Genomic DNA, 226,263 nt, shown 5'->3' with positions numbered 1-226,263 from the left:
CGAGCAGCACGTGCGGGTCGGTCGTGAGGTAGCGCTGTCCCTGCGCGACCATGGAGCCCCACGACGGCGTCGGCGGGACGACGCCGAGACCGAGGTAGCTGAGCCCGGACTCCATGAGGATCGCGGCGGCCATCGTGAGCGAGAACTGCACGATGATCGGCGCGGACACGTTGGCCAGCACCGTGCGGAAGAGGATGACGACGGTCGGCGCGCCGAACGTGCGCGCCGCGTCGACGTACTCCTCGCGCTTGGTCGACAGCACCTGCCCGTAGGTGATGCGGGCGAAGATCGGTGCGAACAGCACGCCCATCGCGATGATGAGCGTCACCGGGCCCGGCCCGTACAGCGTCACCGCGAGCAGCGCGAGCACGATGGGAGGGAAGGCCAGGATGACGTCGACGACGAGCCGCATCGTGACGACCTCGGTGAGACCGTTGAAGTAGCCGCCGAGCAGGCCGAGGAGCGTGCCGAGCACGGTCGCGAGCACGGTCGCGCCGAGGGCGATGAACAGCTCGACCTGCGCCCCGAACATGATGCGCGAGAGGATGTCGCGGCCCAGCTCGTCTGTGCCGAGCAGGTGCCCTGGGCTGAACATCGGCTGCAGCCGGATCGCGACGTTCTGCGCGATGGGGTCGTAGGGGGCGAGCAGGGGAGCGAACGCCATGAGCACGATGATCACGACGAGGTACACGACCATGACGGTCCGCAGCGGCGTGATCGCCTGACGGATGCGGGGGCTGAGTTTCATGCTCGCCTCACTCGGGGGTCGAGGATTCCGTAGGTGATGTCGACGACGATGTTGATCGCGATGAAGAGCATGGCGATCACGATCACGACGCCCTGCACGACCGGATAGTCGCGCGTGGTGACGCCGTCGACGAGCAGGCTCGACAGCCCCGGGTAGTTGAAGACTCGCTCGACGAGCACCGTCGAGCCGAGCAGCGTGCCGAAGCCGATGCCGACGACCGTGACGACGGGGGTGAGCGAGTTGCGCAGCACGTGCTTGCGGAACACCGCCATCGGTGCGAGCCCGATGGACTTCGCCGTGCGCACCCAGTCCTGCGTCTGCACCTCGAGCACCGCCGACCTCGTCATCCGCGCGATCTGGGCAGCGAAGCCGACCGCGAGCGAGACGGCAGGGAGCGTCAGGCTCTTGATCGCCCCGAGCGCGTCCTTCGACGGATCGACGTACCCGCCGGCCGGAAAGAGTCCGAGGACGATGGAGAAGGCGAGTATGAGCACCGCGCCGAAGACGAACACGGGCAGGGCGACGCCGATCGAACTGAGCGCTGTGACCAGCGTGTCGACCCACCCGCCGCGGCGAGCGGCGATCGCACCCATCGCGACGCCGATGATGACCGACAGGACCGTCGCGTAGGCCACGAGCAGCAAGGTGCGGGGGAGCCGGGCGCCGATGGCCTCCAGCACGGGCTGCGAGGTGCGGAAGGACTCGCCCAGGTCGCCCGTGAAGACGCCGGAGAGGAACGAGAGGTACTGCGTGAGCAGCGGCTGGTTGAGGCCCAGCTGCTCGCGGAGCGCCGCGACGGCCTCGGGGCTGGGCGCCCCGCCGTCGCCGGTGCTGAGCAGCAGCACGGCGGGGTCGCCCGGTACGAGTTGCAGTGCGGAGAAGATGAGGGTGAGGACCAGCAGCACCAGTCCCGCCCCCATCGCCAGCCGCTTGACGATGAAGAGGATCACGGCAGGATCACTCCACCGAGGCGTTGGCCAGGTTCAGCGAGCTGTAGAACACGAGGAACCCGGGAAGGGTCTGGAAGCCCTTCACCCTGTCGTTGTACGCGTAGGCCTGCTCGCGGGTGTTGATCGAGGCGAAGGGCACGTCCTCGGCCCAGATCTCGGCGATCTGCTTGTAGATGTCCTTCTTCGCCGCGTCGTCGTCGGCCGCGCGCAGGCCGTCTTCGATGAGGCCGCGGAGCGTGTCGTTGGAGTAGCCCCAGCCGACGTTGAAGTTGCGGCTGTCGACGACCCAGTTGAGCAGGTACGAGGGGTCGGTGATGACGCCGGCGTCACCGGAGACCGCGAGGTCGTACTCGCCCGCGTTGCCCTTGCTGACCCGGGTGGACCAGTCGGGAGCGTCGAGCGTGACGTCGATGCCGACGGCGCGCAGGTCCTCCTGCACCGACAGCGCGTTGTCCTGCAGGAACGTGTACTGCGAGGTCGACAGCAGGGTCGCCGAGAAGCCGTCGGGGTAGCCCGCCTCGGCCAGGAGGTCCTTCGCCTTCTCGGGGTCGTAGCTCCACAGCTCGGCGGCCGAGGGGTCGTAGGCGGGGTCGTCCTCGGGGATGATGATCCCGTCGAGCGGTGCGCCGTTGCTCTGGAACGCGGCCGTCACCGCGTTCTCGCGGTTCAGAGCGTAGGCCACGGCCTGCCGCACCTTCGGGTCGGCGAACGGTCCGTCGGTGACGTTGAACTGCACGTACTGGAACGGTCCCTGCTGCGCGTCGACCGTGAGCCCGGCATCCGCGACCCGCTGGAAGTTCTCCCACGGCACGTACTCGATCATGTCGACGTCGCCGCTGAGCAGGGCGTTGGTGCGCGCCTCGCCGTCGGCGTAGAACTTGACCTCGATGCTGTCGAGCGCGACGTCGTCGGCGTCGTAGTAGTCGTCGTTCTTCTCGACCGTGAGGCCGATGCCCTCCTGCAGATCGGTCATCTCGAAGGGGCCGGCGCCGATCCAGTTCGGGGTGTCGGGGTTGAGGGAGGCGTCGGGCACGATCGCGGCGAAGGGCAGGGCGAGGTATTGCAGGAACGCCGTGTTCGGCTGGGCGAGCGTGATGGTGACGGTGTCGCCGTCTGCGGTGATGTCGGTGATGTCCTTGAGGCCGGCCGCGAGCTGCGAGCCGTTCGCCGGGTCGCGGTAGTAGTCGAGCGAGTTCTTCACGTTCTCGGCGGTGAGCGGGGTGTCGTCGTGGAACGTCAGGTCGGGGCGCAGGGTGAAGACGTACGTCGTCGGATCGGGAGTGTCGACGGATTCGGCGAGCCCTGGCACCACGGCGCCCTTCTCGTCGTAGGTCATCAGGCCCCGGTGCACCATCGTCAGCAGCTGGTTGACGGCGCCGCCCTGCTGCATGCCGGTGATCGGGGTGGCCGGCTCAGCGGACAGGCCGAAGACGAGCGTCTGGTCGCCATCGGAGCCGCCGGCGGCATCGGATGCGCCGCAGCCGGCGAGGACGAGGACGGAGGCGGCGCCGAAGGCCACTGCGCCGAGTCGGCGACGTGCGGGGAAGCTCCCCTGACGGTTGAGGTGCTGTGAAAAGGGCATGACGAAGTCCTTCCATGGCGCACCGAAGCGCCATCGCTCGAGGTGTCACGAAACTCGGAGCGTCAGCAGCGACGGCTCCGTTGCTCGTCGGGGTGAGGGTGGGGATGTGGGTGAACCCTTCGTGACCGATTATCTCGGCCCCGTGCATAAGGAGGAAGTTCGACTTTGGCCCTGGATCACACAGATTGCTTAACGTATGTCTGCGACCAGGCGTTTTGTCGATGCTACGGGGGCACGCGACGGGTGCGGAACGCCGGGAGGGCCGCGTCGGAGCGGAGGTCAGGGTCTGCGAGCTGCGCGAGGTGCTCATGCCGACAGAGCACCGTCCGCGCGGGCCGGCCACTCGATGGCCGACCCCTAAACTCCTTCACATGGCGAGGAACGGCAAGACGGTGGGCGTGCGCGATGTCGCTGCCCTGGCCGGGGTGTCGCGCCAGACGGTCTCGCGCGTGCTCAACGACCATCCCGATGTGTCGGAGCGGGCCCGCGCCGAGGTCGAGCGGGCGATAGCCGAGCTCGGCTACCGCATGAACAACGCCGCCCGTGCGCTCGGGACGCGCCGCACGCGCACGCTGGGCGTGCTCGCCTCGGATGCCGCGCAGTACGGGCCGTCGCGGAGCATAGCCGCGCTCGAGGCGTCGGCGCGTCGCTCGGGGTATTGGCTGAGCGCAGCGTTCGCCGATGCCGGCGACACCGACGCCGTGGTCGCCGCCGTGGACCACCTCGTCGCACAGGGGGTGGAGGGCATCGTCGTGGTCGCCCCGCACGCGCGCACACTCGAAGCGCTCGACGCTCTCCGCATCGAGACGCCGGTCGTGACGCTGCACGCGGCCGACCGCGGCATCGCAGGGCTGTCTGTGGATCAGGCGGGCGCTCGCCTCGCCGTCGCCGCGCTCGCAGATGCGGGGCACACTCGCATCGCCCACCTCGCCGGCCCCACCGACTGGCTCGAGGCCGAAGCCCGGGCGGCCGGATTTCGCGCGGAGCTCGCCGGGCGCGGCCTCCCTCCCGGCCCGGTGATCGTCGGAGACTGGTCGGCGGCATCGGGGTTCGCGGCCGCCGAAGCCCTGCGTGACTCGGGGGCGACGGCGGTGTTCGCGGCCAACGATCAGATGGCGCTCGGTCTGCTGGGCGGGCTGCACGCCGCAGGCGTCTCGGTGCCCGAGGGCATGAGCGTCGTCGGGTTCGATGACGTGCCCGATTCGGCCTACTACGTGCCGGCGCTCACCACGGTCCACCAGGACTTCGACGAGCTCGCCCGCCGTGCCGTCGCCCTCGTGCTCGGCGGCGCCTACTCCGACGATGCCGCGCATCTCGCCCCCGTGCAGCCGGTGCTCGTTGCGCGGTCGTCGGTGGCTCCTCCACGGTGAATGGCGCCGGGGAGTTGACCGGTGCCGCGATGGGGTGTCACACTACTGTGACCGGTCACAGTGGCCGGTGACGAACACGTTGAGGTAGCAGTGATCAGCGAAGCCCCCGCCTTCACCCCTGAGGTCGAAGCCGCCATCCGCCAGGTGCGCGTCGACGTCGCCCGCCTGCACGGCGAACTCGTGCGATACGGCCTGGTCGTGTGGACCGGCGGCAACGTCTCCGGGCGCGTCCCCGGCGCGGACCTGTTCGTGATCAAGCCGAGCGGCGTCAGCTACGACGACCTCGCGCCGGAGAACATGATTCTGTGCGATCTCGACGGCAACGTCATCCCCGGCAGCCAGGGCAGCGATCGCAGTCCGTCGAGCGACACCGCCGCGCACGCCTACGTGTACCGGAACATGCCCGAGGTCGGCGGCGTCGTGCACACGCACTCCACCTACGCGGTGGCCTGGGCGGCGCGCGGCGAGGAGATCCCGTGCGTCATCACCGCCATGGCCGACGAGTTCGGCGGTCCGATTCCCGTCGGCCCGTTCGCGATCATCGGCGACGACTCGATCGGCCGCGGCATCGTCGAGACGCTGCGCGGACACCGCAGCCGCGCGGTGCTCATGCAGAACCACGGACCGTTCACGATCGGCGTGGACGCGAAGGATGCCGTCAAGGCCGCGGTCATGGTCGAAGACGTCGCCCGCACCGTGCACCTCGCACGTGAGGCCGGGCCGCTCATCCCGATCCCGCAGGAGGCCGTCGACAGCCTCTACGACCGGTACCAGAACGTCTACGGCCAGACGACGGACGCACGCCGATGACGCGGCAGAACGCCGGAGCCGCAGGTCGCGACGACATCACCGCGGGCCGCACCAGCCTCGGCATCGAGTTCGGATCAACGCGCATCAAGGCGTGCCTCATCGGTTCCGACCCCGCCGACGTGCTGGCGACGGGCTCGTTCTCGTGGGAGAACCGGCTGGAGGACGGGCTCTGGACGTATCCGCTCGACGAAGTGTGGACCGGACTGCAGTCGGCCGTCGCCGACCTGGTGGCCGACGCGCACGACCGGTACGGCGTGCGCCCGGCGACCTACGGGGCCATCGGGGTGTCGGCCATGATGCACGGCTACCTCGCGTTCGACGACGACGGCGAGCTGCTCGTTCCCTTCCGCACGTGGCGCAACACGAACACCGGTGCCGCGGCATCCGAGCTCAGCGATCTCCTCGGCGTGAACATCCCCCTGCGCTGGTCGATCGCCCACCTGCACCAGGCTGTGCTCGACGCGGAGGAGCACCTGCCGCGCCTCGCGTCGGTGACGACCCTCGCCGGGTACGTGCACCGCATGCTCACGGGGCAGCACGTGCTCGGCGTGGGCGACGCCTCAGGGATGTTCCCCATCGACTCCGCCACGGGCGACTACGACGAGCAGATGCTGCAGGCCTATGAGCGGCTCGCAGGAGACCGTCTGCCGCGTCCGCTCCGCTCCCTGCTGCCCGCGGTTCTTCCCGCCGGTGCTCCCGCGGGCGTGCTCACGGCCGAGGGTGCGCTGCTGCTCGACCCCACAGGGGCGACGGCGCCCGGCATCCCGCTCTGTCCTCCCGAGGGCGACGCGGGCACGGGCATGGTCGCCACGAACTCCGTCGCCCCGCGCACCGGCAACGTCTCGGCGGGCACGAGCATCTTCGCCATGGTCGTGCTCGAGCGTCCGCTGGCCGGCACGCATCACGAGCTCGACCTCGTCACGACCCCCGCCGGCGACGCCGTCGCCATGGTGCACTGCAACAACGGCGCCAGCGAGCTCGCCGCCTGGGCGGGGCTGTTCACCCGCTTCTCCGTCGCGGCCGGACGTCCGGTGAGCGACGACGCGGCCTTCGAGGCCCTGTTCGGTGAAGCCCTGGCGGGCGAGTCGGATGCCGGGGGCCTCCTCGCCTACAACCACCTCGCCGGAGAGCCCATCGCCGGTCTTGCCGAGGGCCGCCCGCTCGTGGTGCGCACGCCGGGCAGCGCCTTCACGCTCGCGAACTTCATGCGCGCGCAGCTCTACGGGGTCTTCGGCACGCTCGCGCTGGGAATGCGCGTGCTCGCCGACGAGGGCGTCGAGCTCGACCGCATGTTCGCTCACGGGGGCATGTTCCGCACCGCCGGCGTCGCCCAGCGCTTCCTCGCCGGTGCGCTCGCAGCGACCGTCGCGGTGGGCGAGCTGGCATCCGAGGGCGGCGCCTGGGGCATCGCCGTGCTCGCGTCGTACCTCGGTCGCAGCGAGTCGCTCGCCGAGTACCTCGAAGAGACCGTGTTCGCCACGGCATCCGTCTCACTCGCCGACCCGGACCCCGACGACGTCGCCGGGTTCGCCGCCTACCTCGACCGCTACCGCGCGGGTCTCGCCATCGAGTCCGCCGCCATCGCCTCTCTCTAAGGAACGACACATGCCGAAGCTCACCACCTCCCTCGACCAGTACGAGGTCTGGTTCCTCACCGGCAGCCAGCACCTGTACGGACCGGAGACGCTCGCGCAGGTCGCCGAGCAGTCGCAGCAGATCGCCCGGCTGCTCGACGACGCCGACGAGGTGCCGGTGCGGATCGTGTGGAAGCCGGTGCTCACCGACTCCTCGGCGATCAAGCGCATCGTGCTCGAGGCCAACGCCGACGACCGCGTGATCGGTCTCGTCGCCTGGATGCACACCTTCAGCCCCGCGAAGATGTGGATCGCCGGCCTCGACGCGCTGCAGAAGCCCCTCGCGCACCTGCACACGCAGGCCAACGTCGAGCTGCCCTGGGCCGACATCGACTTCGACTTCATGAACCTCAACCAGGCCGCGCACGGCGACCGCGAGTTCGGGTACATCCAGACGCGTCTCGGCGTGCCGCGCAAGACCATCGTCGGTCACGCTTCCGACCCGCGCGTGCGCCGCGAGCTCGGCACCTGGCAGCGCGCGGCCGCGGGCCTCGCCGCCTCGCGCTCGCTGAAGCTCGCGCGCTTCGGAGACAACATGCGCTTCGTCGCCGTGACCGAGGGAGACAAGACCGAGGCAGAGCTGCGGCTCGGAGTGCAGGTCAACACGTGGGGGGTCAACGAGCTGGCGGATGCCGTCGCCGCGGCATCCGAGTCCGACGTCGATGCTCTCGTGGCCGAATACGAGGAGCTGTACGACGTCGTACCGGAGCTGCGCCGAGGCGGAGAGCGTCACCAGTCGCTGCGTGACGGCGCCGCGATCGAGCTCGGCCTGCGCTCGTTCCTGGAGGAGGGCGGCTTCGGCGCGTTCACGACCTCGTTCGAAGACCTCGGGGCGCTGAAACAGCTGCCGGGCCTCGCGGTGCAGCGCCTCATGGCAGAGGGCTACGGCTTCGGTGCCGAAGGCGACTGGAAGACCGCCGTGCTCGTGCGCATCGCGAACGTCATGGGCGCAGGCCTCCCCGGCGGGGCGAGCCTCATGGAGGACTACACCTACGACATGACCCCGGGCGATGAGCTGATCCTCGGCGCGCACATGCTCGAGGTGTCGCCGTCGCTCACGACCGCGAAGCCGACGCTGGAGATCCACCCGCTCGGCATCGGCGGCAAGGACGACCCGGTGCGGCTCGTCTTCACCGCCGACCCCGGACCCGCCGTGGTCGTGGCGCTCAGCGATATGCGCGACCGGTTCCGCCTCACCGCGAACGTCGTCGAGAACGTCGAGCCGCGGGCCCCGCTGCCGAAGCTGCCGGTCGGACGTGCGGTGTGGAAGCCTGCGCCCGACTTCACCACTTCCGCGGCCGCGTGGCTCACCGCCGGCGCCGCCCACCACACCGTCATGTCGACCGCCGTCGGCATCGAGGCGTTCCGCGACTTCGCCGAGATGGCCGAGGTCGAGCTGCTCGTCATCGACGAGGACACCACGCTGCCCGAGTTCCAGAAGCAGGTGCGCTGGAACCAGGCGTACTACCGGCTGGCGCAGGGACTGTGATGCTGCCGAGGTCGGGACGGCAGCTGCGCCTCGCACACGGCGACTACGAGGCCGTCGTGGCGAGCATCGGGGCGTCGCTGCGCACGCTGACGCACCGGGGGCGCGACCTCGTCGTGCCGTTCGAGGCCGACGAGGTGCGCCCCGGCTACCGCGGCACGACGCTCGCGCCGTGGCCGAACCGCATCGTCGACGGGCGGTACGCCTTCGGCGGCGCCGAGCACCAGCTGCCCCTCACCGAGCCGGAGCGCGGGCAGGCGCTGCACGGTCTGCTGTCCTGGGCGGAGTTCTCCGACCGTCTCGTGCTCGACGACCGCGTCGTGCTCGCGGCGGTGATCGAACCGCAGACGGGGTACCCGTTCCGCGTCGAGGTCGAGGTCGAGTACCGCCTCGACGACGCGGGTCTGCGGCAGACGGTGACCGCGCGCAATCTCGGGGCGGATGCCGCCCCATGGGGCACCGGCCCGCATCCGTACCTCGTGGCGGACGCCGTCGGGGCCGCGGCTGTCGACTCGTGGACGCTCACCCTTCCGGCATCCGAGGTCCTCACCGTCACGCCGGATCGCCTGAGCCCGATCGCGGTCGAGCTGGTGTCGCAGCATCCGGAGTGGGACTTCCGCGAGCCGCGCGTGATCGGCGATGTGTTCATCGATCACGCGTTCACGGGGCTCTCGCGTCGCGATGGCATCGCCGAGGTGCGGTTGACGACCGGCGACGGCTCGGGAGTCGCGATGACGTGGGACGAGCGGTGCCCGTGGGTGCAGGTGCACACGGCCGACGCGAGCGATCGCACGGGTCTCGCCGTCGAGCCGATGACGTGCGCTCCCGACGCGTTCAACTCGGGAGCCGGGTTGGTCGTGCTCGAGCCGGGCGCGGAGCATTCGGCCTCCTGGACGATCCGGGCGCTGTAGGACCCCTCCTCCCCGGTGTTTCGAGTCGCATGAATTGCCCTCAAAACGCCGGAAACAGGTCAAATCATGCGACTCGAATGTGGAGGGCGGCTCAGCGGGCCAGCCAGTTCCGCAGCGAACGGGTGACCCACGGCAGCACCCAATAGGTCATGATCGGCGTCAGCACCAGCGTCGTGGAGAGCACCCGCAACCAGATCGGCAGAGCATCCCACCCCGGGACGGGACTCATGGCGTAGGTGAACGCGAGGTTCACGGGGAAGAACCCCAGCCAGATCGACACCGCCTGCTTCCACCGCGGAGGCGTGTGCACGACGGAGACCGTGGTCGTCGCACCGCTCGCCGTCGGCACCGTGATCGTGCCGGTGGTCGGCTCGTCGAACCAGCCCTCGATGCCCGACCGGCGGCGGGAGCGCTCGCTGCGCACGAAGCCCTCGCCCGTCGACTTCCACCATTCGCGCTCCGCCGACTGCTCCCACGCGTCGAGGGTCTCCTCGTTCGCGAACCGGTACAGCATGTGCCAGACGTTCGAGTCCTCGCCGGCGCGCACCCATCCCGATCCGAGGAATCCGGGGTAGCGGTTGGCGAGATTGACGCCCGTCTGCACCCACGCGGTCGCCTCGGCGATGTGCTCGGGGTCGACCTCTCGGCGGATGGACACGGTGATGGGTTCGCTGGACATGGTGGGTCCTTCGGAGGCAGGGGCCCGGGTCGCGGGCGCGCTGTGACGGCGGGGCGCCAGGGTCGCGGCACCCGGACGATTCTAGTTCCGGATGCCGGGGGACCGCCGCACCGGATGCCGGGGACCGCCGCATCCGCCCTCGGCCCTGCCGGCCCGCGCGGGGTGAGAATGGACGCATGAGCACGCGCAGCGAAGCCGTCCTGATCGATGTCGTCCGCACGCCCGTCGGGCGCGGCAAGCCGGGTGGAGCGCTGTCGGAGGTGCATCCGGTCGATCTGGCCGCCGGCGTGCTCACCACGCTGCTCGAGCGCACCGGTCTCGACTCGGCGCAGATCGACGACGTGCTGCTCGGATGCGTGAGCCAGGTGGGCGATCAGTCGACGAACATCGCGCGGCAGGCGGTTCTCGCCGCGGGCTTCGACGAGAGCGTCCCGGCAGCGACGATCGACAGGCAGTGCGGGTCGAGCCAGCAGGCCGTGCACTTCGCCGCGCAGGGGGTGATCGCCGGGGTGTACGACGCCGTCATCGTCGGCGGCGTGGAGTCGATGAGCCGTGTGCCGCTGGGATCGTCCGCGGCCGGCGGAACGCCGATGTCCCCGCGGCTGCGGCGTCGTTATCCGGCCGGCCTCGTGAACCAGGGCGTGAGCGCGGAGCTCATCGCGCAGCGGTGGGGTCTCGACCGCGCCACCCTCGACGCCTACGCCGCCGAGTCGCACCGCCGCGCCGCGCAGGCCTGGAGTGACGGCTTCTTCGACCGCACGGTCGTCGCGGTCCCGGAGGCGCCGGATGCCGTCGCCGACGAGACCGTGCGCGAAGGGACGAGCGTCGAGAAGCTGGCCGGGCTCCCGGCGTCCTTCCGCACCGACGCGCTCGCCGCGCGCTTCCCTGAGCTCGACTGGCGCATCACCGCGGGCAACTCTTCGCCGCTGACCGACGGAGCCTCGGCGGCCCTGATCGTGAGCGCAGAGCGGGCGGAGCAGCTGGGCCTCACTCCGCGTGCCCGGTTCCGGTCGTTCGCGGTCACCGGCGACGATCCGCTCCTCATGCTCACCGGCCCGATACCGGCCACGCGGCGCATCCTCGACCGCGCGGGACTGACGATCGACGATCTCGACGCCTACGAGGTGAACGAGGCGTTCGCGTCGGTGCCGCTGGCGTGGGCCGCCGAGCTCGACGCGGATCCGGCGAAGCTCAACCCCCGAGGCGGCGCGATCGCGCTCGGTCATGCGCTCGGGTCGTCGGGAACCCGACTGCTCGGCACGCTGCTCGATCACCTCGAGGCCACCGGCGGCCGCCTCGGACTGCAGACGATGTGCGAGGGCGGCGGCATGGCCAACGCCCTCCTCCTGGAGCGGTTGTAACCCCTCCTCCCGCTTTCGAGTCGCATGAATCGCCCCGAAAACGGCCAGAACAGGGCAATTCATGCGACTCGAAAGGGAGGGGCCGGTCTAGCCCCTCAGCGCGGCTGCCACGCGGCGCAGGAGCCGATCGGGGGTCTGCAGCAGGGGTGACGTGACCTCGATGACCGTCCATCCCGCGGCCCGCAGCGCCGCCAGCCGCTCGACGTCGCGCGCCCACTGCTCGCCGTGCAGCATCCCGAGATACTCGATCGCGACCTTGCGCTCGGGGTACGCCATGTCGACGCAGGCGAGGAAGCGCCCCGCGTCATCGAACACGTCGACGTTGAGCTGCGGCTCGGGCAGGCCGGCGGACACGAGGATGCAGCGCACGTGCGACTCCCGCGGCGACCAGGCGTCTTCGCGGATGAGCTCGATCGCCTCACGCAGCCGCGCGGCGCCGTGCCGGCGGCCGGCATCCAGCATCTCCCGCAGCTGGTCGACCGTGGCGAGCGGCGTCCGTCCGGGGGTCGGCCGCCCGTGCCCGATGCGCCATCTGCGGCAGAAATAGTCTCCGAGCGCCACCAGGTCCCGTACCGACAGGGCGCCCAGCGCCGCCCACGTCGCCGCAGGCGACGACACGCGCAGCCCGTCGTGCTCGGTCACCTCGGTCATGCTCGGGAGCGTGCGATGCCCGCACACCGCGGCGCCGCGCGGGATGCCGAGACCCACGCGGCTGCTCACGTGCAGGTCGAGCTGCTGGTCCTCCGCGGGGTGCCCGGATGCCGTGAACTCGAGCGGAAGCGGCGCGCCCCAGATCGATGCCGCCGTCTGGTGGCTGAAGAAGTGCCCTGTGTGCATGACGGTCGCGTACTCCCGCGCACGGCGGACCCTCGCGCGGCGCTGTCGCTCGAAGGGGTCGGCGGTGGCCGCAGTGGCGGGGTCGCCGGCATCCGCGTAATCAGCGGTGAATCGCGCACCGTGCACGGGAGCCGTGAGGTCGCTGCCGGTGAGACGCCGGCGGCTGACGCCGAGAAGGCGGGCGGTGCGCACCGCGAAAGCCGTGCCGAGTTCGTCGGGAAGTGGCTGGTGTCGTCGCATCCGGTCACGTTCGCACGACGCGGCTCACCCGTGTCGGAGTTATCCACAGCCGCCGGGGGCGTTTCGAGTCGCATGATTTGCCCCGAAAACGGCCAGAACAGGGCAATTCATGCGACTCGAAAGGGAGGGGCCGGTCTAGCCCCTCGAAAGGCGAGAAGCGCGAAGAAGACCCCCGCCGACCCGATTCGGCGGGGGTCACGCGGTGTGGGAACCGCGACGGGAGCAGACGCTCACCGTGGCGCGGATGCCGTGACTACCCGATCCGGTCAGAGTCTCTGTCCGCGCACCTGCAGTTGTACCCGGCCGAGGTGACCGGACGGTGAACGCCGGGGGAAATCCCCGCTCGCGCCCACAGCAGAGCACCGCACCCGAATGGAAGCGCTTACGCAACAGCGCCTCGAAGCCGCCGTAAGCCGCGAGGAAATCAACGCAGAACTCCTGAAAACGCTTGCACTTCCACCTCCTCGACTGATACCTTCGCACGCACAGCACCGGGGCACGTCGCCGTGCCTCCCCACCTCCCAGGGAGCTTCCGTGTCGAAGAAGACATCCTCACTCCTCGCCGTCTCGGCCCTCCTCGCGACCGCACTCACCGCGGCGGGCGCGGGAGCGACCACGGCATCCGCGGCCGACCGCACGGTCGCGCTGGTCGGCGACCTGCAGTCCGAGCTGGGCTGCGCGGCCGACTGGGCGCCCGACTGCGCCGCGACCGAGCTCGCACCCACCGGCGCGGCGGGCGTCTACAGCGCCGCGTTCGAGGTCCCGGCCGGCAGCTACGAGTACAAAGTGGCTCTGAACGACAGCTGGGACGAGGCCTACGGTCTCGACGGCGGCGGTGACAACATCCCGCTGACGGTCGCCGGTCCCGCGACGCTGCGCTTCACCTACGACGACACGCTGCACCGGGTCGGCGTCGAGGTCGAGAGTCTGCGCGGCGCCTACTCCGCGGCCGACGACGCGCTCATCGCCGAGCCCGTGCGGCAGGCCGGCGCCGGTCAGCAGTTCTACTTCTTGATGACCGACCGCTTCGCGAACGGCGACCCCTCCAACGACACCGGAGGGCTGCAGGGAGACCGGCTCACCACGGGCTTCGACCCCACCGACAAGGGCTTCTACCAGGGTGGCGACATCGCCGGCATCCGCAAGAACCTCGACTACATCGAGGGGCTCGGCACGACGGCGATCTGGCTCACCCCCAGCTTCGCCAACAAGCCCGTGCAGGGGGAGGGCGCGAACGCGAGCGCCGGCTACCACGGCTACTGGGTCACCGACTTCACGCGCATCGACCCGCACCTCGGCACGAACGCCGAGCTGGAGGCCCTCATCGCCGACGCCCACGCGCGCGGCATCAAGGTCTACTTCGACATCATCACCAATCACACCGCCGACGTCATCGACTACGCCGAGAAGCAGTACTCCTACGTCGACCAGGCGACATCGCCCTACCGGGACGCGGACGGCACGGCCTTCGACCCGGCCGACTACGCCGGCACCGACGACTTCCCGGCTCTCGACGCCGCCACGAGCTTCCCCTACACCCCGGTGATCGCGGATGCCGAGAAGACGGCGAAGACCCCGGCCTGGCTCAACGATCCGACCCTGTACCACAACCGCGGTGACTCGACGTGGTCGGGCGAGTCGGTGACGTACGGCGACTTCAGCGGGCTCGACGACCTCATGACCGAGCATCCGACCGTCGTCAACGGGTTCGTGGACGTGTACGACCGGTGGATCGACCTCGGCATCGACGGCTTCCGCATCGACACCGTCAAGCACGTGAACGTCGAGTTCTGGCAGCAGTTCACCACGCGGGTGCTCGACTACGCGCACGCCAAGGGCAAGAAGGACTTCTTCATGTTCGGCGAGGTCTACGACGCCGACCCGGTGAAGCTGGCGCCGTACATCCGCGACACCGACATGAACTCCGTGCTCGACTTCACCTTCCAGTCGTCGGCAGTGAGCTACGCCTCGGGCAACTCGGCCAAGGGGCTGCAGTCGCTGTTCGCCGGGGACGACCGGTACACCACCGCCGATTCGAGCGCCACTGCGCTGCCGACCTTCCTCGGCAACCACGACATGGGTCGCGTCGGCTCCTTCCTGCGCAGCACCGACGCCCCGCTGCAGCGCGACGAGCTCGCGCACGACCTGATGTTCCTCACGCGCGGCCAGCCGGTCGTCTACTACGGCGACGAGCAGGGCTTCGCCGGCCCCGGCGGCGATAAGGACGCCCGGCAGACGATGTTCGCGACGCAGGTCGCCGACTACGCGAACCAGCCGCTCGTCACGGGGGAGCAGGCGGGCTCCGTCGACAGGTACGGCACGGATGCCGCGCTCTACACGCACATCAAGGAGCTGGCAGCCCTGCGCGAAGCCCACCCCGCGCTCGTCGACGGCGCGCAGATCGAGCGGTACGCGGCATCCGGTCCCGGCGTCTACGCGTTCTCCCGCGTCGATCCGACCGACAAGGTCGAGTACCTCGTCGCGGTGAACAATGCCACCACCGCGCAGACGGTCGACCTGACGACGCTGACCGCCGACGCCGGCTACGGCGTGGTCTACGGAGACGGCGCTGCGCTGACGACGGATGCCGGCGCCGCGACGACCATCACGGTCCCGGCGCTGTCGTCCGTCGTGTGGAAGGCCGACCGCACCGTCACCGCCCCCGACGAGGCCGCACCCGTGTCGGTGAGCGTCCCGGCCGCCGGCGCCGGGGTGAGCGGGCAGTCCGCCGTGCAGGCGGGCATCGCCGACCAGTGGGCGCAGACGAGCTTCTCGTGGCGCGTGGTCGGTGGCGACGAGTGGCACGCCCTCGGCACGGCGGAGGACACCGATCCGCGCGTGTTCCACGACATCCGCGGACTGAAGAAGGGCACGCTCGTCGAGTACCGGGCGGTGACGACGGATGCCGCCGGCCACCACGCTGCCGCCTCCACCTACGCCTCCGTCGGCAACGCCGTCACGCTGGAGGCGCCCGAGGAGCCGGAGTCCCCGATCGACATGGTGACGGTGCCCGGCAGTCTGAACTCGGAGATGGGCTGCGCAGGTGACTGGGACCCGGCCTGCGAGAAGGCGAAGCTCACGCTGCGCGCCGACGGCGTGTGGGCGGGCACGTTCGACCTCCCCGCCGGCGACTACGAGTACAAGGCGGCGGTCAACGGCAGCTGGGCGATCAACTACGGCGCGAACGGCGTGCCAGACGGATCGAACATCGCCATCCACCACACCGGCGGCGCCATCACCTTCTACTTCGACCCGCGCACGAACATCGTGCAGTCCACGGCGGAGGGGCCCATCGTCACGCTGCCCGGATCGCAGCAGAGCGAGCTGGGCTGCGCCGCGGACTGGTCGCCCGACTGCCTCGCGACGCTGATGGCCGACGGCGACCACGACGGCGTCTACGAGTTCGCGACCGACGAGCTCCCCACGGGCGCCTACGAGCTCAAGGTCGCGCACGGCCTGAGCTGGAGCGAGAACTACGGCGCCGACGGCGCGCCTGGTGGCGCGAACATCTCGTTCAGCGCGACCGAGGGCAAGGTCACGACGTTCCGCTACACGCTCGCCACGCACGTGCTGGAGATCGTGAGCACCGACCCGCCGCTGCCCGGCACCGGCGAGCTGCGCGCGCACTGGATCGACACCGCGACGATCGCGTGGCCCGCGACGCTCGGCACCACGGATCGCGCCGCGTACCAGCTGTACTCGGCACCGGACGGCGCCCTGGCGGTGACCGACGGCGAGGTCGGCGGCGGCACAGAGCCGATCGCCCTCACGGTGATCGACGGCGGCCTCACCACGGAGCAGCTGGAGCGGTTCCCCGCGCTGAAGGGCTCCGTCGCGCTGCGGGTGCCGGACGACGCGGACGCCGCGGCCCTCGTGCGCACGCGCCTCGCCGTGGCTCAGCGCGACACGGCCGGCGCGCTCACCGCCTTCACGGGCGTGCAGCTGCCCGGCGTGCTCGACGACCTCTATGCGACGGCTCTCGACGATGTCACCCTGGGCGTGACGTTCCGCGGCGTCAACCCGACCTTCCGGCTGTGGGCGCCGACCGCGCAGAGCGCGACCCTTCTCACGTGGCCAGCGGGGTCGACCGGTGAGCCGACCAGGCGCGAGGCCGCGTGGGATGCGGCATCCGGTGTCTGGACCGTGAAGGGGAAGAAGGCCCTCAAAGGAGTCGAGTACCTCTGGGAGGTCGTCGTCTACGCGCCGTCCACCGGCAAGGTCGAGACCAACCGGGTCACCGACCCCTACTCAGTCGCGTTGACGCTGAACTCCGAGCGCTCGGTCGCGATCGACCTCGACGACAAGGCGTGGACGCCCAAGACCTGGGACAAGACCAAGGCCCCGGTGATCGAGGAATCGGTCGACCGCGCGATCTACGAGCTGCACATCCGCGACTTCTCGATCAGCGACGAGACGGTGCCGGCGGACCTGCGCGGCACGTACCTGGCGTTCGCCGAGAAGAGCGCGGGGACCGACCAGCTGCGGCAGCTGGCGGATGCCGGCATCAACACCGTGCACCTGCTGCCGTCGTTCGACATCGCCTCGATCGAGGAGGACCGCGCGGCCCAGGCCGTGCCCGCGTGCGACCTCGCGTCGTACGGTCCGGCATCCGACCAGCAGCAGGCGTGCGTGCAGGCTGTGGCCGCCCGCGACGGATTCAACTGGGGGTACGACCCGTACCACTACTCCACTCCGGAGGGGTCGTACGCGGTGAACCCCGACGGCGGGGCGCGCGTGGCCGAGTTCCGGACCATGGTGGGCGCGCTGCACGGCATGGGCCTGCAGGTCGTGCTCGACCAGGTGTTCAACCACACGGCAGCGTCGGGGCAGGACGAGAAGTCCGTGCTCGACCGGATCGTGCCCGGCTACTACCACCGGCTGAACGCCGCCGGGGCGGTGGAGACCTCGACGTGCTGCCAGAACGTCGCCACCGAGCACCTCGCCGCGCAGAAGCTCATGGTCGACTCGATCGTCACGTGGGCGCGCGAGTACCGCGTCGACGGGTTCCGGTTCGACCTCATGGGGCACCACTCGACGGCGAACATGGCGGCGATCCGCTCCGCCCTCGACGCGCTCACCCTCAAGAAGGACGGCGTCGACGGCACGAGCATCTACCTGTACGGCGAGGGCTGGAACTTCGGCGAGGTGGCGGACGACGCCCTGTTCGAGCAGGCCACGCAGGGCCAGCTCGACGGCACCGGTATCGGCACGTTCAACGACAGGCTGCGGGATGCCGTGCACGGCGGCAGTCCAGTAGACGGCTCGTCCACGTTCCGTCAGGGCTTCGGCACGGGGCTCGGCACCGACCCGAACGGGAATCCGATCAACGGCACGACCGAGCAGGCGCTCGCCGACCTCGGCCACGAGACCGACCTCGTCAAGCTCGGTCTCGCCGGCAACCTGCGCGACTTCGCGTTCGTGACAAGCGACGGCAAGGTCACCGCGGGCGAGGACATCGACTACCGGGGATCCGCGGCCGGTTATGCCAGCCAGCCGGGCGAGACCATCAACTACGTCGACGCGCACGACAACGAGACCCTGTACGACCTCTCGGTGTTCAAGCTGCCCGTCGGCACGTCGATGGCCGATCGGGTGCGCATGAACACGCTCGAGCTCGCCACCGTGACGCTGTCGCAGTCGCCCTCGTTCTGGCACGCGGGTACCGAGCTGCTGAGGTCGAAGTCGCTCGACCGCAACAGCTACGACTCCGGAGACTGGTTCAACCGCATCGACTGGACGGGGCAGGAGTCGACCTTCGGGTCGGGGTTGCCGTCGGCCGCCGACAACCAGGAGAAGTGGCCGCTGATGGCGCCGCTGCTGGCGGATCCCGCACTGAAGCCCCAGCCGGCGGACATGGCTGCGGCGGAGGCGTCGGCTCTCGACCTGCTGCGCGTCCGCAGCGACGTCGACCTCCTGCGTCTCGGATCGGCCGACCTGATCCGGCAGAAGGTGACGTTCCCGAACGGAGGGGCGGATGCCGCGCCCGGCGTGATCCTCATGCAGATCGACGACCTCGTGGGTCCCGATGCCGACCCCGAGCTCGACGGCGCCCTGGTGGTGTTCAACGCCTCGCCGTCGCCGGTGACGCAGACGGTGCCGGGGCTCGCCGGCCGAGGGTTCGAGCTCGCCGACGCGCAGGCCGACGGCTCCGACGCGGTCGTGAAGACGACGGCGTGGGATGCCGCGACGGGCACGGTCACGATCCCGGCGCGGACAGTCGCGGTGCTCGTCGACGCCGAGGGGCGGTGAGGGTTCCGCACTCCTCCTGCACAGCCGGGGGCCGTGCGCGACTTATGCACGGTCCTCGGTGATCGGGCGAGGGCGGTGCGGTTCGATGCGCGAGCATCGTGGGCATGACACACCACACTGCCTCCCCGAAGAACCGGCCGCTCCGCGATGACGACGACCTTCGCGCCCTTCTCGAGTTCATCGTGCAGAGCGCCCGCCGACGTCAGGTGTGGCTGCTGTTCATCGACGACCGCGACCGCCTCACCGAGCCGCTGGTCCCCATCGACGGCTATCCGGCCGACCCGCATGCCATGACTGTCGTGCCCGACCTCGGCGAGGTCACCGAGGCGTCGCTGCTCCTCCAGCGCGCCGAGATGATGCGCGACGCGCTCGACGCCGCGTCGGTGGTCATCATGTGGGAGCGCCCAGGGGCGCGGAGCATCGGTCTCGACGACCGGGAATGGGCGACCGCCATGCGCGACGCCGCCTTCGCGCATGGCATCCCGTTGCGGGCGCAGTATCTGCTGCACAGCAGGGGCGTGCGGCAGATCCAGGTCGACGACCTCGGCTGATCGGATTTACAAGGACGTCCTCGTATTTTCCCGGACGTCGGAGTATCATCGGCATTGTGCCAAAGAGGGCACGAAGGGACGTCGCACAATGACTCGTACCATCCCGCATTTCGTAGGCGGATCGCTCCTGACTCCCGACACAGGCCGTTTCAGCGACGTGTTCGATCCGAGCACGGGCGCGGTACAGGCGCGGGTGCCGCTGGCCTCGGCTGACGAGGTGAGCCGCGTCATCGGCAACGCCGAGGCCGCGCAGCCGGCGTGGGCGGCGACGAACCCGCAGAAGCGCGCACGCGTTCTGCTGCGGTTCCTCGACCTCGTGCAGCGGGAGATGCAGCCTCTCGCAGAGCTGCTGGCCAGCGAGCACGGCAAGACCGTCGACGACGCGAAAGGCGACATCCAGCGCGGCCTCGAGGTGATCGAGTTCGCCGCCGGAGCGCCGCACCTCCTGAAGGGCGAGTACTCAGCCGGCGCCGGAGCCGGCATCGACGTCTACTCGATGCGCCAGCCGCTGGGCGTCGTCGCGGCGATCACCCCGTTCAACTTCCCCGCCATGATCCCGCTGTGGAAGGCCGGGCCGGCGCTCGCGGCAGGCAACGCCGTCGTGCTCAAGCCCAGCGAGCGCGACCCCTCCGTGCCCGTGCGCCTCGCGGAGCTGTTCCTCGAGGCCGGGCTTCCGGCCGGCGTGCTCAACGTCGTGCACGGTGACAAGGAGGCCGTCGACGCGCTGCTGACCGATGACCGCATCCGTGCCGTCGGCTTCGTGGGATCGACGCCCATCGCCGAGTACATCTACTCCACGGCGGCCGCGCATGGCAAGCGCGCCCAGTGCTTCGGCGGGGCGAAGAACCACATGATCGTCATGCCAGACGCCGACCTCGACCAGGCCGTCGACGCGCTGATCGGCGCGGGATACGGCTCCGCCGGCGAGCGGTGCATGGCGATCTCCGTCGCGGTGCCCGTCGGAGACGAGACGGCGGACGCCCTCGCCGCCAAGCTCGTCGAGCGGGTCGCGCAGCTGCGGGTCGGGCCGTCGCTCGCCGCCGACGTCGACTACGGGCCCCTCGTCACCCGCGCCGCGGTCGAGCGCGTGGAGGGTTACATCCAGCAGGGGATCGACGCCGGAGCCACCCTGCTCGCCGACGGGCGAGGCCTCACGGTCCCCGGCCACGAGGACGGGTTCTATCTCGGCCCCACCCTGTTCGACCACGTGACGCCCGACATGGCGATCTACCGGGAAGAGATCTTCGGCCCCGTGCTCGTGATCGTGCGGGCGGCGGACTACGAGGAAGCGCTGCGCCTGGCCGACGAGCACGAGTACGGCAACGGGGTGGCGATCTTCACGCGCGACGGCGATGCCGCGCGTGACTTCGTGGCCCGCGTCAACGTGGGGATGGTCGGAGTCAACGTACCCATCCCGGTGCCGATCGCGTACTTCACCTTCGGCGGCTGGAAGCGCAGCGGGTTCGGCGACCTCAACCAGCACGGTGCCGACGCCTTCCGCTTCTACACGAAGACCAAGACCGTCACGAGTCGCTGGCCCTCCGGCATCCGCGAGGGCGCCGCCGGCCGGCCGGCCGAGGGCGCGAGCTTCGTGATCCCCACCATGCACTAGACCGCCGGAGGACAGCACATGACCATGACCACCGTCACCACCACAGCCGAGGAGCGTGAGGCGATCCTCGGCGCCGTCCGCGAGTTCGCCGACACCGAGCTCGCGCCGCAGGCACTGGAGCGCGACGAGAACCACATCTTCCCGCGCGACGCCCTCCGCAAGGCCGGCGAGCTCGGCCTCGGCGGCATCTACGTGCGCGAGGAGTTCGGCGGGGCGGGCCTCAGCCGCACCGATACCGTCGCGATCTTCGAAGAGCTCGCCAAGGCCGATCCCGCCGTCGCCGCCTACATCTCGATCCACAACATGGTCGTCTGGATGATCGACACGTACGGAGACGATGCCCAGCGTGCCGAGTGGCTCCCGTCTCTCACGGCCATGGAGCAGTTCGGCGGGTACTGCCTCACCGAGCCCGGCGTCGGGTCGGATGCCGCGAACGTGGCGACCAGTGCGACGCGCGACGGCGACGACTACGTGCTCACCGGGGTGAAGCAGTTCATCTCCGGGGGAGGCGAGGCGGGCGTCTACGTCGTGATGGCCCGGACGGGCGACCCTTCGACGGGCTCAGGGGGCGGGGCCCGGGGAATCAGCGCCTTCCTCGTGCCGGGCGACGCCGCGGGGCTCAGCTTCGGCGCGCTCGAGAAGAAGATGGGGTGGCACGCCCAGCCGACGCGGCAGGTGATCCTCGACGGCGTGCGCGTCCCGGCATCCGCCATGCTCGGCGACGAGGGCAAGGGCTTCGCGATCGCCATGTCTGCGCTCAACGGCGGCCGTCTCAACATCGCGGCATGCTCGCTCGGCGGGGCGCAGTGGGCGCTCGACCGGGCGGTGCAGTACGTGCACGAGCGGGTCGCCTTCGGGGAGCCCCTCGCCGAGAAGCAGTCGATCCTCTTCGCGATCGCCGACATGCGCACCGACCTGCAGGCCGCGCGGCTGATGGTGCGCGACGGCGCGCAGGCCGTCGACGAGCACGCTCCCGACGCGACGATGCGCTGCGCGATGGCCAAGCGCTTCGCGACGGATGCCGGATTCGACGTCGCCAACCGGGCGCTTCAGCTGCACGGCGGCTACGGATACCTCCAGGACTACGGGATCGAGAAGATCGTGCGTGATCTGCGCGTGCACCAGATCCTCGAAGGGACCAACGAGATCATGAGACTCATCGTCGGCCGTGAGATGCTCCGGCCCGCCGGGTCGGCCTCGATGCGGAGCGCATCATGAGCCGCGTCGCATTCCTCGGACTCGGGCACATGGGCATGCCCATGGCGGCGAACCTCGTCGCGGCGGGCCACGAGGTGCGCGGCTTCGACCTCGTGCCGGCCGCCCTCGACGCGGCACGAGGCGCAGGCATCCCGGTCGCGGAAAGCGGAGCGGATGCCGTCGCCGACGCCGACGTCGTGATCACGATGTTCCCCGCCGGGCGCCACGTCATCGCCGCCTACCGGGACGAACTGCTCGCGGCGGCCCGCCCCGGCACCCTCTTCATCGAGTCGTCCACCATCGCCGTCGACGAGGCCCGCACGGCCCACGAGCTCGCGCTCGCCGCCGGGCACCGCAACATCGACGCCCCGGTGTCGGGCGGCGTGGTCGGCGCCGAGAACGGCACGCTCGCATTCATGGTCGGCGGCTCGGACGACGACTTCGCCGCGGCCCTGCCGCTGCTGCAGGCGATGGGCAAGCGGATCGTGCACTGCGGCGGCTCCGGTCTCGGGCAGGCGGCCAAGGTGTGCAACAACATGATCCTGGCCGTGTCGCAGATCGCCGTCGCCGAGGCGTTCGTGCTGGGGGAGCGGCTCGGGCTCGAGCACCAGGCGCTGTTCGACGTCGTGTCCCAGGCATCGGGGCAGTGCTGGGCGATCACGACGAACTGCCCCGTCCCCGGCCCCGTGCCGACCAGCCCCGCGAACAGGGACTACCAGCCCGGGTTCGCCGGCGCGCTCATGGCGAAAGACCTCGGCCTCGCGCTGCAGGCGATCGAGCAGACCTCGACCGATGCCAAGATGGGCCGTCTCGCCCAGCAGCTGTACGCGGCGTTCGCGGCGGGGGAGGGCGCCGCCCGCGACTTCTCCGGCATCATCACCGACATCCGCGACGGCCGGGTGTGACGAAGGCTGGAAGGTGTACTCCTGCGAAGGTAGAGTTACACCATGGCGCTCAACATCAAGAACGAACGCGTGCACGAGCTCGCGCGCGAGGCGGCGCGCGTGTCGGGGCTTACGCAGACCAGCGCGATCGAGGAGGCCCTCGTGCAGTATCTGCGTGACCGCGGCGTCGACGTCGAGAAGCATGAGCGCGAGCGCCGGTTCCGGCGGATGATGGAGATGGGCGAGCGGTTCCGGCGGGAGGAACGCGCCCCTGCGTACGGGCCGGCGCGGGTGGAGGATCTGTACGACGACCGGACGGGGCTTCCGCGATGATCGTCGACAGCTCGGCCGTTCTCGCGATCATCCAGGGAGAGCCCGAGGCAGCGGAATGCGCAGCCCGACTGCTGGCCCAGCCGTGCAAGATGTCGGCAGCGAACTGGGTGGAGGCGGGCGTGGTGATCGACAACCGATCGATCGACGCCCAGCGCGACTTCGAAGAGCTCATCGACCTCGCCGGCATCGAGATCGTGCCGGTGGACGAGGCTCAGGCGCGCATCGCGCGCGATGCATATCGGCGGTACGGAAGGGGAACGGGGCATCGGGCGCGCCTGAACTTCGGCGACTGCTTCGCATACGCCCTTGCCGTGAGCCGGGGAGAGCCGCTGCTTTTCGTCGGCGACGACTTCACAGAGACGGATGTTCGTCCGGCGATCGCCGGGTGACCGAGCGGGGAGAGACATGACCGAGTACGAGACGATCCTGGTCGAGCAGCGCGGACGCGTGGGCTGGATCACGCTGAACCGGCCGGAGGCGCTCAACGCGCTCAACAGCCGCGTCGCCGCGGAGGTCACTGCCGCGGCCGTGGCTTTCGATTCCGACGAGGGGGTGGGCGCGATCGTCGTCACCGGATCGGAGAGGGCGTTCGCCGCCGGCGCCGACATCAAGGAGATGGAGTCCATGACGGCGGCGGAGATGATCTCCACCGACCACTTCGGAGTGTGGCGCGACTTCGCCGCCGTGCGTACCCCGGTCATCGCCGCGGTCTCGGGCTTCGCGCTCGGCGGAGGGTGCGAGCTGGCGATGATGTGCGACATCATCCTCGCCGCAGACACCGCGAAGTTCGGTCAGCCCGAGATCAACCTCGGCGTCATCCCCGGCATGGGCGGCACGCAGCGGCTGATCCGCGCCGTCGGCTACTACAAGGCGGCCGAGCTCGTGCTGTCCGGACGTTTCATGGGTGCCGAGGAGGCGGAGCGCTCGGGCCTCGTGTCGCGCGTGGTGCCGGCATCCGACCTGCTCGCCGAGGCATCGACGCTCGCCGACACGATCGCGTCGAAGTCGCTGCCGTCGGTGTACGCCGCCAAGGCCGCCCTGGATGCGGCCATGGAGACCGCCCTGTCGGAGGGGTTGGAACACGAGAGGCAGGCCTTCGCGGCGCTGTTCGACACGTTGGACCAGAAGGAGGGCATGGCCGCCTTCCGTGAGAAGCGCACGCCCGCATTCCAGAACCGATGACAGCGTTCACGATTTCTCGCGAGCGGGCCGAACCGCCGCCCGCGGCGCTCATGCGGAGTACCGCGGACGTGGGCTCGTGGAGTCGTGGACGGTCAGCCGCGCAGCGCGTCGATCACCTTTGCGAGCCGGCGCTCTCGCGTCGCCTCCTGCTTGGCCTCTGCGATCGACCGCGCATGCTCCTTGCGGGCGGTGTACGACAGGCCGTCGAAGGCCGCGCGCAGCGCCGGGTCGGCGTCGAGCGCCTCGGCCAGAGCGGGCGGGAGGTCGACGGTGCGCTCAGCCGCGTCGACCGCGATCACCGCGTCGACCTCTTGACCGATCTCGACGCCGAGATCGGCGCGCACGGCCTTGCTGAATCCGATCATGTTCTCGCCGCCCATGCGCGCCAGTCGCAGTCGCGCCGAGCGCTCGCCGATCGTCACGACCACCGGGAACGCCTTTCCTGCCCCGAGCGACGCCACCTGTTCGTCGGTGAGCAGAATGGCCGCGGCCGGACCCGTGGGCTCGAGAATCGTGTGCAGACGCAGTTCGCTCATGGGCTCAGCGTACGCCCGGGCTGCTCGACCTCGGCGGCGATGACGGCGTTGCGCTCCTCGATCAGCCGCCGCATGTACGTGCCGAGGACCAGCCGGTCGACGAGGCGGCCGATCACTCCGAACGGCGACCGGAACGTGATCGTGTCGCGCATCAGGGTGCCCCGCGGATGCTCCTCGAACTCGTGCTCGTGCTGGAACTCGCGGAACGGGCCGGTGAGCTGCCGGTCGCGGAACCGGCGGGTCTCCTCGATGTCGTACACGACCGATCGCAGCCGGAACGGGATGCCGAAGTGGCGGGCGCGCCAGGTCACGGTCGAGCCCTCCCGGAACCTGCCGCCCTCCGGCGTCTCGACCATCGTCTCGCCGTGCCGGGCCATGGACCGCACGTGGAGGTGCGGATCGAGGGACGCCGCGAACACGGCAGCGGGGGGTGCCGCGATCACCCGTTCGAGCGTGAACCGGGGCATGTCAGAGCGGTTCGGGCTGGGGGCGCGGGTCGGCGAAGTCGCCGGCAGCCTTGCGCATGCGGGCCACGATCGCGACGAGCTCCGCGGCATCCGCGCGGCTGAGCCCGGGGTCGGCGAACACGTCGGCGTTGAGAGCGGCGGTCGCACGGTCGACGAGGTCACGGCCGGCGTCGGTGAGTGCGAGCATCGCCGCGCGTCCGTCGTGCGGATGCGGTTCGCGGACGATCAGGCCGTCGCGCACGAGGCGTTCCGCCGTGCTGGTGACGGTCGTCGGATGCACCTGCAGCCGGGCCACCACGCTCGACAGGGGGAGGCGCCCCGCGCGGCTGAAGCCCAGCAGCCGGAGCACCTCGTAGCGCGCGAACGACAGGCCGAACGGCTTGAGCGCCGCGTCGACTCGCGCCAGGAGCAGCTGCTGCGCGCGCATGACCGAGGTGACGACGGTCATGCCGTCGGCGGCCTCCGTCCAGCCGTGCGCCAGCCACTGCCGCTTCGCCTCGGCGAGCGGATCAACGGGCAGCGGGCGCGAAGAGACCACGCCTCTACGGTAGGGCATCTCCGACCGTTGAGTCTCAGTTGCGTGAACGCTGACACTCAGTGTCATGGGGCTAGAATCGAGCCAGTCGTGAGGAGCATTCGATGAAGATCTTCGTCCTTGTCAAAGAGGTGCCAGACACCTACGGCGACCGCAGGCTCGATCTGGAGACGGGACTGGCCGACCGCGCGGCTGGAGACGTCGTGCTCGACGAGATCACCGAACGAGCCCTCGAGGTGGCGCTGAGCTACGCCGACAAGAACGAGGGCACCGAAGTCGTGGCCGTGTCGATGGCTCCGGAAGGGTCGACGGCCTCGATCCGGCGCGCGCTCGCCATCGGCGCAGCATCCGCCGTGCACATCGCAGACGAAGAACTCGTCGGCGCCGACCTCACGCTCACCGCCGAGGTCCTGGCCGCCGCGATCCGCCGGGGCGCGCCCGATCTCGTGATCACGGGCAACCTCTCCACAGACGGCGCAGGAGGAGTGATCCCCGCGATGCTGGCCGAGCACCTCGGCTGGCCGCAGGCCACGGCCCTCACGGCGGTGGAGATCTCGGCCGACCGCGTGAGCGGCACGAGGGCGACGGATGCCGGTTCGCAGGAGGTGTCGGCGCCGCTCCCCGCGGTCATCTCGATCACCGAGGCGCTGCCCGACGCCAGGTTCCCGAACTTCAAGGGCATCATGGCGGCGAAGAAGAAGCCGCTCGAGGTGCTGTCGCTCGCCGACCTCGGCGTCTCCGCCGATCCGTCGCTCGCTCCTCGGACGATCATGACCGCCGTCTCGGAGAAGCCGCCGCGGGCGGCCGGCGTCAAGATCGTCGACGAGGGCGATGCGGCCGAGAAGCTGGTGGACTACCTCGTGCAGAACAGGCTGGTGTGACATGGGCTACCCCGAGAACCCGATCCTCGTCCTCGCCGACATCGCGGCCGACGGCGCCGTGCTTCCGAGCACGGCGGGCCTCGTCGGCGCCGCGGCCTCCGTCGGCGCCCCGGTCGTGCTGGCGATCGGCGCATCCGCGTCGGCCGTCGAGCAGCTCGGCGGCCTCGGCGCCCAGGTGGTGCTGACGGCCGAGGCGGATGCCGCCGCACTCACGGTGCCGGTCGTCGACGCCCTGCAGGAGGCGTTCCGGCTGGTGCGTCCCCAGGCCGTGCTCGTGTCGAACTCGATCGCCGGCCGCGACGCCGCCGGCCGGCTCGCCGTGCGTGAACGGCTCGCACTGTCGGTCGACGCCATCGGCGTCTCGCGCGACGACGAGGGCATCGTCGCGCATCACTCCGTCTACGGAGGCGGCTACCTCACCGACTCCGCCCCGACGTTCGGCGCACCGGTCATCACCGTGCGGCTGGGCGCGGTCGACGCGAGAGCGGAGGCCGTGGCGGCGCCGGCCGTCGAGGCCCTCGAGGTGACGGCATCCGGAGCGGCCGCGGCGACGGTCGGGCCCGTCGCCGCCGTCGAGGCGACGTCGTCGCGCCCCGACCTCCGCGGCGCGGCGAAGGTCGTGTCGGGCGGGCGAGGGCTCGCCTCGAAGGAGAAGTTCGTGCTGGTGGAGCAGCTCGCCGATGCGCTCGGGGCTGCGGTCGGAGCGTCGCGGGCCGCGGTCGACGCCGGGTACATCCCGCAGTCGCACCAGGTGGGGCAGACCGGCGTGTCGGTCTCGCCGCAGCTCTACGTCGCCCTGGGCATCTCCGGAGCCATCCAGCACCGAGCCGGCATGCAGACGTCGAAGACCATCGTCGCGATCAACAAGGACGCCGATGCACCCATTTTCGACGTCGCCGACTTCGGCATCGTGGGAGACCTCTTCACCGTCGTTCCGCAGGTGATCGCGCTGCTCGAGGAGCGGAAGAAGTAGCCATGGCCACGCGGATGCTGCGCAGGGGCCTGCCGCGCGTGCGCGGGGGAGAGCCGTGGCCCCCGGCCGGTTCGGTCGACGCAGACACGGGCGAGAGGGACGCAGCCGAGACGGACACGGTCGCCGCGGCGGAGGCGGTGCACGCGACGGCGCCTGCGGCCTCCGCGGCGGCGCCTGCGGCTTCCGCGACGACGCCTGCAGCCTCTGCGGCTGCGGCGGGCGTGCCCGCGGTGGCGACCGAGGGGGCCGTATCCACGACGGTTCCGGTTCCGGCTCCGGCCGGCAGCATCGTCATGCGGCGCGGGCTGCCGCGCGTGCGCGGGGGAGAGCCCGCCCCCCCCGCCGGCATCGCGCCCGCCTCGACGGGAGAGCCCGGTGCCGAGGGCGTGCCCACCGCCTCCGCTTCGACGCCCTCGCACGCTGCTTCCGGCACCGCGCCCGCCACCGCGGCCCCCGCCTCCGCGGCATCGGCGTCCGCATCGGCCTCCGCCCGAGCGGCATCCGAAGCGCCCCGCACGGCGGGCGGCCTCTCGTCGACCGCGACCCCGCCCAGTGCGCCCACGGCCGACGCCGGCCTCGAAGCCCCGGCGATGCGGCGCGGACTCCCACGCACCCGCGGTGGGGAGCCCTGGCCGCCCGCCGGCGTGGTGCCCGTCCTCGCGGCACCGGAACCCGCAGTCTCGCCAGAACCCCTCGCCGCGCCGGAAACCGCTGCCTCACCCGCGCCCGCTCCGGCCACGGCATCCGCACCGGAGACCGGTGCCGTCGCGCGCCGCGCCGACGTGAGCGCACCCCTCCGCTGGACGCCCACGGTCTGGAACGGCACCGCGCCGCGTCACCTCGCCGCGGTTCCGGCATCCGATCGGCGCCGTCCGACGTGGACGCAGGCCATCGCGGCGCTGTTCGCCGCCGCGGGTCTCGGCGTGCTCGCCGGGTCTGTCGTGGCACTCGTCCGCGCCGGGCTCAGCCTGCCCGTCATGCAGGACTTCCTCGCCGCCTACCCCGGCGAGTACGAACCGGCCATCGCCGTGCAGCCCGGGTTCGCCCCGTGGGTCGGGTGGCAGCACTTCTTCAATATGTTCCTCATGGTGCTGATCATCCGCTCGGGCCTCACCATCCGCCGGGAGAAGCGGCCCACCGCGTTCTGGACGCCACGCAACAACCCCAAGGGCAAGGTCAGCCTGACGATCTGGTTCCACCAGGCTCTCGACATCCTGTGGCTCGTGAACGGCGTGATCTTCGTGGTGCTGCTCTTCGCCACCGGGCACTGGGTGCGCATCGTGCCGACGAGCTGGGAGGTCATCCCCAACGCGGTCTCCGCGGCGCTGCAGTACGTCTCCCTCGACTGGCCGCACGAGAACGGCTGGAACAACTACAACAGCCTGCAGCAGCTGGCCTACTTCGCGACCGTGTTCCTCGCCGCACCCCTGGCGGCCGCCACCGGTTTCCGGATGTCAGGGCTGTGGCCGAAGAAGGCGGAGCGCCTGTCGAAGGCCTACCCCATCGAATGGGCGCGCGCCGTGCACTTCCCGGTCATGCTGTACTTCGTGGCGTTCATCGTCGTGCACGTGGCGCTCGTGTTCCTCACGGGCATGCTCGCGAACCTGAACCACATGTTCGCGTCGACGGATGCCGTCACCTGGACGGGCTTCTGGGTGTTCGCGGCATCCGTGGTCGTCATCGCGATCGGCTGGGCCGCTGCCCGACCGCTCGTGATCGCGCCGATCGCCAAGGTCTTCGGTACGGTGTCCGGGCGCTGAGCCGCCTCCGACCCCTGGCGACCGGGCACCAGGGGGCACCGAGCGTGCGGGTCAGCGCACGAAGCGGACCTCGGTGAGCGTCTCGCCGAGGAAGGGCTCGGTGTGCGTCGCGCCGTCGAGGGCGAAACCGTTGCGCGTGTAGAAGCGGTGCGCGCGGGGGTTGTCCTCGGCGACCCACAGGTACAGCGGCTCGTCCTTCTCGACGGCGGCGTCGAACAGCTTCTGTCCGATGCCGGTGCCGTGGTACGCGTCGAGCAGGTAGATGAAGTACAGCTCGCGCAGCGCAGGAGCGTCCTTGTCGCGCGCGGGACCGGAACCCACGAAGCCGACGATCTCGCCGTCGACGAGCGCGGCGCTCATCTTGAACTCGGGGCCCTGAGCGGCCCAGTGCGTCCACAGCTCGGCCATGCGGCGGGGCGAGATCTTCTCCAGCGCCGCCTTGCTGATCAGGTGATCGTAGGTCTCGTGCCAGCACTGCGCGTGCACGCGACCGAGGGCTTCCGCATCCACATCACGGACCGGACGGACGATGACTTCGGGGTGGGCTTCGGCGCTCATGACGCGACTCTACGCGCGGCTCCCGCGAACCGGAAATCGAGCGGATGCCGTGCCGGGCGCACCCTCTCGGGATGGAGGTTTCACACAACGATGTTCGCGGTTCGTGCGCTGCTGGCTACGATCGATGCTCGTGAATGTGATCTGGCGCACCCTCCTCGTCATCCTCGGCGCGCGCCGCCGCGTGCGGCAGGGCAAGTCGCTCGACCCCACCGCCGTCGGCAGCATCACACTCACCACGCTCCCGACCGACATCGACATCCTGCGGCACATGAACAACGGCCGCTACCTCTCGCTGTTCGACCTCGGGCGCTGGGACCTGCTGATCCGCACAGGGCTGTTCGACGCCATGAAACAGCGCGGGTGGTATGCGGTGGTGTCGAGCGAGACGGTCACGTTCCGCAAATCGCTGCAGCTGTGGCAGCGCTTCGAGGTTCAGTCGCGCTTCATCGGCCACGACGACAAGGCCCTGTTCCTCGAGCACCGCGCCGTGGTCGACGGCGAGATCTACGCGCGGGTCATCGTCAGGGCGCGGATGCTGCGCCGCACGGGCGGCACGGTGAGCAACGAAGAGCTGTTCGCCGCGGTCGGCCGCCCCGACGGGCTCCCCGTGATCGAGGAGTGGGTGCACGAGTGGGCATCGGCATCCGCCCTGCCTCCCGTGCGCCAGAGCGCGCCGAGCATCTGGAACTGACCGCGCGACCCATCCCACGGTGAAGTGACAGCCCGCATCCGGGCACCTTGCCGCGGGTTGAGGGTCGAGTCCGCGCTGTCGAGGCCGATCGAAGCCTGCCGATGTCCCGGGCGGTGTTCAGCAACCGAAACGCTGGCAGAGCAATTGATCGGCGCGCTGCGCGTCGCTTCTGTACGCACTGAAATCGGGAAGTGACATCTCCACCCTTATCGCTTCGATTCGGAGGCTCTGCCCCACCGTTCCCGCAGTCTCTCCCGATGTCTTCGTGCTCATCCAACCGCGGTTCTGCACATGTACCTGGTATTTGATTGAGGCGCCGGCACAGGAAGACCATATTCTGATCGCTTCGAGGCGCAGGCCCTTGCCCGTAGTCCCAGCTACGAAACTACGGCTCTGCCAGCCGATGTCCTGAACATGGCCCTGAAGTGAGATCGAACACTGAACGCGGCGACGTCCTGTGTCGATTTCGATCGGGCTGAAACCAACTTGCTCAAGCCTCAGCGACCTGCCTTCAGTGCCGAAGGTAAATATGACGCGATTCTGCTGCGTCAAATCAATGGCCTCATTCCTGAACTGATTACCGAGATTCTGGATGTGCGCTTGCCCCGAGACCGAAGCCCTCACCGCCACAGTGGTCCACGCGTTCGCTGGGGCCGGGGCGCCGATCGCAATCACGGCTGCTAGGGCGAGGGCGCTCATGGATGCGATGATGGATCTCGACGTTCGGTTCATTGGTCCCCCCCTGATTCTTCGGACTGCACCCGAGTAGATACGGTGCAAAAATGCTGACTCTAGCGCTCGGATGTTGGGCATGCTGAACCGAACGAGACCAAATGTTGCGGTGAGAGCGGGCAGGCATAGGGCCGACGACCGCAGTCGCACCGGCACACAGCGGCGTCGCACCCGGGAACAGCGCGGATGCCGTCCTAGGCTGAAGCCATGCCCGAGCCGTCGCCGTCCGCCGCTCCGCTCGCCGAGCGCGCGGTCGAGCTCGCCCGGAGGTGGGCGACGGAGGCGGCCGCGGCCGAGGTCGACCCCGCAGCCGAGCGCCTTGCCGGGGTCCTCCGCGACGCCAACGGCCTGCCGTTCACGCTGGGGTTCGTCGACGGCGTCATGCGTCCGGAGAGCCTGTCTGCCGCGGCATCCCAGCTGCACCGCATCGCGCCGATCGTGCCCGACTTCCTGCCCTGGTACCTGCGTTCGGCCGTGCGTCTCGGCGGCGGCGTCGCCCCGCTGCTCCCCGCGCCCGTGGTCCCGCTCGCCCGCCGCGCGCTGCGCGAGATGGTGTCCCACCTCGTGGTCGACGCTCGCCCTGCCAAGCTCGGCCCCGCGATCGAGCGCATCCGGGCATCGGGCGCGCGCCTGAACCTCAACCTCCTCGGCGAGGCGGTGCTCGGAGACGCCGAGGCCCAGCGTCGTCTCGACGGCATCCACGATCTGATCCGCCGCCCCGACGTGGACTACGTGTCCGTGAAGGTCTCGGCGATCCTCGGGCGCATCTCGATGTGGGGGTTCGACCGGGTCGTCGATCGCGTCGTGGAGCGGCTGCGGCCCCTGTACCTCACGGCCGCGTCCGACGGCACGTTCATCAACCTCGACATGGAGGAGTACCGCGACCTCGACCTCACGATCGCCGTGTTCACGCGGCTGCTCGAGGACCCGCGGCTGCAGGGGTTCTCCGCCGGCATCGTGCTGCAGGCCTACCTGCCCGACGCGCTCCCCGCGCTGCAGGAGCTCACGGCGTGGTCCCGGGAGCGGGTCGCGCACGGAGGCGCGCCCATCAAGATCCGCCTCGTCAAGGGCGCCAACCTCGCCATGGAGCGCGTCGACGCGACGATGCACGGCTGGACGGCCGCGACGTACGACACGAAGCTCGACACCGACGCCAACTACCTGCGCTGCCTCGAGTGGGCGCTGCGGCCGGAGAACGCCGAGGCGGTGCGGATCGGCGTGGCGGGGCACAACCTCTTCGGCATCGCGTACGCGTGGCTGCTGGCCGGGGAGCGCGGGGTGCGCGACAGCGTCGAGTTCGAGATGCTGCTCGGCATGGCCCAGGGCCAGGTGCAGGCGGTGTCGCGCGAGGTCGGTCAGGTGCTGCTGTACGTGCCGGTCGTGGCGCCGGCGGAGTTCGACGTCGCCATCAGCTACCTGGTGCGGCGGCTGGAGGAGAACGCGGCGCCCGAGAACTTCCTCTCCGCCGCGTTCCACCTGGCCGACGACGACGCGCTGTTCGATCGTGAGAAGCACCGGTTCCTCGCGGCGCTCGACCGTTCGACCGACGCCACCCTGCGTACCGGTCCGCGGAGGACGCAGGACCGTCGCGCGCCGGTGCACGAGTCCGCACGGCCGCTTCCGCCCGCACCGCAACCGGAAGAGGCGCTGACGAGGGCGGTCCTCGGCATCGCGCGCGGCTCGGACGACGCCGACCCGTTCTTCGAGACCGCCGTGTACTCGGTGCGCGAGTTCGTCGCGGATGCCGGCGGCGCACCGGGCTTCGCCAACGCACCGGACAGCGATCCGGCGCTTCCCGCGAACCGCGAATGGGCGAGGGAGGTCATCGCCCGCATCCCGGATTCGACCTCCGGCGCGGCGACGCTCGCCGCCGCCCGCATCGACGACGCCGCAGCGCTCGACGAGGTCATCGGGCGCGTGCGCGCCGCCGGCGCCGAGTGGGGAAGGCGCCCGGCGGCGGAGCGGTCGGCCGCCCTGCTGCGCGCCGCCGTGGCTCTGGAGGCCCGGCGCGGGCGGCTCATCGAGGTCGCGGCATCCGAGACGGGCAAGGTGTTCGCCGAAGCCGACACGGAGGTCAGCGAGGCCGTCGACTTCGCGCGCTACTACGCCGCCACGGCCCGTGAGCTCGACGCGATCGCCGGTGCCGCCTTCGTGCCGTCACGCGTGACCGTGGTCTCGCCGCCGTGGAACTTCCCCCTCGCCATCCCGGCGGGCGGGGTTCTCGCCGCGCTCGCCGCGGGCTCCGGCGTGATGTTCTCACCTGCTCCGCAGGCCCGTCGCTGCGCCGCGGTGATCGCTGAGGCGCTGTGGGACGCCGGCATCCCCCGCGACGCCCTCGCGCTCGTCGATCTCGACGAGGACGCGCTGGGTCGCGAGCTCATCACGCACGCGTCCGTCGACCGCGTCATCCTCACCGGGTCGTGGGACACCGCAGCGCTCTTCCGCTCCTGGCGCCCCGACCTGCCGCTCCTCGCCGAGACGAGCGGCAAGAACGCCCTCGTCATCACGCCGTCGGCCGATCTGGACCTCGCCGTGTCGGACCTCGTCCGCAGCGCATTCGGGCACGCGGGGCAGAAGTGCTCCGCGGCGTCCCTCGCCATCCTCGTCGGCCCGGTCGGACGCTCGCAGCGCTTCGCCCGTCAGCTCGCCGACGCCACCCGTTCGCTGCACGTCGCATGGCCGTCCGATCCGCTCGCCGACGTCGGCCCCGTCATCGAGCAGCCGCGGGGCAAGCTCGCGTGGGCGCTCACGGAGCTGGAGGGCGACGAGCAGTGGCTGGTCGAGCCACGGCCCGTCGAGGGCGATGAGTCCGGGCGTCTGTGGAGCCCCGGCATCCGGGTGGGCGTGCGCCCCGGCTCCCGCTTCCACCTCGAGGAGTTCTTCGGCCCCGTGCTCGGCATCATGCACGCTCCCACGCTGGAGAAGGCCATCGAGCTGCAGAACGCCGTGGCCTACGGTCTCACCGCCGGACTCCACACGCAGGACCCCGACGACCTCGCGCTGTGGCTCGATCGCGTGCAGGCGGGCAACCTCTACGTCAATCGCGGGACCACCGGCGCGATCGTGCAGCGCCAGCCCTTCGGCGGATGGAAGCGCTCGTCGGTCGGACCCGGTGCGAAGGCCGGCGGCCCGAACTACCTCGTGGGGCTCGGGTCGTGGCGGTCGCAGCACTCCGGCGCCGTGTCGAGCACGTTGCATCTGCGCGGTCTCGATCCGCGGATCACGACGCTCATCGAGGCGGCCCAGCCCTCCCTCGACTTCGAGTCGTTCGAATGGCTGCGACGATCGGCCCTGTCGGATGCGCTGGCGTGGGACCGCGAGTTCGGCAAGGTGCGCGACGTCTCCCGGCTCGAGGTGGAGCGCAACCTCTTCCGCTATCGCCCCGTCCCGGTGGAGATCAGGGCGACCGGCGACGCCGCCTGGCAGGAGCTGCTGCGCGTCGTGATCGCCGCCGTGCGCGCCGGCGCCGGCTTCACGCTGTCGACGCCCGTCGGGCTGCCGCCTGCCGTGCGGCACGCGCTCGGCGAGGTGGGCGCGGTCGTCTTCATGGAGAGCGACGAGGAGTGGATCGCCCGGATGCGCGCGAGCCGCGCTCACGCCTCGCCCGAGTCCGAATCCGAATCGGATGCCGTGCTCGACGCGGTCGCGCCGCGCGCCGACCGGGTGCGCCTGGTCGGCTCGCGTGCCAGCATCGCGGCCCTGCACGCCGCCCTCGCCGCCGCCGTGGGCGGGGACCCCGACCTCGCCGTGTACGACGGGGAGGTCACCTCCGCGGGGCGGCTGGAGCTGCTGCCCTTCCTGCACGAACAGTCGATCTCGATCACGGCCCACCGATTCGGCAACCTCGACGCGTGGAGCGCGGCGGTCATCTGAATGTAAAGAATTCTTGACATCTGCGCGGGTCGCACCTACGCTCATGTCAAGAATCTTTTACATGGGAGGCGTCATGGTCTATCACGAGCGCGTGGCCTGGTCCGGGCTGGTCAGCGCGGTGCTGACGATCTCGGGCGTCATCGCCTACCGCCGCGGACTCGTCTGATGGTCAAGCCGACCCTCGTCTCCAACAGCATCCGTGCGCATCGCGAGGCGGCCGGCCTCACGCAGGCCGAGCTCGCCCGCACCGTCGGCGTGACCCGGCAGACGCTCATCGCGATCGAGCAGCAGCGGTACTCGCCGACGCTGGAGCTCGCGTTCCAGATCGCCCGCGCGTTCGGGCTCGGCATCGACGACCTGTTCCAGTACCCGGAGGCCGCGCATGACTGAATCGATGAAGGCGTGGCGGCGCGAGACCTATGGTCCGGCATCCGGGATCACCCTCGACCGCGCACCGGTGCCGCAGCCTCGCTCGGGTGAGGTGCTGCTCCGTATGCGCGCGACCTCGCTCAACGCGGGCGACGTGCGGCTGCTGCGGGGCGACCCGCTGCTCGTGCGGGCGGCGTTCGGACTCACGCGGCCGCGTCAGCCCATCCGCGGCATGGACGCCGTCGGCACTGTCGTCGCCACCGGCCCGCAGGTCATCGGCGTGGAGATCGGTGACGAGGTCGTCGGCGAGCTCGTCGGCGGCGGAGGGCTCGCGCCCTACGCCGTCGTGCCTGCGTCGCGGCTCGTCCCCTTGCCGCCCGGCGTCGACGTGGCCGCCGCGGCGACCCTGCCCATCGCCGCCGGAACCGCATGGCAGGCGCTCGATGCGGCCGGCGTCGGCATCGGCGGACACGGCCTTCGGGTGCTCGTCGTCGGAGCATCCGGGGGAGTCGGGACGTTCGCCGTGCAGCTCGCGGCTCTCCGCGGCGCCGAGGTATGGGCCAGCTGCGCGGAACGCAACCGCGCGCTGGTATCGCGCCTCGGCGCGGTGCGCACGTTCGATCACCGCCGGGAGCCGCTCGCCGTGATCCCGGCCGGTCGCTTCGATGCGGTCGTGGACATCGCCAGGGGCATCGACCTGCGCGACCTCCGCCGCCTCGTGTCCGACGACGGGACCATCGTCCTCGTGGCGGGCGGGGGAGGCCCGGTGCTCGGACCCGTGCCGCGAATGCTCCGCGCGGTCGCCCTCTCGCTCGGGCGAGGCCCCCGCATCCGCCCGCTCGCCGCCTCGCCGCGGCCCGAGGTGCTCACGGCGCTGCTCTCGCTGCTCGCCGAGGGGCGCATCGCCCCCGTGATCGCCGGGGTGTATCCGTTCGAGCGAGGCGCCGAGGCCCTCGCCCGGATGGAGGCGGGGCACGTGGCGGGCAAGCTCGTGGTGCGCGTGGGCTGAGTCGGCCGGGGGGCCTGCGGCGTTCCGTGTGTGTGCGGCGCGTGCGGCGCGAGGTTGCGCGTGGGCCGGTGTGCGCGCCGAGCCTGTGTGTTCGCGTCGAGCCTGTGCGGTGTCGGGCACGGGAACATACAGGGTGGGCGGGAACACACAGGGCGGGCGGGAACGCACAGTGTCGACGGCACGGGACTCGGCGGGGCAGGAGACGGCGGCGGGGCGGGAGGCGGAGGCGGATGGAGCGGCTGCGCGTCTCCTGATACCCGCCGGTCGCTCTGGCGACGCACAGGCCGCGGATGACAGAATGGATGCCGGCGTGCCCGAGTCGCATCTTCCCCGCGCCGCTCCGAGCGTCGCGGGTCGAAGGACCGCCGGGCCCCTGGACAGCGTCCGCCGCACCTGTTCGTCAAGGAGCACCATGTCGACGCCTGAAGCCGCCGTCACCGCAGCACCCTCCCGCACTGCGCACCACCGCCACTACCTCATGTGCCGGCCCGAGTACTTCACGGTGAACTACTCCATCAACCCCTGGATGGAGCCGGCCAACCCCACGGATACGGCCAAGGCCGTTGCGCAGTGGCAGAAGCTGTACGACCTCTACGTGGAACTCGGCCACGACGTCGAGCTCATCGACCCGCTCCCCGGCTACCCCGACATGGTCTACACGGCCAACGGCGGCTTCGTGATCGACGGACGCGCCTATGTGCCGAAGTTCCGCTTCGTCGAGCGTCAGGGTGAGGCCCCCGCGTTCGCCGACTGGTTCCGTGCCGCCGGCTACGACACGATCGAGCCGCAGGAGGTCAACGAGGGTGAGGGAGACTTCCTCCTCGCGGGCGACGTGATCCTCGCCGGCACCGGGTTCCGCTCGACCGGCGACAGCCACCGCGAAGTCGGGGAGGTGTTCGGCCGCGAGGTCGTCACGTTGAACCTCGTCGACCCGCGCTTCTACCACCTCGACACGGCGATCGCGGTGCTCGACCCCGTCGTGCCCGAGGGTGAGCACCCCACCATCGCGTATCTGCCCGGCGCGTTCGACGACGCGAGCCGCGAGATCCTCGAGGAGCGCTTCCCCGACGCCATCCTCGTGTCCGACGAGGACGGCGCGGTCTTCGGCCTCAACTCGTCGAGTGACGGCTACAACGTGATCATCTCCCCCCGCGCGAAGGGCTTCGAGAAGCAGCTGCGCGACCGCGGCTACAACCCCATCACCGTCGATCTGTCGGAGCTGCTGCTCGGCGGCGGCGGCATCAAGTGCTGCACCCTCGAGCTTCGGGACGCGGAGTGACCGCCGTCGAGACTGCGGCGGAGCCGCACGTCGCCCGCAACTACAACCCGCTGCCCGTGATGATCGCGCGCGGCGAGGGAGCCTGGGTCACCGACGTCGAGGGCAAGCGCTACCTCGACCTGCTCGCCGCGTATTCCGCAGTGAACTTCGGGCACCGGCATCCGGCGATCGTCGCCGCGCTCACCGAGCAGCTGGGGCGCGTCACGCTCCCCAGCCGCGCCTTCATGAGCGACCGTCTCGAGCCGTTCGCCGCCGCGCTCGCCGCGCTCGCCGGCAAAGACATGGTGCTGCCGATGAACACCGGGGCCGAGGCCGTCGAGACCGGCATCAAGGTGGCGCGTGCCTGGGGCTACCGGGTCAAGGGCGTGGCCGACGGGAAGGCACGGATCATCGTCGCGGCCGGCAACTTCCACGGACGCACCACGACCATCGTCAGCTTCAGCGACGACGAGCAGGCGCGCGACGATTTCGGCCCGTACACCCCGGGATTCGACGTCGTGCCGTACGGCGACGCGGATGCCGTGGCCGCCGCGATCACCGACGACACGGTCGCGGTGCTGATCGAGCCCATCCAGGGTGAGGGCGGCGTGATCATCCCGCCAGACGGCTACCTCCGCCGCATCCGCGAGATCTGCGACGAGCGCCGCGTGCTCTTCATCGCCGACGAGATCCAGTCGGGACTCGGCCGTGTGGGCGAGACCTTCGCGTGCGATCGCGAGGGCGTCGTGCCCGACCTCTACCTGCTGGGCAAGGCCCTCGGCGGCGGCATCCTCCCGGTCTCCGCTGTCGTCGGCGACGCCGACGTGCTGGGTGTGATCCGACCGGGGGAGCACGGCTCGACGTTCGGCGGCAACCCGCTCGCGGCCGCTGTGGGCCTGCGGGTGGTGGAGATGCTCGAATCCGGCGAGTTCCAGGAGCGAGCCAGGGCGCTCGGCGAGCACCTGGCGCAGGCGCTGCAGCCGCTCGTCGGCCACGGTGTCACGGCCGTGCGCATCGCGGGGCTGTGGGCGGGCGTCGACCTCGACCCTGCGCGTGGCACGGGTCGCGAGATCGCCGAGAGGCTTCTCGATCGCGGTGTGCTCGTCAAGGACACGCACGGGCAGACGATCCGCATCGCGCCGCCCATCGTGGTCCGCGCCACCGAGCTCGACTGGGCCGTGGAACAGCTGCGGGTGGTGCTCGAGGCGTCCTGAGCCCCAGCCGCCGCCGGTCAGGCCGGCCACCGGCGGTCAGGCCGGCCGCCGCCAGTCAAGCCGGCGGGTTGTCCGGGTCGAGGGTCTTCAGGCTGTCGTCCTCGACCGGATTGTCGGCGTCGAGCTGCTCGGCCGTCGTGTCGTCTCCGCCGAGCGGTGCCTCCCGCGAGGGGCCTGCGTCGCCCTGGATGGCACCGCCGGTCGACTCGCCGCGGTCACTGTCGCCCTGGATGGCGCCGCCCGTCGATCCCGGGCCCGCGTCGGCTTCGTCTGCTTGGTCGCCCGTGCGCCCGTCCGGCGCTGAATTGTGCCCGGGCGTATGCTCCGGGTAGTCGCCTTGCGGCGCCGTCGCGTCGCGGGAATCGTCGCTCTGCATCGGGGGAGTCCCCACTCCGGGCGCGCCCTCTGCGGGCTCCTCGGGGTGAGGCGTGCGTCCTGTGTTCTGATCCATGCCGGCGACGCTACGCTCGCCCTTCGCGTGGGTGCAGGGGGTTGACAGAGCCGCTCAGCGCTTCTTCGCGGTGCGGATCGGCGTGGTCGCGGCGGCCTCGTCGCTGAACTCCACGGGGTCGACCTCGTCGATGATGCTCACCGGCCGCGTCTCGTCGAGCGTCATGAGGAACCGGCGCTTCTCGTCGCGGTGCAGGCGGCCCGAGGTCAGCACCCACGCGATGCCGATGCCGCACGCCAGCAGTCCGGCCGCGCCGCCGAGCATGATGGCGACGCGAGGGCCGGCAGCGTCGGCCACCCACCCGGCGATCGGCGCACCCACGGGCGTCGACCCCATGATGACGGCCATGTAGAGGGCCAGCACCCGGCCGCGCAGCGCGGCATCCGTCGTCGTCTGCACGTAGCCGTTCGCCGTGGTCAGCAGCGTCACGATCGTGAAGCCGGTGAACATGAGGCTCACAGCGTAGAGGGCGTAGGTCGGCATGGCCGCGGCCACGAACGCCACGATGCCGAAGCCGCCGGCGGCGAGGATCACGATGCGCACTCTGGCGCGGTCGCGCCGCGCAGCCAGGAGCGCCCCGGCCAGCGAGCCGATCGCGAGGATCGAGCTCAGCACGCCGTAACCGTCGGCGCCGGCCCCGAACTCGATCGCCATCGTCGAGGCGAAGATGGGGAAGTTCATGCCGAACGCGCCGATGAGGAACACCGTCACGAACACGACGCGCAGGTCGCTGCGGGCCCATACGTAGCGGAAGCCGGCCGCGAGACCTCCGCGGCTGCGGTTCTTCAGCCGGGGGGCGAGCTGGTTCTGCCGCATGAGCGTGAGCGCGACGAGCATCGCCAGGAAGGTCGCGGCGTTCGCGATGAACACCCACCCCGAGCCGATCGCGACGATCAGCAGTCCGCCCACGGCGGGGCCGATCATGCGGGCGAGGTTGAACGAGGCCGAGTTCAATGCCACCGCGTTCGACGTGTCGCCCGTGGAGACCATGTCCGACACGAACGCCTGGCGGGCGGGGGCGTCGAAGGCGTTGACGGTGCCGAACGCCGCGGCGAACCCGAGCATCATCGGCAGCGTCATGACGCCGCTGAGCAGCAGCACGCCCACCGCGACGGCGAGCAGGAGGAGGGCGGTCTGCGTCGTCATGAGGATGCGCCGGCGGTCGAAGCGATCGGCGACCCACCCGGTGAGGCTCACGAGCACCAGCGGCGGCCCGAACTGCAGGGCCATCGTGACGCCCATGGCGGTGGCGTCGTTGTCGGTGAGCTCGGTCAGCACGACCCAGTCCTGCGCCGTCGCCTGCATCCAGCCGCCCACGTTCGAGACCAGGGCGCCGGCGAACCAGATGCGGTAGTTCACGTTCGCGAAGGATCGGAACATGCCGCTCATCGCTCCACCACCTTTCGCATCAGGGCGCTCGCCGCGCGCAGCGTCGCCAGGTCCTCGTCCGAGAAGTCGAGCTCGGCCAGCATCTCCGCGAGCAGGTCGTCGCGGCGCTGGATCGTCTGCGCGACGATCTCGGTGCCGGCATCCGTGATCTCCACGAGCACCCGGCGCCGGTCGGCCTCGTCGGTCGTGCGGCGCACGTACCCCTGCTCTTCGAGACCGTTGATCATGCTCGTCATGGATGGCGCCGTGACCCGCTCGCCTTCGGCGAGGGCCGTGATCGTGCGGACGCCGTGCATGCGCAAGGTCGCGAGCACCGCCAGCTGCGCGTCGCTCATGGCGTCGACGGCGCGAGCGCAGCGGAGCCGCCGGGCGAGCCGGAACGTGGCCAAGCGCAGGTCTGTCGCGGTGAGGCGGAGGGCTTCATCGGACGCAGACATTACTTAGACAGTCTAAGTAATTTCCGGCGCGGACGGAAGGGCGGATGCCGCGCGCACGCGAGAAGCTCCGCCGCGCGCGCGAGAATGAGAGGATGCCGCACACGCCCGCCGTCGAGATCGCCGTCCAGGACCCGGCAGGGGTCCGCATCGCAGGGGAGGTCGGCGCCGCGAGGGTCGAGCTCGCACAGGCACTCACCCTGGGTGGCCTCACCCCCTCGCCCGCCACCCTCGAGCTGTGCCTCGCGGTCGCCGCGGAAGCCGGTGTCGAGGTGCACGTGCTCGTGCGGCCGCGGGCCGGCGACTTCCACTACGACGCGGACGAGATCGCGCTGACCGAGCTCGACGTGCGCCGAGCGATCGCGGCCGGAGCGCACGGCGTCGTCGTCGGCGCGCTCGACGACGACGCACGGCTCGACCTCGACGCCATGGCGAGGCTGCGCGATGCGGCGGACGGAGCATCCGTCACTCTGCACAGGGCGATCGACGTCACGCCCGACCCCGTCGCCACCCTCGCCGCGGCCCGCTCGCTCGGCCTCAGGCGCGTGCTCACCTCGGGAGGCGCCTCGGCCGCCATCGACGGCATCGACACGCTTCGCCGGCTCGTCGCCGAGGCGGCGGGGGACATCGAGGTCATGGCAGGCAGCGGGGTCGACGCGGCATCCGCCCCTGCCCTCGCCGCGACCGGCGCCGACGCCCTGCACTTCTCCGCCAAACGGACCGTGCTCGCACAGGGCGGTGTGCGCATGGGCTCAGCGGCCGACGGCGTGGGCGGGTACGAGGTCACCGACCTCGCCACGGCCCGCGCCATCGTCGCGGCCATAGCGGGCTGACGGGCCGGCACGCGTCGGTAGGGTGGGGACGTGACCGAGACCAGGGAGTTCACGGATGCCTACGGCATCGCGATCGTCTACGACGTGCACCCGGCGGCGGGGGAGGCCCGCGGCGTCGTGCAGCTGCTGCACGGGGTGGGCGAGCACGCGGGGCGCTACGGCGCCCTGATCGCGGCGCTCACCGAGGCCGGGTTTCACGTCTACGCCGACGACCATCGCGGACACGGGCGCACCGGCATCCGGCAGCACGGCGGACCGGCCAAGCTCGGCCGGCTCGGCAAAGGCGGGCTGCGCGCAGCCGAGGAGGCCGTGTGGCAGCTCACCGGCATCATCCGCGCCGAGCATCCCGATCTGCCGCTCGTGCTGCTGGGGCACTCGTGGGGCTCGTTCCTCGCGCAGATGCTCCTGAACCACCATCCCGAGGCCTATGACGCCGTGATCCTGTCGGGCTCTGCGCTGCGGATGCCCGGGTCTCTCAACGCCGCGCCGCTCAACGCCCGCTGGGCGGGGCCGGACGCCACGGGCTTCGAGTGGCTCTCGCGCGACCCCGCCGTGTGGGCGTCGTTCGACGAAGACCCGCTCACCACCGACGTCCCGCTGCTGAAGCTGTTCGGACCGATCGAGGCCGCCCGGCTCTACGGCCGCCCGCGCAAGGACCTCGGCCGCGACATCCCGATGCTGCTCATGGTGGGTCGCGACGATCCGGTCGGCGGTCCGCGCAGCGTGCACAAGCTCGCCGACGAGTACCGGCGCCGCTCGGGTCTCACCGATGTCACGACCCTCGTCTACCCCGACGCCAGGCACGAGATCTTCAACGAGCTGCAGCAGGACGAGGTGCGCGCCGACGTGCTCTCCTGGCTCGAACGGCACATCCCCGCGCGCTGAAACATTTCGCCCGGTGTCGCGGCGTTACGCCGAGTGCAACGGTGTGACGTCATCTTCTTCGCGGCCTCCGCTCCCGTCGTAGATTCGCGGCGAGAGAGAGGGATGCGCATGAGCTTCGTGGACGACTGGCGCGCGTGGCACGCCTCGCGGGAGCGGTACGCGGGGGCCGAGTACGGACCGTCAGCCCTGGAATCCACGAACTGGCTCATCACCGAGCCCGCCGCGGTCGACGGGGTGCCAGGGCTGTGGGCGCTCACCGGCGACGGCGGCATCCGCGGAACGGAGCTCGGCGTCTCCGGCCGGACCGTGACGCTGCGGGGCACCGAGACGATGCGCTTCGGCCGCCGTGAGCTGCGCGTGTTCGACCGGAACGGCACCGTCGCGCTGCGTGTCTTCAACCCTGCGCGGCCGCAGCGGGTGCATTTCAGCGCGATCGACGCCTATCCGCCGCGCGAGTCGTGGCGCCTCCCCGCCGTGTTCGAACCGACGCCCGACGAGCGCATCGTGATCACGGCGGTCGACGGCGTCGAGCACGAGTCGGTGGTCGCAGGGCGGCTGCACTTCGAGCTCGACGGCAACCCGCAGACGCTGACCGTGACGCGCGGATCGCAGGGAGGCCTCGGCGCGGTGTTCGGCGACGCGACCAACGGTGTCGAGACGTACCGGTTCCGTTTCCTGCCCATCGAAGAGCCATCGGCCGAGGGGACCGCATGGGTGGACTTCAACCGTGCCTACCTCCCGCCCTGCGCGTTCTCCGACCAGTTCGTCTGCCCGCTGCCGCCGCTCGGCAACAGGTACACGGCCTCGATCAGGGCGGGCGAGAGAGCGGTGATCCTCGGGGCCTGAGCCGCCGTCGTGCGCGCGCCTTAAGCTGGAGTCGTGCACGGAGAATACAAGGTCCCCGGAGGGAAGCTCGTCGTCGTCGACCTCGACGTCGAGAACGGCAGGCTCGCGAACTTCCGGCTCGCCGGCGACTTCTTCCTCGAACCCGACACGGCACTCGACGCGATCAACGCCGCTGTGAACGGGCTGCCGGAGGGGACGGATGCCGTCGCCATCGCCGCCGCCGTCCGTGCGGCGTTGCCCGACGGGGCGCAGCTGCTGGGCTTCACGCCCGAGGCGGTCGGCACCGCGGTGCGCCGCGCTCTCGTCACCGCCCCTGGCTGGCGTGACTTCGACTGGGAGATCGTGCACGAGAAGGCGGTCTCGCCGCGCATGAACCTCGCGCTCGACGAGGTGCTGACCTCGCGCGTCGGCGAAGGACGGCGTCGCCCCACCCTGCGCATCTGGGAGTGGGACGAGTCGGCCGTCGTCATCGGCTCGTTCCAGTCGTACCGCAACGAGGTCGACCCCGATGGGGCGGCCAGGCACGGGTTCGACGTCGTCCGGCGCATCTCCGGCGGCGGGGCGATGCTCATGGCCGCGGGACAGATCATCACGTACTCGCTGTACGTGCCGGCATCCCTCGTCGCGGGCATGACGTTCGCCGACTCCTACGCCTTCCTCGACGACTGGGTGCTGCAGGCCCTGCGCTCGCTCGGGATCGACGCCGTCTACCAGCCGCTCAACGACATCGCCTCGTCCACCGGCAAGATCGGCGGGGCCGCGCAGAAGCGGCTCGCGAACGGCGGAGTGCTGCACCACGCGACCCTGTCGTACGACATCGACGGCAAGGTCATGACCGAGGTGCTGCGCATCGGGCGCGAGAAGCTCAGCGACAAGGGCACGACCTCGGCCGCCAAGCGCGTCGATCCGCTGCGCAGCCAGACCGGGCTGCCGCGTGCCGAGATCATCGAGCGCTTCAAGGACACGTTCCGCTCGCTGACCTCGGCGGAGGACGGTGCGATCACGCCGGACGAGTACGCGGATGCCGAGGCGCTCGTCGCGTCGAAGTTCGCGACCGACGCGTGGCTGCACCGGGTTCCGTGACGGGGCCCTCGACCGACCCGGCGCCCTCGGCATCCGAAGACCGGGTGCCCGCGGCATCCGAGATTCGGGCGGACGCGGGCTTCTCGGACGATTCGGGCGGAATCGTCCGAGAGACGGCGGATGCTCCGAAGAACGCGGAGCGGCGGCGCGGAGCCGTCACGATCATCGAGGGCGACAACCTGGACGTCGCGGCGACCCTCCCCTCCGGATCGTTCACCCTGGTGTACCTGGATCCGCCGTTCAACACCGGCCGCACCAGGGAAAGGCAGGTGGTGACGGCACGCCGTATGGCGGCGGATGCCGGTGCTGACGACGCCCCCGATCGCGCTGAGCCGGAGCCGCAGGCCGACGCCGAGGACGATCGGGCAGGGCGGCCGGATGAGCGGGAGCCCGAGGTGCGGCACGGTTTCCACGGGCACCGGTACGAGCGGGTGCGGGGCATGCTGCGCACCTATGACGACCGCTTCGACGACTACGGCACGTTCCTCATGCCGCGGCTCGAGGAGGCCTGGCGGCTGCTCGCCGACGACGGCACCCTCTACCTGCACCTCGACTACCGCGAGGCCCACTACGCCAAGGTCATGCTCGACGCCGTGTTCGGGCGCGACTGCTTCCTCAACGAGCTCATCTGGGCGTATGACTACGGCGCGAAGTCGCGGCGCCGCTGGCCGACCAAGCACGACACGATCCTCGTATACGTGAAGAACCCGCGGACCTACGTGTTCAACTCCGACGACGTCGATCGTGAGCCGTACATGGCGCCGGGACTCGTCACGGCCGAGAAGGCCGCGCGCGGCAAGCTGCCAACGGACGTGTGGTGGCACACGATCGTTCCGACGACGGGGCGGGAGAAGACCGGGTATCCGACGCAGAAGCCCGAGGGCGTGCTCCGGCGCATCGTGACCGCGTCGAGCCGGCCGGGAGACCGCGTGCTCGACCTGTTCGCCGGGTCGGGGACGACGGGTGCCGTCGCCTCGGCCCTCGGCCGCGACGCCGTGCTCGTCGACGACAACCCCGAAGCCGTCCGCATCATGGCGGAGCGGATGCCGCACGCCGACGTACGAGCCCATCGCGCCGGTTGACCCGCCGCGCGCCGGTGCGGGGCATCCGGTTCTGGTCCGGCGTCCGGTTCGGACTCTGTGCCGGGCGTCCGGTTCCCGGTCGGCATCCGGTTCTGGAACCGGCTCTGGGCCGGGTTTCCGGTTTTGGAACCGGCTCTGGGCCGGCATCCGGTTGTTTTGTCGGAGTATTCCGGCGACCCGGTATCGACACGCCGGGTTTTCTCCCGACAATCAGGAAAACTCCCGACAAAGCGCACGGTGGACGGAATGGCCGCGGGCGCGGGCGGGTGCGGATGCCGGACGCGCGGGCTAGGAGTCGAACCCCATGCCCAGGGCGTCGAGGGTGCGGAGGAAGAGGTTGCGCCTGCCCTCGTTGTGGTCGGCGCGATCCATCGCTGCGCGCACGAGGTTGATGCCGATCGAGGCCGCCGGCTCCGGGGGGAACGGGAGCGGCTTCTCACGCACCATGCGCAGCTCGGTGCGCTCGGTCGGCCGGCCGGACAGCAGGTCGAGCATGACATCGGCGGCGAAGCGCGCGGCACCGACGCCGAGGCCGGTGAACCCGGTGGCGTACGCGACTCTCCCCTTCCGGGCCGTGCCGAAGAACGCGCAGAACCTGCTCGACGAGTCGATGGCGCCGGCCCACCGGTGCGTGAACCGGATGCCTTCGAGCTGCGGGAACGTGGTGAAGAAGTGCGATGCGAGCCGGCGGTGACTCTCCGGCCGGTCCTCGTACTCGGGGCGGACCTTGCCGCCGAAGTGGTAGACGGCGTCGTAGCCTCCGAAGAGGATCCGGTCGTCGGCCGTGAGCCGGTAGTAGTGGAACTGGTTGGCGCTGTCGGCGAGCCCCTGGCGGTTCGACCAGCCGATCGACGAGAGCTGCTCCGTCGTCAGCGGCTCCGTCATGAGCACGTAGTCGTACACCGGAACCGTCATCAGCCGATTGCGCCGCAGGAGCGACGGGAACACGTTGGTCGCCAGCGCGACGGCATCCGCTCGTACCGTGCCGCCCGAGGTGAGGAGCGCGACCGGGCCGTCACGGTCGGCGTCGATGCCTCGCACGATCGTGTGCTCGTGGATCTCGACCCCGAGGTCGAGGGCGACGCGCGCGAGCTCCATGCCGAGCTTGGCCGGATGCACGAGCGCACAGCCGTCGCGGTCCCAGGCGCCCGCGAGATAGGTCGGCGAGTGCACTTCGGACTGCACGGCGGCCTCGTCGAGGAAGCCGGGCTCGTCGCGGAGCCACTCCACCTGGTGCGGCTCCACCGCGAGCGCGAGCTGCCCGGTGCGCTCGAAGTCGACCCGCATGTCGTACGTCCGCACCGCCCTCTCGATGCCGTCGAGGTTCTCCCTGCCGAGTTCGTCGAGCCGGTCGATCTCCTCGGGCCACCGGTTCACGCCGTTGTCGTGCCCGTGCGTGAGACTCGCCTCGCAGAAACCGCCGTTGCGGCCGGACGCGGCCCACGCGACGCGCGACGCGTCGAGCAGCACGACGCGCCGCTCGGGGTCGCGCTCCTTCGCTCGCACCGCGGTCCACAGTCCGGTGTACCCGCCGCCGACGACGACCAGGTCGGCGCGAGTGTCGGCCGTGAGCGGCGGATGCTCCGGGCGGTCGACGTCCTCCAGCCAGAACACCGCGTGCCTGGTGTCGCGGAGCGCGGCGTCGATGACGGACTCGGCGGGTCTCCGGCGCTCGAAGACGGTGGTTGCCATGGGTGCTTCCCGAGGGCGCGTCAGCGCGTGCCCCAGTTGTAGAGGTCTTTGTAGAGACCGGCGTAGAGGAGGGTCTCGGTGTGCACGATCCCGGGGATGGTGCGGATGCGGGTCGCGATGAGCTCGATGAGGTCTTCGTCGCTCTCGCACACGGCCTCGACGAGGATGTCGAACGTGCCCAGGGTGACGACCACGTACGCCAATTCGGTGATCCGGGCGAGCTCCTGCGCGATGGAGCGCGGGTCGCCGTCGACGCGGATGCCGATCATCGACATGCGGTGGAACCCGAGCTGCATGGGATCGGTGACCGCGACGATCTGGACCCCCCCTGCCTCGGTGAGCCGCTGCACCCGCTGGCGCGCTGCTGCTTCGCTGAGACCCACCTCGCGGCCGATCTCGGCGTAGGGGCGGCGGCCGTCCTCCTGGAGGAGCTCCACGATGCGCTTGGAGATGTCATCGAGGACCGGCTGCTTCGGCGTCGCGCTCATATGCCGATATTGTCAGGCAAGCACCGATCTCGCAACAGAATCAGTCGTATGGAGCGGCTTCTGCATGCGAATCCGCACCATCCAGCGTGCACCTCAGCTGTTTCACCCTGCGGTGCTCGGCGAACGTCACCCGAGGGCGCGCGTCGAGCTTCGTCGCGCCATCCGCGAGCCAGCCGTGGCGCTCGTAGAAGGCGTCGGCGCGCTCGTTGCCGTCGAGCACCCACAGGTAGGCGCGCGCGTGTCCGGCATCCGCCAGGCGCCGCTCGGCGTCTTCGAGCAGCGCGTGGCCAGCTCCCGTCGACCACGCGCTCGGGTCGGCGTACAGCCCGTACACCTCTCCGTCGAGGAGGCGGTCGTCATCTCGACCAGCGCCGATCGACACCCACGCGACGATCTCGCCGCCGCGTTCGGCGACGAACGTGCCGAGCCCCGTGGGCAACGGCTGCGCGAGCACATCCCGCCATCCCTCGGCCCGCTCGCTGATCAGGAGCCCGTCGAGGACGTCTTGGGCGACCAGCCCGCGGTATGCCGCGCGCCATGCGCGCACGTGCACCGCAGCGATCCCGTCGGCGTCTGACGGGCGGGCCTCTCGGATCGTCAGCGGCGCCGTCATCCGTCCACCCTAAACCGGAGTGCGCAGGACCCGTCAGGTGTCGACAAGTACGACGCGATGTGTCATGCTGGGCGCGACGCGAGGGGGGGACCAGCATGGAGAGGCCGATCGCAGGACCGCAGTCGCTGCTGAGAGCACTGAACGGACGGGCCATCCTCGAAGCGCTCGGGCGCCGCGGACCGCTGACCCGCGCCGAGCTCATGAGCGAGACAGGGCTGTCGCGCACGGCCGTGACGCAGGTGCTGCGGATGCTCGAAGGGCACGGCGCCGTGGCTCCCGCCGGCGTCGACCGCGACACGCGCGGTCCTGCAGCCGGCCGCGTCGCGCTGCATCCGCGTCTGGGGTTCGCCGCTGCCGTGCATGTCGATCATCACGCCGCACACGTCGCGCTCGTCGATCCCACGGGCACGGTGCGCGCCGAGCAGCATGGCGCGTTTCCGCCCAGGGCCGATCGCGCCGAGCACATCGCCTCGCTCGTCGACGCGTGCCGTGGCGCCGTGAGCGGTCCGCTGCTCGTGGCGGTGGTCGCCGTGCCGGGCATCGTCACCGCAGACGGCGGCATCCGCGACGACCAGGGACCCGACGGAGGAGCCTTCCGCACGGCGCTCGCCGCACGGCTCGGGTGCCCCGTCCGCGTCGAGAACGACGTCAACCTCGCGGCTCTGGCCGAGCTCACGGCCGGAGTCGGCGCCGACCTCTCCAGCTTCGCCCTGCTCCTGCTCGACGGCGGACTTGGCGCGGGCATCGTGATCGACGGGGTACTGCACCGGGGGTTCTCCGGCGTCGCGGGGGAGGTCATGTACCTTCCGCAGACGCCGCTGCCCATCGGCGCGCCCGTTCTCGGAGACACCGTCGTGGGGGACCTCGCCCTCACCCATGGCCGCGACGTCGAGGCGCCGCTCGGGGATCACCTCGAAGCGGCGGCGGCCGGCGATGCCGCTGCGCTCGCGATGGCTGCGGAGATCGGCCGACGGCTCACGGTCGTGGCCGGAACCGTGGCGCTCGTGCTCGATCCCGAGGCCTTCGTGCTCAGCGGCACCGCCGCGCACCCCGTGCTCGTCGACGCGGTGGAACGCGTCGCCGAGGAGTTCGCGGCTCAGCTGCCGATGCGGTTCCTCGTGTCGTCGTTCGGGCCGGAGGCGCCCCTCATCGGCGCCATCGGAGAGGCGGCCTCGGCGCTGCGTGTGCGGCTGTTCAACGACATCCTGCCCGCGACAGACCGGAGACGCCGATGACCGGCCCGCTCATCGAAAGGCTCGGCCACCCGTCGGGGACGAGAGCCATCATCATCAACGCGGACGACTTCGGCATGTGCCATGCGGCGAACACTGCGATCGCCGAATTGCTGCCCGCCGGGCGCATCGACTCCACGACCGTCATGGTGCCGTGCGCGTGGTCCCCGGAGGCTCTGGCCTTCGCGGCCTCCCGCACGGACCTCGATGTCGGCGTGCACCTCGTGCTCACGAGCGAGTGGAGCCGGTACCGGTGGCGCCCGCTGACCGGCACGGCGACCACGCTCCTCGACGCCGACGGGTTCTTCCCCCACGACGTCGCGACGGTCGAGAGCACGGCGGATGCCGGAGACGTGGCGGCCGAGCTCGCCGCGCAACTGCAGGCAGCGCTCGACGCCGGGGTCGACGTCACGCACCTCGACAACCACATGGGCTCGGTGTACGGCCTGTTCACCGGGCGCGACTTCCTCGAGCCGGTATTCGCGCTGGCCGCCGCGCACGGGCTTCCGTTCCGGCTGCCGCGCAGCATGGACGGCACCGGCGACGATGCGGCGATGCAGCACAAGCTCGATGCGGCCGCAGCCGCGGCGGACGCGCTCGGCATCGAGATCATCGACCGTTTGTGGACGCATCCGTTCGAGCTCGCGGGCGAGGGCACCGACGACGAGGAGACGTACGAACAGGTGCGCGACGGGTTCATCGCGCTGCTGCGCGCCGTGCCCGCCGGTGTGACCGAGCTCTACCTGCACCCCATGGTCGATGACGACGAACTGCGAGCCGCCGTCGACTACTCCGCGGCCAAGCGCGGCTACGAACGGCGGATGCTCGCCGACCCGCTCGTGCATGCCGCGATCGCCGACGAAGGACTCGTGCGCATCGGATGGCGTGCCCTGCGCGACCTGCAGCGCGGGAGCATCCGGTGAGCCGGCGGGCGGGCGCGGCATCCGGAGGCGTGAACGGAACCCTGACGGCGAACCGAGCACGCGGACTCGCGGCGCTCCGCGACCGACGCCTCGATGCAGCTCCCTCACGTCTCCAGGCGGTCGCGTTCGGAGCATCCGGGTTTCCCACCCAGCTCATGGCGCAGACGTTCTCGGCGTTCGTCGTCTACTTCTACGTCACGCACCTCGGCGTGCCTCCGGCCTGGGTCGCCGGCGCGATGATCGCGCACGGCATCCTCAACGCCGTCCTCAACCCCGTCGTGGGTGCGCTCTCGGATCGCATCCGCACGCCGTGGGGTCGTCGCGTGCCGTGGATCGGTCTGGGGATCGTGCCCTTGGTCGTCGCGTTCGCATTGGTCTGGATGCCTCCTTCGCTCCCTGTGGGCGGACTGATCGTGTGGTTCCTCATCATCGTTGCGGTGTACGACATCGCCTTCGTGGTGGTGGTACTCAACGTCTCAGCGCTGTTCCCCGAGATCTTCCGCACGACCGAGGAGCGAGCGCGGGGCAACGTCCCCCGGCAGATCTTCGCGATCCTCGGCATGGTGCTGGGCACGGCCGGAGCGCCGGCCCTGTACGGAACCCTGGGCTGGCCGGGCATGGCCCTCGTGCTCGGCGCCGTGTGCCTCGTGTTGCTCGTGTGGTCGTTCGCCGGCGGAATGATCGAGCGGCGCGTGCCCGAGGCGGCATCCGAGGCGATGACGTGGCGGCGACAGCTCGCGCTCACGTTCGGCAACCGCGCGTTCGTGCCGTATGTGCTCGGGTCGCTCGCGGTGCAGACGTCGATCGCGATCATCCTCGCCGCGATCCCGTTTTACGTCCGGTATTCCCTGCGCGCAGACGAAGGTGCGGGCAGCATCCTGCTCGGCGCGATCTTCGTCACGGCAATACCGTCGATCGTGCTCTGGAGCGCCGTGGTGCGGCGGACGTCACCGCGCACGGCGGTTCTGTGGAGTGTCGGGGTGTTCGGCATCGCCGTGCTGGCGTACTGGCTCCCGACGTCCGTGCTGGGCGCGGCGCTCGTCGGCGTCGCTGTCGGCGTGGGGGTCGGCGGGTTGCTGCAGTTGCTCGAGGTGATGCTCGGGCAGATCATCGACGAGGACGCGGTCCGCACGGGGCATCGCCGCGAGGGCGCGTACTTCGGCGTCAACGGGTTCGTCGTGCGGGGGTCGGTCGTGCTTCAGGCGGTCGTCGCGGCGGCCGTGCTGACGGCATCCGGGTTCGACGCGTCGCTCGGCGATGCGCAGCCCGGCACGGTGGACGGCGGGATGCGGCTGATGCTCGCGGTGCTCCCGCTGGGCTTCACGGCCCTCGCGTGGCTGTGCTTCTGGCTCTACCCCATCCGTTCCCGCGACCTCTGACCCACTCGCCCCGCCCCAGGTCGCGGCGCTCAGGTCGCCCCGCTCAGGTCGCCGCGCTCAGGTCCCCGCGCTCAGGTATGACTTGTGGTCGGAAAATCGTCCGAAAACCGACCACAACTCATACCTGAGCGGAGGGGGGCCTGTCGGAGGGGGCGGGGTCAGCCTCGGCGGGCCTCCCAGCCGGTGCGGACCATGTCGTCGACGGAGTAGCGCATCTTCCAGCCCAGGTCGCGCGCGGCGAGCTCGCCCGTCGCGACGATCCGGTCGGGGTCGCCCGGACGGCGAGGGCCGATCTCGGGCGTGAAGTCGATGCCGGTCACGCGAGCCATGGCGTCCATGATCTGCTTCACGCTGAGCCCGTCGCCCGAGCCGAGGTTGTATGCCGGTTCGATCGGCGCGCCCGACGACAGCCGCTTCGCCGCCTCCACGTGCGCTGCGGCGATGTCGCCGACGTGCACGTAGTCACGCACGTTCGTGCCGTCGGGGGTGTCGTAGTCGTCGCCGTTGATGCGCGGCGTCTCGCCCGCGAGCAGCTTCTCGAACACGATCGGGAACAGGTTGTGCGGACTCACGTCGTACACCGCGGGGTCGGCGGATCCCACGACGTTGAAGTACCGCAGCGACGTGTGGCGCAGCGGATGCTCCGAGCCCGCGGTGGCGACGGCCTGGTCGCGCAGCATCCATTCGCCGATGAGCTTGGACTCGCCGTACGGACTCGCCGGCTTCTTCGGGGTGTCCTCGACCACGAGCGGGACGTCGGGTGTGCCGTACACCGCAGCCGACGACGAGAACACGATGTTCGCGACTCCTGCCGCCTCCATGGCCTCGAGCAGGATGCGGGTGCCCTCGACGTTCTGCGCGTAGGTGTGGAGCGGACGCTCGACCGACACGCCGGCGTACTTGAACCCCGCGACGTGGATGACCCCCTCGGCGTCGTGCTCGCGCAGCGCGTTCTCGACGAGCTCACGGTCGAGGATGCTGCCCTTCACGAACGGCACGCCCTCGGGTACGAACGACGCGACGCCGCTCGACAGGTCGTCGATCACGACCGGGGCGAGTCCGGCATCCGCGAGTGCGCGGACGACGTGCGATCCGATGTAGCCGGCCCCGCCGGTGACGATCCAGGACATGCGTTCCTCTCCTGCCGCCCTCGCGGCTCGGTTTCCCATTCTGTCAGCGTGTTCGGTCGCTTCCCCCGCCGGAGCTTCCCGGTGGTGTCGGTGCCGCCTCCGGGTCTCCGGGGTCCCCGGCGCCCTCCCTTGCCGTTCGAGTCGCATGAATTGCCCTCAAATCGGCCGAATCGGGGCAAATCATGCGACTCGAAAACTCGGCAGGGCCACCGGCCACCGGGCCAGGGCCACCGGCCACGGGTCTTAGGAGTCGCGACCGGCCCCGGCCGACGGCACCGCCGTGAACAGATGCGGTGCGGCGAAGCCGGCCTCGGCGAAGGCGGCGGTGACCGCATCCGACACGACGCGCTCGGCATCCGCCTCGATGAGCGCGATCGCCGCTCCTCCGAAGCCGCCGCCGGTCATCCGAGCTCCCAGAGCCCCCGCCGCGAGTGCGGCCTCCACAGCGGTGTCGAGCTCGGGCACCGAGATCGCGAAGTCGTCGCGCATCGACGCGTGCGAGGCCACGAGCAGATCGCCGATCGCGCGCGCCCCGTGCTCACGCAGCACGCGCACGGTGTCGAGCACGCGCTGGTTCTCGGTCACGACGTGACGCACGCGGCGGAAGGTCGCGTCGTCCATGAGCGCCTCCGCCCGCGGGAGATCGGTCACCGAGACGTCGCGCAGCGAGGGCACGCCCATGATCGCCGCTCCCCGCTCGCAGGAGGCTCGGCGCTCGCGGTATCCGCCCGTCGAGTGGGCGTGCTTGACGCGGGTGTCCATCACGAGGATGGCCAGTCCCGCCTCCGCGACGCCGAGAGGCACGAGGTGTGCCTCCAGCGACCGGCAGTCGAGGAAGATGGCGGCATCCGTCTCGCCGAGCATCGACGCCATCTGGTCCATGATCCCGGTGGGCGCACCGACCGCCTCGTTCTCGGCGCGGCGGCCGACGCGGGCGAGGGCGGTGCGATCGAGTCCGGCGTTCCACAGGTCGTTCAACGCGGATGCCGTCGCGCCCTCGATCGCGGCGGAGGACGACAGCCCGGCCCCCACGGGCACGTCGGAGGCGATCGCGATATCGACCCCGCGTACGGCGACACCCCCGCGCCCGGCTACACCCCCGGCCCCGGCGACCCCGGCCCCGCCCCCCGCCCCGGCGACCGACGCCGCCTCGGCGAGGGCCCACGCCACACCCAGCGGGTACGCAGCCCATTCCGGCACGGCGGGTTCGGAGCCCGTGGTCGTCGGGAACAGCCCGGCGAGCTCGTCGAGAGCCACGTCGACGGGTTCGGCGGCGAAGGTCGATGCGACGCGCACGCGGTCGTCACGGCGCACCCCGACGGCCGCGACAGTCCGGTGCGGGATGGCGAAGGGCAGCACGAACCCGTCGTTGTAGTCGGTGTGCTCGCCGATGAGGTTGACGCGACCGGGCGCCGACCACAGCCCATCGGGCTCCCGGCCGGTCAGATCGCGGAACAGCGCGGTGGCCGCGGCGTGCGTCGAGGTCATGCGGTGGTCTCCTCAGATCGTGCGATGGCGTCGCGGATGCGGGCGGCGCCCTGCTCCGGGGTGACCTCGGCAGCCCAGGCCCACATCGCGGCCTCGGAGCCGGCGAGGAACTTCAGCTTGTCGGCCGCACGGCGCGGGCTCGTCAGCTGCAGGTGCAGCCGCACCGTGTCGCGGCCGACGTGCACGGGCGCCTGGTGCCACGCGGCGATGTACGGCGTGGGCGTCTCGTAGAGCGCGTCGACGCCGCGGAGCAGCCGAAGATACAGCGGGGCGAGCTCGTCGCGCTCGGCATCCGTCGTCTCCGCCAGGTCGGGCACGTGCCGATGCGGCATGAGGTGCACCTCGAGCGGCCAGCGCGCCGCGAACGGCACGAACGCCGTCCAGTGCTCGCCCTGGAAGACGACCCGCTCCGAGCGCTGTTCCGACTCGAGGATGCGGTGGAACAGATCGGGAGCCGTGCGGTCGATGCTCTCGAGCACGCGGCTCGTGCGCGGCGTGACGTAGGGGTACGCGTAGATCTGGCCGTGCGGATGCGGCAGCGTCACGCCGATCGCCTCGCCGCGGTTCTCGAACGGGAACACCTGCTCCACTCCGGGGAGCTGCGCCAGCGCGGCCGTGCGGTCCGCCCACGCCTCGATGACCGTGCGCGCGCGTGTGACGGTCTGCGTGCCGAACGACCCCGTGTGCTCGGGGCTGAAGCACACCACTTCGCAGCGTCCGACAGCCGTGCGCGTGCGCCCGAGCCCGAGGGCGGCGAGATCGTCGAGCCCGCGCGGAGCGTTCGCCGCCGTAGGAGCGGCGCCGGCGACCGCCGGAGCGGCGCCGGAGGCCTCGGCGAGAGCGGGGCCGAACGCCGGCGACTTGTTCTCGAACACGGCGACGTCGTACAGAGACGGCACCTCAGACGGGTTCGTCGGAGACTGCGGTGCGAGGGGATCTGCGTCGGCGCCCGGCATCATGACCCGGTTCTGGCGGTTCGACGCGACCGTGATCCAGTCTCCGGTGAGCACGTCGAGGCGCATCGTCGCCGTCTCGGGCCGAGGGTCGAGCGTCCGCGCGTCGATGGAGCGTTCGGCCGGGAGCTCCGTGCCGGGGTCGTCGTAGTAGATGAGCTCGCGGCCGTCGGCCAGCACGGTGGCGCGCTTGACGACACCGGCGCCGAGGGTCTCGGTGCGCATCTCCGGGAGATTCTGCGTGTTCACGTAAACATGGTGGCACGGCCTCCGTGATAACGTCAACATGGATGCTGAACCGGCCGAGAAGGCCGGAGCGCGAAGAACGGGGAGGACATGGGCCGGGTCTCGATGGCGATGGTCGCAGCGCGCGCCGGCGTGTCAGGGCAGACCGTGTCGCGCGTCGTCAACGACAGCCCCCGTGTCGATCCGGCGACGCGGGCCCGCGTCGAGAAGGCGATGGCGGAGCTGGGCTACCGTCCGCACCGCGCCGCACGAGCCCTGCGCACCGGGCGCTCGCAGACCATCGGCCTCGTCGTCACGACGCTGGCGACGGTCGGCAACTCCCGGATGCTGCAGGCCACGGCCGAAGCGGCGGCCGAGCGGGGGTACGCGCTCACCCTCGTCACCGCGTCGTCCGGCGTGGCCGACGCCTTCGAGCGCCTCGCCGAGCAGGAGGTCGACGGCGCCATCGTGCTCAACGAGGCGTCCGCGCAGGTCTCCGGCGCCGATCGGCCCCCGGGGCTGCGCCTGGTGGTCGTCGACGCGGCCTCGGGTTCGGACTACGCGGTCGTGCACAGCGACCACGCCGGGGGAGCTGCGGCGGCCACGGCGCATCTGCTGTCGCGCGGCCACGGCCTCGTGCACCACCTGGCAGGTCCCGCCGACTCGTTCGCGGCCGCCGAGCGCGAGCGGGGCTGGCGCGAGACCCTCGCGGCGCACGGCGTCGATGCACCAGACCCGGTGCGAGGCGACTGGAGCGCCGAAGCCGGATACCGCGCCGGTCGCGAGTTCGCAGCGGCATCCGCCGTGTTCTGCGCGAACGACCAGATGGCTCTCGGGCTGATGCGCGCCCTCGCGGAGTCTGGCCGTCGCATTCCCGATGAGGTGGCCGTCGTGGGCTTCGACGACGTGCCGGATGCCGCGAACTACCGCCCGCCCCTGACGACGATCCGGCAGGACTTCGCGGCCCTCGCGCAACGCGCCGTGGGAACGCTGGTCGCGGAGATCGAGGGAGCGGATGCCGCCTCCGATGCGGCGGTGGTGCCGACGAACCTCGTCGTGCGCGCGAGCGCCTGACCGGGTCGTCGGCGCAGCGGCGCGGGCGTGCGGTCGCCCCGGAGCGGTGTCACTCGCGCGCGGCGCTCTCCGTGCGTCCCGCCGCCGCGCGCGGCACGAGGGCGCCGGGCTCGACGATCGTGACGGCCCCGTCGGGCCAGTCGATCCGCCACGAGTCTGTCGTCTCGGCGCGGACGGCCGGCGGGTCCGACGCCGCGCCGAGCAGCACGGCGACGACCGCCCAACGGTCTGCCGGCACCGGTGCGGTGATGCGGGGCACGGCTGTGCGCGGGGCGAGGGGTGTCACATCGTCGAGCAGATCCACGCATCCGGATGCCGCGGACAGACCGTGCAGGGCGATGAGCCTGCTGCTGCGCTCTCCGTCGGTGACGCCCGCGCCGCCCGAGACGGCGAGCGTGTCGGACGAGAGCGCCCACCCGCCGATGCGCAGCAGGTCGCCATCGCGGAGCCCCGCGCCGGCGACGCGGACGAAGCGCACCTCCCACGCGCTGCGGACGGCCGACGCGATCTCGACGAGCGGACCGAGCTCGGTGCGCGCCGCCATGGCGCCCACCCCGGTGTCCGGCGCGTCGACGAGCTCCAGGGGCCAGTGGGCGGGCGCGGCGGAGGCGCCGAGCAGCGTGCCGCGATCGTCGCGGAGCTCGCCCACGGCGAAACCGGACCGGTGACTGGGGCGTCCGTCGCGCAGGATCGCGACGGTGCCGTCGACGGGGTGCGCGACGCCGTCGCCCGCGAGCACCGGGGCCGTCGCCGTGGAGTAGCCGAGCTTCGCGTACAGCGGGGCATCGGGCTGCAGGTCTCCCTCGATGCGATGATCCGTGCCGTGGTTGACCACGCGGACGATACCGTCGGATGCCGTGCCCGACACGAGCCAGCCAGGCACGGTCAGCACTCGCGCGACGTCGCCCCGGTCGATCGGCAGCGGAGCCTCGGTCGCGGTCCAGACGGGATGGTCCGCCGGCAGTGCGATGCCCAGCATCCCCTTGGCGGCCCAGTAGGGCGAGCCCGGCCCCGAATAGTCCTGGGCGATCGCTCGCCACGGGCGGTGCCATCCCAGGGGGAGCACGCCCCCGGCATCCGGAGCGCCGCGCTCGACGAAGTGCCGTGCCTGCCCGCTCGCCGCTCGCCGCAGCATCCCGAGGTCGTGCCTGGTGCCGCCCGTGAAGGCGGCTGCCCAGGCGGGGCCCGCCGTGGCGAAGCGGTAGGTGAGGCTGCGCCCCTGGATGAGGGGAGCGCCGTCGGCGCCGATGAGGTGAAGCGCATCGTCGAGGTAGTCGTCGAGCCGTGCGCGGTAGCGGGCGATGCGGGCCGCGTGACGCGGATCGCCTGCCACCATGTCGGCCCAGATCACGGGGTAGAACGGCAGCGCCCAGCCGGAATAGTGGTCGAACGAGCGTCCGGCGCCGTCGGCGATCCAGCCGCCGTCGCGGTCGAACGAGTCGAGCAGGGCGAAGTCCTCTTCTCGGTCGCGGTCCGAGAAGGGGCCGCCGACGTTCTCGAGGAACTGCTCGACGATCAGCCGGAACCACGCCCAGTTGTTCGGCGGGCGGCTGCCGCCGATGAACGAGGCGAGGTAGTCGATGGTCTGCGCCTGCGCGGTCTCGTCGAGCCGCGCCCACACGGCGTCGCGCACGAGGTGGAGCCCGACCGCGAGAGCCGCGGCCTCGACCTTGGCCTGATCGACCTCGTCGGGCCGCGGCCAGCGTTCCGGATGCGCGCGGTCGACGCCGGCCGCGATGGCACGGGCGCATCGCTCGGCGAGGGCCTGCGTGCCGTCGGGGTCTCCTGCGATGCGGAACGCGGCGAGCATGAAGGTGCGGGTGAATCCTTCGAGGCCGTCGACGTGGCTCCCGAATCCGCCCGGTGCGCCGGGGTACCGCACGAGCGCGCCCGACGGGCTCGCGTGCCGTCGCGCACCCTCGAGGACGGTATCGGCCACGGTGAGCCAGTGCGTGCGCGTCCAGCCGGTGTACGGCGACAGGGCGCGGTCGTCTTCGGGGAGGCGGATGCGGGAACTCATGCGATCCACTCCAGTTCCGTCCTGCGTACCGGATGCCGCGGGGGCGCTCCCGCCGCGTACGCCTTGAGCTCGTCGAGGGCGGCGTCCGCGAGGCGCCTCGTCTCGGTGCCCAGCGATCCTGCCAGGTGGGGCGTGATCGCGACGTTGGGCAGCCCACGCAGCTCGGCGTCTCGCGGGAGCGGTTCGGGATCGGTGACGTCGAGGATCGCATCGAGACGGCCCGTGCGGCACTCCGCGAGCAGCGCATCATGGTCGATCAGCGAGCCCCGCGCCGTGTTGATGACGGTCGCACCGTCGGGCAGGGCGGCCAGCTGCGGTGCGGCGATCATGTGCCGGGTGGACGGAAGTGCCGGCGCGTGCAGGGAGAGCACGTCGGACTGCGGCAGCAGGGCCTCCAGTGACACGAGACGCGCTCCGGCGGCCGCGACGGCGTCGGCGTCGGCGAAGGGATCGGCGACGAGCACGTCGAGGCCGTCGAACGGACGCAGCAGCTCGACCACCCGGCGGCCGATGCGCGAGTACCCGACGACGCCGACCGTGCGTCCGAGGTTGCCGACGCGCGGATTCCCCACCGAGCTCTGCCATCCGGCCCCCGTCGTTTCGGGGGCGCGCAGATGCACGAGCGCGCGCTTGCCGGCGAGGAGGATGGCGGCCAGGGTGAACTCGGCGACCGGGACGGCGTTGGCATCGGCGGCGGACGTGAGGAGGATGCCGCGTTCCCACAGGGCGTCCGAGACGTGGGGTCGCACGCTCCCCGCGGCGTGGAAGACGGCGCGCAGCCGCGGCATGCGGGCGAGTCGGGCGGCGTCGAACCGCGGCGCCCCCCACGAGGTGACGAGCACCTCGACCTCGGCGAGCACGTCGTGGAGCGCCGGGTCGTCGACGTCGGAGGCGTGCACGGCCTCGGCGACGTCGGCGAGCGCGGCGAACCGCCGGCGGCGGGGCTCATCGAACAGCAGGGAGTAGGCGTCGTCCGACATCACCGCGAGTGCTCGGGGTCGTGCTGTCATGGCTCACTCCGTCGACGTGGGGATCGGGCGGCCGGTTGCGCTGGGCCGTGTCTCCAGTGAAGACTGTCCGGTCGAACGTAGGCAACGCATTCGAAGTCGAAAGAACATACTCGAACATGAACGAACAAGCCGAGCCGCGCGCGAGCACGCTCATGCGCCGCGGAGCGCTGCGCTCGATCTGGGCGGCGGCCGGCGCACCGGCATCCGTCTCGACGCCGCTCACGCCTCCCTCGTCGGACCGAGCGGCGTGGGATGCGGTCGATCGCGACCTGCGTGCGCTCATCCTCGCGACGGCCGACGCCGTCGCCGGGGAGCGCTGGCCGCAGCCGCTCCTGTCGCAGTGGGCCTCCTATGCGCGCACGGGAGACCGCTCGACCTACGAGAGCGAGGTGTTCGCCCGCAACCTGCGCATCCGTTTCGCGGTGCTCGCCGCCGCCCTCGACCCGGCGCCGCACCGACTCGCCGAGGCGGCCGATGGCCTGTGGCTGCTGTGCGAGCAGACGACGTGGTGCTGGCCCGCCCACGACGACGCGTTCTCGCGCGGTCGCCTCGTTCCCGACCGTCCCGTGCTCGACCTCGGCGCGGGTGAAGAGGCCGCGCTCGCCGCCTGGTCGGCTCTCGTGCTGGGCGACGCGCTCGACGAGTTCTCGCCCGGGCTCACCGAGCGGCTCGCGCGAGAGGCGCGCACGCGCGTGCTCGAACCGTTCGTGCAGCGTCGCGACTGGCCCTGGGAAGGATGGACGGGCCCAGACGGGGGCGACCGCGTGCACAACTGGGCGCCGTGGATCCACGGGAATCTCGTCATCGCAGCGATCGCGTTCGCCGACGACGAGCTGCGTGCTGCCGTGCTCGGGCTGTGCGTCGACGGGATCGACCGCTATCTGGCCCAGCTTCCCGCCGACGGCGCGATCGATGAGGGTTTCGCGTACTGGTGGCAGGGCGCCGCGCGCGCGTTCGACGCCTTGAGCGTGCTCGACGGCCTCACCGGGGGAGCGGTCGCGGCGGCTGTGCGGGGCGGGCCGCTCGTCGGGCTCCGCGAGCTCGCGCGGTTCCCCGAGCGCATGGTGCTGGGCGACGGATGGGTCGCGAGCTTCTCCGACGCCGAGGCGCGGCCCCGAGACGCACTGACGTGGCACGTGCTGTTCCGCGCCGCCCGCCTGTGCGGTCTCGACGAGACGGCGGCGTTCGCGGCGGGGCACCGCGACATGCTGTGCGGTCGCGAGGCGGGCGTGGCCGCAGGACTCGGGCGGATGCTGGCCGAGCTGTTCGACCCGGAATGGCGGCGTGCGGCCGGGCGAGCGGCACCTGCGCCGGCGCGGGTGGAGCTGCGTTCGATCGGCGTCGGTCTGCGACGGGAGCGCGCAGGAGAGGCCACCGGGCTCACGGTCGTCGTGAAGGGCGGCCACAACGGGGAGAACCACAACCACAACGACCTCGGCTCGTTCGCGGTTGCGGTCGACGGCGTGCCGCAGCTCATCGACCTCGGTCGCGCCGCATACACGGCCCAGACGTTCTCCGATGCGCGGTACGAACTCTGGTACGTGCAGAGCGGGTGGCACAGCACACCCTCGCCGTTCGGCCGGGAGCAGAGGGCGGGCGAGCAGTGGAGGGCTTCCGTGGAGCCGCGGGAGGACGGCTGGGACGTCGATCTCGCGCACGCGTATCCCTGGCCGATGCCCGGGGCCGATGGCGGGGCGGCGGAGCCAGGGGTTCCGGATGCCGCGTCGCCGAACGGCGACCTCGCGGTCCCGTGGATGCGCCGCGTACGCCTCCGCGGCGGTCTCGTGACCGTGCGCGACGAGAGTCCGGCGCTCGCGCATCCGGACACGCTCCTCGTCGTCGTATGCGCCGGCGTTCCGGACTCCGGTGACGACGGCATCCGCATACCCGGCCGACACGGTGCCCGCGATCTGCTGCTCGATCACGACCCGGCAGAGGTGCGTGTCGAGACCCGCGATGTGGACGACCCGTTCTTGGCGCACTCGTGGGGAGCGCGCGTGTCGCGCGTGCTGTTCCGCCCGATCGGCGCGCCCGTCGCCTGGGAAGTGCGGGTGAGCGTCGCATGACGAGCCGGGAGCAGCCGCCGACCTTCGGCATCTCGCGGCGCGAGCGGATCATGGACGAACTCCGCCGCTCGGGGTCCGTGCGGGTGGCCGATCTCGCGCGGGACCTCGGGGTGGCCGAGCTGACCATCCGCCGCGACATCGGCGAGCTCGCCGATCGCGGACTCCTGACGCGCGTGCACGGCGGCGCCACGCTGCGCAGCCCCCTCGACACCACGGTCGCACGTGCCGCGCAGGGAGCGCCGCGGTTCCGCGTGGGGATGGTCGTACCGTCGCTGAGCTACTACTGGGCGCAGGTCGTGATCGGTGCACGCGCGAGTGCGGCCGAGCAGGGCGTGCAGCTCGTGCTGCGGGGCGCCAGTTACCTCGCCTCCGACCAGCGCAGGCAGATCACCGCGCTGCTCGAATCGGGGAGCGTGCATGGACTGCTCGTCGCGCCCGAGAACCTCGGACCCGATGGGCACGCCCTGCTGCAGTGGCTGGAATCGCTGCCGCTCCCCGTCGTGCTGATCGAGCGGCGCGCACCGTCGCTTCTCGCCCTCACGTCGATCGAGTGGGTGACGACGGATCACGTGCTCGGCGGGGTGCTTGCAGCGCACCATCTCGCGTCACTCGGGCATCGACGCGTCGGCATCCTCACCTCGTCGCAGTCGCCGACGTCGTGGCAGCTGCGCCGCGGCTGGGCGCAGGCGATCGGCGAACTGGGCCTGACGCCGACCGTGGACCGCAACGTGTCCCTCGACCTGCTCGACGGCCACGACCGCGGCGAGGCGCTGGACGATCTGCTCGACGAGGTGCGGGCGACGGCGACCTCCGCTCTGCTGGTGCACTCCGACCCCCAGGCGCTTCTCGTGCAGCAGCACGCCATCGACCGCGGTTGGTCGCTGCCAGACGAGCTGTCGATCATCGCGTACGACGACGAGGTCGCCGAGAACGGGTCGCCGCCGATCACGGCGCTGCGGCCGCCGAAGCAGCACGTGGGACGCCGGGCGGTCGAGGTGATGGCCGCGCGGCTGGCCGAGGGCGCGCGTCGGCCGGCGGAGAGGGTGCGGCTCGTCCCCGCCCTGCACGTGCGCGGTTCCACCGCGGCGCGAGCCGACGGGACGTAGAGGTTCAGCGGCCGGGGGCCGTCGGTCCACGGCGGCGGGTGGCGAGCACCACGATCAGCACGACGACGCCGATCACGACGAGGACGCCGAGGGCGGCCAGGGCGATCGGCAAGACGGGCAGGCCGGCCAGGGGGCCCGCCCCGGTCTGGCCATCCGCCGCAGACTCGTCGCCAGGGGTGACCGGCTCGAGCGGGTAGGGCCCGAACTCGTCGGAGAACACCCCCTCCTCATACATCGCCGGGGCCGGGATGCCGTCATCGCGGATGAGCGGGTTCTCGTCCGGGAACTGGGTCGGGTCGGTGGCCATCAGACGCGGCACGTCGATCCGCCCCCAGCCCTCCTCGTCGGTGTGCACCGGGTCGGGCTGAGCGTGCGAGGCCGTGTGCACCAGCGACTGCAGCACCTGGTTCGGCGTGGCCTCCGGATACGCCTCCATCACCAGCGCCAACGCGCCGGCCACGAACGGCATCGCCAGCGAGTTGGAGGCGCCGCCGATCATCGGTTCAGACCAGGACAGGTCCTCCCCGGGCTGGTAGGTGAGGAACGAGCCGCCCGGCGCCACGATCGACACCCACGGGCCGACGACGGGGTCATCGCGCTCGCCCTCCGGGCCGAAGTTCTCCACTGACACCACACCGTTGAACTGGTACGCCTGCGGACTGAGCGGATTCGGCGGTCCCGACATCACCGAGTCATTCGGATTGCCCGCGATGACGATCACTCCGGCCTTGATGGCCTGCAGCAGCGCCGTGGCGCTCTCACCGTTCAGAGCGCCCGTGAGGATGAGGATGTCCGCCCCGCTCGCGACGGCGTCCTGCACGATCGACACCATGTAACCCGTCGAGTCATCGGGGCACGGAGTGGTCAGCCACGACTCCCCGCTGTCCGTCTCATCCGTTCCCAGGGAGTACACGAGCACCTCCGCGCCAGGGGCGACGCCCTGGATTCCCGGATTCCCACCGACCGGCTGACCGTTCCCGACGATCACCGTGGAGACGTCCGTGCCATGCCTGCTGCCCGGATCGTCGGAGATCACCTGCACCGGGGTGCCGTCGGGGCAGGCGTCGACTCCGCCCTGGCGGATGTTCGCCCCCACCAGTGCGGGTGCTTCCACGTTCACCGAGCTGTCGACGACGGCGATCGTGACGCCGTCGCCGGTCACCGTGGCCTGTGCCTCGCGCACGCCCGTGTTGTCGTACCACCAGTTGCCCGCCGCAAGGTCCGTCGCGGCGCTGGCCGGGACCGCCGACCCCACCAGCAGCGCACCCGCGATGACCGCCGTCATCCGCTGAATCCCCCGTCTCACGCGATCGAGGTTACCGGACCTCCGGCTTCTCGCCGACGGTCCGAACTCGATCGAGGCATGACGCGACCGAGCCGTGCACCACCCCGCATGTTCGAACCGTACCGATTGCTTGCGGGCTGCGCACGGCCGTGGCATAGTGTGGGAAAGCGTTTACCGATCGCATCCGGCGGATGCGGAGAGACCTCACGAACGGACCACGAATGTCGACGACGACAACCCGCGAGATCGGGATCATCATGAACGGCGTCTCCGGACGCATGGGCTACCGGCAGCACCTGGTGCGCAGCATCCTGGCCATCCGCGACCAGGGCGGCATCGAGCTTCCAGACGGAACCAGGGTCACGGTCAAGCCGATCCTGGTCGGGCGCAACGAGGCGAAGCTCGCCGAGCTGGCCGCCAAGCACGACATCGCGGACTACACCACCGACCTCGACGCGGCGCTCGCCGATCCGCAGTGGGAGATCTACGCCGACTTCCTCGTCACCAAGGCGCGAGCATCCGCCATCCGCAAGGCGATCGCGGCAGGCAAGGCGATCTACACCGAGAAGCCCACCGCCGAGACTCTCGACGAGGCCGTGGAGCTCGCCCGCCTCGCCCAGGAGGCCGGTGTGAAGACCGGCGTGGTGCACGACAAGCTGTACCTGCCCGGCCTGCAGAAGCTCAAGCGGCTCGTCGACTCCGGCTTCTTCGGCCGAGTGCTCTCGGTGCGCGGTGAGTTCGGCTACTGGGTGTTCGAGGGCGACTGGCAGCCCGCGCAGCGGCCGAGCTGGAACTACCGCAGCGAGGACGGCGGCGGCATCATCAGCGACATGTTCCCGCACTGGAACTACGTGCTGGAGAACCTGTTCGGAGCCGTGAAGAGCGTCTACGCGCAGGCCGCCACGCACATCCCGGAGCGCTGGGACGAGAAGGGTGAGCGCTACACCGCGACTGCCGAGGATGCCGCGTACGGCATCTTCGAACTCGAAGGCGGTGTCATCGCCGAGATCAACTCCAGCTGGACTGTCAGAGTCAACCGCGACGAGCTCGTCGAGTTCCAGGTCGACGGCACGCACGGGTCCGCGGTCGTCGGGCTGTTCGGTGCGAAGATCCAGCACCGCAACGCGACGCCGAAGCCGGTGTGGAACCCCGACCTCGAAGACACCCACGACTACGCAGCCGACTGGCAGGACGTTCCGGTCAACGACGTGTTCCTCAACGGCTTCCGTCAGCAGTGGGAGGAGTACCTCACGTCGTACGTGCTCGGGACCGACTACCCCTTCGACCTGCTCGCGGGTGCTCGGGGTGTGCAGTTCGCCGAGGCCGGCCTGCGGTCCAGCGCCGAGGGTCGCAAGATCGCCATCGAGCCGCTTTCCCTCGCATGAGCACGCTCCGACTTCTCGACGCCGCGGGTGCGGTCACGGATGCCGTGCTGAACGACGGCGGCGGCTACTCGCGCCCGGCATCCGCTCTGCAGAGCCGAGTCGCGTACGCCGCCGCGCACGTCGTGCCCAAGGCGTTCGCCGACAACACCCCCGGCCAGCCGGCCGACATCGACTGGGACTCGACCCTGGCGTTCCGCCGCAACGTGTACTCCTGGGGCCTCGGCGTCGCCGACGCCATGGACACGGCGCAGCGGAACATGGGACTCGACGCCGCGGCGACGCGCGAGCTCATCGCCCGCAGCGCCGAGGTCGCTCGCGAGGAGGGCGGTTCGGTCGTGGTCGGCGTCAACACCGATCACGTCGCCGACCCGCATATCTCGCTGGATGCCGTCATCGATGCCTACAAGGAGCAGCTGCACTTCACCGAGGAGCAGGGGGCCGGGCCGGTGCTCATGGCGTCGCGTCACCTCGCCCGTGCCGCGACGAGCGCCGACGACTATCGCCGCGTCTATCGGGCGGTGCTCGAGTCGGCCACCGTGCCGGTCGTGCTGCACTGGCTCGGCACGGCCTTCGACCCCGAGCTGCGGGGCTACTTCACTTCGGCTCCGCTCGGTACGAGCGGCGAGCCGGACGACTGGCAGACGGCATCCGCTGTCCTCCTCGACATCATCGGCGAGAACCCGGGCAAAGTCGCGGGCGTGAAGATGAGCCTGCTGAACGCGGAGGCGGAGATCTCCGTGCGGTCGCGGCTGCCGGAAGGCGTGCGCATGTTCACGGGCGACGACTTCAACTACGTCTCGCTCATCGGCGGCGGTGAGAATCCGGTCGCCGAGAGCGGCGGTGCAGCCGCGGGGTCGACGTACTCGGATGCGCTGCTCGGCGCCTTCGCCGCCATCACCCCCGTCGCGTCGGCGGCGATCCAGGCCCTGGATGCCGGCGATCGAGACGCGTACCGGCGCATCCTCGGGCCGACCGAGGAGCTCAGTCGCCAGGTGTTCGCGGCACCCACCTTCTACTACAAGACGGGCGTCGCCTTCCTCTCCTGGCTCAACGGTCATCAGCCCGCGTTCCAGATGGTCGGGGGGCTGCACTCGGCCAGGAGCCTGCCGCACCTGAGCCGCATCGTCGAACTGGCGAACGCGTCGCTCGCGCTGGAGCAGCCGGAGCTCGCGCGCGACCGGTGGCACGCGATGCTGAGACTGAACGGAGTGGACGCATGAGCGCCGACCCCCGCCTGTCGCTCAACCAGGCCACCGTCAAGCACGCCGACCTCGCCACGGCGCTGCGGGTCACGGCGGATGCCGGCATCCAGGCCATCGGACTGTGGCGCGAGCCGGTGAACGAGGTCGGCCTCGACGTCGCCGCGCGGATGCTGGCGGACTCGGGGCTGCGGTTCTCGACGCACTGCCGCGGCGGCTTCTTCACGCTGCCCGAGGGACAGGCCAGGGTCGCTGCGCTCGACGACAATCGCCGTGCCATCGACGAGACCGCGGTGCTGTCGGCCGCCGGAGCGCCGGGATCGACGGCGGTGCTCGTACTGGTCGCCGGCGGACTCCCCGAGGGGTCGCGCGACCTCGTCGGCGCCAGGGAGCGCGTGCGTGATGCGATCGGGGAGCTGGCGCCGCATGCGCGCGACGCCGGAGTGACACTCGCGATCGAGCCGCTGCATCCGATGTACGCCTCCGACCGCGCCGTCGTGTCGACGCTCGGTCAGGCGCTCGACATCGCGGCGGACTTCGACGCAGCGGTGGTGGGGGTCGCGGTCGACACGTTCCATGTCTGGTGGGATCCGCAGGTGCTCGGGCAGATCGCCCGTGCCGGGAGCGAGGGCCGCATCGCGACGTATCAGGTGTGCGACTGGAAGACGCCGCTGCCGGAGGACGTGCTGCTCGCCCGCCACTACCCGGGGGAGGGCGTGATCGACTTCGGCTCGCTGACCGAGGCCGTCGTCGCGACGGGGTACGACCGCGACATCGAGGTGGAGATCTTCCACGCCGACGTGTGGGCGGATGCTCCGGCCCGGGTCGCCCGCCGGACCGCCGAGGCCTTCGCCGCCGCCGTCTCCCCGTTCCTCCCCTGATCCGCCCGCGACGTGGGGAGGGGGAGACGGGGGTGAGAGGATGGAGAGATCATGAGGATGCGGCCAGGGCTCTGCTCCGTGACCTTCCGCGCACTGGCACCCGAGCGCATCGTCGCGCTCGCCGCGGATGCCGGACTGGCGGTGATCGAGTGGGGCGGCGACGTGCACGTCCCTCCGGGCGACACGGCGACGGCCGCCCGCGTCGCCCGGCTGACCGCGGATGCCGGCCTGTCGTGCTGCTCGTACGGCTCGTACTTCCGCGCCGGCGCGGAGGAGGAGCTCACCCCGGTGCTCGACAGCGCTGAGGCCCTCGGCGTCGACCGCGTGCGCGTGTGGGCAGGGTCGGTCGACGCGGCGGAGGCGACGGATGCCGACTGGACGCAGACCGTCGACCGGCTGCGCGCCGCGGCGACCGAGGCGGGGGAGCGCGGCATCGGCCTCGCGCTGGAGTTCCATTCGAATACTCTCGCCGCGACCGCGCCGTCGACGCTGCGCCTGCTCGCCGAGGTGGGCAGCCCCGCGCTCACGACCTATTGGCAGCCGACCGTCGCCGCGAGCGTCGACCACGTCATCGGGGAGTACCGCGCCCTCGCGCCGCGGGTCAGCGCCGCGCACGTGTTCTCGTGGTGGCCCGCGACGGAGCGGCTGCCGTTGCGCGCCCGAGACGCTCTCTGGGCGCGTTTCTTCGCCGAGGCTCGCGCCGCGGAGCATCCGCCCCGCGACGCGCTGCTCGAGTTCGTCCCGGGCGACGACCCCGGCGCGCTCGCGGCGGAGGCCGCCACGCTGCGCGGCTACCTCGGGGACGCCCCGTGATCCGCCGCCTTCGCCGCACGGATCCCGCCTTCGCCGCACGGATCCCGCCGGCGACCCCGGATCCGCCGCCCTCCGCGCCCGGGATCCCGCCCTCGCCGCGCGGATGGGTAGGCTCTGCGCATGACGGCTGAAGAGCATCGGCGCTCCGGACGCGCCTCGACCCCGACGCTGCACGACGTGGCGCGCGTCGCCGGCGTCTCGCTCGCGACGGCATCCCGGGTGTTGAACGGCTCTGAGCGCAAGGTCGCCGAGTCGTACCGGGAGCGCGTGGAGCAGGCAGCGGCGGCGCTCGGGTACACCGCGAACATCTCGGCTCAGGCGATCGCGCGCGGCACGTCGCCGGTCATCGCCCTGCTCGTGGCGGACATCGCCGACCCGTACTTCGGCCTGATCGCGTCGGGCGTCGCCCGCGGGGCCGATGAGCACGGCCTCGTCGTCACGGTCGCGATCACCGAGCGCGACCCCGGCCGCGAGGCGCGGATCCTGCACGCGCTGCGGGGGCAGCGACCGCAGGGTGTGATCCTCGCCGCGTCGCGGTCGGGTGAGGCCGACAGCGCGGCTCTCGACGAGCTCGCCGCCTTCCCCCGCCTGGGCGCACGCACCGTCACCTTCGGCCCAGGCGGAGGGCGCAGCGTGCAGATCGACAACCGCGGCGGCGCCGAGAGCCTCGGGCGGGAGATGGCGGCCCTCGGGTATCGCCGGGCCATCGCGCTCGGCGCAGCGTCGGGAGTGCGGACCTCGGATGACCGCCTCGGCGGATTCGAGGCGGGTTTCGCGACGGGGGGCGGCGTCGTCGAGCGCACGTACCGCGGCGGGTTCGCCCGGGAGTCGGGCGCGGAGTGCATGGCTGCGGCGCTGACCGACGGCGTCGAGCCGGGGATGCTGGTGTTCGCGCTCAGTGACGTGGTGGCCATCGGGGCGATGACCGCGATCCGCGACGCGGGCCGCGAGGTGGGGGCCGACGTCGCGGTGTGCGGCTTCGACGACGTGCCGGTGAGCCGCGACGTCACACCGCAGCTCACCACCGTGCGCGTGCCGCTGAGCGACCTCGGTTACGCCGCGTTCCGTGCGACGGTCGACGACGACTGGACGCAGCCGCCGACGGCGCTGGAGGTCGTCGTCCGGGACAGCACGCCGCGTCGCGGGGTGCCGGAGTGAGCAGGCCACGCCGGATCGTGCTCGCCCCGGACAGCTTCAAGGGCACGATCACGGCGGCGGATGCGGCATCCGCGCTCGCCGCCGGCTGGGGCGAGGGTGCGCAGTTCGTCATGCGGCCGATGGCGGATGGCGGAGAGGGGACGATAGCGGCGTTCGCAGCGGCCGTTCCCGACGCCACGCGGATGCCGGTCACCGTCGAGGGGCCGGCCGGTCGACCGGTGGAGACGGCATGGCTGCTCCTCCCGCCGACGGATGATGCTCCGCGCGGCTCGGCGGTCGTCGACCTGGCGTCGACCTCGGGGATCGAGCTGCTCGATCGGCTGCGCCCGTTCGACGCGGACACCACGGGGTTCGGGCAGGCCATCGCGGCAGCCCTCGACCACGGGGTCTCCCGGCTCGTGCTCGGCATCGGATCGAGCGCCTCGACCGACGGCGGAACCGGGATGCTCCGCGCGCTGGGCGCCCGGTTCTCGGATGCCGCGGGAGCCGCGGTGGCGGCGGGAGCGCGCGGTCTGCCCCTCATCGCCCGCGCCGACCTCAGCGACCTGCGCCCTGCGCCGGAGACGCGCGTGCTCACCGACGTGACGAACCCGCTCACGGGACCCCGCGGCGCTGCGGAGGTGTTCGGCCCGCAGAAGGGGCTCACGGACGCCGCGGATCGGGGCCGCGTCGACGCGGCGCTCTCCGCGCTCGCCGACCTGCTCGGTCTCGATCCGTCGACTCCCGGGGCGGGCGCGGCAGGTGGCGTCGGCGGTGCCCTCGTCGCGTGGGGAGCGCAGCTGCTCCCCGGAGCACGGGAGGTGGCCCGGCTGGTGGGCCTCGCGGATGCCATCGCCGGCGCCGATCTCGTGATCACGGGGGAGGGGTCGTACGACGGGCAGTCGGGGGACGGCAAGGTGCCCTCGTTCGTCGCCGGCCTGGCAGCGGATGCCGGAGTGCCTGCGGCCGTCGTGGCCGGCCGCATCACGGCGGATGCCGACACGTCGCTTTTCGCGGCGCACGTGTCGCTCACCGAGCTGGCCGGATCGTCTGCTGCCGCGCTCGCCGATCCCGCTCGCTGGCTGAGGGTGGCGGCGGACGAGCTCTCGCGCACCCTCTGACGCGAGCCCGCACGGCCCGCCGAGACAGCGTCGAGCCGCCCGGCCGACGGCGGAGGACTCCGGCCCCTCGGCTGTCGGGGCGGGGTGCATTGACACGATGCGAGCGGGCGACATACACTCGCATCATTCCTTCGGAATACGCTTTCCCATCCGTGGAGCCCAGGACGACGATGTCGAGGTACCCCATGTCACAGACCCAGAACGCGAGGTCGCAGACCGAGAGCGCGACGATGTCGCTGGCGGTCGCACAGCAGCATTCCCCCGAGCCGAACGCGTTCGTCCGCTGGTGGACGCACAACTGGCATCCGATCGTCTTCGTGGTCGTGGTGCTCGTGGTCTGGTGGGCCGTCACCGCCCTCGGCCTGGTGCAGCCCTACATCATCCCCTCGCCCGCCGACACGTGGGCCGCGTTCGCGGACAACTCGGCCTACCTCGCGCAGAACACCTGGGTGACCACGTACGAGACGCTCGTCGGTTTCGCGATCGCCGTGGTCATCGGGCTGTTCGTGGCCGTCGTCATGGTGTACAGCCGCGGCCTCGAGCAGACCCTGTACCCGGTCATCCTGTTCGCGCAGGTGATCCCGAAGATCGCCATCGCCCCGCTGTTCATCGTCTGGCTCGGCTTCGGGATGGGGCCCAAGATCCTCGTCGCCGTGCTCATGGCGTTCTTCCCCGTTGTCATCTCGGGCCTCGCCGGCCTGCGGTCGGTCGACCCCGAGATCCTGCAGCTGACCTCCACCATGGGTGCGGGCCGGATCAAGACCTTCCTCAAGGTGCGCCTCCCCGCAGCGCTCCCCGAGCTGCTGTCTGGCCTCAAGGTCGCGGCGACGCTGGCGGTCACGGGCGCGGTCGTCGGCGAGTTCGTCGGCGCGAACGAGGGTCTCGGCTACGTCATCCTGCAGGCGAACGGGAACCTCGACACCGCGATGCTGTTCGCGGCGCTCATCATCATGTCGCTCATGGGGGTGCTGCTGTTCGCAGTCATCCAGATCGCCGAGCGATTCCTCATCCCCTGGCACGCGTCCAAGCGCGATGTCGGCGCCGCCACCGTGCGGCTCTGACGCCACCCGACCTTCCCAACACATTGGAGCACTGATGAAGAAGTCAGCATCCGTCCTCGGCATCGCAGCCATCGTCACGGCCACGGCACTCGCCCTCTCGGGCTGCGGCGGCTCCGCCCCGGAGAGCGACGGAGGGGCGAAGGGCGACGACGGGCAGCTCACCGACGTCACCCTGATGCTCAACTGGTACCCGTACGGCGAACACGCCCCGTTCTACTACGGCGTCGAGCAGGGCATCTTCGAGGACCACGGCATCAACCTCACGATCAAGGCCGGTCAGGGATCCACGAAGACCGCACAGGCCGTCGGCCAGAAGCAGGTCGACTTCGGCTGGGCTGACACGCCGGCCGTGCTCGCCAACATCGACAAGGGCGTGGCGATCAAGAGCGTGGGCGTCTTCCTGCAGACCACGCCGTCCGCCGTGCAGGTGTTCGCGGACTCGGGCATCGAGGACCCCAAGGACCTCAAGGGCAAGACGATCGCCGTCTCCGCCGGCGACGCGCCGACGACGACCTTCCCGATGTACCTCGAGGCCGTCGGCCTGGAGGAATCCGACGTCAACCAGCAGAACCTCGACCCTGCGGGCAAGATCGCCGCGGTGCTCTCCGGTCAGGTCGACGGACTCATCGGGTTCGCCCACGACCAGGGGCCCACCATCGCGGCCAAGAGCGGCAAGGACATGCGCTACCTGCGCTACTCCGACGCCGGCCTGAACTTCTTCAGTAACGGGCTGATCGCCAACGAGGAGACGATCGAGAACGACCCGGAGCTGGTGAAGGAGATGGTCGCTGCGACGAGCGAGGCGTTCGCCGCAGCGCAGGAGGATCCAGAGGCCGCCGTCGCCGCCATGGACGGCAAGGACCCGCAGATGCCCGCCGAGGACGTGCTGCTGGATCAGTGGCAGGAGACGATCAAGCTGCTCAGCACGGCGAACACCGAGGGCAAGGCGCCGGGCACCAACGACACCGCCGACTGGCAGGCGACCCTCGACGTGCTCTCCCAGGCCGGGCTGATCTCCGGCGAAGGCACGGTCGAGACCTATTACGACGCATCCTTCGCCCCCGGCGAGTGATCCCCCTCGACGCAGAAGGAACAGCCTCATGAGCGACACACTGACCCGCACCGCGCTGGAGATCTCGGACGTCTCGATCACCTTCGCCTCGAAACGGCGGCAGGTGACCGCGCTGGAGGGCGTCGACCTCGACGTCCGCGAGGGCGAGTTCATCACGATCGCCGGACCCTCCGGATGCGGCAAGTCGACGCTGCTGAAGGCGGTCGCCGGACTCACGATCCCCAGTGCCGGACGCATCCGCCTCAACGGCGAGGATGTCACGGGGCCGCGTCAGGACATCGGCTTCGTCTTCCAGCGCGCCGCCCTGCTGGAGTGGCGCACCGTGCGGGGCAACATCCTGCTGCAGGCCGAGATGCGCGGCATGGACATGAAGAGGGCGCAGGAGCGAACAGACGAGCTCATCGAGATGACCGGGCTCACGGGCTTCGAGAAGGCGCTCCCGCACGAGCTCTCCGGCGGGATGCAGCAGCGGGTGTCGCTGTGCCGCGCGCTGTTGCACGAACCGCGCGTGCTGCTCATGGACGAGCCGTTCGGAGCTCTCGACGCGCTGACCCGAGAGCGGATGAACGTCGAGCTGAACCGCATCTGGGCGCGCACCGGCACGACCGTGCTGCTCGTCACCCACTCGGTGGCCGAGGCGGTGTACCTGGCCAGCCGCGTGATCGTGATGAGCCCGCGGCCGGGGCGGATCCTCGAAGAGCATTCGGTCGACCTGCCGGCCGAGCGCGGCTACGCCGAGGTGCTCGAGACCCCGGAATTCCACCGCATCTCCAGCCGCGTGCGCGAGCTGCTGGGGTCCCCCGGCGGAGACTGACGCACCCACGGCGAAGGCCCCCGACGACCGCGAGAACACGCTCTCGGTCGTCGGGGGCCTTCCTGCGTCGCGCTCAGCCGCCGAGGGCTGCGGAGACGACGCCGCGCGCCTCCTCCTGCACCTGCGCCAGGTGCTCGGGGCCGAGAAGGCTCTCGGCGTACAGCTTGTAGACGTCCTCCGTGCCCGAGGGGCGCGCGGCGAACCACGCGTGCTCGGTCTGCACCTTCAGGCCGCCGATGGCCGCCCCGTTGCCCGGCGCGTGCGACAGCTTCGCCGTGATCTCCTCGCCCGCGAGCGTCGTCGCGCCGACGGCATCTGGAGCCAGCTTCGACAGGGCCGACTTCTGCTCCGGCGATGCGGGCGCGTCGACCCGCTGATACGCGGAGGATCCGAAGGCCTCCTCGAGCTCGCGGTAGCGCTCCGACGGCGTCTTGCCCGTGACCGCGATGATCTCGGCGGCCAGCAGGCAGAGCAGGATGCCGTCTTTGTCGGTCGACCACACGCCGCCGTCCATCCGGAGGAACGACGCTCCGGCCGACTCCTCGCCGCCGAACGCGACGGAGCCGTCGAGCAGGCCGGGCACGAACCACTTGAACCCGACGGGAACCTCCAGCAGGCGGCGACCAAGCGACTCGGCCACGCGGTCGATGATCATCGACGACACGAGAGTCTTGCCGATCGCGGCGTCGCGCGGCCACTGGGAGCGGTGCGAGAACAGGTAGTCGATCGCGACGGCCAGGTAGTGGTTCGGGTTCATGAGGCCGGCATCCGGCGTCACGATGCCGTGGCGGTCGGCATCTGCGTCGTTGCCGGTCAGCACGTCGAAGTCGCCCTTCTTCGCGACGAGCGACGCCATGGCGCTGGGCGACGACGGGTCCATGCGGATCTTCTCGTCCCAGTCGAGGGTCATGAACCGCCAGGTGGGGTCGACCTCGGGGTTCACCACGGTGAGGTCGAGCCCGTGCATCTCGGCGATGAGCGCCCAGTAGTCGACGGATGCTCCGCCCAGGGGGTCGGCGCCGATGCGCACGCCCGCGCGCTTGATCGCCTCGAGGTCGATGATCGAGGGGAGGTCGCGCACGTAGGCGTCGCGGAAGTCGTAGGTGCCGAGAGTGTCGGCGTCGATGTCGGCGAACCGCACGCGCTTGACGTCGGCGAGGCCGCCGCGGATCAGCTCGTTCGCGCGGTCGGCGATCCACCCGGTCGCGTCGGTGTCGGCGGGGCCGCCGTGCGGGGGGTTGTACTTGAAGCCCCCGTCGCGCGGCGGGTTGTGGCTGGGCGTGACGACGATGCCGTCGGCCTGACCTGTGGTCGACGTGTCGGTGCGACGGTTGTGCGTGAGGATGGCGTGGCTGAGTGCGGGGGTCGGCACCCACGAGTCACGGGCGTCGACGCGGACGTCGACGCCGTTGGCCACGAGCACCTCGATCGCGCTGCGCTCGGCGGGCAGCGACAGCGCGTGCGTGTCGCGACCGAGGAAGAGCGGCCCGGTGATGCCCTGGCTCGTGCGGTAGTCGACGATCGCCTGCGTGGTGGCGAGGATGTGGTTCTCGTTGAAGCTCTTCGACAGCGCGGACCCGCGGTGACCGCTGGTGCCGAACACCACGCGTTCGGCCGCCACGTCGGGATCGGGCACGAGGTCGTAGTAGGCGGCGATCAGCTCGTCGACGTCGATGAGGTCACTTTCCTCCGCGGGGAGGCCGGCACGGCTCGTCATGCAGACAGTCTGCACCGATGCGGCGGATCTCGCACATCCTGTTCCGCTCGTATGCGGGTTCCGCGACGATGCGCGGCGCCGCGGGAGGATCCGCCCACCGCGCGGACGGACCGCGGGGTCCGGGGAAGACTAGGCTTGCGGCGTGACCGATCGCCGCACCTACAGCTATCTCGGACCCGCAGGCACCTTCACGGAAGCGGCGCTCGAACAGGTGCCGGAGGCTCGCGGCCAGGAGTGGCGCCCCGTGCACAACGTGGGTGAGGCGCTGGCCGACGTGCTGGAGGGGCGCAGCGACGCCGCCATGATCGCGATCGAGAACTCGATCGAGGGCGGGGTCTCCACCACGCAGGATGCGCTGGCGACGCTCCCCGGACTGCGGATCGTCGGCGAGTACCTCGTGCAGGTGAACTTCGTGCTCGTGGCGCCTCCGGGCACCACCCTCGACGAGGTGCAGGTCGTGGCCGCGCACCCCGTCGCCTACGCCCAGTGCCACGGCTGGCTCGGCGCGCACCTGCCGACCCACTCGCACGTGCCTGCGGCGAGCAACGTGGCCTCGGCCATCGGCGTGCTCGACGGCACGCTCCCCGCCCAGGCGGCCATCGCGCCCCCGGGAATCGTGCGCCACTACGACGTCGATGTGCTCGCCGAGGGCATCGGCGACAACGCGCAGGCCGTGACGCGCTTCGTGCTCGTCACCCGCACGACCCGGTCTCCCGAGCCGACGGGCGCCGACAAGACCTCGCTCATCGTCGAGCTGCCGCACGACCACCCCGGCTCGCTGCTGGAGATGCTCGAGCAGTTCTCCACCCGTGGCATCAACCTGTCGCTCATCGAGTCGCGGCCCATCGGCGACGAGCTCGGTCGCTACCGCTTCGTCATCGACGCCGACGGGCACATCGAGCACGAGCGCATGGCCGACGCGCTGCTCGGCATCCGCCGGTTCAGCCCGCGCGTGGTGTTCCTCGGCTCGTATCCGCGCGCCGACAGGCAGATCGTGCAGTACCCCGAGCGCTACTCCGACGAGGTGTTCGTCGAAGCGCGCGACTGGCTGCGCGGCATCCTCTCCGGCGAACCGGAGGCATGATCGCGGCGGGAGCCCCGCCGGGGCGATGCGAGGGGCGGCAGGCCGGCGTGAACGGTCGGCGGGTCCGGCCTCGGCAGCCGGCGCGACGGCTGGGTCTGGCCGCTCAGAGAGAGGCCGCGACGAGCTCGAGCGTCTGAGCGCGGCCCGGGGCCGCGTCGCGGGGCTCCGCATCGTACGACGCGGCAACAGGCGACAGCATGACCTCGTCGATGCCGTAGCGCGCGGCGAACTCGCGCACCTCGGCGGCGACGGAGGCGCCCGTGCCGACGAACCACCGCGACCGGGCGGCCTCGACGACCTGTGTCGTGGCGGCATCCGGCTCGGCGGCGAGGGCCTGCTCCACCGTCTCGAGCGCCTCGAGCGGCTTGTTCAGCCGCAGGCGCGCCATCATGCGCAGCTGCGGGAGGGCGCGCTCCTCCGCCTCCTCCGACGTCGGCGCGGCCACCGCGTTCACCGTGAGGAACGTGACGGGCTCAGGATGCTGCTCGCTCGGCTGGTATCCGCCGCGGTACAGGTCGAGCGCGCGCTCGAGCCCCTGCCCGGAGAAGTGGTTCGCGAACACGTAGGGGAGGCCGAGTGACGCGGCCAGCTGCGCCGAGTAGTCGCTCGAGCCGAGCAGCCACACCTCCGGCGCGCCGGTGGCCGCGGGCGTCGAGCGCACGGTGTACTCGCCGCCCGAGGTGAAGCGCACGGTGGCGCCGTCTCCGCCGAGGAGCGCGGTGATGTCCTGCACGTGGCGTGGGAACTGCTCGACGTCGCTCGTGGTGCCCGAGCCGCGCAGCAGCTGGGTGATCACCGGATCGCTCCCGGGGGCGCGTCCGAGTCCGAGGTCGATGCGGCCGGGCGCGATGGCCTCGAGCGCCGCGAACTGCTCGGCCACGATGAGCGGGGCGTGGTTCGGCAGCATCACGCCGCCCGAACCGAGGCGGATGCGCGAGGTCCTGGTGGCGGCGGCAGCGATGAGCACGGGAGGGGTCGTGGATGCGACCGCCGGCATGTTGTGGTGCTCGGCGAACCAGTACCGGCGGAAGCCGAGCCGGTCGGCGGTGTCGGCGAGTGCGAGCGAGGCGGAGATCGCCTCGGCACTGGTCTGCCCGGTGCGCACCGGGACGAGGTCGAGGACGGAGAGCGAGGTGGAAGTCATCACCCAGGGCAACAGAGAGGGAGGACGGGGAATTCCCCGCCCTCCCCTGGTCGAGGCGACGCTGCCCCGTCAGGCGCGCACCGGCTGCGGCGGTGCGAAGGCGTCGGCCAGCGCACGGCGGGCGAGCCGGTAGCGGATGTGCCATGCTGCGCTGTAGCTCTGGTCGGGGAGCGCCTCGAGCAGCGCCCTGTCGTCGGCGCCCAGCCCCTCGCGAGCGGCTTCGCGCAGGAGGTCGTCGCGGGTGGCCGGGTACTCCATGCCGGCGAGGAAGCGATCGAGTGCGGGGGAGTGCGGCATACGGTTCTTCCTTTCCGAGGAGGGGCCGGGAGCCCGCCGACGTTCCGTCGGACGGCGGCGCGGGCGGGCTCCGCGGTGCAACGGTGCGGATGCGTGTGCGGCGGCGGGCCGGGCTCGCGCCCGGCCCGGGTCGGTCAGGCGTTGATGGCCTGCCGCTGTTCGCCGGTCTCGACCTCGATCTTGCGCGGCTTCGCGCGTTCGCTGACCGGGATGATGACCGACAGCACGCCGCTCTCGTACGAGGCGCTGATGTTGTCGACATCCACGCCGTCGCCGAGGGTGAACTGGCGGAGGAACTGGCCGGCGCCGCGCTCGCGGGCGAGCCAGCGCACGCCCTCACGGCTGTCGGCCGTGCGCTGCGCGCGGATCGTGAGCTGCGAGCCGTCGACGTCGACGTCGATCGACCCCGGGTCCACACCGGGGAGGTCGGCGTGCAGGAGGTACCGGTCCCCGTCGCGGAACAGGTCCACCGGCATCAGCCGTGGTGCGCGAACGGAGTCCAGCACGCTCGCGGCGAACCGATCGAGCTGACTGAACGGATCGAATGACAGCGCCATGTGTGTCTCCTTTCGTGCGGGCCCCCGCAGGGGCGGGTGTGGGTGAGATCTGCATCTCGTGGTATAGATTTGTTATAGATCAACTCGAGATCGATTGCAACTGGTGAAGAAGGAAACCTCATGGCCGAACGAGACTCTCGCACCCCCGTCTACGGGATCGCCGTCGCTGCACAGCTCAGCGGGGTGCCTGAGGCGAGTCTGCGGCTGTTCGAGGCCAAGGGGCTCCTCACGCCGGCGCGCAGCGAAGGGGGCACGCGCCGCTACAGCGATGACGACATCGCTCGACTGCGCCGCGTCACCGATCTGCGCGAGGAGGGCATCAACATCGCCGGCATCCGCCGTGTGCTCGACCTCGAAGACGAGAACGCCGACCTGCGCGAGCGGGCGGCTGAGAACGGGGCGGATGCCGACTCCCCGTCGTGACCGCGGCCGCCCGGCCAGCGCGCGCCTTGACCCGCGATGCCCGCGGGAGTAGGCCGGAGACGGGAGGTCGCCGTGGAGAGGTTCCGAGACCGGGAGCATGCAGGACGGATGCTGGCCGCGCGCCTGGCCGCGGATCCGCCGGCCGACCCCGTGGTGCTGGGGCTTCCGCGAGGCGGCGTTCCCGTCGCGGCCCCGGTCGCTCGGGAGCTCGATGCTCCGCTCGACGTGCTCGTCGTGCGCAAGGTCGGCGTGCCCTGGCATGACGAGGTAGCGATGGGAGCGGTCGGCGAGTCCGGCGCGACCGTGCGGAACGAGGGGGTGATCGCCGCATCGGGAGTCGACGACGATGCCTTCGCCCGCGCGGAGCGGCGTGAGCGCGCCGTGGTCGCGGAGCGCGTGGTGCGCCTGCGGGGTGTCCGCCCGCCCGTCGACCTGAGGGGAAGGAACGTCGTTATCGTCGACGACGGCATCGCCACGGGGGCCACGGTGCGCGCGGCCTGTGCCGTCGCGCGCGCCCGCGGGGCGGCATCCGTCGTCGTCGCCGTCCCCGTCGCCTCGCCGGATGCCGTGGCGGAACTCGAACGGAGCAGCGACGCCGACACCGTCGTCTGCCTCGACGCCCCTGAGGGCTTCATGGCCGTCGGCATGCACTACCTCGACTTCCGGCAGGTCGACGACGCATCCGTCGCGTCTCTCCTCGCCGCGCACGGCTGACGCTCCTCCGGCGCTCGACCGCCCAGTACCGTGGGGGGCATGGATGCCGAGATCTTCTACGTGCTCGTCGGCAGCGTCGCCGTGGCGGCGGTCGCCCGCTGGCGGGGATGGCCCGCACCGCTGCTCGTGACCGTCACCGCGCTGGCCGCGTCGTTCCTTCCGTTCGTGCCCGACGTCGAGATCGACGGGCACCTGCTGCTCAACCTCGTGCTCCCTCCGCTGCTCTATTCGGCGGCGCTCGACGTGTCGTTCGTCGGCTTCAAACGCAGCCTCCCGCAGATCCAGCGGCTCGGGATCTGGCTCGTGCTCCTCACGACCTTCGCCGTCGGACTCGTCGCGTGGTTCATCCTGCCGTCGCTGACGCTCCCCGGCGCACTGCTGCTCGGCGCCATCGTCGCCCCGCCCGACGCCGTGTCGGCCGCAGCGATCGGTCGCAAGCTCGGGCTGCCGCGGCGGATCATGACCGTGCTGTCGGGGGAGAGCCTGATCAACGACGCCACGTCGCTGACGCTGTACCGGGTGTTCGCCGCCATCCTCGCCGGCGCCACGATCGGGGTGTGGGACGGCGTGTGGCAGTTCGTGATCGCCGTCGTCGTCGGCGTCGTCGTGGGGCTGCTCTTCGGCATCGTGCTGCACCAGCTGCGCATGCGCATCGGCGACCCCGTGGTGATCGGAACGTTCGGCCTGCTCGCGCCCTTCGGCGCCTACGCCATCGCCGAGCACCTCGGGGGCTCCGGCGTGCTCGCCGTGGTCGCCATGGGGATCTACGTGGGATTCAACGCCCCGCGCACCGACTACACCACGCGTCAGCAGGAGACCCCGCTCTGGCTGTCGGCCGACCTGCTGCTCGAGAGCTTCGTCTTCGCGTACATCGGCCTGCAGTTCCCGCGGGTGCTGAGCGACCTCGGCAGCGAGTCCGCGGGGCACATCCTGCTGCTGTCGGCCGCCGTGCTGCTCGTGGTGCTCGTCGTCCGCCCGCTGTACGTGTACCCCACCAGCGCGATGGCGAATCGGATGGACAGGAAGAGGCTCGCCCGATGGGACCGCAGCGTCGAAACGGGCGAGTTCGATCGGCGACGGCGGCACTCGAAGCGCTGGCGCGATCAGGATCCCGACGACCTGCGGGCGCAGATCCTCCGGGAGCGGATGTCGGGGCTGCAGCTCACCGCGCGCGACAACGCCGTCATCTCCTGGGCGGGCATGCGCGGCGTCGTCACGCTGGCCACGGCTCTCGCCGCCGCAGACCTCGCGACGCTGGGGCCGCAGGCATCGCACGCGATCGTGGTCGTCGCGTTCATCGTCACCGTCGGCACGCTGCTGCTGCAGGGGCTCACGCTGCCGCTGCTGATCCGCAGGCTCGGCATCCGCAGCGATGACGAGCACGACGAGGACGTGCAGGCGTTGGCCGCAGTGCAGGCGAAGACACGCGAGGCGGGCAAGGAATTCATCGCAGCCAAGCGCGTCGAGTGGGAGGCCAAGCACGGCCCGATGGACCTGCGCGTGTTCGACGCCTTCGCGCAGCGCATGGCACGCGTCGAGAAGGATGCCGACGAGGCGCAGCAGGTCGAGGGGACCGTCGCCCGTCCGTCGTACGACGACCTGGTCGCGCTGTCGCGAGGGTGGCTGCATGTGCGCCGCGAGATCGTGCTCGCCGAGAGGGATGCCGGCAATCTCGACGAGGAGGTCATGCGCGAGCTGCTCACGGCGATGGATGCCGAGGAGCTGGCTCTCGACACGCGCGGGGCGCTGCGGCAGCAGCAGCGGTAACGCGTCGGTCGCAGACCAGAGCGCCCCACCCGCGGTCGGCGGATGGGGCGCTCTGCATCGATGCGGTTCGGCGGGGTCAGCCGGCCGACACGGGCTCCTTGGCAGAACCGGCCTCGGGAGCGCCGGCTTCGCCGTCGGTCGCCTCGCCGTCGTCGGCCGAGTCGTCGTCAGCCGAGTCGTCGTCAGCCGAGTCGTCGGCGAAGGGCAGGCCCTCGCGCGGCGCGTTGTAGAGGTCCTCGTCGAGGATGCCCTCGCGCTTCGCGACGATGGTCGGCACGAGCGCCTGACCCGCGACGTTGACGGCCGTCCGGCCCATGTCGAGGATCGGGTCGATCGCGATGAGCAGTCCGACGCCCTCGAGCGGCAGGCCGAGCGTCGACAGCGTGAGGGTGAGCATCACGATCGCGCCGGTGGTGCCGGCGGTGGCCGCCGAGCCGACGACCGAGACGATGACGATCAGCAGGTACTGCACGAAGTTCAGCTGGATGTCGAAGAACTGCGCCACGAAGATGGCGGCGATGGCCGGGTAGATGGCTGCGCAGCCGTCCATCTTCGTCGTGGCGCCGAACGGCACCGCGAACGACGCGTACGAGCGGGGGACGCCGAGGTTGCGCTCGGTGACGCGCTCGGTGAGCGGCAGCGTGCCGATCGACGAGCGGCTGACGAACGCCAGCTGCACGGCCGGCCACACGCCGGAGAAGTACTGCTTGATCGACAGGCGGTGGCTCTTCACGAGGATCGGGTAGACCACGAACAGCACGAGCGCGAGTCCGATGTAGATGGCGATGGCGAACCAGCCGAGCGAGGCCAGCTTCTCCCAGCCGTACTTCACGACGGCGGCGCCGATGAGGCCGAAGGTGCCCAGCGGGGCGATCCGGATGATCCACCACAGCACGCGCTGGATGACCTTGAGCAGCGACTCGGTGAACGCGAGGAACGGCTCGGCCTTCTTGCCGGCCTTGAGCGCGGCGATGCCGACGGCGGCGGCGACCACGATCACCTGCAGGATGTTGAAGCCCACCGTCGAGGTGAACGAGCCCTCGCTCGCGCCCGGCGACGTGCTGACCGTGATGCCGAGGAAGTTCTGCGGGATGAGGCCGAGGAGGAAGTTCCACCACGTGCCGACCGTGTACGGCTCACCCGTGGTGAGGCCCTCGCCGGCCTTGGCGCCCGGCTGGATCACGAGGCCGAGCACGATGCCGATGGTCACGGCGATGAAGGCGGTGATCGCGAACCACAGCAGGGTCTGGCCCGCCAGGCGTGCGGCGTTCTGCACGCGGCGGAGGTTCGAGATGCTCGCGACGATCGCGGTGAAGATCAGCGGCACGACGGCGGCGCGGAGCAGCGTGACGTACGAGCTGCCGATCGTGTCGAGGGTCGCGGACAGGCCGTTGGGGGTGTCGGCCGTCGCGCCCAGGTTGCGGGCGAGGAGGCCGGCGGCGATGCCGAGGACGAGTGCGGCGATGATCTGGAAGCCGAACGAGGTCAGCAGCTTTCGGACCGGTCCGCGGGTGTCGGGCGCCTTCTGGGCGCGTGCGGTAGTGCTCATCGGGGGGAAACTCCAGGATTCGCGGCGTGCCGAGTGCACGCCGTATGGCTCAACGCTAGGAGCGCCTGTGAATTCCCTGGGCGGATATGACGAACGATGACGGATGCCGTGGCGGCGGTGGCTTCGCGGCGGCAGTGCCGCTCGCATGAGCAGGTGGAAGAGGCGCCGGGGTATTGATCAAGCGTCTGGAATGTCTGCGGCTTGTGCCAGGGTGAACAGGAGTAGTCGGGAGATGAACTATGTCGGGGTTGCCATATCGCACCGTTCTGCGCCTCCCCGCTGAGGCCGATGCCATCAAGATCGCCGAGCAAGAGGCGGAGCGGTGGCTCCTTTCCAAATCCGATGATGCGGCACGCGAGCTCATCCGGTCCGGTGGCGTTTTCGCGCAGGGAGTGCACCAGATCTCGCCACACGCACAGGTGACTGTGGTGCGGGCAGACGGCGCTGCGGACGGAAGTCGCCGGATGCGGATCCACCTGGAAGAACACGGTTGGGAGGCATCGATCACCGCGGTCGACTACCCAGCGGGGAACCGCCGCCGCGACGCGCTCGTGATCAGCGCTGCCAACGTCGTCAATTCCCGCGTGGACTGGGTCGCCGCACCGCCGCGGTTGGTCTCGGACCTGCTCGCCAGGGAGGAGATCATCGACGGCGTGACACGGGTCACTGCTGAGCCGCAGTATGTCGGGACCGGCGAGATCGATGATCTTCTTACCGCGATCACAGACGGAAGCTGATCGGTATTGGTAATTGTTGCGGGCTCACTGGGGGCAGAATCCGATCGCGTCTTCCGCGACAGGCTCAAGCAATTGACTTCGAAAGTCATCGGTGTCGCCTCCGTCTACCTGGTACGAGGCGATGCTCTGGGCGCGCTCAACGAGCGCCTCGGATCAGCCCATGCGGTGACATCCGGCCGTGTGCGGACGTTCCTTCCGCGCGTCGATCTCGATGATGATCTCGACGGCAAGCGTCACCGTGTTCTTGGTCCGGCGACCTTTGCGCGGGCGCTTCGCCGCAACAGCGTCGCGCTTCAGCTTCAGGAGGCGTTTGCGGTCGAAACGCGCGCAGCGCTTTTGGAACGTCCCCTGGCCCCTGACATCAAGCGGAGCCTGGACATTCTCGACGCTGAGCACAAGAAGCTCACCCACGCACACCGGATCGAGGAACGCGCCGCACAGCACCTGACCTCTGGCCGCAAGCGGAGCGTTGACGAACCGCCTGCATCCGACGGTCCCGTCGCAGAAGAGCCCGGTGCGCAAGAACCGCACACGATGCGTGACGAGGTGTCCCACGTGACATCCGAGCCGGAGGCGGCCCGCGTCGTTGAAGCGCTGCGCATCCTCGCGTCGCGGTGGCTGGGTTCGAACGAGCCCGTCACGGCCGCAACCATCGATCTATTGGAAGAGCGTCTAGCACGGGAGAAAGCGTCCGCAGAGGAGTGGTTCGCAACGGCGTCCGAACTGGATGATCGTCTCGACGCTGCAAGACAGGAAGTCGAACGGCTCAGAGAAGAACGGGATGATCTCGACCTCGAGCTTGCCGGAGCCGATGAGGACGCGACGAAGCTCCGCGCGAAGATCCGCCAGATGCAGGAGGCGCTCAAGCGCGCGCAGCTCTACGCGGAAGCATATTCTGAACCCGAGACTGACCTGGGGTGGGAAGCGCCTCCGAACGTGGTCGAGCTGGCTCATATCCTGCATGCGGATTCTGCGGACAAGCACCCGGCATTCGCCCGTGTCGAATTCACGGGCGATTTCAGTGACGTGGAAGAGGTGCAGAAGCGAGACACGGTCAACCGATACGCCGTGGCCTTCTGGGAGTTCGTGCGCACATTGCACGATTACGCGGACTGCAAAGCCAGGGGCGAATTCTCGGGCAGCGTCCACATGTATCTGACGAGCGACGAGGGTGGCTACAAGTGCTCGCCCCAGCGCCACGCCGCGACAGAGAGCGACCTGGTGCTCAATAACGCGGCCTGGCGGGCAGAGCGCATCCGCCGCGTTCCCGAGACGGTTGACCCAGAGGGCTGGGTGCTGATGGACGCCCACTTCAAGCCGACGCATGCAGACACGGTCGCTCCGAGGATTGCACTACTTCGACGACACAGGTCCCGGCGGCACGGGGAAGGTGTACATCGGGTACATCGGTCGTCATCTTACGAATACCAAGACCCGCAATTCGTAAAGCAGGTCCCCGTCGGAGGTCGGCTGGGCACCTGGAGGCGGCTCAGCGCCGAATCTCCGGCGCGATCAGCGCTCCGAAAGAGCCAGCAGTTCGCCCACCTCGCAGTCCAGAGCCTCGCACACTGCACGCAGCGTCGAGAACCTGATGGCGCGAGCGCGGTCGTTCTTCAGAACCGACAGGTTCACGATGCTGATTCCCACCCGAGCGCTCAGCTCCGTCAGGGTCATCCCGCGCTCGGCGAGCAGCTCGTCCAGACGGCAGTGGATGCCGGTGAACTCGTCCTCGCTCTCGGCCGGACTCATACCAGACCTTCCGTGTCGCGCCGGAGGCGATCGCCCACGACGAAGACGGTTCCGATGATCGCGAGGGCGAAGGCCGCCAGCAGGAATGGGAACGGCTGCACCGAGATGACGGCAGTGTCGAAGAGGGTGTCCGTGGCCTGGGCGACGGCCGCATTCGCCAGGATGTTGTCGAAGAAATGAGAGGCGGCCGAACCCACGAGGCCGAGTATCCCTCCGCCCATCACCAGGCCGGTGTTGTAGCGACTGAACACCTGTCCGCGCAGAAGGTTCCGGCTGAGCAGGATCAGACAGACCACGACCCCGGTCGTGGTGAGCGCGAATGCGATCTGGCCAAGGAGGCCGGAGATGACACCAGTCGGCATGAGATCGGTGACCGTGACCACGCCGCGGTCCACCAGGATCGAAAGCGTCTCGGATCCGTTCGTCGCCTCCGCCGGAGTGTCGATGAATTCGGCGAGCACCTCGACCTTTCCGCCGGCGGCGAGCTCCATGCTGCGCACGATCGCCATGCAGATCGACGTGACCGCGATGCCGATCCCGATGAGGGCGAAAAGTGCGAGCGACACCACGTCGGCTCCGCTCAGCACCCGCGACTGGTCGTTCATGATCGCTCCTTAACGAATATCGTTGTTATCGATGTTCGTTAACATAACGAATGTCGATAAGTCTGGTCAAGCGGCGAGCGGCGGCGAACTGCGTTTCGACCCGCTGCGCTCGCTCAACGACCGGAGGTAACACGCGTCCGGCTCGCTTCGACAAGCTCAGCGAGCCAATAGAACCGTCTCAGCTCAGCGAGCCAACGAGATGGCTGCTCGCTTCGACAGGCTCAACGAGCGAGTGGCGGGCCCCTCTATGCCCACGGCGAACACGGGCATACGGCATCCGCCCGGTGGTTACTCTCGATGTATCAGCGCTTCGACCCTCACTATCTCGGGACCGAGAACGCGAGGAACGAACCAAGGAGTCAACAATGTTCGAGAGATTCACGGACCGAGCCCGTCGAGTGGTCGTCCTCGCCCAGGAAGAGGCGAAGATGCTCAACCACAACTACATCGGCACGGAGCACATCCTGCTCGGCCTCATCCACGAGGGCGAGGGCGTCGCCGCCAAGGCGCTCGAGAGTCTCGGCATCTCTCTTGACGCCGTTCGCGAGCAGGTGCAGGACATCATCGGCCAGGGTCAGCAGCAGCCGACCGGCCACATCCCGTTCACGCCGCGCGCCAAGAAGGTGCTCGAGCTCAGCCTCCGCGAGGCCCTTCAGCTCGGTCACAACTACATCGGCACCGAGCACATCCTGCTCGGTCTCATCCGCGAGGGCGAGGGCGTCGCCGCACAGGTGCTCGTCAAGCTCGGCGCCGACCTGAACAAGGTGCGCCAGCAGGTCATCCAGCTGCTCTCGGGTGCTCCCGGCCGTGAGCCGGCAGCCGTCGGCGCGCAGTCCAACGACACGCCGTCGAGCAACCAGGGTTCCCAGGTGCTCGACCAGTTCGGCCGCAACCTCACGCAGGCCGCCCGCGACAACAAGCTCGACCCGGTCATCGGGCGCGAGAAGGAGGCGGAGCGGGTCATGCAGATCCTCTCCCGTCGTTCCAAGAACAACCCCGTCCTCATCGGCGAGCCCGGTGTCGGCAAGACCGCCGTCGTCGAGGGTCTCGCGCAGGCCATCGTCAAGGGCGATGTGCCCGAGACGCTCAAGGACAAGCAGCTCTACTCGCTCGACCTCGGCTCGCTCATCGCCGGGTCCCGCTACCGCGGTGACTTCGAGGAGCGCCTGAAGAAGGTCACGAAGGAGATCCGCACGCGCGGCGACATCATCGTCTTCATCGACGAGATCCACACCCTCGTGGGTGCGGGTGCCGCCGAGGGTGCGATCGACGCCGCGTCGATCCTCAAGCCGCTGCTCGCCCGGGGCGAGCTGCAGACGATCGGCGCGACCACGCTCGACGAGTACCGCAAGCACTTCGAGAAGGATGCCGCGCTCGAGCGCCGCTTCCAGCCGGTGCAGGTGAACGAGCCGACGCTGCCGCACGCGATCAACATCCTCAAGGGGCTGCGCGACCGGTACGAGGCGCACCACAAGGTGCAGATCACCGACGGCGCGATCGTGGCCGCGGCGAACCTCGCCGACCGCTATGTCTCCGACCGCTTCCTGCCGGACAAGGCGATCGACCTGATCGACGAGGCGGGCGCCCGCCTGCGCCTGTCGATCCTGTCGAGCCCGCCCGAGCTGCGCGAGTTCGACGAGAAGATCGCCAAGGTGCGCGAGCAGAAGGAAGCGGCCAGCGAGGAGCAGGACTTCGAGAAGGCCGCGGCACTGCGCGACCAGGAGAAGGAGCTGCTCGCCGAGCGGCTGCGTCTCGAGAAGCAGTGGCGTTCGGGTGACGTCCAGGGCCAGGCGGTCGTGGACGAGGGCCTGATCGCCGAGGTGCTCGCACAGGCCACCGGCATCCCGGTCTTCAAGCTGACCGAGGAGGAGTCCTCGCGTCTCGTCTTCATGGAGAAGGCCCTGCACCAGCGGGTCATCGGTCAGGAGGAGGCCATCGCGGCTCTCTCCAAGACGATCCGCCGTCAGCGCGCCGGCCTCAAGGACCCGAAGCGTCCGTCGGGCTCGTTCATCTTCGCCGGCCCGACGGGCGTCGGAAAGACCGAGCTCGCCAAGGCGCTCGCCGAGTTCCTCTTCGACGACGAGGCCGCACTGATCTCGCTCGACATGAGTGAGTTCGGTGAGAAGCACACGGTCTCGCGTCTGTTCGGTGCCCCTCCTGGGTTCGTCGGATTCGAGGAGGGCGGCCAGCTCACCGAGAAGGTGCGCCGCAAGCCGTTCAGCGTGGTGCTGTTCGATGAGATCGAGAAGGCCCACCCCGACATCTTCAACTCGCTGCTGCAGATCCTCGAGGAGGGTCGACTCACCGACGGTCAGGGTCGGATCGTGGACTTCAAGAACACGGTCATCATCATGACCACGAACCTCGGTGCGCGCGACATCGCCGGCGGCCCCGTCGGCTTCCAGATCGAGGGCAGCAACCAGTCGACCTACGAGCGGATGAAGGGTAAGGTCAACGAAGAGCTCAAGCGGCACTTCAAGCCCGAGTTCCTCAACCGCGTCGACGACATCATCGTCTTCCCGCAGCTGAACAAGGACGAGCTCATCCAGATCGTCGACCTGTTCACCAAGCGGCTCGGCGAGCGTCTGCTCGACCGTGACATGACGATCGAGCTGTCGCAGGCGGCCAAGGAGCGGCTCATCGAGATCGGCTTCGACCCGGCGCTCGGTGCTCGGCCGCTGCGTCGCGCGATGCAGCACGAGATCGAGGACCGGCTGTCGGAGAAGATCCTGCACGGCGAGCTCAACTCCGGCGACCACGTGAAGGTGGATGCCGAGAACGGCGAGTTCTTGTTCGAGCACGGTCCGCGCGGTGAGCGCGTCGCCGTTGGCGTGAACACCGGCGGCGGGATCTCCGGCACCCCCGACCTGGCGGTCGCCAGCGGGGAGTGACCTCGACGCACGAAGGCGCGGATGCTGCGGCATCCGCGCCTTCGGCGTTTCCGGGGCGTTCCGGTCCGGGGCGGGTTTGCCGGCGGGCGCGGCGTCGGGGGCATGTTGCGGTGTCGCGGTGTGCGAAAAGTCGGAGTCGTGCGGTGACACGCCGTGTGCGGGGGCCCGGCGCCGGCGTGTCGCGCGGAGTCTCCGACGTTTCGTACGGCCCCGGGCGAAGGACGCGCGGCGCGGGAGCGGCCGTGGTGCGGCGCGGGAGCGCGATGCGCGCGGCGGTGGTGCGGCGCGGGAGTGGCGGTGCGCGTGGCGGGGCGGGGGCATGGTGGCGGGGGACGCCGGCGCCCGGGCGGTGCGAAAAGTCGGAGTTGTGCGGTGACACGCCGTGTACGGGGGCCCGGCGCCGGCGTGTCGCGTGGAATCTCCGACGTTTCGTACCGCCCGGGCCCGAGGATGCGCGGCGTGGACGGCGCGTGCGGCGGGAGGGAGCACGGCGCGGGCGGCGGGCGGCGGGCGACGGGCGCGGCGCGGGAAGGAGGATGCGTGCGGCGGGACGGGTGCGGGCGCGTCGGGTGGGGCGCCCGGGGCGGCGTTCTAGGCTTGACCCGTGAACGAGTACACGGTCCGGCCCGCGCGCAGCGCCGACGTCATCGGCATCCGCAATCTGCTCCAGCCGATGGTCGAGAAGCGCATCCTGCTCGGCAAGGACCTGGCGGTGCTCTACGGCGCCGTGCAGGAGTTCGTCGTCGCCGAGGCGAAAGGCGAGCTCATCGGATGCGGGGCGCTGCACGTGTTCTGGGAAGACCTCGGCGAGGTGCGCACCCTGATGGTGCGCGAGGATTGGCTGCACCACGGCGTCGGCGGAGCGATCGTCGACCGCCTGGAGGAGAACGCGCGCGTGCTCGGCCTGTCGCGGCTGTTCTGCCTCACGTTCGAGACGGACTTCTTCGGCCGACGGGGATTCACGCCGATCGGCGAGCAGATCGTCGACCCCGACGTGTACTCGCAGCTGTTGCGCAGTGGTGACGCGGGTGTCGAGGAGTTCCTCGACCTCGCGCACGTCAAGCCCAACACCCTGGGGAACACCAGGATGCTCAAGCACCTCGGTTAACCTGGAAGCCCCCCCCGCCACTCCGCCGCTGTCTATCGTCGTCGGCGGCTCGTGGCTCTCGTCGCGCTGCTGCTCGTGCTTGCCCTCGTGGGCGTCGGCGCCTGGTTGCTGATCGCGCAGCCGTGGGCGTCCGGAACCGAGAAGCCGAAGCCGTCCACGGCCTCGACCGCCGGTCCCACTCCCGCGGACAGTCCCGCCGAACAGTCGCAGACCCCGTCCGCCGACCCGTCGACCGAGCCGACCGGTCCTGTCGCGTGCGATGCGCAGAACATCGTCGTCACGGCGGTCACGGATGCCGACAGCTACCAGCCGGGTGAGCTGCCGAAGCTGTCGATCTCGCTGACGAACAACGGTCCGGTCGACTGCACGCTCGACGTCGGATCGGCCACCCAGAGGTTCACGGTCGCGAGCGGTGACGACGTGTGGTGGCGCTCGACGGACTGCCAGGAGAACCCGAGCAGCATGATCGCCACGCTCGCCGCCGGAGCCACCGTCGTGAGCAAGGAGCCGGTGGTGTGGGACCGCACACGGTCGAGCGTCGACACCTGCGCGCAGGAGAACCGTCCGCGAGCGCCCGGCGACGGAGCGTCGTACCACGTGAGCGTGGAGATCGGCGGGTTCGCGGCGACCGAGACCAAGCAGATCCTCCTGCACTGAGACACGCCCGGGCGCACGAGAACCGCCGAGGTGTGGGGCCCCGCGTGGCGACAGCACCATGCTCTTGGGATACCATTGAACTGACTCTCGGGACTATGCGGCACATGCCATCCCCAGTGGCGTCGACTCACAGCGTCCCCAGCGCTTCGACATTCGCCGTTCGAGAGTTCGAGGGCCCTCTCGAGTACCCCAGTCCCCAATGGAGGACTCGAGAGGGCCCCAATCGTATCCGGGTGTCGCCGGCGGGCCGTGAGCCGCGAGCATTCGGGCGGCCCGTGAGCCGCGAGCATTCCGGCGGGCCGTGAGGCGCAAGCATTCCGGCGGTCCCGGGCGCTCGGCCGCTGAATAAGCTGGACTCATGGCAGCGAAGAAGGCGAAGCCCGCCAAGAAGAAGCCGGCTCCCGAGGACTTCCGCTCCGAGGCGCTTGCGCAGGCGCTCGAGAAGCAGGACGTCGCAGCCGTCGCGCTGGCGCTGCGTCACGGCACCACCATCGTGCCGCTCATCAAGCCCGGTGCGCGTGACAACCCGCTCGACAGCGGCGAGGTGTGGACCTACCGCGACCCGAACACGGGCGACCTCGCTCTTCTGCTATTCAGCGACGCGAGGAACAAGCCGGCGAACCTGCCTCCCGGCGTCGGCATCTACACGGCGGATTGGCTGCGGAAGTTCCTCGCAGCGCATCCCATCACCACGGTCTTCCTCGACATCGCAGGACCGCATCCCATGCAGGCATCGCCCGAGGAACTGCTGAAGGCACTCGACGCCTGACGCCTTTCGGCGAGGCGACGCCTGTCGGCGGTACGCGTGTCGGCGGGACCGGTGACGGCGTAACCCGTGTCGGCGTGACGCCTGACGCGTGTCGGCCTGACGCCTGCCGGCGGGGACCGCGGATGCCGGTGAACACACCGCGAGCGGACCGGCGACCAGAAGATGGCGCCTCAGAACGGCGGGATGTCGCCCTCGCGGCGCCGTGACGTGCTGCGGGCGCGGACGTCGCCGAGCGCAGCCCTGAGCGTCTTGGACCGGTCATCGACGACCTGCTCGTACCCCAGCCGTGCGGCCTCGGAGCGCCGCTGCGCGGCCTGGGTCACCGGCCGGATCTCGCCGGCGAGGCTCAGCTCGCCGACGGCGGCAACGGTGCGGGGCACGGAGTTCTGCTGGATGGATCCCGCCACCGCGATCGCGATCGCCAGGTCTGCGGCCGGCTCTGTGAAGCGCACTCCGCCCACGGTCGATACGTAGACGTCGAGGTTTCCGGTGGGGATGCCGGCGCGCCGGTCGAGGATCGCCAGCACCATCGCCACACGCGACGCGTCGAGCCCGTGCACCACGCGGCGAGGGTTGGGTGCGTTCGAGAGCACCGTGAGCGCCTGCACCTCGACGGGGAGCGCACGCCGCCCCTCCAGGGCGATCGCGACGCACGTGCCCGGCTCGGTCGCGCCCTGCGACAGGAACAGGCCGGAGGGATCGGGGACCTCGGCGATGCCGTCTCCCGTCATCTCGAAGCATCCGACCTCGTCGGTGGGGCCGAAGCGATTCTTCAGAGCGCGCACGAAGCGCAGCGACGTCTGCCGGTCGCCCTCGAAGTGGCACACCACGTCGACCAGGTGCTCGAGCACGCGGGGACCGGCCACCTGGCCGTCTTTCGTGACGTGACCCACGATGATGATCGGCAGATCGCGCTCCTTCGCCACCCTGATGAGCGTGGCCGCCACCTCGCGCACCTGGCTCGGCTGACCGGCCGCTCCGTCGGTGAGCGACGAAGCGACCGTCTGCACGGAGTCGACGATCACCAGCTGCGGGCGCACCTCGTCGATGTGCCCGAGGATGGTCGCGAGGTCGGTCTCGCTGGCGAGATACAGCTCATCGTGCAGAGCACCCGTGCGCTCGGCGCGCAGCCGCACCTGCGCGGGCGACTCTTCGGCGCTCGCGTACAGCACGCGCCGCCCCGAGCGTGCGGCCTGCGCGGCGACTTCGAGCAACAGGGTCGACTTGCCGACGCCGGGTTCACCGCTCAGCAGGATGGCAGCCCCCGGCACGATGCCGCCGCCGAGCACTCGGTCGAACTCGCCGACGCCGCTCGTTCGCCGCGGAGCATCCGTGGTCGTGATCTGCGTGATCGGGCGTGCCGCGCGGTCGGCCGACGGCGTGAGGGCCGTCACCCGATTCACGATGCCGGTCTGAGCGCCCTGCTCCTGCACCGTGCCCCACTGCTGACACTCGCCGCAGCGCCCCACCCACTTCGCCGTCGTCCAGCCGCATTCCGTGCAGGCGAAGGCGGGAGGGGCGGGTCGACGAGTGGCCATGCGACAAGGCTAGCCGCGGCCGCGGACATCGCTTCGCGGGCTCGGGGAGAGGGGGTCATGCGCGGTCGCTATCGCGGGCATCGGACATCCCTATCGCCCCGGGGCATTATTCACGGCCGGAACGGCTCAGGCGTGTCGGAGGCCCGAACATAATGGAGGCATGGCCAGCGCCGGGCCCGTCTGCGGGCCGATCTCGAGCTTCTCGCGGGTGCGGATTCTGCACCGGCTCTTCGCAGCGAGCCATGCGCCGACGCGGTCCGAGCTCACGATCGCCGAGCTCTGCGATGCGACAGGTCTGCATGCCAACACGGTCCGCGAGCACCTGCAGAGGCTCATCGACGGCGGCTACGTCGTCGCGCAGACCGAACGCCGCACCACTCGCGGACGCCCGCGCACGCTGTACCGGGCGGTGACCGGCGCTCCCGGAGCCTCGAGCCCCGTCGCACGCGACAAGGCGAAGGCGGCGGCGGAGCGGGGCGACCTGCTTCGGCGGATGCTGCCAGACGCGGCATCCGATCTCGGCCGCGAGGCCGACGCCCAACTCGACGCACTCATCGAACACCTGGAGGAGAGCGGTTTCGAGCCCGTCGTCGACGACGAGCTCCTGACCGTCGAGCTCACTCCCTGCCCGCACGCGGCGGCCCACCCGGAGGACCGACCGCTGCTCTGCCAGGTCCATCTCGGCCTGATGCAGGGTGTGCTCGCCGAGGCCGGAGGACCGCTCACCGCCGAGTGCGTCCGCGGCGCGCAGGCCGAGTGCACGGTTCAGCTGGGTGATGTTCGAGGAGTGACGTATGGAATGGCTTGATCCGCTGATCCTGAGCCGATGGCAGTTCGGTCTCACCACCGTCTACCACTACCTGTTCGTGCCGCTGACGATCGGCATGGTCACGGTGGCGGCGATCTTCCAGACCGCGTGGGTGCGCACCGCCAAGGTGCAGTACCTCCACCTGACCCGCTTCTTCGGCAAGATCTTCCTCATCAACTTCGCCATGGGCGTCGTCACCGGCATCGTGCAGGAGTTCCAGTTCGGCATGAACTGGTCGGACTACTCCCGCTTCGTCGGCGATGTCTTCGGCGCTCCGCTGGCGTTCGAGGGGCTGCTGGCGTTCTTCTTCGAGGCCACCTTCATCGGCCTGTGGATCTTCGGCTGGGACAAGCTTCCGCAGAAGCTGCACCTGGCGACCATCTGGTGCACCGCGATCGGCAGCATCCTGTCGGCGTACTTCATCATCGCGGCCAACGCCTTCATGCAGAACCCGGTGGGGTACGTCTACAACCCCGAGACGAACCGCGCGGAGCTCACCGACTTCTGGGCGCTGCTGACGAACCCGGTCGCCCTCGCCGCGTTCCCGCACACCCTGTTCGGCGCCTTCATGTTCGCCGCCGGTGTCGTGATCTCGGTGTCCGCATGGCACCTCGCTCGCGGTCAGCACTTCGACACGATGCGCGTCTCGCTGAAGTTCGGCCTGTGGGCCATGATCGTCTCGACCGCCGGCGTCGTGCTCACCGGCGACCAGCTGGGCCTCGCGATGTACGCCGCGCAGCCGATGAAGATGGCCGCGGCCGAGGCGACGTTCAACACCGTCTGCGGGTACGACGCATCGTTCAGCCTGTTCACGCTCGGCACGCCCGACGGCAGCTCGGAGCTCTTCTCCATCCGCGTGCCGTACCTGCTGTCGGTGCTGTCGACCCACTCGTTCGACGAGTGCGTGCACGGCATCCGCGATCTCAACGCAGAGTATACGCAGACCTACGCCGACACCGGCATCACGGACTTCGCGCCCATCCTGTGGGTCACGTACTGGGCCTTCCGCTGGATGATCGGACTCGGCATGGCCGCGGGGCTCGTCGCGCTCGTCGGCCTGTGGGTCACCCGCAAGGGCGCCAAGAACCCGCCGGCGCCGTGGATGTGGAAGCTCGCCATCTGGTCGTTCCCGCTGGCGCTCGGCGCGAACATCGTCGGCTGGGTGTTCACCGAGATGGGACGGCAGCCCTGGCTCGTGTTCGGACTCATGAGCACGAGAGACGGCGTATCGCCCGGCGTCACGGGGCTCGACGTGCTGATCTCGCTCATCGCGTTCACCGCGATCTACGCGGCCCTCGCCGTCGTCGAGATCCGGCTCATCGTGAAGGCCGCGCAGAAGGGGCCCGACACCGCCGAGCAGCCGCACGAGGAGACGGCCCACGTGCCGTCGGTCGTGTACTGAGAGAAAGGGCAAGACCATGGAGTACCTCTGGTTCTGGATCGTCGCCTTCCTCTTCGTCGGCTACTTCGTGCTCGACGGATTCGACTTCGGCGTCGGCATGTCGCTGCCGTTCCTCGGCAAGGACGAGATCGCCCGCCGCCAGGTCATCAACACCATCGGCCCCGTGTGGGACCTCAATGAGACCTGGGTCATCGTGGCAGGAGCCTGCCTGTTCGCGTCGTTCCCCGAGTGGTACGCGACCCTGTTCAGCGGGTTCTACCTGCCGCTGCTGCTGATCCTGCTCGCCCTGATCCTGCGCGGCGTCTCGTTCGAGTACCGGCACCAGCGCGACTCGCTTCGGTGGAAGCGCGGCTTCGACCGGATGATCGTGATCGGCTCCGTCGTGCCAGCCCTGCTGTGGGGCGTGGCGTTCGGGAACATCGTGCAGGGCGTCGCCCTCGACGAGCGGCACGTGTACGTCGGCGGGCTGTTCTCGCTGCTCAACCCCTACGCACTGCTCGTGGGCCTCACGACGCTGCTGCTGTTCTTCCTGCACGGCGTGCTGTTCGTGGCGCTCAAGACCGACGGGCCCGTGCACGACGGCGCTCGCCGGATCGCCCGCATCGCGGCTGTTCCGACGGTGCTCGTCGCAGCCGGGACGGTGGTCTGGACGATCGCGATGGCCGCGGGCCGCGACGCGCCGCTGCTGTGGCTCGTGATCGCCGCGGGCGCCGTCGCGGCGGTGTTCCTCGTGAACGCGGTCGTGTTCTCGTGGCGGGGGCTCGACGGCTGGGCGTTCGCGTCTGGCATCGTCACCGTGCTGACGGCGGTGGTCATGCTGTTCGCGGCGCTGTTCCCGTACGTGATGCCCTCGACGATCGACGACGCATTCAGCCTCACGATCGAGAACGCGTCGAGCACGCCATACACGCTCACGATCATGAGCTGGACGGCGCTCATCGCCCTGCCGCTCGTGCTCGCGTATCAGGCATGGACCTATTGGGTGTTCCGCAAGCGCGTCACCCGCCGGTCGATCGAGGGGGCGCCGGCGCACGCGTGAAACCCGTCGATCCGAGACTGCTGCGCTACGCGGGTGCCGCGAGGGGGTTCCTCGCGGCATCCGCCGTGATCGGCGTGGTGCAGACCGGCGTCACGATCGCGTTCGCGTGGCTGCTGACGGATGCCGTGACCGGCGCGCTCGCCGGGCGCAACGTCACGGCATCGCTGCTGTGGCTGCTCGCGACCGCGGGAGTGCGCGGGGTGCTCATCGCGGCCTCGGATGCCGCGGGGTCGAGGGCCGCCGCGAAGACCGGCGCGCAGCTGCGGGCCGCCCTCATCGCCGCCGTCGCGAAGCTCGGCCCCGGATGGCTCGCGCAGCGCAGCGCCGCGGGCCTCGCCGTCACGGCAGGTCACGGACTCGAGGCGCTCGACGCGTACTTCGCGCGGTACATCCCACAGCTCGTGCTCACGGTGATCGCGACGCCCGTGCTGCTCGCGGTGATGTGGTGGGCGGACTGGCCGAGCGGCCTCACGGCCCTCATCACGCTGCCGCTCATCCCGCTCTTCCTCGTGCTCATCGGCATGGCGACCCGCACGGTGCAGCGGCGACAGTGGCAGACGCTGCAGCGGCTGGCCGTGCGCTTCGCCGACACGGTGCAGGGGCTCGCGACGCTGCGGCTCTTCGGGCGGGAGCACCGCGCTGCCGACCGCATCGAGCAGACGGCCGACGAGTACCGCCGCGAGACGATGAAGGTGCTGCGGTTCTCGTTCCTCTCCGGATTCGCGATGGAGCTACTTGCCTCGCTCGCCGTGGCGCTCATCGCCGTGTCGATCGGTTTCCGGTTGCTCTCGGGCGATCTGTCGCTCGATGTGGGGCTGTTCGTGCTGCTGCTGGCGCCCGAGGCGTTCCTGCCGATCCGGCAGGTTGGCGTGCAGTTCCACGCGGCTGCCGAGGGCGTCGCGGCTACGGAGGACGTGTTCGAGGTGCTGGACGCCGCCGCGGCGGCTCCGGCGGGTCCGGCGGGCGCGGCGGTGCCCGGGGCGGCGGGTGTCGAGGCGCGCCGCGCCGGAGCGGCGGGAGCGGCCGGGGTGCTCGCGGTGTCGGGACTGCGGGTGCGCGACCTCCCTCCGGTCACGTTCACGGCCGAACCGGGGACGGTCACGCTGATCGAGGGTCCGAGCGGCGTGGGGAAGTCCAGCCTGCTCGCGGCGCTGCGCGGCGCCTCGCCGTTCGACGGGACGGCGGTCTTTGCCGGTCGCGACGTACGCGGGCTCCGTCCGGTCGACTGGCTCGCCTGGGCAGGACAGACGCCGCAACTGAGCCGGGGGACGATCGCCGAGAACGTCGCCCTCGGTGATCCGGCGCCCGACGCCGACGGCATCCGTTCTGCCCTCGCGGACGCGTGCGCGGAGACACTCGACCCCGCGGCGGAGCTCGGGGTGCAGGGGAGCGGCCTCTCCGGCGGCCAGGCGCAGCGCGTCGCCGTCGCCCGCGCACTCTACCGGCAGGCACGGCATCCGCATGCCGTGCTGGCGCTGGACGAGCCGTCGAGCGCTCTCGACGCCGACACCGAGGCGCGCCTGTGGGCGACGCTGCGGAGACGGGCGGATGCCGGGGCGACCGTGCTGCTCGTCTCGCATCGCAGGTCGGCGCGAGAGATCGCGGACCGCATCGTGGCACTGGGGGTGAGCGCATGAGCCGCCGCGCCGACATCCTGCGCCTCGCCCAGCCGCCGCTGCGGCGTTTCCTGCCCGGCCTCGTCTGGGGTGTGCTGTCGGCCGGTGCCGCGGTGAGCCTGCTCGCCGTCAGCGGGTGGCTGATCGTGAGCGCCTCGATCGTGGACAACCTCGTTCCCCTGTCGGTGGCGGTTGTCGGGGTGCGGTTCTTCGCGGTGACCAGAGCCGTGACCCGCTACCTGGAGCGGCTCACCGGTCATGACGCGGCCCTCCGCCGGCTGGCGGCGACGCGTGCTGACATGGTGCGGCGCCTGATCCCGCTGTCGCCGGCGGGCCTCGGACGCACGGATCACGGCCGGGTCCTCTCGGCGCTCGTCGACGACGTCGAGAACCTGCAGAATCTGCCGCTGCGTGTCGTGCAGCCGCTCGCGGTCGCCGGAGTCGTCGCGGTCGGTGCGATCGCGATCGTCGCCGTCGTGTCGCTGCCGGCTGCGCTCGCGCTCGCGGCGTGCCTGATGGTCGCGGCGGTCTCGGCGGTCGGCCTCGGCTGGGTGTTCGGCTCGAGGGCGGAGAAGGCGGTGTCTGAGCGGCGTGCCGAACTGTCGGCCGCGCTCGTCGACTACCTCGGCAGCCTCGACGTCCTGCTCGCGTACGGTGCAGAACCCCAGGCGCGGCAGCGCGTTGTGCGGGCGGATGCCGCGTTGCGCCGCACCGTGACGAGGGCGTCGCTGGCGCAGGCCGTGTCGGCGGGAGTGGTGTCTACCGTCGCCGGCGCGGCGTCGGTATGGGCGCTCGCCGCGGCAGCGCCGGGTCTGGCGGCAGGGATCATCGACGGTCCGTGGCTGGCCGTCGTCGTGCTCGTGCCGATGGTGGTCTTCGAGGTGTTTGGGGCGGTGCCCCTCGCCGCGGCGTCGTGGCGGAGCGTCCGGTCGAGCGCTGATCGTATCGTCGGTGTGCTCCCGGACCGCATGCCGCCAGAGCTGCGATCGGATGCGGGGGCCGACACGGCTTTCACATCGACGCCGGATCTGCGGCTGCGGGGCGTCCGGGCGCGGTGGCCTGGCGGCACGACCGCGCTCGACGGCGTCGACCTCGACCTCGAACCTGGAGAGCGCGTGCTCGTCTCGGGGTCGAGCGGTGCGGGCAAGAGCTCCCTCGCCGCAGCGCTGGTGGGCTTCCTTCGCGTCGACGGGGAGTACTCCCTCGGGGGCATGAATGCCGCGGACCTGTCGGGTGAGACGCTGCGGCGCACGATCGGCCTGTGCGAGCAGAGCCCGCGCCTCTTCGACGAGGACGTCAGGCAGAATCTCCTGTTCGCGCGCGACACCGCGACGGATGCCGAGCTTCTCGCCGTGCTCGATCGCGTCGGGCTGGGGGAGTGGGTCGCGGAGCGCGGTGGGCTCGATGCCCGCGTCGGCGACAGGGGGGCACTCGTCTCGGGCGGGCAGGCGCAGCGCATCGCTCTCGCCAGGGCGCTGCTGCGCGGCTTCCCCATCCTCGTGCTCGATGAGCCGACCGCGGGCGTCGACCCCGCGGCATCCGATCGCCTCCTGCGCGACTTGCTCAGCGCGGCAGGGGAGCAGTCGGTGCTGCTGATCTCGCACGTCGCGCCGCCGGACGGCACCGTCGACCGCGTGGTGCGACTGGAGGCGGGGCGTACGGTGTGAGGCGCGCTCAGGGCGCGAGGTCGACCGGCGGCTCCATCACGACGCCCATCGCCTCGAACGCCCGGCGGCGCTCCTCGATGCGGCGGTGAAGCTCGAGCTGCGCGGCATCGACCAGCGCCGGATCGAGGTCGACGGTCGCAGGGTGCGGGTCGCCGTGGTTCGCGGCGATGTACGCGTCGAGCTCGGGCCCCGAGGTCCACGACGTGATGAGCGCGTAGCGCGGGGCGACGCCGCGGTGCCAGACCGCGTGCCAGAAGCGCTGCGTGTCGACGATGATCCGCGATCCCTCGCGCAGCGGCAGGCGCACCTCCGTGGCCGGGTCGAACCGGTCGGTGCGGAGGATCAGCAGCGACTCCGCGTCGTCCGACAGGTTGAAGAACCCGCGGACGACCCAGCCGGTGCCCTCCGGATTGAGACGGTTGTTGTCGTCCTGGTGCAGGTTGTAGATCGCGTCGGCGTACTCGTTGGGCTGCAGTTCGATGACGCGGCAGCGTCCGACGTCGGCGCCGGGCTCGAGGGCGCGGCGCTGCAGCACCGGGGCGATCGCGACCTGCGACGGGACCCACACGCCGCCCTTGTCGGTGCGGGGAGGGGTGTGGTTCCAGAAGCCGTTGCACTCGATCTCTCCCGCGTAGCTCGCGAGGGGAGCGAAGCGCGTGATGCCGGACGACCGCCACGGCACGTACTCGAGGTCGAGCCACTCGGCGGGGTCGGCTGCCTGGTCGTGGTCGTCGAGCACGACGTAGCCGGTGTCGGCGAGAGCCTCCGACGTGATGAAACCCATGCCGCGTCCTTCCGTGGGGTGTCGCTTAGGTCATCCTAACCCGGGGCGTCGGAGGGGTGCCGGCGTCGATAGCCTTGTTAAATGACTCAGCCTCAGGGCGCCCACCTCGTGGGCAGCGTGAACTACGACGACGCCGAGACGACGATGCGCACGGCGGCCGAGATCCTCGGCACCCGCCTGCGTCGGCTGCCCGACGGCGAGGTGGGCAAGAGATTCCACTGGATCATGTTCCAGCCCGATGTTCTCGGACAGGCCGACGGCATCGAGCGCGTCGGCGACGTGCCCATCCCGTTCCCGGCCGGAATCGACGCTCGTCCGCTGCGCATCGCGGAGGGGACGGATGCCGCAGGCATCGCACTGCCCGCTCTGGGATACGCGGACGCCGCGCTGGAGTCGTACGCGATCTTCACGCGTCTGCGTGCCGAGGGTGCCGTGCCCGCCGGCATCCGTTTCCAGGTGTCGTTGCCGACGCCTCTCGCCGTGATCTCGTCGTTCTTCTCGGGAGACGACCGCGCCGCGATCGAGCCCGTGTACACAGCGGCGATGCTGCGCGAGCTCGACGGCATCCTCGCCGCGATCCCGCACGACGATCTTGCGATCCAGTGGGACGTGGCGAGCGAGATGGGCATCATCGAGCGGGCGGCCGGGTACGGCAAGGTCATGGAGGCCTGGTGGCCCGGCGACCCCTTCGACGGCCTGGTCGCGCGGCTCGCCGCGTTGATCGACGCCGTGCCGCGCGACGTCGAGGTCGGCGTGCACCTCTGCTACGGCGACGCCGGCGAGAAGCACTTCGTCGAGCCGGCGGATGCCGGGAACCTGGTGCGGTACGCGAACGCGGTGGTGGCGGCATCCGTGCGTCCGGTGACGTGGCTGCATCTTCCGGTGCCGATCGACCGCGACGACGACGCCTACTTCGCGCCCCTCGCCGGACTGGTGTTCGACGGCGAGCTGTATCTCGGGCTCGTGCACCGTGAAGACGGCGTCGACGGCGCGGAGCGGCGCATCGAGGCGGCGCGGAGGTTCGTGTCCGAGTTCGGCGTGGCGACGGAGTGCGGCATCGGCCGAGCGCCGGAGGGGACGACCGAGGGCATCCTGCAGACCCACGCCGAGGTCGCCTCCCCCTGGTGATGCCCCCGTGCCGGCGCGTGTGCCCGAGTGCCCTGGTGCCCGATTCGCGCTGAGGTCGGCCGTGTCGTAAGCTAGTCCGCGGTGACGTGTCCGAGCGGCCGAAGGTGCAACTCTCGAAAAGTTGTGTAGGGTAACCCCCTACCGTGGGTTCAAATCCCACCGTCACCGCCAGCCTGGAAGCCCGTTCTCCCTAGAAAACACTGGGGAGGGCGGGCTTTCTACTTCTCCTGTGACAACGGCGTGACAACATTCGCAGCGCGACGTGCCTGATCGAGAGCTGCTGCAACGCCGTCGAGGTCGTCGTCGAACAGGTCCGCGTAGGTGTCGAGCGTCATGCTCGCGGAGGCGTGCCCAAGCATCCGCTGCACGGCCTTCACGTTCGCGCCGGCCGAGATCGCCAGAGACGCCGCAGTGTGCCGGAGGTCGTGCGGTGTCACCCTCGGCATCGTGGCCGGTGGCTTCTCGCCCTTCGCCTTCGCAGCGGCCACGAGCTTCTCCTCGTCGGCGAGCACGCGCTTCACCGCGGCCGCGAACCACCCATCGCGAGAGTTCGGGAGTCGCATGTGCAGCTGACCGTCACCGAACAGGAGTTCATCGCGGCCCTTGCCCTCGCAGAGCTTCGCGATCGGCAGGGCCAGGAACTCGGGATACGGGACGGATCGCGTCTCGTGCGTCTTCGGTGTGCCGACGTGGATCACCGTCCCGACCATGACGGCGTTCTCTTCGATGCGCACGCGCCGTCTGAGCGCGTCTACGTGCTTCACCCGTAGTCCGGTCGCTTCGCCCCAGCGCAAGCCCGTGTAGGCCAGGAACAGGACGAGCGTGGGGTACGCGGAGGCGTCGGCGAGCTTCTGCACCTGAGCGTGCGTGAGGTACGGCTTCGACTTCGGTGTCTTGCGGGGGAGGGTGACGCCTCGAGCGACGTTCCTGCTGACTCGTCGATCCTTCACCGCGACGTCGAGGATGCCGGCGAGCACGCCGTGTGCGCGCAGCACCGTTGTGGCGCCGCGTTCCTTCGCCAGTGCCGAGAGCCAGTCCTGGACCTCAGAGTGCTTCACGCCGCCGACGCTGCGATCGCCCCAGCGGGGCTGTACGTGCGTCTCCCACGAGCTTTTCAGTGCTCGGTAGCTGGAGGGCTTCATCGCGTGTTCGCGCGCCTGGAGCCATCCTGTGGCGATTGACGAGATGCGCTCCTTCGCGTCGCTCGGGTTGATGTAGTCGCCCTTGGCCTTACCGAGCTCCACCTCGGCGAGACGCAGCTCGGCGTCGATCTTCCGGGTGAAGCCGCGCTCGGTCGTCTGGGAGTGATCCGGGCGCCGGTACGAGATCCGGTAGAGCTTGCGCCCGGCCTTCGTCGTGTAGCTGTGGACGCTACCCACGCTCCCACGACTCCAAGTACCCGTTCTTGACCGCTGACACGATCCATCGACGCACCGTGTCGTGATGCACGTCGAGAAGACTGGACAGGCGTGCCACCGGATTGCGCCACCCAAGCCGGATGACGCGATAGACCATCGCGAGTCCGCGTAGATCGGAGGACGGGGAGCCGCCACGGACGCTGCCGCACCAGTCACTGACGTAGGTGTTCGCGTAGATCTCTCGCCCTAGTGCCACATCGTCGTCAACCTCGATGTTGGTGTAGTTCAAGGCGTAGAGGCGGAGCTCCGCGATTGGGGCCTTGGCCAACCATCCAGTGCCGATCGGTGCGCGTGCCCCGTCAAAGAGCATGCGCGTGATCTCATAGCGACCCTTGATCACGACCGTCTCTCCTACGAACGCATACGGATACTCCAGCTGCTCGCCGGTGTCCAGTGCTACCAGTCCGGTCGGGTCGTCCAAGCGGTAGGTCATGCGCAACGGGGACTGAGCCCGTAGGCCTGGCGCCACAGTGACCATCTGAGTCTCGGGGGTCTCTTCTACATCCAATCGGCACGCCTCTCCGGTGACTCCATGCGGATGAGTTTACAGGTACCGAATTACTGTGGTACAACTTGAGTTGTTCGGCAGCGATAATCACTACCGAAGAAACGGAGAGAAGTGATGGAAGAGAAGTACCTCACCCCGCAGCAGGTTCACGACCGTTGGCCGTTCCTGTCAGTCGGTCACCTCGCCCAGCTGCGGTTCATCGGCGCCGCGGAGAAGGGCAAGGGGCCCAAGTTCCTCAAGCCGACGCCGCGAACGGTGGTCTACCGCGAGAGGGACGTCATCGAGTGGCTCGAGGCGTCCGAGCGCACGAGCACTGCCGAGGTCGAGCGGAAGGTGCCGGAGCCACGTCCGCCCCGCGTGAAAGCCGAGGTCTCGGCATGACCATCGAGCGCTACGTGCTCCCGTCCGGTCGCATCGCGACGCTGGACACGTCTCAGCCCGTGGCGGCTGTCGAGGAGGCTCGGCGCACGCTCGTCGAGGGCTTCGGCGCCGTCCCGGAGAACGAAAGTGCCCCCGCGGCCGTTGCAGCGGCCAACAGGGGCGAGAACACCACATCATCCAGCGAGGAGAACGAAGTGAACACCCCCATTGAATCACCGACCACCGACATCCGCGAGGCTATCCGCAGCTGGGCGCTCCAGTACGCAGCGAAGACCGAAGCGGCCGCGCGCATCGTCGTCAACGATCCCGAGTTCCAGGAGTGGGCAGCCGAGCAGATTCGTCGCCGGCCTGACTTCACGATCGACAAGTGCGCTCGCCGATGGGTCGATGAGAACGGATTCGTGAACGTCCTGTGGCCGGATGCCGCGACTCGGTCGGGGTGGAACGTCCACATCGGTGCGAACCTCGGGGGAGAGGTCAGTGTGTCCATTGACGTCGAGATCGACGACGTCGAGTGCCCTGCTGTGGGTGCATCCCTGGGAGTGCTGATCGCGGTCGTCGTCGACACCGATCCGTCACGGACGCGTCCCGAGCCTGGCGTGAACGTCGGCGACTTCTTCGTGAGCCTGCCGACGATCTCGTACTGGGGTGTCGAGAACACGAGCGACGCCGATGCGGACCGCCTGGCGGCTCTGTCGCGGGTGATGCTACGCGCGGCGGAGGCACTGCCCGCTGTGGCTGAGTTCTCTCGCCTGCTGCGCGGTTCCGAGCGGTCGATGGAGATCCCCGCACGCCAGGGGGTGACCTCGTGAACGCCGACATCATCAACGACGAGCTCGCCGAGGAGATCGTGCAGCTCGCTCGAGACGTGCACACCCAGCAGCCGAGCGAGATCGTCCTCATCGATCCAACGATGCCGGCAGAGCATCCGGTGCAGTTCCTGAGCCCGGATCTCGCCCGTGCTGTCGCCAGGCGCCTGAACGCACTCGCCGAGCAGTTCGAGCCGCCGCGGACACTGAGACGACTACAGATCGTCGATGAGGAGTTCCGTGAGCGTGAAGGGGGTGTGTGAAGTGTGGCGCGCATCACTGCCCGGTGGGTGCTCCGCGAGGGCATCCGAGATCTCGGGCTCACCAAGACGGAAGCGCTTGTGCTTCTCGCGATGCTCGACCACATCGGCAAGGACGGGATCGCTTGGTGCTCGCAGAGAAACCTCGCGAAAGATCTTCGGATCACGCGCCCGTACGTCGGCGAGATCCAGGTTCGTCTTCGGGACCGCGGGCTTCTCATCGAGCATGAACCGTCGCGTCCGGGTCGAGCGACTCGGTACAAGTTCGGCGACACGAGCACGGCCAAACCTGTCGACTCAGTGGACAGGTTGGCCGCCTCAAACCTGTCAGATTCGCTTAGCCAGTCGAACGTGGTCGACCTGTCTACCTATCTGGCCAGAGGGTAGAAGTACTTACGTTGGCCGCTCTGCCGTGGCTGTGCGCGCCCTCCCGGGCGCTCGCCGCTCGCTCCGCTCGCTGATCTCCATGAAGATCGCTCTGACCAACATGTCATCGCGGATCGGGCCGCTTGCGGCTCGATGCCCCTGCGGCGAGCAGGCTCAAGGTGACCTCGCGCTGGTAGCTCGGCAGCGGCGTGCACGTCACGTTCCAGCGCGCTTACGGTCTTGCCGCCTCCCGGCGGCGCTGGCTGATGAGGGCGAGGTGGCATCGCGGCTGGGTCCGTCTGCCGGCCTACGTCGTCGAGGTGGTTTCATCGTGGCCGCTTCCCAGGGCGACCACAGTACGCGCGTGATGTGCGCGCGATCGATCAACGCCGCACACGCGGCAGGAAGCGAGAGATGACATGGCTACGAATCCGGAGCTGGGTAGCTGGCTGCACTTCCCGACTGTGAGTGGGAGTGCGGTGGGTCTGCCGCCGCACACGATCTACGTCGACCCGGTCGACGGCATGCCATACAGGACGGTGTGACCGATGAGATGGATGACGACGGCGGTTGTGGCCGCGAACGGCCTCGGCACGGAGCGATTCGTGCACACCCCGGCTGTGCAGGTCGGCGACAACAACGAGGTGTACGTCGACCTGGCGACGATCCCGGCCGGAAGCGTAGGACTTCCCGCCGGGACGATCTATGTGCGCCCTTCCGACGGTCGACTCTTCAGGACGGTGTGAGCCATGGCTGAGATCACGTTGCTGAATCAGGCGGATGGGCGCGCGAAGTGGCGTGAGCTCGTGCAGGAGAATCGTCGATATCGGCGCCGCGCGCAACTGGCCGAGGGGCGTCTCGAGCGGCTGCAGCGGGTCGTGGCTGAGCAGAACCGTCAGTTGCTCGGCGTGTGGCTGCGCGGCGTCCTCGCCGATCCCGCCGACTTCGAGCGGTATGTCAATCTGGGGTCGGTGCTCGGCGAGGACGGGGAGATCGTCTGGGCGGCTGTCGATCGAGAGGTAGAACGGTTGCTCGGCGAGCGTCCGTATCTCGCGACACAGGAGGAGAATCCCTGGTCGCGCGGTACTTCGGCGATAGAATGGTTCACGACGGAGGAACGGTAGGCAGGGCGTCACCGGTCTTCGACAGTCCAGAATCACCCAGGACGGGGAACACGTTGCAGGCAGTGCGCCGCGCGTGACATCGCTCAACACAGGAGCTTCCCCATGTCCCTCTCTCGCACCTTCCACGGGATGCGTGCCGGCCTCGTCTCTGCGGCGATGCGGCCGGGACGCATCTCTGCGCCTGCCCCCCGCGCGGGCATTCCTCGCAAGACCCTCACTGACAAGCTCGGCGTCCCGGAGAGCGCGACCGATGCTGACGTGCTCGCTGCTCTCGATGCGAAGCTCGCGGCGAAGAAGCAGAGCACCGGACAGACGCCCGCGCGGGCTCAGCAGAGCGCCGATGACGCCCTCTACGCCCTCGCGGGCTGGGATACCCCTGCCGAGGCGGCTCCGGCCGCTCGGGATGCGGATGCCGCCCTCTACGCTGCGGCATGGGGCGTCTGATGGGCGGCGCCACGATCAACCCGTATCTGATCGGCCTGACCCGCTATCAGGTCGTCGCGCCATGCGTGGTGGCTATGCTCCCGGGCGGTCATGAGCGGTATGTCTACCGGCACGGTCTACTGCCGGATAACACGCTTCCGCACCAGGTGGAGCACATGCTCGCTTCCGGTCAGATCCGCGCGTTCGAGGAGGTGCCACAGTGAACCTCGGCACCCTTCCCGCGTTCGTTGCGAAATGCACCGCACTCGACGTCCCGGTTCCGTCGCCGATCACCCGCGCCCTCGAACTGCTGCAGGTCGTCGAAGCCCACCAGATGCCTCCCGTCGCGTCCGTGCTGGGCATGTCCGACGATGAAGCCCGCGCGCACGTCGAAGCCTTGTCGATCCGTCAGCACACCACCGGAGGCGGCACGATGCCCGGGCTCCTCACCGGCATCACCGACTTCCGTGCACAACTGGAAGCCGAGGTGCGCGAAGCATCCCTTCCCGAGCTGGAGGGCCTCGTGGAGACTCTGCAGCCTCGGTTCGCCGAGCTCGCGGCTCCGCTGGTCACCGCAGCGCAGGAATACGGGTTCACGTCCGCGACGACATCGGATCAGGTGATCGAGCTCGCCGACGAAAAGGCGTCCGCCGCGTGGCGTGCTGCCCGCCGCGCGTGGTCTGCGATCTCGCCGATCGTCGCGCTGCGCATCGAGATCTCCAAGGTGTTCACGGTCTCACCGACACGGGAGGAGATGGAACACCACGTGTTCCCCCGACGCCTCGGGTCGATGCCAGTGAACTACTCCGCCGCGTTCGCCGAGGGAGAGAACTGGTCCCTCGAAGGCGGCTACTACCTCGAAGGCAAGACGATCGGACACCTCGACTGGCTCGCCCTCGCCGCCGGCGGACTCCGCCTCAACACCCCCGCGGAGACCGCGGAGAAGATCGCCGCACGCCAGCCCCGATCCCTCACAGCCGCTCTCGCCGCAGCCAACAACGACGACGCACCAACTCCCACGTACCCGAGGGGCTGATACCTGGTGTCGGCCGAAGAAGGGCGCTCCGCCTGGTTGGGCGGCCGACACCACACGGTGAGCATCGGACGCACGCCTCGGCGTGGCGCTCACCGCCCCGGGCCCGCTGGTAGTCACGCAACCAGCGGGCCCCACACGATCAGAACGGCGGCAACTCGTCCAGGTTGTTGCGCGTGGTCGTATCGGCAGTAGTCCGCAGATGCTTCTTCCTGTACGGCGTCGCTGGCACGACGTACACGTCCGCCTCTCGGCCATCGACATCGACGTAGTACTTGTATCGGCCGTTCTCGATATCGCTGATCACACCCTCGATGGAGTCTTCCCATGACACACCCTTTAGGCGCGTGATGTCGCCATCGTCATCCTTACGCACCGCCAGAATCTGGAGCGCCATTGCTTCCCCTTCTTTCAGTTGGTCGCTATCCTGCCGGACTCGCACCTTACTGGGGAAGGGAGCATCGCCATAAAATCCAGCATCGCCCCTTGCTGCCAGCCTCCCGCGCGCACCTGGCACGTTTCTCCCCACTCGAATACGCGCATCCCACTCGAATTGAAACCTCACTCGAATTGGAGGCCGATCATGGCCCGACCGAAGTCCCCGTGCGGCACCTACCCGGCCTATCAGCGGCACCTGCGCGAGAAGACCCCCGTCGATCCCGCGTGCCGGCGCGCGCAGCAGGAGCACGACGCGAAGCGCAGCGGAGAGTGGCGACGTCGAGACATCACCCCGCAGCGTGAGGCATCCCCCGTGGCTCTGCCCGTGTCGCGGCTGCGGGAGCTCCGTCGTCAGGACGCCGAGCACAAGGTCCGCTTCGCGAGATGGGTCTCCGAGCTCTCCGAAGCGCTCGCCGACGATGACGTCTACACCGTGATCGATCGCGTCGTCGACCTCGACAGGGCGCTCCAAAGATGGATCGACATCCGCGACGAGATCCACTACCGCGAAGGGTGGCCCTACCTCGAGGATGATGAGCTGCGCGGCAAGCTCATGGCCTGGGGACGCGAGTACTTCGACGGCGAGACAGCCGACCAAGCAGACGACAGCGACGCCTGACACCCGAAGCCAGGGGGCGAGAAAATCCAGACATGCCCCAGACCTGGCACACCTCCCGCGCGCAGTGTTCCTCTCTCCCCGGCGTCAGAAGATTTACCATCATCCCTGGCCGCGATCCCGCTCCACGACTGGGAACGAGCCCTCGAAACCGCCCGATAAGTGGCACTGAATCGCACCCGAAAGGCACCCGATGAGCTCTCAGCGTCACCTCCGCGCGTTGAACCGCTCCCTACGTGCCCGAGGCCTCGATACCGACGACGTCGCAGCGCCGTGGGTGGAGTTGGTGAAGGATCTCGCCCGCGACCTCGACGCGCTCGGCATCGCAGGCGTGTCCAGCGGCGTCCTGAGCGCCTACCGCGGCGTACTCCGTGAGCTACGCATCCTCGGTCGGGAAAGGACGCCACAGGGCAACACAGCGCCGCAGGGGGAGACACCCCTCTCCTCCTCGACGCCAAGTAGCCTGGACGAGTTCCGCAGCCGCAAACTCGGGCCGAAGTCCTGAACCGCCGCTATCGGCTGTCAGCGGCCGCTGTGGGCCGCTGGACAGGTCTGTAAAGATCGTCTATGGTTTCACTTGTAGGTGTAAACCCACCAACTCGCGACTCTCAGTTCGCGGTTGTACACCTGGAACGAGGATGAAATGACCGCCACTCTACTCGCTAGAGGTTCCCTGATCGTTGATCGGGAGCTCCAGTCCAGCGCTATCGCGGCTGTCGACGCTGCTGGCGACGAGCGGATCACTGCCCTGTCTCTCACCACCGAGACCGGCAGGACCGTATCGCTTTCTCCGGCCGTCGCTGACCTCATCTCTCATGTGCTGCATCGAGTGGCGCAGGGAGGGGAGGTCACCGTGCAGACCGTCCCGGAACTTCTCACAACTTCCGCAGCAGCAGATTTTCTCGGGATCTCCCGCCCGACTCTGATGAAGCTGATCAAGGCGGGCGAGCTCAAGCCGGTCATGGCGGGGACGCATCACCGGCTTCGTCATGCGGAGGTTGCTGAGCTTCGAGAGAAGCGAGAAAACAGCCGCCGCGAGGCCATTCAGGATCTCCTTGAGGTCGACGAAGGCGCATAGCCACTTCCGCAGTACTCTGAGTGGGTGCGCGCTCCCGTTGTCTTCGTCGATGCGAACGTCTTGTATTCCAAGACGCTCCGCGACTGGCTGTTCTTGCTCAGATATGAGACAGGCGGAGGGATGTTCGTGCTGTTCAGCTCGGAGGACAGCATCACCGAGACGCTCTACCACAAGCGGCGCAAGAGCCCGAAGGCGGACGGCGAGTACACCAGCGGGCTGCAGAAGGCGTTGCGAACGCATCTCGACGACATCTTGGATTCCTTCTCCGGTGCCGTCGACTTCCCCGGAGCTGACGTGCATGATCATCACATTCATGCAGCCGCTGTGGAATGTCGCGCGAGCTACCTGATCACTGACGACCCAGGCTTCCAAAGCATTGATCCGGACGCGCTGCCGTACGAGGTGCACAGTGCCGATTCATTTCTGATGCTCTTGGCGGAGAACGCGGGGCGTGCGGTCGACGCCGTTGCGATGCGCCAGATCGAATACTGGTCGCAGCGGGAAGGTTCAAAGAGGCTGAGCGAAGCCCTTCGGGACGCGGGATGCGTTGACTTTGCGCGCTGCGTGGATACTCATCTTCAGCGGCTCTCGGAGGGGCAATCCACGCAGGGCATTGCCCGAGAAATTCTCGCGCAGGCGCCGATTACGTGAGAGCGAGTCCTCACGACACCATCGCGAGATCTTCGCAAGCGTCGCGGCTCAGGGTCTGCGCAGTGTCAGCGCCGAGTCTGCGCACTTCAGCCGGCGTCATCCCCGCCCACATCCCCGCTGAGGGCCGACCCGCCACCGCGAACGCCCTGCACATCTCGAGCAACGGGCACTCCCGGCAGATGCCGCGCATCATCTCGGTCTGCTCCGGATCATCGAACCGGTCGTGCGTGAACACCTCGAGCCCGTCGCATCCTGGGGGTTCGGTCTCCATCGCCGCGACGAGCGCTGCATGCTCTGCGTGACCGTGGAACACGGGTAGGTCTGCCAGGAGGGCTGTAACGGCCTCTGAGTGGCTATCAGAGTCATCCTGGCCCTCGGATACCTGGGAGGCAGTTGAGGCCGCCGTAGGCCGTTTGGTGAACCGTTCAGGGACGGGTGGGGGCGTCTCCCCGCGTTCGATCGCCTTCGCACGCATCCGGTAGAAGTGCACCGGGCTCGCGTTCATCCGGTCACGCCACCATGCGAGGAGAACCGATTCCTCGACGACGCGGTATCGTTGCCCGCCCTCGTCGACCCGCCATTCCATCGGCATCCCCTTGCCGGCGCCACAGCTGCACGGTGCGCTTCGACGACCGGACTCGCTTCGCAGCCTCGGCGTAGTTGAGCCAGGTCTCATCCGTCGTCCCCAAGAGGGCATCGTCGCACCGGCAGGGGAGGGGCCCGCGGTGACAACACCGTGACAACAGAACTCGTGATTGAGTCCGATTCGGCCTGATCCTGATGACCGTAGATCCGCATGATTCCACGGTTCTGTCAGGGTGCCCGCGTCGTCTCGCGGGGGTCACGCTGGTTCAAATCCCACCGTCACCGCCAGAGAAAACCCCTGGTAAAGCCAGGGGTTTTCTTCGTCTCAGGGCCGCCGTGGTGCAGCTGTGGTGCGTATATTGCGCACGGCAGATCGTTGATCGGCGGGTTCGTGGCCCCGCTGCACTCGGCCGTCAGCGTCTACGACATCAAGAATGAAGCGCGGTGACCTTTCGAGTAAGACTTCCGCTCTACCAGGCTTTCTGCAGACCTGCAGGTGTTTCGATCCAGCCTGATCGGACCTGCTTTCGCTTGCCAGCCCGTGTCACGCGCTCTCGGTGATTCTGCGGGACAGATACGGGCTTTCGGCGTACGGCGGCGGCGGCTCCGTTGGTGATAACTCGCTGTTCGCTGCAGTAGTCGTCATGATGCATGCACCTGGTCGTCAAGACACATGGTTCGGGGCATCTTGGTCTCTCTGCTCGGGCTGGCGCGTGTTCGTCGCCGGAGGTGCTGTGTCCATCGTCTCTGGCAGTCCTGTGGTCGACCAGGGGCCGGCACTCGCTTGGCCCCAGGGCTACATCTTCACCGCGACGACGTTCCGCACGCATGCGAAGAGGGACCCGGAATCCGAGCCCCCTCTTCGAGTGTCAGTGATCAGGCGTGCCCACCGACTTGCTTCTGGCGGCGCGCGGCGACACTGAGCACGACGGTCAACACGACGAAGGCGATGATCGTGATCGTGCCGGACGACGACAGAGCAGCGCCCATCGAGGATCCGACTCCTGCGATGAAGCTCGCGATCACCAGGCCGACGCCGATCCCCATGCCGAGGACACCGAGCATCAGGCCGAGGGTCATATAGCGGTTATCGGAAGGAGCGTTGCTTCGCTAACCGAGTTCGCGCTCGTAGAAGATCAGAGAGTCCGTTCGCCGAGTCTCCCTGAGCCCGGCTTTGACGAGCACTCGTTGGGAGGCGATGTTCGCCGGATCGGTGTCCGCAACGGCGGAACGGGCGCCGTGAGCTGCTGCGAACTCGAGGGCGGCGACGACAGCCTCGCTCGCCAAGCCCTCTCCACGCACCGCGGGCACGAGGCCGTACCCGAACTCGACCCGCCCGTTCTCATCAGGAGGTCCGAAGAAGCCGAGCCCGCCCAACAGCGAGGCCGCTGGAGCGGAGACGGATCATGTACAGCGTGAATGCCTGATCGGGCTCGTTTGCCGCCGCAAGCGTGCGGAGCGGGCCGAGCTCGTCCTCAAGCGGATACTCCTCGTGCCAGAGATCGGAAGGAGTCCTTCTGCCCTCGACGATTCGGGCAGCAAGCGTCGGTGTGATCCGTTCGAGGCGAAGTCGGCTGCTCTCTATGGCCATCGTCACAGGATGGCACGAGACGTCACGATCGGCCTCACCTCCGAAGGCGAGTGTCGTGTCGAGTACGCGGGCGCAAGCTGAGGACCACGGTGAGCACGACGAACGCGACGGTCGTGATCGTCCCGGATGAGGACAGCGTCGATCCGTGCGGAGTACCCAGGCCCACCATGAAGCCGGCGATCACCAGGCCGACCCCGATCCCCATGCCGAGGACGCTGAGGACGAGCGCCGCAGTCAGCAAGCGGTTGGCAGTGAGGTTGGTCGTCGTCATCGGTCGCTCCTGTACGCGGTCACGCCTGATCGCTCTCGTGCGGCGGAAGCCCACGCGCGTGAAAGCGGCGCAGGAGGATCCCACCGACGCCGACGACCACTCCGGCGATGAGCACCGACTGCGCCCACGCGAGCGTCGCGGTGAACGCGTCCGATCCGCGCTCGAGGCCGACGAGAGCGTAGGCGGTCAGGGCGATCCCGGTGAGCAACAGCACGATGGTGAGAGCCTTCGCGCCGAACGTCAGAGCGGTGAACTGCCGAGGTGTCCCGGCAATGGTGTGGCCCCCTTCGTCTGCGCTGGTCGATTCGGCGACGTCCACTCGGCCGTGTTGAGTGTGCGTGAGCGCTTTCTCCATCGTCGCAATGGAACGGCCGACGATCAAGACGTCGGCCCCCCGGCGCGATGGCGTCAGCTCTCCGTGACTCCGCCCGCGGGTGCGTAACGCTCTGGGCGGGTGCTCCGGCTGACGAGCGCGCGCATGTCGTCGACGGACGACGGGGTCCCCGTCAGCGCGCGCGCCTGGACGAGCAGGTTGCCCAGTGCGGTCGCCTCGACGGGGCCCGCGAACACCGGCAGGCCGCTGCGGTTCGCGGCGGCCTGGCAGAGCAGGCGGTTCAGCGAGCCGCCGCCGACGAGATGGATGCTGTCGATCCGCCGCGCGGTGAGGGCGGATGCCGTCCGCACGGCGACCGCGAACGCCTCAGCGATGGACTCCACGATGGTGCGCGCGAGGCCGGGCCGGGACGTCGGCGCACCGGCGCCGAGCAGCGAGGCGATGCGCGCGGGCATGTCGCCGGGAGCGCTCAGCGACGGATCGTTCGCGTCGAAGATCGGCACGGGTCCCGCGGTCTCGGCGGCAGCCGCGAGCAGCGCGGGCAGATCGATCGGCGCGGCGTCCTCGGCCTCCCATGCGCGCACGGTCTCGCTGAGCAGCCAGAGCCCTGTGACGTTGTGCAGGAAGCGGACGCGCCCGTCGACCCCGCGCTCGTTCGTGAAATTGGCCTCGCGTGCGGCATCCGTCAGCACCGGCTCGGCAAGCTCGACGCCGACCAGCCCCCATGTGCCGCACGAGATGTAGGCCGAGTCGGGTGTGGCCAGCGGCGCCGCGGCGACGGCGGATGCGGTGTCGTGCGAGCCCACCGCGATCACCGGAAGGTCGGCGCCAACGCGCGCCGCGAGCTCGGGCCGGAGCCGGCCGATGACGGCGCCAGGGTCGACGAGCGTCGGCAGGATGCGCGTCGGGATGCCCAGGGCCTCGGCGAGCTCGGTGTCCCACTCGCCGTCGGTCACCCGGAGCAGGCCGGTCGTCGACGCGTTGGTGCGCTCGGCCACGGCGACGCCGGTCAGCAGGTACGCGATGAGGTCGGGGATGAGGAGTGCGGCGTCGGCGTCGGCCGTCCTCTCGTCGACGCGCCACTGGTACAGCGTGTTGAACGGCAGGAACTGCAGTCCGTTGCGCCGGTACAGCTCGCCGAACGGCACGGTCTCATGCACGAGCTCGACCCCGGCGGCGCTGCGTTCGTCGCGGTAGTGGAAAGGCTCGGCGAGCAGCTCGCCGTCCCTCAGCAGGCCGTAATCGACCGCCCAGGAGTCGATGCCGATGCTCTCGATCGAGGGTTCACGGCGCACCGCCTCGGCGAGCCCGTCGAGCACGCTCTCGTACAGGGTGCCGAAGTCCCAGTGCAGCCCGTCCGCGCGCTCGATCGGCCCGTTGGGGAAGCGCGACACGAGCTCGAGCTCCAGCGTCCCGTCGCCGATCCGCCCGATCATCACCCGACCGCTGGTCGCGCCGAGATCGACGGCGGCGACGGCACGCCGGCTCATCGGAGGAACGCGGCGGCGACGCCGGAGTCGACGGGGATGTGCAGGCCGGTGGTGCGGCTGAGTTCGGGGCCGGTCAGCACGTACACGGCATCCGCGACGTTCTCCGGCACGACCTCGCGCTTGAGGATCGTGCGGTTCGCGTAGAACTGGCCGAGATCCTCCTCGGCGACGCCGTAGGTCGCGGCGCGGTTCGCACCCCATCCGGAGGCGAAGATGCCGGAGCCGCGCACGACACCGTCGGGGTTGATGCCGTTGACGCGGATGCCGTGCTCGCCGAGCTCCACCGCGAGCAGGCGCACCTGGTGTGCCTGGTCGGCCTTCGTCGCGGAATAGGCGATGTTGTTGGGGCCCGCGAACACGGAGTTCTTCGACGAGATGTAGACGATGTCGCCACCGAGCTTCTGATCGATGAGGATCCGCGCGGCAGCCTTCGACACGAGGAACGAGCCCTTCGCCATGACGTCGTGCTGCAGATCCCAGTCCTTCTCCGTGGTCTCCAGCAGCGGCTTCGACAGCGAGAGCCCGGCGTTGTTGACGACGAGATCGACCCCGCCGAACGCGAGCACAGCCTCGTTCAGCGCGGCCTGCACGGCATCGGCATCCGCGACGTTCGCGGCGACGCCGATCGCCACGTCCGTGCCACCCAGCTCAGACGCCGCCGCCTGTGCCTTCTCGAGGTCGAGGTCGGCGACGACGACGCACGCCCCCTCGGCGGCCAGGCGGGTGGCGATCGCCTTTCCGATGCCGCTCGCGGCGCCGGTGACGAACGCGACGCGCCCCTGGTGCGTCTTCGGCTTCGGCATCCGCTGCAGCTTGGCCTCCTCCAGCGCCCAGTACTCGATGCGGAACTTCTCGGCGTCGGAGATGGGCGAGTAGGTGCTGAGCGCCTCGGCGCCGCGCATCACGTTGATCGCGTTGACGTAGAACTCTCCGGCGACGCGCGCGGTCTGCTTGTTGGCGCCGTAGGAGAACATGCCGATACCGGGGATCAGCACGATGAGCGGGTCGGCCCCGCGGATGGCGGGGGAGTCGGCCGTGGCGTGCGCGTCGTAGTAGGCCTGGTAGTCGGCGCGGTACTCGGCGTGCAGCTCGTGCAGCCGTGCGACCTGCTCCTCGACGGATGCCGTGGCCGGGAGGTCGAGGATGAGCGGCTTGACCTTGGTGCGCAGGAAGTGGTCGGGGCAGCTCGTGCCGAGCGCCGCGAGGGCCGGTGCCTTCTCGGACGCGAGGAAGTCGAGCACGACGTCGGCGTCGGTGAAGTGGCCGACCATGGGCTTGTCCTGCGAGGCGATGCCGCGGATCGTGGGGGCGAGGGCCGCAGCCCGCTCGCGACGGGCGGCCTCCGGAAGCGCCTCGTAGCCGGCGCGGATGCCGCCGAACGGCTGCTCCTTGCCGTGCTCGGCGATGTAGGCGGCGGCGGTGTCGATGATCCACAGCGAGTTGGCCTCGGCCTGTTCGGAGGTGTCGCCCCAGGCGGTGATGCCGTGGCCGCCGAGGATGCAGCCGACCGCGGCAGGGTTCTTCGCCTTGATCTCGGCGATGTCGAGGCCGAGCTGGAAGCCGGGCCGGCGCCACGGCACCCACACGACGCGGTCGCCGAAGATCTTCGCGGTCAGCGCCTCGCCGTCGGCGGCGGTCGCGATCGCGATGCCGGAATCCGGGTGCAGATGGTCGACGTGCGCGGCGTCGACGAGACCGTGCATGGCGGTGTCGATCGACGGGGCCGCGCCGCCCCTGCCGTGCAGGCAGTAGTCGAACGCGGCGACCATCTCGTCTTCGCGGTCGACGCCGGGGTACACGTCGACGAGCGCGCGCATGCGGTCGAGGCGCAGCACGGCGAGGCCCTGCTCGGTGAGGGTGCCGAGGTCTCCGCCGGAGCCCTTGACCCAGAGCAGTTCGACCGGCTCGCCCGTCACGGGATCGGTGTCGGTGCCCTTGGCGGAGGTGTTGCCTCCGGCGTAGTTCGTGTTCTTCGGGTCGGCGCCCAGGCGGTTCGACCGCTCGATGAGGGCGGCGGCGGTGGGGTTGGTCATCACGGTGTCCTTCGGTGAGTGTCGTCGATGCGATCGCGGGTCAGGCGCCCCAGCCGGCCTGCACCCCTCCGACGCGCTCGGCGGCGATCCGCTGCTGGTAGCCGGATGCCGCATACGCGGCCATCGGGTCGGCGGGCAGGCCGCGCGACTCGCGCCAGTCGGCGAGGGCGGGGCGCACGTCGGTGTAGAAGGCGTCCATGAAGACGGCGTTCGCCGTGAGCACGTCGCCCGCCTTCTGGGCGGCGGCCAGCGCGTCGCGGTCGACGAGCAGCGCCCGCGCCGTCATCTCCTGCACGTTGAGGACCGACCGGATCTGCCCGGGGATCTTGTCTTCGACGTTGTGGCACTGGTCGAGCATGAACGCCACGTCGGGGTTGTTCAATCCGCCTCCGCGGACGACCTCGAACAGGATGCGGAACAGCTGGAACGGGTCGGCCGCGCCCACGATCAGGTCGTCGTCGGCGTAGAAGCGGCTGTTGAAGTCGAAGGAGCCGAGCTTGCCGAGCCGGAGCAGTTGCATCACGATGAACTCGATGTTCGTGCCGGGGGCGTGGTGCCCGGTGTCGAGGCACACCATCGCCTTGTCGCCCAAAGCCGCCACCTGCGCGTAGGACGTTCCCCAGTCGGGCACGTCGGTGTGATAGAAGGCCGGCTCGAAGAACTTGTACTCCAGCACCAGGCGCTGGTCGTCGCCGAGCCGTGCATAGATCGCTGCGAGCGAGTCGTGCAACCGGTCCTGACGCCCCCGCATGTCGGCCTGTCCCGGGTAGTTCGAGCCCTCGGCGAGCCAGATCTTGAGGTCACGGCTGCCGGTCTCGTTCATCACGTCGATGCACGCGAAGTGGTGGTCGATCGCCTTCTGCCTGATCCTGCCGTCCTCGTGCGTGAGGGCGCCGAACTTGTAGTCCTCGTCCTGGAAGGTGTTCGAGTTGATCGTGCCGAGCGCGACGCCGTGGTCCTCGGCGTGCTTGCGCAGGTCGCCGAAGTCGCACATGTCCCAGGGGATGTGCAGGGCCACCGTCGGCGCGAGCGCCGTGTGCCTGTGCACCTGCGCGGCGTCCGCGATCTTCTCGAACGGGTCGCGAGGCGTGCCGGGAGTGCCGAACACCCGGAACCGGGTACCGGAGTTCCCGAACGCCCAGGAGGGCAGCTCGATGGCCTGGCGCTCGAGAAGGTCGAGATGGAGGGGCGCGAGGATGCTCATGGTGGATTCGCCTTCCGATCAGTGCCGGGAGTGGAGTGCTGCCCGTGGGATCGATCCCTAATGAATCGTTTCAAATCACGATAGGGGCGGTAAGTTGTCTAGGTCAAGGACGTGGGGCGGTCGAGCTTCGTGATGTGATCAGCGGAGGAACGCGGTGGCGGTCAGTGTGAGAGACGTGGCGGCTGCTGCCGGCGTCTCGGTGGGCACCGTGTCCAACGTGCTCAATCGGCCGGAGCGCGTCTCGGCGCGCACCGTTGCGAGGGTGCAGCGCGCCATCCAGGAGCTCGGATTCGTGCGTAATGACGCGGCCAGACAGCTTCGCGCAGGCCGCAGCCGCAGCATCGGCCTGATCGTTCCCGACATCGGCAACCCGTTCTTCGCGGAGGTCGCGAGAGGGGCGGAGGACAGGGCGGCGGATGCCGGCATGACTGTGCTCCTCGGCAACAGCGATGAGCGCGAAGACCGGCAGGAGGCGCACCTCGAGCTGTTCCGCGAGCAGCGCGTGAACGGCGTGCTGCTGACCCCGGCATCCGAGGCGCTCGATGGTGTCCGCCGCTTCGCGGCAGGTGGTATGCCGGTGGTTCTCGTCGACCGCGAAGCGGAGGATGAGGTGTTTCCCTCGGTCTCCGTCGACGACGTGGAGGGTGGGCGGCTCGCAGCCGCACATCTCCTCGCCGCCGGTCGGCGGCGGCTCGCTTATGTCTGCGGCCCACGGTCCGTGCGGCAGGTCGCGGATCGCCTCGAAGGCGCACGGGCCGCCATGGCGGAGCATCCGACCGCCACGCTCGAGGTGATCGAGCAGACGGCCTTGACCGTGCTGCAGGGGCGGGCAGCAGGGGCAGGGATCGCGCGGCGCCCTGCCGGAGAGAGGCCGGATGCAGTGTTCGCCGCGAACGACCTCCTCGCCGTGGGTCTGCTGCAGGCGTTCAGGGGAGGCACCGGCATCCGCGTGCCGGACGATATCGCGATGGTCGGCTATGACGACATCGACTTCGCGTCGGCGATGGTCGTGTCTCTGAGCTCGGTGCACCAGCCTGCGCGGCTCCTCGGCTGGACCGGTGTCGATCTGCTCCTCAAAGAGCTCGACGGCGTCGAGCACGAGCGGCGAGTTCGGTTCCGGCCCGAGCTCGTTGCGAGGGAGTCGAGTGCCAGATCTGGTAAACGCTGACCAGCGAAGGCGGGTCTGGCGACGCCGGCGTCGGATACGGGTCGGGGCGGGCCGTCGACGCGCACGGCCCGCCCCCACCGGTCGTCACGCCGTCGTGTCGCGCGCGCCCCTGCGGTTCGGCTGCTCGACGGGCGCTGCGTCGAGGAACGAGCGCGCGATCACCGTACCCGCGGCGTCGACCGCCCACAACAGCAGTCGCCCCGCCGCCGCACGCGCGGGAACGGAGAGCCTCGCCGCATCGGAGAGCGTGAACGGGAGCGCGTCGATCGGGGCTGTCGAGGCCTGAGCCTGAGGGAGCGACTCGGCGTCTCCTCCCGCCCTGACCCAGGCGGCGTGGACCGTCGCGCGCACGGCGTGCCGCCCGTGATGGGAGATGTGCACATCGAGGTCGAACGCGTCGACCGGCGTGGCGAGATCGGCCCCGGCCCGCGCGGGGATGAGGTCGAGGACGAGCACCGTGTCGGCGTTGACATGGGCGGGTACGCATCCGCCCCAGTCCTTGGCGCGACGGTCCTCGGTGAGGAGGCCCGCGCACTCGTGTTCGACGTCGGAGAACTCGGTGTACACGTAGCCGGAGTAGCGGTCGTGGCGGCGCAGCTCCTGCGTCTCCCACCGCAGGTGCCAAGCGCGTTCGAGGCTGGTGAAGCCCTCCCCGTACTCGCTGTTGAGGATCGGCACGCCGGTGCGGGGGAACGACTCCGCGCCGTAGAACGACTTGTCGACGATGAAGTCGGGGCCGAGCCGCACGGGGAAGGCCTCCCGCACTCCTGCCGCGAGGTCCGCGATCGTCTGCTTCCACGTCGCGATGTCGGGCTCGTAGTAGTGCCAGTCGACGAGGTCGCTCTTCACGTGAGCCCAGCCCGAGTTCTCCACGATGGGGCGCGTGTCGTCGATGGCCCGAAGCAGGTCGTATGCGCGCACCGCGGCTTGGGCACGCTCCGTGCTGCCGGGGATGTCCCAGTCCAGGCCCCACTCCTCGTTGTACAGACCCCAGATGACGATGCTCGGGTGATTGCCGTCGCGCTCGACCATCGCGGGGATCTGCGCTTCGAAGGCCGCGGCGGACGTGTCGGAGAAGCGGCTGGGACAGGCCGGCTCCGCCCACACCAGCGTGCCGGTCACGTCGGCCTCGTGAAGCCAGATGGGGTCCTCGAACTTCAGATGCTTGCGCACGAGGTTGTAGCCGAGCTCCCTCGCCAGGGCGATGTCGCGTCGAAGAGCCTCGGCGTCGGGGGCCGTCAGGCCGGTCCGCGGCCAGTAGCCCTGATCGAGCACGCCCCGCACGTACAGGCGCGAGCCGTTCAGCCACAGTTGCTCGCCGCGGGCCTCGATGCGGCGGAGCCCCGTGGTGGCGATGACGCGATCGACGAGGTCGTCGTCGCCTGTGACCACCTCGACGCGGTACAGGTACGGCTCTTCCGGAGACCACAACCGCGGCTCGGCCAGTGCGATTCTCCCTGACGCGCGTCCGCCGGCATCCGAGGTCAGCGCGATCTCGCCGCCGTCGCCGGCATCCGCGTTCACGACCCGCACCCGAACGGGGACGTCGGAGACGCGGTCGCCCAGCAGATCGACCGTCACGTCGATGCCGGTCAGGCTGTCGCCGCGCAGCGTCACCGTGCGGGCGTAGGTGCGCCCGCGAGCCTCCAGCCAGACCGACTGCCAGATGCCGGAGGTCGGCGTGAACGAGACGCCGTCGTAATCGTCGCGCGGGATCGAGCGCTGCTTGCCGTGCACGATCTCGCGCTTGTCGGCGGGAGCGTCGACCTCGACGGTCAGCTCGGATTCGACGCCGGGTGCGAGGGCGTCGGTCACGTCGAACTCGAAGGAGTCGTAGCCGCCGACGTGCTCGCCGACGACGGTCCCGTCGATCCGGACGACGGCGCGGTGGTGCACGGCGCCGAAGCTCAGCACGATCCGCCGCCCTGACCACTCGGCGGGAGCGGTGACCCGGCGACGGTACACGCCGCGCTCGAGCCAGGTGAGCGCGACGCCGGAGGCCGCGGTCTCCCAGGCGAACGGCACCGTGATGGTGGTCTCGGTGCCATCGGCCTCGAACGCCCACCGGCCGTTAAGGGTCAGCCAGCGCTCGGAGCGATCACGATCGGGCCGGGGGTACTCCGGGCGGGGCACCGCCTCCTCGTCGGAGGAGACCAGAGGCGGGATGGTGGTGGAGAGGGACACGTTCAGCCTTTCACGCTGCCGGCGAGGATGCCGTTGATGAAGTGACGCTGGAGCACGATGAAGAGCACCAGCAGGGGGATGAGGGCGATGGAGCTCGCCGCCAGGAGCTCACCGGTGACGGTCGCGTAATCGGCGCCGATCCGGTTGCCCGTGATGTTCTGGGCGAGCGTGGACAGCACGACCTGGAGGGTCGCCATCCGGTCGGAGCTGGCGACGACGACGGGCCAGACGAAGTCGTTGTAGATGTTCATGATGGTCAGCACAGCGAGGCCGGCGAGCCCAGGGCGGATGACCGGGAGGATCACGCGCCAGTAGATGCCGAACTCGCTCGCGCCGTCGACCCGCGCGGCGTCGAGCAGCTCATCGGGCACGGCGGTGATGACCTGACGCATCCAGAAGATGGCGAACGCGTCGATCGCTCCCGGCAGGATGAGGGCCTGATACGTGTTGACCCAGCCGAGCGCCTTCATCTCGAGCAGCAGGGGGATGATCAGCACGATCGTGGGCAGCATCAGGGTGACGAGCACGGCGCCGAAGATGAGGTTCTTGCCGAGGAAGTCGTACTTCGCGAAGGCGAAGGCCGCCAGCGGGGCGAAGAACAGCGTGATGCCGCCCTTGATCACCAGCACGATGCCGGTGTTGAGGAACCCGCTCGCGATCGGCACGTCCTGGAACATCGCGAGGAAGTTCTGCAGCGTGAACGTCGACACGTCGAAGCCGAGCGGGTCGCGGATGATGTCGTTCGGCTGCTTGAACGACGACACGATGGCCCAGGCCACCGGAGCGAGGAACGCGATCAGCAGCAGCATCAGGAACGCGTGGCTGCCCAGTCTCAGGCTCGGGCGATGCCGTGGACGCTCGGCGGCGGGTGCCGGTGCGGCGGCGACGGGGCGGGTGAGGGTGTCGGTCATCGTCAATCCTTCGCTCTCAGCAGTCGCACGAAGAACAGCGAGAGCACCATCACGAGGATCACGAGCAGGAAGGAGTTCGCCGCTCCGGTGCCCAGGTCGCCCCTGGTGATGTGGTTGTAGAGGTAGTAGCCCGCCGTGGTCGTGGAGTTGTACGGACCGCCCTGCGTCACCACGAACGGCTCCGCGAACATCTGGAAGACGGCGAGGGTCTGCAGGACCACGGCGAACATGATGGTGCGGCGCAGCAGGGGCACGGTGATGCTCCACAGCTGGCGGAGCTTGGTCGCGCCGTCGAGCTCGGCCGCCTCGTACATCGACTGATCGATGGACTGCAGGCCGGAGAGCAGGATGATCACGATGAAGCCCGTCGTCTTCCACAGGAAGAGCAGCGCGAGCGTCGGCTTGGACCACGCGCTCGTCGTGAGCCACCCGATGTCGGGCAGCCCGAAGACCCCGAGGATCGCGTTGACCGCCCCGTATTGCTGGTCGAACAGCACCACCCAGATCTGGGCGACCGCCACGAGCGGCGTGACGAACGGCACGATGAAGGCCACACGGTAGAGGCCGCGCAGACGGAGCTTGGCCGAGTTCAGCAGCACCGCGACGAGCACGGCGAGCACCACCTGGATCGGGACGATCAGCAGCCAGAGGATGGCCGAGTTCCCCAGCGAGTTCCAGAACGCTTCGCTGGTGAGCAGGTAGGTGTAGTTGCCCCAGCCGACCCACTCCGCGGCGCCGGAGCCGCGCCAGTTCGTGAAGCTCAGCCGTGCCGTGAAGATCAGCGGATACACGCTGAACGCGAGGAAGATCGCCACGAACGGCAGCACGAAGAGGTACGGAGCCGATCGTCTGCGCAGCCGCGCAGCGCTCGGTCGTCGCGTGCGCCGCGGCGCCGCGGAGGGGAGGGTGGAGATGGTCATCCGCTCGTCACTGCCTGTCGATGAGGTTGGTCTGGATGCCTTCGCTCGCGCTGCTGACGACCTCGGCGGGGGTGAGGTCTCCGTCGAGCATCCGCTGCAGGTCGGCGCCGAGGTAGTCGACGGCTCCGGTCCACCATGACGGAATCGACGTTCCGCTGGGGATCTGCGCCCCCGCGGTGGTGGCGACCTCCCAGAGATCCTGGCCGCCCAGCGCCTCGATCGGCTGGAAGAGCGGGGTCGCCGGGTCGGCGGCGGGCAGGTAGGCCGGGATGGAGGTGTTCAGACCGGTCGGGTAGACGTCGTTGACACCCCACACCGCCCGGTAGCCGGCTTCGTCGTACATGAGGAACTCGTAGAACAGCCAGGCCAGCTCGGAGTTCTCGCCGTCCTTCGGGAGCACGAACGACGATCCGCCCATCGCGCCGCTGCGGGCGCCGCCCTCCTCCCAGGCGGGGAGCTCCATGGCGCGCCAGTCGCCGCTGGTCTCCGGCAGGAGCTGCTGCGGTGCGAAGTCGAACCAGATGGCCCAGGGGTAGAACACCTGGTTGCCGTTCTCCAGCTCGGCGATGTCGGTGGGGTTGAGGTACTCGGCGCGAGTGCCGAGGCCCTCGGACTGCACCGTGTCGAGGAAAGTGAGGATCTGCTCGTACTCGGGGCTGTCCAAACGCAGGTCGCCATCGGCATCCGCGATCGACGTGCCGAGCTGGCTGGCGAACATCTCCAGCTGGAGCTGGCCGAGGAAGGCCCCCTGCTCGAGGTGGATCGGCTTGGCGCTCGGGACGGCCGCCTTGTACGCCCGGGCGGCGGCGAGCAGGTCGTCGTAGGTCTCGATCGCCGAGACGTCGACGCCCGCGGCCTCGAGCGCCGTCGCGTTGTAGAACAGCAGACCGGGGTTGAGGTCGTACGGCACCCCGTAGATGCCGCCGTCGACGGTCGTCGCATCGATCTTCTGCGGGGCGATGTCGTCGACGTACGGGGCGAGCACGTCGCTGAGGTCCCACAGGTAGTCGACGTAGCCGCTGACGAGGGCGTCGTCGAGGAAGACTCCGTCCGGCACGTCGGTGCCGGTGATGAGGGTGTTCTGGAGCTTCGAGTTGATGTCGACGGCCTCGTGGTGCACGGTGATGCCCGGGTACTTCTCGGTGAAGTCGTCGATGACGGCGTCGAAGACCTCGTACAGGTCGCCCGAGCGGTCCCAGATCGTGATCTCGCCCTCGGGCTGATCGGTGGTCGGGGCCTTGAGCAGGTTCGAGTCGGACTCGCCGTCGGCGCCGCCGCTGATCTCCGGGCCGCAGGCCGTCAGGGCCAGCGCGGTGACCGCGACCGCGCCGACCGCGGCGAGACGGGTGCTGCGTCTCTTCATGATGCGGTTCATGGACACTCCTTTGTGTTGTTCGAGCTTTGTGTTGTTCGAGCTCGTGCTGATCGATCTCGTATCGAGTCGTGCGTTCGTGTTTCGGGTGTGCTGCGTCGCCGGCTTTGCCAACGTGTGCAAAACACTACCGCACGTTTGCCGACGTTGCAAAAGGTAAGATGACGCCATGCCCGCCACGCTCCGCGATGTCGCACGCCACGCCCAGGTCTCGGTGCGCACCGTGTCCAACGTGGTGAGCGGCTACGCACATGTGAGCGAGCGGATGCGGGCGCGCGTGCTCGCCGCGATCGACGAGCTCGACTACCGGCCGAACCCCGTGGCGCGCACCTTGCGAACGGGGCGCACCGGCATGCTCGCGCTCGTGGTCCCCGAGATCGACGTGCCCTACTTCAGTGAACTCGCCCGCGACGTGATCGAGGTCGCCGCCGAGGTGGGCTACCGGGTGATGATCGATCAGACCGGGCATGACCACGAACGCGAGAAGCAGCTGCTCACCGGCGAGGACCGCACGATGCTCTTCGACGGACTGCTGTTCAGCCCGCTCGTCACCAAGGCGGAGCTGCTCGACATGCCCGGCACCACGCGGATGCCGTTGATCCTGCTCGGCGAGCACGAGTTCGACGGCCGCTACGACCACGTCGCCATCGACAACGTCGCCGCAGCGCGCGACGCGGTGAATCACCTCATCGCGACAGGGCGCACCCGCATCGCTGCGATCGGCTCGCAACCCCAGGAGGAGTACGCCACCCCGCTGCAGCGCTCCGCCGGGTACGAATCGGCGCTCGTCGACGCGGGGATGCCGTTGCGCCCCGAGTACGCCGTGACCGCCGCCCACTACAGCCGCCCCGACGGATACCGCGCAGCGCAGCAGCTGCTCGCGCTGGAGGACCGTCCGGATGCGATCTTCTGCTTCTCCGACCTGCTCGCGATCGGCGTGATGCGCGCGGTCTTCGACGCGGGACTGCGCGTGCCGGAGGACGTCGCCGTGATCGGGATCGACGATGTGGAGGAGGGGCGCTTCGCCCGCCCGTCCCTGAGCACGATCTCGCTGGACACCCCGTTCATCGCCAGGGAGTCGGTGCGCCGCATCCTGGAGCGGATCGACGACCCCGAGCTCCCCGCGACGGAGATCGTGGCACCCCACAAGCTCATCGTCCGGGAGTCCACGGCGTAGCCGGGACGGTCGCTGCCGCCGGGCGACCCTCGGAGCTACGAGTGCGCGGCCGACCGCTGGGCCCGCCTGAGCGCGGCCGGCGTGTTGCGATCGTCGCACTCGCCGGGATACAGTTCCTCTGTGTCCCTGACGTGTCGTTGTTGTCGCTGAGCATCCGCTCGCCTTCGACCGACCCTTCTCCCTGCGCGCATGCCGCGCGCACCGACGTCAGGAAACCCCCGTGCGCTACGCCCAGCACATCGCCGACCTCGTCGGCCACACGCCCCTCGTCCGCCTGAACGCCGTGACGGAAGGCATCCGCCCGACCGTCCTCGCGAAGGTGGAGTACGCCAACCCCGGAGGTTCGGCCAAAGACCGCATCGCGGCCGCGATCATCGACGCGGCGGAACGCGACGGCCATCTCCGCCCCGGCGGCACGATCGTGGAGGCCACCAGCGGCAACACCGGCGTCGGCCTCGCCCTCGTCGCCCTCCAGCGGGGGTACCGCATGGTGTTCGTCGTCCCCGACAAGTTCGCCGGTGCCAAGGTCGCGACCCTGCGAGGGTTCGGCGCCGAGGTCGTGATCACCCCGACGAGCGTCGAGCCTTCCGACCCGCGTTCGTACTACAGCGTCGCGGCGCGGCTCGCAGCCGAGATCCCCGGAGCGTTCAACCCCAATCAGTTCGCGAATCAGAACGGCCCGCGCGGACACTTCGAGACGACCGGCCCCGAGATCTGGGACGACACGGACGGGCGCGTGACCCACTTCGTCGCAGGCATCGGCACGGGCGGCACGATCAGCGGCACCGGGCGGTTCCTCAAGCAGGCGAGCGGGGGAGCCGTTCGCGTGATCGGCGCCGACCCCGAGGGGTCGATCTATTCCGGGGGTCCCATCCACGGGTATCACGTCGAGGGTGTGGGCGAGGACTTCTTCCCGCAGACGTTCGACGCGAGCGTGGTCGACGCGTACGAACGGGTGTCGGATGCCGAGTCGTTCGCGATGACCCGTCGGCTCGCCGCGGAAGAGGGGCTCTTCGTCGGCGGTTCGAGCGGCATGGCGGTGGTCGCCGCGCTGCGCACGGCCGCAGCCCTCACGGAGGACGATGTGGTGGTCGTGCTCCTCCCCGACCACGGCCGCGGCTACCTCGACAAGCTCTACGACGACGCATGGCTCCGCGAGCGCGGGTTCGCGGCGCCGGAGCGCTCCGAGCATCCGGCCGTCACCGAGGTGCGGGCGTTCCTCGCTTCGGCGGACTGATCTCATCGACGAGGCGCGCACCTCATCGATGCGGCGCGCGCCTCGAACCCTCTCGGATTCTGCATGCGTTCGCTCATTTCGTGCGACGGCGGGATTCGCCGGATGGGGCATCGCCCCTCGCGTGATGAGGTTGCAGTATGCCGGTCGGCACGATCGGCTGCGCGGCTCGGTTCCGGCGGAACGCACGCAGTTCCGACGCCGGCCCGCATCGGCTGACCGGACTCCGCGATAGATTGGCGATTCCGGCTGGGGAGCGGAGGGGAGATGTCGGTGAACGCACGTGTCCTCACGCTCGCCGCCTCACGCGGGCGACGAACCGTGTACAGCTTGACCGGCGTGGAGGGTGCGCGCCGGCTGTCGGCCAACGTCGAGGTCACGCCCGCAGACCCGCAGCGCTTCCGCGCGCGCCTCCTGTCCGTGCCGCTCGACACGGTCGCCTACGAAGAGCTGTCGGCTGCGGCGTTCTCGATGACCTCAGCGAGCACGCAGGAGCTGGTCCGCTTCATCGAGGTGCAGGGCGGCGTGCTCCACTTCGACGATCCCGACCGCCCGCCGCTCCGACCCGGCGAGATGACCGCCGTCGACACCGGAGCGCCCTTCCGTCTGCGCGCCAGCGAGGCCGTGCGCCTCGCCACCCTGGTCGTCCCGCGTGCCGCCTTGCGGCTCCCCGCCGTGCTCCCCGGAGACCGGTTCCTCGCGCCGATCACCTCGCCGCTGCGGGCCGCGTGGTCGTCGTTGGTCCGGTCGCTGGGCGTATCCGCTCCCGATGACGGCACCCGCGACGCGGAGATCCTCGCGCACGCGATCATCGGCTTGACGCGGGGCCTGCTCACTCCCGACGCACTCCCCGAGGAGGAACCCGCGGCCGCCGTGGTGCGCCGCGCACGGGCCATCATCGAGCGTGACTACGCCGACCCGTCGCTCGGGCCCTCGGCGATCGCAAGGGCCGTCGGCGTGTCCGAGCGCCGGCTGCATCGGCTCTTCCGGACCGAGGACCTCACCGTCGCGCAGAGCATCGCAAGCGACGTGCCGAGGCGGCGGAGCATCGGCTCCTGACGACGACCGACGCGTTCGAGGCCGTCGCCGCCCGCGTGGGCTTCGGCTCTTCGGACTCGGCGCACCGCGCCTTCCGCGCCTTCCACGGCACGTCGCCCGCTCGGTACCGCGCCCTCCATCGGCCGTCTGCGACAGTGGAGTCGCACAATCTGCCAGAAACGACCGCATTTCCCGTCGACCCCTCACAGACGTGAGGTGGCGCGATCCGGTCACGCCATGCTGAGCGGGGCCGGACCCTCCGTGCGACGCTGCGGCGTGCGCGCCTCCGGCACCGAGGATGCCGTGCCGCGGCGCCCTCGCGGGAAACCTCGCTCACCCCTGATGTCTTGACGGGAGACACTCGTGTCGCTTTCCATCGCACCGCGTTCGCGCGCCAGAGCCCTGGCGGTCTGGCTCGCCGGCGTCCTCACCGCCCTGCTCATCGTCACCGGACTGGGCGCGCCCGCGCTCGCCGCAGGCGGCGAGGTCTCGGTCTTCCCTGTCGACTCGGGAGCCAGCCACAACGGCACGCCCGTGCTGACCGAGGGCGGGAGCGATCCCTTCCAGCTCGGCTACGGCAGCATGGACGACGGGGCCGTGGTCGCGATCGAGCTGCCCGACGGCATCACCATCCCCGCATCCGCACTGCAGGTGCCCGCGGGCAACACCGCCGTGCGCTCGCTCGCGATGGATGACGCGGGGCGCCTCGTCGTGACGTTCATGGATCCGTTCCCCGGCAACGTCAGCCAGGGTGTGCTCGACCTGAGCTTCACGGTCGACGCGGTCGAGTCCTCGCAGGCGCGCGATCTGGTGTGGGTGGTCGACGGCGAGACGACGACCCAGCGCATCATCGTTGTCGAGCCGGGCGACTTCCCGCAGAACACGACGACCTGGGCGAACAAGACCGCCGGCCAGGTCTCGATCCCGCACTCCGTCGTCGACGGCGAGGTCGTCATCGACCCGGCAGCGCTCGAGGCCGAGATCCCGTACACGATCACCGTCTCCAGCGCCGATGCCCGTGACGTCTCGATCGGCGACGTGCTCGGCGACGATCTCGTCTTCGTCGACGGCTCGCTCTCCGGCTCCCGGGTGATCCGCGACGAGAACGGGCTGAACCCCGTGAACACCGCTCTCAGCGGCCTGCCCGAGATCTCGGGCACCTCGTTCACCTACGACTTCTCCGCCGAGGCGAACTCGGTGTACACGTTCACCTACCGGGCGCGGATCGCCGACGCCGCGGCGCTCGCCGGCCATCCGCGACCGGCTGCAGGAGTCGTACGACGCGGTCGACAAGCTCGACGGGGGCTCGTACTCCGTCGCCCTGACGAACACGGCGACGATCGATGGGCAGGAGTATTCGACCAGCACCCGCATCTCGGGCACCGTCGCCGGTCAGCCACGCCCCGGCACGGGCGCCGCGTTCACCAAGTCGGTCGACCCGACAGCCGTGGCCCTGCAGGAGCAGCTGCCGGGCGGTGCGACGCTCGGCGAAGGCATCCCCGTGACCTACAAGCTCGGCGCCGACCTCACCGTCTTCGCCGACTTCGCCGATGGCCCCTTCGCCCTGAACCGCAACGTCGTGATCCGCGACGCGCTGTCGGACCAGATCTCGTGGAACGTCGACGACGCCGACTTCCTCGTGCTCACCGATGCCGACGGCACGCGGATCGCGCTCGAGCCCGCCGCTGGTCTGACGGGAGACATCGAGTCCGCGATCGCGGCGGACGACTACGTCAACACCTACGCCGTCTCCGGACGCTCGCTGTACGTCAACATCGGCAAGGACGTCACCGCCGCCTACACGCTCACGGCCGCGGCGACCATCACGGCGCTGCCGTCACGGCCGGCATCCGAGACCGTGTACGAGTCGCAGTACCGGGTCGACAACACGGCGTACTTCGTCTACGCCGAGAACCGCTACGAGACCAAGGGCGTCTCGACCTCGATCAGCGTGCCGAAGGACACCAGCGCGGGCGTCGACGACCCGAGCCGCTTCTCCAAGCGCGCTCCGGCTGGACCGATCACGGTGACGGCCGGCACGTCCGCCACGGTGCCGTTCACCTTCACGATCGGCGCGGGCGTCGGCGACGCCGCCTCCTCGCGGATCGTGGACCTGATCGACCACTCGGTGCTCGACGTCTCCGAGGAGACGCTGCCGCAGATCGCCGCGTCGATCTCGGGACGGTACGAGTGGAACTACCCGCTCGACGGCGACACGTTCGACCTGTCGATCGACGCCGACGGCAACCTCGTGATCGCGCCGAACGCCGCCTTCCCGAAGAACGCCGAGTGGGGCGCGGCCGCGCCGCAGCCGCTCACCGGCACCTGGAACATCACGGTCGAGATCCCGACCCACGTGGTGCAGGGCAAGCAGACCATCGACGTGACGAACGCCGCGCGCTACGAAGGCGACGGGCAGGAGATCGTCTACACCTCGCAGGCCCGCGCGACGGCCACCAGCTACGGCAACGAGATGGAGGTGCGCAAGCAGGTGTACGACGCCGCGGGCGACGCGTTCACCGGCAACCTGAGGGTGGGGCTCGACGCCGACGGCGCGCTGCTCACCGATGAGTTCATCTACCGCGTCGAGCTCCTGCCGCATGGCACGTTCACGAACATGGTCGGGGACGTCGTCGACGTGCTGCCCGCAGGTGTGGAGTTCGTCGGATTCGTCGCGCCCGGAGACGTGTCGTCGGGGCAGACGAGCGGCGACACCACCTACCAGATCCCCGGATCGAACCTCACCGCGGTCTATGACGCCGAAGCCGACACCGTGACGCTCGAGCGCGGCCGGCTCACAAGCGGGCAGACGGTGAGCCTGTACTTCAAGGTGCGGGTCGTCGACCACACCGCGAACGTGGGCATCACCAATGTGATCGGCTCGTCGGGCGCGACCATCACGCCGACGAACGACTATCCGCTGAGCCTGCTCAAGCGCGACAGCACGGATGCCGCGAAGCTCATCACCGACGCGGGCGCCCGGTTCTCGGTGCTCTCCGGCGACCAGGGCGACGTGGTCCTCACCGACCTGCGCGTCGTCGACGGCCGCATCGTCACGGCCGAGGGAGCGACTCCCGTCGTCACGGCGCCGGGCGAGTACTGGCTGCGCGAGGATGTGGCACCGTCGGGCTACCTGCGCTCGACCGAGCTCAGCCGCATCGTCGTGGATGAGGACGGCGGATCGGCCGACGTCGTGCTCTACAACACGCCGGGTGAAGACCCCGAACCCGAGAAGACCTACGCCATCGGAGACGTGACGTGGATCGATGCGGATCGCGACGGCGTGCAGGACGACGACGAAGAGGTGCTGACCGGCGTGACGGTGGAGCTGCTCCGCGACGGCAAGGTGATCGCCTCGACGAGCACCGACGAGCGTGGGCGCTACCTGTTCGACGAGCTGCCCGCCGGGGAGTACCGCGTGCGGTTCACCCTGACGCCCGAGCAGCAGAAGGTCTACACCTTCACCACGGCGGATGCCGGGGAGGACGACGCCGTGGATTCGGACGCCGACCCCGCCACCGGGCTGACGCAGACCATCGTGCTGGGGCCGGACAACACGCGGCTCACCAAGGAGTACGCGTGGGCGGACGTGAAGGCGACCGAGGGCATCGACCCGACGTGGGACGCGGGCGTCGTCGTGCGCACCTCGACCACGCCGGAGGAGCCGGGGACGCAGGAGCCGGGTGGCGACGCCGATCCGGAGGAGCCGGGGACGGAGGAGCCGGGTGGGGACGCTGACCCGGAGGAGCCGGGGACGGAGGAGCCGGGTGGGGACGCCGATCCGGAGGAGCCGGGGACGCAGGAGCCGGGTGGCGACGCCGATCCGGAGCAGCCGGAGACGCAGGAGCCGGGCGTCGGCGGCGCGGTGGACCCGAACCATCCGGGCACGCCGGGAGTGAACGAGCTGCCGCGCACGGGCGGGGCGTTCCCCTGGGGGCTCGCAGGGCTCGCGGCCATGCTGCTGCTGGCTGGCGCGTCGATCGCCTTCTGGCGCCGACGCAGCGCGTGACCGCGTCGCAGGTCTGACGACGGCGAAGGGGAGGAGGGGCGGCGCCCCTCCTCCCCTTCGAGGTGAACGGTTGTAGCGCAAGCGCAGCCTCCACGACTACGCCGACTACGCGATGTCGGCATCCTTCTCGGCCGGGCTCGAGGCCCCGTGCACCCGGCCGCGGAGCCGGTGGCGATCATGTGCTCCGAGGCCGTGTGGTGGCGCTGCCACCGCCGCATCATCGCCGACCACCTTCTCGCGCGCGGTGAAGACGTCGTGCACCTCATGCCGTCGGGTCAGCAGGTCGCGGCGTCGCTCACTGCGGGCGGGGTGATCGTCGACGGCCCGTCGGTGCGCTACCCGGCGCCGGCGGGCTGAGCCGGCCCGTCTGCGCCCGCCGCGTCTGCGGGGATGCCGCGGATGCCGATCCACGAGACGATCCCGCCGACCGCGACCAGCGTCGCAGTGACCCACGCGGCGCTGTGGAAGCCGGCGAGATCGAGCGTGCCCCCGACGATCGTCGAGATCATGGCCACGACGAGCAATCCGGCGACCCTCGCCACGGCGTTGTTGACCGCCGATGCGATGCCCGAGCGCGCCTCGTCGATCGCCCCGAGGATCGCGGCCGTGAGCGGAGCGACGGTGAGCGAGAGGCCGAGGCCCATGACGATCATGGCCGGCAGCACCTGCCACCAGTAGTCGAACCTCTCGGCGACGGTGAGGAGCAGGAGCGCGCCCGCCGCCATCACCAGCGGGCCGACCGTCATGAACAGCCGAGGGCCCAGCCTGCCTGCCCAGGCTCCGGCGCGCGAGCTGACGAGGATCATGAGGACGGTCATGGGGAGGCTCGCCAGGCCCGCGGCAGTGGCAGGGAGCCCGGCGCCCTGCTGCAGGTACACGCCGATCACGAAGCCGTTGAGCGACAGCGCCGCATAGACGAACAGCGTCGCCAGGTTGCCCCAGGCGAAATCGCGCACCCGGAACAGCCCCAGCGGCATGAGCGGGGCGGACGAGCGCTGCTGCCGGACCAGGAACAGGGCGAACAGCACCAGCCCGACCGCGCCGGGTGCCCAGATGACGGGCGACCCCCAACCGCGCACCGGCTGCTCGATGAGCGCGAACACGACCGCGCCCAGCCCGAGCGCGCACAGCGCACCGCTCCACCAGTCGACCCCCGTACCGCGCGGATGCTCGGGAAGCCGCAGCCGCGCCAGGAGCACGAGCGTCACCGCGATCGGGACGACGTTGATGAGGAAGACGAACCGCCACGACAGGAAGTCGACGAACACGCCGCCGAGCAGCGGCCCCACCAGCTGCGCGGCCGTCGTGAACGCGGTCCACACGCCGATCGCGCGCGACTGCACGTCGCCGCGCATGGTGGCGGTGATGAGCGCCAGCGAGCTCGGCACGAGCAGAGCGCCCGCCGCGCCCTGCACGGCGCGCGCGACGATGAGGGTGAGGGGATCGAACGAGGCCGCGACCGCCACGGATGCGACGCCGAACCCGATGAGGCCGATGCGCATGACGAGTACGCGCCCGTAGGCGTCGGAGAGCGAGCCGGCGAGCAGGATGAGAGCGCTCAGCGTGATGAGGTACGCGTCGACGACCCACTGCTGCGTGATGATGCCGCCGCCGAGATCGCGGCTGATCGCCGGCAGGGCGACGTTGACGACCGTTCCGTCGAGGAAGGTCACGAAGGATGCCAGGATCGCGACAGCGATGACCAGACGCTGAAGGGGCGCGAAGGTTGCCACAGCCCGACCCTACTGCGGGCCACCCCCACGGCGGGCCGATCCCGGCGGTCTCTCCGCCGCTCCGTCCTGACACCGCTGCCGACCTGCCACGGCGGGCCACTCCGTGCCGGTCACGCGTCCATGCCGGCGCGGTAGAGGTCGCGGAGGGCGTCGACGCCGCCGCTCGCATAGGCTCGCCGCTGACGTTCGGCTCCTGTGCCGTCTGCGAGGATGCGCTCGAGATGCTGCGCCACGAACTCCCTGTCGCCGAACTCGTCGAGGACGGGACCGAGCAGGTCGAGCATCCGCCTGGCCACCGTGCGCGCCGCAGCGATCTCGTCCGATGCGGGGTCGATCACCGAGGCGTCGAGGCCGTGCCGTGCCGCGGCCCACAGGGCGGCGTCGATCTCGTCCATCCGCTGCTCGCCGCCGGCTGCCGGCGTGTCGGAGTAGGCGACGGCCCGCGTGAGGAGGGCGGCGAACACGCTGTCGTCCGCAGTGAGCTGCGCGTCGAAGACCCGCGCCTCGACGGTCGGGTAGCGCTCGGACAGGCGCACGGCCCAGGCGAGCGACGACGGCTCGGTGATGGCTCCGAGCGCGACCAGCCGCTCGACGCGCGCGTGATAGTCGGCCGCATCGCGGAACTGCGGAGGGCACCACGACGTCGGCAGACGACGGATGATGATGTTCCGCCAGCTCTCGAACCCGGAGTGCCGTCCCCGGGCGAACGGCGCGTTCACGGTCATCGCATGAAGCAGCGGCAGCCACGCGCGCAGCCTGTTCAGGGCATGCACGCGCTGCTCCTCGTCGGGCACCTCCACGTGGACGTGCAGGCCCTGCACCTGATGCTCCCTCGTGATCTCGCCCAGGTGCGCTGCGACGGCGTCGTAGTGCGCGGAGGGCGACACGACGACGCCACCCGCGGAGACGAAGGCCGTACCAGACGGGGCGGCGGTGCCGCGGTGCGTGGCGGCGTGCGCGGAGGCGACGGCTCGCAGAGCCCGCACCTGCTCGCCGGCATCCGCCGCCGTGTGCGCCGGTTCGGTGATGCACTCCAGCTGGCAGGTCAGATACTCGGCCACGACGGAGCCGCGGGCGTGCTCGTCGGAGATCCGCTCCCGTTCCCCCTCACCCATCGCGAGCGGGATGAGAGTGGAGTCGTCGAGGAGCACGAACTCCTCTTCGATCCCGAAGCGCGCAGTGCCGTCGGCGCGTTCCGCGGTGGTCGCGGACGCGGGGGGAGCGCCCACCCGGCGCCCTAATGGTCTCTCAGAGCCGAGATCAGCTCGGCCTTGCGCATGCTGCTGTAGCCGGAGAGACCCAGCTCCTTCGCCCGCTTCTTCAGCTCGTCGACCGTCCAGTCCTCGTAATCGCCGTGTTCACCGCCGCGGCGGCCGACCGTGCTGCGCCCGTCGCGCGCCGCCGCGTTCGAGATGCGCGCGGCCTTCTCCTTCGACGCGCCGTCGTCCCGAAGCTCCTCGTAGAGCTCGGGATCCTTCAGCGAGCTGTTCCGTCGTCCTGGCATGGTCCTCCGCCTTCCTGTCGGCCCTGTCCTTCCTGTCGGCCCTGTTCGCGCGGCCGCCCTCACCGGGACGACCGGCCCCGTCCGTGCGGCCGCCCCGGATCGGGACGGCCGCACGGGACAGCTCAGTGCTCGAACGCGTCGCGCGCGTTGCGACCGGCGTCCTTCAGGCCGTCGCCCGCGTCCTTCGCGGCGTCCTTCACATCTTCTGCGGCCTGCTTGGCCGAGGCCTTGGTCTGGTCCATCCGGCCCTCGTTCTCGAGGTGCTCGTTGTCGGTGGCCTTGCCGACACCCTCCTTGACCTTGCCGGCCATCTTCTCGGCAGCGTTCTTGATGTCGTCTCCGACGCTCATGTCGTGCTCCTCTCCTGAGTCCTCGATGGAACGGGTCCACCCTCGCATCGCACGGGCGCCCCGGCCACGGGATTGACACGGCACCACGTCGTCGCTACACGCGCGCAGTGCGGGCGCGGTGCGCGAAGGGCGCGGGCGCAGTGCGCGCGGGGCGTGGCGGGGCGGGGCATGCGGCGGCCATCGACGCCGACGTGCCGGAGGACTACTCTGGCGTCAAGCGGGCGGTCCCGCCCGCCGACTCGACGACGGAAGCGGTGTGCGATGGACTCGATGATGATGGGCGCCATGTCGAAGAACATGCTGTCGATGCCCGACACGGCGATGATGGACATGGCCGTGATGCAGGCCTGCATGGACGCCTGCGCGGCGTGCGAGCAGGCCTGTACGGTGTGCTCGACCCAGATGATGGACTGCGCGCCGGCGTGCATGAACTGCGCCGACATGTGCAACACGATGATGCGCGCGATGATGCGGATGCAGGGGATGACGCCCGCGTCGATGATGGCGATGCTCGATGCCTGCATCGCGATGTGCCAGACGTGCATGGACATGTGCATGACCCACGCCGATCACAGCGACGTGTGCCGCATGTGCGCTCAGTCGTGCCAGGCATGCATGGACGCATGCTCCGCCATGAAGGACATGCTGCGGGCCGCGGCCTGAGCCGAGGCCGGGAGCGGTCTCAGACCGCGGCGACGTTGAACTGCGTGCGGCCGACCGCCAGCACGCCGTATTGCTCGTGCAGGGCGACGGGCGTGCCCTCTGACGCCTCGAGTGCGGCACCGGAGCCGTTCCACAGCGCGTGCGCCGCGCCGTCGAGCGTGCGAACGAGCAGGTCGCCGGTCACGGCATCCGCCTGCTCGACGATGCCGTCGATCCAGCCGGCCGGGGTCGCCGACGCGAGGCGCGCCTGGATCAGGTGCAGCGCGTGTCCGGCCGCGAACGACGAGCACGTCCCGCCCTGTGCGCACATGCACGCCGCACGCTCTCGCACCGGGAGGGGCGACAGGCGGTTCAGCGGCGTGGACACGGGTTCTCCTTCGTCAGACGCGACGGCGTCGCGATCGTTCAGGCAAGAGTAGGTCGCGCTCGCGCCGGACAGAAGGCGAGGCGACACGCGACGAAACAAAGGAGTAGTATCGTGGGGTGCTGTCGTCGATGAGCGCCCCCGTGGCGCGGAACGGAGCCGCAGGCGCGTTCAGCGCCGCGGGCAGAGGCTGACCATCGGCCGGAGGCGGAACTCCCGTCCCCGGTGATCCGTCATACCCGGCATCCGCTCCGGTCGGATGCCGCTTCCCTCATCGACCCGCCGTTCCGGCGACCATCACGAAAGCGACCGCATCATGCGTCCCATCGACGAGCGCGCCATCCGCGCCTCCTTCATCAACGCCACCCGCAAGGAGGTCTCCGCCCTCATCCTCCCCGCCGGCTTCGCCGATCTCGATTTCGAGAAGCTCGACTTCCTCGGCTGGACCGACCCGAAGGCCCCGCGCCGCGCCTATGTCGTGGCATGGCGTGACGAGGAGCTCGTCGGCGTCCTGCTGCAGCGCGCCGAGCAGCGGGTGCTCGCGCGTGCGCAGTGCACGTGGTGCGAGGACGTCACGCTGCGCGCCGACGTGCAGCTCTACGTCGCACGCAAGGCCGGCCCGGCGGGGCGCAAGGGCGACACCGTCGGCACGCTCACGTGCGCCGCGTTCGAGTGCTCGCACAACGTGCGCAAGCTGCCGCCGCTCGCGTACCCCGGCTACGACCGCGAGCTCGCGCGCGAGCTGCGCATCCTGAAGCTGCAGGAGCACGTGTCGGCGTTCCTCGGCGCGGTGGCCGGCTGACGCCTGCCCGGGTTTCGAGTCGCATGATCTGCCCCGAAATCGCCCGGGAAGGGGCAAGTCATGCGACTCGAAGGTCGAGGGCGACCCGCCGCACGTGAGCCAGGGCCTGCTCGGCGAGCGCAGCGGAAAGGCGGTCGAACGTCTCGATGCTGCGCGCGCCGGGCCAGTCGGGCGGAAGCATCGACGGCGGGAGCCCCGGATCGACGTACGGCAGCACCCGCCACGCGTCGATCAGGCGCACGTAGGCCGCGAACGGCTCATCGGGCAGCGCGGCGAGCGAGCTCTGGAACGCCACATGCTCCCGCCGCAGGGACTCCAGGTCCCACCAGGCCGCGGCCGCGTCGCGCAGCGTTCCCGCGGGTGAGGGCGCAGACGCCTGGAACAGCGTCGCCCATTCGCGCGCGCCCAGCTCGGCGAGGATCTGCTCGACCTCGTCCTGCAGGTGCCCGGGGCAGATCCACAGCGCCGGGGACACGACGCCCGCACCGATCCACTGCAGTCGACGGCGAAGCTGATGCCGCACGCTGCGGGCGCTCTCCGGGATCGAGAACGACACGAGGCACCAGGGATCGGCATCCGTCATCGTCCGCACCTGGAAGATGCGCCGATCGCCGCGCTCGAGCATCGGCAGGGCCGCGGGATTGAGCCGGTATCCGCTCACCCCGTCGCGCTCGGCGAGCAGCAGCCCCTTCTGCTTCAGCCGCGTGATGCCGGTGCGCGCCTGGGCCTGCGGGATTCCGAGGTCGCCGGCGAGCGCGACGAGAACGGATGCCGGTACCCACCCGCCGAGCGGACGCAGATACAGTCCGATGACCGTCCGCAGCAGCGAGGCCGTGCTGCCGGGGCGCGCGTCGATGTCGTCGAGCACGACCTCCGGGACGCCGGGATCGGGCGTCATGACCGGCGTGCGATGGCGTCGCGCACGGCGAGCACTCCCGTCACGGTCTCGACGTGCGAGGTGCTCAGCGGCGAGAGGCCGAGGCGGATGCCGTCGGGGAAGCGGAAGTCCGGGATGATCCCCTCCGACCACAGGCTCTGCGTGACCTCACGGAAGTCCGGATGCCCGATCGTCACGTGGCCTCCGCGCGCGCCGGCGTCGCGCGGGCTGAGCAGTCGCACGCCGAGCGGCGCCAGCGCCTCGTCGTAGGCACGGACTGCCAGGTCGGTGAGCGAGAGCGACTTCGCCCGGACGCCCTCGATCGTCGCCTGCTCGATGAGGTCGAGCATCCCCTGCATCGCGAGCATCGACATGACGGGCGGCGTGCCGCTGAGCAGCTGGCGGATGTCGCCTGCCGGCTCGTACGACGGGCCCATCGCGAAGATGTCGGCGGCGCTCCACCAGCCCTGGATGGGCTGCCGCAGAAGCCCCTGGTGCTCGCGGCGGAGGTAGGCGAACGCGGGCGAGCCGGGGCCGCCGTTGAGGTACTTGTACGTGCAGCCGACCGCCATGTCGACGCCCCACGCGTCCAGCTGCATCGGGATCACGCCGACCGAGTGACACAGGTCCCACATCATCAGCGCGCCGGCCTCGTGCGCGGCATCCGTGATCGCCGGCATGTCGGCGAGGGCACCGGAGCGGTAGTCCACGTGGCTCAGCGACACCAGCGCCGTGCGGTCCGACACGGCCGCCTCGACGTCGGCGACGGTCACACCGTGCACGGGGTCGGGCTCCAGCCAGACTACGCTCATGCCTGTCTCGGCGGCCACACCCTCGGCCATGAAGCGGTCGGTGGGGAAGTTGCCGGCCTCGATCACGATCTCGGTGCGGCCCTGAGCGGCGCCGACGGCCGCGCGCATGAGCTTGTAGATCAGAACGCTCGTGGAATCCGCGACGATCGTCTGCCCGGATGCCGCGCCGAGCGTCACCGCGCCGATGCGGTCGCCCAGCTCCATGGGCAGCGCCATCCACTGCTCGTCCCACGAGCGGATGAGGCGCGTGCCCCAGTCGTGGCGGATGAACGCCGCGACCTTCTCGGCGGTGTCGCGCAGCGGACGGCCGAGGGAGTTGCCGTCGAGGTAGGCGATGACGCCGGGGGCGTCGGCGAACGCGTCGAGGTGGGCGCGCAGCGGGTCGGCGGCGTCCAGGTCGCGGGCGGCGTCGAGCAGGTCGGTCATATCGCACCTTCCAGGGGTCTGGCATCGAGCGGGTCGGAGGTCTCATCGGGCAGCAGCAGGAGCACGGATGCCGGATCGCGAGGATCGGCGGGGGTGAGCGCGCGCAGCAGCGCCTCGCCGTCGAGGCCTGCCTCGCGCAGGCGGTCGAGCTCGACCGCGTTGAGGTTGACCGGGGTGGGGCCGTTGCCCATGTCCGTGCCGTAGAGCACCGTGCCGCCGGCGGCGAGGAACCGGCGGACGTTGTCGACGGCGATGGCCCCGGCTGCGCTGTCGTGGATCGCGAGCGTGGAGATCCACGACACGGATGCCGCCTGCTCGACGATCTCGTCGTCGGTCAGCCGCTCGGTGAACGGCGCGTGGGCGAGCGTCGATGCCCCGAGCCGTGCGGCGCGCTGCGCCTGTCCGGCGCCCTCGGCGTGCGCGACGACGGGGAGTCCCTGCTCACCGGCCGCGGCGACGATCGCGCGGAACAGGTCGTCGTCGAACACCGGGCCCGCGGTGCTGTTGCTCGCGACCTTGATGCAGGATGCTCCGGCATCCGCCATCTCGGCCACCGCGCTCGCGGCATCCGCCGCCGTCGCGATCTCGCGCACAGAGCCGGCGGGCGCCCACGAGCGGTCGGACGGGTAGCCGCCCTGGGGTGTGAGGAAGGCGCCGGCGAACTCGACCGCGATCGCGGTGCGCGCGGCACGTTTCGTCTCGTCGCTGCGCTCCTCGCTCAACGACCGGGGGTCGCGATACGACAAGAGCACCGCGGGGTCGCCGCCGAGATCGATGACGCGGCCGAGCCTCGAGCCGGCGAGCAGGGCCGCGTCGACGAGCTGCAGGTGCACGTGGTGGTCGGTGAAGCCGCCGACCACCACGCCGTCGAGGCGCGGCGTCCCCGGCGCCGGCGGCTCGTCGCGCACGAGCATCCGTCCGTCGACGTCGACGAGCGTGCCGTCGCGCCACCGCTCTCCGTCGAAGAACCGGGCGGCCCGCATCAGGCGCCGATCTCCGTGCGCACCGTGTAGAGCTCGGGGAAGAACGTCAGGTCGAGCGCGCGCTGCAGGAAGCCCACGCCGCTGGAGCCGCCGGTGCCGACCTTGTTGCCGATCGTGCGGGCGACGGTCTTCAGGTGCCGGAAGCGCCAGAACTGGAAGTTGTCCTCCAGGTCGACGAGGTCTTCGCAGGCCTCGTAGAGGTCCCAGTGGTGCTGCGGATCCTGGTAGATCTCGCGGATGGCCGGCACGAGCTCCGGGGTCTCGCGATACGGCTGCCGCACGTCGCGGTCGAGGATCTCGGCGGGCACCGGCAGTCCGCGGCGGGCGGCGAAGCGCAGGAACTCGTCGTAGAGCGTCGGGCGCTCCCACTCGGCGGTGAGCAGAGCGAGGTTCGCGGGGTGGTCGCGGAAGACCCCGAGCATCTTCTCGTTCTTGTTGCCCAGTGCGAACTCCACGGCCCGGTACTGCACGGACTGGAATCCGGAGGAGTTGCCGAGAAACCCGCGGAACTGCGCGTACTCGGTAGGAGTGAGCGTGGCGAGCACCGACCACTGCTGCGTCATGACGTCTTGGATCTTCTTGACGCGCGCGATGCGCTTGAGCGCTTCGCGCAGGTCGTCGCTCGCCAGCAGCGTCCGTGCCGACGACAGCTCGTGCAGCACCTGCTTGAGCCACAGCTCGGTGGTCTGGTGCTGGATGATGAACAGCATCTCGTCGTGGTGCTCGGGCACGCTGATCGGATGCTGCGCCGAGAGCAGCCGGTCGAGCCCGAGGTACGAGCCGTAGGTCATGCGGCCGGACAGGTCGGTGACGATGCCCTCTTCGAGGGCGCGCTCGTTCTCGGTGCTCATGCGCCCGAACATATCACCATCGTGTCGCCCGTCACAATGGTGAAATGTTCGGGTATCGGCGTCGTCGCGGGGCGCCTCAGAGGCGGGGGGTGCGCGGCGGGGGAGTGCGGCGCGAGCCGGGAGCGCCGGCAGCCTCGAACGCGCACGCGAGGGCGAGCAACCGGGTGTCGTCGTAGGCGCGGCCCGCGAAGGTGAGGCCGATCGGCATCCCGATGTCGTCCATGAGCCCCATCGGCACCGTCACCGTGGGCACGCCGAGGTGGCGCACCATGAGGTTGCCGTTGGCGATCCAGGTGCCGTTGCGCCAGCCCAGGTCGGCGGATGCCGGGTTCACGTCCATGTCGGCAGGACCCACGTCGGCCACGGCGGGGAACACCACCGCGTCGAGGCCGAGCCCGTCCATCCACTGCTCCAGGTCGAGGCGCCGCGTCTCCTCCAGGCCGCGAAGCCCGTCGGCGAGCTCCGGCATATCGAGGAATCCGACGCCCGGGTTCGCGCGCACCCACGCCGGGTACTCGGCGATGTCGTCGTCGAAGCCGGTGTAGCGGTCGGGAAGCGCCCCCTGGGGATGCGGGAAGATCGTCGTGCCGTCCACGTCGGCGAGGGTCGAGAGCGCCGGGTCGCCGTTGGCCTGCAGGAAGTCCTCCCACGCCCACGCCGACAGATCGACGATCTCGCGGCGAAGGAACTCGGGTGACACCAGCCCGCGCGTCGCGATCGTCGGAGCGCCCGGCCGGTCGCCCTCGTAGTTCGAGACGACGGGGAAGTCGACCTCGACCACGGTCGCCCCGGCGGCCTCGAGGTCGCGGCGGGCGGCCTCCCAGCGCGCGATCACGGATGCGCGCGTCTCGATGCGCTGCCCGGTCGGGCCGCCGATGCCCGGATGCTCGGCCGTGCCGGCATCCGGATCCGCGTTGATGTACATGCGGGGGATGCCGATACGGATGCCGGCCAGCGACGCCGACCCCGCGATCGCCGGGTACGACGGCGGACGCACGGCGGATGCCGCCGGCAGCGGCACCCACGGCTGCGCGCGCCAGAAGTCGCCGCGGGTCTCGGCGTCGTCGGCGACGATCACGTCGAGCACCTCGAGCAGGTCGGCCATGGTCCTGGTGTGCGGCACGACGACGTCCATCGTCGGCACGAGCGGCCAGTTGCCGCGGGTCGAGATCACGCCCCGCGAGGGGGTGTAGGCGCAGAGCGCGTTGTTCGTGGCGGGCCCGCGGCCGCTCGACCACGTCTCCTCGCCGAGGCCGAAGGCCGCGAAGCTCGCCGCGGTCGCGGTTCCGGAGCCGTTCGAGGAGCCCGAGGCGAACGGCGCCGTGAGGTAGTCGGCGTTGTAGGGGCTCTCGGCGCGTCCGTAGACACCGCGCTGCATGCCGCCGTTGGCCATCGGCGGCATGTTCGTCAGCCCGAGGCAGATCGCGCCGCCCGCCCGCAGCCGCTCGATCGTGAAGGCGTCGCGCTGCGCGACGAGATCGGCGAACGCGGGGCTGCCGGATGCCGCCGTGAGCCCCTTCACGAGGTAGCTGTCCTTGGCGGTGTAGGGGATGCCGTCGAGCGGGCCGAGCGTCTCGCCGGCCGCGCGGCGTGCGTCGGAGGCTGCGGCCTCGTCGCGGGCGGCGGGATTCGGCACCACGACGGCGTTGAGCGCGGTCGCGGTGCCGGGGCCGTCGTAGGCCGCGATGCGGGCGAGGTACGCGTCGACGAGCTCGACCGCGGTCGTGGCGCCCGACTCGAGTGCGGCGCGGAGGTCGGCGATGGAGGCCTCGTACACCTCGATCATCACGCCACCTCCGCAGAGGGCTGCTGCTGCGTGATGCAGTGGATGCCGCCGCCGCGGTCGAACAGCGGACGGGCGTCGACCGTGACCACCCGGCGTCCGGGGTAGACGTCGGAGAGGATCGAGCGCGCAGCGGCATCCGCCTGCTCGTCGCCGAAGCCGCACGCGACGACGCCGTCGTTCGTGACGAGGTGGTTGACGTAGCTCCAGTCCACGAAGCCCTCGTCGTCGCGCAGCGTGGAGGGCGCGGGGAGGTCGACGATCTCGAAGCGGCGGCCGGCGGCATCCGTCTGCTGCGCCAGGTGGGCGCGCAGCTCGCGGATCACGGCGTGATCGGGGTGCTCGGGGTTCTGCTGCGCGTGCAGCAGGAGGCGTCCGGGGGAGGGGATCGTGGCGACGATGTCGACGTGGCCGTTCGTGCCGAAGTCGTCGTAGTCGCGGGTGAGGCCGCGCGGCAGCCAGACGGCGGTGGTCGCGCCGATCGTGCGCGCCATCTCGGCCTCGACGCGCTGCCTGTCGGCGTAGGGGTTGCGGCGGGGGTCGAGCTGCACGGTCTCGGTGAGCAGCACGGTTCCCTCGCCGTCGACGTGGATGCCGCCGCCCTCGTTGACGAGGGCCGAGCTGACGAGCTCCGCGCCGGTGGCCTCGGCGATGAGGCGCGCGTGCTGTGCGGCCTTGGTCCACTCCGCCCAGGCGGGTGAGCCCCAGCCGTTGAAGATCCAGTCGACCGCTCCGAGCCTGCCGTCGTCGCCGAGCACGAACGTGGGGCCGGAGTCGCGCATCCAGAACTCGTCGACGGGCGCCTCGATGATCTCGATGTCGCCGCTGAGCATGCGGCGGGCGTGGTCGAGCTCGCTCGGGTCGACGAGCATCGACACGGGCTCGAACTCGGCGACCGCGTGGGCGACGGCCGTCCAGGTGGCGTAGCCCTCCTCGCGCTCGGCGGCGCTGTCGCCGAGGGTCTGGCCCTCGACGGGGAAGGCCATCCAGGTGCGGTCGTGCCGTGCGGTCTCGGCGGGCATTCGCCACGTCATGGGGTTCTCCTCGCTGCCGGCCAAGCGGCGGACCGCGATTCCGATCCACACTATTGAACAGGTGGCCAACAAGTGTTACGGTATCCCGTGATGAACACGACGTCAAGAGCGCAGCGCCCGCGACGCCTCCCGCCGGAGGAGCGCGAGCGCACCATCGTCGAGGGCGCGGTGGCGCTCGCCCGGGAGCAGGGGCTCGAAGCGCTCACGGTGCGCGCCGTGGCCGCACGCGTGGGGGTCACGCCCGCGCTGGTCGCCCACTACCGCCCGGTCATGGACGAGTTCGTCGCCGACGTCTTCGGCGAGATCGTGGCCGCGGAGCGTGATGAGGTGCTCGGCGATGTCGAGGTGACGGGCGATCTGCGCGAGAACCTGCAGCGCCTCATCGAGACCCTGCTCGACGACAGCCGCGACGACGCCGCGATCGTCTGGGCGCAGTCGTGGTCTCTCGGCGCACGCAACGAGGCCCTCGGCCGGCGCGTGCGCGCCGAGATGGACCTGTGGCAAAGCGGCCTCGAAGACGTCATCCGTCGCGCCAGCCACGGCACCGTCGACCCGGAGCCCGCAGCCTGGCTGCTGCTCGCCCTCGTCGACGGCATGAGCGCGCACTCGCTCGTGAAGTGGGCGCCGCGCGACCGGTCGGAACTGGCAAGGCGCACCCTCAGCGCGGTGCTCGCCTGATGCCTCGCACCCGTGACCCCCACCCGAACAACACGAGAGGAACAGCGCATGGCCGCTGATCGCATGCACGCCGCATCGGCTGAGTCGACGGCCATCGTCGACGCGGTGCTCGACTACTCCCGGCGGCGGATGCTGGCCACCGACGTGCCGCTCGACAAACCGCAGACGCCCGCCGAGCTGAAGCGGCTCACCGGCGGCGGCACGATCACCGACGAGGGGCTCGGCGCCTCCCGCGCCCTCGCGACCTTCGAGCACGTGCTCGCACCGGCGTGCCTGACCACGAGCCACCCGCAGTACCTGTCGTTCATCCCCACCGCCCCGACCATGGCGGCGATCGCGTTCGACCTCGTGGTGTCGGCATCCGGCCTCTACGGCGGCAGCTGGGTCGAGGGCGCGGGTGCCGTGCACGCTGAGAACGAGGTGCTGGCCTTCCTCGCGCGTGAGTTCGGGCTGCCCGAGACCGCGGGCGGCGTGTTCGTGCAGGGCGGCACGATCGGCAACCTGTCGGCGCTCGTCGCCGCGCGGGAGGCCGCGAAGGAGCGCCTGACGGCGGCGGGGCGCGAGCTCCCGAAGCGCTGGAAGATCGTGTGCAGCACCGAGGCGCACTCGTCGAACAGATCGGCGGCCAAGGTGATGGATGCCGACATCCTGCTGGTGCCGGCCGGCGCGGACGGCAGGCTGCGTGCCGACGGGGTGCGCGAGGTCCTGGCAGCGCACGGAGACGAGATCTGCGCGGTGGTGGCCACCGCCGGATCGACGAACTTCGGCATCGTCGACGACATCGCCGGCATCGCGGCGCTCAAGGACGAGTTCGACTTCTGGCTGCACATCGACGGCGCCTACGGGCTCACCGCCATGCTCGCCCCCGAGGCGCGCCACCTCTTCGCGGGTGTCGAGCGTGCGGACTCGCTCATCGTCGACCCGCACAAGTGGCTGTTCGCTCCGTTCGACTGCTGCGCGCTGCTGTACCGCGACCCCGACGGCGCGCGACGAGCCCACACACAGCACGCCGAGTACCTCGACACGCTGACGGATGCCGACGACTTCAACCCGTCGGACTACTCGATCCAGCTCACCCGGCGTCCGCGCGGCCTGCCGCTGTGGTTCTCGCTCGCCACCTACGGCGTCACGGCGTATCGCGAAGCCGTGAGCGCGACCATCGCGCTCGCCGCGCGCATCGCGGAGGAGATCGCCCGCCGGCCCGAGCTCACTCTCGTGCGCGACCCGCAGCTGTCGGTCGTCGTGTTCGAGCGCAACGGATGGGAGCGCGCCGACTACGACCGCTGGTCCGACGAGCTGCTCGACTCGCAGCGCGCGTTCGTGGTGCCCAGCTCGCACGCGGGACGCCCGAACACCCGGTTCGCGATCCTCAATCCGCTCACCACCTTCGACGACCTCGTCGGCATCCTCGACACCATGAAGTAGCCGGCGGCCGGGCGTCGGCCGTCGGCATCCGGCGCGTCCGTCGTCAGGGACGCGTCGTGTGCGCCGCGAGGAAGTCGAGCGTCTTCTCCAGCGCCGTCTTGGCCTCGGGGAGGTCGAGGTGGAACTGGTACTCGTGCGGCAGCTTCGGCTCGTGCGGGGCCGGCCAGAAGAGCGTCGTGACCTCGACGCCGAGCTCGTCCAGCCGCTGCGACAGCGGGATCGACTGCAGCCACGTCAGCCCGTCGCCGTTGCCCCCGGAGATGTAGGTGGGCGGGAAGTCGGCGGTGACCCAGTCGATCGTCGACATGGTCGCCCCCGTCGCGTCCTCGGCCCACGTGCGCGTGCCGGAGTACGCCCACATGGACGACTTGAAGCCCCAGCCGAGGATGCCGTCGAGGCGGGCGAGCGCGGCGAGGTCGTAGACGCCGCAGTTGAGCACGGTGCCGACGAGCTGCTCGGCCTTCAGTGCCGGCTCGATGCCCATGATCTCGGCGTAGTCGGGGCTCGTGATGAGGGTCGCCATCTGGCTCGCGAGCTGCCCGCCCGCGGAGTCGCCGGCGATGACGATCTGCGCGGGGTCGACGCCCAGCGCATCGGCGTGCTCGTCGATGTATGCCAGAGCTTCGTTGAGCTGGTTCACCGCGAGCGGGTACACGCCCTCGGGGCCGAGCGTGTAATTGACGCCGATGGTCGTGTAGCCCTCACCCGCGAGGATGCGCAGGTACGGGGCGACGTTCTCCTTGGAACCCGAGATCCAGGCGCCCCCGTGGATCCACACGACCGTGGGCAGCGGGCCGGTGGCGGATGCCGGTGAGAAGACGTCCATCGTGGTGTCCGCGCCGTCGTCTCCGTACGACACGTCGAGCTTCTCGGTGAGCTTCGTGTCGGGCACGTGCTTCTTCATCTCGGCGACGGTCTCGTCGCCGCCCTTCGTGAAGACCGCGCGGATGAGCATCGCCGACGGCCACGGCGTGATCATGCCGACGAGCACCGCCAGCACGACCACGATCACGATGACCAGGAGTGCTGTGCGGCCTCGATGGCGCTTCCTGCGCTGGCGGTCGGCTGCGGCGTCGTCGGCGTGTGCGCTCATGGTGATGGAACCCCCTCCGGCATCAGTGTGCCAGCATTCCGGCAACGGTCGCCGTATCGGACACGGTGATCTGCGGCGGGTACAGTCCCATCACGTGCAGGGCGGCCGCGTGGTTCTCGGCCGTCGAGCCCGCGCACGCGTCGGCGGCGAGGGTCACGCGCGCACCGGCGTCCGCCGCAGCCAGCGCGGTAGACAGCACGCAGCAGTCCGTCGACACCCCCGCCAGCACGACGCGCGCACCGCGCCCGACGATCTCCTCCAGCGCCGGCCCCCACTTGCCGAAGGTCGGCAGGTCGAGCGTCGGCAGCGGAGACAGCGCAGCGGCTTCGGGCACGAGGTCGTACAGCGGGTCGGTCGCCGGCCGGTCGGCGAAGGGCCAGGCGGCGAAGTAGTCGCCCCACGAGGTCGAGCGGTCGGCCGTCGGCATCCACCGCGTCACGATCACGCGGTCACCGAACGCGTCGGCGAGGGAGCGGATGCGCGGCATCGTCTCGGCGAAGAACGGCGAGCCCCAGGCCGAGTCGGGGGACGCGAAGATGTGCTGCGGGTCGATGACGACCAGCCAGGCGTCTTCTCGCTCCGGCTGCTCCGCGGCCTGGTGAGGAGCCTCGCTCACGCCTCCTGCTCCTGGCGCCTGATGGTCGCCGCCCTCGCGAACCACGTCACGATGAACGACAGCACGAGCGCGAAGAGAACGCCGAGGTTCGCGTAGCCCCAGTCGTCGCGCCAGCCGAACAGGTCGAGGAAGTACCCCTGCCAGTCGTTCCACGGCGTGTCCGGGATCTGGTTCATGACGAAGCCCCAGCCGATGACGGTGGCCACGAGCATCGTGACGATCGAGGTCCAGTCGAAGGCGCCGTAGCGTCCGCGCGCGTCGAAGAGCGCCGCCTCGTCGTAGTCCTTCCGGCGTCGCAGCACGTCGGCGATGAGGATGCCGGCCCACGATGCCATGGGCACGCCGAGCGTGATGAGGAACGACTGGAAGGGGCCGATGAAGCTCGTCGCGAAGAACACCACGAAGATCGTGCCCGCGGTGAGGATGACGCCGTCGATGCCGGCTGCGGCAGGGCGGGGGATGCGGATGCCGAGGCTCAGCAGCGTGAGGCCGGAGGAGTAGATCCCCAGCACCGCGCCCGACACGAGGGTGAGGATCGCGACGACGAGGAAGGGGAACAGCGCCCAGGTGGGCAGCAGCGTGGCGAGCGCCCCGATGGGGTCTGCGCCGACGGCGTCCATGAGCGCCTGGTCGGAGCCGGCCAGCAGCAGTCCGAAGAACACGAGGATGATCGGGGCGACCGAGCCGCCGATCGTGTTCCACGCCACGATCTGGCCGTCGGATGCCGTGCGCTTCTGGTAGCGCGACCAGTCGGCTGCGATGTTGATCCAGCCGAGACCGAATCCGGTCATCACCATGACCAGCGCGCCGATCGTCTGGGCGAACGTGCCGTCGGGGCGGGAGAAGGCGACGTCCCAGCGGATGGAGCCGAGCGTGAGCACGAGGAACAGCACGGTCATGATCCCCGTGAGCCAGGTCAGCACCGACTGCAGCCGCATGATCGTGTGGTAGCCGAGCACGGAGGCAGCCACGATGAGCGCAGCGACGGCGACGGTCGCGATGATCTTCACGGCGGTGTCGTCGCCGTCGACCCAGCCGAGCGCGCGGAGGATCGTGCCGGTCGCCAGCACGGCCGTGATCGCGAGCGACGTCTCCCAGCCGATCGACGTGAGCCACGACACGATGCCTGGAAGCTTCTGCCCCTGCACGCCGAACGCCGCGCGCGACAGCACCATGGTCGGCGCCGAGCCGCGCTTGCCCGCGATGGCGATGAGGCCGCACAGCAGGAACGACACGACGATGCCGATCACCGAGACCACGGTGGCCTGCCACAGCGAGACGCCGAAGCCCAGGATGAACGATCCGTACGACATCCCGAACACCGACACGTTCGCGGCGAACCAGGGCCAGAAGAGGTGGCGCGGAGACGCCGTGCGCTCGGACTCGGGAACGATCTCGATGCCGGTGCGCTCGACGAGGGCGCTCTTGCTTTCGCTCATGTGCTCATGATGGCACCGCAGCGGTCGCGCCGGGGGAAATGCGGAATGGCTTTTCCCGCGGAAGCGTCCACCCCGAAGGCGCGCAAGCGCTGACACCGCGGCACGGAACGGCGCGCGGGCTCAGCCGGCGAAGAACGCTCCGGCCACTCGGCTCAGGTCGTGCAGATCGGAGACGCCGGCGAGTTCGCGCGCCGAGTGCATCGACAGGATCGGGATGCCGACGTCGACGGTGCGGATGCCCAGCCGGGTCGCCGTGATCGGGCCGATGGTCGACCCGCACGGCACGTTGTTGTTCGAGACGAACTCCTGCGTGCGCACCTCTGCCCGGTCGCACCACGAGCGCCACGCCGCGGAGCCGACGGCATCCGTCGCATAGCGCTGGTTGGCGTTGAGCTTGAGGATCGGACCGGAGCCGAGCACGGGCTGTACGACCGGGTCGTGCTTGTGCACGTAGTTCGGATGGACGGAGTGGCCGACGTCGCTCGACAGGCACCAGGATGCCGCGGCGGCGCGCCGCCGCTCGGAGGAGTCGGCGCCAAGGCCGGCGTACACGCGCTCGAGCACGTCCTCGAGGAAGGGGCCGGCGGCACCGGAGCGTGACGCCGAACCGAGCTCCTCGTGGTCGAACGCCGCGAGCACGGCGACCGGGCCGTCGTCGCCCGCTGCGTCCGCGTGCGCCTGCAGCGCGACGACGCCCGCGTGCGCGGAGGCGAGGTCGTCGAGGCGGCCGGAGGCGAAGAAGGCGTCGTCCTTGCCGAAGATCGAACCGCGCGCGGCATCCGCGACGACGACGTCGTACCCGCGGATCTCGGTCGCCGAGACGCCCGCCGACGCCGCGAGCTCGGCGAGGATGTCGGCCTGGTCGGCGTCGCCGAGCCCCCATACCGGCTGCGTCTGGAACTGCTTGTCGAGCGCCAGGCCGGTGTTGGCTTCGCGGTCGAGGTGCACCGCGAGCTGGGGGAGCCGCAGCAGCGCACCCGTGTCGGCCAGCACGACGCGTCCGTCGGCGAGCGCGAGGCGGCCGGCGAGCCGCAGCTCACGGTCGAGCCAGGAGTTCAGCAGAGGGCCGCCGTAGACCTCCACCGCGGCCTGCAGCCACCCCTTCGTGCCGGTGCTGGGCTGCGGCTTGAGCTTGAATCCGGGGGAGTCGGTGTGCGCGCCGAGGATGTGCGCGGGCGTCGTCGCGGCCGCGCGCGCGGGAACCGTCCACGCGATCGCTGCTCCGTCACGCACCACGACGAACCGTCCGCCGCGCTGCTCCGGCCACTCCTCGTGTTCGTCGAGGCGCGTGAACCCCGCGTCTTCGAGGCGGCGCGCGGCCTCCGCCGAGGCGTGATAGCTCGACGGTGAGGAGGCCACGAAGTCGGCGAGGTCCTCGGCGTGGGCGATGGCGGAGGTGGAGTCGGGCATGGCGGACCTTCCTGCGGGCTGGCACCTTCGATCGTAATCGCCCGGACTTCGCCCCCGTCGGCATGGCCGGTGCGGTCGCGAGGGTCGCGCGATCGGATCAGCGGAAGTCGACGAGGCCGGCGTGCGCCGCGGTGACGAGGATCTGCACGCGGTCGCGCACGTTCCACTTGGCCATGATCCGGCCGAGGTGCGCCTTGACCGTGCCCTCCGACACGATGAGGGATTGCGCGATCTCCGCGTTCGACATGCCCTGCGCGAGCCGATCCAGCACCTCCGACTCACGCTCGGTGAGCGGTTCGAGGGCGTCGGCCGCGCCGAGCGGCTCGGTGGTGCGCACGTGCTTGACGAGGAGGGACGCGATGCGCGGCGAGAGCGAGCTCGCGCCGCTGTGCACTTCGCGCACGCCGGCGACGATGCTCTCGGCGCTGGAGTCCTTGAGCAGGTAACCCGACGCGCCGGCGCTCAGCATGGGCAGCACGGTGTCGCTGCCGTCGAGGGTGGTGACGGCGAGCACCCGTACGTCCGGCCAGCGCTCGGCGATGGCCGCGGTGGCTTCGATGCCGTTCATCCCGGGCATCTGCACGTCCATCATGACGACGTCCGGCCGATCCTTCTCGAGGAACGCCAGCGCCTCGTGGCCGTTGTCCGCCTCGCCGACAACCTCGATCTCCGGATCGCGCGAGACGAAGTGCGACAGGGCGGAGCGCACGAGGGGGTCGTCGTCGACGATGAGAACGCGGATCTCGGGCATGAGAGAAGCCTAACGGCGCCCCCGGATCGCCCCCGAGCGCGTATAGACCTTCGTCTAACCAAGTCTGGTCTAAAGGCAGATGTGCAACGCGGGCGATGCCGCGAGGATATAAGAGTTCCTGAACGAAAGACCCAGATTAGGGGGTGAATTACTATGACTTTTTGGCAGCAGGTTGGCTACTTCTTCGGTGTCTACCGCTAAGAATAGCTGGCGAAAAGGAGATACTGAACCGTGCCCTTCGACCAGTCGATTCGAGATGACGCGGACATCCTCAGGCTGAGCCGCGGAGAGAAGCTCGGTGTCATCGAGCGGATCGTGGTCCTGGGGATCATCGGCATCGTCGTTGCGCTCGACATCATCGGCAGCTTCCTGCCGCCGGGCGTCGAGTTGGGGGCGCTGCTGGTCAGCGTCGCGTCGACGGTCGTGTTCGCGCTGTATCTCTGGTCGCCCGTCGTGGCGACGATCGCACTCGCCGTCGTCTTCGCCCTCTCCTTCCTCACCGGAACGGAGACCCAGGTGCTCACCGCCGCCGCCTTCGCGGCGGGGATGGTCATGCGGCTGGGCTGGGCGTCACTGATCTTCTCGTATATCGGGGTGTTCCTCGTCTCCTCGGCGATCATCGCCTACGGGGACACCCGGGTGCCCGTCAACGTGGGCATCCACCTCATCCTCGCCGCCGTCTCCGGCGCGATCGGGTACGCGCTCCGGCTGGCGTCCGCTCGTGGACGCCGCCTCGAGCAGCGCCTGGCTGCCAGTGCCGAGCAGGAGCGCCAGGCCGTCCTCGCCGAGAGGCGTTGGATCGCAGGCGAACTGCATGACAGCATCGCGCACCATCTCACGGTGGTGGCCCTGCACGTGCAGATGCTCGACGACCCCGCGGTGAGCGCCGAGTCCCAGGAGGCCATCCGCGTCGCCGCGCGCAAGGCGATGGCCGACCTCCGCTTCGTCATCGAGCTCGCCGACGACGGGCCGCGCGCGGCCGGCCCTCAGACCGGCGACCTCGGTGCCGCCATCGACGAGGCGCGCGCCGAGTTCGAGGCCGCCGGCCATCCCGTCGAGTGTGAAGGCGATCCGCAGGACGACCGGATCCCTCGGGTCGCCGAGATCGTGCTCGCCCGCATCGTGCGCGAGTCGGCCACGAACATCCTCAAGTACGCGGGGCCGGGTCCCGTGACCATCCGTCTGCGCACCGATGACGACGCTGCTACGCTGACCATCCGCAGCCCCCTTCCCGACACTCCCCGGCACGACCTGCCCTCGAGCGGGACCGGACTGAACCGCATGGCGGAGCGGGTCATCGGAGCGAGCGGAGAGTTCAGCGCGGGGCCCTCGGGCGACGAGTGGCAGGTGTTCGCGCGGTTGCCGATGTCCTGAGTGCAAGCGCAAAATATAGACGAAAGTCCACATCAGGTCTCTACGTTCGAACCTATTGGCAGTGATAGTGCGCGACCTATTCTGGAATCTCCCCAGATAAGCGTCCCCAGCGCTGCGATCGCGAGCGTGATCTTCTAAGGCTTCTGAACCACTGCGCTCGCGATCGCGTTTCTGTGTCCGGGCACGGATGCGGGGGACGCGCCGGAGGGTGAACGGGCGTTGAACTCTTCGTCGATGCCTGTCCTTCCGGGCGGATGGCCTGTCAGAGTCTTCTCTGGATCACTGTCCCCGCGTGAAAGGCCCTCCATGAAGCTCCGCACTGTCGTGTCCGCCCGCACGGATGGCGCGCGCGACGGCATGACCGCTGTCCCGGCCGCGCCCGCGGAGCCCGCGCTGGACCAGACGGTCCTCGGCCGCTGAGGACTCACGTGGGCACGCTGCTCCTCCGTCCGCCGGGGCATCGCCGAGACGTCGCGCTGCGTCCGGCCGCGACGGCGATGGTGTGGCTGGGCGAAGGCCATCCGCACGAGATGATCGCCGTGCCAGGCGTCGCGCTGGCCGACGCCGACGCGCTCGTCGCAGTCGAGCTGTCGACCGTCTGCGAGACCGACGTGTGCGCGGTGCAGGGGCGTCGCTCCGCTCCCGCGCCGGTGGTCCTGGGGCACGAGAGCGTGGGAAGGATCATCGACATCGGCGACGCGGGCGTCGTCGCGGTCGACGGCACGCCGCTGCGCGTCGGCGACCGCGTCGTGTGGTCGCCGACGATCTCGTGCGGCGCGTGCGACCGCTGCCGATCCGGTCTCCCGCAGAGGTGCCGCACGCTCGGCCGATACGGTCACGATCGCATCGGAGCCCACGGAGACCTGACCGGCGCATTCGGCAGCCACGTGCAGCTGCGCTCCGGCACCGCGATCGTGAGGGCGCCGGAATCGCTTCCCGCAGCGGTGCTGGCGCCGGCATCCTGCGCGACCGCGACCGCGTGGGCGGCCGTGGCGGCGGCGCGGCGTGACCTCGACGGTGCGCCCGTGCGCGTGCACGGCGCCGGACTCGTCGGACTCACCGCGGCAGCGATCGCGGCGGAGCTCGGCGCGGCGGTGGAGGTCTGCGACCCCGACCCGCAGCGCGCCGCGATGGCGGCACGCTGGCTGGGGAGCTCTTGCGTCGAACGCGACCCCGAGGTCGTCATCGACGCCTCAGGGCATGCGGCCGCCGAGGCCGTCGACGGCGTCGCCGTCGGGGGAGCGGTCGTGCTCATCGGGCAGGAGGTCGGCACCGGCCCCGTGCTGTTCGACGCCGAGCGGATCGTACGGACGCTCGTCACGGTGACGGCCGTGCAGGACGGCTCTCCTCACGACCTGGCGGATGCCGTCGCGTTCCTGGCCGGCCGTGGCAGGGCCTATCCGTTCGCCGAAGCCGTCGGGCAGGTGCGTCAGCTGGCCGAGCTGGATGCGGCGATGGAGGCGGCGTCCGCGTCCGGGGCTCCGCTGCGCATCGGCGTGGTGCCGGGCTGACCTGCGCCGCTGCGCAGGGGTCCGGCCGGCTGCACGCTCTCGGCGTGGAACGCCAGCAGCCGCGCGGCCGCCTCCACCGCGGCATCCATGACCTCCTCCGGTCCGCCCGCGAACGACAGGCCGCGATGGCCGGTCGCCGACCGGGTGGCCCAGCCGAGATACACGGTGCCGGCAGGGTGCCCACCCTCGGGGCCCGGGCCGCCCACGCCCGTGGTCGACACGCACACGTCGGCGTCGAACAGGGAGAGAGCGCCCGTCGCAAGCTGCTCCGCGCACGCCGCGGAGCACGGATCGGTCCCCGGCGTGAGCCCGAGCACCCTCTCCTTCACATCCGTGAGGTAGGCGACCATGCCGCCGGCGAACCACTCGGATGCTCCCTCGCCCGCGCCGACCACGCTGGCCAGCTTGCCCGATGTGAGCGACTCCACCACGCACACGCGCAGACCTCGGTCCCTCGCGACGGCGCTCAGCCTGTCGACCTCTTCCATGCTCTCCCTCTCGTCGTGGTGCCGGCCGCGCGCGTCAGCGCGAGATGCCTTCGACCGTCTTGCCCGTCGCGGCAGCCGACAGCGTCAACGCTACGTCGGCCTGGCTCACGATGCCGACGAGAAGACGGTCCTCGATCACCGGCAGGCGCCGGACCTGGTGCTCGCGCATGAGGTCGAGGGCGACGCGCACGTCGTCGTCGGACGACACCGTCACGGGCCTGCCGTTCGCCAGCGCTCCCGCCGGAGTGCTCTCCGGATCCCTCCCCATCGCGATGCCCTTCACGACGATGTCCCTGTCGGTGAGCATCCCCTTGAGCTTGCCGTCCTCCCCGCAGATCGGGAGGGCGCCGACATCCAGGTCGGCCATCACGGATGCCGCGATCCGCAGCGAATCGTTCTCGCCGATGCAGCGCGGGTTGGGCGTCATGATCTCTCGTGTCGTGGTCATCGTGCTCGTCCTCACATGTCGGTGCGTGTCGGTCGGTTCCCCTGTCGTGACGGTATCGCCGCGCGTCGACGCCGCCCGAGGGGATTGACAGGGCCGGGCACGCCCGTCAAGCCTCTGGCGGCGGGCCGCCTTCTGCACGACCCTGATCTCAGGCCGCCTCGTGCAGCGCGCCGTCCGACCGCACGACCGCGTCGGCGACGGGTTCCGTCCGCACGGGGTGACGCAGAGAAAGGAATGACCGCATGGGTGAACCGGAGACCGAGACCGTCGGCATGAGAGCCATGTTCTGGACGTGGGCGGCCATCATCGCCGTGGGCCTCGCCGTGATGATCGTCCTTCCGCTGGCGGGCCGCTGACATGCGCCGCGCCATCCGCGACAACGGGCTGAGCCTGTTCTTCCTCGCGCTGTTCGTGCTCGCCCTCGCCGGGCAGTCGGTCGCCGGATTCTTCCGCAACAACGCGGAGCTCGCCGACCACGGCTTGCCGACGATCGGCTTCGGCGAGTTCGTCACGTCGTCCGACTTCCTCGTGGACGTCGCGGAGAACTGGCAGTCGGAGTTCCTGCAGTTCTTCCTCTTCATCGCGGCCACCGTGTGGCTCGTGCAGCGCGGCTCGCCCGAATCGAAGAAGCCCGGTGATCAGGGTCCGGGAAGCGACGCCGATCAGCTCGTCGGCGCCCATGTGCGACCGGACTCGCCGCCGTGGGCGGCGGCCGGCGGCTGGCGCACCATGGTGTTCGGCAACTCGCTGCTGCTCACGATGGGGGCGATCTTCGTGCTCTCCTGGCTCGCCCAGTCGCTCGCCGGCCTCGTCGTGATGAACGAGGAGAACGCGATGCACGGCGCGGCTCCGCTCACATGGCTCGACTACGTCGGTTCGCCGGACTTCTGGGATCGCACCCTGCAGAACTGGCAATCCGAGTTCCTCGCCGTCGGCACCATGGTGGCGTTCTCGATCTACCTGCGGCAGCGCGGATCAGCCGAGTCGAAGCCCGTCGGGATCCCGCATCACGTGTCGGCGGCGGAGTCGGAGTGAGCGTCGGCGCTGTAGTCGGGGCGCGGCGGCTGGAGCGGCTGGTCGGAGTACTCGCCGCCCAGCCGCCCGCCGGCGGGACGGCCGTGATCGGCGAACTCGTCTCGCGCGAACACGAGCGTCCAGCGTCCGACCGTGAAGCGCGAGCCGGTGCGGAGCGTCTCCGTCGCCTCCCCGGGGTGCGTGGCGTCGGCGCCGGGGTTCGAGTTCATCTCGCCCTCGCCGTGCAGGGCGAGGACGTACTCGTCCCTGTCGTCGTGCGTGACCGTGGCGTGCAGCGGGTCGGTGTCGGCGAGTCTCAGCTCGTTGCCCTCGGCCGAACCGATGCGCACCTCATCCGCCACCAGGGGGAACTCGGTCCGCTCGCCGTCGCGCGTGATGCGCAGCCGCGGGTTGCCTGCGCCGTACTCGGCGTGGGTCGTCTCGGGCGCCTCGGCGTTCTCCGGTCGTTCGTCGATGTGTCGCGCGTTCATCAGCCGCAGCCTCCTCCGGTCTCGGAGCTTCGACGCTAGGCGACCGCGAGCCGTCCCATCAGGGGGTTGACTTCAGCTTCGGGCGCTGCCAGCCGCGGTGTCGCCGGAGGCCGCCTCCGGCACGGCATCCGCCTTCGCGGCCTGCGGACGCGTGTTCTCGGACCTGCCGCCGGCGGCGCCGGACGGCAGCCCGCTCGAGATGACGTCGCCCGCCGGCACCGTCAGGCCCCCGCTGCTGTTCGCCGCGTTCGCGAGCGACGTGATGAACTCGGGGTTCAGGGGCGGGGCGACGGGATCGTCGAAGACGAAGCGCAAGGGGATGGCCGGGTGCAGCCAGATCGTCGAGCGGCCGCTCGGGTCGTCGTCGCCATGCTTCCACGACACGGTGAAGCTCTCGTTGCGCCGGAGCTTCGTCGCGATCACGACCTTGAGGTGGGCCAAGGTCGTGTCGTCGATGAGGATCGGCTCCTCATGATCGTCGTAAAAGAGTGCCCCCATGAGGCTCTACGCTACCGAGGTGGGGATGTTTCCGACAGACCATGTCGGTGGGGCGACGGATCGATGCGAGGAGCAGTCTCAATGGGTAAGTTCATCTACGAAGGCGGAGTGAAGACGGAGATCGAGGACCGCGCGCTCACGCACCTGCAGCTGGTCATCACCACGAAGCTGCGGCGGGGAGAGCCGTTCCCGTTCAGCTGGCGTGAGGACGCCAGTGTGGGCGGCGGGCGCGTCACGGTCTGGATGCAGCCGGCCAGCTCGCTCGTCTTCAAGTACTACGGCAGCCGGCAGCCCTCGATCAACAGGGCCTGGGTCGAAGCGCTCGCGTTCACGGCGAACTCCCCCGGAGGCCTGTACCTGGTTCCGGAGCCCGCCGAGGTCCACGAAGGATCGAGCGGCGGCGAGATCGCGGGCGGCCCCGCCGACTGACTCTGAACCGACCCGGTGTGTCGGCGGCTGCGCCGGCTCAGCGACCGGTGCGTCCGTATACGTGTCGCCGTGACGCGTTCGGCTTGTCAACCCCGTGTCCGGGAACGGGAAGACGAGTCAAGATCGCGGCATGACGGTCATCGGATATCACGCGTCCCACGAGCAGATACCGCCGGGCATGCTCCTCGCAGCCGTGCGGCTCGCAGAGACGGTGGGCTTCGACGCGGCGATGTGCTCCGACCACCTCGCGCCGTGGAGCACGGCGCAGGGGGAGTCCGGATTCGCGTGGTCGTGGATCGGAGCTGCCCTCGCCCGCACGGACTTCCCGATCGGCCTGGTCACCGCACCGGGCCAGCGATACCACCCCGTCATCACGGCTCAGGCGCTCGCGACGGTGGAGGAGATGTTCCCCGGACGGTTCTGGGCGGCCCTGGGCAGCGGTGAAGCCCTCAACGAGCACGTCACAGGCGATCCGTGGCCGGAGAAGCCCGCGCGCGAGCGGCGCCTGCTCGAGAGCGTGACGGCGATCCGGCGGCTGCTCGCCGGAGAGCGCGTCACGGTCGACGGAGAGATCCGCGTGCACGACGCTCGGATCTGGAGTCTTCCGGCATCGCCGCCGCCGCTGCTGGGTGCGGCCGTGAGCGACGACACCGCGACCTGGGTGGCCGGCTGGGCCGACGGCCTCATCACGGTCGGATCGGATGCCGCAGCGACGCAGCGCACGCGGGAGGCGTACCGCGGTGCGGGCGGCCGCGGCGACGCGGTGCTGCAGATCCACATCAGCCTCGAGGACACCCTGTCCCGGGCGTTGGAGGTGGCTCGTGAGCAGTGGTCGCACGCGACGGCACCGGCCGAGGTGATGTGGGACCTCCAGCAGCCGGAGGACTTCGAGGCCCTGGCCGATCCGACCGACGAGAAGCTCCGCCAGGCGGTGCTGATCTCCGGGTCGGCCGAGGCCCTGGCCGAGCGCATCGCCCACGCGGCCCGCGGTTTCGATCACGTGTACCTGCATCACGTCGGCACCGATCAGGCAGGCTTCCTGCGACGGTGCGGCACCGAGCTCCTTCCGGCGCTGCGCGAGGTGCTCTGACGGCAGCCCGCCAGGAGAAGACGTCCGGTCGACGAGAGGAGACCCTGTGAGAGCTGCGGACATCAGCGACCTGTGGTGGCGCACTGCCGTGTACTACTGCCTCGACATCGAGACGTTCCAGGATTCGAACGGCGACGGCGCCGGCGATCTCGAGGGTCTCGCGAGCCGCGTCGACTACCTCGCCGATCTCGGCGTCACATGCCTGTGGCTCATGCCCTTCCAGCCGACGCCCGATCGCGACGACGGCTATGACATCAGCGACTTCTACAACGTCGACCGGCGAGCGGGGGACCTGGGCCACTTCGTCGAGCTGTTGCGGATCGCGCACGGTCGCGGCATCCGCGTGATCATCGACCTCGTGCTCAACCACACGTCGGACCGGCATCCGTGGTTCGTAGAGGCTCGCCGCTCGCGGGACTCGGAGTACCGCGACTACTACGTGTGGCGTGACAAGCCTCCTCGCAATGCGCAGCCCACCGTCTTCCCCGGCGAGGAGGCGAGCAGCTGGGAGAAGGACGAGCGCTCGGGGCAGTACTACCTGCACAGCTTCTACCGGCACCAGCCGGACCTCAACCTCGCCAACCCCCGCGTCCGCGAGGAGATCGCACGCATCATCGGGTTCTGGGCGCAGCTCGGCGTCGACGGCTTCCGTGTCGACGCCGTGCCGTTCCTCATCAACCCGCCGGGCGCGGCCGATGAGACCGATCCGCACGGATTCCTCCGCGAGCTGCATCGCTTCGTCGGGCGTCGCCGCGGTGACGCCGTGCTCCTCGGCGAGGTGGGATTGCCGCAGCAGGAGCAGAGGGAGTACTTCGGCCTTCATGAGACGGAGCTCGATCTGCAGTTCGACTTCGAGACGGCGCAGGCGATCTTCCTCGCCCTCGTGCGGGGCGACGCGAGGCCGATCGCCGAGTCGCTGAAGCGGCGGCCCACCGTCGACGTGCGGCAAGGGTGGGTGACCTTCTTGCGCAACCACGACGAGCTGTCGCTACAGATGCTCTCCGCCGAGGAGCGCGAGGAGGTGTTCGAGGCCCTGGCGCCCGATGAGCGCCAACGCGTGTACGGACGCGGCATCGTGCGGCGGCTCGCCCCGATGCTGCGGGGCGAGCCGCGGCGCCTCCGGCTCGCGTACAGCCTGCTGTTCTCGCTGCCCGGCGCTCCTCTGCTCTTCTACGGCGAGGAGATCGGCATGGGCGAGCTCGAGGGCATGGGCGACCGCAGGGCGGTGCGTTCGCCGATGCAGTGGCGGCGCGGCCCCACCGCCGGGTTCTCGACGGCCCGCCCCTCGCGGCTCGTCCGCGAGCTGCCCGGCGGCGGCTACGGGCCGGAGCACGTCAACGTGCACGACCAGCTGCGCTCGCCCGACTCGCTGCTCAGCTTCATCAAGACGCTCATCGCGCGGTACCGGTCCGCGCCGGAGATCGCGTGGGGCGAGCTCGTGCTGCACGACGTCGGAGACCCTCAGGTGCTCGTGCACTCCCTGCGCACAGATGAGGCGACGTTCCTCGCCGTGCACAACGTCGGCGACGACGCGCGGCAGGTCCGGATCGACGAGGATGCGGTCGGGCCCGATCGCCTCATCGATCTCCTCGAACCCGTCGGCCCTGTCGAAGCCGAAGACGGCGTGTTCCGGGTCGCGCTCGACGGCTGGGGGTTCCGCTGGTTCCGTGCGGGCGCGGAGCACTGAGCGTCCGTCGGGATTGTCAACCCCCTGGGGGCATCTCGTGCGACCTCGCAGGCTGGATGGACTGCAGACGACCGAGGAGGAGAGATCCCCGATGACCGAAAGCACCACAGACCCCCGGGACGCCCACCGCGAGGAGGGCTTCCCCGAGCAGCAGCAGGATCAGCCCGGCCACACCGACGAGACGGCCCCCACCCCCGACCACGGCGAGGAGAGCTACGTCGGACACGGCCGGCTCGAAGGCCGGAAGGCCCTCATCACCGGCGGCGACTCGGGTATCGGCCGAGCCGTCGCGATCGCGTTCGCGCGCGAAGGAGCCGACGTCGCCATCGTGCATCTGCCGGAGGAGCAGGAGGATGCCGACAAGACCCTCGAGCACGTGCGCGACGCCGGGCGGAAGGGCCTCAGCCTCGCCGGCGACGTGCGCGACGAGACCTTCGCGACGGATGCCGTGGCGGAGGCCCGCCGTACGCTGGGCGGCCTCGACATCCTCGTGCTCAACGCCGGATACCAGCACGACATCGAGGGCTTCGAAAGCCTGCGCACCGAGGACATGCGCCGCGTCTTCGACACGAACCTCGCCGGCATGCTGTTCTCCGCGCGCGCGGCGTACCCCGACCTGAAGCCGGGGTCGAGCATCATCGTCACCGCCTCGATCCAGGCCTTCAACCCCTCGCCGGGGCTCATCGACTACGCCATGACCAAGGCAGCGCAGGTCGCCTTCGTGAAGGCGCTGGCGGCGGAGGCCGGCTCTCGCGGCATCCGCGTGAACGCCGTCGCACCGGGGCCGATCTGGACGCCGCTGATCCCGGCGACGGGCTGGGACGCCGAGAAGCTCGAGAGCTTCGGCTCCGATACGCCGCTCGGGCGTGCGGGACAGCCGGCGGAGCTCGCCGGTGCGTACGTGTACCTGGCGGCAGGGGAGTCGTCATACGTGTCCGGCGCCGTACTGCCGGTGACCGGAGGCAAGCCGCTCTGAGCCGCGTGAGCACGGTGCGTCGCAGGTCGCGTGGCGCGATGCGTCGCACCGCCACCGCCTAGGCTGAAGAGGTGCAGCAGCCGGCGTCGTCGCGTCCCCTCGTGGGCGTCGCGCTCGTCGTCGGCTCCTGCGCCTCTCTGCCGTTCGGGGCGGCCGTGGCGGCGCACCTGTTCCCCGTTCTCGGCTCGTGGGGCGTGACGTCGCTGCGGGTCGCGATCGCGGCGCTGCTGCTGCTCGCGCTCGTGCGGCCGCGGCCCTTCGGATGGAACCGCGCGCAGTGGACGGCGGCTGCGCTGTTCGGCGTCTCGCTCGCGGCGATGAACGGCTTCTTCTACGCCGCCATCGACCGCATCCCGCTCGGTCCGGCCGTCGCCATCGAGTTCCTCGGGCCGCTCGTGCTTGCAGCCGTGCTCACCCGCCGGCTGGCCGACGCGGTGTGGGTCGGCGTCGCCCTGGTCGGCATGGGGCTCCTCGGCCTCGACGGCATGATCGGGGCCGACCCGCTCGATCCGCTCGGACTCGTGTTCATCCTCGTCGCCGCCGCGTTCTGGGTGATGTACATCCGCATGAGCGCCCGTGTCGGCGCCCTGATCCCCGGTGCGGGCGGCCTCGCGGTCGGGCTCGTGGTGGGCGCCGTGCTGCTGCTGCCCGTCGGCATCCCGGCATCCGTGACGGTCGCGGCGGACCCGGAACTGCTGCTCCTCGCCGCGCTCACGGCCGTGCTGTCGTCGGTGATCCCGTACACGTTCGAGCTGTCGGCGCTGCGGCGGCTCCCGCAGCGGGTGTTCGGGGTGCTGCTGAGCCTGGAGCCGGCGTTCGCGACGCTGGCGGGATGGCTGATCCTGGGGCAGGACGCGACGCCGTTGCGGATGCTGGCGATCGCACTCGTCATCGCCGCGAGCGTCGGCACCACGCTCGGCGTCCGGCGCGAGCGCCGCGACCCCGGCCCCTTCACCGGCTCGATCCCGCTGCCCGACTGACCTCCCTCCCCCTCCCCCACTTTCGAGTCGCATGATTTGCCCTCGAATCGGCCCGGAGAGGGCAGATCATGCGACTCGAACGCCGGGGACCGGGTACCGCCGTCGCAGCAGCACGCGCTGCACCAGCGTCCACACCACCGTGACCGTGAGGTAGATGGCGGCGGCCAGCGGCACGAACACCGCGAACACGGCGGTGAGGTAGTGCAGCGCGTTCATCACCCGCAGCATCGCCGGCGACGACAGCGGCGAGTCGTCGGCCGATGCCTGCTGAGACCGGAACACCCGACGCGTGAGGTCGGCCACCACGATCATGATGAGCAGCAGCACGCCCGAGACGAGCAGCGTCGCCGGTGAGAACGGCCCGGCCGTGAGCATGTGCACGAGGCTCGTGCCCAGCGGCGCGCCGAACAGGTCGTGCGTCAGCAGCGTGTTCGGGTGGCCGGCGATGTCCGACCGCAGGAACAGGGTGTACAGGATGCCGACGACGGGAGCCTGCGCGAGCACCGGCAGCAGCCCCGCGAACGGCGAGGTGTTCTCGCTGCGGTACAGCTCGAGCATCTCGCGCTGCAGACGTTCGGGGTTCTTGGCGTGGCGGCGCTGCAGCTCGCGCAGCCGGGGAGCAAGGCGCGCCCGCGTCTGCTCGGCGCGCGCCTGCGAGATGCCGACGGGGATGAGCAGCGCCCGCACGAGGAGCGTCACGAGCACGACGGCGAGAGCCGCCGCTGACGCCCCGGCGATGGGTGCGAGCAGGTCGGCGAGCCCGGCGAGGGCGCGGTAGGCCGCGTCGAGCAGCCAGGCGAGAGGAGGGAAGGCGAAGATGTCCATGCGTGAAGTCCGTTCGGAGTCGGGAAGGGTCGGCGAAGGCCGCGCAGTCCCGGACGACGGTGGGGACTACGCGGGAACGGCGACTCCCGGCGCACGCGGACGCGGATGCCCTGCGGCATCCGGATCGCTCTGGGTGAGGAGGGCTCCCACGTCGATCGCACGCAGCGGATGCGGCGCATCGGCGTCGGCCGACGGCGTCAGTGTGAGAGCGAGGGTGATGGCGAGGGTCGTGAGGGCGACGAGCGCGATCGCGACGCCGATGGCAGCGGCATCCGGTGCGGGCGTGAGCCCGAGCGTCATCGCCACGACGCTCAGCATCTGCCCGAGCCACTGGATCATGCGTCCTCCCTCGGCCCGAGGCTACCACCGGCGGCTGAGCGGCGTCACACGGGACCGGCCTCGTGCGCTGCAGGCGTAACGTCGGGTGCATGAGCCTCTTCGATCTCGAGCATCGGATCGTCCTCGGCCCCTTCGGGGGCCTGTCCTCCGTGGCGCTGACCGCGTCCGTGAGCGAGGCGGGAGGGCTGGGTTCCTATGGCCTGTACGGCTACGACGGTCCCCGCATCCGCTCGACGATCGCGGAGCTGCGCGCGGCGACGTCGAAACCGTTCGCCGTGAACGTGTGGCTGCCGACGGGTGACGAGGCGGAGCCGGATGCCGCGCAGCACGCGGTGTTCGCCCAGGCGCTGCAGCCGTTCTACGAGGCCGTCGGGGTCGATGTGCCTGCCCGACCCGAGCGCTATCTGCCCAGCCTGGAGGAGCAGCTCGACGCCATCTGGGATGCCGCGCCCGCGGTGCTCAGCGTGGTGTTCGGCGTGCCGTCGCCGCAGGTCGTCGAGGAGGCGCATCGCCGCGGCATCCGGGTGATGGGCACCGCGACGACCGTGGCGGAGGCGGTGGCGCTCGCCGAGGGCGGCGTGGATGCCGTCGTGGCCTCGGGCGCCGAGTCGGCCGGCCACCGCGTCTCGTTCCTTCGCGCGGCCGAGGACTCGCTCGTCGGACTCTTCTCGCTCCTGCCGCAGGTCGTCGACGCGGTCGACGTGCCGGTGATCGCCGCGGGCGGGATCTCCGATCGACGCGGTGTCGCTGCGGCCTTCGCGCTCGGCGCGTCCGGCGTGCAGGTGGGCACGGCGTTCCTGGCGACGGCGGAGTCGGCGGCGACCGAGGCGCACCGCGACGCCGTCCGCGCGACAGCTGCCGAGGAGACCGTGCTGACGCGCGCCATGAGCGGGCGGCTGGCACGCGGCGCGCGCAACCGCGTCGTGCGGGCGATCGAGGCGAGCGGCACGATCGCGCCGTTCCCCATGCAGAACTGGCTCACCGGGCGGTTCCGCGCGGCCGCGGGCGAGCGGAACCTCGGGGAGCTGCAGTCGCTGTGGATGGGCCAGTCCGCTCCGCTCGCGCGGTACGCCACGGCATCCGAGGCGTTCGCCGAGCTCGCCGCCGGCCTGCCGGGGTGACCACCCGGCGTTCGAGTCGCATGAATTGCCCGGTTTCGGCCGGAATGAGGGCGATTCGTGCGACTCGAACGCGCCTGCCGGGTGGCTACAGGATGACGGTCGACCGCCCGTGCACGATGACGCGGTCCTCGGCGTGCCACTGCACGGCGCGTGCGAGCACCAGGCGCTCGACGTCGGCGCCGCGGCGCTGCAGCTCGGCGGCGGACTCGGCGTGCGTGACGCGCGTGACGTCCTGCTCGATGATGGGCCCCTCGTCGAGGTCGGCCGTGGCGTAGTGCGCGGTCGCGCCGATGAGCTTGACCCCCCGCTCCTTGGCGCGCGCATACGGGTTCGCGCCGATGAACGCCGGAAGGAACGAGTGGTGGATGTTGATCACCGGGGCACCGAGCCGCTCGATGAAGTCGTCGGTGAGGATCTGCATGTACCGCGCGAGGACGACGAGGTCGACGTTGCCCTGCAGCAGCTCCAGCTGCCGCGCCTCCATGGCCTGCTTGTCGCCCGAGGGGATGTGCACGAACGGCACGCCGAACGAGCGGACGGCCTCGGCGAGGTCGGGGTGGTTGGAGACGACCATCGTGATGTCGATGTCGAGCTGTCCGCGCTGCGTGCGCCACAGCAGCTCCATGAGGCAGTGGTCGTACTTCGACACGAAGATCGCGACCCGCTTGCGGCGTGACGTGTCGTGCAGCGACCACTCCATGCCGAACCGCTGCGCGACCTCGTCGATCGAGGCCTCGAGCGCCGGGCGCGCGGCGGAGAGACCGGGGAGGTGGATGACGGTGCGCTGGAAGAAGCGTCCACCCTCGGAGTCCGTCGAGTGCTGGTCGAGCGAGATGATGTTCGCTCCGTGCTGGGCGAGCACGCCGGCCACGGCGGCGACGATGCCGGGCTGGTCGTCGCAGGCGATGAGCAGGCGGGCGGTGTCGGGTTGGGACATGGAGACTCCTCGGGGTGTTCAACGATTCTGCCGTGGAAGCGCGCCCACCGGCGAATCCGGCGGGACTGGATACCCTGAAGAGGTGACCGTCGGTGATCTGGACCTGCTTCTGCAGGAGGAGCCGTGACGACCGCGGCCGAATTGCTCGACGACGCCGTGCGGCGGCTCGACGGCGTGCCGAAGGAAGGGCTCGGAGAAGAGCGAGAGACCCGCTGGCGCGGACACCGCATCGTGCGCGTGGGAGAGGCATGGCATCTCGGCGTGCTGCTGCTCACCGACGGGCGCACTCTGGCCACCGCCGAAGTGCTGCGCGCGGCCGAGCCGGGGCGCCGCGGATACACGGCCGAGTCGGCGCGGCACCGCGCGGAGCGGCGTGCGCTGGCGCTGCGCGGCGGCTTCGCCGAGGGCGACGTGGTGCACGTCGGGTGGAGTGAGATCGACGTCTCCGCGGTGGATGCCGGAGGCGCATCGGGGCCGCTCGCCCTGATCGACGGGGTGCCTTCTGTGCGATGGAGCAGCGCCGGAGGCTTCATGCCCCTCGAGGCGTACCTGCGGGAGAGGCTCGAGCTGCTCGGTCGGTGACCCCGCCGCATCCTGCCAGCTGCTCCGGCCCCTGCCCCCTTCGCCATCCGTCCGAGTTCGGAGCGGGTGGGGAGGATGAGGGCGGCGGCTTCGGGTGCAGGAGCGCGGGCGCGGGAGCGCGGACGGCGCGGCTCAGGCGAAGCGCTCGGCGAAGCGCCGCAGCAGAGCGGCGCCCTCGGTGACGGATGCCGCGAGCACCTGGCCCTGGACGAGGTCGAACTGCTCGGGGTCGAAGTATCCGGTCGTGCGGTAGAACGTCATGCGATCCGCGAAGTCGCGCGGGGTCGGCTCGGGGTGGAACTGCGCCGCGTAGAGATGCGAGCCGACGCGATACGCCTGCACGGGGCAGATCGCGTTGGTCGCCAGCAGCACGGCGCCCTCCGGCAGTGCGACGGCGCTCTCCTTGTGGGCGGTGAAGACCGTGAGGGCGGGCGCGCTCGGCCCGAAGATCGGGTCGGACGCCCCCGCGGACGTGGTCTCGATGACCGTCGCGCTCGCGGGTTCCGGGGTGTCGAGCGTGATCTCGCCGCCGAGCATCCGAGTGACGACACCGATGCTGAAGCACGTGAAGAACGCGGCGATCCTGCCGTCGATGGCGTGCCGGGCCAGGCGTTTGAGGTCGCGCTCGACCCGCCGCTGCACGGGCGACTTGGCCGGATCGGTCACGTTGAACGGCGACCCGCCGACCACCACGCCGCGGTAGCGCCCGAGGCTCGCGTCGTCGAGCGGCTCATCCAGCAGGTTCAGGCGATCGACCACATCGACGCCGAGCGCACGGCGGAACGACGCATGCTCGGCATCCGCCGCGCCCACCTCGGGGCGCACGCAGACGTAGAGAAGCGAGGCCATCCGGCGATTCTAACGAGAGCGTCGTCAGCGCGACGAGTTGGCTGTGCGGCCGCGGACGATGCCGATGAACGTCTCGACGTCGGAGGTCGTGCGGTCCCGGCGCCACGCGAGACCCACGGTCGAGGTCGGGCCGTCGGCGAGGGGTCGGTAGTCGACGTCTTTGCGGTGGTGCAGGCGGGCGATCGACATGGGCACGATGACGATGCCGACACCTGAGGCGCTGGTGGCGACGGCGTCGGATGCCGTGAGCGGCGGAAACCTCGCGGGCTCTGTGCCATCGAGCCGCAGTTCGCCGAGCGGGTGGTCGACGACCGGGATCACCGTCTCGCCGGCGAGGTCGTCGGCGGTCAGCTCGTCGGCCGCGAGCAGGTGCGAGTCGACAGGAGCGACGACGACCGGTACTTCGTCGTACAGCCGGATCACGTGGAGTGACCCATCGTCGAGAGGGAGCCGCACGAGCGCCGCATCGACCTCGTCGATCGCTGCGCGTTGCGACGACAGCGGGATCGGCACGAGCTCGATCGCGACGTGCGGCATCCGCGTCTTCCAGGTGTCGATCCACCGGCCAGGGGTCGCGCCTTCGACCGCCCCGAGGCGGAAGGTGCGCGGCTGCTCCGGTGCGCTCGCGTCGGCGCCGGGGGCGGCGGTGGTCTTCTTCGGCGGCGTGCGGGGCGGGAAGCGCTCGGCCGGCGCGGCCTTGTTGCGTCGTCCGGACGGCGCGGGACCGCTCGGTCTCCCCGGTCGCCGCGTCTGTTTCGCCATGGGACCAGGGTAGTCGCGACCTAAGCGGCGGATGCCGGGTCGGTGTGCGCCACGGTGACGCAGCATCGTCCGGGAGCCGGGTCGAGCGCGGCGCGCAGGTGCACGCAGCCCAGGCCGTCGGCCACGCCCTGGACGTACGAGTGGTTCATCGAGCACACGAGGGCGGTGTGGTCGCGGGCGAGCGTGTCGAAGGGGCAGTTCGCGAGGAGCATCCGGTCGTCGTCGATACGCGGCTCGTATCCATGCGCCGCGAGCACGGTCCCGAGGCGGTCGAGCTCAGGGCCGTCGTCGCCGACGACCGTCGCGCCCGTTCGCGCGCCCTCTTCCCTGGCGGCAGCGGCGACGGACTCGGAGAGGGGAACGCCCGAGACCGACTTCTCGATCGCCTGCGCGAGCAGGTGGCCGGCGAGATCGTAACGGCGCGCGGGGAGCGACACCGCCACCGTCCCCGACGCGCGGCGATACAGCTTGGACGGGCGCCCTGCGCCGGGCCCCGTGCGTCCGCTCAGCCGGCGGAACTCGACCTCGAGCAGCCCCGCCTCGACGAGCCGGTCGAGCTGGAACTTCGCCACGTGCGCAGGCACTCCGACGGCGGATGCCGTAGCATCACGGCCGACCGCATCGCGCTGCGCGCACACGTGCTCGTACAGCGCGGCCCTCGTCGGGTCGGCGAGGGTGCCGATCCTCCCGGCATCCGTCGTGACGTTGTCCACGTCTAAACGATAATCCGTTTGTTTTTAGAATCAAGGGGCCGGGGAGACGCGGGGGTGCAGGCAGTTCCGGCTCAGCCCGAAGGAGTGTGCCTGGGAGAGAGGACGAAGAGGGATCGGCGGCTTCCGTCGCGGATCCCCCTCCTGGAGACGCCTGCCGCTCAGTTGCCGGCGAGCTGCTGGTCGAGGTCCTGGATCGCCCGCATCATGCCCAGCAGCGACTCGGACATGTCGTTGATGCCGTCCACCGCGGTCTTCAGACCCGTGGTCAGCTCCCCGTAACCCTCACCGAACTTCCCCGACGCGTGCTGCGTCTTGAAGTCCTCACCCAGCAGGGTGTCCACCTGCGACTTCAGGGTGTCCAACTGACCCTGAATGTCATCACGAGCCTGCGACAGCGACGACGCCACCTGCTCCATCTCCGCATAAGACGCACCGAAATCGGCCATCGTCCACACCTCCGGTAAGAATCGGACGGGACCACCCCGCCCCCGGAATACAACACTACGGAGGCCGACCCCCGTCATTCGATGTTCGCAACTCCCCATGCCGGCATGCTGTCATCCGTGGAAAGGAAGAAAGGTCGACGCGAGCGCGGTGAACCCCTCCAGAGCCGGGCCGGCCTCGGCGACGCCGGGGTGCACGATCGATGCCATGACGAGCACGCCCCTGGGCGGCGACGTACATCCTCGGCGAACTCGCCCTGGGCGATCCACGGCACCGTCACGACGCTCATCGGCGTCCCGCCCTCGACGGGCGCGGCGATGGGCAGATAGACCTGGATCGTCCCGCGCTCGCGCAGCTGCTCCCACTGCCGATGCACGGCCGCACGGGCCTCGCCGAAGAGGTCGGGACGGTGCACCATCAGGAAGCGCTGCCGCATCAGCTCGACGAGCTGGTCCCGGCCGGCGTCATCGGCCACGAAGCGACCCCAGTCCGGCGGCACCAAGAGCATGCAGCCGCGCGGCGTCGGCTCCGCCGTTCCGAGGAGCTCATCACGCAGCGACACGCTGAGCCCTTCTGCGGCGACGTTCAGCGCGAAGACGCCGCATGCGCGTCGCGGCGATGAGCGTCGAGACCAGGAGCACGAGGAGGAAGGGCGTCACCACCCAGTGCCACCCGATCGGGTATCCGTCGTCGCCCGGAGTCCGGATCACCCCGGTCGGATCCTTCTCGAACGCGGCGATGAAGAACGCGAACACCCCGGCGAGCGACGTGGAGAAGAACATGAACGAGATGTCGGAGGAGATCTCCAGGCCTCCCGTGAGCAGATACGCGGAGGCGCATCCGATGGCGAGCAGCCCGGTCGTGATCGTGAGCCAGGCGGGAACGCTGAGCACCGGCCACGGCAGGAGCGATTCGTACAGTGAGGACGGCTCGTTGGAGTAGTAGATGCGGCCGCCGTTGAAGATGCCCCTGGCGACGACGGGCACGATCCACTGAGCGAAAGTCGCCAGGGTCGCGAGCACGGCGATCAGGCGCAGCACGCCGAGCCGGAGCGGCAGCCAGTTCCGGTTCAGCCCGAAGCTGGGCAGCAGCGAGACGGGCGCGGCGTCAGTCTACGGGCGTCCAAAGGAGAAGCCGAAGGGGGTGGCCCGGTCGCTGAAGAGCCCGCCGACCACTCCGCCCCACTACGATCCCTGGGCGGTGATGCCCGCCCCGCCGATGGGCACAACGCCGCATGCCGGCATGCCGTCATCTGCGGGGAGACGACGAAAGCCGCCGGTCGACCATGCGGTCGTCCGGCGGCCGCGGTCAGTGCCGTGTGTCAGTGGAAGATCTCACGATGCGCGAGCGCAATCATGATGATCTCGGTAGGGTCTCAGGCGGCGAGCCAGAGGCCCTTGCGGTCGGTGGCGACCGTGAGTCCGGGCGCGACGGTCTCGTCGTCGCCGATGCGGGCGCCCCGCACGATGCGGGCCCCCGGGCCCACCTCGGTACGGACGCCGACCGTGGCCCCGGGGCCTACCGCGGCACCCTGACCGATGTGTGCGTGCGCCTCGATGTGCGCGTTCTCGCCGATGACGGCGTCCGTGTCGATCCACGCGCCCCGCGCGATGGTCGCGCCGGCGCCGACGCGTGCACCGGGTTCGATGTAGGCACCCGCTTCGACATGCGCCTTGGGGTGCACTTTCGCGCCATGCGCGACGAGACCGCGACCGTTGACATGCTTGCGGTAACGCAGCGTGCCGCCTTCGTCGTTGTCGATGTCGACGTAGTTCTTGCCCACCGTTCCTCCGTATTCGGACCGGATCTGTTCACGGGACGAACCCCGTGCTCCGGAGTTCTTCCGGATATATCAACAACCACGGAGGACCCCGATTCATTCCCTCACGGGGATGCGGGGCGCGGTGGCGTGGCACGAGGCCACGCTCTCGCTCGGATGCCGGTCACCGCTGGCAGTTCGGGCACCAGAACGTGATGCGCTCCTTGGTCGGATCGGCTCCCTGTGCGCCGCGGCGGATCAGGGTGCCGCACCGGCGGCAGGGGCGGCCGGCGCGTCCGTACACCCACGTCGTCTGGCCCGGGCGGTTCACTCCGGTGAAGGTGCGATCGGCCCGGTCGCGGTTCGCGCGGATCGTGCGGACGCCCAGATCGAGGAGGGCCGCGACGTCAACCTCCGTGGTCGGAGTCGTCGGCAGCACTCCGCGGAGGAAGAGCAGTTCGGCGGCGTATTCGTTGCCGAACCCCGCGACGTTGCGCTGGTCGAGCAGAACGACGTGGATGCTGCGGTGGTCGGCCTGCATCCGCCTCACTGCTTCGGCCGCGTCCCAGTCGGGGGCGAGCGGGTCGGGGCCGAGGTAGCCGACGAGCGACGCCTCATCACGGGTGGGGACCAGCTCGACCTCGGCGAGGTCGACGCCGACGGCCTCGCGCTCGGCCGTGCCCACGATCGCCCGCACCCGGAACGCCGGATGCCGCCACCGTTCGCCCGGCCGGTAGACGAACCACGCTCCCTCCATACGCAGGTGAGAATGGAGCGTGCTGTCGCCGATGCGCAGCAGGAGGTGCTTGCCGCGGGACACCGCCCCGTGCACGGTCTGGCCGGTGAGGTCGGCCGTGGCGGCGCGCGGCACGCGGATGTCGAATCGGGTGACCTCGACGCCGGCCAGGGCCTGATCGAGGCGCTTCGCGGTGCGGAAGACGGTGTCGCCCTCGGGCATCAGCCCACCCCCGGCGGTGGGGGTGGCGGCGGAGGAGGCGGCGGCGGAGGCGGTGGCGGGGGTGGGGGTGCCGGGGGTGAAGGGTGCGGGCGATCGAGCGGCCGCACCGGAGCGCTTCCGGCCCCCGCCGTTCCGGCACTGGCATCCGCTCCGCCCTGCCCGGGCGCATGGGCACGCGCGCCACGTACTCCGGTCTTTGCGGCATCCGTGGCTCCCGCTCCTGCGGCACCGGCATCCGCGGCTCCGGCACGTGCGAGGACGTCCCGTGCCAGAACGGCCGAGGCGGCGACCGCCACCGGCATCACGACGATGGCGCCGCCCGGGATCAGGAAGCACAGCTGCGTCGCGACGCCGAATCCGAGGACGCGCGATCTGCTGCGGGAGAACAACGCCGATCGTTGCCCGGGCGTGAGGTCGCGCGCGTCGAAGGAGCGTCCCGTCAGTTCCCTGGCGAGCAGGCGGCCGGAGAGGATCACGCCCGTGACGGGGCCGAGAACCCCGCCCACGACGGGGATGAAACCGATGAGCAGGACGAACAGCGCGATCAGCACGCCGAGCACGAGAAGGCGCAGCGCCTCGGCGACCGTTGTCCAGAAGCGTCCGCCGTCGGCCGGCGGCGGGTCGCCGAGGTCGACCTCCATCGCGCGCCAGATGCGCTGATAGAACGGATCGCCGATCGTGAGCGTCAGCGCCGTGAAGGTTGCGCTCGCCAGCGCGATCGCGGCGGCAGCGACGACGAAGCCGACCGCGGCCCGCAGCAGCCCCTGCCACGGTGCGGGCCAGTTCTCGGCGAACGGCGTCAGCCACGCGGAGATGGCGGGCATGCCGAGCACGAGTGGTACGAGCAGGGCACCCAGCGCGAGGATCGCGATGACCGCAGGCAGAAGGCCCAGCGTCATGAGGCCGGGCCGCGTGCGGAAGAACGCGAAGCCGCGCACGAGCGTGCGGACGCCCGCGCTGAACTCCGAGATCATGGTCGACACCCTATGCCAGTCCCTCCGCGCCGCGCGGTCAGACGACCTTCCTGAGCGTGTATCCGCGGGGGGTGGCCACGAATCCCGCCTCCTGCAGCGCGCGCGCGAGATCGGTTCCGTATATGCCTTCGCCGTTGACCTTCTCGACCGTGAGGGTGTCGAGGCGGCGCGCACGCGCGGTGCCGGCGAGGTCGGCAGCGGCGGCGCCCAGCACGTCGGCGTCGTCGGTGAAGGCCAGCACGGAGCGTCCTCCGCGCTCGAGGGAGAGCACGAGCGATCCGTCGACGAGCACCACGAGGGCGCCCGCCTTGCGTCCTGGCCGCGCCGACACGCCGTCGAGTCGCGGCCACGCGAGCGCGGCACCGTAGGGGTTGGCGGGGTCTGTCGCCGCGAGCGTGATCGCCGTGCGCGGCGGAGGGTCGGCGAGTCCGGCGAACGTCCGCAGGCGATCGACGGTGGCGGATGCCGCGAACTGCGCGGCCCCGAGCTTCTCGATCACGTAGCCGCGCCGGCAATGTCCGGCCTCTTCGAACCCGGCGAGCACGCGATACGCCTGCGCGAAGCCGCCGGGGACGCCTTCGGCCTGCACCGCGCCGCGGGTTACCACGCCGTAGCGGTCGAGCAGCAGCCCCGCGGTCACGGTCGCGCGGCGTGAGGGGTCGGACTCGGCTGGCGGGAGAAGCGACCAGCGCCCGCCGAGGGACGTGGGTCGCGGAGCGGTGCGCGTGAGTGACATGCCGTGGTAGGTGCGGGCGCGGGGTGCGCGTCGGGTGACCTTGTGCGCCTGGGAACCGCCGGCGAGCAGCCCGCGGATGGGAGCGAAGGTGTCGTTCGTGACCCGGCCCGCCCACGTCAGGTTCCACAGCGCTTCCCGCACCGACTGCTCGTTCTCCGCGCCGGTCATCTCCTTCAGCTGCGCGGCGAAGTACGCGCCTCCGGCTCCGAGCGCCGCGAGGATGCGCGCGTCCAGCGACTCGGGGGCGACCTCGTCCTCCGGCTCGGGGAGCGTGAACGGGGCGAGATCGGCGGGGTGCAGCGACACCCACCCATCGCGGCCGGGGAGCGTGCCGTGCCCTGACCAGATCACCTCGCCCGACGCCGTGAGCTCGTCGAGCAGCGCGGGGGAGTAGTCGCGGACGCGCGACGGCAGGACCAGCGACTCCCATGCGCTCGCCGGAATCGGCACCCCTGCGAACTGCTCGACGACGGTCATGACGCCGTCGAGCCCTTCGAGCGGCCGAGTCAGATGCTGCCAGTCGGGGAGGAACCGCGCGTACGCCTCGGGCGGCACGGGCTCGACGCTGCCGCGGATCGCGGCGAGCGAGCGCATCCGCAGCCGCCGCAGCACCTCGGCGTCGCACCACTCGAGGTCGTCGCCGGAGCCCGCCGCCGTCGGCAGGAAGTAGCCGCTCGCGAGCCGCCCCGCGTGCTCCAGGCGCTGCAGCGCGTGCCGGGCGACGGCGGCTCCGATCCCGAACCGCGACGCAACGGCATCCGTCGTGAACGGTCCGTGGGTGCGGGCGTACCGCGCGAGGAGGTCGCCGAGAGGATCCGCGAGCGGTTCGAGGAACGCGACGGGGATGCCGGTGGGGAGAGCGGCACCCAGTGCGTCGCGCAGCCGGCCGGCGTCTTCGATCGCCGCGACGCGCGAGACGCCGGCGATCGTGACGGGGATGGCCCGCCGCGCCGTGACGAGGGCGTCGAGGTGAGCCGCGGCCTCACCGGGCGCCTCCAGCCGGTCGGCGACCTCCGTGGCGTCGAGCGGGCCCAGCATCCGCAGCAGGTCGGCGACCCCCTCCAGTCCGCGCGCCTTGCGCTCGGGATCGAGGCGCTGCGCCTCGCGCTCGAACTGGGCGATGACCTCGGGGTCGAGGAGTTCGCGGAGCTCGACCGTGCCCAGCAGCTCCCCGAGCAGCGCGGGGTCGACCGACAGCGCTGCCGCCCGGCGTTCCGCGAGGGGCGAGTCGCCCTCGTACATGAAGGCGCCCACGTATCCGAAGAGCAGATCACGCGCGAAAGGCGACGGCTGAGACGGCTGCGTCTCGACGAGTCGGATGCGGCGGTCGGCGATCTCCGTCGCGAGGCGTCGCAGCGAGGGGAGGTCGTAGACGTCTTGCAGCACCTCACGCAGGGTCTCAAGGATGACGGGGAACGTCGGATGCCGGCGTGCGACCTCGAGGAGCTGCGCCGAGCGCTGACGCTGCTGCCAGAGCGGCGTGCGGCGGTTCGGGTTCGTGCGCGGCATCAGCAGCGCGCGAGCTGCGCACTCGCGGAATCGCGAGGCGAAAAGCGCCGAGCCGCCGACCTCCTGGGTCACGAGCTGCTCCAGTTCATCGGGGTCGAACACGAACAGCTCCGCACCCGGGGGCTCCGCCTCGGCATCCGGGATGCGCACGATGATGCCGTCGTCGCTCGCGACCGCCGAGCCCTCAACCCCCAGTCGCTCGCGAACCCGCGCGTTGATGGCCAGCGCCCAGGGCGCATGCACCTTCATGCCGTACGGGGAATGCAGGATCACGCGCCAGTCGCCGACCTCGTCATGTCCGCGTTCGACGGTCAGCGTGCGGTCGGTGGGGAGGGTGCCCGTCGCCTCGCGCTGCTCGCGGAGGTGCGCCAGGAGGTTCGCGCGCGCCTGCTCGTCGAGCCCCGCGTCGATGAGGCGTCGCTCTGCCTTGTCCGGGGTAGCGGACGAGACCTCACGCGAGAAGCGGCCGAGCGCCTCGCCGAGTTCGAAGGGCCTGCCGAGGCCGTCACCGTGCCAGAACGGCACCTTGCCGGGCTGACCGTATGCCGGAATCACATTGACACGATCATGAGTGATCTCGGCTATGCGCCAGCTCGTGGTGCCGAGCGTGAACACGTCGCCGACACGCGACTCGTAGACCATCTCTTCGTCGAGCTCGCCGACACGCGCGCCCGTCGTCTCTCCGGCGACGAAGACTCCGAAGAGACCGCGGTCGGGGATGGTGCCGCCGCTGGTGACGGCGATGCGCTGCGCGCCCGGACGGCCGGTGAGCGTACCGGCGTCGCGGTCCCACACCAGCCGCGGCCGCAGCTCGGCGAACTCGTCGGAGGGGAAGCGTCCGGCGAGGAGGTCGAGCGTGGCCTCGTACGCCGACCGGGGGAGCGAGTGGAACGGCGCAGAGCGGCGGACCGTCTCGAACCACTCCTCCACGCTGATCTCGCCGAGCGCGCTCGCCGCCACCGTCTGCTGGGCGAGGATGTCGAGCGGATTGCGCGGGACCTGGATCGCCTCGATCTTGCCCGCCAGCATCCGTTCCGTCACCACGGCCGTGTGCAGCACATCCCCGCGGTGCTTCGGGAAGAGGGCCGCCCGGCTGATCTCGCCGACCTGATGGCCTGCTCGGCCGACGCGCTGCAGGCCGGATGCCGCGGAGGGCGGGGCCTCGACCTGGATCACCAGGTCGACCGCGCCCATGTCGATGCCGAGCTCGAGGCTGCTGGTCGCCACGACGCACCGCAGCGCACCCGACTTCAGCTCCTCCTCGACCTGGGCCCGCTGTTCTTTCGACACCGAGCCGTGGTGGGCCTTCGCGAGCACCGGCTCGGCGCCGGCTGTGGCGCCGGCCTGCGCCATCATGGCGGCGGGCACGGTCGCGTCGGGAAGCGCGACGCCGATGCGCTCGGAGTAGATCTCGTTGAGGCGGCCGGTGAGGCGTTCGGCGAGACGTCGTGAATTGGCGAACACGATCGTCGAGTTGTTCTGCAGGATGCGGTCGACGATGGCTTCTTCGACATGCGGCCAGATCGATCCGGTGACCTCGGTGTACTCGGCGGGCTCACCGTCGTCCGGAGCGGGGACGCCCGGTGGAGGCGGGGGATTGGTCATGTCGTCCATGGGGACGACGACGTCCAGCTCGAAGGTCTTCGACGCCGGCGGCGCGACGATCTCGACAGGGTCGGCGCCGCCGAGGAAGCGGGCGACCTCGTCGATCGGGCGCACCGTGGCCGAGAGCCCGATGCGCTGCGCCGGGGACTCCGCGCCGTGCGAGCGGCGGAGCGCGTCGAGCCGCTCGAGGCTCACGGCGAGGTGTGCGCCGCGCTTGGTCGCGGCCACCGCGTGCACCTCGTCGATGATGACGGTGTGCACGTCGCGCAGCGTCTCGCCCGCGCGGCTGGTTAGCATGAGGTACAGCGACTCGGGGGTCGTGATGAGGATGTCGGGGGGATCGGCGACGAGCTTGCGCCGGTCGCTGGACGTCGTGTCGCCCGAGCGGACGCCCACGGTGACGGACGGCGCCGGCATGCCGAGGCGCCGCGCGGACTGCCCGATGCCCACCAGCGGCGAACGGAGGTTGCGCTCGACGTCGACTCCGAGGGCTTTCAGGGGCGAGATGTAGAGGATGCGGGTGCGGGCGGCGCCCTTCTCGAGCGGGCCGGCACGGAACACGCTGTCGATGGCCCACAGGAAGGCCGACAGCGTCTTGCCCGACCCGGTCGGAGCGACCACGAGAGCGTGCTTCCCCGCCGAGACCGCCTCCCACGCGCCCGCCTGCGCGGGAGTCGGGGCGCTGAACGCACCGCGGAACCAGTCCTGCGTCGCCGGGGTGAAGCGGTCGAGGACGTCGCGCGGTGTGTCTCTGGACGCGTCGCTCATGCCTCCATCATGCGTCCTGCCTCCGACATCCGGGGTCGGGCCGGTGCCCGGGTTGTGCTGGTGCCCGGGTCGGGCTGGTGCCCGGGGTTGGGCCGGTGTCCGGGGTTGTGCTGGCATCCGCTCGTGTTCACTTTGTCGGGAGCCGTGGCCCGGGTGTCGGCGTGTCGGCCCTGATTCTCCCGACAGTTGGGATTTCTCCCGACAAAACGTACGTGCCGCGGGCGCGGGGGATGCGGGCGCGGCGGAGGCGGGCGCGAGCGGATGCCGGCGCGAGCGGATGCCGGCGCGAGCGGATGCCGGCGCGAGCGGATGCCGGCGCGGGCGGACGTCGGAGCCGGGGTGCATCCTGGAGGCATGGCCGCACACACCACCGACTACATCTCGACCTTCATCGAGGTGGCAGAGGACTGCCCGGCCGAGGCCGCGCAGGAGCCTCCGTCTGCTACGCCGACGATCGCGGCGCTGCACTACCAGCTGATCGCCGAGCACCCGTTCTCGCGTACGTCCGACGACGTGATCTTCGAGACGTACGCGCGGCGGAAGGGGATGGATCCGGGTGACCAGCGCGCCCGCGAGGAGTTCTTCTCGCGGGGACAGGCATGCCTGCGGTCATCGCCGCTGGGCAAGCGCTACGGATGGGGAATCGTCAGCGACGATCAGGGGCGCGTCGCACTGGTCCCGCGCGAGTCCGACGAGTACGCCAGGCTCGCCGCCGATCCGGGCATCGCGCACACGCGCGCGATGCGCAGCAGAAGGGGGTGAGGCGACGCGATGCGGATTGCCGGGCGCCGATGTGTGACACATCGGCGGATGCCGGACATCCCCGAGTATGAGTGAAGACAACGACGAGGCCGAGATCTGGCTGAGCGCACGCAACGGCAGCGGCGAGGCCTTCGCCGATCTCTTCCGCCGTCATCGAGATCGGGTCCATCGCAGGGCCGCCGCGCTGGTCGAGCGGAGCCACGACGCGGATGACGCGACCGCGATGGCCTTCTTCGAGTTGTGGCGTCGCCGACGGAGCGTCACAGTCGTCGACGGCTCGGTACTGCCCTGACTTCTCGTCACGGTCGCCAACACAGCGCGCAACCAGAAGCGGGCGGGACTCCGGTACCGGCGTCTGCTTGCCGCGATGCCCCGGGAGGGCACGGCACCGGATGCAGCGGACGAGGCGGTGACCGTCATCGAGGCGGAAGTGCTGGGCGTCCACCTGAGGCACGCGCTGAGCCGGCTCGATGCGAAGGATGCGGCCTTGCTCACTCTCACGGCTCTCGACGGGCTGACGGTCGCCGACGCGGCGTGCGTCGTCAACCTCACGCCCGGGGCCGCGCGCACGCGTCTCATGCGGGCGCGGCGCCGACTGCAGAACGACCTCGGGCCGGTCGCAGCGCACAAGACCTGGTTCCTCACGGAAGGAGAACGAGCATGAGCCCCACGATCGATCGTGCTTTTGCGGAGGCTGTCGAGCGGGAGCTCGCCGCGATCGGCACTCCTCGCAGCCGCCTCCAGAAGCATCAGCGCCGCACGCGCACCGCTGCGATCGCGTTCGGGTCGCTGGCCCTCGCCGGGGCGCTCACCGGAGCAGCGGTGGCCGTGGCCGCACTGCCAGGGCCGACCACCGTCACACCCTTCGAGCAGGTCGTGACGGGAACCTACACGGGAACGGCGGCGGTGGAACTCGGACCGATCCCGGAGGGAGCCGATCGCGTGATCCTCGACCTCACGTGCAGCAATGGAGGCAGTGTCGAAGTCGCCGTGCGTCCCGGCCAGGCAGGCACGTCGGCGACGACGTCGTGGGACTGCTCCGACGCGGTGCGAGGAGGCAAGGCCATCCACGTCTCGGACGCCCTGCTCCCGTCGCCCGGCAGCACCTCGATCACGATCACCGCCGATCCTCGGACGACGTGGACGGTCACGGCACGATACGGCACCTCGGAGACATCGGACTGGGGCGTGAACGCGCGCGGTGAGACGTACGGTGTTCCCAATGACAAGGGAGTTCCCGACCTCATCGCCGCGAGAGCGACGAATGGCGAGGACGGATACATCCGGGACAGCGACACCTGGTCGGTCGAGGGGTGCATCAACGTCTACGAGTCCGATGGCGAGACGGTCGTCGGACTGTTCCCGAACGGCGCTGCCGACGGGGAGTGCGACGCCGACGAGTGACCACGGGGAGGGGGAGGGGAGTCGTCCCCTCCCCCTCCGCGGTCAGACCTCGTGCAGCGCGCCGTGGGCGTCGATCTCGAGTGTGAGGTCGAGGTCGAGCCTGGTGAGGAAGGCGTCGTCGTGGCTCACCACGAGCACGGCGCCCCGGTAGGTCCTGAGCGCCTCGACGAGCTGGTCGACCGTGTCGAGGTCGAGGTTGTTCGTCGGCTCGTCGAGAACCACGAGGTGCGGTGCCGGGTCTGCGAGCAGCAGAGTGGCGAGGGCCACGCGGAACCGCTCGCCGCCCGAGAGCGACGAGACGGGCCGGTCGACGGCAGCGCCGCGGATCAGGAAGCGCGCCAGGCGGTTGCGCAGCTCCTTCTCCGGCACGTGGGGTGCGGCGGCCGACACGTTCTCGAACACCGACCGCGACTCGTCGAGACCGTCGACGCGTTGCGGCAGGTATCCGATGCGGTCGGTGTGTGCGATGGTCCGCAGGACCGGTCGCTCCGTCTCGGCCTGCCCGGCCCCGAGCGGGGCGCCCGCATGCGGATCTCCGGTGCCCGAGCGGCCGCTCGCGACCAGGCGCTCCAGCAGCGTCGTCTTGCCCGCGCCGTTGCGTCCGATGAGAGCGACGCGCTCCGGACCCTGCACGACCCACTCGCGCTCGCCGTCGCCGAGCATCGCGATGCGGCGGCTGCGTGCGACCTCCGGGTCGGGCAGCTCGATCTTCATCGTCGCGTCCGAGCGCACCCGGCGCCCGGCCTCGTCGAGAGCAGAGCGCGCGGCGTCCTCCTTGGCTCCGACCTCGGTGCGCAGCCTGCCCGCTGACACCTCGGCGGCCATCTTGCGACCGTGGGCGACGATCTTGGGGACGCGTTTCTCGATCTCGGCCTTCTTCGCCGTGCGCGCCCGGTGGGCGAGCTTGACCTCGGCCTCGATACGCTGTCGCTTCTCCTTTCTCAGCACCTGCTTGGCGGCGACCTCCGCCTGTCGTGCGGCCTCCTGCTCGGCATCCAGCCAGGCCCGCCATTCGGAGTAGGGCCCGCCGAACACGCTCAGCGTGTTGTCGTAGAGTTCGGCCGTCTCGTCCATCAACTCCAGCAACGCGAGGTCATGACTGACGACGATGAGCGCTCCCTTCCACGAGCGGATCATCGCCGCCAGCGCCGCCCGCGCATCGCGGTCGAGGTTGTTGGTCGGCTCGTCGAGCAGGGTGATGGGTGCGCGGCGCAGGCGGATGCCGGAGATCGCGACGAGCACCGCCTCGCCGCCGGAGAGCTCGCCCACCTTGCGGTCGAGGAAGTCCGGCGACAGGCCGGCTTCGGCGAGCGAGGCCGCCGCGCGCGCCTCGATGTCCCAGTCGTCGCCGACGGCATCGAAATGGACGGGGTCGACGTCCCCCGACTCGATGGCGCGCACGGCGTCGAGAGCGGTCGCGACGCCGAGCAGGTCGGCGACGCGTCGGTCGACGTCGAGCGTGAGCTGCTGCGGAAGGTAGGCGATGTCTCCGGACGACGTGATCACTCCCGAGGTGGGCGTGAGCAGTCCGGCGATGAGGCGCAGGAGCGTCGACTTGCCTGCGCCGTTGCGGCCGACGAGGCCTGTGCGGCCTGTGCCGAACGAGCCCGAGACCTCGTGCAGCGCCGTCGTGCCGTCGGGCCAGGTGAAGGTGATCCGGTCGAGGGCGACGGATGCGTGAAGAGTGGGTGTTGACATGAGATCTCCTGTCGAGTGCGAGGGTGCACTGACACCGGACCCCTGGAACACCGAGAAGGGTGCTCGAAGCGAGGGATGTGTCGGCCGTGGAGTCGGCGATCGTCGGGTCAGCGCGCGGTCAGAGGAGCGCGGAGGCGACGATTCAGATCAATGGACTTCCAGACACGGCGGACAGGACTCCACGACGATACCCGGGCGTGTCGCGGAACGCAACCCCGGGCGTGTCGCCGCTATCCGCGGTCGATGCCGAACGTGTGCTTCACCAAGGCCTGCACGTCGCGGTCGAGGCCGTCGATGCGTGCGAAGCCCGCACGCGTCTCGGCGCGCAGGACTCCGATCTCACCTCGAACGACACCGAATCCCCCGCGGGTCTCGGCGCGTACCGTGCCGATCTCTTCACGCACCGTCCCGATCTCTTCACGCACCGTCCCGATCTCCGATCTGGCCACTCGGACGAAGAGCGTCGGCACGATCGTCAGCTGACCGAACATCAGCGCGATGAACGCGCTCATCATCGTCCAGATCTGCGGCTCGGTCATGTTCAGCATCCCCTCATTCTCGGTGCGGTCCGGCCGGCCTTCCAGTCCGTTGCGATATGCGATGCGGTCAAGCGGGAGAGCACCGGGATCTGTGGACGGCCCGTGATATCCGTCGGGTGTGGAGGGAGCGAGAGCGGGTGGCTTAGCGTGGACGCATGGCAGACCGCGACCCCCGACTGGGCGAGACCATGCAGCGCGCCGGACTCGGCGCTGGCCTTGCGATCGGGATGGGCGTCGGCGTCGCCCTGGGCGTGGCGCTCGACGACATGGCGGTGGGGGTCGCACTCGGGACGGGTGCGGGCGGAGCGGTCATCGCGGGGTTCGCGGTGGCCGCAGCGAGGCTGCGCGCCGCAGACGAGGCGCGTGAGGCCGGAGACGCCGACCCCGGTGAAGAGCGGGAGCCCGACCGCTGATCAGTCGGTCGGGAGCCCCTCGAGCCAGCGCGTCAGAAAGGTCGAGACGTCGCCGAGCTCCTGCTCGGAGATGCTGTGCGTCAGCCCCGTGTACACGCGACCGGAGAGGTCGGAGTGCGCGGGGAGCCAGTCGGCCGTGTGCTCGACCAGGGACCGGGGGATGACGTCGTCGTGCGTGCCGCGCCCCCAGAACACCGGAGGACGCAGTTCGGCCATCGTCTCGTCGAGCGGAAGGTCGCCCGGTGCGGCGTACCCGCTGAGGGCGACCACGGCGCCGATCCGCTCGGGAGCCAGCCGGAGCGCCTGCAGCGACACGGCCGCACCTTGCGAGAACCCCAGCAGCGCCACGTGCGTGAACTCGGATGCCGCAGCGTCGAGCCATCTGAGCACGGCCTCCGCCGCGGCGGTGACGTGCGCCGGGTCGCGTCCGTCGAGCGCGTCGATCGGATACCAGGAGCGTCCCGGCATCGGCCACGGAGGCGTCAGCGGCGCGGCGATCGATGCGACCACGACACCGTCGGGGAGGAAGGGGACGAGGCCGTACAGGTCGTGTTCGTCGGCACCGTATCCGTGCAGCAGCACGAGGAGCGGCATCCGCCCCCGCTCGGGAGACGACCATCGGGTCGCCGCGTCGTCGATGTCGATCACCCCCTCATCCTGCCAGGCACCTGCGACAACGGGGCGTGTCGGCGATCTGTCGCCGGTAGTGCCGTGTCGCCTCACGAGCACGGCTGGTAGAAAGGAACCATGGCGGTGCGCACACCTGATCCCGATCCCGAACCCGACGACGAAGGGCTCGGCGCTTTCGGGGGATCGGGCCCCGCGCCTGCTGCCAACCCCGGGTGGCTGAGCGACATCGAGCTCGAAGAGGCGCGGCGCCGGTTGCCGATGCTCTACGTCGAGGCGATCCCCGTGCGCACCGACGGATCGGGGCAGGTGACCGAGATCGGCATCCTCCTGCGTTCGACCCCGCTCGGCGAGATCACGCGCACCATCGTGTCGGGCCGGGTGCGGTTCGGTGAGACCATCCGCGACGCCCTGTTCCGTCACGTCGAGAACGACCTCGGGCCGATGGCGTTCCCGCTGCTGCCGCCTCAGCCCCTGCCCTTCACGGTGGCCGAGTACTTCCCGATCCCCGGCGTGAGCGCGTACCACGACGACCGTCAGCACGCCGTGTCGCTCGCGTACGTCGTGCCGGTCACCGGCACCTGCGAGCCGAGGCAGGACGCCCTCGAGGTGACGTGGTTCACGCCGGAGGCCGCGGCCTCCGACGCCGTCGCGGCGGAGATGGAGGGCGGCCGCGGCACGCTCATCCGCCACGCCCTCGCCAGCCTCGGTCTCCTGCGCTGAGCGGGACGGCGCCACCGAACCCGCATCCGGCGTGATCGTGCGCTGAGGCCGCTCAGACGGTCGCGCGACTGCCCCGCATCACCGCGTCGCGCCGTAGCTCCAGACCGTCGCACGATTCCCTCTTGTGCCGCATGTATTAATGGGCTAGAACTTAGACCATTAGTCCAATCGGCAAAAGGATGCTTTGACATGGATGCTTCGACAACGACGTCGCCGTCCGCGCAACAACCGCCCGAGCGCACCCTGCGCGGCAACCTCGGCGCGGTGGCGGTCACCTTCATGGTGATCGCCGCCGCGGCGCCCCTCACGGTGGTCGGCGGTCTCGTGCCGATCGGGTACCTCGTCGGGAACGGCATCGGCTTCCCGGTGATGTTCCTGCTGGCGACGGTGATCCTGCTGCTGTTCTCCGTCGGCCTCACCGCGATGAGCCGTTTCCTTCCCCGGGCCGGGTCGTTCTTCGTGTTCGCCACGCACGGCCTCGGACGCACGCCGGGCCTGGCCACGGCCTACCTGGCCCTCGTCTGCTACACCACGGTGCAGATCGCGGTCTTCTCGTACCTCGGCGCCACCATCAGCTCGAGCGTTGCGCTGCTCGGCGGTCCCGAGATCCCGTGGTGGCTGCTCACACTCGCCTCCGTCGTGCTCGTGGGCGCGCTCGGCTACCGCCAGATCGAGCTCAGCTCGCGCGTGCTGGTCGTGGTGCTGCTCGCCGAGATCGGCATCGTCGTGCTGCTCGGCGTCGTGATCCTCATCACCGGAGGCGCGGACGGCGTGACCTTCGGCACCTTCGTGCTGCAGAACATCCTCTCGGGTGCACCGGCCCTCGGCCTCATGTTCGCCATCGCGAGCTTCATCGGCTTCGAGTCCACCGTGGTCTACCGCGACGAGGTCCGCACGCCCGAGCGCACGATCCCGCGGGCGACCTACGCCTCGGCCGTCGTCATCGGCGTCTTCTACGCCTTCGCCGCCTGGACCATCGTCGTGGGCGTCGGCGAGGGCGCGATCATCGACGAGGCCGCAGCCGACCCGACCACCCTCATCACCCGGGTCACCGAGCGGTACCTCGGTCCGGTCGGCTCGGTCGCCGTGGCGCTGCTGTTCCTGGGCAGCATGTTCGCCGCCGTGCTCTCGCTGCACAACGTGCTCACCCGCTACCACCACGCCATGGCGAACGCGCGGGTGCTGCCCGACCGGGTCGGCACCGTGCACTCCCGCCACGGGTCGCCGCACGTCGCGTCGATCGTGCAGGTCTCGACGTCGGGGCTCGCGATCATCCTGTTCGCGCTGCTCGGCTTCGCCCCGGAGAACATCTTCTCGTGGTTCGCCGGCATCGGCACGCTGGCGATCGTGATCCTCATGGCGGTCACCTGCCTCGCCGTGATCGTCTACTTCGCGCGCACCAGGGTGCTGCGCAGCCCCTGGCACACCACGATCGCACCCGGGCTGGGCTTCATCGGGCTCGCCGTGTCGGCTGTGCTCATCGCGGGGAACTTCCCGTTGCTGGTGAGCGACGTCGACGCAGCAGGAGACCCCGCGTGGGGCCCCATCAGCATCACCCTGCTCGCCGTCGTCGTGATCGCTCCGGTGATCGGCCTGATCCAGGCGGCCATCATGAAGAGCAGATCACCGGAGGCGTACGCGCAGATCACGCGTCGCTTCGACGAGAACGTCTGACACCGCCCCGCACACGAAGGATGGACATCATCAGCATCCCCACCGTTCCCCGGCCCCTCATCGGCATCTCCGGACGCCGCCTGCGCGGCTCCGCGATCGGCGCGCCGCACGGCTTCGCCGACGCCCCGCTGGAGGCGTACCTCAGCGAGTACGCGACGTCCGTGGTCGCAGCAGGCGGCCTCCCCGTGCACCTCCCGATGGATGCCGCGCCGGACGAGCTCGTCTCGCGCCTGGACGGCGTCGTCATCGCCGGCGGCGACGACGTCGACCCCCGGCTCTACGGGCAGGTGCCTGGACCGTACACGCCGCTGATCGATCCGCAGCGCGACGCGTTCGAGTCGGGTCTTATCACCTCGGCGATCGAGCGCGGCGTGCCCCTTCTCGGCATCTGCCGCGGCGCCCAGCTGCTGAACGTCGTCCGCGGCGGAACGCTCCACCAGCATCTCGCACCCGGCGAGGGGGAGTCGCACGGCTCCTACGCATACCCGCGCGCCCACCGGGTGCATCCGGTGCGCACCGTCGCCGACAGCGTGGCCGGGATGCTCTACGGCGAGGTCGTGCACGTGAACTCTTTCCACCACCAGGCGGTCGACGTGCCGGGCGACGGGATCGTCGTCACCGGCTGGGCGCCGGACGGCGTCGTCGAGGCGATCGAGCTGGAGGGCCTGCCGGTGGTCGGGGTGCAGTGGCATCCGGAGACCTTCGACGCCGACCCGATCTTCGGCTGGCTGGTCGACAGGGCGGCTGCCTTCGCGGCGCACGGCGCCGCAGCCGCGACACAGCGGACGGCATCCGCCACCCCGCAGACCGCACCGGTACCGCAGCAGACCACAGCCGCGACGCAGGAGATCGCCTGACGGCGGCGGCGAAGACCCGACAAGGAGAAGACATGCGACACGCAGACAAGAACGCCCTGATCACCGGAGCCGGTTCGGGCATCGGACGCGAGACGGCGCTCCGCCTCGCCGGAGAGGGCGCGCGCGTCCTCGTGACCGACATCTCGGCCGACGGCGCGGCCGAGACCGTGCGTCTCATCGAGGAACGCGGCGGCACCGCGCTCGCCGCGGTGGTGGATGTGCGCTCGCGCGACGACATCCGCGCCGCGGTCGACACGGCGAGGAAGGAATGGGGAGCGCTGCACCTGCTGGTGAACAACGCAGGCGTGGTCACCGAGCACTCGTTCGAGACCCTCACCGAGGATGCCTGGGACTTCGTCTTCGACATCAACCTCAAGGGCCAGTTCCTCGTGGCGCAGGAGGTCGCCCCGCTCATCGCCGAGTCGGGCGGCGGCGCCATCGTGAACCTCTCCACGGTGGAGGCGCTCGTCGTCGTGACGAGCACCGGCACGGCACAGCCGCACTACAACGCCAGCAAGGGCGGAGTGCCGATGCTCACGAAGGCGCTCGCCGTCGAGCTGGCAGGGAAGAACATCCGGGTGAACTGCGTGGCTCCCGGACCGATCGCGACAGACTTCTTCGACTACGAGAGCGTGACGAGTCCCGAGGCCCTGGAGTTCATGAAGCAGCGGCTGCTCGTGCAGCGGGTGGGGCAGCCGGCGGACATCGCGTCGGCCGTCTCCTGGCTGCTCAGCGACGAGGCCTCGTGGATCGACGGCATCCAGCTCCCTGTCGACGGAGGGTGGCTGACGCGATGATCGACGACGTACGCCTGGCGCCGGACGACCTGGATGCCGCGGGCATCCGCACCGTCATCGTGGCGACTCCCGACCTGCAGGGTCGTCTCGTCGGCCGCCGGATCCCCGTCGAAGGCTTCGGCCGGGTCGTCGAGAACGGCGTCGACATCTGCACGTGCGCGTGGGCGTGGGACATCGAGCAGGGCCTCGACCTCATCGACGCGAACAGGTTCGCGCTCTGCGGCATGCACAACGGAGTCCCCGATGTGACGCTCATCCCCGACCTCGACACCCTGCGGCCGGCGGCGTGGCTCGACGGCGTCGCGATCTGCCTCGCCGACCCCGTCGACGTGCGCACGCACGAGCCGATGCCGCTCTCGCCCCGGGTGATCCTGAAGCAGGAGCTCGCCCGCCTCCGCGACCTCGGTCTCGCGCCGCTCGCCGGCACGGAGCTCGAGTTCTACCTGTTCCGCAACGAGCCGCGGGAGCTGCGCCGGTCGGGCTTCCGCGACCTCGACCCCACGACGCTCACCCCGTCGGACTTCATGATCCATGAGGGCAACCTCTACGAGCCGTTCTTCCAGAAGCTGCGCTCCGATCTGCGCGCCAGCGGCATCCTGGTCGAAGCCGCGCAGAGCGAATGGGGCCTCGGCCAGTGGGAGATGACCTTCGAGTACGGTGATCCGCTCGAGATGGCCGACCGCCACGCCCTCTACAAGCTGGCCGTGCGCGACACGGCGGCGCGTGCCGGCATGTCCGCGACGTTCATGGCGAGGCCGCTGAACGACCAGCCCGGGTCGTCCTGTCATGTGCACGTGTCGTTCGTCGACGATGCGGGGAGTGCGCTGTTCTGGGACGACGCCGCGTCGGATCATCTGAGCGACACCATGCGCTCGGCGATCGCCGGCGCGCTCGAGCACGCGCCGGCGCTCATGGCCTGGTACGCGCCGACCGTGAACTCCTACCGCCGGAGCAACTCCACCGACGTCGCGGGCAGCGGCCGCACGTGGGGCTTCGACAACCGCACGGCGACGGTGCGCGTCGTCGGACACTCGCCGTCGGCGCTCCGCTTCGAGTTCCGCCTGCCGGGAGCCGACACGAACCCGTACTTCGCGCTCACCGGCATCCTCGCGTCGGCCCGTGACGGCATGCAGAGGCGGACGGCGCTCGGCGACCCGGTGACCGGCAGCGCCTACGACCTTCCCGGCGACGGCGCGATGCCGTCGAACCCCTCGGAAGCCGCGGGGCTGTTCGCGGAGAGCGCGCTCGTGCGGGAGCTGCTGGATGCGGAGCTCATCTCTCACCAGCGCATCCTTCTCGAGCACGAATGGACGACGTTCATGTCCCGCGTCACGGACTGGGATCTGAACCGCTACTTCGATCGGATCTGACGTGACCTACCCTGCCCTGCGCACCTGGATCGGCGGCGCCCCCGAGGCCAGCGCCGGCGGTGACGGCCCCTGGCTGCACGACCCGAACACCGGAGAGGCGCTCGCGCCGTCGGCATCCAGCTCTCCCGAGCAGGTCGACCGTGCGATCGAGGCCGCCCGCAGAGCGCATGACGATGCGCGATGGCGCGGGCTCGCCCCGGAGGAGCGCGCCGAGCGTCTCGAGGTCCTCGCCGCCTGGCTCGACGACCGCGCCGAGGAGGTCGCTCTGCTCGACGCGCTCAACAGCGGCGTGCCGATCTCGGTGACCCGTCTGTTCGGCGGGTCGAACGGTGCGACGATACGGGATGCCGCGCGGCGCGCGGTGGCGGTCGGCGATGTGCGCGAACTGGCGTCGGAACAGGGCGGAGTGCGGCTGCACCGCGTGCCGTGGGGCCCGACGGCGCTCATCCTGCCCTGGAACGCCCCCAGCGCCATGGCCGTGAAGAAGACGGCGTTCGCGCTGGCGGCGGGGGCGACCGTGGTGCTCAAGCCGTCGTCGTTCTCGCCGTGGAGCGCGCAGGTGCTGCTGGAGGGCGTGCGCGAGGCCGACATCCCCGACGGCGTCGTGGGGCTCGTGCAGGGCGGTGGCGACGTCGGTCGCGCGCTGGTCTCCGACAAGCGCATCGCGGCGATCTCGATGACCGGTTCGACCCCGACGGGGCGGGCGATCGCGACCGCCGCCGCTGCCAGGTTCGCGCGGCTGCAGCTCGAGCTCGGCTCGAACAATCCGGCGATCGTGCGCCACGACGCCGACCTCGATCAGGCTGCCGCTGCGCTCGCCGACGGCGTGCTGAAGCTGTCGGGTCAGTGGTGCGAGGCGCCGCGACGCGTGCTCGTCGACCGTGCACGGCGCGACGAGTTCGCCCGGCTGCTGATCGAGGAGTTCGGACGCAGGCGCATCGGATCGAGCCTCGACGACGCCACCGAGGTCGGGCCGGTCGCGTTCGCCGCCCGTCGCGACGAGCTCGACGAGCAGCGCGGACGCCTGGCGTCGGACGGCGCGGAGATCCTCCGCGTCTCCCAGGTGCCGGCGGACGGCTGGTTCTTCGCTCCGACGGTGGCCGTGCTCGACGGTCCAGGCCTGGCGGACGAGGTCTTCGGGCCCATGCTCACGGTAGGCGGGTACGACGACGAGGAGGAGGCGGTGCGCCTCGCCAACACGGGCCAGGTCGGACTCGCCGGGTACGTCTTCGGGGAGGATGCCGACGCGGCGGCCGCGCTGGGCACGAGGCTCGTGGCGGGAGAGGTCAAGGTCAACGGCACGAGCGTGCTCGACATGTCGCCCGAGTCGGCGCAGAGCTTCTTCGGCGCCAGCGGACTGGGCGGGCACGGCGACGACGATGTGCTTGACTTCTTCGTGGGGAAGCGGGTCGTCGGGCGGGACCGCCCCGGCCTTCCCCTCTGACCGGAGGAGCGACGATGGGCGAGCGTGACGACGCGGCACGCGACTTCTCCGGCGCCGTGCTCCAGCCTGTCTCGGGGTACCAGGCCGTCGCCGGCTTCCTCCGCAGGGAGATGGCGCTTGGGCGCATCCGTCCCGGTGACCGGCTGCCCCCGGAGCGCCGGCTGGCCGAGCAGCTCGGCGTCTCGCGTGAGACGCTGCGTCAGGCCCTGCGGATCCTCGAGGGCAGCGGGCAGATCGTCATCACCCGCGGGGCGTCCGGCGGCGCGATCGCTCAGGATGCCGCCCTCGATCCGAGGCTGATCCGCGAGGAGGTGCGCACGCGGTCTGCGGAGATCGGAGAGCTCACCGAGTTCCGCGAGATCGTCGAGTCGGGGGGAGCGGCGCTCGCCGCCGTGCGCCGCAGCGACGCCGACCTGGCGGCGATGGAGCTCGCGCAGGACGACCTCGCCGCCGCGGTCACGAAGGCGCAGTCGCGCATCGCCGACACCGACTTCCACCTCGCGCTCGCGGAGGCCTCGGGTAACTCGTTCGTGCGCGACGCGGTCGAGGAGGCGCGGGTGCGGATGTTCGAGCCGGTCGACCTGATGAGCTTCGACTTCGTGAAGGAGTCGAGCTGGCATGCGCACGAGCGGATCCTCGATGCCGTGCGCCGCGGCGACGCGGAGGCTGCGGATGCCGCGATGCGCGCGCATCTGCGGACGACCCGCGAGGAGTTCGCGCGGATCGTCGGCCCCTGATCAGCCCCGGGTCAGCCGCGAGAGCTCGGCGACGAACGCGTCGACGTCGTCCTCCTGGGTGTCGAACCCGCACATCCAGCGGACCTCGTTGCGCGCGGCATCCCAGTCGTAGAAGCGGAACGACTCGCGCAGCCGGTCGGCGACGCCGTCGGGCAGAGTGGCGAACACGCCGTTGGCCTGCGTGGGCTGGGTGAACGCCACGCCGCGGATGGAGCCGTCGGCTATGCCCGACTCGATCTCCGAGCGCAGACGCTGCGCCATGGCGTTGGCGTGCCGCGCGTTGCGCAGCCACAGATCGCCCTCGAGCAGCGCGATGAGCTGGGCCGACACGAAGCGCATCTTCGACGACAGCTGCATGTTGAACTTGCGCGAGTACGCGAGACCATCGGAGGCCTCGGGGTTGAGCACGACGATCGCCTCGCCCAGCATCGCGCCGTTCTTGGTGCCGCCGAAGCTGAGCACGTCGACGCCGGCATCCGTCGTGAAGGCGCGCAGCGGCAGGTCGAGCGCTGCCGCGGCGTTGGAGAGGCGGGCGCCGTCGACGTGCAGCTTCATGCCGCGCTCGTGCGCGTGGTCGGCGAGGGCCTTGATCTCGTCGGCCGTGTAGAGCGTGCCGAGCTCGGTCGACTGGGTGATCGAGACCACCAGCGGCTGGGCACGGTGCTCGTCGCCCCATCCCCACGCTTCGCGATCGACGAGTTCGGGCGTGAGCTTTCCGTCGTCGGTCGGCACCGTGAGCAGCTTGAAGCCGCCGATCTTCTCGGGCGCGCCCCCCTCGTCGACGTTGATGTGCGCGGTGGTGGCGGCGATCACGGCGCCCCACCGCGGCAGCATCGACTGCAGCCCCGTGACGTTGGCGCCGGTCCCGTTGAAGACGGGGAAGGCCTCGGCCTGCTCGCCGAAGTGCGCGCGGAAGACCTCCTGCAGGCGGGCCGTGTAGGCGTCCTCGCCGTATGCGACCTGGTGGCCGCCGTTGGCCGCGGCGATGGCCTCGAGCACTTCGGGGTGGATGCCGGAGTAGTTGTCGCTGGCGAATCCCCGGATCGCGGGGTCATGCTGAATGCTCACCGAGCAAGTCTATTCACCCCTGCCCTACCGGATGTCGGAGGCCCGCCCTACCCTCGAACCATGCAGCGCACCGCAGCCAAGACCGCCTTCGCCAACGTGCTCGTCAACACGCTCATCGCCAACGTGACTACGAGCTTCCTCTGGTTCGCGCTGACCTTCTGGGTGTACATCGAGACGCAGTCGGTGCTCGCCACGGGCGTGATCGGCGGGGCGTACATGCTGCTCATCGCGTTCTTCGCGATGGTGTTCGGCACCCTGGTCGACCGGCATCGCAAGCACGCCGTCATGCTCGTGTCGAGCGTGGTGTCGGCCGTGGCCTTCCTCGTCGCGGGTCTCCTCTACGTCTGGCAGCCGGAGTCGGCGCTGCTCGACCTGGGCGGACCGTGGTTCTGGCTCTTCGCGCTCATCATCCTGTGCGGCGGCGTGATCGAGCAGCTGCGCAACATCGCCCTGTCCACGACGGTGACGCTGCTCGTCGACGAAGACAAGCGCGACAGGGCGAACGGCCTCGTCGGCACGGTGCAGGGGCTCGCGTTCCTCGTCACCAGCGTGTTCTCCGGCCTGTCGATCGGCTTCCTCGGCATGGGATGGACGCTGGCGATCGCCATCGCGGCGATGGCGCTCACGTTCGTGCACCTGCTCTTCATCCGCATCCCCGAGGGCACGCCGCAGCCCGATCCCGGAGCGTCCAGTGCCCTCGACTTCCGGGGCAGCGTGAAGGCCATCCGTCTCGCGCCCGGCCTGTTCGCGCTCATCGTCTTCTCGACCTTCAACAACCTCATCGGCGGGGTCTACATGGCCCTGATGGATCCGTACGGCCTCACGCTCTTCGACGCGCAGACGTGGGGGTTCGCTCTCGCCTTCGCCTCGACGGGCTTCCTCATCGGCGGCGGCCTCGTGGCGAAGTTCGGACTCGGGCCGAAGCCCATGCGCACGCTGCTGCTGATCGTGATGGCGATGGGCCTCCTCGGCGCAGTCTTCATGCTGCGGGAGTGGTGGCCGCTGTACGTGATCGGCATGTGGCTGTACATGGCGCTCGTGCCTCCGGCCGAAGCGGCCGAGCAGACCGTCATCCAGAAGGTCGTCCCGTACGAGCGTCAAGGCCGCGTGTTCGGCGTCGCCGCCGCCATGGAGGCGGCCGCCGCGCCCATCACGGCGTTCCTCATCGCGCCGATCGCGGAGTTCCTCGTCATCCCGTACATGAAGAGTCCCGAGGGTGCGGCGCGATGGGGCTGGCTGCTCGGCGAAGGGCAGGCTCGGGGCATCGCCCTGATCTGCCTGTTCGCGGGGCTCATCATGGTGGTGGCCGGATCTCTGGCCTTCCTCACCCGTTCGTACCGGAAGCTGACCGAGCTGTACGCGAACGCGCCCGCACAGCAGATCGACGGGGCGGGTGACGAGGCCGCTGCGGCGCCTGCGGACGGTGACGGTGCCGAATCCCGCCACGCCTCCGCGGGTGGACCGGATGCCGACCCTCTGGTTCCGAGCATCGACCCTGTGACGGCGCGGGGCGGACGGGCCGGTCGTGACGGGCTCGCGCCGCCGAGCAACGACGACGCGAGCACGCAGTGAGCCCACGACCCGTGACGCGAGCGCCCTGAGGCTCAGGGCCCGGGACGCGAGCACGCAGTGAGGCTCAGAGGTCGATGATCCGGTCGTTGAGGTCGGCCGCGTCACCGTCCCAGAGCCGCAGTACTGCCGCGGCGAGAGCCGGGGCGTCCAAGGCGCCCTTCGCGCGGAACACGACCGATGCCGCCCGCAACGGCGTCTCGGCATCGCGCGCAGCCTTGGCGAAGCCCTGTGCGACGGCGCGGGCCCATGCCTCGCTCGCCGCCTTCATCGCGGCGTAGTTCGCACCGCCGGCGAGAGGACGCGCCACCGCGGTCGACGACACGACGGCGAAACGGCCCGCGTCGGACGCACGCAGCGCTGCGTCGAACGCACGGCTCGCCGCACGCACGGCCTGCAGCGCCGGAAGCAGCGCGTCGAGATCCGCATCCGTCTGCCCGGCCAGGCCGCCGCCGCCCCGCCATCCGCCGACGAGCGGAAGCACGCCGTCGACGGCGCCGAGCCGAGAGGCGAGCTGTGTCATCTCCTCGAACGAGGTCGCGTCCGTGACCTCGACGTGCGCCCCGGCATCGGCCAGCGGGACGAGGCGGCCGGCATCCCGTCCGGTGGCGACCACGCGGGCTCCCTCGTCCATCAGTGCGCGGGCGACGGTGAGACCCGCCTCGCTCGTCGCTCCCGCGATCACGATGGTGCGGCCGTTCACGCTCATGGAAGGTTCCTCTCTGCGACAGAGGCCGGGACCCCCAGGGCCCCGGCCTCCCATCTCAGTCGTCGGTGCCGCGGATGCCGACCGTCGACTCGATGACCGGCTTCATCTTCTTGTCGAGCGTCTCGAAGAACATCGACAGGGGGAACTCGTCGTCGAGCACGGCATCCGTGTACCCCTTGGGGGCTCCCGCGAGGATCTCGTCGGAGAGGCCGCGCGCCCACTTCGACGCGGGGTGCGGAGTGAGCGTGCTGCGCACGAGCTCGTACGCGGCCAGCCAGTGCGCGACCTTCGGGCGGTCGATCGAGCGCCAGTACAGGTCGTCGATCGCGTCGCCGAGAGCCACGACGGCATCCGGCACGTTCTCCCAGTCGAAGGCGAGCGCCGTGTCGGTCCAGTGCAGCACGCCGCGCTGGTGCAGCCAGGCGAACAGCAGCTGTCCGCCGACGGCGTCGTAGTTGCGCACGCGGTTGCCGGTGATCGCGAACCGGAAGATCCGGTCGAAGATCACGGCGTACTGTACGAGCGGCGCGTGCTCGAGCATCTCCTGCTCGGCGGCGGTGAGCTCTTCGCCGGCCTCGACGCGCGCGGTGAGTGCGCGCTGGATCTTCACCGACTCGCGGAACGCGGTCATGTCGCAGCGCATCTCCTCGAGGGAGTAGAGGAAGTACGGCATCCGCTGCTTGATCATGAACGGGTCGAACGGCAGGTCGCCGCGCATGTGCGTGCGGTCGTGGATGATGTCCCACATCACGAAGGCCCGCTCGGCCAGAGCCTGGTCGTCGAGCATCGCAGCCGCGCGCTCGGGCAGCTCGAGGTTGGTGATCTCTGCAGCCGCGCGAACCACGCGACGGTACCGGGCGGCCTCGCGGTCCTGGAAGATCGCGCCCCACGTGAACGACGGGATCTCACGCATCGCGACGGTCTCGGGGAAGAGCACGGCGGAGTTCGTGTCGTACCCGGGCGTGAAGTCGACGAGGCGGAGCGAGACGAACAGCTTGTTGCTGTAGTCGCCGGCCTCGAGCGCCGCGATGAACTCCGGCCAGATGGTCTCGACGATGAGCGCCTCGATGAGCCGGTCGCTCGAACCGTTCTGCGTGTACATCGGGAATACCACGAGGTGGCGGATGCCGTCGATCCGGTGCTGCTGCGGCTGGAACGCCACGAGCGAGTCGAGGAAGTCCGGAACATCGAAGTCCGCGGCGGCCCAGCGTTCGAAGTCGGCGACGGATGCCGCGAGGTACTCGGCATCGTGCGGGAACGCGGGGGCGAGTGCGCGGATGCCCGCCGTGATCGCGGCGACGTGCTCACGCGCGGCGGTGTGATGCGCGGCATCCGGAATCGAGCCGTCCTTGACCTGGAGCTCGCGGATGGCGATGGCTGCCGCCTTCAGCTGCGCCCACGCCGCGCTCTTCTCGGCGACGGACGCGTCCTCGACGACCTCGGGCTCGCCGATGATGGCCTGTGCGTTGTTGATGATGGACATCGGACCCTCCGATCGCGTGGTAATGGAAATTTTCCGGCGAATGCCGCTTGCGCACGATATTATTCCACGCATGGATGATTCTGTCGACCGTGCGATCCTGGCTGAGGTGTCTCGTGACGGACGGGTGACGCTGGCTCAGCTGTCCGAGGCCGTCGGCCTCTCGGTCTCGGCCGTCCAGTCCCGGCTGAAGCGGCTCGAGACCCGCGGCGTGATCACCGGGTACCGGGCGATCCTCGACCCCGAGCAGGCGGGAATGCCGCTGTCGGCGTTCATCGAGATCACTCCGATCGACCCGGCGCAGCCCGACAACGCACCGGAGCTGCTCGAGCACCTCAGCGCGATCGAAGCGTGTCACTCGATTGCAGGAGACGCCAGTTACATCCTGTTCGTGCGAGTCCCGTCACCGCGCGCCCTCGAAGATCTCGTGCGCGACATCCGCCTGGCCGCCAACGTCAGCACGCGCACCACGGTGGTCCTCCAGACCTACTACGAGCACCGGCCGATCATCCCCGTCGAGCGCTGACGGCGCGCCAGCGCCCGCTCCGCTGGTTCGTCAGAGCACGGCGCCGACCAGGGCTTCGCCGAGCGGAGTGCGCTGGTGCAGCATCCGCGCACCGTCGCGCTCGCTCGCCACGAGTCCTGCCTCACGCAGCACGGTGAGGTGATGCGAGGCGGTCGACACCGCTATCCCGGCGTCCGCCGCCACCTGCGACGTCGTGCGGGCGGTGCCGGCGGACAGCAGGATGCCGGCGCGCGCAGGGCCGAGCAGCGCACCGAGCGCGCTGCCGATCTCGGCCTCGGCCCTCGCCCACCCGGCCGTGACCCCGCGCGCCGGATAGAAGAGCGTCGGCTGGGCCGGCGGCTCGGTGATGACCATGCATCCCCACGACGACATCACCGACGGCACGAGCACGAGGCCGCTCCCGTGGCAGTCCACCCGCTCGCTGTGCCGGCGCAGCCGCACGCGCACGGCGCCCTCGCCCCAGCTGACGTTCGGATGCAGGCCTCCTGCCATCCCGGCGATGCCCGCACTCGCCATGACCCGCGCGCGCACGGCGATGTCCGCCCGCAGCAGCCGGTCGAGTTGCGGCCACACGGGGGCGAGGGCGGCGTCCCACACCGCCGACCAGGCAACGGCGATGTCCGCGCGGGCCCGGCGGGGGTCGTCCCTCATCTCGCGCAGCATCCGCTGCCGCGCACCCGTGGACCGCACGATCATCTTGCCGAGGTCCACGCGCATCGCGTCGAGGTCGGCCGAGCGCAGCGACTCCAGCTCGTCGTCCGGCGTCATGTCCCACCGGGGATCGGCCGTGACGAAGTCGGGCATGTAGCCGTCGTCGCCGATCACCCGGGCCAGCAGCGCGAACGGCTCGCGGGGGAGGCGCTCGCGCACCGACCTCAGCCAGCCCCACTGCAGCGGATGCTGTGCCGGGCGCAGCAGCACTCGCACGGCGTGCGCGAGCTCGTGCCCGGGCGAGACGCCGAACCGCACGGCCTGGATGTCGCCGGGTCCGAGGTGGAACTCGACGCGGTGGTCCGGGTGCTCCGCGCCCTCCACCGGCACGTTTCGATCCACGTCGAAACTCTAGGGTGCGCGAAGACGTCTGTCGACACTGGACGCATGAACACTCCATCCGATCGCATCGACGTCGTCGCGGATGCCGACATCCGCATCGGCACGCGCCGCAGCCGCCGCTTCGAGGGCGGTGAGCACGGCGCCGACATCTCGTACTTCTACGTCGAGAACCAGCCGGGCGAGGGCCCGGGCCTGCACTGGCATCCGTACTCCGAGACCTGGGTCGTGCTCGAGGGCACGGCTCGCATCACCGTCGGCGACGAGAGCATCGTCGTCACGGCCGGCGACACCGCGACCGGCCCGGCCTACGTGCCGCACCGGTTCGTCAACATCGGAGACGGGGTCCTGCGCCTCATCGGCATCCACGCCTCCGCCACCATCATCCAGACGTTCCTCGACGAAGACTGACCAGGAGCACCATGTCCTTCCAGGCGTACCTCGACAACATCGAGACCAAGACCGGCCTCACCCCTCGGCAGTTCATCGAGCTCGCGGCGGAGCGCGGGTTCGGCCCCGGTACCAAGGCCACCCCGATCCTCGAGTGGCTCAAGGCCGACTACGACCTGTCGCGCGGGTACGGCATGGCCCTCGTGCACGTGATCACGAAGGGGCCGCAGATCAGCGCGAAGCACGTCGGAACCGACGGCACTCACGCCGACGAGTCCGACACGCTGTGGCTCGACGGCAAAGACACCAAGCCCGTCTCCTGACGCGGCCGCGACGGCGTGACCGACGCCAGGGCCCGCATGGATGCTGCCACTAGGATTCCCTCCGTGGCAGCATCCTCCCAACGCAAGAACCAGCGCAAGAAGAAGTCCGCGCGCACCCCGAAGCGCGTCAGCGGGAACCCGGCCAAGAAGCCCGTCGTCGAGCTCGCACCGGTGACGATCGGCGACTGGATCGGCGCGGCCCGCCTGCGTACGCTGCCGCTCGCGGTCGCACCCGTCGTCATCGGGACGGGCGCCGCGCGCAGCACCGGGCCCGAGTTCCACTGGGTGATCGCGCTCGCCTGCCTCGCCGTGGCGGTGTTCTTGCAGATCGGCGTGAACTTCACGAACGACTACAGCGACGGCATCCGCGGCACCGACGCCCACCGCGTCGGACCGGCCCGGCTCACCGCCTCTGGCCGAGTGAAGGCCAAGACCGTGCTCATCGTGGGGCTCGCCTTCTTCGCGCTCGCCGCGGTCGTCGGGCTCGCGATCGTGATCCGCACGCAGGAGTGGTGGATGATCGCGGTCGGCGCCGCCTGCATCGTGGCCGCGTGGTTCTACACCGGCGGCAAGCGCCCCTACGGCTACTTCGGGCTGGGGGAGGTCTTCGTCTTCGTGTTCTTCGGCCTGGTGGCGACCCTCGGGACGACCTGGGTGCAGATCTTCGCGCTCCCGCAGCAGGCGTGGCTGGGGGCGGTCGCGGCAGGCCTGTTCGCGTGCGCGGTGCTGCTCGCCAACAACCTGCGCGACATCGACCAGGACCGTCTCGTCGGCAAGCGCACGCTCACGGTGCTGATCGGCAAGCGGGCGACCCAGGTGCTGTACTCGCTCTTCCTGCTCGTGCCGTTCGCGATCGCCGTGCTGCTGGCGCTGCTGTTCCCGATCGCCTGGCTGGCGCTGCTGGCGCTGCTGGCAGGACTGCCCGCCCTGCTGATCGTGTGGACCTATCGCAAGCCCGCCGAGCTGGTCATCGCGCTGGCGCTCACCTCGCTCACGGCGCTGCTCTACGCCGGCGCGCTGTTCTGGGCGTTCGTCGGCTGAGCCGACCGGTTGCCCTGCGGCGGCCGTGACGCCGCGGGTGCCGCGCATCGGCTGCCGTGCGCCGGGTGCCTCGCGGCGGCCACCCTCGGTGAGACCCGGTGCGGGTCAGGCGTCGCGGTCGCCGTCGAGGGCGTCGTCCTCGGCATCCGCGTCGGCCTTGCCCGACCTCTCCTGGCGGCGCTCGTAGAGGCGCGTCGAGGCGTCGGCGAGCGGCGCGCGCAGGAAGAGCAGCGAGATGCTGGCTCCGATGAGGGCCGCGAAGATCGCCGCCAGCCACCAGAACTCGCGGAAGATCGGGAAGAAGAACCAGAGGATCGCGAGCGGGACGAGGAACGCCAGCAACCGCAGCACGGTGTAGACGAGAATCGGTGCGGGCTTCACCCGTCCAGTCTACGTTCGCCTCGGGGGTGCTCGACGCCGAGACGGGCGAGCGGGATGCCGCGCACGACGCGCCGCCACGGATGCTCCCCGAGCGACCACAGCAGGCCGCGCTCAGGGTCGAGAGCCAGGTCTTCGCAGCCCGTCGGCAGGGGCACGGCGTGCGGGCGGAGCGCGTCGAGCGGTCCGCTCCAGAGCACGCCGGGGCGCATGCCGTTCGACTGCGACACGAAGTGCCGGTCGCCCCACCGCACGGCGCCCTGCAGGCGCGGGATGCCGGGGGAGACGATGCGCTGAGGGACGAAGCGGTCGCGCGGCCCCTGCGGCACGACGAACTCGCCGATGCGCCCCGCGTCGTCGGGGCGGTACTCGCCGATGAGGACCCGCTGCTCCGTCTCTCCCCGCTCATCCAGCACCCGGCCGAGGAAGGAGCACCGCAGGTCGATGTCATGCACGGCCGACCGCACGGCCACGACCGCATCGCGGCGCGTCGACGCGGTCACCTGCCGCGCAGCCTCGCCGCGCACCCGGCGCAGGCGCCCGAGGTCGAACTCCCACACGCCCTCCCGCGTCGCCGCCGCGAACAGCCGGTCGCCGAACCACGCGAGGCCGCCGACGTGGATGCGGGCGGGAGCGAGGCGTCCGTCCGCGTCGGGCACCGCGAGGAACACGTCGCGGTGACGCGGACGGTCGAGGTCGACGAAGGAGACGCGCGAGGCCAGATGGCGCCGCTCCTTGTCCTGCCGGAACCAGCCGACCGCGAGCATCCGCCGCCCGTCGAGGATGCCGAGGTCGATGCCCTGCGGGTACCACCGCTGCGACCACGACCTCGCGGTGAGCCAGCGCAGATCGACGGTGTCGTGCGAGCTCCGGCGCATCGGGCGCCACGTCGGGCGGAAGGGCCACAGCATCCGTCCATGGTGGCGGATCCGCCTGGGAGACGTGGGGGAGGACACTCCGCGTTCACCTTCCCGTCGCCGGGCGGACAGCCGCTCGTGCCAGCATCCGTGGCACCATGCGCTCGCCCCTCGTCACCGTGATCCTGCCCGCGAAGGACGCGGCGCCCTTCATCGGGACGACGCTGGAGACCCTCACCCGTCAGTTCGACGATCCAACGGCGCTGAAGCTCGTCGCGGTCGACGACGGCTCGCGCGACGGCACGGGAGACACCATGCGGCACTACGCCGAGCGGTTCCCGCACGCGGTGGTGCTCTCGAACGACGGACCGCGTGGCCTCGCGAGCGCTCGCAACCAGGGCCTCGCGCACGTGGAGGGCGAGGCGTTCGGCTTCATCGACGGGGACGACTGGATGCAGCCGCTGCGCCTGCAGGCGCTGGCGAACCGCCTGACCGAGCTGGCGTGCGACTTCGTCCGCACCGATCACGTCACGGTGCGCGACGGAGAGCGGATGCTGGTGCGGGCGCCTCACCCGTGGCGCGAGCGGGCGCTGCCGCCGCGCGACGCGATCCTGCCCGTGGACGAGCCGTCGATGGTCGACTATCCCTTCGCGTGGGCCGGCCTGTTCCATCGCCGGATGCTCGACGAGGGGCTGGCGGAGTTCCCCGACGGGCTCTTCACGGCCGAGGACCGCCCGTGGATCTGGCGGCTGCACCTCGGGGCCCGGTCGTTCGCCGTCGTCGACGCGCCGGCCCTGCTCTACCGGCGGGGCGTCTCGACCTCACTCACCCAGGTGCACGATCGACGTCAGCTCGACTTCGCGCGCGCGATGACGCAGGTGCTCGATGTGGTGGAGGCGGATGCCGAGGGCGAGCGGTTCCTCCCCAAGGCGGTCTGGACGGCGCTCGCGCTCAGCTCGCACCATCTCGTGCGCTCGCGGCGCATGGCTCCGGCGCTGCGCCGGGAGATGCGGAAGAGCATCCGCGAACTCCTCGCGCGACTGCCCGAATCGGAGGTCGCGAGTGCGCTCACGAGGCTCGACGGCCCCCGTCGCCGCGTGCTGGCCCGCAGCCTCCGGAAGGCCGGCCGCGCATGACGCAGGTGTTCGCGCTGCACAGCGCCTACGGTCTCGCGACGGCGAGCGCCGCGATCGACGCCGGTCTGCTGCCGCCGGGGGAGCGCGTGCTCGTTCCGTTCCACTCCGCGCGGGTGCCGGAGACGAGCACCGGTATCGCCCGCAACCCCGCCCTGGCCTCGCTGCGGGCGCGCTTCGACCGGGTGGAGGACCTCGACGCGCTGCTCGGTCCGCTGCATCCGAGCGGCTGGACGCCGGACGAGGCGGAGCTGCCCCTGCTCTCCCGCCTGTTCGCCCGCGCATGGCGGGTCGATCCGCGCACGGTGGAGCTCTTCGTGCAGAGCCCGCAGGTGGCGCCCGCCCGCACTCTGCTCGAGCTCTTCCCCGGCGCCCCTGTGACGATCGTCGGCGACGGGCTCATGACGTACTCGCCGCTGCGCGTGCGGATGCCGCATCCGGTGGCGGCGCGGATCGTGCGGGTGGTGTACGCCGACGTCGTGCCCGGCGTGCGCCCGCTCGCCGGGTCGCCTGCGGCCGCCTGCGTGCCGGTGCCGCCGGCGGCGTTCCGGACGGCACTGGAGGAGACGGACGACGGAAGCCCGCACGACGCAGTGCTCGATCGGGACGCCCCGACCGCGCTCGTGCTCGGGCAGTACCTCGCCGCGCTCGGGCTCATGACCGCCGACGAGGAGCTCGCGTTGCAGGAGCGTCTCATCGACCGCGCGCTGGAGTGGTCTCCGCGGCGCATCGTGTTCCGACCGCATCCGTCGGCCCCGCCGCAGCTGACGCGCGCGCTGCGTGCGAGAGCGGAGGCGAGGGGCGTGGCGTTCGCCGAGCACACGGGGGCTGTGCCCGCCGAGCTGCTGGCGCGGCGCCTCGACGCGCGCGTCGTCGTCGCCGGCTTCTCGACGGCGCTGCCGACCGTGCGGGCGCTGTACGGCATCCCCATCGCGTCGGCCGGCACGCGTGACGTACTCGCGCGACTGGCGCCGTTCGAGAACAGCAACCGGATCCCGGCCACCATCGTCGACGCCCTCACGCGGAGCGAGTCCGCACCGGATGCCGAGGAGCTGCAACTGCTCGTCGACGCCGTCGGCTATGCGATGCAGCCCGTCGTCGCCGCGCACCTGCGCGACAGAGCGGAGCAGCTGCTCGCGACGATCACTCCCGCCGACCGCGCCCGCTACTTCGACGCGCGGCGCCTGGCCGAGCTCGGCCTGCCCGGCGCGCCGGCGGGCACCGCGCTCCAGCGCCTCCTGCGTCCGGCAGGGGGAGTGGGGCGTGTCGAGGAGTGGCGCCTCACGGCGCTCGGCGCCCGGCGCCGGGTCGGACGGGCATGGAAGGCGATCAGAGGACGGTGACGATGACGACGGTGGCGATCATCCCTGCGCGCGGCGGGTCGAAGCAGGTGCCGCGCAAGAACCTGCGCCGGGTCGGCGGGGTGCCGCTGGTCGCGCGCGCCGTGCAGGCGGCCGCGGCGGCGGGCGGCATCGACCTCGTCGTGGTGTCGACCGACGACGACGAGATCGCCGAGGTCGCGCGCGCGGCGGGCGCGACGATCGTGCGTCGCCCCGCCGAGCTCTCCGGCGACACCGCATCGTCGGAGAGCGCGATCCTTCACGCGCTCGACGAGCTCGGCCGCAGCGGAGTCGACGTCGAGGTCGTGGCGTTCCTGCAGGCCACGTCGCCGTTCATCCCCTCGGATGCCCTCGCCGACGCCGTGGCCCTGGTGCGGGCCGGAGCCGCCGACAGCGTCTTCTCCGCGCACGAGACGTACGGGTTCCTCTGGCGCCGCGCACGAGACGGACAGGCCGCGGCGATCAACCACGACGCAGACCACCGGCCGCGGCGGCAGGACCGCGAACCGCACTACCTCGAGACGGGGGCGTTCTACGTCTTCACCGCCGCCGGCTTCCGTCGCAGCGGGCACCGCTTCTTCGGACGCGTGGCGATCGCCGAGGTGCCGGAGTGGAGTGCGATCGAGATCGACGACGAGCAGCAGCTCGCCATCGCCCGAGCGCTCGCCGCGCTGCATCAGCCGCGGCATCCGATTCCCGCGAGGGCGGTCGTGACCGACTTCGACGGCGTGCACACCGACGACACGGCCCTCATCGACGCCGACGGGCGCGAGCGGGTGCGGGTCAGCCGCGAGGACGGCATGGGCGTGTCGCTGCTGCGCAGGGCCGGAGTGCCCATGCTGATCCTGTCGACCGAGGTCAACCCCGTCGTGCGGGCTCGCGCCGACAAGCTGCGCGTGCCCGTGCTGCACGGCATCGAGGACAAGGAGCAGGCGCTGCGCGGGTGGGCGGCCGAGAACGGTCTCGACCTGGCAGACATCGCGTACCTCGGCAACGACGTGAACGACCTCCCCGCGATGCGCATCGTCGGGTGGCCCGTCGCTGTGGCCGACGCCCACCCCCGCGTGATCGCCGCCGCGCGCGTGGTGCTCACGCGCTCCGGAGGCGACGGCGCCGTCCGCGAGCTCGTCGAACGCGTGTTGCCGGGCTGACCGCCGCCGGTAACCCGGCCGTCGCGCGCCGTTCACACTGCGCGCGTAGTCAGGGGAGAAGGCACTCGACGACCGGAGGAACCATGACTGTCAGCATCGGCTCGCGCGTGATCGGCGGCGGTCGCCCCGCGTATGTGATCGCCGAGATCGGCCTCAACCACAACGGCGACGTCGAAATCGCCAAGCGCCTCATCGACGTGGCAGCGCGCGCGGGCGCGGATGCCGTGAAGTTCCAGAAGCGCACGCCGGAGATCTCCACCCCCGAGCACATGCGCGACGTGCCGCGCGAGACGCCGTGGGGCACCATGACCTATCTGGAGTACCGCCGCCGCGTCGAGTTCGGCCGCGACGAGTACATCGAGATCGGCGACCACGCCACCATGATGGGCCTCGACTGGTTCGCTTCGCCGTGGGACGTGCCCAGCGTCGCGTTCCTGGAAGATCTCGGCGTGGTCGCGCACAAGGCCGCCCCCGCGAGCCTCACCGACACCGAGCTGCTGCAGGCTCTGCGCGACACGGGCAAGCCCGTCATCCTCTCCACCGGGATGTCGACCATCGAGCAGATCGATCGCGCGCTCGACACGCTCGGCACCGACCGCGTGGTGCTCATGCACGCCACGTCGACCTATCCGCTCGAGCCGGAAGAAGCCAACCTCCGCGTCATCGCCACGTTGCGCGACCGCTACCCCGGCATCCCCGTCGGCTACTCGGGGCACGAGCGCGGGCTGCAGATCTCGCTGGCCGCGGTCGCCCTCGGGGCCGTCGCGGTCGAACGGCACATCACGCTCGACCGCACCATGTGGGGCTCCGATCACGCGGCGTCGCTCGAGCCCGCGGGCCTGGAGCACCTCGTGCGCGACATCCGCGTCATCGAGACGGCCCTCGGCGACGGTGTGAAGCGCGTGTTCGAGAGCGAGCGCGCCCCGATGGCGAAGCTGCGGCGCGTCCCGGCATGAGCGACTCGCTGCGCGTCGTCGCGATCGCCGACGCCGACTCGTTCGTGAAGTGGTCGGCGTCGCTGCTGGGCTCCGTCGCCGGCATCCGTCGGCATCTCCTGCTCGTGAAGACCCCGCTGTCGGCCAGCGCGGCGCAGGAGCGGGCGGCGCTGTCGGACACGGGGGTCGAGCCGCATGACGTCACGCGGCTCGCGTTCGCCGACACCCGGGCCTGGCTCGAGGCGCAGCGCCCCGACGTGGTGCTGCTCGCCGGACGGGGACCGTTCGTGCGGCTGCTGGGCCGCGTGATCGACGCGCTCGACCAGCGGCCGGTGACGGTCGCGGGCCTGCCGGGCATGGCGATCCCCGCGCAGCGCGGCGCGCTCGACTACCGCAGGCACGTCGATCTCCTCGTCGTGCACTCCCACCGTGAGGTGCGGGCCTTCGACGAGCTCGGGCGGCGCATCGGCGTGCACGTGCCGACGGCGCTCGCGACGCTGCCATTCGCGAGGCCGCGCGAGCGGATGCTGAGCCCGCAGCGCGCCGGCACGCACGCGGTCGGCGGGCTTCTCGTGGACGAACGGCCGGCGCCTATCGATTCCCCCGTCTCTCCGGGCGGACACGTACGGCGGACTCCCGCGACCGACATCGTGTTCGCGGCGCAAGCGCTCGTACCGGCGGTGCGCTCGCAGCGGGCAGAGATCGCGACACTGCTGCTGCGCACGGCATACGCCGATCCCGACCGCCGTGTCGTCGTGAAGCTGCGGTCGCGCCCGGGTGAGACCGAGACGCACCTCGAGCGCGACAGCTATGCGGAGCTGCTCGACGGGCGCCGCCCCGAGAACCTCGTGTTCTCGTACGAGCCCATGTCGCGAGCGCTGCAGACCGCCGCAGGCCTGGTGACCGTGAGCTCGACGGCGGCGATCGAGGCCGTCGCTCAGGGCGTTCCCGTCATCGCGCTCGACACGTTCGGCGTCAGCAAGTCGCTGCTCAACACGGTGTTCGTCGGCAGCGGCCTGCTGGGCGGACGCAATGAGGTGGTCGGCGGGCGGTTCCGGCATCCGCATCCCGGGTGGCTGCGTGACAACTACTTCCACCCGGAGGCGGAGTCGACGTGGTGGGAGCGAGTCGAGGCCCTCGTCGCGATGCGCAGGGCCGGTGCCCTGCCTGCGCGCCGGGTGCCCGCCGCCCGCGGAGGAGCGCTGCACGAGGCATGGCACCGTGCGAGCGTGCTGGGCCGTGAAGACCGCAGCGCCGCCGGGCGCACGGCGCTTCTCGCCGGTGTCCCGGCGGCGCGGGCGCTCGCCGCGGTGAAACGCCGCCGCACGGCGGCGGGTGGAGGCACCTGGGCCGACGCCACGACCGACTTCACGCTCGAGCCGAACCCGTTCCACGACTCGATCCGCCGATGAGGCGCTCCGGGCCGGCGTCATCCGCCGACTCGGAGCGTTATCCCAGGCAACGCCCCTGGCCTTCGCCACCCGTGGCCGGTAGCGTCGGGGTCATCGCGGCGATCCGGGTGGTCCCGGGCTCCGGCTCATACCCGGCAGCGCTGCGGGTTCGACTCCCGCCGTCGCGTCGAGAAGGGCCTCCGGCTACGCGCGGCCGCGCAGCTGCCCCTCCGTCTCGCCCCATCCGTTCTCGAGCACCGCGAACCCGGCGTCGAGCGTCGCGAGCGGGTCGTCGCTGTCGGTCACCAGCAGCTGCAGCTGCAGCACGAATCGCGAGTAGACGCGGATCTCGCGCGTGGGTGCGGGCAGGCCGAGCTCGTCGGCGATCGCCGCGGCGAGGGCGTCTTCGTGCCGTAGCCACATCTTCGCGGCGTAGTCCCGCAGTGCGGGCGTGGCGTTGAGGAAGCGCATGAACACCCGCGCCACGTCCTCGCCGTGCTCGTCGACGTTCGCGTTCACCTCGGCGGCGTACAGGTCGCGGATCGCGCGGCTGATCCCGACGCCGTCCGCACGGTCGCGCACGGGGGAGAGGAGCCGCTCGCGCTGCTCGTCGTCTTCGTCGAAGACGAGCGCCTTCGCCACGACACATTCGTCTAGACGAATGTGTCAAGAGGTCGTGTTGACGCTCGCGGAGCCGCACGCGCCGAACGCGCCTACACTGAAAGAGTGGCGAGACTGTTGATCATCGGCGGCTTCCTGGCCGTCGTGTTCTGGGTGTTCAGCATCGTCGACTGCGCCGCGCAGCCGGCGACGCGGCACCGAGGTGTGTCGAAGTCCGCCTGGATCGCCATCGTCATCCTCATCCCGGTGATCGGCGGAGTGCTCTGGTTCGCGCTGGGCCGTCGGCGCCGCGCCGACGGAGAGGGCGAACGCCTTCGTGCCCCCGACGACGACCCCGAGTTCCTGCGCAGCCTCAGCCGGTCGGAGCAGGACGCGCGCATCGCTCAGCTGGAGGCCGAGCTCGCCCGCCTCGACGACGAGAACGACGGCTCGACGACGGACCCTCGTCCGTGACCGCGTCGCCGGCGACGGATGCGGCGGCATCCCTTCTCGCCGACCTCGTGGCGAACGGCGTGCGCGATCTCGTGCTCTCACCGGGGTCGCGCTCGCAGGCTCTGGCGCTCGCCGCAGTCGCGCTGGCCGACCGCGGCCTGCTGCGCGTGCACGTGCGCATCGACGAGCGCGTGGCGGGCTTCACGGCACTCGGGCTCGCGCGGGAGACGGGTGCTCCCGCCGCGGTCGTGTGCACCTCGGGAACTGCCGTCGGCAATCTGCTGCCTGCGGTCATGGAGGCGTTCCACGCCGGCGTCCCGCTTCTCCTGCTGACCGCCGACCGCCCGCCCGAGCTCCGCGGGGTCGGCGCGAACCAGGCCACCGTGCAGCCGGGCCTCTTCGGCGCGTTCGTGCGCTGGGCGGTCGACGCGCCCGTCCCCGGCGACGGCGACTGGACCGGACTCGCCACGGTCGCGGTCGCCGCAGCGGTGGGGGCGGAGCTGCCGCCCGACGGCCACGGGCTCGCCGGCGTCGCCGGTCCGGTGCACGTGAACCTCCCGACCCGCGAACCCCTGTCAGGTGCGCTCCCCGCGATCGACGTCGTGCCTGGCGACGCCCCGGATGCTCTCAGCGGGCCGCCCTTCCTGCTCGCGCGCGGGCCGCGCACGCTCGTCGTCGCGGGGGCGGATGCCGGACCCGCGGCCGAACAGCTCGCGCACGACGGCGGATGGCCGCTCATCGCCGAGGTGGTCAGCGGCGCGCGGTTCGGGCGGCATCTCGTGCACGGCTACCGCGAGCTGCTGAACCGCCGCGAGCTCGCCGACCGCATCGAGCGGGTGGTCGTCTTCGGGCATCCGACGCTCAGCCGTGAGGTGGCCAGGCTCATCTCCCGCACCGACGTCGACGTGATCGCCGTCCGCCACGGGGGCGAAGCCCTCGACCTCAACGGGCGCACGCGAGCGGCCGCAGCCCTCGGCATCGAGAACGGTCCGACCGACCGCGAGTGGCTCGGCGAATGGCTCTCGGCATCCGCACCGCTCGCCGTCGATCTCAGTGCACCGGCCCCCGACGCCGACGGTCTCACCTCGACCGACGCTGCGACCCGGCGCGAGGCCGTGCGAGCGGAGCTCGACGCCGTGCGCACCCCGCTCGACCGTGCGCTGCTCGCGGATGCCGTGTGGCGGGCGACGTGGCCGCATGACCGTCTCGTGTTCGGCTCGTCGCGTCTCGTGCGGGTGGCGGATGCCGTGCTCCCCGGCAAGAAGGTGCCGGTGCACGCCAACCGCGGTCTCGCGGGCATCGACGGAACCATCGCCACCGCCACCGGCATCGCGGTGGCCAGCCAGGCGGAGGGCGCCCACGGCGTGACGCGGGTGCTCCTCGGCGATCTCGCTCTGCTCCACGACGTCGGCGCGCTGCTGCTGCCCCCCGACGAGCCGCAGCCCCGGATGCAGGTGATCGTGGGCAACGACGGCGGAGGAACGATCTTCGACGGGCTCGAGGTCGCGGCATCCGCGCCGGCCGCGGATCTCGACCGCGCCTTCTACACGCCGCACACCGTCGACCTGGCGTCGCTCGCCGCCGCCTACGGCTGGGAGTTCCGGCGGGTCACGACGCGTGCGGCGCTCGATCAGGCTCTCACGGGCCCGGTGACGGGGCGGCAGCTGATCGAGGTGCCGCTCGCCCGCTGACTGGCATGATGTGTGCATGAACGCGCACGCCTGGACTCGCATGCTCCGCGTCGAGGAGGGATTCCGACTCGACGACGTCGACGCCGACTCCACTCCCGGGTACTCCGGCGGCAAGTCGCAGGGGAAGAAAGACCTCGCCGCCGGGCTCGTCGAGCTCAACGAGCTTCAGGAGCGCCTCTTCGCGCAGAGCCGGTCGGGCATCGCAGCCGACTCCGTGCTGCTGGTGCTGCAGGCCATGGACTCGGCAGGCAAGGGCGGCATCGTGCGGCACGTGGTGGGCGGCGTCGATCCGCAGGGCGTGGCGCTGTCGGCGTTCAAGGCCCCGACGCCCGAGGAGCTCGAGCACGACTTCCTGTGGCGCGTTGCCCGTCGGCTGCCGGAGCCGGGGTTCATCGGGGTGTTCGACCGCTCCCACTATGAAGACGTGCTCATCGCGCGCGTGCGGGCTCTGGCTCCGGCCGACGAGATCGAGCGGCGCTACGACGCGATCAACGCGTTCGAGGCCGAGGCGGCGTCTTCCGGCATCCGGCTGGTGAAGGTGATGCTGCACATCTCACCGGAGGAGCAGAAGGAACGGCTCATGGAGCGGCTCGAACGCCCGGACAAGTACTGGAAGTACAACCCGGGCGACGTGGACGAGCGGATGCGCTGGCCCGAGTACATGCAGGCGTACCAGACGGTGTTCGAGCGGACATCGACCGAGGTCGCACCGTGGCACGTGGTCCCCGCGAACCACAAGTGGTATGCGCGTCTGGCGGTGCAGGAGCTGCTGCTCGCGGCGCTGCAGGACATCGATCCGCAGTGGCCGGCGGCCGACTTCGACATCGAGGCCGAGAAGAAGCGCCTCGCCGCGACCTGAGCGGCGGACTGCCGGCGGCTTCGCCGGCTCGGCGCGGCCGGGCGAGGCTCAGGCGAGGGCGTCGACGAGCGGGCGGAACTTCACCCGCGTCTCAAGCAGCTCCGACTCCGGATCCGATCCCGACACGATGCCGGCGCCCGCGTATGCGGTGACCGCGATGTCGTCCGATCCGGCGGTGAACTGCGCGCAGCGCAGCGCGATCGCCCACTCGCCGTTGCCTGCCGCGTCGACCCAGCCCACCGGTCCGGCGTAGCGGCCGCGGTCGAACGGCTCCAGCTCGCGGATCGCCTCGATCGCGGCATCGGTGGGGGTTCCCGCGACGGCGGCGGTCGGATGCAGCGCCCCGATGAGGTCGAGCGAGGAGCCGCCCTCGGCGAGCTCGCCTTCGACGTCGGTCGCGAGGTGGAACAGGTTCGGCAGCTTCAGCAGGAACGGCTGCTCGCTGGCCGCGAGCGCGCGCGTGTGCGGGCGCAGCGACGCGAGCACGCTCTGCACGGCGTACTGGTGTTCATCGAGGTCCTTCGTGCTCGACGCGAGCGAGGCGGAAGCGGCCGTGTCGGCGTCGGCATCCGCTCCTCGTCCGATCGTGCCGGCGAGGACGCGCGCCGTGACGGTGCGGTTCTGCACGGTCACCAGGGTCTCCGGGCTCGCGCCGATGAGGCCGTCGACGGCGAAGGCCCAGGTGTCGGGGTAGCCCGTGGAGAGCGCGCGCACCAGTCTGCGCAGATCGGATGCCGCGGGGATCGTCCCCGTGAGGTCTCTGGCGAGGACGACCTTGCTGACCTCGCCGCGGGCGATGCGCTCGAGCGCGCGGCGCACGGAGTCCTGATAGCCCTGGGGGCTCTGCGCGCCGGGGCCGACCGTTCCCGCCCAGTGCGGACCGTACTCGCGCGGATCCGGCATCCCGGTGTCGGTGGGGCTGGGGTCGGCGGCGGTGGGGTCGGCGGCGCCGGCGCCGGTGTCGGTGGGATCGGTGGCGGTGGTGTCGGTGGGGTCGGGGTCGGTGGTGCGGATGCGGGTGAGCCAGGTGCGTCCGCGGTGGCGCCCGATCACGGCGCTCGGGACGATCAGCACGCTGTCGGCCGACGAGCGCTCGTCGAAAGTCAGGGCGCCGAACGCGACGAGGCCGGTGCCGGGGAGTCCGACGGGATCGTCGATCTCGGCATCGCACGTGAGGCCGCGCCAGGCTTCGGCGATCACGGCGGAGCGGATGCCGTCGGCTCCCGCGGGGACGCGGATCGTCGCCGCGACTCCGGATCCGGCTGCGACGATGCCGTCGCCGCGTCGCAGCCACACGAGGGGTGCTGCGGCATCCGCGTAGGCGAGGGGATCTTCGACCGGATCGATCTCGCGGGTCGTCACGACCAGCCTGCTGCTCACCCTCCCAGCCTAGTTCCCCGCCCCTCGCCCCTCGCCCCTCGCCCCTCGCTCAGGTATGAGTTGTGGTCGGAAATTCGCCGAAAATCCGACCACAACTCATACCTGAGCGGGGCGGGGAATACGGTGGGGAGATGAGCGACGCCCGCCCGGCACCCGGCACCGAGATCGTCTTCCAGTGGCGCAAGTGGGACGGGTCGCCGCACTGGCGGCACGAGTGCGTGTACCTCGGCGCGGATGCCTGGGGCGACTGGGTCGGCCAGCCGGCCGGGTGGCACAGTGCGCGGCCCGGCGCGGAGTTCTTCGCGGCCTCGCCCAACGTGACGCTCGTCCCGCGGCAGGGCGACTTCGCGCTCACCGTGAACCGCCGACATCCGAAGGGCATGCGGGTGTACATCGATCTGGGGTGGGAGATCGGATGGTCCGACGACCCGCTCCTCGTCACCGGCATCGACATGGATCTCGACGTCATCCGGGTCGAGTCGGAGCGGGGCACGTGGGTCGACGACCGCGACGAGTGGGCAGAGCACAGCGCGCTGTATGGCTACCCGCGTGAGGTGATGTCCACGCTGGAGGCGCTGGCGCTCGACCTCGAGCAGCGGGTGCGCGACCGGGTGGCGCCGTTCGATGACGCGACGGCCGACCCCTGGCTCGACCGGCTCGAAGCGCTCGGCCTCGCGCGTCCGCTCTGACCCAGGACGCCCTCCACGCCCGCGCGGCGCAACGCGCTCGCCGCATGCCCTCGACCCCCGACAGCCCCGGGCGGATGCCCAGCCCGCGCGCCTAGACTGAACGGGTGACCCCGACAGAGCCCAACCGCGCAGACCTCGGCAAAGACCCGGCCCGCGTCAGCGGCATGTTCGACCAGGTCGCCCGCGGCTACGACCGCACCAACGTCGTCATGACGGTCGGCAACGACGCGCTGTGGCGCGCGGCCACCACCCGCGCCGTCGCCCCGAAGCCGGGCGAGCTCATCCTCGACCTCGGCGCCGGCACCGGCTCGTCGTCGGCCTCGCTGGCACGCAGCGGCGCACAGGTCGTCGCTGCCGACTTCTCTCCCGGCATGCTCGCGGAGGGGCGCCGGCGTCACGGCAGCATCCGCAATCTGTCGTTCGTGCAGGCGGATGCCGAGAACCTGCCGTTCGCCGACGACGAGTTCGACGCGGTCACGATGTCGTACGCGCTGCGCAACGTGCACGACCCCAAGCGTGCCCTGCGCGAGCTGTTCCGCGTGACCAAGCCCGGCGGCCGCCTCGTGATCAACGAGTTCTCCACTCCGCCGGGGCGCCTGTTCCGCGGGGCCTACCGCTTCTACAACGCGCAGGTGCTGCCGCGGGTGGCACGCCTGGCGGGCACGAACGGCGAAGCATACGACTACCTCAACGAGTCGATCCGCGAGTGGCCTGACCAGCGCACGCTCTCGGCGTGGATCCGTGAGGCGGGATGGACCGACGTCGCGTACCGCAACCTGACCTTCGGCATCGTGGCGCTGCACCGGGCCCGCAAGCCAGCATCCGCGTGACCGAGCGCCTCCACGGCCCGGGTAGGCTGGGAGCGTGACTTCGAGCCCCACCGCCCCGGGTTCGCGACTCGCGAGCCGTCTCGGCTTCAGCGACCGCGTGTTCGTCGGGCCCGCAGCCCGCCGCGTCGCCCGCCGCATCGAAGAAGGGCTCGAACTCGTCGAGACGGGGCTCGCCGAAGACGTGCGCGTCGCCGACCCGCTCGCCGACGCCGCGAGCCGCTACCTCTACGAGGCCGGGGGCAAGCGCATCCGTCCCGTGCTGACGCTGCTGTCCGCCCAGCTGGGCGAGGGCAACACGGATGCCGTCATCGACGTCGCGAAGGCGCTGGAGATGACGCACCTGGGGTCGCTGTACCACGACGACGTCATGGACGGCGCCGACCGTCGCCGCGGTGTCCCCGCCGCGCACGCCGTGTGGGGCAACAGCATCGCGATCCTCACCGGCGACATCCTCTTCTCGCGCGCCAGCCAGCTGATGTCGCGCCACGGCGACCGCGCCATCCGGCTGCAGGCCGACACGTTCGAGCGCCTCGTGCTGGGGCAGATGCACGAGACGATCGGCGCGCAGCCCGACGACGAGCCGATCGACTTCTACATCCAGGTGCTCGCCGACAAGACTGGCTCGCTCATCGCCGCGGCGACGCAGGCCGGCGTCATCTTCTCGAACGCGCCGACGGAGTACGAAGAGCCGATGCGCGTCTATGGCGAGAAGATCGGCGTCGCGTTCCAGCTGCTCGACGACGTGATCGACCTCTCCGCCAAGCCGGAGGACACGGGCAAGGTGCCGGGCACCGATCTGCGCGCCGGCGTGCCGACCATGCCGTACCTGCTGCTGAAGGCCGAGAGCGATGAGGCGTCGGTCGACCTCGCGCGGCGTATCGACGAGGGTGTGGCCCGCATCGCCGGGGGAGAGGACCCGTCGATCCTCGACGGACCGCTCGCCGAACTGCGCGACCACGCCGTCACCCACAAGACGCTCGAGCTCGCCCTCGCCTGGACTCGCGACGCGATCGACGCGCTCGCACCCCTGCCCAAGGGCACGGTGCGCGACGCGCTGACCCGGTTCGCAGAGACCCTCGCCGAGCGCTCCAGCTGATCCCGCCTCTGCGGTGCGGTGATGACGGATGCCGTGCCCGATGAAAGGACTCCGATGACCAAGCTCCGACTCGCCATCGTCGGCGCCGGCCCCGCCGGCATCTACGCCGCAGACATCCTGCTGAAGGCCGAGCGCAAGTTCGACGTGTCGATCGACCTCTTCGAGCAGCTGCCTGCACCGTACGGTCTGGTCCGCTACGGGGTCGCGCCCGATCACCCCCGCATCAAGGGGATCATCACCGCGCTGCGCGATGTGCTCGACCGGGGCGACATCCGTCTCTTCGGCAACGTGCGGTTCGGTGAGGACATCACGCTCGACGATCTCAAGCGCCACTACAACGCGGTGATCTTCGCCACGGGCGCGATCCGCGACACGTCGCTCGACATCCCGGGTATCGACGCGATCGGTTCGTACGGCGCCGCCGACTACGTGAGCTGGTTCGACGGGCACCCCGACGTGCCGCGCGAGTGGCCGCTCGACGCGGCATCCGTGGCGGTGCTCGGCAACGGCAACGTCGCGCTCGACGTCTCGCGGATGCTGGCGAAGCATGCCGAGGATCTGCTCGTCACCGAGGTGCCGGACAACGTGTACCAGGGTCTCAAGGCCAGCAAGGTGACGGACGTGCACGTGTTCGGCCGCCGCGGCCCCGCGCAGGTGAAGTTCACGCCTCTGGAGCTGCGTGAGCTCGGCGAGCTGCGCGACGTCGACATGGTCGTGTACGACGAGGACTTCGACTACGACGAGGCGTCGAAGGATGCCATCGCCAGCAACAAGCAGGTCATGGTGATCGACCGTATCCTGCAGTCGTGGCGCAAGCGCGAGTCGGTGAACAACGCGGGCGGCTCCGCGTCGCGCCGCCTGCACCTGCACTTCTGGGCGCGGCCGGTCGAGGTGCGCACCGACGACCAGGGTCGTGTGGCCGCTCTCGTCTACGAGCGCACCCGTCCCGACGGCCAGGGCGGGGCGGTCGGAACCGGTGAGCTCCGCGAGGTGCCCGTGCAGGCGCTGTACCGCGCGATCGGCTACTTCGGTTCCCCGCTTCCGGGCGTTCCGTTCGACAAGAAGCACGGCGTGATCCCGAACCACGAGGGTCAGGTGCTCCACAAGGACTCGAACGAGCGCGTGCCCGGCGTGTACGCCACGGGGTGGATCAAGCGCGGACCGGTCGGCCTCATCGGCCACACCAAGTCGGATGCGATGGAGACCGTGCGGCACCTCATCAACGACCAGGGGTCGTGGTGGCGCCCGGAGGAGCCGTCGGAGGATGCCGTCGTAGCGCTGCTCGAGGAGCGCGGTGTGCGCTGGACCGACCTCGACGGCTGGCACCGTCTCGACGAGCACGAGATCGCCCTCGGCGCGCCGCAGGACCGCGCGCGTGTGAAGGTGGTTCCGCGCGAGGAGATGGTGCGCGTCTCGCGAGGGGAGTGACCCCGCCGGGTCGCCGACCGCGCGGCCCGCGCAGGGAGGTTCGGATAGCCTGACGGCATGGCCGACTGGATCCCCGATGTGCTCGGTGACGAGTTCGAGCAGTTGACGCTCGACCTCGGCGAGGACGACGAGGGACCGGTCGTCGCGACGCTCGTGCGGGCGCTCCCGCGACGGACGACGTGGTGGGAGAAGACGACGCGCTCGTTCCGGGGTGCGTCTGGCCCGGAGCGGATGCTCGACGGTGTCGATGTGCTGTACGTGCACGGCTGGTCGGACTACTTCTTCCAGAAGCGGCTCGCGCGGTTCTGGACGTCGCGCGGCGCGCGGTTCTTCGCGCTGGATCTGCGCAAGTACGGCCGGAGCCTGCGTCCGCAGCAGACGCCCGGCTACGTCACCGATCTCGCGACCTACGACGAGGACATCGCCGCCGCCCTGGCGGAGATGGGACATGCCGAGGGCGAGGAAAGCACGGATCGACGCCTCGTGCTGTTCGGGCACTCGACGGGCGGGCTCTCGCTGAGCCTGTGGGCGTCGCGGCATCCGGATGCTGCGGACGCTCTCGTGCTCAACAGCCCGTGGCTGGAGTTCCAGGTGGCCTCGGCCAGACCGCTGCTCACTCCGATGGCGGAGCTGCAGGCGCGCTGGGCGCCGCGTGACGTGGCGCCGCAGGTCGACCTGGGCTTCTACACGCGCGCGCAGCAGGAGGTCGCCGATCCCGATGATCCGGTCGAGGTGAACCTCGAGTGGCGGCCGGTGCAGACGATGGCCGTGCACGCCGGCTGGTTCCACGCGATCCTGCGGGGTCACGCGACCGTTGCTGCGGGACTGGCCATTCCGGCTCCCGTGTGCGTGCTGCTGTCGGCGCGTTCGGCGACTCCGGCGCGCTGGTCGGAGGACCTCACCCGTGCCGACTCCGTGCTGGCGGTCGACGCCGTCGCGCGTGCTGCGCTGAAGCTCGGGCCGTCGGTGACGGTCGAACGCATCGACGGCGCGCTGCACGACGTCTTCCTGTCGCGGCACGACGCGCGCGAGGAGGCTTATCGCCGCCTCGAACGCTGGGTCACAGGCTGGGCCGCCGGTTCTCAGACGTAGTGCATCTCGCGGGCGAGCCGCTCCGCCTCGTCGGCATCGCCCTGGAGCACGGCGTCGCGGAAGTCGCGGCAGATCTGCTGCATCCGCGGCCGGTCGTCGCTCGGGACGACCCATTCGCGCAGGTTGCGGAACAGAGCCATGCCGGAGTCTTGCACGAGCACCCGCTGCTGGGCGTTGTGACTGTGGTCGCTGAGGTACGAGAACACTGCCCAGCGCGTCTGCGAGATGGCGGCGGCGTCGTCGAGAGCCGTGTACATCTGCTCGACGAGCCCGGCGACGTGCTCGCGCTGCGCCGGACTCATGCGCGAGACGGCCATGCGGGCCGAGACGCCGGCCTGATAGCCGGCGAACTCGAGAGACTGTGCGACGATCTCGGGCGTGACGGCCGTGACCTCGGTGAACCTGCTCGGGTACATGGTCACGAGCCCCAGACGCTCGAGCCGCTGCAGCGCTTCACGTACGGGCGTTCGCGAGACGTGCAGCTCCTCCGCCACGTCGACGTCGCGGATGCGGTGACCGGGAGGGAAATCACCCTCGACGATCCTCGTCGCGATGTGGTGGAACACCTCTTCGGCGAGCAGTTGCTTGCTCTCACCCAATCCGTTCCGCTTGCTGTGCATGGACCGCCCCCAGTTGCATTTCCCGATTCCGGGCCCCCCATGATGTGCCCGGAGGGCAACTACATCACGAACGGAGTCCCGATGCCAACCTCCGGGGCGCATTCGCGCGAATAGGTACTCGCATGCGCACCGGACCTGTTTTTTCCCAGATCGTTCCTGAGTTTTGCTCTGTGGTCGGCGAGCGTAGGGGCGCTCGCCGACCACAGCGATGCCGGGCACGGAACCGCCGTACGCCCCAGTCCCCACTGGCCGGTTCGTGATCCCGAGAACACGAACCCGATAACGGCAGTGCGTCATGCCAGGGCATCGATTGCCGCTTTCCGGTAGCGACATGTCAAGTCTTGGTCAACTAAACTCGTATATCAGTATGCGATCCGGGCTGTGGATAAGCCGTTGCTCGCGCGTATCGGCACCGAACCTGAGGAGGCTGACGGTCCCACAAGCACGCCCTGAATGGACCGCACTCACCGGGCGAGAACACGGCTGCGCAAAGGCGTGAGGAAAGGTCGGCCGAGCATCACACGGGCCGACCCGCGCGTTACGGTGGAAGGCAGAGCTCAGTCGTACGGGGGCAGCATGGAGTTCCAGTTCGCGTTCGTCAACTTCCTCGTGACGGTGCTGCTGATCGGTGGGCTGATCTGGTTCGTGATCGCCCTGCTCCGCCGTTCGCTGCGAAAGTTGGTTCGTACCGAAGTTCGGGCCATGTACGGTCCGCGCGCGAAGACCCCGCAATCGAACAGGGGCACCGACTAGGTTGCCGAAGCCGAGGGAAGAGCTCCCGGTCGGCAGCTCGCTCTACCGGTAGTTGATGAACTGCAGGTCGACGTCAAGGTCGGCGTTCTTCAGCAGCGCGATCACGGCCTGCAGGTCGTCGCGGCTCTTCGACTGCACGCGCAGCTCGTCGCCCTGGATCTGGCTCTTGACGCTCTTCGGGCCTTCTTCGCGGATGAGCTTGCTGATCTTCTTCGCGTTCTCCGACGAGATGCCGTTCTTCAGGCTCGAGACGATGCGGAACTCCTTGCCGCTCGCGAACGGCTTGCCTGACTCGAGGCTCTTGAGCGAGATGCCGCGCTTGATGAGCTTCGACTGGAAGACGTCGAGCACGGCCTTGGCGCGTTCCTCCGAGTTCGCCTTGATCAGCACCTGCTCGCCGCTCCACTCGATGGACGCACCGGTGCCCTTGAAGTCGTAGCGCTGCTCGATCTCCTTGTGGGCCTGGTTCAGGGCGTTCTGCGCCTCCTGGTGGTCGACTTTCGAGACGATGTCAAAGGAACTGTCAGCCATACGAGAAGTGTACCGACCGGCCTGTTTGCAGCGACCGGTGGAAGCGTTTTCACCCGCTTCCACGCCCCAGGCGACTGTCACAGGTTGATATCGACGCAATCTTCCATTGCGCATCACGCCGAACTCGTTGCATACTGTAAGCGCTTGCAGTCCTGCAGGCCATCAGCACTGAGAGAGGCTCACACCAATGAAGGTGAACAAGAGGGGCATCGCCGCCTTCGGCGCGATCGCCGTGGTTTCGACTCTGTCGCTCGCCGGATGCGCGAGCGGAGGCACCGCGGACGGCGGATCGTCCGACGGGGACAAGGATGCCAGCACGCTCACTGTCTGGGTCGACGCCGAGCGCGTCGACGCGCTGCAGGACGCGGCAGACGCGTACGAGAAGAAGACCGGTGTCACGGTCAAGCTCCTCGGCAAGAGCGTGGATGACATGAAGGACGACTTCATCCAGCAGGTCCCGACCGGCAAGGGCCCCGACATCGTCATGGGCGCGCACGACTGGCTCGGCGAGCTCTCGGCGAACGGCGTCGTCGCTCCGCTCGAGCTCGGTGACTCGGCATCCGACTACCTGCCCGTGGCCCTTCAGGCGGCCACCTACGACGGCACCGTGTACATGCTGCCGTACGCCGTCGAGAACATCGCCATCCTCCGCAACGCCGACCTGGCGCCCGAGCCGGCGACGAGCTTCGACGACATGACGGCGAAGGGCGGCTTCGTCGTCGAGCAGGGTGCCGAGGGCAACCCGTACCACCTGTACCCGTTCCAGACCGCGTTCGGCGCTCCTGTGTTCGGCACCGACAGCTCCGGCAGCTACGACCCGGCCAACCTCCAGCTCGGCAGCGAGGGCGGCTTCGCGTTCGCCGATTGGCTCGCAGCGCAGGGCAAGAACGGCACCGGCGTGCTCAACACCGATGTCGACGGCGAGATCGCCAAGCAGCAGTTCCTCGACGGCAAGGCCGCGTTCTGGCTCACCGGTCCCTGGAACGTGGGCACCGCGGTCGACGCCGGCATCAACGTCGCGATCGACCCGATCCCGAGCCCCAGCGGCCAGACCGCTTCGCCGTTCGCCGGCGTGAAGGGCTTCTTCGTCAGCGCCGAGTCGAAGAACAAGGTCGCCGCGAACGACTTCCTCGTCAACTACATCGGCACGGAAGACGTGCAGCTCGAGCTCTTCAAGGCCGGCAACGTGCTCCCCGCGCTCACCGCGGCCGCTGACAGCGCGGCATCCGACCCGATCATCGCCGGCTTCCAGGCCGTCGGCGCCGACGCCGTTCCCATGCCCGCCATCCCCGCGATGGGCTCGGTGTGGCAGTTCTGGGGCGTCGCCGAGGCCGCGATCATCAACGGCGCGGACCCGAAGGCGACGTGGCAGAAGCTCGTCGACGACGTGACCGCCGCGATCAAGTAACACCAAGCCAGCACCCGCTGCCGGGGCGGACGAGCATCCGCCCCGGCAGCTTCACGACGGGGACGAGATGACTGACACCGCTGAGCCGACGGCTCCTCCGACCACGCGCCAGCGCCAGGCGGCGAAGATCGCCGAGGCGGCATCCGGTCCGATCGGCTGGACGCTGCTGAAGATCCTCCTGCTGGCCATCGTCGACGCGATCGCCCTCTACGCGGCGTACGTGCTCTTCACGCACCAGGAATGGCTCGTGCTGGGCATCGTCGTGGTCGTCGCGGCGCTGGTGAACTGGATCTACTTCTCCCGCAAGCGCGTACCGGCGAAGTACCTCACGCCCGGAATCATCTTCCTCGTCGTGTTCCAGGTGTTCACGCTGCTCTACACGGGGTACATCGGCTTCACGAACTACGGAACCGGCCACAACGGCACGAAGGAGCAGGCGATCTCGTCACTGCTCGCCTCCGCGCAGGAGCGCGTGGAGGACTCGCCCACATACCCGGTCACCGTGGTCGAGCAGTTCGGCACCTACGGTCTGCTCGTGACCGACCCCGACACCGGCGACGCGCTGCTCGGCACCGCCGACCAGCCCCTCACCGAGGTCGACGCGGAGTTCGCCGGCGGCCAGGCGGTGGGCGTCGACGGATGGACGACGCTCCCGATCGCGAAGGTGTTCACCCTCTCGGCCGAGCTCGAGAAGCTGTCGGTTCCCTTCAGCGACGACCCCAACGACGGCAGCCTCCGCGCCCCCGACGGGCAGAAGGGCTACCTCTACGTGTCGACTCTGGCGTACGACGCGGATGCCGACACCATCACCGACACGAAGAACGGCACGGTGTACTCCGATCTCGGCACGGGTGCCTTCACCTCGGAGGACGGCGAAGAGCTGCTCCCCGGATGGCAGACCACCGTCGGGTTCGACAACTTCGTCAGGGCCATCTCCGATCAATCGATCCGCGGGCCCCTGATCTCGGTGACCGTGTGGACCTTCGTGTTCGCCCTCGTCTCCGTGGCGTCGACGTTCTTCCTCGGACTGCTGCTCGCGCTCGTGTTCAACAACACGCGGATGCGGTTCCGCAACGGCTACCGGATCATCCTGATCCTTCCCTACGCCTTCCCCGCGTTCCTGTCGGCGCTCGTGTGGGCGGGCATGATGAACGAGAGCTTCGGCTTCATCAACCAGGTGCTCTTCGGCGGTGCCGAGATCCCGTGGCTCACCGACCCGGTGCTGGCCAAGGTGTCCGTCCTGCTCGTCAACCTCTGGCTCGGCTTCCCCTACATGTTCCTCGTGTGCATGGGTGCGCTGCAGGGCATCCCCTCGGATGTGAACGAGGCCGCCGTGATGGACGGCGCGAACCCGTGGCAGATCTTCCGGCGCATCAAGCTGCCGCTGCTGCTGGTCACGGTCGCGCCGCTGCTGATCTCGTCGTTCGCGTTCAACTTCAACAACTTCAACCTCATCTACATGCTCACCAACGGTGGCCCGCGCTTCGACGATGTGAGCATCCCGGTCGGGCACACCGACATCCTCATCTCGATGGTCTACAAGGTGGCCTTCACGGGCCAGAACCGCGACTACGGACTGGCCTCCGCCTTCACCATCCTGATCTTCATCGTGGTGGCGACGATCTCGATCATCAGCTTCCGCAAGACCAAGGCCCTCGAGGAGCTGAACTGATGAGCACCGACACCGTCGTCTCCCGCCGCGGTCGCCGCAGCTTCGGCGCCTGGTTCGCCGACACCGGATGGCGTCATCTGGTCGCCATCGTCGTGAGCGTGTTCGCGCTGTTCCCGCTGCTGTATGTGCTGTCGGCCTCGCTGAACCCGCGAGGCACGCTCACCGGCTCGAACCAGCTGTTCTCGGCCATCGGCTTCGACAGCTACCTGCGGATCCTCAGCGATCCGCAGGCTCCGTACGGGCTGTGGTTCCTCAACACGCTCATCATCGCCGCGATCACCGGTGCCGCGACGGTCTTCCTCGGTGCTCTGGCGGCGTACGCGTTCTCGCGCATGCGCTTCACGGGGCGCCGCGTCGGTCTCGTCACGATCGTCGTGGTGCAGATGTTCCCGCAGCTCCTCGCGGTCGTCGCGATCTTCCTGCTGATGTCGACGCTGGGGGACTGGTTCCCCGCGATCGGGCTCAACACGCACACCGGCCTGATCCTCGTGTACCTCGGCGGCGCGCTCGGCGTGAACACCTACCTCATGTACGGCTTCTTCAACACCCTGCCGATCGAGCTCGACGAAGCAGCGCGCATCGACGGAGCAGGTCACGCGCGCATCTTCTTCACGATGATCCTGCCGCTGGTCGCGCCGATTCTCGCGGTGGTCGCGCTGCTGTCGTTCATCGGCACGGTGAACGAGTACGTCATCGCGAGCGTCATGCTCGTCGACGTCGACAAGCAGACGCTGGTCGTCGGCCTCACCAAGCTCGTCGCGAACCCGCGCTACGCCGACTGGTCAGCGTTCTCGGCCGGGGCCGTGATGGCCGCGGTCCCCGTGATGATCCTCTTCCTGTTCCTGCAGAAGTACATCGTCGGCGGTCTCACCGCCGGCGCCACGAAGGGCTGAGCTGCGCGCCTGTCGTCGTCGCCTGGGAGGGCGGCGGCGACGCACGGCCGCGCGCGGGTGCCGTATCGTGCAAGGCATGCTAGCTTGTCTCGCATGGTAGGCGACGTCGGATCGCAGCTGCGCAAGGGGGTCGTGGAGTACTGCGTGCTCGGCCTCCTCGGGTGCGAGCCGATGTACGGCTGGCAGCTGTCCGATGAGCTCACGCGGGCCGGTCTCATCGCGAGCATCGGCACGCTCTATCCGCTGCTGGCACGGCTCCGCGACAACGGATGGGTCAGCACGTTCGAGCAGCCGTCCGAGAGCGGACCGGTGCGCAAGTACTACCGCCTCACGGATGCCGGGACGCGCCAGCTCGTCCGATTCCGTGCACAGTGGACGCCGTTCGCCCGTGCGGTCACGGGCTTCGTCGGAGAGGAACGACCGTGATGGATGCCGATGCTGCGCGCCTGCGCGATGACTACCTGGCCCGTCTCGACGAGGCAATGAGCGGAGTGCCGCACGGAATCGCCGTCGACATACGCCAGGGCGTGTGGGAAGAGCTCACGGGTCGCGACCGCGAGGAGACGGCCGCGCGCATCGCTCAGCTCGGCGATCCCGCCGACATCGCCCGCGAGGCGCAGCGGGAGGTGCCCGGCGTTCCGGTTTCGTCGCCCGCGCCGTCGGTGCTGTCATCGCGAGGATTCGCGATCGCGGCCGCGCTCACTCTGAGCTTCGGCGGCATCGTGGTCCCGGTCGTCGGTTGGGGCGTCGGCGTCGTGCTGGTCTGCGTGAGCCCGCTGTGGCGGGCGTGGGAGAAGTGGACTGCGGTGCTCGCGCCCGTCGGCATCGCCGCGGTGTCGCTCCTCGTCACATGGTCGGTCGCCGCGCTCATGGACGGCGACGCACAGACGGGGCTCGCTGCGGAGGGGCACAACCCGCTCGTGCCGACGGCGATGGAGTTCGGTACCGCGCACAGCGTGATCATCGTCGCGTTCGCCTTGGTGCCGGTATCCGGGCTCTGGCTGCTCTGGCGCCTGAGGGGGCGCACCCGCAGCTGAGCGGGAGCTGACGCCGAGGCGTCATCGGCGTTGCTCCGGTGGGCGGCGCGGGTGCGGACGTAGCGTGGGGGCATGGCACGAGTGGGCGGACGCAATCTGGCGGTCAGCTGGATCGCCGGAGTGATCTGCGCCGCCGTCGTGGCGGGGCTCGCGTGGTTCGCGTTGCCGATGCTGCCCGTGATGGCCGAGTTCTTCGGTGAGGGCATCCGATCGATGGCCCCGTAACAGCCGGCTGAACGACACGTCGGCATGCCTCCGGCGGGCGACCGCGGCCCGGCGGTACCCTCGCACTGACACTTCCGACGAGAGGCGCACCCCCATGAGTGACCCCGAGGCTCCCCGGCCCGAGCAGCCGTCCGACGTGAACGACGTCGTCGACAGCGCGAACGCTGGACTCGATGCCGCCGCAGCGGCGGGTGCAGACGTCCCCGGTGCGTCCGCGAAGCCCGTCGACGCGGCGGACGCGGACGCGAAGAGCGACGTCGACCCCGACCTCGCGGCATTTGAAGCGGCAGAGCGCGAGCACCCCGGCACGTTCTCGACACCTGAGCTGAACCAGGCCCTCGCCGCCGATACGGCGGACGACCAGCCTGCGACCGCCGCGTACGACGCGGCATCCGACCGTGCCGACGCGGCACCCGACCGTGCCGACGCGGCATCCGACCGTGCCGACGCGGCACCCGTCGAGCACCACGAGTCGGCGATGACGGACGCGGCATACGCGCCTCCCGCGGCGGATGCCGAGACGCGCGCCGAGACCCGCATCGTGCCGTCCGAGCCTGCGCCGGTCGAGGCTGCGGCCGCTCCGACGCTGCTGCAGCAGCAGCCCATCTTCGTGCAGGCCCCAGAGCCTCCGCGGGAGCGCGGCAACCGCGGCACCGCCGGTCTCATCGGCCTGCTCGCGACGCTGGCCTTCGCCGTCCTGTACCTCGGCACGATCCTCGGCCTCGGCGCGATCGCCGGAGACGTGACCGGTGAGAACATCGGCGATGCCGCGCTCGCGCCGCTGACGACCTGGGGCTTCTGGGTGCCCGTCGTCGTGTTCTTCCTCGGGTTCTGGCTGCTCGGCGCGTTCATCAACCGCGGACGCTGGGGCCTCTGGGTCGTGTTCGGCATCATCGTGGGCGTCTTCGCGTACGGCGGCTACATCCTCGGCCAGCTCTTCGAGGCGCCGTTCTGGTCGCTGACCACCGCCGACGGCGCGGAACTCGTGAACGAGCAGCTGCTGTCGCCGCTCGCGATCGCCGCGTTCGTGTTCGGCCGGGAGCTGACCATCTGGTTCGGTGCGTGGGTCGCTCGCAGCGGTGCCCGCAAGACCGAGCTCAACGCCGAGGCGCAGCGCGAGTACGAGCGCACCCTCGAAGCCGGGCCGACGCTGGCGAGGTAAGCCACGAACAGTACGACGCCGAACCCCCGCGGGCCCGAGTCCGCGGGGGTTTCGGCCGTCCTGGCGGTCGTGATGGCCGTGATCGGCTTCTTCGCGCTGGCCGTGTTCGGGCTCGGAGCTGTGAGCGTCGCGACCGACTCCGACATCATCTCGACGCCGGGCCTCGGGCAGGCACCGGGGATCGTCGGGATGCTCGTCGCGGTCGGGGCGTTCGCGCTGGCGCTCGGCACCGCTCTTCGGCGGATGCGGCCATCGTTCCTCTCGGTGCCGTCGATCGCCCTCGTCACGGCGCTCGCACACCTCGTCGCCGTATGGATCGTGGTGCTGATCGCCGGCGGCGACCTCATCATCGCCACCGCCGTCTCGGGAGAGCTCGTGCGGCGCGGGCCGAGCGCCGTGCTGCTGCTCGCGGCAGCCGTCGCCGCATGGGGCGGTGTGGCACTGCGGCGCACCAGGGCACAGCATCCGCGGTGGCCGTGGGAACGCCACGACGACGACGAATAGACCTGCCGTCCCGCGCGGCGACGCGGGAAATCGCACCGACACGCCCGACCGAGCCGTACGCTGGAAGCGTGGAGCGCTCGCTGGAGACGCAGGTCGACCAGGCCGTCGAGGCCTGGCTGCGCTGGGTGCCGCGCTGGGAGCCGGCCACCCACCGCGGACGCGTCGCGCCGTGCCGGCGCTGTCTCGGGTCGCCCATCCTGTCTGCGGCGGGCATCGGCGCCAACACACCGCACGGCGTGCAGCACGGGCTGTCGACAAGGATCAAGACCATCGTCGATCACGCCGTGGCCGAGTACACGGCTCGCAACCTGCCGATGCTGCAGCGAGAGCTCGATCAGCAGGCGGCCCGCAACCGTGCCCGCAGCTACCGGCCGACCGAAGACCTCGATCCCGAGTTCGACGGCCTGCCCCTCGACCCCGATCCGGTGCCCGGTGCGCCGTTCCTCTTCACGATCGCCGGCCTCGCCGACGAATC

General features: G+C 70.3%; 228 protein-coding genes and 2 tRNA genes (2 of these 230 only partly in view). 134 read left to right on the top strand and 96 right to left on the bottom strand.

From position 1 onward, the window contains the following. The 3 genes in view from AB663_RS01990 to AB663_RS01980 are tightly spaced (at most 7 nt apart) and all read right to left on the bottom strand, a layout consistent with a single transcriptional unit that may run on beyond the window. Positions 1–748: the 5' portion of an ABC transporter permease gene (locus AB663_RS01990; RefSeq protein ID WP_067195193.1), read on the bottom strand. It extends 98 nt beyond the left edge of the window; the window shows 748 of its 846 coding nt (coding positions 1–748); it begins with the start codon at positions 746–748; its stop codon lies off the left edge, out of view. Next, positions 745–1,698: an ABC transporter permease gene (locus tag AB663_RS01985; RefSeq protein WP_198147905.1), complete on the bottom strand. Its 954-nt coding sequence runs from the start codon at positions 1,696–1,698 to the stop codon at positions 745–747. The genes AB663_RS01990 and AB663_RS01985 overlap by 4 nt, the downstream gene beginning before the upstream one ends. 7 nt (positions 1,699–1,705) lie before the next feature. After that, on the bottom strand, positions 1,706–3,280 hold the full coding sequence (locus AB663_RS01980; RefSeq protein ID WP_083511055.1) for an ABC transporter substrate-binding protein: 1,575 nt from the start codon (positions 3,278–3,280) through the stop codon (positions 1,706–1,708). Between the two features lie 371 nt (positions 3,281–3,651). On the opposite strand from AB663_RS01980, the gene AB663_RS01975 reads away from it, so the two are divergent. From AB663_RS01975 to AB663_RS01955, 5 genes are all read left to right on the top strand, one after another. Continuing rightward, a complete protein-coding gene (locus tag AB663_RS01975; RefSeq protein WP_067195187.1) occupies positions 3,652–4,650 on the top strand; it encodes a LacI family DNA-binding transcriptional regulator in 999 nt (332 codons plus the stop codon). 93 nt (positions 4,651–4,743) lie between these two features. After that, entirely contained in the window at positions 4,744–5,460 is a 717-nt protein-coding gene (locus AB663_RS01970; RefSeq protein WP_067201969.1) for an L-ribulose-5-phosphate 4-epimerase, read from the top strand. Next, positions 5,457–7,055 (top strand): xylulokinase, encoded by a 1,599-nt coding sequence (locus tag AB663_RS01965; RefSeq protein WP_067195184.1) that lies wholly within the window; start codon positions 5,457–5,459, stop codon positions 7,053–7,055. The genes AB663_RS01970 and AB663_RS01965 overlap by 4 nt, the downstream gene beginning before the upstream one ends. Positions 7,056–7,065: 10 nt before the next feature. Continuing rightward, on the top strand, positions 7,066–8,583 hold the full coding sequence (gene araA / locus AB663_RS01960; RefSeq protein ID WP_067195180.1) for an L-arabinose isomerase: 1,518 nt from the start codon (positions 7,066–7,068) through the stop codon (positions 8,581–8,583). Further along, positions 8,583–9,491 (top strand): aldose 1-epimerase family protein, encoded by a 909-nt coding sequence (locus AB663_RS01955; protein ID WP_067195177.1) that lies wholly within the window; start codon positions 8,583–8,585, stop codon positions 9,489–9,491. Before araA ends, AB663_RS01955 begins: the two co-directional genes overlap by 1 nt. 91 nt (positions 9,492–9,582) lie before the next feature. On the opposite strand, the gene AB663_RS01950 is transcribed toward AB663_RS01955, so the two are convergent. Beyond that, positions 9,583–10,170, bottom strand: a complete 588-nt coding sequence (locus AB663_RS01950) for an antibiotic biosynthesis monooxygenase (protein ID WP_067195174.1) — start codon at positions 10,168–10,170, stop codon at positions 9,583–9,585. 176 nt (positions 10,171–10,346) lie between these two features. On the opposite strand from AB663_RS01950, the gene AB663_RS01945 reads away from it, so the two are divergent. Then, complete coding sequence (locus AB663_RS01945) at positions 10,347–11,531, top strand: thiolase family protein (RefSeq protein ID WP_067195172.1); 1,185 nt, start codon at positions 10,347–10,349, stop codon at positions 11,529–11,531. A gap of 87 nt (positions 11,532–11,618) precedes the next feature. Here AB663_RS01945 and AB663_RS01940 read toward each other — a convergent pair whose 3' ends face one another. Continuing rightward, positions 11,619–12,608 carry a hypothetical protein gene (locus AB663_RS01940; protein WP_067195169.1) on the bottom strand — a complete coding sequence of 330 codons (990 nt, stop codon included), beginning with the start codon at positions 12,606–12,608 and terminating at the stop codon, positions 11,619–11,621. A 534-nt stretch (positions 12,609–13,142) separates the two neighbouring features. Here AB663_RS01940 and pulA point away from each other — a divergent pair. The 8 genes from pulA (at position 13,143) to AB663_RS01900 (ending at position 24,616) form a co-directional block, all read left to right on the top strand. Further along, the gene (gene pulA / locus AB663_RS01935; RefSeq protein WP_067195166.1) at positions 13,143–18,857 is read left to right on the top strand and encodes a pullulanase-type alpha-1,6-glucosidase; all 5,715 of its coding nucleotides are present in this window, start codon (positions 13,143–13,145) and stop codon (positions 18,855–18,857) included. Positions 18,858–18,961: 104 nt separating this feature from the next. Beyond that, positions 18,962–19,408, top strand: coding sequence for a hypothetical protein (locus AB663_RS01930; protein WP_157540821.1), 447 nt, complete (start codon positions 18,962–18,964; stop codon positions 19,406–19,408). Positions 19,409–19,496: 88 nt separating this feature from the next. After that, complete coding sequence (locus AB663_RS01925; RefSeq protein ID WP_067195160.1) at positions 19,497–21,020, top strand: CoA-acylating methylmalonate-semialdehyde dehydrogenase; 1,524 nt, start codon at positions 19,497–19,499, stop codon at positions 21,018–21,020. Between the two features lie 18 nt (positions 21,021–21,038). Beyond that, entirely contained in the window at positions 21,039–22,238 is a 1,200-nt protein-coding gene (locus AB663_RS01920; protein ID WP_067195157.1) for an acyl-CoA dehydrogenase family protein, read from the top strand. Then, a complete protein-coding gene (gene mmsB, locus AB663_RS01915; protein ID WP_067195154.1) occupies positions 22,235–23,122 on the top strand; it encodes a 3-hydroxyisobutyrate dehydrogenase in 888 nt (295 codons plus the stop codon). Before AB663_RS01920 ends, mmsB begins: the two co-directional genes overlap by 4 nt. Positions 23,123–23,164: 42 nt before the next feature. Further along, positions 23,165–23,434 (top strand): type II toxin-antitoxin system VapB family antitoxin, encoded by a 270-nt coding sequence (locus tag AB663_RS01910; RefSeq protein WP_067195151.1) that lies wholly within the window; start codon positions 23,165–23,167, stop codon positions 23,432–23,434. Next, the gene (locus AB663_RS01905) at positions 23,431–23,823 is read left to right on the top strand and encodes a type II toxin-antitoxin system VapC family toxin (protein ID WP_067195147.1); all 393 of its coding nucleotides are present in this window, start codon (positions 23,431–23,433) and stop codon (positions 23,821–23,823) included. The genes AB663_RS01910 and AB663_RS01905 overlap by 4 nt, the downstream gene beginning before the upstream one ends. A gap of 16 nt (positions 23,824–23,839) precedes the next feature. Beyond that, positions 23,840–24,616: an enoyl-CoA hydratase-related protein gene (locus tag AB663_RS01900; protein ID WP_067195144.1), complete on the top strand. Its 777-nt coding sequence runs from the start codon at positions 23,840–23,842 to the stop codon at positions 24,614–24,616. A gap of 92 nt (positions 24,617–24,708) precedes the next feature. Here the strand turns inward: AB663_RS01900 and AB663_RS01895 are convergent, their stop codons facing one another. Genes AB663_RS01895 through AB663_RS01885 form a run of 3 tightly spaced genes read right to left on the bottom strand, consistent with a single transcriptional unit; the run spans position 24,709 to position 26,157 of the window. Beyond that, positions 24,709–25,152, bottom strand: coding sequence for a YdeI/OmpD-associated family protein (locus tag AB663_RS01895; protein WP_067195141.1), 444 nt, complete (start codon positions 25,150–25,152; stop codon positions 24,709–24,711). After that, on the bottom strand, positions 25,149–25,619 hold the full coding sequence (locus tag AB663_RS01890; protein WP_067195137.1) for an SRPBCC family protein: 471 nt from the start codon (positions 25,617–25,619) through the stop codon (positions 25,149–25,151). The genes AB663_RS01895 and AB663_RS01890 overlap by 4 nt, the downstream gene beginning before the upstream one ends. Before the next feature lies 1 nt (position 25,620). Further along, entirely contained in the window at positions 25,621–26,157 is a 537-nt protein-coding gene (locus AB663_RS01885) for a MarR family winged helix-turn-helix transcriptional regulator (protein ID WP_157540819.1), read from the bottom strand. 101 nt (positions 26,158–26,258) lie between these two features. On the opposite strand from AB663_RS01885, the gene AB663_RS01880 reads away from it, so the two are divergent. The 3 genes from AB663_RS01880 to AB663_RS01870 are packed head-to-tail and all read left to right on the top strand — an operon-like array spanning position 26,259 to position 29,768. Further along, entirely contained in the window at positions 26,259–27,035 is a 777-nt protein-coding gene (locus AB663_RS01880; protein WP_067195130.1) for an electron transfer flavoprotein subunit beta/FixA family protein, read from the top strand. A gap of 1 nt (position 27,036) precedes the next feature. Beyond that, positions 27,037–28,008 carry an electron transfer flavoprotein subunit alpha/FixB family protein gene (locus AB663_RS01875; protein WP_067195127.1) on the top strand — a complete coding sequence of 324 codons (972 nt, stop codon included), beginning with the start codon at positions 27,037–27,039 and terminating at the stop codon, positions 28,006–28,008. Positions 28,009–28,010: 2 nt separating this feature from the next. Next, positions 28,011–29,768: a cytochrome b/b6 domain-containing protein gene (locus tag AB663_RS01870; protein ID WP_083511052.1), complete on the top strand. Its 1,758-nt coding sequence runs from the start codon at positions 28,011–28,013 to the stop codon at positions 29,766–29,768. A 51-nt stretch (positions 29,769–29,819) separates the two neighbouring features. Here AB663_RS01870 and AB663_RS01865 read toward each other — a convergent pair whose 3' ends face one another. Then, on the bottom strand, positions 29,820–30,326 hold the full coding sequence (locus AB663_RS01865) for a GNAT family N-acetyltransferase (RefSeq protein ID WP_067195124.1): 507 nt from the start codon (positions 30,324–30,326) through the stop codon (positions 29,820–29,822). A 130-nt stretch (positions 30,327–30,456) separates the two neighbouring features. On the opposite strand from AB663_RS01865, the gene AB663_RS01860 reads away from it, so the two are divergent. Beyond that, a complete protein-coding gene (locus tag AB663_RS01860) occupies positions 30,457–31,017 on the top strand; it encodes an acyl-CoA thioesterase (RefSeq protein ID WP_067201962.1) in 561 nt (186 codons plus the stop codon). A 117-nt stretch (positions 31,018–31,134) separates the two neighbouring features. On the opposite strand, the gene AB663_RS16770 is transcribed toward AB663_RS01860, so the two are convergent. Beyond that, on the bottom strand, positions 31,135–31,716 hold the full coding sequence (locus AB663_RS16770; RefSeq protein WP_198147903.1) for an Ig domain-containing protein: 582 nt from the start codon (positions 31,714–31,716) through the stop codon (positions 31,135–31,137). 240 nt (positions 31,717–31,956) lie between these two features. On the opposite strand from AB663_RS16770, the gene AB663_RS01855 reads away from it, so the two are divergent. The 5 genes from AB663_RS01855 (at position 31,957) to rocD (ending at position 39,472) form a co-directional block, all read left to right on the top strand. Continuing rightward, complete coding sequence (locus AB663_RS01855; protein WP_067195121.1) at positions 31,957–35,622, top strand: proline dehydrogenase family protein; 3,666 nt, start codon at positions 31,957–31,959, stop codon at positions 35,620–35,622. 165 nt (positions 35,623–35,787) lie between these two features. Beyond that, the gene (locus AB663_RS01850) at positions 35,788–36,012 is read left to right on the top strand and encodes a helix-turn-helix transcriptional regulator (protein WP_067195118.1); all 225 of its coding nucleotides are present in this window, start codon (positions 35,788–35,790) and stop codon (positions 36,010–36,012) included. Then, positions 36,005–37,000, top strand: a complete 996-nt coding sequence (locus AB663_RS01845; protein WP_067195115.1) for an NAD(P)-dependent alcohol dehydrogenase — start codon at positions 36,005–36,007, stop codon at positions 36,998–37,000. The genes AB663_RS01850 and AB663_RS01845 overlap by 8 nt, the downstream gene beginning before the upstream one ends. A 412-nt stretch (positions 37,001–37,412) precedes the next feature. Then, positions 37,413–38,279, top strand: coding sequence for a dimethylargininase (gene ddaH, locus AB663_RS01840; RefSeq protein WP_067195111.1), 867 nt, complete (start codon positions 37,413–37,415; stop codon positions 38,277–38,279). Continuing rightward, on the top strand, positions 38,276–39,472 hold the full coding sequence (gene rocD, locus AB663_RS01835) for an ornithine--oxo-acid transaminase (RefSeq protein WP_198147902.1): 1,197 nt from the start codon (positions 38,276–38,278) through the stop codon (positions 39,470–39,472). Before ddaH ends, rocD begins: the two co-directional genes overlap by 4 nt. Before the next feature lie 55 nt (positions 39,473–39,527). On the opposite strand, the gene AB663_RS01830 is transcribed toward rocD, so the two are convergent. The 3 genes from AB663_RS01830 to AB663_RS01820 are packed head-to-tail and all read right to left on the bottom strand — an operon-like array spanning position 39,528 to position 41,749. Further along, positions 39,528–39,923: a hypothetical protein gene (locus tag AB663_RS01830; RefSeq protein ID WP_157540817.1), complete on the bottom strand. Its 396-nt coding sequence runs from the start codon at positions 39,921–39,923 to the stop codon at positions 39,528–39,530. Positions 39,924–39,977: 54 nt separating this feature from the next. Beyond that, the gene (locus AB663_RS01825; RefSeq protein WP_067201959.1) at positions 39,978–41,303 is read right to left on the bottom strand and encodes an MFS transporter; all 1,326 of its coding nucleotides are present in this window, start codon (positions 41,301–41,303) and stop codon (positions 39,978–39,980) included. Positions 41,304–41,308: 5 nt separating this feature from the next. Beyond that, positions 41,309–41,749, bottom strand: coding sequence for a MarR family winged helix-turn-helix transcriptional regulator (locus tag AB663_RS01820; RefSeq protein ID WP_067195102.1), 441 nt, complete (start codon positions 41,747–41,749; stop codon positions 41,309–41,311). Between the two features lie 92 nt (positions 41,750–41,841). Between AB663_RS01820 and AB663_RS01815 the strand changes: the two genes are divergently transcribed. The 5 genes from AB663_RS01815 (at position 41,842) to AB663_RS01795 (ending at position 46,475) form a co-directional block, all read left to right on the top strand. Further along, the gene (locus AB663_RS01815; protein WP_067201956.1) at positions 41,842–42,579 is read left to right on the top strand and encodes a copper homeostasis protein CutC; all 738 of its coding nucleotides are present in this window, start codon (positions 41,842–41,844) and stop codon (positions 42,577–42,579) included. Between the two features lie 30 nt (positions 42,580–42,609). Continuing rightward, the gene (locus AB663_RS01810; RefSeq protein WP_067195099.1) at positions 42,610–43,464 is read left to right on the top strand and encodes an alpha/beta fold hydrolase; all 855 of its coding nucleotides are present in this window, start codon (positions 42,610–42,612) and stop codon (positions 43,462–43,464) included. A 108-nt stretch (positions 43,465–43,572) separates the two neighbouring features. Then, positions 43,573–44,310 (top strand): DUF1684 domain-containing protein, encoded by a 738-nt coding sequence (locus tag AB663_RS01805; RefSeq protein WP_067195098.1) that lies wholly within the window; start codon positions 43,573–43,575, stop codon positions 44,308–44,310. Between the two features lie 33 nt (positions 44,311–44,343). Then, on the top strand, positions 44,344–45,393 hold the full coding sequence (locus AB663_RS01800; RefSeq protein WP_067195094.1) for a lipoate--protein ligase family protein: 1,050 nt from the start codon (positions 44,344–44,346) through the stop codon (positions 45,391–45,393). A 101-nt stretch (positions 45,394–45,494) separates the two neighbouring features. Beyond that, on the top strand, positions 45,495–46,475 hold the full coding sequence (locus AB663_RS01795) for a site-specific DNA-methyltransferase (protein ID WP_067201953.1): 981 nt from the start codon (positions 45,495–45,497) through the stop codon (positions 46,473–46,475). A 288-nt stretch (positions 46,476–46,763) separates the two neighbouring features. On the opposite strand, the gene AB663_RS01790 is transcribed toward AB663_RS01795, so the two are convergent. The 3 genes from AB663_RS01790 to AB663_RS01780 are packed head-to-tail and all read right to left on the bottom strand — an operon-like array spanning position 46,764 to position 49,268. Further along, on the bottom strand, positions 46,764–48,167 hold the full coding sequence (locus AB663_RS01790) for an NAD(P)/FAD-dependent oxidoreductase (protein ID WP_067195091.1): 1,404 nt from the start codon (positions 48,165–48,167) through the stop codon (positions 46,764–46,766). 20 nt (positions 48,168–48,187) lie between these two features. Continuing rightward, positions 48,188–48,655, bottom strand: coding sequence for an Lrp/AsnC family transcriptional regulator (locus AB663_RS01785; RefSeq protein ID WP_067195088.1), 468 nt, complete (start codon positions 48,653–48,655; stop codon positions 48,188–48,190). 40 nt (positions 48,656–48,695) lie between these two features. Continuing rightward, complete coding sequence (locus AB663_RS01780) at positions 48,696–49,268, bottom strand: GNAT family N-acetyltransferase (protein WP_067195084.1); 573 nt, start codon at positions 49,266–49,268, stop codon at positions 48,696–48,698. A gap of 95 nt (positions 49,269–49,363) precedes the next feature. On the opposite strand from AB663_RS01780, the gene AB663_RS01775 reads away from it, so the two are divergent. Genes AB663_RS01775 through AB663_RS01765 form a run of 3 tightly spaced genes read left to right on the top strand, consistent with a single transcriptional unit; the run spans position 49,364 to position 52,802 of the window. Next, the gene (locus AB663_RS01775; protein ID WP_067195081.1) at positions 49,364–50,503 is read left to right on the top strand and encodes an ROK family transcriptional regulator; all 1,140 of its coding nucleotides are present in this window, start codon (positions 49,364–49,366) and stop codon (positions 50,501–50,503) included. Further along, on the top strand, positions 50,500–51,423 hold the full coding sequence (locus AB663_RS01770; RefSeq protein ID WP_067195078.1) for a polysaccharide deacetylase family protein: 924 nt from the start codon (positions 50,500–50,502) through the stop codon (positions 51,421–51,423). Before AB663_RS01775 ends, AB663_RS01770 begins: the two co-directional genes overlap by 4 nt. Then, the gene (locus AB663_RS01765; protein WP_232304603.1) at positions 51,420–52,802 is read left to right on the top strand and encodes an MFS transporter; all 1,383 of its coding nucleotides are present in this window, start codon (positions 51,420–51,422) and stop codon (positions 52,800–52,802) included. Before AB663_RS01770 ends, AB663_RS01765 begins: the two co-directional genes overlap by 4 nt. Positions 52,803–52,960: 158 nt before the next feature. Here AB663_RS01765 and galE read toward each other — a convergent pair whose 3' ends face one another. The 3 genes from galE to galT all read right to left on the bottom strand — a co-directional run bounded on the left by galE (position 52,961) and on the right by galT (position 56,598). Then, complete coding sequence (galE, locus tag AB663_RS01760; RefSeq protein WP_067195075.1) at positions 52,961–53,932, bottom strand: UDP-glucose 4-epimerase GalE; 972 nt, start codon at positions 53,930–53,932, stop codon at positions 52,961–52,963. A gap of 243 nt (positions 53,933–54,175) precedes the next feature. Continuing rightward, positions 54,176–55,420: a galactokinase gene (gene galK / locus AB663_RS01755; RefSeq protein ID WP_067195072.1), complete on the bottom strand. Its 1,245-nt coding sequence runs from the start codon at positions 55,418–55,420 to the stop codon at positions 54,176–54,178. Next, on the bottom strand, positions 55,417–56,598 hold the full coding sequence (gene galT / locus AB663_RS01750) for a galactose-1-phosphate uridylyltransferase (RefSeq protein WP_067201947.1): 1,182 nt from the start codon (positions 56,596–56,598) through the stop codon (positions 55,417–55,419). The genes galK and galT overlap by 4 nt, the downstream gene beginning before the upstream one ends. Before the next feature lie 111 nt (positions 56,599–56,709). Between galT and AB663_RS01745 the strand changes: the two genes are divergently transcribed. Next, entirely contained in the window at positions 56,710–57,672 is a 963-nt protein-coding gene (locus AB663_RS01745) for a LacI family DNA-binding transcriptional regulator (RefSeq protein WP_067195069.1), read from the top strand. Positions 57,673–57,721: 49 nt separating this feature from the next. Here AB663_RS01745 and AB663_RS01740 read toward each other — a convergent pair whose 3' ends face one another. Both AB663_RS01740 and AB663_RS01735 read right to left on the bottom strand, forming a co-directional pair. Further along, positions 57,722–59,692 carry a DUF2264 domain-containing protein gene (locus tag AB663_RS01740; protein WP_083511307.1) on the bottom strand — a complete coding sequence of 657 codons (1,971 nt, stop codon included), beginning with the start codon at positions 59,690–59,692 and terminating at the stop codon, positions 57,722–57,724. After that, positions 59,689–60,702 (bottom strand): hydroxyacid dehydrogenase, encoded by a 1,014-nt coding sequence (locus AB663_RS01735; protein WP_067195066.1) that lies wholly within the window; start codon positions 60,700–60,702, stop codon positions 59,689–59,691. The genes AB663_RS01740 and AB663_RS01735 overlap by 4 nt, the downstream gene beginning before the upstream one ends. 116 nt (positions 60,703–60,818) lie before the next feature. On the opposite strand from AB663_RS01735, the gene AB663_RS01730 reads away from it, so the two are divergent. Further along, a complete protein-coding gene (locus AB663_RS01730; RefSeq protein WP_067195063.1) occupies positions 60,819–62,768 on the top strand; it encodes a heparinase II/III family protein in 1,950 nt (649 codons plus the stop codon). Next, entirely contained in the window at positions 62,765–63,874 is a 1,110-nt protein-coding gene (locus tag AB663_RS01725) for a substrate-binding domain-containing protein (RefSeq protein WP_067195060.1), read from the top strand. The genes AB663_RS01730 and AB663_RS01725 overlap by 4 nt, the downstream gene beginning before the upstream one ends. A gap of 4 nt (positions 63,875–63,878) precedes the next feature. Here the strand turns inward: AB663_RS01725 and AB663_RS01720 are convergent, their stop codons facing one another. Beyond that, on the bottom strand, positions 63,879–65,180 hold the full coding sequence (locus tag AB663_RS01720) for a S8 family peptidase (RefSeq protein ID WP_232304602.1): 1,302 nt from the start codon (positions 65,178–65,180) through the stop codon (positions 63,879–63,881). Between the two features lie 200 nt (positions 65,181–65,380). On the opposite strand from AB663_RS01720, the gene AB663_RS01715 reads away from it, so the two are divergent. The 9 genes from AB663_RS01715 to AB663_RS01675 all read left to right on the top strand — a co-directional run bounded on the left by AB663_RS01715 (position 65,381) and on the right by AB663_RS01675 (position 74,642). Then, positions 65,381–66,544, top strand: coding sequence for a Gfo/Idh/MocA family protein (locus tag AB663_RS01715; RefSeq protein WP_067195057.1), 1,164 nt, complete (start codon positions 65,381–65,383; stop codon positions 66,542–66,544). Then, entirely contained in the window at positions 66,541–67,764 is a 1,224-nt protein-coding gene (locus tag AB663_RS01710; RefSeq protein WP_067195054.1) for a dihydrodipicolinate synthase family protein, read from the top strand. The genes AB663_RS01715 and AB663_RS01710 overlap by 4 nt, the downstream gene beginning before the upstream one ends. Next, positions 67,761–68,624, top strand: coding sequence for a sugar phosphate isomerase/epimerase family protein (locus AB663_RS01705; protein WP_067195048.1), 864 nt, complete (start codon positions 67,761–67,763; stop codon positions 68,622–68,624). The genes AB663_RS01710 and AB663_RS01705 overlap by 4 nt, the downstream gene beginning before the upstream one ends. Before the next feature lie 78 nt (positions 68,625–68,702). Beyond that, positions 68,703–69,437, top strand: a complete 735-nt coding sequence (locus AB663_RS01700; protein ID WP_232304601.1) for a sugar phosphate isomerase/epimerase family protein — start codon at positions 68,703–68,705, stop codon at positions 69,435–69,437. A 120-nt stretch (positions 69,438–69,557) separates the two neighbouring features. Next, positions 69,558–70,595: a LacI family DNA-binding transcriptional regulator gene (locus AB663_RS01695; RefSeq protein WP_067195044.1), complete on the top strand. Its 1,038-nt coding sequence runs from the start codon at positions 69,558–69,560 to the stop codon at positions 70,593–70,595. Continuing rightward, complete coding sequence (locus tag AB663_RS01690; protein ID WP_067195041.1) at positions 70,592–71,695, top strand: glycerate kinase; 1,104 nt, start codon at positions 70,592–70,594, stop codon at positions 71,693–71,695. Before AB663_RS01695 ends, AB663_RS01690 begins: the two co-directional genes overlap by 4 nt. Positions 71,696–71,880: 185 nt before the next feature. Further along, a complete protein-coding gene (locus tag AB663_RS01685; protein WP_157540815.1) occupies positions 71,881–72,756 on the top strand; it encodes an ABC transporter permease in 876 nt (291 codons plus the stop codon). A gap of 34 nt (positions 72,757–72,790) precedes the next feature. Then, a complete protein-coding gene (locus tag AB663_RS01680) occupies positions 72,791–73,828 on the top strand; it encodes an ABC transporter substrate-binding protein (protein ID WP_067195038.1) in 1,038 nt (345 codons plus the stop codon). Between the two features lie 28 nt (positions 73,829–73,856). Further along, positions 73,857–74,642, top strand: a complete 786-nt coding sequence (locus tag AB663_RS01675; RefSeq protein ID WP_067195035.1) for an ABC transporter ATP-binding protein — start codon at positions 73,857–73,859, stop codon at positions 74,640–74,642. 73 nt (positions 74,643–74,715) lie between these two features. On the opposite strand, the gene pgm is transcribed toward AB663_RS01675, so the two are convergent. Continuing rightward, the gene (pgm, locus tag AB663_RS01670; RefSeq protein ID WP_067201937.1) at positions 74,716–76,359 is read right to left on the bottom strand and encodes a phosphoglucomutase (alpha-D-glucose-1,6-bisphosphate-dependent); all 1,644 of its coding nucleotides are present in this window, start codon (positions 76,357–76,359) and stop codon (positions 74,716–74,718) included. A gap of 142 nt (positions 76,360–76,501) precedes the next feature. Between pgm and pheA the strand changes: the two genes are divergently transcribed. Continuing rightward, positions 76,502–77,443 (top strand): prephenate dehydratase, encoded by a 942-nt coding sequence (pheA, locus tag AB663_RS01665; RefSeq protein ID WP_067195033.1) that lies wholly within the window; start codon positions 76,502–76,504, stop codon positions 77,441–77,443. 103 nt (positions 77,444–77,546) lie between these two features. On the opposite strand, the gene AB663_RS01660 is transcribed toward pheA, so the two are convergent. The 3 genes from AB663_RS01660 to AB663_RS01650 all read right to left on the bottom strand — a co-directional run bounded on the left by AB663_RS01660 (position 77,547) and on the right by AB663_RS01650 (position 79,441). Further along, the gene (locus tag AB663_RS01660) at positions 77,547–78,587 is read right to left on the bottom strand and encodes an LLM class flavin-dependent oxidoreductase (protein ID WP_198147960.1); all 1,041 of its coding nucleotides are present in this window, start codon (positions 78,585–78,587) and stop codon (positions 77,547–77,549) included. A 69-nt stretch (positions 78,588–78,656) separates the two neighbouring features. Continuing rightward, positions 78,657–78,884: a DUF2795 domain-containing protein gene (locus AB663_RS01655; RefSeq protein ID WP_067195027.1), complete on the bottom strand. Its 228-nt coding sequence runs from the start codon at positions 78,882–78,884 to the stop codon at positions 78,657–78,659. Between the two features lie 134 nt (positions 78,885–79,018). Then, positions 79,019–79,441, bottom strand: coding sequence for an Hsp20/alpha crystallin family protein (locus AB663_RS01650; RefSeq protein ID WP_067195024.1), 423 nt, complete (start codon positions 79,439–79,441; stop codon positions 79,019–79,021). 120 nt (positions 79,442–79,561) lie between these two features. Here AB663_RS01650 and AB663_RS01645 point away from each other — a divergent pair, with 120 nt between their 5' ends. The 3 genes from AB663_RS01645 to AB663_RS01635 all read left to right on the top strand — a co-directional run bounded on the left by AB663_RS01645 (position 79,562) and on the right by AB663_RS01635 (position 82,345). Then, on the top strand, positions 79,562–79,864 hold the full coding sequence (locus AB663_RS01645; protein WP_067195022.1) for a MerR family transcriptional regulator: 303 nt from the start codon (positions 79,562–79,564) through the stop codon (positions 79,862–79,864). Positions 79,865–79,936: 72 nt separating this feature from the next. After that, entirely contained in the window at positions 79,937–80,578 is a 642-nt protein-coding gene (locus AB663_RS01640) for a phosphoribosyltransferase (RefSeq protein ID WP_157540813.1), read from the top strand. A gap of 39 nt (positions 80,579–80,617) precedes the next feature. After that, the gene (locus AB663_RS01635) at positions 80,618–82,345 is read left to right on the top strand and encodes a cation:proton antiporter (protein ID WP_067195018.1); all 1,728 of its coding nucleotides are present in this window, start codon (positions 80,618–80,620) and stop codon (positions 82,343–82,345) included. A gap of 76 nt (positions 82,346–82,421) precedes the next feature. Here the strand turns inward: AB663_RS01635 and AB663_RS01630 are convergent, their stop codons facing one another. Continuing rightward, positions 82,422–83,894: a dicarboxylate/amino acid:cation symporter gene (locus AB663_RS01630; protein ID WP_083511045.1), complete on the bottom strand. Its 1,473-nt coding sequence runs from the start codon at positions 83,892–83,894 to the stop codon at positions 82,422–82,424. Between the two features lie 392 nt (positions 83,895–84,286). Between AB663_RS01630 and AB663_RS01625 the strand changes: the two genes are divergently transcribed. After that, positions 84,287–84,631 carry a hypothetical protein gene (locus AB663_RS01625; protein WP_157540811.1) on the top strand — a complete coding sequence of 115 codons (345 nt, stop codon included), beginning with the start codon at positions 84,287–84,289 and terminating at the stop codon, positions 84,629–84,631. Positions 84,632–84,784: 153 nt separating this feature from the next. Here AB663_RS01625 and AB663_RS01620 read toward each other — a convergent pair whose 3' ends face one another. From AB663_RS01620 to AB663_RS01605, 4 genes are all read right to left on the bottom strand, one after another. After that, the gene (locus AB663_RS01620) at positions 84,785–85,186 is read right to left on the bottom strand and encodes a hypothetical protein (RefSeq protein ID WP_067195012.1); all 402 of its coding nucleotides are present in this window, start codon (positions 85,184–85,186) and stop codon (positions 84,785–84,787) included. Positions 85,187–85,303: 117 nt separating this feature from the next. Continuing rightward, on the bottom strand, positions 85,304–85,957 hold the full coding sequence (locus AB663_RS17055) for a hypothetical protein (RefSeq protein ID WP_157540809.1): 654 nt from the start codon (positions 85,955–85,957) through the stop codon (positions 85,304–85,306). A 186-nt stretch (positions 85,958–86,143) separates the two neighbouring features. Beyond that, a complete protein-coding gene (locus AB663_RS01610; protein WP_067195008.1) occupies positions 86,144–86,380 on the bottom strand; it encodes a helix-turn-helix domain-containing protein in 237 nt (78 codons plus the stop codon). Further along, on the bottom strand, positions 86,377–86,985 hold the full coding sequence (locus tag AB663_RS01605; protein ID WP_067195006.1) for a hypothetical protein: 609 nt from the start codon (positions 86,983–86,985) through the stop codon (positions 86,377–86,379). The genes AB663_RS01610 and AB663_RS01605 overlap by 4 nt, the downstream gene beginning before the upstream one ends. Before the next feature lie 365 nt (positions 86,986–87,350). Between AB663_RS01605 and AB663_RS01600 the strand changes: the two genes are divergently transcribed. The 4 genes from AB663_RS01600 (at position 87,351) to AB663_RS01585 (ending at position 92,410) form a co-directional block, all read left to right on the top strand. After that, a complete protein-coding gene (locus tag AB663_RS01600) occupies positions 87,351–89,876 on the top strand; it encodes an ATP-dependent Clp protease ATP-binding subunit (RefSeq protein WP_067195003.1) in 2,526 nt (841 codons plus the stop codon). Between the two features lie 604 nt (positions 89,877–90,480). Further along, positions 90,481–90,984 (top strand): amino-acid N-acetyltransferase, encoded by a 504-nt coding sequence (locus tag AB663_RS01595; RefSeq protein WP_067194995.1) that lies wholly within the window; start codon positions 90,481–90,483, stop codon positions 90,982–90,984. Positions 90,985–91,035: 51 nt separating this feature from the next. Then, complete coding sequence (locus AB663_RS01590; RefSeq protein ID WP_067194991.1) at positions 91,036–91,641, top strand: hypothetical protein; 606 nt, start codon at positions 91,036–91,038, stop codon at positions 91,639–91,641. A 358-nt stretch (positions 91,642–91,999) separates the two neighbouring features. Continuing rightward, complete coding sequence (locus AB663_RS01585) at positions 92,000–92,410, top strand: dehydrogenase (protein ID WP_067194988.1); 411 nt, start codon at positions 92,000–92,002, stop codon at positions 92,408–92,410. Between the two features lie 170 nt (positions 92,411–92,580). Here AB663_RS01585 and radA read toward each other — a convergent pair whose 3' ends face one another. Beyond that, positions 92,581–93,948 carry a DNA repair protein RadA gene (gene radA, locus AB663_RS01580; RefSeq protein WP_067194985.1) on the bottom strand — a complete coding sequence of 456 codons (1,368 nt, stop codon included), beginning with the start codon at positions 93,946–93,948 and terminating at the stop codon, positions 92,581–92,583. Positions 93,949–94,108: 160 nt separating this feature from the next. On the opposite strand from radA, the gene AB663_RS01575 reads away from it, so the two are divergent. The 5 genes from AB663_RS01575 to cydC are packed head-to-tail and all read left to right on the top strand — an operon-like array spanning position 94,109 to position 100,480. Next, complete coding sequence (locus AB663_RS01575) at positions 94,109–94,756, top strand: helix-turn-helix domain-containing protein (protein ID WP_067194983.1); 648 nt, start codon at positions 94,109–94,111, stop codon at positions 94,754–94,756. Further along, a complete protein-coding gene (locus AB663_RS01570) occupies positions 94,743–96,158 on the top strand; it encodes a cytochrome ubiquinol oxidase subunit I (RefSeq protein ID WP_067194980.1) in 1,416 nt (471 codons plus the stop codon). Before AB663_RS01575 ends, AB663_RS01570 begins: the two co-directional genes overlap by 14 nt. A gap of 16 nt (positions 96,159–96,174) precedes the next feature. Then, positions 96,175–97,197: a cytochrome d ubiquinol oxidase subunit II gene (gene cydB, locus AB663_RS01565; protein WP_067194977.1), complete on the top strand. Its 1,023-nt coding sequence runs from the start codon at positions 96,175–96,177 to the stop codon at positions 97,195–97,197. Continuing rightward, the gene (cydD, locus tag AB663_RS01560) at positions 97,194–98,834 is read left to right on the top strand and encodes a thiol reductant ABC exporter subunit CydD (protein ID WP_067194975.1); all 1,641 of its coding nucleotides are present in this window, start codon (positions 97,194–97,196) and stop codon (positions 98,832–98,834) included. Before cydB ends, cydD begins: the two co-directional genes overlap by 4 nt. Further along, positions 98,831–100,480, top strand: coding sequence for a thiol reductant ABC exporter subunit CydC (gene cydC / locus AB663_RS01555; protein WP_067194973.1), 1,650 nt, complete (start codon positions 98,831–98,833; stop codon positions 100,478–100,480). Before cydD ends, cydC begins: the two co-directional genes overlap by 4 nt. A gap of 7 nt (positions 100,481–100,487) precedes the next feature. Here the strand turns inward: cydC and AB663_RS01550 are convergent, their stop codons facing one another. Beyond that, positions 100,488–101,264: a hypothetical protein gene (locus AB663_RS01550; RefSeq protein WP_067194970.1), complete on the bottom strand. Its 777-nt coding sequence runs from the start codon at positions 101,262–101,264 to the stop codon at positions 100,488–100,490. Between the two features lie 81 nt (positions 101,265–101,345). Between AB663_RS01550 and AB663_RS01545 the strand changes: the two genes are divergently transcribed. Further along, positions 101,346–102,392 carry a hypothetical protein gene (locus tag AB663_RS01545; RefSeq protein ID WP_067194965.1) on the top strand — a complete coding sequence of 349 codons (1,047 nt, stop codon included), beginning with the start codon at positions 101,346–101,348 and terminating at the stop codon, positions 102,390–102,392. An 80-nt stretch (positions 102,393–102,472) separates the two neighbouring features. Beyond that, positions 102,473–102,563, top strand: a tRNA-Ser gene (locus AB663_RS01540). A gap of 47 nt (positions 102,564–102,610) precedes the next feature. On the opposite strand, the gene AB663_RS01535 is transcribed toward AB663_RS01540, so the two are convergent. Beyond that, complete coding sequence (locus tag AB663_RS01535; RefSeq protein WP_067194962.1) at positions 102,611–103,771, bottom strand: tyrosine-type recombinase/integrase; 1,161 nt, start codon at positions 103,769–103,771, stop codon at positions 102,611–102,613. After that, positions 103,764–104,243 (bottom strand): hypothetical protein, encoded by a 480-nt coding sequence (locus tag AB663_RS01530; RefSeq protein ID WP_157540807.1) that lies wholly within the window; start codon positions 104,241–104,243, stop codon positions 103,764–103,766. The genes AB663_RS01535 and AB663_RS01530 overlap by 8 nt, the downstream gene beginning before the upstream one ends. A gap of 189 nt (positions 104,244–104,432) precedes the next feature. Between AB663_RS01530 and AB663_RS01525 the strand changes: the two genes are divergently transcribed. The 9 genes from AB663_RS01525 to AB663_RS01485 all read left to right on the top strand — a co-directional run bounded on the left by AB663_RS01525 (position 104,433) and on the right by AB663_RS01485 (position 108,717). After that, positions 104,433–104,699, top strand: a complete 267-nt coding sequence (locus AB663_RS01525; protein WP_067194957.1) for a helix-turn-helix transcriptional regulator — start codon at positions 104,433–104,435, stop codon at positions 104,697–104,699. Next, a complete protein-coding gene (locus AB663_RS01520) occupies positions 104,696–105,511 on the top strand; it encodes a hypothetical protein (protein WP_067194955.1) in 816 nt (271 codons plus the stop codon). Before AB663_RS01525 ends, AB663_RS01520 begins: the two co-directional genes overlap by 4 nt. Continuing rightward, complete coding sequence (locus AB663_RS01515; RefSeq protein WP_067194952.1) at positions 105,508–105,771, top strand: hypothetical protein; 264 nt, start codon at positions 105,508–105,510, stop codon at positions 105,769–105,771. Before AB663_RS01520 ends, AB663_RS01515 begins: the two co-directional genes overlap by 4 nt. A 90-nt stretch (positions 105,772–105,861) precedes the next feature. Beyond that, complete coding sequence (locus AB663_RS17725) at positions 105,862–106,155, top strand: hypothetical protein (protein WP_442922670.1); 294 nt, start codon at positions 105,862–105,864, stop codon at positions 106,153–106,155. Positions 106,156–106,691: 536 nt separating this feature from the next. Then, on the top strand, positions 106,692–106,880 hold the full coding sequence (locus tag AB663_RS01505; protein ID WP_067194946.1) for a hypothetical protein: 189 nt from the start codon (positions 106,692–106,694) through the stop codon (positions 106,878–106,880). A 3-nt stretch (positions 106,881–106,883) separates the two neighbouring features. After that, positions 106,884–107,258 (top strand): hypothetical protein, encoded by a 375-nt coding sequence (locus AB663_RS01500; RefSeq protein WP_067194945.1) that lies wholly within the window; start codon positions 106,884–106,886, stop codon positions 107,256–107,258. A 102-nt stretch (positions 107,259–107,360) separates the two neighbouring features. Continuing rightward, complete coding sequence (locus AB663_RS01495; protein WP_067194941.1) at positions 107,361–107,702, top strand: hypothetical protein; 342 nt, start codon at positions 107,361–107,363, stop codon at positions 107,700–107,702. Continuing rightward, positions 107,690–107,905, top strand: a complete 216-nt coding sequence (locus AB663_RS01490) for a hypothetical protein (RefSeq protein WP_157540805.1) — start codon at positions 107,690–107,692, stop codon at positions 107,903–107,905. Before AB663_RS01495 ends, AB663_RS01490 begins: the two co-directional genes overlap by 13 nt. Beyond that, complete coding sequence (locus AB663_RS01485; protein WP_067194935.1) at positions 107,902–108,717, top strand: hypothetical protein; 816 nt, start codon at positions 107,902–107,904, stop codon at positions 108,715–108,717. The genes AB663_RS01490 and AB663_RS01485 overlap by 4 nt, the downstream gene beginning before the upstream one ends. A 139-nt stretch (positions 108,718–108,856) precedes the next feature. Here AB663_RS01485 and AB663_RS01480 read toward each other — a convergent pair whose 3' ends face one another. Continuing rightward, the gene (locus tag AB663_RS01480; protein ID WP_067194932.1) at positions 108,857–109,111 is read right to left on the bottom strand and encodes a DUF3892 domain-containing protein; all 255 of its coding nucleotides are present in this window, start codon (positions 109,109–109,111) and stop codon (positions 108,857–108,859) included. Positions 109,112–109,297: 186 nt separating this feature from the next. Between AB663_RS01480 and AB663_RS01475 the strand changes: the two genes are divergently transcribed. From AB663_RS01475 to AB663_RS01460, 4 genes are all read left to right on the top strand, one after another. After that, a complete protein-coding gene (locus AB663_RS01475; RefSeq protein ID WP_067194929.1) occupies positions 109,298–109,771 on the top strand; it encodes a hypothetical protein in 474 nt (157 codons plus the stop codon). Positions 109,772–109,961: 190 nt separating this feature from the next. After that, a complete protein-coding gene (locus AB663_RS01470) occupies positions 109,962–110,273 on the top strand; it encodes a hypothetical protein (RefSeq protein ID WP_067194926.1) in 312 nt (103 codons plus the stop codon). Between the two features lie 138 nt (positions 110,274–110,411). Continuing rightward, on the top strand, positions 110,412–110,846 hold the full coding sequence (locus AB663_RS01465) for a helix-turn-helix domain-containing protein (RefSeq protein WP_067194923.1): 435 nt from the start codon (positions 110,412–110,414) through the stop codon (positions 110,844–110,846). Between the two features lie 24 nt (positions 110,847–110,870). Next, a complete protein-coding gene (locus AB663_RS01460; protein WP_067194921.1) occupies positions 110,871–111,497 on the top strand; it encodes a hypothetical protein in 627 nt (208 codons plus the stop codon). A 10-nt stretch (positions 111,498–111,507) separates the two neighbouring features. Here the strand turns inward: AB663_RS01460 and AB663_RS01455 are convergent, their stop codons facing one another. The 9 genes from AB663_RS01455 to rhaI all read right to left on the bottom strand — a co-directional run bounded on the left by AB663_RS01455 (position 111,508) and on the right by rhaI (position 119,005). Next, positions 111,508–112,083, bottom strand: coding sequence for a WhiB family transcriptional regulator (locus tag AB663_RS01455; RefSeq protein WP_157540803.1), 576 nt, complete (start codon positions 112,081–112,083; stop codon positions 111,508–111,510). 875 nt (positions 112,084–112,958) lie between these two features. Beyond that, positions 112,959–113,162, bottom strand: coding sequence for a hypothetical protein (locus AB663_RS01450; RefSeq protein ID WP_067194915.1), 204 nt, complete (start codon positions 113,160–113,162; stop codon positions 112,959–112,961). Between the two features lie 30 nt (positions 113,163–113,192). Further along, on the bottom strand, positions 113,193–113,459 hold the full coding sequence (locus AB663_RS17475; RefSeq protein WP_232304599.1) for a GNAT family N-acetyltransferase: 267 nt from the start codon (positions 113,457–113,459) through the stop codon (positions 113,193–113,195). Further along, positions 113,428–113,673 carry a hypothetical protein gene (locus tag AB663_RS17470; protein WP_232304702.1) on the bottom strand — a complete coding sequence of 82 codons (246 nt, stop codon included), beginning with the start codon at positions 113,671–113,673 and terminating at the stop codon, positions 113,428–113,430. The genes AB663_RS17475 and AB663_RS17470 overlap by 32 nt, the downstream gene beginning before the upstream one ends. A 34-nt stretch (positions 113,674–113,707) precedes the next feature. Beyond that, a complete protein-coding gene (locus tag AB663_RS01440; protein ID WP_067194912.1) occupies positions 113,708–113,944 on the bottom strand; it encodes a hypothetical protein in 237 nt (78 codons plus the stop codon). Positions 113,945–113,963: 19 nt separating this feature from the next. Further along, a complete protein-coding gene (locus AB663_RS01435) occupies positions 113,964–114,299 on the bottom strand; it encodes a hypothetical protein (protein WP_157540801.1) in 336 nt (111 codons plus the stop codon). Positions 114,300–114,352: 53 nt separating this feature from the next. Continuing rightward, positions 114,353–115,768, bottom strand: a complete 1,416-nt coding sequence (locus AB663_RS01430; protein ID WP_067194907.1) for a rhamnulokinase — start codon at positions 115,766–115,768, stop codon at positions 114,353–114,355. Further along, positions 115,765–117,801, bottom strand: a complete 2,037-nt coding sequence (locus tag AB663_RS01425; RefSeq protein WP_067194903.1) for a bifunctional rhamnulose-1-phosphate aldolase/short-chain dehydrogenase — start codon at positions 117,799–117,801, stop codon at positions 115,765–115,767. The genes AB663_RS01430 and AB663_RS01425 overlap by 4 nt, the downstream gene beginning before the upstream one ends. A gap of 40 nt (positions 117,802–117,841) precedes the next feature. Further along, on the bottom strand, positions 117,842–119,005 hold the full coding sequence (gene rhaI / locus AB663_RS01420; RefSeq protein ID WP_067194899.1) for an L-rhamnose isomerase: 1,164 nt from the start codon (positions 119,003–119,005) through the stop codon (positions 117,842–117,844). A gap of 154 nt (positions 119,006–119,159) precedes the next feature. Between rhaI and AB663_RS01415 the strand changes: the two genes are divergently transcribed. After that, the gene (locus AB663_RS01415; RefSeq protein WP_198147901.1) at positions 119,160–120,173 is read left to right on the top strand and encodes a LacI family DNA-binding transcriptional regulator; all 1,014 of its coding nucleotides are present in this window, start codon (positions 119,160–119,162) and stop codon (positions 120,171–120,173) included. A gap of 84 nt (positions 120,174–120,257) precedes the next feature. Here AB663_RS01415 and AB663_RS01410 read toward each other — a convergent pair whose 3' ends face one another. From AB663_RS01410 to AB663_RS01395, 4 genes are read right to left on the bottom strand one after another with little or no spacing between them, the layout of a single operon-like run. Then, on the bottom strand, positions 120,258–122,357 hold the full coding sequence (locus AB663_RS01410; RefSeq protein WP_067194895.1) for a glycoside hydrolase family 2 protein: 2,100 nt from the start codon (positions 122,355–122,357) through the stop codon (positions 120,258–120,260). A gap of 2 nt (positions 122,358–122,359) precedes the next feature. Continuing rightward, positions 122,360–123,268: a carbohydrate ABC transporter permease gene (locus AB663_RS01405; RefSeq protein WP_067194893.1), complete on the bottom strand. Its 909-nt coding sequence runs from the start codon at positions 123,266–123,268 to the stop codon at positions 122,360–122,362. 2 nt (positions 123,269–123,270) lie between these two features. Continuing rightward, positions 123,271–124,188, bottom strand: a complete 918-nt coding sequence (locus AB663_RS01400; RefSeq protein WP_067194891.1) for a carbohydrate ABC transporter permease — start codon at positions 124,186–124,188, stop codon at positions 123,271–123,273. A 7-nt stretch (positions 124,189–124,195) separates the two neighbouring features. Further along, positions 124,196–125,563, bottom strand: coding sequence for an ABC transporter substrate-binding protein (locus AB663_RS01395; RefSeq protein WP_067194889.1), 1,368 nt, complete (start codon positions 125,561–125,563; stop codon positions 124,196–124,198). Between the two features lie 166 nt (positions 125,564–125,729). On the opposite strand from AB663_RS01395, the gene AB663_RS01390 reads away from it, so the two are divergent. The 4 genes from AB663_RS01390 to AB663_RS17720 all read left to right on the top strand — a co-directional run bounded on the left by AB663_RS01390 (position 125,730) and on the right by AB663_RS17720 (position 129,224). Beyond that, positions 125,730–126,737: a LacI family DNA-binding transcriptional regulator gene (locus AB663_RS01390; protein ID WP_067194887.1), complete on the top strand. Its 1,008-nt coding sequence runs from the start codon at positions 125,730–125,732 to the stop codon at positions 126,735–126,737. A 220-nt stretch (positions 126,738–126,957) separates the two neighbouring features. After that, on the top strand, positions 126,958–127,974 hold the full coding sequence (locus AB663_RS01385; protein ID WP_067194884.1) for a pyridoxal-phosphate dependent enzyme: 1,017 nt from the start codon (positions 126,958–126,960) through the stop codon (positions 127,972–127,974). Positions 127,975–128,244: 270 nt separating this feature from the next. Further along, positions 128,245–129,030, top strand: a complete 786-nt coding sequence (locus tag AB663_RS01380) for a hypothetical protein (RefSeq protein WP_198147900.1) — start codon at positions 128,245–128,247, stop codon at positions 129,028–129,030. Continuing rightward, positions 129,027–129,224 (top strand): hypothetical protein, encoded by a 198-nt coding sequence (locus tag AB663_RS17720; protein WP_083511043.1) that lies wholly within the window; start codon positions 129,027–129,029, stop codon positions 129,222–129,224. Before AB663_RS01380 ends, AB663_RS17720 begins: the two co-directional genes overlap by 4 nt. Before the next feature lie 357 nt (positions 129,225–129,581). Here AB663_RS17720 and AB663_RS01375 read toward each other — a convergent pair whose 3' ends face one another. Continuing rightward, positions 129,582–130,178: a hypothetical protein gene (locus AB663_RS01375; protein ID WP_067194878.1), complete on the bottom strand. Its 597-nt coding sequence runs from the start codon at positions 130,176–130,178 to the stop codon at positions 129,582–129,584. Between the two features lie 278 nt (positions 130,179–130,456). On the opposite strand from AB663_RS01375, the gene AB663_RS01370 reads away from it, so the two are divergent. Then, entirely contained in the window at positions 130,457–133,018 is a 2,562-nt protein-coding gene (locus tag AB663_RS01370) for an SdrD B-like domain-containing protein (RefSeq protein ID WP_067194875.1), read from the top strand. 147 nt (positions 133,019–133,165) lie between these two features. Then, positions 133,166–133,375: a DUF488 domain-containing protein gene (locus tag AB663_RS01365; RefSeq protein ID WP_067194872.1), complete on the top strand. Its 210-nt coding sequence runs from the start codon at positions 133,166–133,168 to the stop codon at positions 133,373–133,375. Here the strand turns inward: AB663_RS01365 and AB663_RS01360 are convergent. From AB663_RS01360 to AB663_RS01345, 4 genes are all read right to left on the bottom strand, one after another. Next, entirely contained in the window at positions 133,354–134,751 is a 1,398-nt protein-coding gene (locus AB663_RS01360; protein ID WP_067194870.1) for an MFS transporter, read from the bottom strand. The genes AB663_RS01365 and AB663_RS01360 overlap by 22 nt on opposite strands. 110 nt (positions 134,752–134,861) lie before the next feature. Further along, on the bottom strand, positions 134,862–135,980 hold the full coding sequence (locus AB663_RS01355) for a carboxylate-amine ligase (RefSeq protein ID WP_067194866.1): 1,119 nt from the start codon (positions 135,978–135,980) through the stop codon (positions 134,862–134,864). A gap of 8 nt (positions 135,981–135,988) precedes the next feature. Further along, positions 135,989–136,255, bottom strand: a complete 267-nt coding sequence (locus tag AB663_RS01350; RefSeq protein WP_067194862.1) for a DUF7218 family protein — start codon at positions 136,253–136,255, stop codon at positions 135,989–135,991. A gap of 122 nt (positions 136,256–136,377) precedes the next feature. Beyond that, positions 136,378–136,605, bottom strand: a complete 228-nt coding sequence (locus AB663_RS01345; protein WP_067194859.1) for a CsbD family protein — start codon at positions 136,603–136,605, stop codon at positions 136,378–136,380. A gap of 285 nt (positions 136,606–136,890) precedes the next feature. On the opposite strand from AB663_RS01345, the gene AB663_RS01340 reads away from it, so the two are divergent. Next, positions 136,891–137,268: a hypothetical protein gene (locus AB663_RS01340; RefSeq protein WP_232304598.1), complete on the top strand. Its 378-nt coding sequence runs from the start codon at positions 136,891–136,893 to the stop codon at positions 137,266–137,268. A gap of 19 nt (positions 137,269–137,287) precedes the next feature. On the opposite strand, the gene AB663_RS01335 is transcribed toward AB663_RS01340, so the two are convergent. After that, complete coding sequence (locus tag AB663_RS01335; RefSeq protein WP_067194852.1) at positions 137,288–137,635, bottom strand: hypothetical protein; 348 nt, start codon at positions 137,633–137,635, stop codon at positions 137,288–137,290. Between the two features lie 313 nt (positions 137,636–137,948). Between AB663_RS01335 and AB663_RS01330 the strand changes: the two genes are divergently transcribed. After that, positions 137,949–138,434, top strand: a complete 486-nt coding sequence (locus AB663_RS01330) for an FBP domain-containing protein (RefSeq protein WP_067194849.1) — start codon at positions 137,949–137,951, stop codon at positions 138,432–138,434. Positions 138,435–138,492: 58 nt separating this feature from the next. On the opposite strand, the gene AB663_RS01325 is transcribed toward AB663_RS01330, so the two are convergent. The 6 genes from AB663_RS01325 to AB663_RS01300 form a co-directional block, all read right to left on the bottom strand. Further along, complete coding sequence (locus tag AB663_RS01325) at positions 138,493–139,332, bottom strand: PaaX family transcriptional regulator (protein ID WP_067194846.1); 840 nt, start codon at positions 139,330–139,332, stop codon at positions 138,493–138,495. Further along, a complete protein-coding gene (locus AB663_RS01320; RefSeq protein ID WP_067194844.1) occupies positions 139,329–140,549 on the bottom strand; it encodes a kynureninase in 1,221 nt (406 codons plus the stop codon). The genes AB663_RS01325 and AB663_RS01320 overlap by 4 nt, the downstream gene beginning before the upstream one ends. Further along, positions 140,546–141,532 (bottom strand): amidohydrolase family protein, encoded by a 987-nt coding sequence (locus tag AB663_RS01315; RefSeq protein WP_067194841.1) that lies wholly within the window; start codon positions 141,530–141,532, stop codon positions 140,546–140,548. The genes AB663_RS01320 and AB663_RS01315 overlap by 4 nt, the downstream gene beginning before the upstream one ends. After that, a complete protein-coding gene (locus AB663_RS01310) occupies positions 141,532–142,383 on the bottom strand; it encodes a tryptophan 2,3-dioxygenase (RefSeq protein ID WP_067201927.1) in 852 nt (283 codons plus the stop codon). The genes AB663_RS01315 and AB663_RS01310 overlap by 1 nt, the downstream gene beginning before the upstream one ends. A gap of 76 nt (positions 142,384–142,459) precedes the next feature. Continuing rightward, complete coding sequence (locus AB663_RS01305; RefSeq protein ID WP_067194838.1) at positions 142,460–144,169, bottom strand: amidase; 1,710 nt, start codon at positions 144,167–144,169, stop codon at positions 142,460–142,462. Beyond that, positions 144,169–145,200, bottom strand: a complete 1,032-nt coding sequence (locus tag AB663_RS01300; RefSeq protein WP_067194835.1) for an agmatine deiminase family protein — start codon at positions 145,198–145,200, stop codon at positions 144,169–144,171. The genes AB663_RS01305 and AB663_RS01300 overlap by 1 nt, the downstream gene beginning before the upstream one ends. 90 nt (positions 145,201–145,290) lie before the next feature. On the opposite strand from AB663_RS01300, the gene AB663_RS01295 reads away from it, so the two are divergent. Both AB663_RS01295 and AB663_RS01290 read left to right on the top strand, forming a co-directional pair. Further along, complete coding sequence (locus AB663_RS01295) at positions 145,291–145,878, top strand: TetR/AcrR family transcriptional regulator (protein WP_067194832.1); 588 nt, start codon at positions 145,291–145,293, stop codon at positions 145,876–145,878. Between the two features lie 48 nt (positions 145,879–145,926). Continuing rightward, positions 145,927–147,303 carry a pyridoxal phosphate-dependent decarboxylase family protein gene (locus tag AB663_RS01290; RefSeq protein WP_067194829.1) on the top strand — a complete coding sequence of 459 codons (1,377 nt, stop codon included), beginning with the start codon at positions 145,927–145,929 and terminating at the stop codon, positions 147,301–147,303. A 43-nt stretch (positions 147,304–147,346) separates the two neighbouring features. Here the strand turns inward: AB663_RS01290 and AB663_RS01285 are convergent, their stop codons facing one another. The 5 genes from AB663_RS01285 to AB663_RS01265 all read right to left on the bottom strand — a co-directional run bounded on the left by AB663_RS01285 (position 147,347) and on the right by AB663_RS01265 (position 152,612). Next, positions 147,347–148,396, bottom strand: coding sequence for an alpha/beta hydrolase (locus AB663_RS01285; protein ID WP_067194826.1), 1,050 nt, complete (start codon positions 148,394–148,396; stop codon positions 147,347–147,349). A gap of 22 nt (positions 148,397–148,418) precedes the next feature. Beyond that, entirely contained in the window at positions 148,419–149,012 is a 594-nt protein-coding gene (locus AB663_RS01280) for a cysteine hydrolase family protein (RefSeq protein ID WP_067194823.1), read from the bottom strand. Further along, complete coding sequence (locus AB663_RS01275) at positions 149,009–150,451, bottom strand: purine-cytosine permease family protein (RefSeq protein WP_067194820.1); 1,443 nt, start codon at positions 150,449–150,451, stop codon at positions 149,009–149,011. Before AB663_RS01275 ends, AB663_RS01280 begins: the two co-directional genes overlap by 4 nt. Positions 150,452–150,571: 120 nt before the next feature. Further along, on the bottom strand, positions 150,572–151,861 hold the full coding sequence (locus tag AB663_RS01270) for a M18 family aminopeptidase (RefSeq protein ID WP_067194818.1): 1,290 nt from the start codon (positions 151,859–151,861) through the stop codon (positions 150,572–150,574). 97 nt (positions 151,862–151,958) lie between these two features. Next, positions 151,959–152,612, bottom strand: a complete 654-nt coding sequence (locus AB663_RS01265) for a response regulator (protein WP_067194815.1) — start codon at positions 152,610–152,612, stop codon at positions 151,959–151,961. A gap of 231 nt (positions 152,613–152,843) precedes the next feature. On the opposite strand from AB663_RS01265, the gene AB663_RS01260 reads away from it, so the two are divergent. Next, on the top strand, positions 152,844–153,986 hold the full coding sequence (locus AB663_RS01260; protein ID WP_067194812.1) for a sensor histidine kinase: 1,143 nt from the start codon (positions 152,844–152,846) through the stop codon (positions 153,984–153,986). Positions 153,987–154,414: 428 nt separating this feature from the next. Next, positions 154,415–155,497, top strand: coding sequence for an alcohol dehydrogenase catalytic domain-containing protein (locus AB663_RS01255; protein WP_067194809.1), 1,083 nt, complete (start codon positions 154,415–154,417; stop codon positions 155,495–155,497). Here the strand turns inward: AB663_RS01255 and AB663_RS01250 are convergent. Both AB663_RS01250 and AB663_RS01245 read right to left on the bottom strand, forming a co-directional pair. Further along, complete coding sequence (locus AB663_RS01250; protein WP_083511042.1) at positions 155,416–155,985, bottom strand: CinA family protein; 570 nt, start codon at positions 155,983–155,985, stop codon at positions 155,416–155,418. The genes AB663_RS01255 and AB663_RS01250 overlap by 82 nt on opposite strands. Positions 155,986–156,019: 34 nt before the next feature. Then, positions 156,020–156,433, bottom strand: coding sequence for a CBS domain-containing protein (locus AB663_RS01245; protein WP_067194807.1), 414 nt, complete (start codon positions 156,431–156,433; stop codon positions 156,020–156,022). 357 nt (positions 156,434–156,790) lie between these two features. On the opposite strand from AB663_RS01245, the gene AB663_RS01240 reads away from it, so the two are divergent. Beyond that, positions 156,791–157,468, top strand: a complete 678-nt coding sequence (locus AB663_RS01240; RefSeq protein ID WP_067194804.1) for a DUF6766 family protein — start codon at positions 156,791–156,793, stop codon at positions 157,466–157,468. Here AB663_RS01240 and AB663_RS01235 read toward each other — a convergent pair. Then, positions 157,441–157,938 carry an FHA domain-containing protein gene (locus AB663_RS01235; RefSeq protein ID WP_067194802.1) on the bottom strand — a complete coding sequence of 166 codons (498 nt, stop codon included), beginning with the start codon at positions 157,936–157,938 and terminating at the stop codon, positions 157,441–157,443. The genes AB663_RS01240 and AB663_RS01235 overlap by 28 nt on opposite strands. Positions 157,939–158,010: 72 nt before the next feature. Beyond that, positions 158,011–158,436, bottom strand: a complete 426-nt coding sequence (locus tag AB663_RS01230; protein ID WP_442922657.1) for a DUF7882 family protein — start codon at positions 158,434–158,436, stop codon at positions 158,011–158,013. An 81-nt stretch (positions 158,437–158,517) separates the two neighbouring features. Here AB663_RS01230 and AB663_RS01225 point away from each other — a divergent pair, with 81 nt between their 5' ends. The 5 genes from AB663_RS01225 (at position 158,518) to AB663_RS01205 (ending at position 163,598) form a co-directional block, all read left to right on the top strand. Continuing rightward, the gene (locus AB663_RS01225) at positions 158,518–158,865 is read left to right on the top strand and encodes a DUF7882 family protein (RefSeq protein ID WP_067194798.1); all 348 of its coding nucleotides are present in this window, start codon (positions 158,518–158,520) and stop codon (positions 158,863–158,865) included. Positions 158,866–158,995: 130 nt separating this feature from the next. Continuing rightward, entirely contained in the window at positions 158,996–159,955 is a 960-nt protein-coding gene (locus AB663_RS01220) for a TIGR03885 family FMN-dependent LLM class oxidoreductase (protein WP_067194795.1), read from the top strand. Between the two features lie 46 nt (positions 159,956–160,001). Continuing rightward, entirely contained in the window at positions 160,002–161,642 is a 1,641-nt protein-coding gene (locus AB663_RS01215) for an alpha-amylase family protein (protein WP_067194792.1), read from the top strand. Between the two features lie 91 nt (positions 161,643–161,733). Beyond that, positions 161,734–162,618, top strand: coding sequence for an SDR family oxidoreductase (locus tag AB663_RS01210; protein WP_067194788.1), 885 nt, complete (start codon positions 161,734–161,736; stop codon positions 162,616–162,618). A 71-nt stretch (positions 162,619–162,689) separates the two neighbouring features. Beyond that, positions 162,690–163,598: an EamA family transporter gene (locus AB663_RS01205; protein WP_067194785.1), complete on the top strand. Its 909-nt coding sequence runs from the start codon at positions 162,690–162,692 to the stop codon at positions 163,596–163,598. A 66-nt stretch (positions 163,599–163,664) separates the two neighbouring features. Here AB663_RS01205 and AB663_RS01200 read toward each other — a convergent pair whose 3' ends face one another. Beyond that, positions 163,665–164,423, bottom strand: a complete 759-nt coding sequence (locus tag AB663_RS01200) for a YidC/Oxa1 family membrane protein insertase (protein WP_067194781.1) — start codon at positions 164,421–164,423, stop codon at positions 163,665–163,667. Positions 164,424–164,489: 66 nt separating this feature from the next. Further along, positions 164,490–164,762, bottom strand: a complete 273-nt coding sequence (locus AB663_RS01195) for a DUF6412 domain-containing protein (protein WP_067194778.1) — start codon at positions 164,760–164,762, stop codon at positions 164,490–164,492. A gap of 89 nt (positions 164,763–164,851) precedes the next feature. On the opposite strand from AB663_RS01195, the gene AB663_RS01190 reads away from it, so the two are divergent. Next, positions 164,852–165,883, top strand: a complete 1,032-nt coding sequence (locus AB663_RS01190; protein ID WP_067194775.1) for an NAD(P)H-dependent flavin oxidoreductase — start codon at positions 164,852–164,854, stop codon at positions 165,881–165,883. Positions 165,884–165,968: 85 nt separating this feature from the next. On the opposite strand, the gene purU is transcribed toward AB663_RS01190, so the two are convergent. Continuing rightward, positions 165,969–166,820 (bottom strand): formyltetrahydrofolate deformylase, encoded by an 852-nt coding sequence (purU, locus tag AB663_RS01185; protein WP_067194772.1) that lies wholly within the window; start codon positions 166,818–166,820, stop codon positions 165,969–165,971. A gap of 123 nt (positions 166,821–166,943) precedes the next feature. Between purU and AB663_RS01180 the strand changes: the two genes are divergently transcribed. Then, positions 166,944–167,402 carry a glutaminase gene (locus AB663_RS01180; protein WP_067194769.1) on the top strand — a complete coding sequence of 153 codons (459 nt, stop codon included), beginning with the start codon at positions 166,944–166,946 and terminating at the stop codon, positions 167,400–167,402. 132 nt (positions 167,403–167,534) lie between these two features. Here the strand turns inward: AB663_RS01180 and AB663_RS01175 are convergent, their stop codons facing one another. The 10 genes from AB663_RS01175 to AB663_RS01130 form a co-directional block, all read right to left on the bottom strand. Then, positions 167,535–168,251, bottom strand: coding sequence for a glutamine amidotransferase-related protein (locus tag AB663_RS01175; protein ID WP_067194766.1), 717 nt, complete (start codon positions 168,249–168,251; stop codon positions 167,535–167,537). A gap of 24 nt (positions 168,252–168,275) precedes the next feature. Continuing rightward, positions 168,276–169,013: a LysR family substrate-binding domain-containing protein gene (locus AB663_RS01170; RefSeq protein WP_067194763.1), complete on the bottom strand. Its 738-nt coding sequence runs from the start codon at positions 169,011–169,013 to the stop codon at positions 168,276–168,278. Between the two features lie 20 nt (positions 169,014–169,033). After that, positions 169,034–169,726: a helix-turn-helix transcriptional regulator gene (locus AB663_RS01165; protein ID WP_067194760.1), complete on the bottom strand. Its 693-nt coding sequence runs from the start codon at positions 169,724–169,726 to the stop codon at positions 169,034–169,036. Between the two features lie 158 nt (positions 169,727–169,884). Then, positions 169,885–170,172 (bottom strand): WXG100 family type VII secretion target, encoded by a 288-nt coding sequence (locus tag AB663_RS01160; protein ID WP_067194755.1) that lies wholly within the window; start codon positions 170,170–170,172, stop codon positions 169,885–169,887. 74 nt (positions 170,173–170,246) lie between these two features. Beyond that, positions 170,247–170,732: a hypothetical protein gene (locus tag AB663_RS01155; protein WP_067194752.1), complete on the bottom strand. Its 486-nt coding sequence runs from the start codon at positions 170,730–170,732 to the stop codon at positions 170,247–170,249. Further along, positions 170,719–171,210 (bottom strand): hypothetical protein, encoded by a 492-nt coding sequence (locus tag AB663_RS01150; protein WP_067194748.1) that lies wholly within the window; start codon positions 171,208–171,210, stop codon positions 170,719–170,721. The genes AB663_RS01155 and AB663_RS01150 overlap by 14 nt, the downstream gene beginning before the upstream one ends. A gap of 335 nt (positions 171,211–171,545) precedes the next feature. Continuing rightward, the gene (locus AB663_RS01145) at positions 171,546–171,953 is read right to left on the bottom strand and encodes a transferase (RefSeq protein ID WP_067194745.1); all 408 of its coding nucleotides are present in this window, start codon (positions 171,951–171,953) and stop codon (positions 171,546–171,548) included. A 160-nt stretch (positions 171,954–172,113) separates the two neighbouring features. Continuing rightward, entirely contained in the window at positions 172,114–172,887 is a 774-nt protein-coding gene (locus AB663_RS01140) for a DNA-formamidopyrimidine glycosylase family protein (RefSeq protein WP_067194742.1), read from the bottom strand. Beyond that, a complete protein-coding gene (locus AB663_RS01135) occupies positions 172,887–173,861 on the bottom strand; it encodes an EI24 domain-containing protein (protein WP_232304597.1) in 975 nt (324 codons plus the stop codon). The genes AB663_RS01140 and AB663_RS01135 overlap by 1 nt, the downstream gene beginning before the upstream one ends. Positions 173,862–173,898: 37 nt before the next feature. After that, complete coding sequence (locus AB663_RS01130; RefSeq protein WP_067194738.1) at positions 173,899–178,479, bottom strand: ATP-dependent helicase; 4,581 nt, start codon at positions 178,477–178,479, stop codon at positions 173,899–173,901. 354 nt (positions 178,480–178,833) lie between these two features. Here AB663_RS01130 and AB663_RS01125 point away from each other — a divergent pair, with 354 nt between their 5' ends. The 4 genes from AB663_RS01125 to AB663_RS01110 all read left to right on the top strand — a co-directional run bounded on the left by AB663_RS01125 (position 178,834) and on the right by AB663_RS01110 (position 180,645). Then, positions 178,834–179,241 (top strand): DUF6157 family protein, encoded by a 408-nt coding sequence (locus tag AB663_RS01125; protein WP_067194735.1) that lies wholly within the window; start codon positions 178,834–178,836, stop codon positions 179,239–179,241. Positions 179,242–179,308: 67 nt separating this feature from the next. Further along, entirely contained in the window at positions 179,309–179,533 is a 225-nt protein-coding gene (locus AB663_RS01120; RefSeq protein ID WP_067194732.1) for a sigma factor, read from the top strand. A 75-nt stretch (positions 179,534–179,608) separates the two neighbouring features. After that, positions 179,609–179,905 (top strand): sigma factor-like helix-turn-helix DNA-binding protein, encoded by a 297-nt coding sequence (locus AB663_RS01115; protein WP_083511041.1) that lies wholly within the window; start codon positions 179,609–179,611, stop codon positions 179,903–179,905. Then, positions 179,902–180,645, top strand: a complete 744-nt coding sequence (locus AB663_RS01110; RefSeq protein WP_067194726.1) for a hypothetical protein — start codon at positions 179,902–179,904, stop codon at positions 180,643–180,645. The genes AB663_RS01115 and AB663_RS01110 overlap by 4 nt, the downstream gene beginning before the upstream one ends. A 42-nt stretch (positions 180,646–180,687) precedes the next feature. Here the strand turns inward: AB663_RS01110 and AB663_RS01105 are convergent, their stop codons facing one another. Further along, a complete protein-coding gene (locus tag AB663_RS01105; RefSeq protein ID WP_067194723.1) occupies positions 180,688–182,343 on the bottom strand; it encodes an ABC-F family ATP-binding cassette domain-containing protein in 1,656 nt (551 codons plus the stop codon). Positions 182,344–182,573: 230 nt separating this feature from the next. Beyond that, positions 182,574–182,891: a hypothetical protein gene (locus AB663_RS01100; protein ID WP_067194720.1), complete on the bottom strand. Its 318-nt coding sequence runs from the start codon at positions 182,889–182,891 to the stop codon at positions 182,574–182,576. 146 nt (positions 182,892–183,037) lie between these two features. Here AB663_RS01100 and AB663_RS01095 point away from each other — a divergent pair, with 146 nt between their 5' ends. Continuing rightward, a complete protein-coding gene (locus AB663_RS01095) occupies positions 183,038–183,295 on the top strand; it encodes a hypothetical protein (RefSeq protein ID WP_157540799.1) in 258 nt (85 codons plus the stop codon). On the opposite strand, the gene AB663_RS01090 is transcribed toward AB663_RS01095, so the two are convergent. Further along, positions 183,296–183,940 carry an alpha/beta fold hydrolase gene (locus AB663_RS01090; RefSeq protein ID WP_083511304.1) on the bottom strand — a complete coding sequence of 215 codons (645 nt, stop codon included), beginning with the start codon at positions 183,938–183,940 and terminating at the stop codon, positions 183,296–183,298. Positions 183,941–184,042: 102 nt separating this feature from the next. Here AB663_RS01090 and AB663_RS01085 point away from each other — a divergent pair, with 102 nt between their 5' ends. The 7 genes from AB663_RS01085 (at position 184,043) to AB663_RS01055 (ending at position 191,524) form a co-directional block, all read left to right on the top strand. Next, complete coding sequence (locus AB663_RS01085; protein WP_067194717.1) at positions 184,043–184,645, top strand: DUF4916 domain-containing protein; 603 nt, start codon at positions 184,043–184,045, stop codon at positions 184,643–184,645. Between the two features lie 189 nt (positions 184,646–184,834). Then, entirely contained in the window at positions 184,835–186,319 is a 1,485-nt protein-coding gene (locus AB663_RS01080) for an APC family permease (protein WP_067194714.1), read from the top strand. Positions 186,320–186,339: 20 nt separating this feature from the next. Continuing rightward, the gene (locus AB663_RS01075) at positions 186,340–187,176 is read left to right on the top strand and encodes a gamma-glutamyl-gamma-aminobutyrate hydrolase family protein (RefSeq protein WP_083511040.1); all 837 of its coding nucleotides are present in this window, start codon (positions 186,340–186,342) and stop codon (positions 187,174–187,176) included. Positions 187,177–187,208: 32 nt separating this feature from the next. After that, on the top strand, positions 187,209–187,973 hold the full coding sequence (locus tag AB663_RS01070) for an SDR family NAD(P)-dependent oxidoreductase (protein WP_067194711.1): 765 nt from the start codon (positions 187,209–187,211) through the stop codon (positions 187,971–187,973). Next, entirely contained in the window at positions 187,970–189,343 is a 1,374-nt protein-coding gene (locus tag AB663_RS01065; protein WP_157540795.1) for a glutamine synthetase family protein, read from the top strand. Before AB663_RS01070 ends, AB663_RS01065 begins: the two co-directional genes overlap by 4 nt. Position 189,344: 1 nt before the next feature. Next, positions 189,345–190,787 (top strand): aldehyde dehydrogenase family protein, encoded by a 1,443-nt coding sequence (locus AB663_RS01060; protein WP_067194706.1) that lies wholly within the window; start codon positions 189,345–189,347, stop codon positions 190,785–190,787. A gap of 14 nt (positions 190,788–190,801) precedes the next feature. Continuing rightward, entirely contained in the window at positions 190,802–191,524 is a 723-nt protein-coding gene (locus tag AB663_RS01055) for a FadR/GntR family transcriptional regulator (protein ID WP_067194703.1), read from the top strand. Here AB663_RS01055 and AB663_RS01050 read toward each other — a convergent pair whose 3' ends face one another. After that, a complete protein-coding gene (locus AB663_RS01050) occupies positions 191,525–192,592 on the bottom strand; it encodes a threonine aldolase family protein (RefSeq protein ID WP_067194700.1) in 1,068 nt (355 codons plus the stop codon). A gap of 60 nt (positions 192,593–192,652) precedes the next feature. Here AB663_RS01050 and AB663_RS01045 point away from each other — a divergent pair, with 60 nt between their 5' ends. Next, a complete protein-coding gene (locus AB663_RS01045) occupies positions 192,653–194,164 on the top strand; it encodes an MFS transporter (protein WP_083511038.1) in 1,512 nt (503 codons plus the stop codon). 64 nt (positions 194,165–194,228) lie between these two features. On the opposite strand, the gene AB663_RS01040 is transcribed toward AB663_RS01045, so the two are convergent. Together AB663_RS01040 and AB663_RS01035 are read right to left on the bottom strand one after the other, a co-directional pair. Next, on the bottom strand, positions 194,229–194,870 hold the full coding sequence (locus tag AB663_RS01040; RefSeq protein WP_067194697.1) for an SDR family NAD(P)-dependent oxidoreductase: 642 nt from the start codon (positions 194,868–194,870) through the stop codon (positions 194,229–194,231). Between the two features lie 55 nt (positions 194,871–194,925). Beyond that, a complete protein-coding gene (locus tag AB663_RS01035) occupies positions 194,926–196,353 on the bottom strand; it encodes a DUF6421 family protein (protein ID WP_067194694.1) in 1,428 nt (475 codons plus the stop codon). A 70-nt stretch (positions 196,354–196,423) separates the two neighbouring features. Here AB663_RS01035 and AB663_RS01030 point away from each other — a divergent pair, with 70 nt between their 5' ends. After that, positions 196,424–196,876, top strand: a complete 453-nt coding sequence (locus AB663_RS01030) for an Lrp/AsnC family transcriptional regulator (RefSeq protein ID WP_067194691.1) — start codon at positions 196,424–196,426, stop codon at positions 196,874–196,876. A 30-nt stretch (positions 196,877–196,906) separates the two neighbouring features. Here the strand turns inward: AB663_RS01030 and AB663_RS01025 are convergent, their stop codons facing one another. Further along, complete coding sequence (locus tag AB663_RS01025) at positions 196,907–197,929, bottom strand: ArsR/SmtB family transcription factor (protein WP_083511037.1); 1,023 nt, start codon at positions 197,927–197,929, stop codon at positions 196,907–196,909. 45 nt (positions 197,930–197,974) lie between these two features. Here AB663_RS01025 and AB663_RS01020 point away from each other — a divergent pair, with 45 nt between their 5' ends. The 3 genes from AB663_RS01020 to AB663_RS01010 all read left to right on the top strand — a co-directional run bounded on the left by AB663_RS01020 (position 197,975) and on the right by AB663_RS01010 (position 199,680). Then, complete coding sequence (locus AB663_RS01020) at positions 197,975–198,337, top strand: cupin domain-containing protein (protein ID WP_067194684.1); 363 nt, start codon at positions 197,975–197,977, stop codon at positions 198,335–198,337. A gap of 11 nt (positions 198,338–198,348) precedes the next feature. Then, positions 198,349–198,639, top strand: coding sequence for a DUF4287 domain-containing protein (locus AB663_RS01015; protein ID WP_067194681.1), 291 nt, complete (start codon positions 198,349–198,351; stop codon positions 198,637–198,639). 63 nt (positions 198,640–198,702) lie between these two features. Continuing rightward, a complete protein-coding gene (locus AB663_RS01010; protein WP_232304596.1) occupies positions 198,703–199,680 on the top strand; it encodes a 1,4-dihydroxy-2-naphthoate polyprenyltransferase in 978 nt (325 codons plus the stop codon). 105 nt (positions 199,681–199,785) lie between these two features. On the opposite strand, the gene AB663_RS01005 is transcribed toward AB663_RS01010, so the two are convergent. Next, on the bottom strand, positions 199,786–200,061 hold the full coding sequence (locus tag AB663_RS01005) for a DUF4229 domain-containing protein (protein ID WP_067194675.1): 276 nt from the start codon (positions 200,059–200,061) through the stop codon (positions 199,786–199,788). After that, positions 200,058–200,969 carry a hypothetical protein gene (locus tag AB663_RS01000; RefSeq protein ID WP_067194672.1) on the bottom strand — a complete coding sequence of 304 codons (912 nt, stop codon included), beginning with the start codon at positions 200,967–200,969 and terminating at the stop codon, positions 200,058–200,060. The genes AB663_RS01005 and AB663_RS01000 overlap by 4 nt, the downstream gene beginning before the upstream one ends. A gap of 104 nt (positions 200,970–201,073) precedes the next feature. On the opposite strand from AB663_RS01000, the gene AB663_RS00995 reads away from it, so the two are divergent. The 6 genes from AB663_RS00995 (at position 201,074) to AB663_RS17045 (ending at position 207,053) form a co-directional block, all read left to right on the top strand. Continuing rightward, on the top strand, positions 201,074–202,051 hold the full coding sequence (locus tag AB663_RS00995) for a glycosyltransferase family 2 protein (protein WP_067194669.1): 978 nt from the start codon (positions 201,074–201,076) through the stop codon (positions 202,049–202,051). After that, complete coding sequence (locus AB663_RS00990; protein ID WP_067194666.1) at positions 202,048–203,391, top strand: polysialyltransferase family glycosyltransferase; 1,344 nt, start codon at positions 202,048–202,050, stop codon at positions 203,389–203,391. The genes AB663_RS00995 and AB663_RS00990 overlap by 4 nt, the downstream gene beginning before the upstream one ends. A gap of 2 nt (positions 203,392–203,393) precedes the next feature. Further along, positions 203,394–204,539, top strand: a complete 1,146-nt coding sequence (locus tag AB663_RS00985; protein ID WP_083511036.1) for an acylneuraminate cytidylyltransferase — start codon at positions 203,394–203,396, stop codon at positions 204,537–204,539. A gap of 83 nt (positions 204,540–204,622) precedes the next feature. Next, on the top strand, positions 204,623–205,495 hold the full coding sequence (locus tag AB663_RS00980) for an N-acetylneuraminate synthase family protein (protein WP_067194660.1): 873 nt from the start codon (positions 204,623–204,625) through the stop codon (positions 205,493–205,495). Then, a complete protein-coding gene (locus AB663_RS00975; protein ID WP_067194657.1) occupies positions 205,492–206,886 on the top strand; it encodes a DUF6716 putative glycosyltransferase in 1,395 nt (464 codons plus the stop codon). Before AB663_RS00980 ends, AB663_RS00975 begins: the two co-directional genes overlap by 4 nt. 94 nt (positions 206,887–206,980) lie before the next feature. Continuing rightward, positions 206,981–207,053: transfer RNA gene (locus AB663_RS17045), tRNA-Met, on the top strand. Positions 207,054–207,069: 16 nt separating this feature from the next. Here AB663_RS17045 and AB663_RS00970 read toward each other — a convergent pair. Next, positions 207,070–207,507, bottom strand: coding sequence for a TetR/AcrR family transcriptional regulator (locus tag AB663_RS00970; RefSeq protein ID WP_232304595.1), 438 nt, complete (start codon positions 207,505–207,507; stop codon positions 207,070–207,072). Positions 207,508–207,591: 84 nt separating this feature from the next. On the opposite strand from AB663_RS00970, the gene AB663_RS00965 reads away from it, so the two are divergent. From AB663_RS00965 to AB663_RS00955, 3 genes are read left to right on the top strand one after another with little or no spacing between them, the layout of a single operon-like run. Then, positions 207,592–207,939: a PLD nuclease N-terminal domain-containing protein gene (locus tag AB663_RS00965; protein WP_067194654.1), complete on the top strand. Its 348-nt coding sequence runs from the start codon at positions 207,592–207,594 to the stop codon at positions 207,937–207,939. Then, positions 207,936–209,609 (top strand): 2-succinyl-5-enolpyruvyl-6-hydroxy-3-cyclohexene-1-carboxylic-acid synthase, encoded by a 1,674-nt coding sequence (gene menD / locus AB663_RS00960; RefSeq protein WP_067194652.1) that lies wholly within the window; start codon positions 207,936–207,938, stop codon positions 209,607–209,609. The genes AB663_RS00965 and menD overlap by 4 nt, the downstream gene beginning before the upstream one ends. Before the next feature lie 16 nt (positions 209,610–209,625). Continuing rightward, positions 209,626–210,468: a polyphosphate kinase 2 family protein gene (locus AB663_RS00955; RefSeq protein ID WP_067194649.1), complete on the top strand. Its 843-nt coding sequence runs from the start codon at positions 209,626–209,628 to the stop codon at positions 210,466–210,468. A 48-nt stretch (positions 210,469–210,516) separates the two neighbouring features. On the opposite strand, the gene AB663_RS00950 is transcribed toward AB663_RS00955, so the two are convergent. Next, positions 210,517–211,848, bottom strand: coding sequence for an isochorismate synthase (locus AB663_RS00950; protein WP_067194646.1), 1,332 nt, complete (start codon positions 211,846–211,848; stop codon positions 210,517–210,519). 131 nt (positions 211,849–211,979) lie between these two features. Between AB663_RS00950 and AB663_RS00945 the strand changes: the two genes are divergently transcribed. The 5 genes from AB663_RS00945 (at position 211,980) to AB663_RS00925 (ending at position 216,983) form a co-directional block, all read left to right on the top strand. Beyond that, positions 211,980–212,537, top strand: coding sequence for a DUF402 domain-containing protein (locus tag AB663_RS00945; RefSeq protein WP_067194642.1), 558 nt, complete (start codon positions 211,980–211,982; stop codon positions 212,535–212,537). Between the two features lie 104 nt (positions 212,538–212,641). Then, entirely contained in the window at positions 212,642–213,367 is a 726-nt protein-coding gene (locus AB663_RS00940) for a class I SAM-dependent methyltransferase (protein WP_067194639.1), read from the top strand. Between the two features lie 34 nt (positions 213,368–213,401). Further along, positions 213,402–214,463, top strand: a complete 1,062-nt coding sequence (locus tag AB663_RS00935) for a polyprenyl synthetase family protein (RefSeq protein WP_067194636.1) — start codon at positions 213,402–213,404, stop codon at positions 214,461–214,463. Positions 214,464–214,517: 54 nt separating this feature from the next. Then, complete coding sequence (locus AB663_RS00930) at positions 214,518–215,891, top strand: FAD-dependent oxidoreductase (protein WP_067194632.1); 1,374 nt, start codon at positions 214,518–214,520, stop codon at positions 215,889–215,891. Between the two features lie 57 nt (positions 215,892–215,948). Further along, positions 215,949–216,983, top strand: a complete 1,035-nt coding sequence (locus AB663_RS00925; RefSeq protein ID WP_067194629.1) for an alpha/beta hydrolase — start codon at positions 215,949–215,951, stop codon at positions 216,981–216,983. Here the strand turns inward: AB663_RS00925 and AB663_RS00920 are convergent. Then, complete coding sequence (locus tag AB663_RS00920; protein WP_067194626.1) at positions 216,974–217,603, bottom strand: GntR family transcriptional regulator; 630 nt, start codon at positions 217,601–217,603, stop codon at positions 216,974–216,976. The two genes, AB663_RS00925 and AB663_RS00920, sit on opposite strands and share 10 nt — an antisense overlap. A 576-nt stretch (positions 217,604–218,179) precedes the next feature. Here AB663_RS00920 and AB663_RS17040 point away from each other — a divergent pair. Next, the gene (locus AB663_RS17040) at positions 218,180–218,356 is read left to right on the top strand and encodes a hypothetical protein (RefSeq protein ID WP_157540791.1); all 177 of its coding nucleotides are present in this window, start codon (positions 218,180–218,182) and stop codon (positions 218,354–218,356) included. Positions 218,357–218,398: 42 nt separating this feature from the next. Here AB663_RS17040 and AB663_RS00915 read toward each other — a convergent pair whose 3' ends face one another. Next, positions 218,399–218,887: a YajQ family cyclic di-GMP-binding protein gene (locus AB663_RS00915; protein WP_067194624.1), complete on the bottom strand. Its 489-nt coding sequence runs from the start codon at positions 218,885–218,887 to the stop codon at positions 218,399–218,401. A gap of 187 nt (positions 218,888–219,074) precedes the next feature. On the opposite strand from AB663_RS00915, the gene AB663_RS00910 reads away from it, so the two are divergent. From AB663_RS00910 to AB663_RS00875, 9 genes are all read left to right on the top strand, one after another. Then, positions 219,075–220,295, top strand: a complete 1,221-nt coding sequence (locus AB663_RS00910) for a sugar ABC transporter substrate-binding protein (RefSeq protein WP_067194622.1) — start codon at positions 219,075–219,077, stop codon at positions 220,293–220,295. Positions 220,296–220,362: 67 nt separating this feature from the next. Further along, a complete protein-coding gene (locus AB663_RS00905; RefSeq protein WP_067194618.1) occupies positions 220,363–221,967 on the top strand; it encodes an ABC transporter permease subunit in 1,605 nt (534 codons plus the stop codon). Next, positions 221,967–222,860 (top strand): sugar ABC transporter permease, encoded by an 894-nt coding sequence (locus tag AB663_RS00900; protein ID WP_067194615.1) that lies wholly within the window; start codon positions 221,967–221,969, stop codon positions 222,858–222,860. The genes AB663_RS00905 and AB663_RS00900 overlap by 1 nt, the downstream gene beginning before the upstream one ends. A 93-nt stretch (positions 222,861–222,953) precedes the next feature. Continuing rightward, positions 222,954–223,286 carry a PadR family transcriptional regulator gene (locus tag AB663_RS00895; RefSeq protein ID WP_067194612.1) on the top strand — a complete coding sequence of 111 codons (333 nt, stop codon included), beginning with the start codon at positions 222,954–222,956 and terminating at the stop codon, positions 223,284–223,286. Further along, complete coding sequence (locus AB663_RS00890; protein ID WP_157540788.1) at positions 223,283–223,897, top strand: hypothetical protein; 615 nt, start codon at positions 223,283–223,285, stop codon at positions 223,895–223,897. The genes AB663_RS00895 and AB663_RS00890 overlap by 4 nt, the downstream gene beginning before the upstream one ends. 72 nt (positions 223,898–223,969) lie before the next feature. After that, on the top strand, positions 223,970–224,122 hold the full coding sequence (locus AB663_RS17280) for a hypothetical protein (protein ID WP_198147899.1): 153 nt from the start codon (positions 223,970–223,972) through the stop codon (positions 224,120–224,122). Positions 224,123–224,216: 94 nt separating this feature from the next. Further along, positions 224,217–225,284: an ABC transporter gene (locus AB663_RS00885; protein WP_067194606.1), complete on the top strand. Its 1,068-nt coding sequence runs from the start codon at positions 224,217–224,219 to the stop codon at positions 225,282–225,284. Positions 225,285–225,356: 72 nt separating this feature from the next. Beyond that, the gene (locus AB663_RS00880) at positions 225,357–225,788 is read left to right on the top strand and encodes a hypothetical protein (RefSeq protein ID WP_232304669.1); all 432 of its coding nucleotides are present in this window, start codon (positions 225,357–225,359) and stop codon (positions 225,786–225,788) included. A 68-nt stretch (positions 225,789–225,856) separates the two neighbouring features. Then, a protein-coding gene (locus tag AB663_RS00875; RefSeq protein ID WP_067194600.1) for a spermidine/putrescine ABC transporter substrate-binding protein crosses the window boundary here: on the top strand, positions 225,857–226,263 show its 5' portion. The gene runs 241 nt beyond the window's last position; 407 of the gene's 648 nt are visible here — the first part of the coding sequence; its start codon is at positions 225,857–225,859; its stop codon lies beyond the right edge, outside the window.

The sequence above is a fragment of the Microbacterium sp. XT11 genome (genome assembly GCF_001513675.1).
In the GTDB taxonomy this organism is placed as follows: Bacteria; Actinomycetota; Actinomycetes; order Actinomycetales; family Microbacteriaceae; genus Microbacterium.
The sequence above is the reverse complement of the archived record's forward strand: the minus strand, read 5'-3'. Positions and strand labels throughout refer to the sequence as shown.

Coding starts and splice junctions, on each gene's coding strand:
- AB663_RS01980 (WP_083511055.1), bottom strand. CDS start 3,280: ATGCCCTTTTCACAGCACCTCAACCGTCAGGGGAGCTTCCCCGCACGT.
- AB663_RS01975 (WP_067195187.1), top strand. CDS start 3,652: ATGGCGAGGAACGGCAAGACGGTGGGCGTGCGCGATGTCGCTGCCCTG.
- AB663_RS01965 (WP_067195184.1), top strand. CDS start 5,457: ATGACGCGGCAGAACGCCGGAGCCGCAGGTCGCGACGACATCACCGCG.
- araA (WP_067195180.1), top strand. CDS start 7,066: ATGCCGAAGCTCACCACCTCCCTCGACCAGTACGAGGTCTGGTTCCTC.
- AB663_RS01955 (WP_067195177.1), top strand. CDS start 8,583: ATGCTGCCGAGGTCGGGACGGCAGCTGCGCCTCGCACACGGCGACTAC.
- AB663_RS01950 (WP_067195174.1), bottom strand. CDS start 10,170: ATGTCCAGCGAACCCATCACCGTGTCCATCCGCCGAGAGGTCGACCCC.
- AB663_RS01945 (WP_067195172.1), top strand. CDS start 10,347: ATGAGCACGCGCAGCGAAGCCGTCCTGATCGATGTCGTCCGCACGCCC.
- AB663_RS01940 (WP_067195169.1), bottom strand. CDS start 12,608: ATGCGACGACACCAGCCACTTCCCGACGAACTCGGCACGGCTTTCGCG.
- AB663_RS01930 (WP_157540821.1), top strand. CDS start 18,962: ATGACACACCACACTGCCTCCCCGAAGAACCGGCCGCTCCGCGATGAC.
- AB663_RS01925 (WP_067195160.1), top strand. CDS start 19,497: ATGACTCGTACCATCCCGCATTTCGTAGGCGGATCGCTCCTGACTCCC.
- AB663_RS01920 (WP_067195157.1), top strand. CDS start 21,039: ATGACCATGACCACCGTCACCACCACAGCCGAGGAGCGTGAGGCGATC.
- mmsB (WP_067195154.1), top strand. CDS start 22,235: ATGAGCCGCGTCGCATTCCTCGGACTCGGGCACATGGGCATGCCCATG.
- AB663_RS01910 (WP_067195151.1), top strand. CDS start 23,165: ATGGCGCTCAACATCAAGAACGAACGCGTGCACGAGCTCGCGCGCGAG.
- AB663_RS01905 (WP_067195147.1), top strand. CDS start 23,431: ATGATCGTCGACAGCTCGGCCGTTCTCGCGATCATCCAGGGAGAGCCC.
- AB663_RS01900 (WP_067195144.1), top strand. CDS start 23,840: ATGACCGAGTACGAGACGATCCTGGTCGAGCAGCGCGGACGCGTGGGC.
- AB663_RS01895 (WP_067195141.1), bottom strand. CDS start 25,152: ATGAGCGAACTGCGTCTGCACACGATTCTCGAGCCCACGGGTCCGGCC.
- AB663_RS01890 (WP_067195137.1), bottom strand. CDS start 25,619: ATGCCCCGGTTCACGCTCGAACGGGTGATCGCGGCACCCCCCGCTGCC.
- AB663_RS01880 (WP_067195130.1), top strand. CDS start 26,259: ATGAAGATCTTCGTCCTTGTCAAAGAGGTGCCAGACACCTACGGCGAC.
- AB663_RS01875 (WP_067195127.1), top strand. CDS start 27,037: ATGGGCTACCCCGAGAACCCGATCCTCGTCCTCGCCGACATCGCGGCC.
- AB663_RS01870 (WP_083511052.1), top strand. CDS start 28,011: ATGGCCACGCGGATGCTGCGCAGGGGCCTGCCGCGCGTGCGCGGGGGA.
- AB663_RS01865 (WP_067195124.1), bottom strand. CDS start 30,326: ATGAGCGCCGAAGCCCACCCCGAAGTCATCGTCCGTCCGGTCCGTGAT.
- AB663_RS16770 (WP_198147903.1), bottom strand. CDS start 31,716: ATGAGCGCCCTCGCCCTAGCAGCCGTGATTGCGATCGGCGCCCCGGCC.
- AB663_RS01855 (WP_067195121.1), top strand. CDS start 31,957: ATGCCCGAGCCGTCGCCGTCCGCCGCTCCGCTCGCCGAGCGCGCGGTC.
- AB663_RS01850 (WP_067195118.1), top strand. CDS start 35,788: ATGGTCAAGCCGACCCTCGTCTCCAACAGCATCCGTGCGCATCGCGAG.
- AB663_RS01845 (WP_067195115.1), top strand. CDS start 36,005: ATGACTGAATCGATGAAGGCGTGGCGGCGCGAGACCTATGGTCCGGCA.
- ddaH (WP_067195111.1), top strand. CDS start 37,413: ATGTCGACGCCTGAAGCCGCCGTCACCGCAGCACCCTCCCGCACTGCG.
- AB663_RS01830 (WP_157540817.1), bottom strand. CDS start 39,923: ATGGATCAGAACACAGGACGCACGCCTCACCCCGAGGAGCCCGCAGAG.
- AB663_RS01825 (WP_067201959.1), bottom strand. CDS start 41,303: ATGTTCCGATCCTTCGCGAACGTGAACTACCGCATCTGGTTCGCCGGC.
- AB663_RS01820 (WP_067195102.1), bottom strand. CDS start 41,749: ATGTCTGCGTCCGATGAAGCCCTCCGCCTCACCGCGACAGACCTGCGC.
- AB663_RS01815 (WP_067201956.1), top strand. CDS start 41,842: ATGCCGCACACGCCCGCCGTCGAGATCGCCGTCCAGGACCCGGCAGGG.
- AB663_RS01805 (WP_067195098.1), top strand. CDS start 43,573: ATGAGCTTCGTGGACGACTGGCGCGCGTGGCACGCCTCGCGGGAGCGG.
- AB663_RS01790 (WP_067195091.1), bottom strand. CDS start 48,167: ATGGCAACCACCGTCTTCGAGCGCCGGAGACCCGCCGAGTCCGTCATC.
- AB663_RS01785 (WP_067195088.1), bottom strand. CDS start 48,655: ATGAGCGCGACGCCGAAGCAGCCGGTCCTCGATGACATCTCCAAGCGC.
- AB663_RS01780 (WP_067195084.1), bottom strand. CDS start 49,268: ATGACGGCGCCGCTGACGATCCGAGAGGCCCGCCCGTCAGACGCCGAC.
- AB663_RS01775 (WP_067195081.1), top strand. CDS start 49,364: ATGGAGAGGCCGATCGCAGGACCGCAGTCGCTGCTGAGAGCACTGAAC.
- AB663_RS01770 (WP_067195078.1), top strand. CDS start 50,500: ATGACCGGCCCGCTCATCGAAAGGCTCGGCCACCCGTCGGGGACGAGA.
- galE (WP_067195075.1), bottom strand. CDS start 53,932: ATGTCCTGGATCGTCACCGGCGGGGCCGGCTACATCGGATCGCACGTC.
- galK (WP_067195072.1), bottom strand. CDS start 55,420: ATGACCTCGACGCACGCCGCGGCCACCGCGCTGTTCCGCGATCTGACC.
- galT (WP_067201947.1), bottom strand. CDS start 56,598: ATGCGCACCGAGACCCTCGGCGCCGGTGTCGTCAAGCGCGCCACCGTG.
- AB663_RS01745 (WP_067195069.1), top strand. CDS start 56,710: ATGGGCCGGGTCTCGATGGCGATGGTCGCAGCGCGCGCCGGCGTGTCA.
- AB663_RS01740 (WP_083511307.1), bottom strand. CDS start 59,692: ATGAGTTCCCGCATCCGCCTCCCCGAAGACGACCGCGCCCTGTCGCCG.
- AB663_RS01735 (WP_067195066.1), bottom strand. CDS start 60,702: ATGACAGCACGACCCCGAGCACTCGCGGTGATGTCGGACGACGCCTAC.
- AB663_RS01730 (WP_067195063.1), top strand. CDS start 60,819: ATGAACGAACAAGCCGAGCCGCGCGCGAGCACGCTCATGCGCCGCGGA.
- AB663_RS01725 (WP_067195060.1), top strand. CDS start 62,765: ATGACGAGCCGGGAGCAGCCGCCGACCTTCGGCATCTCGCGGCGCGAG.
- AB663_RS01715 (WP_067195057.1), top strand. CDS start 65,381: ATGTCGACGACGACAACCCGCGAGATCGGGATCATCATGAACGGCGTC.
- AB663_RS01710 (WP_067195054.1), top strand. CDS start 66,541: ATGAGCACGCTCCGACTTCTCGACGCCGCGGGTGCGGTCACGGATGCC.
- AB663_RS01705 (WP_067195048.1), top strand. CDS start 67,761: ATGAGCGCCGACCCCCGCCTGTCGCTCAACCAGGCCACCGTCAAGCAC.
- AB663_RS01695 (WP_067195044.1), top strand. CDS start 69,558: ATGACGGCTGAAGAGCATCGGCGCTCCGGACGCGCCTCGACCCCGACG.
- AB663_RS01685 (WP_157540815.1), top strand. CDS start 71,881: ATGTCACAGACCCAGAACGCGAGGTCGCAGACCGAGAGCGCGACGATG.
- AB663_RS01680 (WP_067195038.1), top strand. CDS start 72,791: ATGAAGAAGTCAGCATCCGTCCTCGGCATCGCAGCCATCGTCACGGCC.
- AB663_RS01675 (WP_067195035.1), top strand. CDS start 73,857: ATGAGCGACACACTGACCCGCACCGCGCTGGAGATCTCGGACGTCTCG.
- pgm (WP_067201937.1), bottom strand. CDS start 76,359: ATGACGAGCCGTGCCGGCCTCCCCGCGGAGGAAAGTGACCTCATCGAC.
- AB663_RS01660 (WP_198147960.1), bottom strand. CDS start 78,587: ATGACTTCCACCTCGCTCTCCGTCCTCGACCTCGTCCCGGTGCGCACC.
- AB663_RS01655 (WP_067195027.1), bottom strand. CDS start 78,884: ATGCCGCACTCCCCCGCACTCGATCGCTTCCTCGCCGGCATGGAGTAC.
- AB663_RS01650 (WP_067195024.1), bottom strand. CDS start 79,441: ATGGCGCTGTCATTCGATCCGTTCAGTCAGCTCGATCGGTTCGCCGCG.
- AB663_RS01645 (WP_067195022.1), top strand. CDS start 79,562: ATGGCCGAACGAGACTCTCGCACCCCCGTCTACGGGATCGCCGTCGCT.
- AB663_RS01635 (WP_067195018.1), top strand. CDS start 80,618: ATGGATGCCGAGATCTTCTACGTGCTCGTCGGCAGCGTCGCCGTGGCG.
- AB663_RS01630 (WP_083511045.1), bottom strand. CDS start 83,894: ATGAGCACTACCGCACGCGCCCAGAAGGCGCCCGACACCCGCGGACCG.
- AB663_RS17055 (WP_157540809.1), bottom strand. CDS start 85,957: ATGCGTCGGCTTGAAGTGGGCGTCCATCAGCACCCAGCCCTCTGGGTC.
- AB663_RS01610 (WP_067195008.1), bottom strand. CDS start 86,380: ATGAGTCCGGCCGAGAGCGAGGACGAGTTCACCGGCATCCACTGCCGT.
- AB663_RS01605 (WP_067195006.1), bottom strand. CDS start 86,985: ATGAACGACCAGTCGCGGGTGCTGAGCGGAGCCGACGTGGTGTCGCTC.
- AB663_RS01600 (WP_067195003.1), top strand. CDS start 87,351: ATGTTCGAGAGATTCACGGACCGAGCCCGTCGAGTGGTCGTCCTCGCC.
- AB663_RS01585 (WP_067194988.1), top strand. CDS start 92,000: ATGGCAGCGAAGAAGGCGAAGCCCGCCAAGAAGAAGCCGGCTCCCGAG.
- radA (WP_067194985.1), bottom strand. CDS start 93,948: ATGGCCACTCGTCGACCCGCCCCTCCCGCCTTCGCCTGCACGGAATGC.
- AB663_RS01575 (WP_067194983.1), top strand. CDS start 94,109: ATGGCCAGCGCCGGGCCCGTCTGCGGGCCGATCTCGAGCTTCTCGCGG.
- AB663_RS01570 (WP_067194980.1), top strand. CDS start 94,743: ATGGAATGGCTTGATCCGCTGATCCTGAGCCGATGGCAGTTCGGTCTC.
- cydB (WP_067194977.1), top strand. CDS start 96,175: ATGGAGTACCTCTGGTTCTGGATCGTCGCCTTCCTCTTCGTCGGCTAC.
- cydC (WP_067194973.1), top strand. CDS start 98,831: ATGAGCCGCCGCGCCGACATCCTGCGCCTCGCCCAGCCGCCGCTGCGG.
- AB663_RS01550 (WP_067194970.1), bottom strand. CDS start 101,264: ATGGGTTTCATCACGTCGGAGGCTCTCGCCGACACCGGCTACGTCGTG.
- AB663_RS01545 (WP_067194965.1), top strand. CDS start 101,346: ATGACTCAGCCTCAGGGCGCCCACCTCGTGGGCAGCGTGAACTACGAC.
- AB663_RS01530 (WP_157540807.1), bottom strand. CDS start 104,243: ATGACCTACCGCTTGGACGACCCGACCGGACTGGTAGCACTGGACACC.
- AB663_RS01525 (WP_067194957.1), top strand. CDS start 104,433: ATGGAAGAGAAGTACCTCACCCCGCAGCAGGTTCACGACCGTTGGCCG.
- AB663_RS01520 (WP_067194955.1), top strand. CDS start 104,696: ATGACCATCGAGCGCTACGTGCTCCCGTCCGGTCGCATCGCGACGCTG.
- AB663_RS17725 (WP_442922670.1), top strand. CDS start 105,862: ATGCTCGACCACATCGGCAAGGACGGGATCGCTTGGTGCTCGCAGAGA.
- AB663_RS01505 (WP_067194946.1), top strand. CDS start 106,692: ATGACGACGGCGGTTGTGGCCGCGAACGGCCTCGGCACGGAGCGATTC.
- AB663_RS01500 (WP_067194945.1), top strand. CDS start 106,884: ATGGCTGAGATCACGTTGCTGAATCAGGCGGATGGGCGCGCGAAGTGG.
- AB663_RS01495 (WP_067194941.1), top strand. CDS start 107,361: ATGTCCCTCTCTCGCACCTTCCACGGGATGCGTGCCGGCCTCGTCTCT.
- AB663_RS01490 (WP_157540805.1), top strand. CDS start 107,690: ATGGGGCGTCTGATGGGCGGCGCCACGATCAACCCGTATCTGATCGGC.
- AB663_RS01480 (WP_067194932.1), bottom strand. CDS start 109,111: ATGGCGCTCCAGATTCTGGCGGTGCGTAAGGATGACGATGGCGACATC.
- AB663_RS01475 (WP_067194929.1), top strand. CDS start 109,298: ATGGCCCGACCGAAGTCCCCGTGCGGCACCTACCCGGCCTATCAGCGG.
- AB663_RS01470 (WP_067194926.1), top strand. CDS start 109,962: ATGAGCTCTCAGCGTCACCTCCGCGCGTTGAACCGCTCCCTACGTGCC.
- AB663_RS01465 (WP_067194923.1), top strand. CDS start 110,412: ATGACCGCCACTCTACTCGCTAGAGGTTCCCTGATCGTTGATCGGGAG.
- AB663_RS01455 (WP_157540803.1), bottom strand. CDS start 112,083: ATGGAATGGCGGGTCGACGAGGGCGGGCAACGATACCGCGTCGTCGAG.
- AB663_RS01450 (WP_067194915.1), bottom strand. CDS start 113,162: ATGACCCTCGGCCTGATGCTCGGTGTCCTCGGCATGGGGATCGGCGTC.
- AB663_RS17470 (WP_232304702.1), bottom strand. CDS start 113,673: ATGGCCATAGAGAGCAGCCGACTTCGCCTCGAACGGATCACACCGACG.
- AB663_RS01440 (WP_067194912.1), bottom strand. CDS start 113,944: ATGACGACGACCAACCTCACTGCCAACCGCTTGCTGACTGCGGCGCTC.
- AB663_RS01435 (WP_157540801.1), bottom strand. CDS start 114,299: ATGGAGAAAGCGCTCACGCACACTCAACACGGCCGAGTGGACGTCGCC.
- AB663_RS01430 (WP_067194907.1), bottom strand. CDS start 115,768: ATGAGCCGGCGTGCCGTCGCCGCCGTCGATCTCGGCGCGACCAGCGGT.
- AB663_RS01425 (WP_067194903.1), bottom strand. CDS start 117,801: ATGACCAACCCCACCGCCGCCGCCCTCATCGAGCGGTCGAACCGCCTG.
- rhaI (WP_067194899.1), bottom strand. CDS start 119,005: ATGAGCATCCTCGCGCCCCTCCATCTCGACCTTCTCGAGCGCCAGGCC.
- AB663_RS01405 (WP_067194893.1), bottom strand. CDS start 123,268: ATGACCGACACCCTCACCCGCCCCGTCGCCGCCGCACCGGCACCCGCC.
- AB663_RS01400 (WP_067194891.1), bottom strand. CDS start 124,188: ATGACCATCTCCACCCTCCCCTCCGCGGCGCCGCGGCGCACGCGACGA.
- AB663_RS01395 (WP_067194889.1), bottom strand. CDS start 125,563: ATGAACCGCATCATGAAGAGACGCAGCACCCGTCTCGCCGCGGTCGGC.
- AB663_RS01390 (WP_067194887.1), top strand. CDS start 125,730: ATGCCCGCCACGCTCCGCGATGTCGCACGCCACGCCCAGGTCTCGGTG.
- AB663_RS01350 (WP_067194862.1), bottom strand. CDS start 136,255: ATGCCAGGACGACGGAACAGCTCGCTGAAGGATCCCGAGCTCTACGAG.
- AB663_RS01345 (WP_067194859.1), bottom strand. CDS start 136,605: ATGAGCGTCGGAGACGACATCAAGAACGCTGCCGAGAAGATGGCCGGC.
- AB663_RS01340 (WP_232304598.1), top strand. CDS start 136,891: ATGTCGAAGAACATGCTGTCGATGCCCGACACGGCGATGATGGACATG.
- AB663_RS01330 (WP_067194849.1), top strand. CDS start 137,949: ATGCGTCCCATCGACGAGCGCGCCATCCGCGCCTCCTTCATCAACGCC.
- AB663_RS01325 (WP_067194846.1), bottom strand. CDS start 139,332: ATGACGCCCGATCCCGGCGTCCCGGAGGTCGTGCTCGACGACATCGAC.
- AB663_RS01320 (WP_067194844.1), bottom strand. CDS start 140,549: ATGACCGACCTGCTCGACGCCGCCCGCGACCTGGACGCCGCCGACCCG.
- AB663_RS01315 (WP_067194841.1), bottom strand. CDS start 141,532: ATGCGGGCCGCCCGGTTCTTCGACGGAGAGCGGTGGCGCGACGGCACG.
- AB663_RS01310 (WP_067201927.1), bottom strand. CDS start 142,383: ATGAGCACCGAGAACGAGCGCGCCCTCGAAGAGGGCATCGTCACCGAC.
- AB663_RS01305 (WP_067194838.1), bottom strand. CDS start 144,169: ATGATCGAGGTGTACGAGGCCTCCATCGCCGACCTCCGCGCCGCACTC.
- AB663_RS01300 (WP_067194835.1), bottom strand. CDS start 145,200: ATGACGTGGCGAATGCCCGCCGAGACCGCACGGCACGACCGCACCTGG.
- AB663_RS01295 (WP_067194832.1), top strand. CDS start 145,291: ATGAACACGACGTCAAGAGCGCAGCGCCCGCGACGCCTCCCGCCGGAG.
- AB663_RS01290 (WP_067194829.1), top strand. CDS start 145,927: ATGGCCGCTGATCGCATGCACGCCGCATCGGCTGAGTCGACGGCCATC.
- AB663_RS01285 (WP_067194826.1), bottom strand. CDS start 148,396: ATGAGCGCACACGCCGACGACGCCGCAGCCGACCGCCAGCGCAGGAAG.
- AB663_RS01275 (WP_067194820.1), bottom strand. CDS start 150,451: ATGAGCGAAAGCAAGAGCGCCCTCGTCGAGCGCACCGGCATCGAGATC.
- AB663_RS01270 (WP_067194818.1), bottom strand. CDS start 151,861: ATGCCCGACTCCACCTCCGCCATCGCCCACGCCGAGGACCTCGCCGAC.
- AB663_RS01265 (WP_067194815.1), bottom strand. CDS start 152,612: ATGCCCGAGATCCGCGTTCTCATCGTCGACGACGACCCCCTCGTGCGC.
- AB663_RS01250 (WP_083511042.1), bottom strand. CDS start 155,985: ATGGAAGAGGTCGACAGGCTGAGCGCCGTCGCGAGGGACCGAGGTCTG.
- AB663_RS01245 (WP_067194807.1), bottom strand. CDS start 156,433: ATGACCACGACACGAGAGATCATGACGCCCAACCCGCGCTGCATCGGC.
- AB663_RS01240 (WP_067194804.1), top strand. CDS start 156,791: ATGCGCCGCGCCATCCGCGACAACGGGCTGAGCCTGTTCTTCCTCGCG.
- AB663_RS01235 (WP_067194802.1), bottom strand. CDS start 157,938: ATGAACGCGCGACACATCGACGAACGACCGGAGAACGCCGAGGCGCCC.
- AB663_RS01230 (WP_442922657.1), bottom strand. CDS start 158,436: ATGGGGGCACTCTTTTACGACGATCATGAGGAGCCGATCCTCATCGAC.
- AB663_RS01225 (WP_067194798.1), top strand. CDS start 158,518: ATGGGTAAGTTCATCTACGAAGGCGGAGTGAAGACGGAGATCGAGGAC.
- AB663_RS01220 (WP_067194795.1), top strand. CDS start 158,996: ATGACGGTCATCGGATATCACGCGTCCCACGAGCAGATACCGCCGGGC.
- AB663_RS01210 (WP_067194788.1), top strand. CDS start 161,734: ATGACCGAAAGCACCACAGACCCCCGGGACGCCCACCGCGAGGAGGGC.
- AB663_RS01200 (WP_067194781.1), bottom strand. CDS start 164,423: ATGGACATCTTCGCCTTCCCTCCTCTCGCCTGGCTGCTCGACGCGGCC.
- AB663_RS01195 (WP_067194778.1), bottom strand. CDS start 164,762: ATGATCCAGTGGCTCGGGCAGATGCTGAGCGTCGTGGCGATGACGCTC.
- AB663_RS01190 (WP_067194775.1), top strand. CDS start 164,852: ATGAGCCTCTTCGATCTCGAGCATCGGATCGTCCTCGGCCCCTTCGGG.
- purU (WP_067194772.1), bottom strand. CDS start 166,820: ATGTCCCAACCCGACACCGCCCGCCTGCTCATCGCCTGCGACGACCAG.
- AB663_RS01175 (WP_067194766.1), bottom strand. CDS start 168,251: ATGGCCTCGCTTCTCTACGTCTGCGTGCGCCCCGAGGTGGGCGCGGCG.
- AB663_RS01170 (WP_067194763.1), bottom strand. CDS start 169,013: ATGGCGAAACAGACGCGGCGACCGGGGAGACCGAGCGGTCCCGCGCCG.
- AB663_RS01160 (WP_067194755.1), bottom strand. CDS start 170,172: ATGGCCGATTTCGGTGCGTCTTATGCGGAGATGGAGCAGGTGGCGTCG.
- AB663_RS01140 (WP_067194742.1), bottom strand. CDS start 172,887: ATGCCCGAGGGCGACACCGTCTTCCGCACCGCGAAGCGCCTCGATCAG.
- AB663_RS01135 (WP_232304597.1), bottom strand. CDS start 173,861: ATGATCTCGGAGTTCAGCGCGGGCGTCCGCACGCTCGTGCGCGGCTTC.
- AB663_RS01130 (WP_067194738.1), bottom strand. CDS start 178,479: ATGAGCGACGCGTCCAGAGACACACCGCGCGACGTCCTCGACCGCTTC.
- AB663_RS01125 (WP_067194735.1), top strand. CDS start 178,834: ATGGCCGCACACACCACCGACTACATCTCGACCTTCATCGAGGTGGCA.
- AB663_RS01120 (WP_067194732.1), top strand. CDS start 179,309: ATGAGTGAAGACAACGACGAGGCCGAGATCTGGCTGAGCGCACGCAAC.
- AB663_RS01115 (WP_083511041.1), top strand. CDS start 179,609: ATGCCCCGGGAGGGCACGGCACCGGATGCAGCGGACGAGGCGGTGACC.
- AB663_RS01110 (WP_067194726.1), top strand. CDS start 179,902: ATGAGCCCCACGATCGATCGTGCTTTTGCGGAGGCTGTCGAGCGGGAG.
- AB663_RS01105 (WP_067194723.1), bottom strand. CDS start 182,343: ATGTCAACACCCACTCTTCACGCATCCGTCGCCCTCGACCGGATCACC.
- AB663_RS01100 (WP_067194720.1), bottom strand. CDS start 182,891: ATGCTGAACATGACCGAGCCGCAGATCTGGACGATGATGAGCGCGTTC.
- AB663_RS01095 (WP_157540799.1), top strand. CDS start 183,038: ATGGCAGACCGCGACCCCCGACTGGGCGAGACCATGCAGCGCGCCGGA.
- AB663_RS01085 (WP_067194717.1), top strand. CDS start 184,043: ATGGCGGTGCGCACACCTGATCCCGATCCCGAACCCGACGACGAAGGG.
- AB663_RS01080 (WP_067194714.1), top strand. CDS start 184,835: ATGGATGCTTCGACAACGACGTCGCCGTCCGCGCAACAACCGCCCGAG.
- AB663_RS01075 (WP_083511040.1), top strand. CDS start 186,340: ATGGACATCATCAGCATCCCCACCGTTCCCCGGCCCCTCATCGGCATC.
- AB663_RS01070 (WP_067194711.1), top strand. CDS start 187,209: ATGCGACACGCAGACAAGAACGCCCTGATCACCGGAGCCGGTTCGGGC.
- AB663_RS01065 (WP_157540795.1), top strand. CDS start 187,970: ATGATCGACGACGTACGCCTGGCGCCGGACGACCTGGATGCCGCGGGC.
- AB663_RS01055 (WP_067194703.1), top strand. CDS start 190,802: ATGGGCGAGCGTGACGACGCGGCACGCGACTTCTCCGGCGCCGTGCTC.
- AB663_RS01045 (WP_083511038.1), top strand. CDS start 192,653: ATGCAGCGCACCGCAGCCAAGACCGCCTTCGCCAACGTGCTCGTCAAC.
- AB663_RS01040 (WP_067194697.1), bottom strand. CDS start 194,870: ATGAGCGTGAACGGCCGCACCATCGTGATCGCGGGAGCGACGAGCGAG.
- AB663_RS01035 (WP_067194694.1), bottom strand. CDS start 196,353: ATGTCCATCATCAACAACGCACAGGCCATCATCGGCGAGCCCGAGGTC.
- AB663_RS01030 (WP_067194691.1), top strand. CDS start 196,424: ATGGATGATTCTGTCGACCGTGCGATCCTGGCTGAGGTGTCTCGTGAC.
- AB663_RS01020 (WP_067194684.1), top strand. CDS start 197,975: ATGAACACTCCATCCGATCGCATCGACGTCGTCGCGGATGCCGACATC.
- AB663_RS01015 (WP_067194681.1), top strand. CDS start 198,349: ATGTCCTTCCAGGCGTACCTCGACAACATCGAGACCAAGACCGGCCTC.
- AB663_RS01000 (WP_067194672.1), bottom strand. CDS start 200,969: ATGCTGTGGCCCTTCCGCCCGACGTGGCGCCCGATGCGCCGGAGCTCG.
- AB663_RS00995 (WP_067194669.1), top strand. CDS start 201,074: ATGCGCTCGCCCCTCGTCACCGTGATCCTGCCCGCGAAGGACGCGGCG.
- AB663_RS00990 (WP_067194666.1), top strand. CDS start 202,048: ATGACGCAGGTGTTCGCGCTGCACAGCGCCTACGGTCTCGCGACGGCG.
- AB663_RS00985 (WP_083511036.1), top strand. CDS start 203,394: ATGACGACGGTGGCGATCATCCCTGCGCGCGGCGGGTCGAAGCAGGTG.
- AB663_RS00980 (WP_067194660.1), top strand. CDS start 204,623: ATGACTGTCAGCATCGGCTCGCGCGTGATCGGCGGCGGTCGCCCCGCG.
- AB663_RS00975 (WP_067194657.1), top strand. CDS start 205,492: ATGAGCGACTCGCTGCGCGTCGTCGCGATCGCCGACGCCGACTCGTTC.
- AB663_RS00955 (WP_067194649.1), top strand. CDS start 209,626: ATGAACGCGCACGCCTGGACTCGCATGCTCCGCGTCGAGGAGGGATTC.
- AB663_RS00945 (WP_067194642.1), top strand. CDS start 211,980: ATGAGCGACGCCCGCCCGGCACCCGGCACCGAGATCGTCTTCCAGTGG.
- AB663_RS00930 (WP_067194632.1), top strand. CDS start 214,518: ATGACCAAGCTCCGACTCGCCATCGTCGGCGCCGGCCCCGCCGGCATC.
- AB663_RS00925 (WP_067194629.1), top strand. CDS start 215,949: ATGGCCGACTGGATCCCCGATGTGCTCGGTGACGAGTTCGAGCAGTTG.
- AB663_RS00920 (WP_067194626.1), bottom strand. CDS start 217,603: ATGCACAGCAAGCGGAACGGATTGGGTGAGAGCAAGCAACTGCTCGCC.
- AB663_RS17040 (WP_157540791.1), top strand. CDS start 218,180: ATGGAGTTCCAGTTCGCGTTCGTCAACTTCCTCGTGACGGTGCTGCTG.
- AB663_RS00915 (WP_067194624.1), bottom strand. CDS start 218,887: ATGGCTGACAGTTCCTTTGACATCGTCTCGAAAGTCGACCACCAGGAG.
- AB663_RS00910 (WP_067194622.1), top strand. CDS start 219,075: ATGAAGGTGAACAAGAGGGGCATCGCCGCCTTCGGCGCGATCGCCGTG.
- AB663_RS00905 (WP_067194618.1), top strand. CDS start 220,363: ATGACTGACACCGCTGAGCCGACGGCTCCTCCGACCACGCGCCAGCGC.
- AB663_RS00900 (WP_067194615.1), top strand. CDS start 221,967: ATGAGCACCGACACCGTCGTCTCCCGCCGCGGTCGCCGCAGCTTCGGC.
- AB663_RS00895 (WP_067194612.1), top strand. CDS start 222,954: ATGGTAGGCGACGTCGGATCGCAGCTGCGCAAGGGGGTCGTGGAGTAC.
- AB663_RS17280 (WP_198147899.1), top strand. CDS start 223,970: ATGGCACGAGTGGGCGGACGCAATCTGGCGGTCAGCTGGATCGCCGGA.
- AB663_RS00885 (WP_067194606.1), top strand. CDS start 224,217: ATGAGTGACCCCGAGGCTCCCCGGCCCGAGCAGCCGTCCGACGTGAAC.
- AB663_RS00880 (WP_232304669.1), top strand. CDS start 225,357: ATGGCCGTGATCGGCTTCTTCGCGCTGGCCGTGTTCGGGCTCGGAGCT.